Here is a 184,652-nt window from a genome sequence, read left to right on the forward strand (position 1 = left end):
ACTTGAGGCGTTGAGCGGATTCGAACCGCTGTACGAGCTTTTGCAGAGCTCTGCCTAGCCACTCGGCCACAACGCCCTTTCGAGAGCGCAAAGATATCAATTAATGACTATGCACCCAATGTTTGTTAGAATTTTAAACCTCAAAACCAAAAAAAGACACCCTATCGCTAAGGTGTCTTCTCTGTATGTATTTGAATAAGCGTTTGCCTTATTTCTCCTCTTCAGACGAAGCTTCGTCAGTTTTTGGAGAAGCCTCTTCAGTTGCTGGTGCTTCTTCTTTAGCACTAACTTCTTTCTTAGCTTTTGGGGCTGCTTTCTCTTTTTTCACCTCTGCTGCTTTTTTAGCCTCGTTAGCCTTTTTCGTATTGTCTTCCATTTCGGCTTTCAATGCAGAAAGTGCATCAAGGTCACCTAAAGTAGAGACATCTTCGTTATTAGACTTGTTCGCTGCTTTAGCTTTAGCTGGTTTGCTTGCTTTAGCTGGTTTCTCAGAAGGAGCTGGTTTAGTATGAGTGTTTGTGTGTGACAATACAATTCTCTTATCATCTTTAGAGAATTCAACCACAACAAAATCAATAGTTTCACCTACTTCTACTTCAGAACCATCTTCTTTCTTCAAATGCTTGTGAGTAGCAAGACCTTCTAAACCGTAAGGTAATTCAAGTGTTGCTCCTTTGTCATTTTTAGAAAGTACAGTACACTTGTGCGCTGATCCTTGTTTGAATACAGTTTGGAAAGTATCCCAAGGATTCTCTTCCAATTGCTTATGACCTAGGGCCAATCTTCTGTTATCAATATCAAGTTCTAACACTTGTACTTCAAGCTCTTCTCCTACTTTAACAAATTCAGATGGATGTTTGATTTTCTTAGTCCAAGAAAGATCAGAAACGTGTACCAAACCATCGATACCTTCTTCTAACTCGATGAATAAACCAAAGTTAGTTAGGTTACGAACAATACCTTTGTGGTTTGTACCCACACCGTATTTCGTTAATACATCGCTCTTAGTCCAAGGATCCTCAGTCAATTGCTTGATACCCAATGACATTTTCCTTTCTTCTCTATCTAGGGTCAACACAACCGCATCAAGTTTATCACCAATGTTGATGAAGTCTTGTGGGTTTCTTAAGTGCTGCGACCAAGACATTTCTGAAACGTGGATCAAACCTTCAACACCTGGGAACAATTCAAGGAATGCACCGTAATCGGCAACATTAACGATTGAACCAGATACTTTAGAACCGATTTCGATTGTAGTTTCTAATTTATCCCAAGGGTGCTCAGTCAATTGCTTCATACCAAGAGATATTCTCTTCTTGTCATCGTCAAAATCAAGAACAACCACGTTCACTTTTTCGTCAAGGTTCAATACTTCAGCTGGATCGTTGATACGTCCCCATGAAATATCTGTGATATGCAATAGACCATCAACACCACCTAGATCGATGAATACACCGAAGTTAGTCATGTTCTTGATCACACCTTCGAGTACTTGACCTTTCTCAAGGTTTTCAAGAATCTTAGCTTTTTGCTTCTCAAGATCTTTTTCAATAAGTATTTTATGAGATACTACTACGTTATCGTTAGTGTAGTTGATTTTCACAACTTTCACTTCCATTTTCTTACCTACAAAAACATCAAAGTCTCTGATTGGCTTCACATCGATTTGAGAACCTGGTAGGAAAGACTCGATTCCGAATACGTCTACGATCAAACCACCTTTGGTTCTTCTCTTCACCATACCCTCGATCACTTTGTCATTCTCGTAACCATCTTGGATCAATTCCCAAGCCTTAACGATCTTAGCTTTTCTTCTAGAAAGAACTAATTGACCTAAGGAGTTTTCTTGCTCTTCGATGTAAACCTCTACTTGATCACCAACTTTCAATCCTGGAGTGTCTCTGAATTCAGAAGCACCAACTAATCCATCAGATTTGAAACCAATGTTCAAAACCAAATCTCTATCGTTGATAGAAACGATGGTAGCCGATACAACCTTCTTCTCTTCTACAGTAGTAAGGGTGTTTTCATAGATTGAAGCTAATTCTTCTCTTTTCTTACGAGAGTAACCTTCTCCAAAACCTTTTTTCTCGAATTCTTCCCAATCAAATTCTTCTCCGGCATCAGCAACTTTTGCAGCTGGTGCAGCTTTGATAGACTTTTCTTTTTTGGGAGCTTTCTCAGTAGAAGGGGCTTCTACTGGTGTTTCAACTTCAGCAACGGGAGTTTTCACTTCCTCTACTTCGTTTGTTTTATTTTCTTCTGACATAAAAAAACTCTGTGTATTACTCCATCCGGCAACCAGAGCTATAACCGGTGGATTTTATTTAGAATAACCTTTCGTAAAACACGAAAAGCCCGCCTTACTCAAAACGGATTGCAAAGGTAGGAAAATCCGTCAAAAACTAAGAATAGAATAGAGAATTAATTAAGGCTCAAGTATTTGAGCCATTGTTCAGAAGTTAAACCGCTGAAGTTCCTCACAAACATAATGTAAGAGGGTTTAAAAGGGCGGTTTTTAAGCAGCATCCCTGCTTCTTCTGGTGTTTTATCTCCCTTCATGGAGTTACATTTATTGCATGCTGCCACCAAGTTTTGCCATGACGACTTACCTCCCCTTGATTTTGGCACCACATGGTCTAAGGTCAGACTTCTCGGACTTCCACAATACTGACACTCTTGACTATCTCGTTTGAAGATATTTTGTCTAGAAAGCACCACACTTTTAAATGGGGAATAAATATACTTCTGGAGTCTTATAACAGATGGCATTGGAAACTGAGCAGTTACAGTCCTAAGAAATTTGCCTGGAGCATCATGAACCATATCGGCTTTGCTTAAAAATAAAAGCAGAAAAGCCCTTTCAACAGTACAAACTGTTAACGGGCTGTAATCCTGATTTAAAACTAATACGCGCTTCATGTCATGTGTAATCTCTCAATATTCGCTTGATTTTAAATAGGTGGTGAGAGTAATTATTTTGTTCTACAGAGAAAACCCCCTGCTCATCTAATTTATCAATCTTTACTTTGCCAGAAGCATGAATGATTTCCGTTGGGCTTAATACCATGCCTACATGATTCATTTTACCTTCTTTGTTTGTAAAAAAGGCCAAATCGCCAGGCATTACATTTTCATAGCCCACTTCTTTTCCTTTGGTGATTTGGTCTTTGGAATCGCGCGGCATTCGGTAACCAGCAATCCGCAGCACCATTTGAGTAAAGCCAGAGCAGTCAATTCCGAAAGGTGTAGTGCCCCCCCAGAGATAAGGTGAGTTCAAATATTTCTTCGCTAATTCAAGAGTTAAATCAACACTCCACCGTTGGTGAATACTTTTAGCTTCGCCATTAAAAGCGAAGCGCTCTTGATCCATAAACAACGAATTATTCAAAATAGGCAAAACAGCACCCAGAGTGATATGAATCACACTTTTACCGTACAGGATTTGTGAAGTCAGATCCGTACATATTTTATATTCTGAATTATCGATTTGCTCAAAATATTCTTGAGTAATTCGATAATGTTGTTTGGCATCTATCCAGCCTTCATAACCATCAAAAACATTTTGAATACGCAACCATTGCTTGTTTTTAGACTCCTCCAAAACAGCATAGTGTTCGCCAAACAGTAACTGAGAGATCATCTCAGAGGCATCTGACCCCTTTGCTCGAATAGGTACAATGCTCAAACGTGAAATTCCGTAATCAATAGGCTCCATTAGTATTTTGCACGTTCTAAATCCCGCTTAATATCTTTGTCTTTAATAGAGTTACGCTTGTCAAAAAGCTTTTTACCCTTTCCAAGGGCTATTTCAAGTTTGGCAAAACCCCTATCGGTAATAAACAATCTTAACGGAATGATAGACAATCCCTTTTCGTCAAGTTTTGATTCTAATTTTGAAAGTTCTCTTTTTGTTAAAAGCAGCTTTCTTTCTCTGTCGGTAACATGGTTATTATAGCTACCTTCAGAAAACTGGGCAATATGCAATTGTTTAATATACAGCTCGCCATTTTTAAAAAAGCAATAGGAGTCTTGTAGCTGAACTTTACCTTCTCTAATAGACTTGATCTCTGTGCCTTGTAATTGCATGCCGGCCACATATTTATCTATGAATTCAAATTCATAACTCGCCCTTCTATTTTTAATATTGATGTTGTTCGAAAACCTATTTTTATCTTTCGCCATCTATCTTTCTAAACTAGTAAAAATTTGGTTCAACTTATCCTTCTTTAAAATTTTCTGTCCAGTACGGCCAGTAGCAATCAACCTCCCCCCTGCTAAAGCTCTAATTTCACAGATTAATTCATTCTTCTCAATGGACAAAAGTTTCGCTTCAAAATTCAACTCAGTATTAAACAACGCTGGAGAAACATGTCTTATCTCTAACATAGTGCCAATTCCTTCTTCATCGGCTTCTTTCATCTCAAGCGCAAATAAACGTGATGACCATTCCATTTCTCTACCGAGGGCAAAAGTGCTCATTACCTGATGTACTTCGCCAGCGTCAAAACTGGCTGCATCGGTAGTTTTTACTGTATACCGGTGTATCCTAACCGCTCCCAATCCCACATTATTTACCATTGGTTAAGCCCAATTTAGTTTTAATCAATTCGGTTTGAAGCTGTTCGGTGAGTTTTCTGCAATCACGCAATTTATTAGAACAAGACTCCAAACTCTCTTTTTGTTGCCTTACATAAAGATCCATTTTAATTTGAATCTTCTCTTTTGGCGTCATCTTTTCTTTAACTTCTTTTTCAGCTTTCAGTGCGGCTTCTAGCTTTTTTCTCATTTTAAACTGATTTCCCACCTCTGCCTTCAAGGCCTCATTTTCTTTTTCTAATACACTAATATAATTTTTCGCTACTACTAGTTGTTCAAATTCTGACTTCATATTTCTTCTAAAATTTCATCCTCGGTAAAGCGCTTACCTCCTGGCTAGTAAACTCTCCTGCTAAATACTTATAATGTGCAGCCATACCAATCATTGCAGCGTTGTCTGTACAATATTCAAAAGCGGGCACATAAACTTTCCAGTTTTCCTTTTCTGCCATAATGTTAAGTCCATTTCGTAAACCACTATTGGCCGATACGCCACCAGCCAGTGCAATGTTTTTAATTTCAAATTGCCGAGCGGCTTTTCTCAACTTCTGCAAAAGCATTTCCACAAGGGTATGTTGAATACTTGCACAGATATCATTGAGATTTTCATCAATGAATTTTTCATTCTTTTTTAATTCGTCTCTCAAAAAATATAGAATACCGGTCTTTATTCCGCTAAAGGAATATTCCAACCCAGGCATTTCTGTTTGTGGAAGTTTAAACCGGCTAGGGTCACCCAACTGTGCATATTTATCAATTAAAGGCCCGCCTGGATAATTCAACCCCAGAAGTTTGGCCGATTTATCAAAGGCCTCTCCTACTGCATCATCCCGGGTTTCTCCCACTATCTCCATTTCTAAATAGCTTTTCACCAACACTATCTGCGTATGTCCCCCACTCACTGTCAAACACAAAAACGGAAACTCTGGTTTTGGGTCGTCAATAAAATGCGCCAAAATATGGGCTTGCATATGGTTCACTTCAATCAAAGGAATATTCAAAGCCAAGGCCATTGATTTGGCAAAAGAAGTACCTACCAAAAGCGCTCCCAAAAGGCCAGGGCCTCGAGTAAAAGCAATAGCAGACAAACTCGATTTGTCTATGGCCGCATTTTTGAGTGCTTCGTCTACTACTGGCACAATATTTTGCTGATGAGCGCGTGATGCTAATTCGGGGACAACTCCGCCATAATTTCCATGGACAGATTGTGTAGCGATTATATTATTAAGTACTTTGCCGTTATCTACAATAGCTGCAGAAGTTTCATCGCAAGAAGATTCAAGGGCCAGTATTTTGATATCGGAGGTGGGCATTGACAGAGAAAATTAAAAGATCGCAAGTTATTAAAAAACGGATAGTCAAATCAATATTATGGTTGTGCCTTTCGCCAATCATTCTATTATTTATAATTATTGGGTTAATCCACCTTCCTCCCGTTCAGAATTACTTAGTTGATAAGGCCGCAGACTACTTAACTGAAAAAACAGGTTATCGTTCCGAAATTGGTTACACAAATATTCGTTGGTTCAATTCTGTCACCATTGACGACTTAACAGTATACGATCAAAATGACGTAAAAATGATTGATGTACGGGAGTTAGTTCTTTCGTTTAAACTGAAAGAATTAATTAGCGGAAAAGACATTTCGATCAACGAAGCTTGGTTAAATAGAGCTTCTGTAAACTTAAGAGATGAAGGAGAAAGCGGACTAAATATTGATAACTGGGTAGGCAAAATCACTGATTTAACCTCATCAACAGATTCAGACTCTACAAACCTTAACGTCTTTTCTATTGAAAAAATCACACTTCTCAATTCAGAGTTTAGTCTTTCAGACTCCAGAAAGGATTCAATTGCTGATGGTTTTGACTATAACCATTTCACACTTAAAAATCTAAGGGCCGATATTCGCAACCTCGAATCTGTTGGTGGTGATTTTGAAATTAATGTCCAATTTCTCACAGCTGAAGACGAAGCTTCAGGCCTTAAAATAGAGAAATTGGAAAGCATTTTCCAGACCTCGTTAAAGAAGATGGCCTTTACGAACCTTGACCTTGTGATTGGAAAAAGCCATATCAAAGACTCCATCGTACTGAATTTTGACGATCCCTCTGCCATGAGTGAATTTGTGACAGATGTAGCATTTGACGTCAACTTCAGAAATTCACTATTACACTCAGATGAGCTTGGCTTTTTTGTGCCTGAATTCAAAAAATACGATCAGCAAATAAAGATTGATGGTTATTTTCAAGGAAAAGTAAATTCCTTCTATTCGGATGATTTCACCATTTCCTTTGGAGAACACTCTAAACTAAATGGGCGACTGGACATTGAAGGCCTACCAAATATCAATGAAACCATTTTTGACATTGACTTAGACGATTCATTTCTAAAAGCCACCGACCTAAAACAATTCATTAATGATCGTACATTCAAAATCTCAAATAAACTTGGCTTAATTGAATTAGACGGTCAATATGATGGTCTAATAAATGATTTTGTAGCTGATGGCGAGTTTAAAACTGCTTTGGGTAATGCTAAACCAAATGTTCAAATTACTTTACCAGAAAACAAACTAGCATCATATAGTGGTAGATTATCTTTAGAAGACTTCAATGTTGGAGTACTTACAGAAGATAGTACTTTTCAAAAAGTAAACTTAAATGGTAGTATTGAGGGGGAAGGTTTTACTCTTGAACAGGCCAATTTCAAGCTCGATGCTAAAGTGAGTAGGATTGGAATATTAGGCTATCAATATGTAAATATCACTACCAATGGCACATTTGCTCAGTCATTTTTCTCCGGAGATATATCAGTAGATGATCCCAACTTAATTTTTAAAGCTGAGGGTTCTGTAGATTTACGTAACAACAAAAAACTATTCAAAATCAATGGGCGTTTGTCTCGTGCAGACCTGGCAGCCATTAATTTAACAAAGGAGGAAGTTTTTGTTGCTTCTGATTTCAACTTGGACTTTGAAGGTGTAAAACTTGATAGCCTATTGGGTAATTTTCACCTCACCGATGCATACCTCAAGTATGGCAAGGAAGACATACTGGTAGATTCCGTTTTCTTTTCTTCACAGCGTAGTTCTAGAAATAGAACTGTGAGATTTAACTCAGATTACTTTAATATTAACATGGATGGCCAATTTGAGTTTTCAACCTTACTGACCGAGCTTCAAAACATTAACGGCCAATACAAGCTTGTCTTCTCTAGTCGGAGTAATGAAATCCCTGAATATCTAAAAACCCACAGCAGAAGTGCGCAGGCTTTCGATATTACCTATTCAGCAGAATTACCCAATATCAACCCTATCATTCAACTTTTCGACTCTGTTATTTATGTAGGAAAGAACGCTTCGTTAAACGGACGTTTCAATAATTTCAATACAGAAGACTTTCAGTTAAATGCGAAAATTGATTCGCTGATTTACTCCAATATCTCATTTCTTGAGAATGAAATTGACATCAATGCCAGCAGTTTACGAGACCCTGAAAAGGTACTCGCCCTAGGGTATTTATATTCTAAAAAACAGATATACGCCAACACCTCAGAAACAGACGCCTTAACACTTGAAGCCGTATGGGATGGCAAAAGAATTGAATTAAGGCATAATATTGAGCAAACAACCAGTGGGAACTATGCTGAAATTGGAGCAGGAATCGACTTTTTTGAGAACCGTACTGAGCTTAGATTCCAAGAATCGAACATTATTGCCTTAGATCAAACCTGGAACATTACGGAAAACAACGTAATCGTTTTTGGTAAAGACAATATCAGTATTGAGAATTTAGACATCTATAATGACACACAGTCAATTACATTAGATGGTGACATTTCCGTATCTCGAGATAGCACCGAAAGTATGAGGATAGTTTTTGAAAATGTTGAAGTAGAAAACTTAAATACACTTACCCTAAAATCTTATTCGGGTAAAATCAATGGTTCTGTTAATATTCAAAACCTACTCTACAACCCATTGATTTTTGGAGATATCAATATCAAAGAATTCAAAATTGACGAATTTTTGGTGGGCGACATCAGTGGAGCTTTACTTTGGAACGACTTCAATAGAAAATTCGACATCAATTTAATTGTAGATAGGTTGGGAAAAAAAATCATTCAACTCGAAGGTGATTTTTTCCCTACTAGGAACAGCAATCAGCTAGATTTAGACCTCACCCTAAACGAGACCAACCTTAATATTGGAGAACCTTATATTGAGGATTATTTCACAAAAATAGCAGGAAATATAAGTGGCAAATTAACAGTTGGAGGAACGCTCTCTGACCCGTTAATTAGGGGTAATGGAACCATTAAGAATGGAGGCATTAAAATCAATTATTTGAATACCGAATACAAGTTTGGCGGTGAAGTTAAATTTGATAAAAATCTTATTTCCCTATCAGAATTAGATTTTCTTGATATCAATGGGAGTCCTGCCCAATTTAGAGGAGAAATACGCCACAATTCATTCCGGGACATCAGTCTTGACCTCAACGGAGACCTAGACAGGTTTCAGGTCCTAAATACTACATTCGAAACAAGTGACTTATACTACGGTGATGCCTACGCTTCTGGAAATGTAAGCCTAAGAGGTGCTGCCAGTAACCTCACTATCAATGCAGACGTAACCACAAGCCAAAATACCAAAATATACATTCCCATTAGTCAGGGGAACGATGATGCTTCGGTCGATTACATTAATTTCATAAACCTAACAGACACTACTCAAACCTTTAACTCAAAGGGGGATGAGGTAGATAAAATGAAAATTGAAGGACTCAAGCTAGACCTCAAGATTAATATTACCCCAGATGCCTATACAGAGATCATCATTGACCCAAAAACTGGAGATATTATCAGAGGAAGAGGCAATGGCCAGTTGAGATTACAAATTGATACCCAAGGTGACTTTCAAATGACCGGTGGATTGAATATTACTGAAGGAGCTTATAATTTCTCTTTATACAATATTATCACTAAGGAATTCGATATAGAACAACCAAGCCGAATAACTTGGTCAGGCGACCCCTATGCAGGTATAATGGACATCAACGCCTCTTACTCTCAAAACACTTCGTTGGCCCCTATTTTAAAGCAAACCGGTTTTGACGAGGAAAACACCACCACTGCCGCTGCCAGAAGATACCCTACCAAAGTGCTTTTGCGTTTAAATGGCCCATTGCTATCTCCAGAAATCGGTTTTGATATTGATTTCTCAGAAGTCAATACACAAGATTTTCAGCTACAAACCGCATTAAATGCATTTAAAAATCGCTTGGCAAGTGATGAACAGGAACTGACCCGGCAAGTAGTCAATGTCATTGTGCTCAACAGTTTCTCAGATAGTAACACCTTGAATATTGGAGGAAGAACTGCCTCACAAAATGTGAGTCAATTACTTTCCAATCAATTGAGCCAACTCGTAGCCCAACTGGATGAAAACCTTGAAATAGATTTTGATTTAGCTTCGTTAGACCAAGATGCATATAACACCTTCCAATTACGTTTATCTTACACTTTTCTTAATGGGCGCTTAAGAGTAACACGAGAAGGGGGCCTCTCCAACCAGGTGGATGCAGAGAGCTATGCCACTGACATTAATAGCATTGCGGGCGATTGGACAGCAGAGTATTTACTAACTTCTGACGGGCGTTATAAAGTAAAAGTCTATTCACGAAGCAATTATAATTTTGTGACCGCTGCCTATGGCGGAACTACCCAAACCAGTGGGGCTAGTATTACACAATCCAGCAGTTTTAATAGTTTGAGCGAGTTTTTCACAGGTGTTGACAAAAAAAGAAAGAAACGCAGGGAAGAGGTGTTGACAAAAAAGAAAGAAGAAAATAATTCTGGGAACGGTTCGAACTAATCACCCTCTACTAGGTTAGTTCCTAAAACTCCAAATAACTCATGTCGAAAATCAACATATTCTGGTTCAGAAGAGATTTACGTTTTGAAGATAATACTGCCCTTTATTATGCCTTAAAAGAAAAACTCCCCGTACTTCCCATCTTTATTTTCGACCAAAACATTCTTGACAAACTAGAGAATAAGCAGGATGCCCGAGTAGAATTCATTCAGCGTACTATTGCTGAGATGAATCATAAACTAAGAGCGAACGGCTCCAAGCTCAAAACATTCTATTCCAAACCTATTGAAGCTTATGAAGCACTGATAGATGAATATGAAATAGAAGCCGTCTTCACCAATAGAGATTACGAACCGTACAGCACTGCCCGTGACAAACAAATTGAAGAGTTTTTAAAGGAGAGAGGGATTGGCTTTTATACTTTTAAAGACCATGTGGTTTTTGAGAAGGAAGAGATTATCTCTGGTAACGGCACCTTCTACAAAGTATTTACACCCTATAGTAAAACATGGTTAGAGAAATACTCAAAGAGCAAGCCTGCAATACTATCTAATGGGCTAAATGAGAAAAACTGGTATCAAACAACGCACCAAGAAACTCATTCTTTAACTCAGATTGGTTTTCAAAGAACAGAAATCAACATCCCTCCTGATAGCCTGAAAGAAGAACTAATCAAAAAATACGATCAGCTGAGGGATTATCCAGCGCAGGACGCCACTTCGCGTTTAGGTATTCACTTAAGATTTGGCACCATTAGTATTCGACAACTGGCAGAAAAAGGAAGTAAAATAAATCAAACCTACCTTAACGAACTGATCTGGAGGGATTTTTATGCAATGATTTTGGCCAATAACCCACAGGTTATTAATAATGCTTTTAAACAAAAATACGATCAAATCCCTTGGCGACATGATGAAGCAGGTTTTCAGAAATGGTGTGATGGCGTTACTGGCTACCCTATTGTAGATGCAGGCATGAGGCAACTCAATAAAACTGGCTTTATGCACAATAGAGTAAGAATGATAGTAGCAAGTTTTCTAACCAAACACCTACTTATAGATTGGCGTTGGGGTGAAGCTTATTTTTCTGAAAAACTGCTGGACTTTGATTTAGCTTCAAATAATGGCGGTTGGCAATGGGCTGCTGGAACCGGTACCGATGCCCAACCCTATTTCCGCATTTTCAATCCTGAATCCCAAACCAAAAAATTCGACCCAGAATTAAAGTACATTAAAAAATGGATTTCAGAATATAATACTCCTGACTACCCAAAACCAATGGTTGACCATAAGTTTGCCAGACAAAGGGCGCTCGATACTTACAAGGCTGCGTTAACGGGCAATTAGTATAGATTAAACCTGTCGAAGGTGTTTTTTTAAGGCTATTAAATTAATAACTTCGCCATGCACTACAGTCCAATTTTTAATGGAATATACACCAGAACCAATAAAGATTTTTGTTGTAGAAGATGACCCTGTCTACCAAAAATTGCTAAAATACATTGCTGAATTAAACCCTGACCATGTAGTTAAGGTTTTTTCTAATGGCAAAGACTGTATTGCTCATTTAAACGAGAACCCTTCTGTAGTCACCCTTGATTATTCATTACCAGATATGACTGGAGATGAGGTGTTAAAAGCTATTAAAAGCAACAACCCAGAAACCAATGTTATTGTAGTTTCTTCTCAAGAGGATATTAACACTGCAATTGATTTGTTAAAAGTTGGAGCATACGACTACATAACTAAGGACGAAGAGACAAAGGACAGACTCCTCAACGCCATAAATAACGCAAAGAAAAATGCTTCATTAAAGGAGGAAATAATTCACTTACGTGAAGAAATTGGTGAAAAATACGAATTCGGAAAAAGCATTATTGGAGAAAGTAAAGCGATCCAAGGTGTATTCAAGCTGTTAGCCAAAGCCATAAAAACTAATATAATTGTCTCTATTACTGGTGAAACTGGGACAGGGAAAGAAGTAATAGCGAAAGCTATTCACTATAACTCCGCCAGAAAAGGAAAACCTTTCGTGGCCGTAAATATTGCTGCAATTCCAGACAACCTTATCGAAAGTGAATTATTTGGCCATGAAAAGGGCGCATTTACTGGCGCGATGGCCCGTAGAAAAGGAAAGTTTGAAGAAGCAGATGGAGGTACTATATTCCTAGATGAAATTGGTGAAATGGATATTAATCTCCAAGCCAAGCTTCTAAGGGTGATACAAGAGAGAGAGCTAAACCGTGTTGGCGGAAATGAAGCTGTAAAATTTGATGTAAGAATCTTAGTAGCCACGCATAAGAACCTGGCAGAGGAAGTAAAAAAGGGAACTTTCAGAGAAGATTTGTATTATAGGTTGCTCGGCATTCCAATTGAATTACCTCCACTGAGAGACAGAGATAAAGACATTCTCCTAATCGCACGCCATTTGTTAGCCAACTTCGCTAAAGAGAATGGCTTAGGAAAGGTTAACCTTAGTAAAGGAGCTCAAACTAAATTGCTAAAATATGGATACCCTGGTAATGTTCGTGAGCTCAAATCTGTAATTGAATTGGCGGCAGTAATGTGCGATAATAATCAAATTGAAGAAGAAGATATCACTTTCAATTCATTGGCCAAGGAAGGTCAGTTTTTAATGGATGAAATGAGCCTAAAAGACTATACCTTCAAGATCATTAGGCATTTTCTGGATAAACATGATGATAACGTGTTATTGGTGGCAAGTAAACTCGATATTGGTAAGTCAAGCATTTATCGCTACCTAAAAGAAATGGAAGACGAAGGAATATAACTCACACTTGAACTTCATTCAGTGATTTATACACGTTCCTTTAGTGTTGAAATTTGCCCTAATTTTTGGACGTTAGCACAATTACGATCTATCCTTTTTCTCACTTCTATTTCCGCTAAACCAGAGGTGACAATGATTTGAGCACCCCGGAATCTGTCTTTACTACAAATTTCATCAATAAAATCAAACCCATCCATTTTAGGTGTTTTTAAATTGGTGATGGTTAAATCAGCATGTTTGCTTTTTTCTAAACGATTCAATTCCTTTAATCCATTTTCGTGGATAGTTAAATTGTAGCCCTTTGAAAAATAGTGCCTCAATAAAAGTCTCGTGGATGGTTCATCGTCCAGAATTAATATCCTCTTTCTAACTATCATGACAATTAACCTTGCGGAATCCGTACCAAAGACACCTTATACCCCTAACGAAGCCAGATCACCTGACTCCCCAATCTTATTGAATTACAATAACCTTATAATTTCCCCAATTGGGGATTCTACTCCCCCCCTTTGTCGACCCCGTCTTCCGTAATTACCTCTCATAAAAAGCTAAACCTCAATTGAATCTTTTTTAGTTATTTTTCCCTGTTGAAACTGAACAAGGTTAATTTCTATATTTAGTTTTAATTCCAATTGAAAAAAATGAAAATCGACAATCAAATATCTATTACCATGAAGAAATTTTTATTAACGATTTGCTTTTTAATCGTATCAGGCTTCTTAGGTTTTGCCCAACAAAAGCCGCTTTCCCAACTTACAGTTGAGGAACTCATGCAAGAGCCTGACCAGTTTGTGGGCATCATGCCTTCAAGGCCTCAGTGGTCTAAGGATAGTAAGACTATCTATTTTATGTGGAACCCAAGTGGGGAAGGATTTCCAAGCTATCACAAAGTAGGTTTAGATGGCAACACCCCTCAAGAAGTGGAAGACATTAGTGAGGGTTTTCCTTCGAACTATCAATACAATAAGGATCGTTCCAAAATAGTGTTTGAAAGATCAGGTGACATTTATACTATGGATGTAAAAACCATGGCTGAGAAGAAAATAATCTCTACAGTCGCCAGAGAGTCCAGCCCTTCTTTCCACAGCGATGAATCTGTTATAACTTTCATCTCCGATAACAACTTATTTTCTGTTGATACAAAGACTGGTTTGATAAGGCAGTTGACCAATATAAAAATCACTAATAATAGTGAAGACCGACCTAACCGACCTACAATAGCAAGAGAAGGTAATAGAGAGATGGACAAATGGATTTCAGACGATCAGCAATCCACTTCTGAAATCTTAAAAGAGCAGCAGAATAGACCAAGACGTTTTTCTGCTGCTGGCCAAAGATTTTTCCAACAAAGCCAATCAGAAGACAGAATGTCTACAATTGAGTTAGATAATGTAAGTGGACTTCAACTTTCTCCTGACGGAAAATATGTAAGCTTCAGCGTTCGTGTTGCAGCGGAAAATCCAGCAAAAAACACAATTGTACCCAACTATGTAACCAGCAGTGGTTATACAACAGACATTAATGCAAGGTCAAAAGTAGGTGGAGATCAATCTTACAGAGAGCTTGGTATCTACAACATTGAGGCCGACAGCTTTTATATTTTAGATACTAAACAGTTACCTGGTATTTCTGATTTACCTGATTATGTTACAGACTATCCTGACAAAAAATTCTCTAAAGAGCCAAGAAAAGTGTCTTCAGGGAGTATTATCTGGTCTAATGATGCCAAATACACTGTTGTTCAATTCTCATCTTTAGACAACAAAGACCTTTGGATCATGAGATTACTTCCATCTTCTGGGGAATTAGTCCCAGTAGATCGTCAACGTGACGAAGCTTGGATTGCAGGCCCTGGTATTGGCAGAGGAATGAGCTTCTTACCAGACAACAAAACCATTTATTACCAGTCCGAAAAATCGGGTTACTCCCACCTTTACACACACGACCTATCTACAGGAGTTGTAAAGCAGCTTACCACCGGAAATTATGAAGTATATGACCCTCAGCTTTCCAATGATGGAAAAACTTGGTATTTCACTGCAAACATTAAACACCCTGGCATCCGTCATTTCTATTCAATGCCGCTTAAAGGTGGGAAACCAACTCAGATTACTTCTGAAGACGGTCACAATGATGTAACACTTTCTCCTGACGAGAAGAACTTGGCTATTCTTTATTCTTATACGAATCGTCCGCCAGAGTTATTCATTCAAGCGAATAAGCCTGGTGCTGCTAAAAAGCAAGTAACCGAAAGCTTACAAGCTGGTTTCAAACAATATGATTGGTACCAACCAGAAGTGATTTCATTCATGGCCGAGGATGGCGAAATGGTAAACGCAAGAGTATATAAGCCAGAAAACCCAAATGGAGCAGGCGTAATCTTCGTGCATGGTGCTGGTTATTTACAGAATGCACATTACGGATGGAGTAGCTATTTAAGGGAATACATGTTCAACAACATGCTAATGGCTAAAGGCTACACTGTCTTGGACATTGATTACCGTGGTAGTGCTGGTTACGGAAGAGACTGGAGAACAGGAATCTATCGTCACATGGGTGGGAAAGACCTTTCCGACAACATTGATGGAGCGAAGTTATTGATTAGTGACTATGGTGTTGAACCAGGTAAAATCGGAATGTACGGTGGATCGTATGGTGGCTTTATTACCCTATTCGCTATGTTTAACAACCCAGACGTGATTGCTTCAGGTGCAGCACTAAGATCAGTTACTGACTGGGCACATTACAACCATGGATATACTTCTAACATTTTGAATACTCCATTAGAAGACCCAATAGCCTACAAAAGAAGTTCACCAATTTACTTTGCTGAAGGTTTACAAGGCAATCTTTTGATAGCGCATGGAATGGTAGATACTAATGTCCATTTTCAGGATGTAGTTAGACTGGCTCAAAGACTTATTGAACTAGGGAAAGACAACTGGGAAATGGCCCTTTACCCTGTGGAAAATCATGGATTTACAACACCAAGCAGCTGGACGGACGAATACAAGCGTATTTATAAGTTGTTTGAAACAACCATAGGTAAGAAATAGCCTTATATGAAAAAGCTAATGATAGCGGTTTTGGCATTGGCCCTTGTGGCTTGCCAAAACCAAGCACCCGTTGACGATCCTAATATTGCCAGAGGGCTAATTGCTGCAGAAGCAATGGTCGTTTCTGCCCACCCCATTGCATCTAACGTTGGGAAGGAAATCATGCAAAAAGGCGGCAACGCAGTAGATGCCGCAGTGGCAGTTCAATTCGCATTGGCAGTTGTATATCCTGGCGCTGGTAACATTGGTGGTGGTGGCTTTATGGTTACACGTATGGCAGACGGAACAGCCAACACCCTAGATTATAGAGAAAAAGCTCCAAATGCAGGCGGTCGCGACATGTACCTTGATGAAAACGGAGATGTAATTTCTGGTTTGAGTACGCGTGGACATTTAGCAGCTGGCGTTCCAGGCTCAGTAGCTGGAATGGTGGAAGCCCATAAAAAATACGGTAAGCTAGATTGGGCTGAATTGGTTCAACCTGCTATCGACTTGGCGTCAAAAGGCTGGGTACTTACTGCTAGAGAAGCCTCAGGCCTTAATAGTAACCGTAAGTCATTTATGGAGTTCAACACCGTAATGCCCGATTTCTTTTTGGCTGAAGAAGGCAAAGAATGGAAAGAAGGTGACTTAGTGAAAATCCCAGAGTTGGCGAAAACCTTTGAAAGAATTCGCGACAATGGCCGTGATGGTTTCTATAAAGGTGAAACAGCCGATTTGATTGTTGCCGAAATGAAAAGAGGCAATGGTATCATTTCTCATGAGGATTTAGAGCAGTACAACGCTGTTTGGCGTACGCCAATCCAAGGCAGCTACGGCAACTATGAGTTTATCTCAATGCCTCCTCCTTCAAGTGGAGGAATTGCTTTGGCTCAATTATTTGGAACAATGGAAAATTACAAACTCAGTGATATGGATTTCCATAGCACTGACGCTGTCCATTTGATCGTTGAAGCCGAGAGAAGAGCCTATGCCGATCGTGCTGCGCATTTGGGCGATCCTGATTTCTATGATGTGCCACTAAAAGGACTTCAAGACAGAAATTATATTAAAGACCGAATGAAGAGCTTCGACCCTAGCAAAGCCACGCCAAGTAGTGAAGTGAGCGCTGGTCAGCCAGCCCCGAACGAGAGCATGGAAACCACTCATTTCTCAATTATAGACCCGATGGGAAATGCAGTATCGATCACAACTACACTGAATGGCGGCATGGGATCGAAAGTGTTTGTAGGCGGTGCTGGATTTCTGTTAAACAATGAGATGGACGATTTTAGTGCCAAGCCAGGCGTACCAAACATGTATGGCCTTGTCGGTGGGGAAGCGAATGCAGTGCAACCAGGCAAAAGAATGCTTAGCTCTATGACACCAACCATTGTCTCTAAAGACGGAAAGCTCTTTATGGTGGTAGGAACACCAGGCGGTTCAACCATTATCACTTCAGTTTTCCAAACGATTATCAACGTGACCGATTTTGGAATGGGAATGCAGGAAGCAGTGGCTGCACCTCGTTTTCATCACCAATGGTTACCTGACGAAATCAGGTATGAACGCGATGGTTTGGGTGCCGAAGTACTTCAAGCCTTAGAAGCCAAAGGACATAAATTTAGAGCCTCTGGAGGAATTGGTCGTGTAGATGCCATTTTGGTGATGCCAAATGGTAAGCTAGAAGCGGGAGCTGACCCCCGTGGTGACGATGCCGCTTCTGGTTTCTAACCTAAAATAAAATCATTAAGGGCTTAACCTTCCTTAAACCCATTTAGCCTGTAACTGGCTCCATTTATCAATCGATAAAATTTTGGAGACCAATTACAGGCTATTTTTATTTTATACCTTTAAAATAAAAATCATGAAGAAGCTGCTTTTCATTTCCCTCCTTTTCAGTAGTGCAATTCTTTCTGCCCAAGATTTTGACAAGCAAAAGTTAGACACTTACCTAAACTCGCTTCAGAAGAACAACAAAGCAAGCTTAGCTGTTGCTATTTCTAAATCCAACAAGCCCGTCTATGAAGGCTACTATGGTTTTCTCTCAGATAAGAATGAGAAGAAGATTGATTCAAACACCAAGTTCAGAATTGGCTCAATAACGAAAACCTTTACCGCAGTAATCGTTTTTCAATTGATAGAAGAAGGGAAACTGACTTTAGACACTAAAGTGAGCAGCTTTTTCCCAGACATCAAAAATGCTAACAAAATCACTATAGAACACCTTCTGAGTCACCAAAGTGGTATCTTCAACTTCACAGATGCTCCTTCATTCATGAACATAATGGTTCAAGAAAAGTCTAGAGAAGAGCTATTAGAAATCATCAAGGTCCAGACTTCAGACTTTGAACCGGGTACTCAAACTTCCTACTCCAATAGTGGCTATGTACTCTTGGGTTTAATCATTGAAAAAGTAACAGAAAAAAGCTATGAAGCCCATTTGAATGCAAGAATCATTGATAAGTTGGGACTAAAAAACACGGCTTATGGCGACAACATTGAAACAGAGAAGAACGAAGCCTATTCCATGAATTTTCAGAATGGAAAGTGGACTGATTTTCCATTCAAATCGGATATGAGTATCCCCTTTTCAGCCGGAGCCATCGTTTCTACTCCCAATGATTTGAACGAATTTACCTATGCTCTATTCAACAATAAGCTTGTTTCGGCTAAATCATTAGCTAAAATGAAAGAAATCAAAAATGGGTTGGGACATGGTTTGTTCTCCGTTCCTTTCTATAATAAAAGTGCCTTTGGCCACAATGGAAGAATCGACAATTTTGAAGCCAGTGCCTACCATTTTGAAGCAGATGATGTTAGTATTTCTGTTTTGACCAACGGGCTCACCATTTCCTTCAATGATATTTTGGTCGGAGTGCTGAGCATCTACTATAACAAGGATTTTGACCTCCCCAACTTTGATCAAAAACCCATCGAACTAAGCGCAGAAAGCTTAGAAAAGTACGCAGGCCTCTTTTCTTCCGATGTGTTACCTATTCAAATGGTGATCAATGCCGAGGGTGGGAAAATAACCGCACAAGCTACAGGGCAAGGCGCCTTTCCGCTTACGCCTTACAGCAATGTAGAATTTAGATTTGATCAAGCAGCAATAGTTATTGTTTTTGGAGGGACTCCAGATGCGGTAGATTATACTACATTCACACTCAAGCAAGGCGGTCAGCAATTCCCTTTTAAGAAACAGTAATGGCGCTTAGTACAAAGACTTCTTTTTTCATAGAATTATCCCAAAGCCTACTATCTTAGTGTCCGGTTGTTAATAATGGTAACTCGCCTGCAACGCTAGACTCAATGATTTCTCTGTCAAGAATTCGGTTTTGTATTGTATCACTACTATTTTTAGGGATTATCGGCTATGCTGAGGCGCAAGAACAAGCTGTTGATTTTTTCCCAAAAGAGTTATCGAAAGATCTAATTACCCTGCCAACCGAAGGCAATCTACGCTCCTATACTATTCAAACACAGGAGTACGCAGAAAAAGCCACTCAAATTTCACTTTCCGAAGTCATTCAAGAATACCTATTGAACAACAACCGGATATATCAAGTGAATCTGAAAACGAGAAAGGCACCTTTGGTGAGCTATACTTTTGATTCGCTCTCCAGAATAACCGCCATTGAAGACTATACGGGCACAGCTCCTACTCCTTGGATTTTTCACGAGTACAATGACCATGATCGAACCAAAACAGAGCTAAAACTAAGGACTGACTCTATTATCTACACTAAAATCGTTTTGACCTTTAACGAAAATGATTTACTCATCTCTAGAAAGGAGTTCTTTGGTGAATCTGACCTCAAAAGCGAAAAACGTTTCGCTTATAACGACCAGGGAGATGTCAAAACCGAAATATCAACGGGAAACCAAGAAGAAAGCACCAGCAACTATGAGTACCAGTATGATAGCAAAGGAGCCAAACTGATGCGATAGAAATTCTCTACGAAAAACTAGAAAACAGAATTGAGCACCAATATTTCCCTGATTCTTCTGTGCAGATTCTCACCGAATATGGTTTTAATAAAAGGCCAAAATCTCAAAACCTGACCGTATTGCAAGACTCGATAAGGGTTGAAATTAAAGGGCATTATTCCAACATAGACACCACACAGTACAGGTCTAGCTTTAAGGAATTGTATGTAGGCGAAGATTTACTAGAATACGAAAGTCGAACCATCAATGGCGTTTTTGTCAACCGTTTCAAGACTTTCTACGAATATGATGCACATGGCAACTGGATCAAGCGAATGACTTACGAAAACAACAAATTGATTAAAGTGGAAAACCGCTTGTTTAGATATTAACCATATTAACAGAGCGAGTACTTAAGCTTGACTCGTCCTGAAAAAAGTCTACAGGTTTAACATTTAGTACTGTAATAGATTTACAGTTGTTTGATTGTCCTGATCTAGGTTTACAATATCAGGTTTTTACTTGTAATGGTTCTTCCATACTTTCTTAGGTTTTAGGCTTTCTGCATATACCAGTTCTGGAGTTAACATGCCTAAACTCATGTGCGGCCTTTCTTCATTGTATAGTTTCACTATTTCTTTGAGCAAAGCTCTGGCTTCGGTGAGGTTATCTACCTCATATTCATTTATTATAATGCCATTGACTCTCTCTGCTATTGCATTTTCGAGCGGGTCTACATGCTCTGTCATGCTTATGTTGATCTGGTTGTCGTGTAATAGCTTTACACAAATAATTGTAAGAATGAATAATAGGTATGAGACACTCACCATTTCTCAAACATCAATATAAATAATTAATTAAATTCAATAACAATTAAATAAAAAAATCTATTAATACTAATAATTTAAATAAATCATATTTTTTTATTTAAATTACATATCATCAACAAAATTATTAATTATGAAAACCTTTATTTTAATAACTCTATTAGGACTAGGGATCATTCCCCTATCAGCTCCAAATTTACCCATTATTGATGAGTCTTACTCATGCTTGGGGTCAACTGACGATTATACTTTGTCTCTTTATAGAGGCGGAGTTCAGTACAATGTATTTAGCGCACCTTATGGACAAGAGTATGACATTGTTGTTGATATGTCATCGTCTGCAGGTTGTGGTAATAACACAGCATACCGAATTGTAGGGTCTTATAATGTGAGCTTTTCCACTAGCGAAGTTTCATCTACATCATGTGGAGATGCTGTTTTTGAAGATATTCTGATTCTAGGCACAAACTGGTATGTCGATATTGCACCACTGCCGTTAGGAATTGGAGACATGTCTTATGCCTGTTTGGATGATCTTCAACATATTGGCACCATATTCTAAATTATAAATATTTAATAAGGCAACATCTTATTAATATGTTGCCTTATTTTAATATAAAACAAAGAACATTACTTGATTACGAAAGCATAAACAAACAAAACGGTTCTAAGTCAGAAGTAAACACCTATACTTCATAAATCATTATTACAAAAAGCGGACTCACTCTTTAGTATAGCTGAAAAGTTATGGCCTGACTATAGTTATGGGCATTACCAAAGATCATTGGTGAAATTTCAGCTTTACGAATACGTAAAAGCTTGGGAGGCTCTTGATAAAGCAAGAAGTTTGGGAGAAACTAATATTGAAGGTTATGTTCTAGAACGTTTCGAAGCTAAGCTCCCATACGCTGAATATTTGAAGAGCAAAAAATAAGGCTAACTTTCAGGTCGCCCCGATGGGGCTTAATGCGAGGTGTATATTTTTTTTGTGCTACAAAGAGGCCGCCCCGATGGTGCGACAAATAGAGTTCATTAAGCATAGCTAATCGTGTGCCATAGCACTACACCTCAATTGATAATAAAAGCACCAAAACAAATCCCCTAGGGATGGTATGTTTGTAATACACAAATACAGCTAATAATACCAAGCTTCTTAGGTACGACCCATTGGATGATCATCTGTGACTGTATAAATAACCTTAAGCTCTAATATCACCTCTTACCTTAAAGTAATTCTTACTATTTTTAGCTTTAAGCCAAAGCATCAATGACCAGAACACCATTCGAAAGAGGCCGAATTATCAGTTTTATAGACGCAGTATTTTCTATCGCGATGACATTACTGGTTTTAGAGGTGGCCATTCCCACTTATGAAGCCGTAGCCGAAAAAGGCACCTGGGGCATTCTGGCTGGTTTAATTCCAAATTTCATCGGTCTTTTGGTGAGCTTCTTAGTCACTGCGGTGTATTGGATTGCCCACCTGCGCATCATGAGTTATGTAGTGGACTTTGATAAGAAGCTCCTATGGCTCAATATTTTTCTACTGCTTTTCGTAGTGCTTATGCCCTTCTCTACTTCATTTTACGTGAATGGATTCGACCTTTTAGGGCCATTTGTTTTTTACAGCTCTAACCTAGCAGCCATTGGTCTCTTCAATTACCTAATCGTGCGTTATGTGGTGAAAAAAGAAATAGCCACACAAGGCATTGACCCAATTACCGGACAATGGGAAAGTTGGCGTGCCTTCAATTCCTTTGGGGTATGGGCAATTGCAGCCATTCTAGGTTTCTTCTTTCCGTGGGTAGCCCGGTTCTTCTTTATCGCCATTTTCATCTTTCAAGCGATCATCAATGCTCACTTTAAGAAGAAAATGAGTAAAACTGTTTCCTCATGAAAAGTCAAAAGAACCGCAGGTTGGCGGCCATTATGTTTACCGACATTGTGGGCTACACTGCCCTGATGCAGAAGGATGAAAAATCAGCTGCAACAGTAAGGGTGCGTCATCGTGAGGTTTTTCAAAGCAAACACCAAAAACATCATGGCGAAATCATCCAATACTTTGGTGATGGAACCTTAAGTGCTTTTCAAAGCGGTGTAGAAGCCGTTGAGTGCGCGATCGCCATACAAAGGATGTTGGGCGCAGAAGATGGCATCCCCCTTCGGATTGGGCTCCATATTGGCGACATCGTTTTTGATGGTATCGAAATATATGGTGATGGGGTCAATTTTGCTTCCAGAATTGAAAGCATGGGCGTTGCTGGAGCCATTCTGATTTCAGGACAGCTGAACGAAGAACTTAAAAATCACCTCCATATTTCAACCCTTTCCTTAGGCAGTTTCGAGCTTAAAAACATAGCCGAACCCGTTGAGGTATTTGCGGTAAACAATGAGGGCATCAAAACGCCCTCTCCTTCTGAGCTTAAAGGAAAGCAGAAAAAACACTTGAAAACGATTGCCGTTTTGCCCTTTGCCAACTTCAGTAGCGACCCAGAAAACGAATACTTTACCGATGGAATGACTGAGGAGATTATCAATGCCTTGGCAAAGATCAAAGCCCTAAAAGTCACTTCCAGAACTTCCTCATTCTATTTCAAAAACAAGAACATCCCCATTTCACAAATCGGGAAAGAGTTGAATGTAGGTATCATTCTAGAAGGCAGTATTCGCTTATCAGGCAAGGCCATTCGAATTACCGCGCAGCTGATTGATGTAGCTGAGGATTATCACTTTTGGTCCGAAACCTGGGATCGCCAGCTCGAAAATGTATTCGAAATTCAGGATGAAATAAGCCTTTTAATTGCGGACAAATTAAGAGAGCAATTCGGCCATTTCGAGATTCAAGAGCACTTGGTGGCCAAGCAAACCGAGAGCCTTGACGCTTACGAATACTCCCTCAAAGCCCGATTCCATTTCAATAAATGGAATCCAGAGGACATGCATACGGCCATTTCGCTTTATGAAAAAGCCCTTGAGCTGGATGACAAACATGTAGAATCTTATTTAGGCTTAGCCGACTGCTATGGTTTTCTGGCCACCACAGGCTTTATGGATCATGCCGAAGCATGGCAAAAGGCTTCTCAACTCACCCATAAAGCGCATCACCTGAACGATCAACATGCTGGGGTGTATTATCAATTGGCCAATCTCGCATTTTTCACTGCTGTAAATTACAAAGAGGCGGTGAGACTAACGATCAAAGCATTAGAAATTCAACCCAATTATGTAGAAGCGCAGCAATTCATGTCCTTTCTGTATTTAATTGCCGGAAAAAGAGATCGTGGATTTCTTCATCTAAATAAAGCGCTAGAAATAGACCCCCTTTCACAGGAGACACTCTTTTACAAGGCTTATTATAATTATAAGACGGAGAATTATGAGCAGGCCATTGAGGTGCTAGATCGATGCCTTGAGCATAATCCAAAAAACATACCTGCAAGCACCGTCAAAAGCTATTGCCTCATCAAGCAAAACCGACTGGACGAAGCCATCAACTATTTCGACACCATTCCATCCGACATTGTAATTGAAGCCGATAAAATCGGAGTACAAGCCATCGCCTACGCGCTTAAAAATGATGCGATCAATAGCGAAAAGCTAAAAAATCGATTATTGGAATTTGCGCAGAACATTGAGAACTACCATGCGCAATCCTATCTCTTTATGCTCTATGCCGCCACAGGAGAAAATGACAAAGCCTTTGAGTGGATCAGAGAAGCCATGGAAAATAATTCACCATTGCTCCACCTACATTTTGTAGATCCTTTGGTGAACTCAATCAAGACTGACCCACGATATCCGGAGTTTCAAAAGGTGATTTTTCAGGAAGTTCCCGAAGTTAAAAAAGTCAAAAACAAAAAGGCACTTCTAGATCAAGAGACGGCTCTTAATTACTCAAATCGACTGCTGAAATACATTGAAGAAGAAAAGCCATTTTTAGACCCAAATCTATCTTTAAGGACTCTGGCAGAACAAATAAAGATCAACCCGAACCAGCTTTCTTGGCTGCTTAATGAAAGTTTGAATAAGAATTTCAGCGAATTCATCAATGGTTATCGGGTAAAACACTTCAAAGAAAAAGTAGCTGATGCAAATCAACGGCACCTTACCCTTTTGGCCTTGGCTTATGACAGCGGCTTCAACTCTAAAACAGTTTTCAACACCTTCTTTAAGAAAATCACTGGGCAGACCCCCAAGGAATACTGGAAAGAAGTAACCAAGAAATAGGTTCGGATTTAGAAATCCGAACGATCAGGCTTTGAATTATACCCAACTTTGATTCATGAAAGCGATTGAATATCACACTTACGGATCACCTGAAGTTCTACAAATCGTAGAAAGAGAAATACCCACGCCAAAAGACAATGAAATTTTGGTGAAAGTATTTGCCACTACCGTTACAGCCACTGAAGCCACTTTTCGTCAAGGCAAGCCCTATTTTTCAAGGCTTTTTACGGGTTTGACAAAACCGAAAATCAAAACCTTGGGTGAAGAACTGGCGGGAGAGGTAATAAAAACGGGAAAAGCAGTAACCCTTTTTAAGAAAGGCGATCGGATTTTCGGGACTGCTGGCCCTACTTTTGGAGCCAATGCCGAATACATCACCCTACCAGAAGATGCGGTAATTGTGCCCTTGCCTTCTAATTTGAATTATGAAGAATCAGCTTCGGCATGCGATGGTTTCTTAACCGCCCTACCCTTTCTTCGTGATACAGGAAAAATCAAGCAAGGCCAGAAAGTACTGATTTATGGTGCTTCGGGCAGTGTCGGAAGTTCGGCCATTCAAGTAGCCAAATATTATGGCGCAGAAGTTACGGGAGTATGCAGCACCACCAACCTTGAGCTGGTCAGTTCATTGGGTGCCGACCATGTTATTGATTACAAAAACGAGGATTTCACGAAAAATGGCCAACAATATGACATCATTTTTGATGCCGTTGGCAAAACGACCTTCTCAAAGGCTAAAAACGCTCTCAAGAAAGAAGGTCGGTTTTTAGAGGCTGGCATTGGCCTGAATGTTTTTGGCCATGTGCTCATTACTGCGTTGTTCGGTAAAAAGAAAGCCCTGATTGCCGCCACAGGCTTACGTCCGCCAGTAGAAAGGACCAAAGACCTTCATCTACTCCGGTCACTTTTAGAAGAAGGCCGTATAAAACCTGTGATCGATAAGACATATTCCTTAAGTAAAATAGCCGAGGCGCATCGCTATGTAGACCAAGGGCATAAAAGAGGAAATGTAGTGATAAGGGTAGTTTAAAAGAACAACCGAAACTCAAAAAATAGGCGCTATTGGGTTTTCGAAAACATCTGTGGTAAAACTCGTATTGAGGTAAAAGCTACAGTCTGGCATTCGCTCTTTTAAAATGATGACCTTTTCAAGAATGCTTTCTTCATCATCTTCTGAATCTAAAAACACTTCTTTGAGACTCTGGTTGTCCAAACTGTCACATATATCGGATAAAGAGATTTCTGTTTTTGTGATGTTTAAGCTTTGTAAAGAGGTCATTTCATTGAAAAACGGAATACTTGCTTTAGTGATTTTACTATGATTCCTTAGATAGAGAATTTCCAAGTCCTTGAGCTTAGCAATGTGCTTGACGCCCTCATCTGTAACTAGCGTATCTTTCAAATGAATCTCCAATATGGATGAAACGCGTAAAGTGAAAAAATAGAGAAATTCATCATCGTTGTCGGAGTCGATTGATTTATAACCACTCCACTTTTGAGGAATGTCTTCCAATTTTTCAATTCGAAAATGGCGCTGCCAGAATTTCTTTTCTTCTTTTAGGAGGTTCATTTTAAATGATTTATCAACCTTCAAACGCTTTGATATTTTTTCTCTCAATGATTTCGCCCTTGTTGGTGTTTTCACCGACAAGCCTATCAATATTCTTTTCCTATTAATGACTAAACTGCCACTTCCACTTTGGCATATTTGTTTCGATACTCAATTGGTGTTAGCCCCGTGATTTTCTTAAACACATTGCGGAAAGCTTTGGTATCGGTATAACCCACATCGAACATGACTTCATTGATGTTCTTTCTGCTGGACTCAAAACTGCGTTTGGCAGCCTCAATTTTGATCCGTTGAAGGTATTCCAATACCGTGTTTCCTGTGGACTGTTTAAACCTGCGCTCAAAACTTCTTCGGCTTACCGCTACATAATTGGCCACTTCGTCTACTGATATTCTCTCTTGAAAATTCTCTTCTAAATATTGCTGCGCCAGTTTCACCGCTTCATCATTATGATCTTTCTGCCCATTGAAAATAGCAAAGGAAGATTGACTGCTTCTGTCGATGTCTATGGCGAAATATTTTGAGGCTAGAATGGCCGTGTCGCGGTCGGTATATTTTTCAAGAATATAGAGCAGCAGGTTCCAATAGGAGTTGGCGCCTCCGCTAGAATAGATTCCCTTCTCTTCAGTAATAATGCTTCCGTCCATGATTTCCACATCGGGAAAAGTCTCACGAAACTCGTTATAATAGGCCCAATGGGTAGAGCATTTCTTGTCTTTTAACAAACCTGTGGAAGCCAATAAAAATGCCCCAACACAAAGTGAAGCTACTTCTGCCCCATTATTGTGCTGCTCAACAATCCACGGAATTGCAGCCTGATTTACTTCTACGGCATTTTTCATATCACCAAAAAGCGCAGGAATAATGATCAGGTCAGTTTGTTTCACTTCACCAATCAACTTGTCGGCATGAACGGAAAAAACGCCTCCGTGAAGCCTCACTTCTTTAGTTAATGCCACCAATTGCACATTGAATAGTGGTGCTTTACCTGCCGCTTGCAAAAACTGGTTGGCTGCGGTGAACATGTAGCGGGGATCGGCCACAGCCTCCATTACAGACGACTCCGGAACAAATATGGAAACGGTTTTCATACCTAAATGTAAATCAAAAGTTTGGCGGAATCAACCCCATAAAGTGTCGGTATCTCCCCGCTTATATCTAAAACCAAATTCAGATATTTGTTATGTAATCTGTTGAAAACCTTAAGATCAAACACATGGAAAAAATCACAATCAAAGCAACCGTAAATGTACCCATTACCAAAGTTTGGGAATACTGGGGAGCACCAGAACACATTACCCAATGGTGCCAGGCTTCTGACGATTGGCATGCGCCTAGCGCTAAAAATGACCTAAGAACAGGTGGTAAATTCACCACTAGAATGGAAGCCAAAGACGGTAGTTTCGGTTTCGATTTTGGCGGAATTTATGATGAAGTAATCGAGCATCAACTGATTGCTTATACCATGGAAGATGGCAGAACCGTAAAAATCACTTTTGAAGAAAAAGGGGGCGCTACTGAAATCATAGAAACCTTTGATCCAGAAAGCGAAAACCCAATAGACATGCAGCGCGGTGGATGGCAAGCCATTTTAGACAACTTTAAAACTTATGCTGAAAAGGAAAAATAAATAGTAATACTATGTCATTTCAAGCTTACTTAGATAACATTCAAACCAAAACAGGAAAAACGCCAGAAGACTTTAAAGCTCTGGCTTCAGCCAAAGGCTTTACGGAAAGTGGTGAGCTCAAGAAAAATGTAAAAGCCACAGAAATCACCAATTGGCTCAAAGAAGAGTTTGATTTGGGACACGGGCATGCCATGGCCATGTTTGCCTATATAAAAGGGAAAAGGAGTTGACCAATGAGTCGGCTGCACGCATACCTCACCTTTAATGGCAACTGCCGTGAGGCCATGACTTTCTATCATAGCTGTTTTGGTGGCAAAATTCAATTTCAAACCATAGGCGACTCTCCTCTTGGAAATAAATTGGATCCTGAAATGCGGCAATATATTCTACAAGCTTCCATTTCTACGGACCATTTCACATTGATGGGAACAGATATGGTTGGTGAAAATGACTTAATGCAAGGCAACGCCATCTCCATTTGGGTCGAATGCAAGAGCAAAAATGAGCTGTATACTTACTATCAGAAACTTGCAGAAAAAGGTGAAGCTCGTCAGCCCGTTGAACAAACCTTTTCGGGTGCATTATTAGGAGGACTTACTGACCAATTCGAAAAGCATTGGCTATTTCATTGGAGAGCGTAAACGCTAAAAAAAATATGCACCTCTGTCGCAATCACCCCATTACAATGACGGATACACACCACCTTAAACTCATTTTATGTGAGCAAATTTGTAATGAATCAATAAAAACTAACCTCAATCAAACACATCATGAAAAAGAGCAAAATCATTTTCTGGAGCACTACCATTCTTATTTTTCTATTTGAAGGGGTAATGCCCGCCCTTACTTCGCAAACCGAACTGGCCGTAGAAGGAATTCGCCATTTGGGCTACCCCGACTACTTTGGCGTAATGCTTACCGTTTTTAAAGTCTTGGGCTCGCTAGCGCTTATCATTCCTGCCGTACCCAAGCGAATAAAAGAATGGGCCTATGCCGGCTTTGCCATTGATTTCATTTCCGCATTTGTAAGCATCGCAGCAGTCGATGGCTTCGGACCAGCCTTACTTTTACCTTTAATATTTATGGTTGTGTTAGTGCTTTCTTATATTCATTATCATAAATTGAATCCAGAAATAAAAGGTTAAAGCATTAACAGCAAACTGTTTATGATCGAAGTTTTCGCTACAAATATTACGAGTGAGGGAAAAGCAAAAAGGATTCTAACTCAAATTGAAGAAGTTTTTCCAGCCTATATAGCCAACTTCGATTTGGAGGATTGTGACAAGATTCTTCGTATCGAAACAGAACAAACTATGATTGATACCAAGTCCATTATTCAGTTGGTAAACGAAATGAATGGCGAAGCTTCGCTTTTGTAAACTATAGCAAAACATAACCATGCGTAAACTCAGTTCATTTACCTTTTTATCACTCAATGGTTACTATAAAGACTTGAACGAAGACACCAGTTGGCATCAACATGGTGAAGAAGAAGCTAAATTTTCCGAATCATCGCTTCAATCAGAAAACACACTTTTGTTCGGAAGAACCACCTACCAAATGATGAGTAGTTTCTGGCCTAGCCCAATGGCAGCAGAGATGTTCCCTAAGGTAGCACAGGGGATGAATAAGGCTAAAAAGATAGTTTTTTCAAGCACCTTAAATGAAGTCGAATGGAAAAACACTTCTATAATGAGTGGAAATATTACTGAGCAAATAGCAAAGCTGAAGTTAACGCCAGGAAATGACATGACTATCCTTGGCAGTGGAAGTATTGTGGCTCAGTTTTCTGACGCAGATTTAATAGATACTTATCAAATCATGATCGATCCTGTTGCACTACCCAATGGGCATACGTTATTTAGCGGCTTAAAGGATACTTTAAACCTTAAACTCATTAATTCAAAAGTGTTCAATAGTGGCGTAGTTCTACTCACGTATGAAAAACCATAAGGCATTTGACTATGGTAACAGGAAAGGAAAAACAATTAAGAACTTGCACGGAAGGGCACCAGTACTACAAAAGTAGCGACTGCCCTACTTGCCCAATTTGTGAGGCAGAAAGAAAGCCGAAAACTGGTTTCCTTTACCTCATCAGCGCTCCTGCAAGAAGGGCCTTGGCAGGTGAAGAAATTTCCAGTTTAGAGCAGCTATCTGAATACAGCGAAAAAGAAATATCAGCGCTTCACGGTATGGGACCAAAGGCCATCACTCTGTTAAAAACCGTGTTGGAAGAAAATAACTTATATTTTAAAACAAATTAAAACCAACATCTAAAACTTAAAATTATGGCAGCAGTAAGCACTTACCTCAATTTTTCTCGCAATACAGAGGAAGCATTTAACTTTTACAAATCTATATTTGGTGGAGAATTCTTTGGAAACGGCATTATGCGCTTTGGAGACATTCCAGCCCAAGAAGAAATGCCCCCAATGGCCGAAGAAGACAAAAACCTTGTTATGCACGTTGAACTCCGCATTTTAGGATGTCACACATTAATGGGTACAGACGCACCAGAAAGCATGGGCTTCAAGGTAAACTTTGGCAACAATAGCTACATTAACCTTCAGCCCGATACCAGAAAGGAAACCAAAAAGCTATTCGATGCCCTTTCAAATGGCGGAAAAGTAACACAAGAACTTGAAGAGATGTTTTGGGGCGATTATTACGGAAGTTGCACAGACAAATTTGGAGTGCATTGGATGTTCAATTGTGGTGAAAAGGCATAAGTCAAGTTTTCCATCATGACCGATCACAACAAAGACATTGCAACAGCCTTTTCCAAAGGTGAATTCAGCTCGGTGTATGATAAACTAGCAGATGATATTGAATGGAATATTGTTGGTGAAAGCCTATTAAAAGGAAAAGAAGAAGTCATAGCCTATTGTGAGAAAACAGCTCAATACTTTTCGGAAGTCAGCACTGACTTCCGATTAAAGAGCATCGTTGCAGAAAACAATCATGTCATGATCAACGGAACAGCCGAATTCATCGGTAAATCGAACAAATCCACTTATATTTCTTCTTGCGATGTATATGCTTTTGAAGGAGGTCAACTTCGAGAAATTACTTCTTACTGTATAAGGACGAACAAACCCAAGACACCATGAAAATACCTCAAGGACACCAATCTGTAATGCCTTACCTCATATTACCTGAGGCGGAAGGCTTTAGCGAATTCGCAAAGCAAGTCTTCAATGCAAAAGTAAGCTTAACCAAGCTGCGCGAAGATGAGAAAACCATTATGCATTCTGAATTAATGATCAGCAACAGTACGATCATGTTTGCTGGGGCTACAGAACAATTCACTCCTCAAACAGCAAACCTATTTGTTTATGTCCAAAACGCGGACGAAACCTATCAAAAAGCATTGAACAATGGCGCTACTTCAGTAATGGGCTTATCTAATCAAGATTATGGAAGAACCTGTGGAGTGTTAGATCCATTTGGCAATACCTGGTGGATTACATCGGTGAAGTAAAGGGTATTGAGTATTGGGAAAGCCAACCCCATCGGCTCCGTCATTGCGAGAAATGAAACCTGTGCTAACAAGGTTTTATGACGCGGCAAACTGTTTGTCCTTGTCCACATCAGTATTGAACTGACAGATTGCCGCGTCACAGCCTTTCGCACTCGCAATGCCTGCTTCTCGCAATGACAGTACAGAGGCGAGTCCAGCTTTCTTCCTACTTCGATCTTCCGCCTTCCAACAACCTTAAAATTTGTTTACCTTCGGAAATATTCAAGAGTGAAGGCTTAAAAAGGGGATTTCCCACGCCATGTTAAGAACTGTAAATGTAACCCGATACATCCAACCCTTACGCGAGGGCGGCTCATTGCCCGCTTTAGCCGAAGCGGACGATGACTTCAAATACGTATTAAAATTCAGGGGCAACGGCCATGGCCCCAAAGTGCTGATTGCCGAATTGATTGGTGGAGAAATCGCCCGTGAACTCGGTTTAAGAGTCCCAGAATTAGTGTTCGCACACTTGGATGAAGCCTTTGGCCGTACCGAAGGTGATGAAGAAGTACAAGACTTATTGAAAGGAAGCCAAGGCCTAAATATTGCGCTGCACTTTCTTTCTGGCGCAATTACCTTCGATCCGGTGGTCACGCAAATTGATGCAGAAACTGCTTCGAAAGTGGTGTGGCTCGATTCCTTCATCTCTAACATCGACCGCACGGTGAAGAACACCAATATGCTGATGTTCAATAAAGAATTGTGGCTGATCGATCATGGTTCTTCTTTGTCTTTTCACCATGCATGGATGCACCTTGAGGAGCGTGCCAAATCACCTTTTCCATTTGTGAAAGAGCATGTACTTCTGGCCCAAGCCTCTTTGCTAAAAGAAACCAACGAGGCATTCAAAAAGCTGTTGACGCCTGAGAAATTACAGGCCATTGTCGCCTTAATTCCCGATTCGTGGCTCGAATGGCCCGATACCGATGAAAGCCCTGAGGCGTTAAGAGAGGCATACTCCCAATTTCTGATTACGCGTTTAAATCATTCCGATATTTTCACCAACCAAGCCCAAGATGCAAGAGAAGCACTTATATGAATATGCGATGATTCGGGTGGTCCCTGTTTTGGAACGTGAAGAGTTTCTGAATGTGGGAGTGGCTGTATTTAGCAAAAGAGCGAAATTCATTAAAGTGCTTTGGACGATTAATGAATCAAAAATTGCTTTGCTTTCAGACGAACTGGACATTGATCAAATCCGATTGAATTTGCAGAGTTTCGAAAAAGTAGCCTTGGGCGATAAAGAGTGTGGCCCTATAGCAAAATTAGACATTACCGAGCGTTTCCGTTGGTTAACCTCCACCCGAAGTTCGGCCCTTCAGGTGTCTAAAACCCATGCAGGCTTATCTGATGATTTAGAGAAAACTGCCCAGCGCTTATTTGAGAATCTAGTATTATAAAAGCCCACCATGCCCGCTATTTATGAATCTACATTTGAAGTAACTACAGCCGACTTGGACGATATGCAACACGTGAATAATGTGCGCTATTTGCAGTGGGTACAAGATGTTTCCGAAGCCCATTGGACACAATGGGCAAAACCCATTTGGCTAAAACAATACAAATGGGTGGCGATTAATCACTTTATAGAATACAAAAAGCCAGCCTTTTTGGGTGACCAAATCCAGATTAACACCCATGTACACGAACACACCGGAGTAAAAAGTAACCGACTGGTGCGTATGTTCAATGCCACTACAGGCGACCTACTCATGCAGTCCAGTTCATGGTGGTGTATGATTGATGCCAGCAGCCTAAAACCCACCCGAATCCCCAAAGAAGTTACTGAGGCGTTTGTGTAATTACACCGAATCCTGCCATATTACTAACACTCAAAATAGAACTACTCCAATGATCAAACTAAGACCAGCCACCTTACACGACCTTGAGTTATTGAAGTTTTGGGACACCCAGCAACATGTGATTGATTGTGACCCAGATGATGATTGGAATTGGGAAATAGAATTGGGCAGAAATCCTGAATGGAGAGAACAGTTGGTGGCAGAACTGAATGGAGAACCTATTGGCTTTGTCCAAATCATAGACCCTTACCATGAAGAAACGCACTATTGGGGAGATGTAGAACAAGGTAAAAGGGCCATTGACATCTGGATAGGAGAAGAAAAAAACCTAAGTAAGGGATACGGAACCACAATAATGAAGCTGGCCATAGACAGGTGTTTCAGCCACCCAAACATCAGTGGAATTCTAATCGATCCTTTAAAGACAAATACCAAAGCACATCAATTTTATAAGCGACTCGGCTTTGAATTCGTGGAAGAAAGGGCGTTTAACGAAACGGCTTGCTATGTCTATGAGTTAAGCAGAAAGCGTGCTTAGATGCTATCAGAATAGGAAATCATTAGTCCGACCACTCGGAGTGATCGGGCCAATTACGCACTAGAGCAAGCTTCGGATCATCGGTTGTTTATAAATAAAAACTATTGCGCCCTTCAGGGCTTAATTCACTTAATATTCAACTAGGAATGGGTTGCACCCATTCCTATTATATTCCGCCCCGTTGGGGCTACAAAGGTGTCGCCCCGCTGGGGCTTAATGTACCGTACATGTTTTTCCATGCTACAAATATGCCGCCCCGATGAGGCTTTTGCTCAAGCATTAGGCCACACCAAGCCCTGAAAGGGCGTGATATCCTAATGAAGGTTGAAACCCTTCGTAAAACAGAACCATATCGTCATAGAAATCCTGTAAGAATGAAATAAGGGTATCACTTTGCGCTACTCAGCCGAATTGCGTAGGGCGCAATGACGAAGCGAATAAGCTTTCATTCCTAAATGGTTAAAACCATTACAATGTCACATTTATGCACATAGCCCACGGTTTAAACCGTGGGCTATGTGCATGGCAGCAACACTAACCGTTTTAATGGTTTACCTCTGGCGCCTACTGGTCTGATCACTCGGAGTGGTCAGACCAATATAATCGTCTTGATATTGGTGCGAATTTGATGTAAATTCGAATCAAACATTATTCTTATGGCAAGACAAAGTATTTCACTGACAGACCCCAATGATGAATGGCTAAAAAGCCAAGTAGATAGTAAAGAGTACGCTAGCAAAAGTGAGCTGGTAAACGATTTGATTAGACAGGCCAGAAAGCAACAAAAGCAAATTGATTGGATTGGCGCGAAACTGGAAAAAGCCGAAAATAGCGGATTCACAAATGACAGTAAAGCCCAAATACTAGCCCAATCAAAGTCTTTGCTCAATGGCTAAATACAGGTTAAGTAATATAGCCAAAGACGACTTAATTAGAATTCATCAATATGGAGTCAACAGGTTTGGAGTCTCACAAGCCGATAAATATTTCGATGCTTTCTTCAAGTATTTTGATATGATAGCCGAACGCCCGCTCTCTTTTGAATCAGTTGACTTTATCAGATTAGGTTACAGACGATGCGTCTGTGGTTCGGATAGTATTTACTACAGAATAAATGATGGTGTAGTAGAAGTTATGACCATTATTGGAATTCAAGATTTGGACAATATCCTATAACTGACACTCCGATTTATTCCGCCCTTGTCGGAGTTCTCCACCAAATCATATTTTCATTTACAGCTTAGTCTCTTCTGTGTTTCTGAAAAAGACAAAGACCTCTACGGGTTGACTTAGCTGTTGTAGAGGGTTCTGTCTAATCAAACCCGTAGCAAACAAGCCTAATACTATGAAATTCTTGTAACTTGAGAAGAGTTAACCCGCACTTACTACGATTCTTATAAAAATGTAGTAGATATGACTAAACAACATGGGCAGAATACATCTATTTGAATTTGAAGACCAAAAATGGTTTCCGACTTTTTTAAGAAATTACGGAACCGACTTTTTACAGTTTTTGTCGAACAAAACAAAAATGTACAAACCGATAATTCCTATTATCGAAAAAGGTTTGAAAAAAGGTGAAACAAATCAAATTATTGACCTCGGTTCAGGTGGAGGTGGCGGACTAATTTGGTTAAACTCTGAATTGAAAAAAAGAATTCCTAACCTAAAAATCACCCTTACAGACTATTACCCAAACATTCCTGCATTCAAACTTGCTAAAAAGCATGCTGACAATTTTGAGTACATAGAAAAGCCTGTAGATGCACGAAACGTACCAATCGATTTGAAAGGGTTAAGGACTCAATTTTTGTCGTTACACCATTTCAGGCCAAATGACGCAAAGCAAATATTACAGAATGCCGTTAACTCAAGTAGTTCTATTTCAATTTTTGAGGCACAAGAAAGAAGTTTTCTAAGTATTTTGGCAATGTTGTTTTCACCATTAACTGTACTTTTGATAACACCTTTTATAAAGCCATTTAAGCTTGGCCGTATTATTTTCACCTACCTGATTCCTATTGTGCCTTTGTTTGTCTTATGGGATGGAGTTGTTTCATCGTTTCGAACATATTCATTGAAAGAAATGAATGAATTTGTAGCAGGTTTAAACGGAACGAAAAACTATGAATGGGAGATTAATAAAGTAAAGTCAGGCCCAAGTGTGGTGCTATATTTATTAGGAACAAAGAAAGAAAACTAAATACAAACTACGATAATGACTGATCAGAAAATAACATCAAAATACGTTTCAGCATTAGTAGCCATTGTTTTCATTACTTGGATTATCCACGAGTTTGCACATTGGCTTACGAGCGAGGCTTTGGGTTATGACACCATCATGCGATTAAACGGAACATCACTCGTCAAGGGGCAAGATCCCACTGACCTCCACAATACGATTTCATCTGCCGCAGGGCCACTTATCACCATAATTCAAGGCTTAGCCGCCTATACCTTTCTAAGGTATGAGAAATGGAATAAATACATCTATGGCTTTTTATTCACCGCTTTCTTCATGCGATTTTTGGCCAGTGCAATGAATTTCATAATGCTAAATGATGAAGGTCGGATTAGCGCATACATGAAATTGGGCGTTTTCACTTTGCCCATTATGGTGAGTGGACTTCTATTCTATATGGTGTATAAAACATCGAGGAAATACAAACTCAACTGGAAATTTCAGGCTTTAACAAGCCTCATTGTCGTGATTGCACTTAGTGCATTAATATTTATCGACCAATATTTTAAGATACAATTGCTGTAAATGGCCTCTTGGTCATTCTTTTATCTTAGGCACGAACCAAGGGACAAAACCTACTACCAACAATTTGGCTCCAACTACTTTCTATAAGAAAAATCTCATAAATTGTAAGCCAAAGGTCTATTTATGAAAACTACGGTCAATACACTCCTATTTGTATTCTTGCTTAGCCTAACGGCTTGCGGCACTTCATCCAAGGAAGAGTCAGAAGCAGGAAACGTAAAATACCAGCTTACGCAGCTAGAAGACAAAGTCTTTATGCTGGATGATGAAACTTCTGTTGATGGGATTCAGGCCCAGTATGTAGTGATTGATGGTGTTGAATATTACAGCTTTTTCAATCGACCAAATCGACACATCTATTTCTATAATTATAAAACAGGGGAAATAACCCATAAAGTCAAAATCCATGAAGATGGCCCTAACGAAATTCTTTATCCTTATTACTTCTTTGAATATTGGGTACATGATTTTGACAACATTTTCATCAACACCATGCAATTCTATTATAGAATTAATAAAGAAGGTGAAGTGTTAAAAAGAATAAAGACGCAAGAGAGGTTTTCTTTCAGTCAGTCTATGCTTTCCTTTGATGCAAGTACAAGTTTCAAGGACGGAATACTATATTCATCAAATACCTCATCAGTAACTGCCGAAGGTGACACCAGTTGGTTAAGAGCAATTTATGATTTTGAGAAAGGTGAGGTTGAAAAGTATTATTTAGACGAAAGAACAATTGTACCTGACTTTGAGGAGAAAGCAGAAAAAACAAGAGAGATGGCTAAGACGGGTGGCATTTCAACAATGAGCTTGTTTTCTGCTGGTGACTATCAAAACCTCTATGTTTCATCTGAGATAAGCGACAGTCTCTATTTGTTCGAAAACAGCGATTTAAAAGGAACCTTTTTTGCAGGAGATCCTGAAATACCGTCAACCGACTTAGATGGGTTTTTCACAAAGATGATCGTGACCAAGTTCGAGAATGGTGTTTCCGTTACCTCCAACCCTACGCAGCAACCCTATTTTTCAACAATATTGACTAGCCCAGATAAACAGCTCATCTATAGAGTATTGGTGCACGGCACCAAGCCTAGAATTAACCCAGAAACTAATAAGGAAGAACCTAAGATTTTTGGAGCATCATTGATTGTTTTCGATACCCAAACCAAAAAATCGGGGGCTCTCACCCTACCTACTGAATTAATAGATCAAGTCCGTCTAACCAGTGCTTTTGTAACAGAAGAAGGCATCCATTTTTCTTTAAAGGAGGCAAGCTCAGAAAACGAAAAAGTCTATAAGGTATTTAGAGTGAGTCAACTTTAGTCGATGAAAAACACAAAAGCCTTATTGGTTATCGACATGCAAAAAGGCTCCTTTACGCCTAAAAAAATCAGGTTTGATACCGATGGAGTGGTTAGGCGAATCAATGAACTCGCCAAATTATTTAGAGAATTAAACTACCCTGTGATCTATATCCAACACGATGGAACTGGAACTGGAGCGTTTGAGAAAAACGCTACTGATTGGGAGAATTTGGACGATCTGACCGTGAAATCTACTGATATCAGAATTGACAAATATGCGAATGATGTTTTCTATAAATCTGACCTTCTCTCAAAATTAAATGAGATGAATATCGGTGAGTTATTCATCACTGGCTGTGCTACTGATTTTTGCGTAGAATCAACAATTCAATCTGCTTTAACCAAGGATTACAATGTAAGAGTTGTTAAAGACGGACATACAACTGGTGACAGGCCACACTTGACAGCAGAACAGGTGATTGAACACTACAATTGGGTTTGGCAGAATATGATCCCCACAAAAGGACAAATCAAAGTGGAGACGACTGAGCAAATAAAAGCTATTTTGCCATAAAATATACAGCATAGCCAGTAAGCCTAAACCAACAAAACAACAATGAAGTATTTAATGCTATTTTTCTATCTATCAATGCCTTGTTTAGTAATTGGACAAGAGATTGAATTTGTCACAAGTTCCAGGTTAGTCTTAGGTGTAGATAAAGATAGGTCTGCCTCAATAAGCGCTGGAGACATCGATAATGATGGGGATATAGATTTAATAGTCGCCAATGGCAGGCATTGGCCTCAAGCCAATAAGGTGTTCTTCAACAATGGGTTTGGCATATTTACAGTATCAAGACTACTCGACAATATCCAAGAGACCAGTTACGCAACAGAATTAGCTGATTTTGACGGTGATGGCGATTTAGATATAGCGGTGGGCAATGACATGGCGCCAAATACCATTTATCTGAATGACGGAAATGGAAATTTTTCAAAGATAGGGCATTTTGGAGATCCGTACGCGCCAACACGCAACTTAAGAACCACTGATATTGATTCGGATGGAGACATTGATATCCTCATCACGAATAGAGGAAAAGTAAATGAAATATGCCTAAATAACGGAAAGGGTGAATTCACCAAAGTATTGAAATTTGGATCAAAAGATGACTCCACTATTGATGTAGATGTTGTGGATATCAACAAAGATGGCCATAAGGATTTGATCTTGGCCAATAGAGATGGACAACAAAACTATATCTATTTAAATGATGGAAAACTAAACTTCGCTGAGAAGATTCCTTTTGGTAGCGGAAGTGATGAAACTAGATCAGTAGGCGTAATTGACATTGACAATGATGGTCATCTGGACATTATTACAGCCAACATTGGTGAGCCAAATGTCATCTACTTCGGAAATGGAAAAATGGATTTCAGCAGAAAAGTAGCGTTTGACAATACTCCTAGCGGTTCCTATTCCTTAGACTTTGGAGATATCGATGCAAATGGAAGTATTGATATTGTAGTGGCAAATTCAGGAGAACCCAACAAGGTGTTTCTCAATTTCGACAATGGAGCTTCATGGACGGAAACCATGCTCAGAGATGAGAAGCAATCTACTTATGATATCATTCTTGCCGATTTAAATAATGACAAAAGAATGGACATTATCGAAAGCAATTCAGAAGGCATTAATTACTTCTACCTAAATATTGAAAAAAAATAAGGGTTAAGATTAATTCATTACTGAAGCTCATAAAACCAGATGAGTCAACCCTATTCACCAGTGAACGAAAAATCAAGTGCAATCACATAATCTTTGGCCTCAACTCAAAAACGACTATCTTAAAAGTTAAACCTCTCTCGAATAAAAAAGATAAGGAGTAATGAATATCAAATCAAATTTCGCAATTGCATTTTGTTTAATCTCACTAACATTTTCGTGTAGCAACGATGATGGCCCAACAAAGGAAGAACCAATTACAAGTGACCATGAACTACCCAACAGTATCATTCTAAAAAATATTCCAGCAGGAAGTTTCACCATGGGTGGCTCCACGACTGGTGATGCTCCTTCTGTAAGCATCACCTTGTCAAAGTTTCAAATATCAGAGAAGGAAATCACCAACCAACAATACATCGACTTTTTAAACAACGCATACCTTGATGGCTGGATTACCCTTTCTTCACAGTCAACTTCTGACCCCTGTGGAACATATACTGAAAACATGATTGTTGGTGCAGGCGATGCACCAAACGCTGGTCAAATATTCTTACAGTTAGGAGAAACAGGCGGATGTACAAGTGGTGGAGAATCTGAACATATAGATAACAAAAGTTGGATCTCATTTAACAGCTCAAGCAGCACTTTTGAGTTACTAGATGCCACAAAAGGAAATTGGCCTGTAAATTGGGTGAAATGGTATGGAGCAAATGCATTTGCACAATACTATGATGTAAGTCTGCCTACAGAAGCACAATGGGAGTATTCTGCTAGAGGCGGACAGCAATTAGATTTTCCAACTGATAATGGTACAATGTCAATATCAAAAGCCAACTACAATGGTGACAGCCCAGGGGTTTATAATCCAAATGGACATTCAGTAGCTGTTGGCTCTTACCCTGCCAATCCATTCGGCTTATATGATATGGGTGGCAATGTTTGGGAATGGTGTCAAGATTATTACAGCAGTTCATTTTATGCAGATGCTACTGATCCAATTAACACGGTGGCTGGAGCCGATTCAAAAAGGGTTAGACGTGGTGGATCTTGGAACTATCATAAGACAACTTTATTGACTTATGAAAGGGCCAGTGATTTTGAAAATAGAGGAAATAATCATTTTGGATTTAGAATTGTTAAGAACTAAAATGCTCTGCCCTTGCACCCTGGTTGGTGTTATTCACCAACTACCTTCAACAAGCAACTTAACTACTGTCTTAGGCTCTATGAACCTGTGACCACTATTAATCAAGGACTTTGTCCTTTACCTAGAAAAAAATCTCTTGCGCCAACCGAAAGGTGTTTGCGTGGGCTTCAACAATATGTGTTACTTTTTCGGAGTAGCCTCCACCCATACAAGCCATGATAGGAATATCGTTTTGCTTGCAGGCTTCTAGCACAATTCTATCGCGCTGCTTGCAGCCTTGCAAGGTCATTCCTAAACGACCTAGCTTGTCGGTTGCCAAAACATCTACTCCGCACTGAAAGAACACAAAATCAGGCTGAACTGTATCAATCAAGGCTTTTAAATTGGCCTCTAATAAACTTAAATAAGTATTATCATCAGTGCCATCTTTAAGCCCAATATCTAAATCAGATTTTTCTTTGTGTAACGGGTAGTTGGCAGCACCATGCATACTAAAAGTAAAAACCCTTGGTTCGTTCTCAAATATTTGTGCAGTTCCATTGCCTTGGTGTACATCTAAATCTACCACCAACACCTGAGTGGCCAGTCCGTTATCGAGCAAGTCATGGGCAGCTATGGCGATATCGTTGAGCAAACAAAAGCCCTCTCCCCTGTCGGTAAACGAATGATGTGTGCCACCCGCCATATTCATGGCAATTCCATTTTCAACGGCAAAGCGAGCGGCCATTACCGAACCATGCATAATCACACGTTCCCTCTCCACCAAAGCCGCTGATAGCGGGAAACCCGTTTTTCGTTCTTCTTTTCTTGATAAGGAAAGCTTCTTAAGCTTTTCCCAATAGTCTGCATTATGCGTTCTTACGATGGCCGCTTCACTCAATAACTCAGGGGTGAAAAAATTACTTTCCGAAATGGTGCCTTCATACAAAAGCTGCTCAGGCAGCAGGTTGTATTTCTCCATCGGAAAGCGATGATTATGGGGTAACACGTGAGCGTAAAGGTCTTTCCAAGCTATTTTCAACATAAAAACGATAAACTACTATTGAAGGTAAATGTTTACTGCAAAGGTGATAAAAAGAAAAATCCCTAAAAGTCGAACTGGCGACTGTTAGGGATTTTCTATATTGAAATTGATCAATTCTTATTCTTCGTCATCCTCATCATCCATTTGGAAAGAGAAGTAAGTTGGATCAAGCTCTAATGTATCGTTGGTGAAATTTTTAATAAATTTCTCAATCACCTCAGGAGTGATTTTTTCCACATTCAACCCAACATCTAGCCCTACGCCAAAGTCAATGTTCTCGTCAATGTCGATGTGCTCCTGAACCTTCACAGCATCTTCCTCTTCAAGCTCTTCCATCACTTCCGCCATGTAAAGCCCAATCTCTTCTTCTAAATCACCCAATGGAGCAATATCTCCATTTTCGTCTTCATCGTAGGCAATCGCTTTATACTCTGGAAATTTTTTTGCGGCCTCATGCTCAGCCAACTCATAAATTTCACTTGCGTGTTGAATCTTCAAAGTATAAAGTGCAACATCATACACTACTTCTCTACCGTCAAAGTCTCCAACAAAATTGAAGTTCATATAATCATCAGAATTATCTTCTGATTCGATCACAGTATATGATTTTCCTGACGCCTTAATTTTGGCTTTTATTTCTTCAATTTCTTGGGGATCAAATCCTTGATTTTCCATGGCTACGGTACAAATATATTAACAGTTCTTTTTTGTGGTGGCAAGATAATAGCCAGCCCGAATCTTTAATAAGATAATCTTCTATTTTGATAAATCAAAAGATTGAACGTGTCTCGTTTTTAACCTGATAAACGCGTTCATCAAATTTCGCCGAGTGATATTCAACCCCAGGATACAATATAGCCTTTAAATAAGCCTCTACTTCTTCTGAATGTTCTACCGTTCTGCTGGTATTCATACCTACGTACTTAAAGGTGGTCCACATCAGGGTTTTCAAGTAGCTTTTTGAGTCATCAAACATACAGTACTCTACTACCAAGGTGTTTTGGTTGTACCAAATCACTCGGCTCACTATCCGCACCCACTCCGCCATATTCGCAGGTTTTAGGTAAGCAATATGATGATTGTACACTACCCAAACGGCATCGAATGATTTAATAATCTCCCGCATTTCTACTCCGTAAATTTTTGGCACTTGATCTTCTCTAGCGTTGAAAAAATAATCAAAGTATTTCGCATTATTCAGGTGACGCAAAGGATCGCAATCCTGAAAACGGATCAATACTCTGGATTCTGTTTCTTTGGGGTAGTTAAAATTTGGGTCGATGATGAACATTATAGATACCTTTCTTTGATGATTTGAATATGATGGGCGGCATGCCCTACTGTCATGGCGGCAAGTGCCCGAACCGTTACTTCATTTTCGCTGGCCGTTCCTTCTTTCAAGGTCTCTTCTTCCCTTAGGTTTTCGAAGAATAAAATGGAAGCCGATCGGATGGCTTCAAACTCGGCTAAATAACTACTCAATGGACGCGCTGGATTGGAAGCTGCTGCCTGATATCCATCTTGATCCATTCCAGGAAGTGACTGCGTGTCGCCTCTGGCAATGGCCAAAGCACGGTAAGTGAAAATACGCTCCACATCATTGATATGGTTCAACACTTCTTTTATCGTCCATTTACCATCGGCATAAGCCGTGTTCGATTTCTCTTCAGATATGAAGTTAAAAAGTGCCGCTATTTCTGCTTTTTGCTCACTGATGCGTTCTAGAATATTTTGGCCTTCTAGCTGGCTAATGTAGGTCTGATAAAAAGGATTGTACTCACCCTTTGTTGGAAGTGAAATCATACTTCAAGATAATTTATTTTTTGAAAATGCCACAGGAATAAATGAGAGATCAAGGGTTTGGAAGGTCTTCGATCCAGCCGCTGTACATAATGTAGTTTTCCGGTGTTTTATCAATCACCATTCTCAGTCGGGAATCGATCTCCTTAATTTTTTTTGCAGGTGTTCCAGCATAAAGCGAATTGGGTTCAACCACGGTATTGGCCAGTACTACTGCCCCAGCCGCAATCATAGAACCTGTGCCAATTACTGCATTGTCCATTACAATGGCCCCCATTCCAATCAACACATTATCTTCCACAATACAGCCATGCACAATAGCATTGTGGCCGATGCTTACATTCTTACCCAAAACGGTTTTGGACATATTTAAAGTGCCGTGAATCACTGTCCCGTCTTGAATATTACAGTTATCTCCTATCTCTATTCGACATACATCACCCCTTACTACCGCATTGAACCACACACTGCAATTGTTGCCCATGTGCACATCGCCTACTACGGTAGCATTGTCTGCCAAAAAACATTTTTCACCAAAAACAGGCTGTACGCCCTTTACTGCCTTAATTACTGCCATTGAATAAAATTATATGTACATACATTGAACTTAACCACTCCTGATGTAGTTTTGCATTCGATAAACAAAATGGGTAGAAAAACGATTACCCATTACATCTTGAAAAGCAATTAACAACAATTAATTAAACTAAATGAGAACTTTGAAATCAACCTTGGCAATGGTGGCCGCAGTACTTCTTGTAGTAGCATGTGGACCAAGTGACAAAACCGTAGAAACCTCTGACGCTAAGGCCGTGGCTTCTGCCGAAAACGCTACTACAGTGGCTATCAATACTGAAAGCAGTATGATTACTTGGATTGGAAGCAAGCCTGCTGGAAAGCATAACGGAACCATTCCAATTACAGCCGGTGAATTAAACGTGGAAGGTAATGAAATCGTAGCAGCGAATTTTCAAATGGACATCACCAACTTAGTAGTATTGGATTTACCCGCTGATTCTGAATACAATGGCAAGTTAAAAGGTCACTTAATGTCTGCTGACTTTTTTGATGCAGAGAATTACCCAACAGCTACATTCGAAATGACTGGTACTGAAATATTTGATGCCACTAAAGTTTCTTCTGACTTAGATGAACCTAAGACAGACAACACTCCTGCATCAATGGGCGACATTATGGTAGAAAACCCTACTCACATCATTTCAGGAAACTTGACGATGCGTGGTACAACAAAAAACATCTCTTTTCCTGCAACAGTAACTATGGAAAATGGAACGGTTAAAGCTAGAGCTAACTTCAATATCGACAGAACTGAATGGGGTTTAACCTTCAAAGAAAGAGCGTCACTTGCTGAAAAGTTAAAAGACGACTTTATTTATAATACTGTAAACGTAGGTTTTGAGTTAGAGGCTGGAACAAAGGCATCTCTTTAATAAAAATTGAAATAGAACAATGAGGGAGCCTTTGGCTCCCTTTTTTATGCTCATTGCTTTACTAACTTTGCATCGCTTTAGTAAAACGCATTGAAAACTACTTCCATTAATAACAAAACGCTCTTCCTTGAAAAGGCCCTACACTGGGCGAATGGCTTTTCGCATTGCACCTATTTTCAATCCAACGGGATTCCTTATCCCTATCATGGTTTTGAAGAAATATTAGCCGTTGGGGTAAAGCGTCTTTTTTTACCGAATGAAAAGGATCGTTTTGAAGCACTTTCTGCCTTCCACCAAAACAAATGGCTGTTTGGCTACTTGGGTTACGATCTGAAAAATGATATCGAAGACTTATCGAGCAATAATACCGACAAGGTTCAATTCCCCGAAATCTCATTTTTTGAACCACAACACATTTTGTTCTTCAAGGGAAACGAAGTCGAAGTTTGGTCGGAAGAAGATGTTTTAGGGCAAATTGAAAAAGTCGAGGTCAATTCTTCACAAAGTAAACTGAGTACACCACAAGCCAGTATTTCTCAACCAGAGTATTTGACCATCGTTGAAAAACTACGACAGCACATTGAAGAGGGCGATTGCTATGAAATCAATTTCTGTCAAGAGTTTCATGGCGAAATAGAAACTGCCAACCCTATTCAGCTTTACTTAGATCTTAATAAACTCTCTCCTAGCCCTTTCTCCTGTTTTCAAAAACACGTAAACCACTATATAATTTCGGCTTCGCCAGAAAGGTTTATGAAGAAAGAAGGCGATAAAATCATTTCACAACCCATCAAAGGCACCCGTGCAAGAGGAAAATCCGATGCAGAAGATGAGGAGTTAAGAAAAGACCTTCGATCGGACGAAAAAGAGTTGGCTGAGAATATGATGATCGTGGATTTAGTACGAAACGATTTAGCCCGTTCATCCAAAGTTGGCAGTGTTAAAGTAGAAGAGATTTTCGGGGTTTATTCATTTCAGCAAGTGCATCAAATGATCTCCACCATTGTTTCAGAAAAGCGCCAAGAGGTGAATACTTTTGAGGTGATCAAAAATGCTTTTCCCATGGGCAGCATGACGGGTGCACCAAAGGTAAAAGTAATGGAGCTGATTGAGCATTACGAAAACACCAAGCGTGGTGCTTTTTCTGGTGCCGCAGGCTACATCAGCCCCAATAGCGATTTCGATTTCAATGTATTGATCCGCAGCCTCTTTTTAAACAATTCCTCAAAAACCTATTCCTTTCAAGCAGGAGGTGCCATTACCTACGATTCCGTACCCCAAAAAGAGTATGAAGAATGTATGGTAAAAGCCAAAGCCATAGTTTCCCTTATTCAGCAAGATGCATAAAAAAAGCCCCTGAGATTACTCTCAAAGGCTCTTCGATATGGCAGAAAAATCTCTAGTTGTTTACGGTATTCTTCGTCACTGTTACTTTCCAAATTTTATTTGAAGCTGCTGAATTACCAGGACCATAAGTACCAGGCCCGGCATTGAAAGCCTCTATTCCTCCATAGATATAGCCTACATCAACACTCTGACCAGATTTGAAGGTTGCATTCGCGTCAATTACTTCCGTAGTCTTGCCATTGACTTGAGTAAAAACCAGATTGGCATTTGAATTATAAATAAAGGCAGACTCGGCACCATAAAAATTATCGGTATTGAAGATGTTCTCTGATTCTAACTTGGGTGTGCTCGTTCCTTTTTCCAAATCATAGGTTATATGCATTAAGCTATTGGTAAAACCTGACAACATTGACGTTTGTACCTGAGTTTCTCCATCTCCAATTCCACCAATAAGTAATGTATGTACTGTTTTTGTTGTAGCATCATAGAATTCAATGTCCGAACAAGAGTAAACGTTCAAATTATTCTGACTGTATTTTGAATCTAAAGTATAATAAGGACTTTCAGGAATAGGATTTGAATCACCAAAGGCCGGGTGAACATAAATAGCTGTATTCCAAGCTCTGTTATAGGTAGAGTCTGGATTTTCATTTGGTGCCACTCCTTTAGAACTTGGTTGAAACACACCGCCATAAAAAGTTAATCCTTCCGTTAAACTCTTGTTACTATCATAAAATAATGCTGGTACAATTGGCCCATCTCTTCTTCGGAATTTAGAAGTGGTATCAGCATTAACAGTCCCTAAATCGGTCAAAGCAACATCTGTGATCGCTGTCTTTACCTCAATTGTCAAATTGATAGTACCCGGCTCCACCTTCAAAGTAAAAGGGTATACCGCATCTTGGTACTGTTGACCATTGCTGGCCGAAGGAGCCGAACTTCCAAAATTATGCCCACCAGACAAATAGAAAGTGTCACCAAGTTGATAAACCTCACCACCAGTAGCCATTAGTCTTGAATTTTGTCCAAAAGCAATCAAATTCCACCAATCAATCTGATCCAAGTTTTGATTCTTCACCAAATTGATCATGGAAGGCACATGAATTCTCGCCACTTGATTGAAAGTTTGATAAGCGCTAGAAACTGTATCAGAGCCTATCGGTGTTCCATAGCCTCCAATTACATACAGAAATCCGTTTTTATCTTGGGTTACTTGTGGGTTTGTAGCTCTAAAAATGGTTTGATATGTTGGTAAGGCAGCTATAATTTGAGGAATGGCCCGCATAACATTGCCTGGCCCTGGGTGCGTTGCTTGGTAATCTCTCAGTCTTTCCACCATCTCGTCCATCGACATGGTATAAGGCTCAGCATTAGATTCTAGGTTATAAACATAAATCATTTCGTTAAATGAAGGAGGAAGAAAAGATGTTGATGAATAATTAGAGTTGCCATTGATTTTATGTAGACCTCCGTTGTCACTATCACTATTGGTTCTGCCAGCAAAAAGCAGTAAATCCAAACCATTTACTCCGTGGGCAAATGATTGTAATGCGGGGGCATTATCGGCCTCTACTCGCGTGATTACTACTGCATAAGATGGAATCAGGGTAGCCTCTTCTTTTGTAGGTTTGCAAGATAAAAAACAGGTAGTCAATACTATCAGCATTGAACTACCAAGTGTAAAGCGTTTCATAATAATTTGGTTGAGTTAATTAATTATTAAAAAATTAAAACTGACCTTTTAGCAACAATCATATGAATGATATATTAATTAAATCATCATAATTTATTGTAGATCGATTTTATCCTGATAAATATAATACAATACATACTGATTTATATACCCAAAAAGAGGTATCGGATATATAACTATTAAACCAAGTTTAGACCTAAGGTGCTGAGGTGGCTAATCACCAATTCATCAAGCCTTAAGTAAATTAACCAAAAGGGATCAACAAAAATTTATCAATAAAATAGTTACATTAGTTCTATGGGAATCACTGACATATTAGTTCTCGCAGTAATCTTGCTCACCATAAGTTTATGGGTTTGGGCAATGGTGGACTTATCTAAATCAAGGTTTAAGTCAGGTAAAGCCAATTTATTATGGCTTTCAATCATTCTTTTCTCCCCTATTGTGGGTTCCATTCTTTACTTTCAATTGAAGAAGGGCTATACAGAAAGACGTCCGAGACAATTTCAGCCGAAATTTAATTAAGCATATTTCACGCCTTACACAGTACTCAAAATTGCTTTGAGTTGATTATTTGGTTAACTATCGGTACCAAATAATTAACAACTATGTTGAAGAAAATAACACTGCTTGCAGCTTTAGTCATTTCGGCATTTGCTTGCACCCCAAAAAGCGAAGCCCCGAAGGTCGATTTCAAAGTCGATTACGAAAAATTCACCCTCGATAATGGCTTAGATGTCATTTTACATGTAGATAAATCTGATCCTGTAATCGGAATAGCCCTGACCGCTCATGTGGGTTCGGCCAGAGAAGTGGAAGGAAGAACTGGTTTTGCTCACCTTTTCGAACACTTACTATTCTTAGAATCTGAAAACCTTGGTAAAGGCGGATTAGATAAAATGAGTGCCAGAATTGGCGGTTCAGGTGCCAATGGTTCTACCAGTCGCGACCGCACCAATTATTTCCAAACCGTCCCTAACGATGCGCTAGAGAAAATGATTTGGGCCGAGGCCGACAAACTAGGCTGGTTCATCAATACGGTAACGGACCCGGTATTGGCCAAAGAAAAGCAAGTTGTTAAAAACGAAAAAAGACAAAGTGGAGATAACCAGCCCTATGGTCATACTTCATATGTAATCGATAAAAATCTTTATCCAGCCGACCATCCCTACAACTGGCAGGTAATAGGTTCCTTAGAAGACTTGCAAAACGCAACACTTCAGGATGTAAAAGACTTTTTCAAACGTTGGTATGTGCCCAACAACGTAACGTTGACTATTTCTGGTGATTTTGACCCTGAGCAAGCAAAAGCATGGGTGAAGAAATACTTTGATGAAATTCCAGCAGGAGAACCTATTAAGCCTCTTTCTCCTCGTCCTGGAAAAGTAGCCGTAACCAAAAAGCTTTATCACGAAGATAATTTTGCGCGTGTTCCTGCCCTTACTTTAACATGGCCGACAGTGGAGCAATACAGCACTGATGCTTACGCACTTGACGTATTGAGTAATTATCTTTCTAGAGGTAAATCGGCTCCATTAAATCAGGTTTTGGTGGAAAACAAAAAACTCACCTCTGGTGTAGGCATGTCTAATCGTACTTCTGAACTGGCGGGTCAATTGCAGATTTCTGTAAGGGCTTTTGCCGACAAAGATTTGGATGAAGTGTTGACCGCCATTGAAGAAGGATTAACCAAATTTGAAAACGAAGGAATTACTCAAAAGGATTTGGAGCGAATCAAAGCTGGCCAAGAAACTGGCTTCTACAATAGCCTTTCTAGTGCTTTAGGTAAAGGTTTCCAACTCGCTCAGTACAACATCTTTGCTAACGACCCTGGCTTTATCAGCAAAGACATTGAAAACATTCTTGCTGTGACTACAGAAGATGTAATGAATGCTTACAACAAGTACATTAAGGGCAAAAATTACATTGCCACCAGCTTTGTGCCTAGAGGTCAAGTGGACTTGGCCTTAGAAGGTTCTGAAAAAGCTGAAGTAGTAGAAGAACAAATCGTTGAAGGTGCCGAAGAAGGCTTCGATCCTTCAATCATTGCTACTTACGAAAAAACGCCTTCGACCTTCGATCGCTCAATTGAACCACCAAGTGGAAATGCTCCAGAAGTTAAAACCCCTGAGGTTTGGCAAGAGTCTTTAGAAAATGGACTTAAAGTTTATGGAATCGAAAGTAAAGAAGTGCCATTGATTCAATTCAATATTGTTATAGATGGTGGTCAATTACTAGACGACCCGAACAAGGGCGGAGTAGCCAACCTTACTGCTGAAATGATGGCCAAAGGCACAGCCACTAAGACCACTGCGCAGCTTGAAGAAGCAATTGAGCAGTTGGGAGCCTCAATCAGAGTGTCTGCGTCTACAGAAAGCATCAACATATCGGTCAATACTTTGAAACGTAACTATAATGCGGTGATTGATTTGGTTGAAGAAATTTTACTCGAGCCAAGATGGGATGCTAGTGAATTTGAATTGGCCAAGCAAGCCGTAATTGCTAGAATTAGACAGCAAGAGGCCAGCCCTAATTCAGTCGCTCAAAATGCCTACAACCGTCTGATTTATGGTGAAGGAAACATTAGAGCACAGAACATTTTAGGTACTGTGGAATCGGTGAATGCAGTCACAATGGATGATTTGATAAAATATTACGCTAATTATATTTCACCATCTGTGGCTAAAATGCATGTGGTAGGCGATATCAATATGGTTGGAGTAATAACTTCTTTGCGCGACCTCAACTCTAAATGGGAAGCCAAGGTTGTCAATATCCCTACTTACGATCCACCTGCTAGACCGACTGAATCAACAGTATATTTCTTCGATATTCCAGATGCAAAGCAATCTGTTTTAGACTTCGGTTACCCTGCTTTAGCGGTTACAGATGAAGACTACTACCCTGCTACCGTAATGAATTACATTCTTGGTGGTGGTGGTTTTGCCTCTAGACTAACGCAAGAGTTAAGAGAAGGAAAAGGCTATACTTATGGCATTAGGTCTGGTTTTTCAGGAAGTAAAACCAAAGGAGCTTTCACAATCTCAAGTGGAGTAAGAACTAACGTAAGTTATGAGTCGGCTCAGTTGGTGAAGGACATATTGACCAATTATGGTGAGACCTACACTGAAAAAGACTTGGAAACCACCAAGAGCTTTATGATTAAAAGTGGAGCAAGGGCATTTGAAACGGCTGGCGCTAAACTGAACATGCTCGAAAACATGAGTGAGTACGGTTGGAGTGCTGATTATGTGAAGCAGCAACAGCAGATAGTAAAAGACATGACAGTTGAAGAAATTCAACGTTTAGCCAAAGAATACCTTGATCCAGAAAAAATGATTTGGTTGGTGGTTGGTGATGCCAAAACCCAATTGAAGAAAATGGAGCAATTAGGCTTTGGCAAACCTGTTTTGATTAACAAAACTTCTGGGCCTGAGAATAAATAGGCTGAGATTCAATTTCATATAAGAAAGCCCTGTGTTCGTAAGAGTACAGGGCTTTTTAATAACTACGCATTTAATTCTTTGTCCAAATTGTTATCAATCCATTTTTAGCGTCAGCGCCATAAATAGATAGTGGAGCGTGTTTATTAATTCTAATATGGTCTATGCTTCTAGGCTTCAAAACAGAAAGAGATTGTCTAGCCTCTTCAATACTTAATTGTTTGTCATTTATCAGAAAAGCAGGAAATTCTGAGACACTTAAAAATGCTTCTCTAACCTTTTGAAGTTCTTTTTTCTTGTCCTTCAGCTTTAAGGGAGAAGTTTTATGAATCAAGACAATCAATAAATTGGGTTTAAAAATAGTTGTTGAAATTGAATCAGAAAAGAGATAATCAATGGAGAGAAATTTATCATCAAGATTGTATTTCACGAGTTTAGACCCAATTCCAACACTATCATAAGGAACACCATCAACAACATACAGCTTTTCCCTGCCTCCAAACTCCATCTCTGGCTGACTCATTTGAATATACTGATCAACATATTCTAAGGTAAGTGATTGCCCGAGCAAACAGTTAGATTGAAAAATGACTACAAGGAAAAGTAGAATTCTAGTACGCATAGGTTTCGTGTTAATTCAACTTAATTCTTCTAATTTCAATAGGCTTTACTTTACTTAAATCAAGCTCCCTGTCTTCATTGTAGGCGATCCAAGGGCTATTGGCCAAATAATAGAAATAACCATCTTTCACTTGACCCAAAGTAGGTTCTCCTAAGGAAGCTCCACCTTGATTAATCACTCTTCCGAACAAAATGTACTGGCCAGTCTCGTCTAAAAAGTACTGCATCACTCTGTAAGGCTTTACTCCATTATGGATGGCGATTAAACTGTTTTCATAATAATACAATCCATCAATTCCTTTCAGCAAAATTTCCTCTGGGGCGAACACCTTAACCACATCATCTGTTTCAGTATCAATGCGATGAATTCCTGTGATATAATCGGCCAAATAGAGGTACTGCTCATTATCATTCAAAGCCAAGCCTTGCGGGTTAAAAAACCCATTTGCTAGATCAAGTTGCTTTCTCATAAACGGGCCCGTATAATCAGTAGTATCGGCATTACTTCTGGCTAAAGATGGCTCCAGCGAATTAGAAAGCCAAACCCTAGACTCTCTATCAATGGCCAAATCCCCGATGGTTGTTCCTTCATCATATTCCAAACCCTGAATCACCACACCTGAAGACGGGTCAATTTGCATGATCAGACTTTTGCCTTTATCCGCTGGATTGTAATCTATCATTTCTGGCATGGCCGAAGTGGCTGCCCAAAGCAACCCGTTGGCAGGATCAATGTGCATGCCCAAAACAGCATATTCTGTTTTCACTAAATCAATTCTACTTCCCTCTGGATCAACCCTAACAATTTTCTTCTCCCGAACACTCCCCAAAAGAATGTCGCCATTGTCCATGATCACAAAGCTTTCAGGGTGAATTTCTCCTGCATCTATAGTTCTAAAAACTTCATCATGCTCTTCAATTCTATTGAGTTTTGCTTGAAGGGCGATCAACTCATCATATCCCTTGTTTCTTCTTATTTTCTTAAAATCTCCATCCTGCTGGAAATCATAGGTGGCGTCCATCAATAGCAGTTGATTAAGTCTCTGAACGCTTCTGATCTTCCTTCCGTTCAAGGCATAAGCTCCAGCCAAATTGTAGACTACAGCTGGATTGTTAGGCCTAATTTCATCAAGGGTTTGCATTACTTCCAAATACAGCTTATAGTCTTTGGCTTCATAGGCAGCCATGCCCTCATTAAAGTATTCCCTAAATGTTTTTTGGCTAAAAGCTAAAGTTGAAATAAAAAGAAGCGAGATCGTTAAATAGAATTTAATCATAATCGGAGTGGCCTTAAAAAACGAATTCCAGTGTTTAGCTGGAATTCAAGGTAGTTAATGTGAAGATTTAATCTTCAAAATGTCTCGTTCAAATAACACCCAGTTAAAAGCATACCCTTAGTTAGGCTTAAAGTCGAAACCACTTTTCACTCTTAAAAATGAACAAAGCGGGTAAAAGCTTCACGCTCCAAACGCTCTCTATGATCTGGATGAGCAATATCAATCAAAGCCTTTGCGCGTTGTCTTAGTGATTTGCCATAAAGATTTGCCACACCATATTCAGTAACAATATAATGGACGTGAGCCCTGGTGGTCACCACGCCTGCTCCAGGCTTTAAAAAAGAAGCAATTTTACTCTCTCCTTTGCTTGTCACAGAGGACAAGGCTATAATCGGCTTCCCTCCCTCAGAAAGCGAGGCTCCACGAATAAAATCCATTTGGCCTCCCACACCAGAATATATTTTTGTACCGATAGAATCGGCACAGACCTGTCCAGTAAGATCCACTTCTATGGCACTATTAATACTAATCACTTTGGGGTTCTGACGAATTACCCTTGTATCATTCACATATTCTATGTCCAGCATTCGAATAGAAGGGTTATCGTCTACAAAATCGTACAACTCCTTTGAACCAATCATAAAACCTGAAACTAAGGCGTAAGGATGTTTCTTCTTAAACTTATTATTAATTACTCCGCTCTTCATTAAAGGGATTACCCCATCAGAAAACATTTCAGTATGTACACCCAAATCTTTATGGTTTCCTAGCGCAGCCAAAACAGCGTCTGGTATTGATCCAATCCCCATTTGTAATGTTGAACCGTCCTCAATCATTTCAGCGATATAACCACCCATTTTCACCTCATCGTCAGAAAGATGATGTGCTTTTGCCTCATAAATTGGTTCCTCGCTCCAAACCATTGCGTCAAAATTCCGCATGTGTATCATCCCATCTCCATGAGTACGTGGCATATTGGGATTGACTTGAGCAATTATTGTCTTGGCACTTTCTGCAGCCGCCAGACTCGCATCTACGGAAACACCTAATGAGGTAAAGCCATGGGCATCGGGTGGCGAAACCTGTATTAGGGCCACATCTAGTGGAATTACACCTCTTCGGAACATGATAGGTACTTCGCTTAAAAAGCAGGGAATAAAGTCCGCTTGTCCTTCAGCAATTGCATCACGACAATTCCCCCCAACAAAAAGCGAATTGGTATGAAAGCTCCTTGATAGTTCCTTTCTCGTATAAGGCGCTATTCCCTCGGTGTGTAAGTGAAAAATCTCAACGCCTTTCAGCGCATAAGCACGATCCGTCATGGCTTGGACCAAGTCTTGAGGTGTAGCTGCTGCAGTATGAATAAACACCTTGTCACCTGACTTTATTAATTCAACTGCTTTTTCGGCCGTAGTATATTCCATGGTATTGTCTTTTTCTTAAACAAAGATAAAGGCAATACAAAGCATCACGACTGATTGTAATTAGTTAAAAAGGTGACTTAAATCAGGTAAGATCACTGACGCGATTTGACGAAGGGTTAGTCTAAAACTTCGCTTACATTAATTCTGTAATTGATTGAAAAAGTGTCCCAGTCCCATTGTCTTAATCCGTGATGATAACCTAAACTAATAGTTCCTCCACTCAGTTGTCTAGTCAAATTAAAACGAAGGAAAGAAGGGTTGTCTCTATGCTTCTGATATCCCTGATAATTAGACCAATCTGCATCCATTTGCCATTTAGAATGGTGATACTCTAAACCCAAACCATACAATGGTGCATCATTCTGTCTTTCAGTTGATCCATTGATTAAACGGTTAACATTGGTTTGGAAAGTATAAAAACCTAACATCATTTTCCCCAAAAAACGCGAGCTCTCCTGCTCCAAAAACGACTTACTAAAAGTCCCTTCCCAATACAACATACCAGCATCCGTATACCGAGCATTTGCTAAGTTACCACCAGTAGTTGTTTTAGCATGAGCGCGCATAGCAAAATTGAACGGCCCCATTTTATCTTCATCAAAGATTTTATACACTACGCCAAAAGCGATATCTCCTGTTGTTCTTCCCTCTCCAGAAATACCCATCATCCTGCGTTCATCACGGGTTGAGGCTTCTACATTCCATTTTTCAAGCGGAATACTGTTCACGTAGAACATGGCCCTGTCTCTTTTTATGGGAAAATTAAATTGGAGAAAAGCATTATCTGTGATGTCTCCGTTCCCTACATGGTGTTCGTAACGAATGTCAAATGATATATTATTATCGATAATCACATTTCCCAAAACAGGCATTCTAAGCGCATTTGGCCCCATAAAACCAGGTGAAATGGAAATATAATCCAAACGATCTGGGCCAGCAGCCTCGGGATAATTATGCATTTGATCCCACCAATCTAAACTTTGAGCCTGAGCTTGCCCCATCAATAACAAGGCGAAAAAAGCCATTAAAAATTTCATCGTTCGAAATAACAAAATTTTAAATTAATCCTGCGACCAATATCAGATATAGAATTCCGTTCAAATAAATTCTAACTACTGGATCTTTTGGTAGATAGAATCCTATGATTGAGCCCATCATATCATTCGTTGGTATATTAGTGGTGAACTGATGTTAACTAATTGGTTTACTGGGAGGTCGTATCAATAAAAACAGACATGAAAAATATATCCCATCCCTTATTTAGAATTTTTGTAGTAGCAATACTTACAGGCTTCCTTTCACTAAATCTTTCTGCGCAGTCGGAAACAACACAAGACAAAAAAGTCAGCATCGCTAAGGAGTTACTAAAGTCATATGCAGGTGATTATGAAATGAATCCAGGTTCCATATTAAAAATCGTTTATGAAGGTGACTCTATTAAAGCCGTAGGACCAGACCGAGTACCTGTACAATTGAAGCCGATAAAGGAAAACCTGTTCTACTTAAAAAAATTCGGAGTAGACATTGAGTTTGTAAAAGGGCAAGATGGAAAAATTGAAAAACTACTAATGATTCGCGGAGACGGGCAAACTTTAGAAGCCAAGAAAGTTATTAAATAAATAATGAACAGCCGAGGTATTTCTCGGCTGTTGTAATATAATTAGGAGCAAACTAAAGTACACCTTTAGTACTTGGTAGCCTGTCCATTTCATCTGCATTTCGCTTTACGGCCATTTTGATGGCCTTAGCAAAAGCTTTGAAAATCGATTCGATTTTGTGATGTTCATTATCGCCTTCTACCTTGATATTTAGGTTGCATTTGGCGGCATCGGAAAATGATTTAAAGAAGTGCATGAACATTTCAGTTGGCATGTCACCCACCATTTCGCGGTTGAAATCTGCTTCCCAAACCAACCAAGGCCTGCCACTAAAGTCGATGGCTACTTGAGCCAAAGCTTCATCCATTGGTAATAAAAATCCATATCGGTTTAAGCCTTTCTTATCTCCTATGGCTAGCGCATACGCCTCGCCCAAAGCCAAAGCGGTATCCTCAATCGTATGGTGTTCATCAATGTGCAAATCACCTTGAACCTTCACGGTTAAATCAGCACCAGAGTGTTTGCCCAACTGATCGAGCATATGATCAAAGAAACCTAAGCCAGTTTCATTATTACATTGGCCCGTTCCGTCTAAATTTAACTGAATTAGAATATCAGTCTCTTTGGTTACACGATGAACTTCCGCCTTTCTTTCTGGCATTTGCAAGAACCTGAAGATTTCATCCCAGCTATTGGTGCTCAACGCTGCTTTAGCGTTTTGTTCTTCAGCAATAAAAATGGCTTTCGCGCCTAGGTTTTCCGCCAATTGGATGTCGGTTTCCCTGTCGCCCAAAACGAAAGAATTGGCCAAATCATAATCACCGTTAGTGAATTGAGTAAGCAAAGCGGTACCTGGTTTACGCGTTGGCGCGTTTTCGTGCGAAAAAGTACGATCGATGATAATTTCATCAAACACTACCCCTTCGCCCTCAAGGGTTTTAAGCATCTTATTCTGTGCTGGCCAAAAGGTATCTTCGGGGAAAGAATCCGTCCCCAGTCCATCTTGATTGGTCACCATTACAAGTAGATAGTCTAATTGCTCTGCAATTTTCCTGAGGTTAGAAATGGCACCTGGTAAAAACTCAAGTTTCTCTAAAGAGTCTATTTGAAAGTCGGTTTTGGGTTCATCGATGATCGTACCGTCACGATCTATAAAGAGTATTTTTTTCATCATTTGGTCAATGGTTGTTCGTCATTGTGCCTTCGCTGAAGCTACAGCGCAAGCGTTGCGAGGAAAAAACCATGCCCCGAAGTTTCGGGGAGCAATGGTTTGTGACGAAGCAATCTCAATATTAGACACAGAGAGATTGCTTCAGTCGTAACCTTGTTTTCAACAAGGTTTACTCCTTCGCAATGACGGGTTCAATTTAAGTTTTTGAGTGCATCAATTAGTAATTCATTTTCCTTTTCAGTGCCCACAGTGATTCTAATTCCACCTTCGCAAAGCGCTACTTTTGAGCGGTCGCGTAGAATGATTTTTTGATCAATGAGTTTCTTATATACGTCAGAAGCATTCTCTAATTTCACTAAAAAGAAATTTGAATCGGTAGGGTAAATCGTCTTAATCATAGGGACTTGCTTTAAGGCTTCACCTAAAAATTCTCTATTCTTAAGAATTTGATCTACCATCTTATCCTTCTTCTCAAGGTTTTCCAAAGCCTTCAAAACGGTTCTCTGAACTAAGCCACTTAAATTATATGGTGCTTTGATTCTATTCAAAATGGCCAATATTTCTTCCGAAGCGAAAGCCATTCCTAGTCTTAAAGCCGCTAAACCCCAAGCTTTGCTAAAAGTCTGAAGCACCAACAAATTAGGAAATTCTTCAAGCCTCAGTGCAAAACTCTGTCTGATTGTAAAATCTACATACGCTTCGTCTACCAAAACAATTCCGTTGAAAAAGCACAATATCTCTTCGATCTTATCCAACGAAACATCATTGCCTGTTGGGTTATTGGGCGAACAGATAAAAATGATTTTCGTGTTTTCGTTTACTGCGCATTTAATCGTCTCAATATCCAAATCATATTCGGCTGTCAGCAATACTTCGCGTGCCTCTACATTATTAATGTCGGCACTTACCTTGTACATGCCGTAGGTAGGCGGATTGATGATCACATTATCCTTTCCCGGCTCGCAGAAAGCTCGGAATAATAAATCAATAGGTTCATCACTGCCATTCCCCAAAAAGATATTCTTGGGGTCAATCTCCTTCACCTCTCCAATCCTAGCCTTCAGCTCCTTTTGATAGGGATCAGGATAGCGATTCCAATCTTCTTCCGTAATTGAACCCAATGAGTTTTCGTTGGCATCCAAAAAGACACCTTCGTTACCCTTGTAATCATCTCTGGCAGACGAATAAGGCACCAACTTCTGCAAGTGCGTTCTTAAGAGCGCGTTCGGATCAAACATTGTTCAATGATTTAAGTCTCAAAGTAACCGCATTTTTATGTGCTTCTAGCAATTCAGCCTCCGCCATAATCTCCACCACAGGCCCTAAGTTCTTAAGTCCTTCTTTCGTGATTTCCTGATAGGTGATTTTCTTCACATAACTATCTAAAGAAACACCGCTGTACATTTTCGCATAGCCGTTAGTGGGTAAAGTGTGGTTTGTACCCGAAGCATAATCTCCTGCCGATTCTGGTGTGTAATTGCCTATAAATACAGAACCTGCATTAATGATTTGATCCGCTACTTCCCACGGTTTTTCAACACACAAAATCAAGTGCTCAGCCCCGTATTCGTTCAACAAATCAATGGCCTGTGCTCTATTCTCTAACACAATTGACACACTGTTTTTCAAGGCTTTAGAAGCCAATCCCTCCCGTGGTAAAACCAATAATTGCCCTTGTACTTCCTGTTGCACCGCATTAACAATTTCTTCAGAAGAGGCCACCAACACCACTTGAGAGTCGGCACCGTGTTCTGCTTGTGAGAGCAAATCGGCAGCTACAAAGGCAGGCACAGCCGTTTCATCTGCATACACCGCTACCTCCGAAGGGCCAGCAGGCATATCGATAGCCAAACCATACTTGGTTGAAAGCTGTTTGGCAGCAGTGACAAACTGATTTCCAGGACCAAAGATCTTATTCACTTTAGGGATAGTAGCAGTTCCAAAAGTTAAGGCTGCAATGGCTTGCGCCCCGCCTACCTTATAAATCTTAGTGACGCCCACCAGTTGTGCCGTAAACAAAATGGCTGGATTTACATTTCCGTTTTTATCTGGAGGTGTACACAACACGATCTCTTTGCAGCCTGCAATTTTCGCAGGAACAGCCAACATCAAAACAGTAGAAAATAATGGAGCAGTACCTCCGGGGATGTACAAACCCACTTTTTCGATGGCCACAGATTTACGGTAGCAATTCACACCGGGCATCGTTTCAACCTTAAGCACTTCGCCTTTTTGGGCTCTGTGAAAAGTCTCAATATTCTGTTTTGCAATGCGAATAGCTGCCTTCAGTTCTTCAGGCACTAGGTCTACTGCCTCATTAACCTCAGCCGAAGACACCACGAAATTGGTCATTTCCACCCCATCAAACTTCTTGGTGAAGTCTATCAAGGCCTGGTCTCCATCTGCTTTCACCGCTTCCATTACAGGCTTCACAATGGCCTCAATGGTTTCCAATTCCATGGTAGGCCGTTTTAATAATGCCTCCCACTCTTCTCGTTTTGGGTTAATCGCGACAATCATAGAATCATCTTTTCAATTGGCACCACTAGAATTCCTTGTGCCCCCGCATTGCGAAGTTCTTCAATAATTTCCCAAAAATCATCCTCCTGTATTACCGAGTGAACAGAGCTCCAGCCCTCAGTTGCCAAAGGTAAAACCGTTGGACTTTTCATTCCAGGAAGAATGCTGATGATGCTCTCCAAAGCATCGTTTGGCGCATTCAATAAAATGTACTTGTTGTTTTTCGCGGTCTGAACTGCATCAATTCTAAAGACAAGTCGATCGAGGATTTCCCTTTTCTCCACTGAAAGGTTCTTGTTGGCCAACATTACGGCTTCAGACTTGAAAATCACTTCAACTTCTTTCAGGCCATTGCTCATTAAGGTTGAACCAGAACTAACTATATCGCAGATCCCATAAGCCAAACCGATACTCGGGGCAATTTCTACCGAACCACTAATTTCGTGGATATCAGCATTGATGTTATTCGCCTTGAGGTAATCACCTAAAATTTTCGGGTACGAAGTGGCCAAGCTCTTGCCTTCAAAATCTTCAATTCCATTGTAGCTTTCCGCCTTGTCGATGGCCAAAGAAAGACGACATTTTGAAAAGCCGAGTTTCTTAACCCAGTCTACTTGCTTATCCTTTTCTTCAGCTTCATTGGCTCCAACTATTCCGATATCTGCAATACCATCTTGGACATAACCCGGAATATCGTCATCTCTTAAGAATAAAAATTCCATTGGAAAATTTGAAGCCTCGGCCTTGAGTTTCCCCATGCCGTTATTCACTTTAATACCGCATTCTTTGATTAATGCGAGCGAATCATCGCTCAATCTGCCACTTTTCTGTACTGCTATTCGCAAAGTATTTTTCATTTGTATGTTATTGTAGAGTTCAGGTAAATCGAAGTTTAAGGCCTACCTAACTCCAAATGTTTAGAAATTGATTTGAGTTTTTTCAGAAAAGCGAACATAGTAATGAACTGCTAAACTGAAATGGGAATTAATTGAATCGAATGTTCCGGCAGAACCTGCCGGGTAGGGTGTTATATATCTCTCTCTTACGAGAGATGGTGGAAATGATGCACATGAGGTGCGGTAGTAGAAGCGATATGTGTGTTTTTCAACATCGAGAGCAAAGGTAACCAAGCAAATGGTTTAGGCAAAAGTTATTTTAAAAAAATGGTATTGTCTGAATAATCTCTTATTCGAGCGAAAGCCACTCTTCTTTAATCTTCTTGGGTAAACCTTCCACCACAAGGTTATAGGAATGATCTATCAGTTCCTTCATTAGATTTTCAGCAACTGTACCATCGGTCTTTACTGAATTCCAATGGGTTTTATTCATATGCCAGCCTGGGGTAATTCCGGGTTCTTTTTCCCGTAGTTCGGCCGCATACTCAGGATCACACTTTAAATTGATGTATTCGTATACATCGAGGCCTGTGAGTGCAAACATTTTGCCCATCACTTTTAACACCAAGGTATCTGGGCCGAAAGGAGTGTGTTCAGTTACCCCTTTTTTGGCAATACAATATTCTCTGAATTCATCAATGTACATAGTTTAAAAAATTAGGTAAGCCTATATCTACATCCGTCCAATCGCTCTGCTCACAATCACAATAACTGCGATTAAAAACATAATGATCGAAATCTTATTGACAGTATGCATGGCCTTGATATTAAAATTAGTAGGCCGCGAAGGATCCTTCTTTCTGAAAAAATACCCTAAAACAGGACCCAAATTAAAGGCTTCTTTGGCGGTTAACTTTGAATCCTCTTGCTCTTCATTTTTAATTTCTTCGCTCATCACATTTCAATTTTAAAATTCGGCATTTGCCAATTCGGGCTCCAACCATTTGCCATCTTCGCGTATGATCTCAATCAATTCGTCTACGGCTTTTTCGGAGGCTACTCCCCTTTTCATTACTTCCTGGCCTTTGTACAAGGTAATCTTTCCTTTGCCCGAACCCACATAACCGTAATCTGCATCGGCCATTTCACCTGGGCCGTTTACGATACAACCCATGATTCCGATTTTCACTCCTTTCAAATGATCGGTGCGTTTACGGATCATGGCCGTGGTTTCTTGTAAGTCGAACAATGTTCTTCCACAAGACGGACAAGAAATATATTCGGTTTTGGTCATTCGCGTACGAGCCGCTTGAAGGATACCAAAGCCGGTTTCATTCTTCAACTTTAAATCTGCCAGTTGGGTTTCCTTATCGGACTGTTTATCTACCTGAAGCATAACGCCATCTCCAAATCCATCGACTAACAGACCACCAAAATCTGTTGAAGCATGAATCAAAAACTCCTCGGCATCAGTTACGGTGTAGTTTCTAGACACGATGACCGGAACCGATAATTTCCTTTTTACCAATTCAAAAAAGAAACGCCTCAAAGCAGGCATGGCATGTTCATTCTCAGTTTCGAGAATTACCACCAAGTTAGAAGCCTCCAACACCGACATTACATCCTCTGACAATTCATCGGCTTTTAGCTTTATGAAATTGAGTTGATCATCAGCGTTTTCTGCTTCGGCCAACTGATCGAAAGTAAAAACGGGGTAACGATTCGCTTTATCTTCCAAGTCATTCCATTGCGGGTAATCGACCAGCTCTTTCAAGCCATTCGGCAACATAAAATCGATCGCATTATTGCCCGAGTAAACGTAATCTGCACCTTGATCATTCATTCGCCATTTATCGGGTTCTGGCAAATAGAAGTGTCCAACGTTCTTTAAATCTTTAATGGTAATTTCTTCAAACTGACTCAAGTCAGCAATGACGCGTGGCACATTAGAAGCGCCAATATTTACTACTTCTCTCGACTGACGTTTGTGATACAAGAATGGATCAATCGGATTTTCATCAATCTCAGCAATGGTTTTGTGTTCATGTCGGTTATGATAACGATCGACAAGCTTTTGCGCCACAGGAGCTTCGAATTCTGGTTCCTCTGTCAAGGAAACACGGACAGTATCTCCTAATCCATCTTCCAGCAAAGTACCAATCCCCACTGCGGATTTGATTCGGCCGTCTTCGGCTTCACCTGCTTCGGTTACACCCAAATGCAACGGATAAGGTTTTAGACCTTCTTCATCTAATTTCTGCACCAGCAAACGATAGGCCTCTACCATCACTTGTGTGTTACTCGACTTCATAGAAAGCACAATATTATAGTACTCCAAGTCTTCGCAAATACGCAAAAACTCAAGTGCCGATTCCACCATACCCAAAGCGGTATCGCCATAGCGGCTCATGATTCTATCCGAAAGCGAACCGTGATTAGTCCCAATCCGCATGGCAGTTCCATGTGCTTTACAAATCTCTACTAAAGGCGTAAAGCGCACCCGAACTCTGTCCAATTCATCCTGATAGGTTTCGTTGGTGTATTCTATATTTTCGAATTTCTTTTTATCGGCATAGTTACCTGGATTCACCCTTACCTTTTCCACAATTTTTGCCGCCAGTTCTGCAGCGTTTGGAGTGAAATGGATATCGGCTACAAGCGGAACATTACAGCCACGCTTTTTCAATTCTTCCTTAATGGCACGAAGATTTTCGGCTTCTTTTAAGCTGGGGGCTGTAATGCGCACCAATTCGCAACCAGAAGCTACCATGCGCAAAGTTTGCTCCACCGACCCCATGGTGTCCATGGTATCAATGGTAGTCATCGACTGTACCACAATAGGGTGATCGCCTCCAATGGTTACACTGCCGACCTGAACCGGAATGGTTTTTCTGCGACTATATTTTACTAGGCTGTTGCAGTATTTCTTTACTGCGCTTACTGCTGAATCCATGCGTTTTATGCTTGCTCCAAAGTTAACTTGAAATGAATTAAAATGTTAGACGAAATAGGGAAAGGTTGGGCGATAACCAAACAGTATCGACTTTATGGTAACAAACATTTACTTCGGGCAAATATTTAACTACACAAAGTTAAATATAGCGCCCCTTCAGGGCTAATGGGTATGGCTGTATTCAAGGATGGGCTATGCCCATCCTTATGATATCCTGCCCTTTCAGGGCAAAAATGGGTGAATAAGATATAAAGACGTAATGCTAGGATCCTTTCGAATACAAAGAATGATTTCGCAATACTCACAATTAATGCCCTGAAAGGGCTATATAACCCAACGGAGGACGAAGTCCTTCGGGAATGCTCTACTAAAGAACCCCTCAGCCCTGAAGGGGCGAAAGATCAATCCCAAACATATCTTTCGTCAAAATCTACTTTGTACTTAATAAGAAAAGCCCTGTATTCCTCTTGAAAAGATTTCCTTCTATGATGTTCATGCTGGTTCTCGATATATGTAATGACTCTATCAACTTCGGAAGGCTTTACAGAAAAAGCTCCGTAACCATTCTGCCAGTAAAAACTACTTAAGGTTTCATGCCTCGTTTTCATCCATTTGGAAGAGTTCATTTTGAGTTCCTTTACTAAAAGGAATAAGGCTATATTCTTAGAGAGTTTACATAACACATGAACGTGATCAGTATAACCACCAACCCTTAGAACTGGACAATCGAGTTCTTTACAAATACCAGCCAAATATTGATGTAGCTCCTCTTCATAAGGCGGGTGTATAAGATGCTGACGATATTTCGTACTGAATACAATGTGTATGTAGTTCTGAACTAATGATTGGCTCATTATTAATTTACTCTAATATTCATAATGAGAATAATTTAAAGAAAATTTAAATAGAATGCAGTATTAGTTAAACTAAAGTATTGCGCCCCTACAGGGCTGAAAGTGTTAGTCTATACTAATCGAATGGGCTTTGCCCATTCTTATGATGTTTCGCCCTTTCAGGGCTTAAAATTTAGGTTGCATCAATGGATGGGCGATGCCCATCCTTATGGTATCTCGCCCCTTCAGGGCTAAAGGTTAGCATACTTTATCAAACTCATGTCTAGAGAATATTCATTTACTCAACCCTGAAAGGAAAGTGTATTCTAATTCACCTCAATAGTTACGAAAGAAAAAGTCCTGAAAGGACGACATAACATAACATAACATAACATAACATAACGGAGGACGAAGTCCTTCGGGGATAGCTGACACTAAAACAGCTTAGCCCTAAAGGGGCTAGAGAAGCCTAACGAACACATAACTCCTCCATAAGAACCCACAGCAAATTCTACATGAAAAGAGAATAATCTCCGTAACATCAGAAGATAAGTCCTGAAAGGACGACATAACATAACGGAGGACGAAGTCCTTCGGGAATAGTAACTGTATGAAGACTTTAGCCCTGAAGGGGCGAGATATTCATCACCGTAAACCTCATAAAACCTCCCTCACCTTTTCCCAAGCTAAGTTGGCGCAGGTTAGGCGTTCAGGGAATTCACGGGCGGAAGTGAAGGCCAAAAGTTCATCATCAGAAGTTATCGATTCTGGCGATTCATTGTTTTCAGGATCAATAACCTTCAAAAACAGCTCAATCAATGCTTTTGCTTCACTCCTAGTTTTTCCTAACAAGTGCTTTGTGAGTACCGAAGTTGAGGCCTTTGAAATAGCACACCCATAGCCTTTGAAGGAAGCATTCTGAATAATATTGTCTTCGAATTTTAAATACAGGTCAAACTGATCGCCACACACTGGGTTATAGGCCTGTAGTTTGTGCGTATAGTTGACCAAAACACCTTCATTAAAAGGACTTTTGGCATGGGCCAGTATTTGAGTTTTGTAAAGTGCTTTTAGGCGGTCATTCATAAAAAGAAGCTTTTGATTTCGTCTAAGGTATTTTTGAGAAAATCCACTTCTTCTTCAGAATTATAAATATTGAATGAAACCCTGACGGTTCCGCCAATATCAAGCTTATGCGTTAAAGGGTGTGTGCAATGGTGACCCGCACGAACTGCAATGCCCTTTTCGGTTAAAAATGCTGCAATGTCATGCGGATGAATACCTTCTATGGTAAAAGAAAGTATAGCAGTGGTTTTCGCATCTTTTGCAAAGAGGGTTAGTCCCTCAATTTCTGATAGTCTCTCTACTGCGTATTTTCTTAACTCAGCGCTGTGCTTCCCGATTTCCTCCACTCCGACTAAATTGATAAAGTCAATCGCAGCTGCCAGGCCAATTGCTCCAGCGATATTGGGGGTTCCAGCTTCGTGCTTGGTTGGCAAATCAGCCATGATTGTTTTGTCTATGGTCACTTGCTGCACCATTCCTCCACCATAAGCCAAGGGAGACATGTTTTCTAGCAAGACCTGTTTTCCATACAATACGCCAATTCCTGTTGGGCCAAAAGCCTTGTGCCCAGAAAAAGCCAGAAAATCGCAACCCATATTCTGAACATTAATCTTTGCTGATAGGGGCAATTGTGCGGCATCTACAAAAACCTTAATGTTATATTGATGAGCCAGTTTTATGATCTTCTTCAAATCATTCTTCACCCCCAGCGTATTGGAAATGGCCGTAACGGCCAATACTTTCACCTTATCCGTTAGCATTGAAGCAAGTTTGCTAAGGTCCAAGTTCAGCCCAGCATCTAGCGGTATCACTTTCAGTTGTGCACCCTTTGATTGACAAGCATGCTGCCACGGAACGAAATTACTATGATGCTCCATTTCTGAAACCAGCACTTCATCGCCTTGTTCCAACCGTGGCAATAGAAAAGAGTTGACTACTTTATTGACAGCATCTGTAGTTCCCGAAGTAAAAATCACTTCCTTTTTAGACGAAGCACCGATAAATACTCTCACTTTCTCACGTGCTTGATCATAACCAGAAGAAGCAGCCGTAGCGGGCCAATACAAGCCTCGCCCTACATTCGCATAATAACCAGCATAGAACCCAGCAATGGCATCAATTACACATTGAGGCTTTTGGGTGGTGGAAGCGTTATCTAAAAAAATCAGTGGTCTACCCTCTTTTCTTGCGGTCTCAAAAATCGGAAATTCGGACTTTATCCATGGCATAGTTGAAGGGTAGTTGATTTACCTTAATGGTTAATTTGAAGGAGTATTAATCGTAGTCGTTACAATAATGGCCGACATCATGGCCACCATAATGGCCGCTTGAATTTCGCGGATACTTTTGTTCACGCTCTGGCTAATTTTAATATCCTGAGTAACTTCCTTAATTCTCTTCTTCACCACCCTATACTCTTCATTGTCGCGAAAAGCCTCCTTAGTAAGGTCTGACACATCAATTAGGCTTAAAAGCATTACATCACGCGCCTCTGATTTTGCTCCGCGAAGCATTACATCACTCAAACGCTGTCTCACTTTATTCTCAGGTGTAATATTGGTGGTTGGGTACTTATTGTTAGGAATAATCCAGAGGATCTTGTGCTCCTCCTTACGTAAAATCCCTTTGTTCTGAAGTTCAAGTAAGGTGTCTTCTTTAAGCTCTTTAGCCTGCTTGGCTATAAGCTCTATCCAGTTTTTCAGTTTGCGAGGCTTAGAGGCTTTTATCTGGTCAATCACTTTATTGATGACCATTTCCACTTCATATTCATCGTGGGTAAGCTTAAGCTTATCGCCAGATACATCAATCTTTTCGCGAAGCGCCATTTCTAACAAAATGGATCCAGCAAAACCGTAGTACAAATGAGTTGAATCGATAACGAATTGACCTTTTTCGTCATCAAGGGCTATTAATAAAAATTCTTCAATGAGGTTGAGTTGCATGTTGTTCGTTTTGCCTTATTCCTAATAATATATAAGTATATATGGTTTTAAAGGTCGCACTTTTTTCGCTTTGGTTCAAAGCTTGGACGAAATCTACTTCAACTTTGCTAATTCAGAATTAATCTCAATCAGCAGGCTATCGCACTTATTAGAAGTTAAGCCGTAAATGGCATCTCTTTCCTTCAATAGGTTAGTATAGCTTCCTATCATATTTCTCACCTTATTATTCTTTAGAGGCCTATCATCTAGTATCTCATTCTGACCAAATTGTACACTTCCAAACTGAATATTTTCAATCATATAAGGGTAGATTTGCCCATTTACCAAGTCATGAATAAAGTCATCTGCTTTAGAAATTTCGTCATAATGAAAATTGTATAGATCCGTAATAGATGCCCTGAGCTTATAGTTGCTAATCATATCTAAAGAGCCAGAATTGACTAGTGAGTGATATGTTCCGTCCTTAGCATTAAAATAAGGCGCTGCATAAGTACTCGTTATGTGACCATATTTTAAATCTTCTAATGGGCCACTGGCATAAACAAAACGCATCAAGAAATCGATATTACGACTAAGCACTTTGGATGAATCCAAAATGTGGTTCAACTCGGTGTTGTCATTCGTGATATCATCCCTTAAAGAAGTTAAGTAGTTGATCTGAGTCTCTCTGTCTCTTCTTTTTTCTGCCCAATTCTCCATACCAAAGGCAATGGAAATACCAATCACCACTACCAAAAGCTCTATAAAGTGATTTTGCCAATTGATTTTACTTTTAGCCATACTAGTTTATTTATAACGGAAAGTAGCTAAAAACAAAAGAACCACAAAGCGTTGGCCTTGTGGTTCTTCAATCAGAATATCTTTGTCTTTTACTCTATCACAGAGCCCATGTCCGAGAATTTTTCGATACGTGAATCGATTCGTTTATTGGCATCCATTGCACTCAACGCTTTCAGTTCATCTAGAATATTCTTTTTCAGTTCGTTACACATCCACTGAATATTTCGGTGTGCTCCGCCAAGCGGTTCTTTGATAATTCCATCAATTAGGCCAAAGCCTTTCATGTCTTGCGCTGTGAGCTTCAACGCTTCGGCTGCTTGCTCCTTATAATCCCAGCTTCTCCATAAAATAGAAGAGCATGATTCAGGAGAAATAACGGAGTACCAAGTGTTTTCCAACATCAATACCCTATCGCCAATCGCAATCCCTAAAGCTCCACCCGAAGCACCTTCACCAATTATGATACAGATAACAGGCACTTTAAGCATAAACATATCTCGAATATTCCTGGCAATGGCTTCGCCTTGGCCCCGCTCCTCTGCTTCGAAACCTGGATATGCTCCAGGGGTGTCGATCAAAGTAACAATTGGAATGTTGAATTTCTCAGCCATCTTCATTAAGCGAAGCGCCTTTCGATAGCCTTCTGGGTTGGCCATACCGAAATTACGCATTTGGCGCTGCTTGGTATTTCTACCTTTTTGTTGGCCAATAAACATTACTGTTTGACCATCAAGGGTACCCAGTCCGCCCACCATGGCCTTATCATCTTTCACCGTTCGGTCTCCAAACAGCTCGATAAAGTCATCGGTAATACTATATATATAATCCAGTGTATAAGGCCTTTCTGGATGACGCGAAAGTTGTACTCTCTGCCATCTGGTTAAGTTCTTATAAGTTTCCTCCTTGAGGGTTTGGATTTTCTTTTCTAGAGATTTTATGTCCTCGCTAACGTTCACTTTGCTGTGTTCAGCAAGCTCCTTCATTTCAGCAAGTTTCTCTTCAAGTCTGACAATTGGTTGTTCGAATTCCAAAAGCATTAATTTAGTTGATTCAATGTACAAATTTAATATATAAACCCATGCCCACCTTATAAGAGTATGAAAATTTCGATGAAGGCGGGTCGATTCTTCATTTTTCCGTACTTTTCGGTAAATCCGATTATATGCTTCCCGACAACGATATTGTAACAATTAAAAACGTACTTCTACTTTTTATGGGCATTGTCATCGTGCTCGTAATCAAAGAATTATCCGCACTTTTAATTCCATTGACCTTCGCCATTTTCATTGGCATTCTTCTCCAACCTGTCATTGCGTATTTGGATAAAAAAAACTGGCCTTATATGCTCAGTATTATCGTGATAACGGTACTTACCCTCGGTTTTGTCTTTTTAGTTGGACTTATCGTGTTCGATACGGGCTTACAAATTGTAGATCAGAAAGATAAACTCTTAACGCAGATTGGGAGTAGATTAAACGGTTTGGTCATTCAGTTTGAAAGTATCCCAGGGTTTTCCGCTTTAAAAGAGCGTGACTTTACTGAGACTTTATACCAAATTCTTTCTCCTGAAATGATGCTAAACACCTCTGGCATGGTAGCTACTGAAGTAGGGAATTTTGTTTTTAACCTTGTGCTTTCAGCCATTTATTTGGTGGCCGTTTTGGGCAGTATTGTTAAGTATGAAAAATACATCAACTATTTAGAGGGAGATGATGACATTGGGAAACAACGTTTGCTTAAGGCTTTTGTAGAAATTAAAGATGCAGTAGCGAGTTACATGAAGGTGAAGTTTTTCACCAGCTTAAGTACTGGTGCTTTCTTTGGACTTATTTGTTGGGGTTTTGGAGTAGATTTCGCTCTATTCTGGGGGTTCTTGGCCTTTATGCTCAATTTCATTCCTACCGTTGGATCAATTATGGCCACCATCCCTCCTGTTCTGTTAGGGCTTATTCAGATTGACAATGGTACGAGTTATCTGTTTTTCATCTTACTTCTAATTGCCACACAGTTTGTTTGGGGGAATGTGGTTGAGCCGCTGATGATGGGGTCTAAAGTGGCCTTAAATACAGTAGCAGTCATTTTAGGACTTGTAATCTGGGGCTATATATGGGGAATTGCTGGAATGCTACTCTCTGTACCTTTGATTGTATTGGCAAGAGTAATACTGGCCCAAATTCCAGATGCCGACCTTATTGTAAAACTGATGGGACGAAGTCAGTTGGATGATAACGAACCTGATTAGAGGTCTAATTTTGAAGGTTAACTCCTTTTTTCTACTTTAGATCGAAATTTAAATACCACCTAGGAATATGAAAAAGAAATCACTTATCCTCACTGTGGCTGGCATGTCTGTTATTGTTGTTAGTCAATTCATAACACACTTTGCTTCTACATCAGATTTTCTAAGTGGAGCACTTTTAGGAGTTGGTATTGGAATACTGTTTTTGGGTTTAGTTCGGTTAAGAACAAAGGCTGTCAAGTAAGCTCTCAGAAGCCACATTATTGTGTGGCCTCCAAAACTTACAAATTCAGGTTTACTTATTTTTTAGTTTTTAAATCCACACCCTTATTTAGTCTATAAATCAAAACGGCCGCTCTTTTTGATTGCTTTGGCAAAGCGCGAAGGTCACCCGTTTCATTGATCGTATGATCGTCAGCACCTGACATTCCCATGGCATCAATTCCCATTTCGATATGGCCCGAAGTGAAAGAAATATCGGCTGCACCAGCATCGGCAGGATTTACTGATGTCACTTCCCCAAAACCCAAATCTTTACTCACTTCGCTAAAGAGGTTCATCAACTGATAATTCCCTTCCGTTGGCGCAAAAGGAGGATAACCTTCAGCAAAGGTGATAGTAGCCTTAGTACCTGGTAAATGCTTGGCCACGATTCGCTTCATGATTTCTTGGGTTCTTGTAATTTGCTCTGGTGTTAAGGCACGAATGTCACCCGTTACCGTTACATCTTTAGAGACCACATTGTTCTTTCCAAAAGCAGTTCCAGTATTTTCCGATTTGTTATAGTCTACTTCTGTTCCACCTGCAATCATTCCTGGATTGAAGGTTAAATATTCCTCACCAGCCAATTCATCATAAAACTGATATAGAATTCTAGAGGCCTCGTAAATAGCACCTGCTCCTACTTTTGGCTTGAAGATTTGAGAGGAATGTGAAGCATTGCCCGTTACTGTTAATGTCCATCCGGAAGAACTTCTTCTGGCTACGTTTACCGTAGCTGGGTTTCCGTCTCCGTTTTCAAAGCCCAAAGCGACATCAGCCCATTTTGCAGCTTCGATCAATGCTTTTTTCGATTCAGAAAGGGGACTTCCTGAAAGCTCTTCATCACCTGTCATCACTACGGTTATGTTCATGTCCTTCAACAAACCAGCACTATGCAAAGCTGCCAACGATTGAAGAATAATTACATCCCCTCCTTTCATGTCGGCAATACCCGGGCCTTTGATGGTGTTTTCATCTACTTGAGACCATTTCTGATTGGGGCTGTCTGGTTCAAAAACCGTATCTAAGTGACCGATCATTAAAATCTTCTTTCCCTTTCCACCTTCAATTCGCGCTACTAAATGGCCAGCGCGATTGAATGACGATCCATCTACCCATTCTACTTCCATGCCTAAAGCCTTGAACTTCTCCATGAGCACATCGCCAACCTGACGAACACCTCTGAAATTCATGGTGCCGCTATTGATATTGATCAACTCCTTCAGCAAACTCAAGTATTCATCATTGTGGCTGTCTACATACTGAATCAGTTTCTTTTCGATTTTATCAGTTTGTGCCATTAATGGCGAAGCGATGATGATTGCGACTAAGGCAAACAGAATATATATTTTTCGCATAGTATATTTTTTACGTTCGTGAATTAAGGAGCACCCTAACCTCTAAGTGTAATTCTAAAATTGAAATTAAGAAAGATTAAGAAATGAGGCACTAAAAAACCCCAGCTTTTCAACTGGGGTTAGTTGAAGTCTCTGATCTATTTTTTAATCCCTGGTAAATTCATTGGCTTTGAAGTATGCCAATTGAAAGGCCCTGCTTTCTGCTTTCTTGGGTAAACTTCATCCAGCGTATTTCCATTGTACAACCTTCCGTTCTTCATTACTTGAATAATAGTGTTTGTATTTCGAATGTTTTCCAACGGATTTTTATCTAGAATCACCAAGTCGGCAAGTTTACCTACCTCAATCGAACCCAAGTCACCTTCTAAACCTAGTGCCGTGGCTCCAAGAATTGTAGCTGTTTTTAGTGCATCAATATTTCTCATTCCACCAGAAGCGATAGACCACAATTCCCAATGATAACCCAAACCTTGTAACTGACCATGACTGCCAACTCCCGCCAAGCCGCCATTTTCAACTACATCTTTCACTCCAACGGCATGCTTTTTAAACACATGCTCTTCATCCATAAACCACCCTGGTCTTCTTCTAGATTTAGCCGCCAATTCATTGTAGGGCGTGAAAAAGCTCAATTTAGGATCGTTATACGGATTCTCTCTAGAGTAATAGTAGTTTTCAGCCCAAGGGCCTCCATAAGACACCAACAAAGTAGATGTATAAGCCATTTTGGACTGAGCCACCGACTGAATTACATCTTTGTATAAAGGTGCAATTGGAAACGAATGTTCGTGCCCAGGGTAACCATCAAGCATTTGGGTCATGTTCAGTTTGAAATCCAGTCCACCTTCGGTAGTTGGCATTAGCTCTTGTTCTTTGGCCGCCTGAATTACCCATTGGCGTTGCTTTCTGTTCCCTACCAAATACATCTTAATGGATTTAGTGTCGTAGTACTCAGAGTACTGCTTCAACACCTTTCGGGTTTGCTCAAGGCTCTTTAAATTGTAAGCCCAATAGCCTACTCCAGGGCCTGTAGAGTATATTCTAGGGCCAGGGATTTGCCCAGTCTCCACCATATCGGAATAGGTCAACACATCGGTGGTGGCAGTTTGAGGATCACGTGTGGCAGTAACACCATAGACCAAATTAGCTGCGTAAATCCAAACCTCATTTTTTTCTAACCCCCATGCTGGCCACATGTGTGCATGCGTATCTATAAAGCCAGGAACAATAGTTTTACCCGTCATATCAATGGTTTCTGTTCCTCTTGGTACTGAAAGTGTGCCTGAAGCACCAACAGCTTTGATTCGCGCATTCTCAATAAGGATATCGCCATTCTCGATTACTTGATCACCCTTCATGGTGATGATTCGAGCACCCTTTAAGAGGGCCGTGCCTTTCGGAATGTCTTTCTTGACTTTCACTTCTACATTAAACTCAACAGGTTCAAAAGTGGCTTCTTCTTTCTTTTCATCCTTCTTCTCGTCAGCCTTTTCTTCTTTCTTTTCCTCCTCAGTTTTCTCTTTATCAGCCTTCTCTTTGGCCTTTTTGGCCGTAGCGACAGAATCTGAATAAGCTTCCCCTTTTTCTAAGTCATAAATGAAATGGGCTTTACCAATGCTCCAATGCACCTTCTTAGCATCAGCAGACCACTTAGCGAATTCACCTCCTATTTCAGTCAGTTTCTTAGCCGGAAATTGAGCCGACTCTGGACTGGCTACAGAAATGGTTGGGGTTTGCCCCAACTTAGGTACCGTCACAATGTAAATATCATTGTTGATCACCGCCATGGCCTTATCTCCTTCAGGCGCCATATAGATTTCACTCGCACGGGCTGGAGGATTATTTTCACGCCAGTTGTCTGTTTCGCTCAAAGCAGTATTATTTGCTGCCGCTCCCAAATGGTCATCCGCTGGATTGGATCCGTATGTAGTAATTCCGGTGATGATGACTAAATTCTTTTCATCCGTTCCGTCCCATCTTACCGAGCTCAAACCTCTTCCGCTGCTCAAGTAAATCCTATCATCGTTTTTAACAAAATGAGGATTGCCACGGCCATTGGTTTTCATGATAAAATTAACATCGCCTCCATTCTCGCTAATCCAAGCCAAATCTTCGGCAGCTCTTGGTGCAGAAGGCCCTTCAGCATCTTTCATGTTTTGGGCACTTCCTTTCGTGAAAACAATTTTACCATTCTTATTCCATGCTGGTGCAGTATAAATAGCAGACTCTTTGGTGAGCTTCACAGGTTTAGCCCTGCCATCCATCAACAGCTTATAAATACTTCCGCCATCCGTTTCAGACCAAGAGACAAAGGCAATAGATTTACCATCGGGCGACCATGTAGGCATGGCTTCCGTCATTTCAAAATCGGTAATTCTTCTTGGGCTGCCCGAAGGAATGTCCATTACATAAAGCCTATTCAAAGCGGTAAACACCATTCTCTTTCCATCGGGAGAAGGCACGGCATCCCTGATTTGGGTGACCAACATGTTTTCATCATCAGAAATTGGATAATTGAATTTCAACCTAGGCCCCATTTCTAGTTCCACATCCACTTGGAATGGAATTTCTTTTGCAGCACCACCCGCCACAGGAATCCTCCATATTTTACCTCCATAAGAGGCCAATAGCTCTTTACTGTCTGGCGTAAAAGTCATGGCTGGCAAAACGCCCAATGGTGCAATAGACTCTTGATCATCACGCTGAACAGGGTAAGCCAACCAGCGTTCATCTCCAGATTTAAGGTCTCGCAAAACCAAACCTGTTTGCTCTTCGTAGCGCGAACCGTACACCAAATACTTTCCATCTGGCGATAGAGTTGGCGTAAATGCTGAGCCGTAACGGGAAGTAATTGTTGATCTTTCTCCGTTATCCCGGTCATACATTCCCACCTGATATTGAGGCAATTGAGCATTGTAATTCCAAGCTCCGTTACGTTGAGAATAGTAAATATAACGGCCATCAGCACTAAAAGCCGGCTCAACAAGCTTCAAGCCAGCAGGTTCTTTAATCAACTCAAAACCTCCACCACCATTTTTGTGGTACATGAATAGTTTCAGATTTCTTCTTCCTCTAGAAGTCACTATGTAATCTCCGTCAGGTGACCAGTCAGCAGATTGGAAATTTTCGTTTTCACTTTTGGTGATTTGCTTGGTTTCCTTCGATTCCAACTCCATCGTCCAGATATTGTCATTCCCACTTCTGTCGGAAGTGAACACAACGCTTTTTCCATCAGGACTAAACTTGGGGTGAGTATCGTATGCCATTCCATCGGTAATTCGAGTGGTTTGACCTCCTTTAAATGGCATTGTATAAATGTCGCCCAGCATATCAAAAATGATGGTTTGGCCGTTAGGGCTTATGTCCAGCGACAGCCATGTGCCTTCTGTTGTATTAAACTCCAAGGTACGTTCGGCCTTTAGCGGCAAACCCTTAAATGTAGTTTGACCAGTTGTATCTTGCTCCTCTTCTTGCCAATTGTAATTGGCTTGCAGGGTAAAGCTTGAATACATTAAAATGAGGCAACAGAGACACCAAGAAAGGTGTTTTGGCCACTTTGTTTGTGGTTTGATTCTAACTTCTTTCATCTATTGTGGTTAATTTGGTTCATAAAACGAAAAGTAATTTAGTGAATTAAAAAAAGTCCCCTCAAGAAAAATATCTTTATCATTGCGGGAAATCAGAACAGGGCATGGCAAAACGAAAGGCAGCAGTTTCAAGTCGGGGTACAACAAAAAAGAAAACCACTTCGGGAAGAAAGGGACAAAAAGGAGGTTTTAACCTCTGGAAGTTCTCATTAGGGCTAATTATCCTTATCGGTTTAGGTTATGGCTACTTGGCCATCAAGGAGGAAAAGCTAATTCCTTCATTCTTTGATGAAGAAGTAAACCCTGTTTTAGTGCCAGAAAAAATTGACCCAAAGCAAGAAATTCCAAAGTCAGAAAATGAAAACCACCCAAAGCAGGAAGGTAGCAAAGTTGATTTTGATACTTACGACCTCTACTTCACCAAAGCATTCGATTTTGCCTGGCCAGCATATGAGGCATCTCAGGCCATTGTAGAAAGACCTTATTACACTTTGCGTTATAGCGAAGAACATGAACAAGCATTATGGGTAGCTTACATCTTATATGCCGACAGTTTAAAGCAAACCACTTTTGAAAGAAAAGATGATTTCAGAGCAGATACTAGAATAAAAACGAGTTCAGCTGCTTTAGAGGATTATAAAGAAAGCGGTTATGATCGTGGGCACTTGGCCCCTGCTGCAGATTTCTCTTATAGCGAATTCGCTTTAAGTCAATCTTTCTTTATGAGCAATATGAGTCCGCAAGACCCTTCTTTTAACCGCGGTGTTTGGAAGAAATTAGAAGACCAAGTAAGGACTTGGGCCATGGAAAACAATCAGATTTATGTGGTCACAGGCCCTGTATTGAACAAAAAATACAAAACCATAGGTTTGAACCAAGTCTCAGTTCCTGAATACTACTACAAGATCATTCTTGACATGAGGAAACCAGAGATTAAAGCCATTGCCTTCTTAATAAAGAATGAAGCGAGCTCTGCCCCACTTTCGTCTTTTGTTGTCACAATCGACAGCGTAGAACAGTTGACGGGATTGGACTTTTTCCCTGGCATTTCAGATGAACTAGAAAATGCCCTAGAAGGAAGTTTAATGATTTCGAAATGGTTTTAATGAATTATTAAAATCTAACGACAATGCTTTGCGAGTGCCTCTGAAGCTTCAGAAGAGCCTAAAGCACTAGATCTAGTGAAATCCTGACAAGCAGATTTGGTTTGAGTTAAGGCCACTTTAAGCGCTCCCCTATAAAGGAATGCCTCAGCATTGTCATTATCAAAGTTAATCGATTGATTGTAGTTTTCCATTGCTTTGTCGAATTCACCCTTTTGATGATAGCTTCTGCCTCTGAGCATATAAGCATCCGAACGAACACCATCCAGTTCAATCACTTTATCAAAAAATATGATGGCTTTGTTGAAGTCTTTTTGATTGTACCAATACTTCCCCATGCTCAAATTGGCATTTAGATTATCTCCATCAATGTCTAAAACGCTTATAAAATCATTCTTGGCATTTACCAATTCCTTCATCTCTTCATAAGCCCTTCCGCGGTTATACAGTGATTTAATGTCCTTTGGATTGGTTTTAAGGTATTCCGTATAGGCATCTACCGCCTCTTTGTAATTCCCTTCATTATAAAGCTGATCTCCTTTTCTGGTAACATCATCGTTACAAGAAAATAAGAAAGTCGTAAAGACTAAGACCAAAAGAGATAAGCGATTTTTCATTGAATGTGATATAAATGGTTTTATAAGAATGAATCCGTTTCAAACAACATTTAAGATTGATTCAGCCATAAATGGTTTAAAGGCTGCAAAAGTATTTGTTTATACGGAATACAACAATGTTTTTAACAGAAGAAGGGCCCGAAGGCCCTTCCCTAGGTAGCGTGAAAGCACTCTACCCAACCACAATATGGTCAACTCAAAACAACACTGAAAGTATTGCAAAGCTGAGACCAAAAAATAAGTCACTGAATTTCAGTGACTTATAAAAATATCATTATTAATTACTCTCTCGATTTGGGAGATTCCTTCCCGTTTTTACACAGCAACATTATTTTCACGCAAGGCTTCGTTCAGGGAAGTTTTTTTGTCGGTGCTCTCTTTTCTCTGCCCAATAATCAATGCAGCAGGAACATTATAAGTGCCTGCGGGAAACTCTTTTGCATAAGAACCTGGAATCACCACCGACCTTTCCGGCACATAGCCTTTGTATATTACTGGGGTATCTCCTGTTACATCAATAATTTTAGAACTGCCCGTTAAAGTAACATTTGCGCCTAAAACGGCTTCTTTCCCAACCCTCACTCCTTCTACCACGATACAACGAGAACCAATAAAAGCTCCATCTTCTATAATCACTGGAGCCGCCTGTACGGGCTCTAGCACTCCGCCAATCCCAACTCCCCCACTAAGGTGTACATCTTTACCAATTTGAGCACAACTGCCCACAGTTGCCCATGTATCGATCATAGTACCTGCATCTACATAAGCACCAATATTCACATATGACGGCATCATTACTACACCACTGCTTATGTATGCACCATAACGAGCAACAGCATGAGGTACCACACGGATTCCCTTGCTCGCATAACCTGTTTTCAATCGTATCTTATCATGAAACTCAAATGGACCAACTTCGATAGTTTGCATTTTCTGCAAGGGGAAATATAGGATTACCGCTTTCTTAATCCACTCATTTACCTGCCATCCGTCCACGGTCGGTTCAGCAACACGAATGGTTCCGCTATCAAGATCTTCGATCACTGTTTTAACAGCCAAAATCGTTTGCTTTTCTTTCAATAATTCTCGGTTATCCCAAGCCGCTTCAATGATCTTCTTTAATGCCTCCATCAGTAGTTAGAAATTTTCAATAAATTCGAATGTTTATGAACAAGACCAAACTTCTTATAGCTTCTACTTTAAAGCCTATTGACGATTCTCGCATGTTTGAGAAGTTTGGTGTTTCTCTGGCGAAAACAAACGAATATGAGGTTAATATCATAGGCTTTAGCTCAAAAAATACGTTAACCCACGATTCAATTCATTTTTATTCCCACGGACCTTTCGGAAGAATGTCCTTCGATCGAATCACAAGTCCTTCAAAAATATTCAAAACCTATCTTAAAGTAAAACCTCAAATCATAATATGTAATACACATGAATTACTGATAGTTACCTCTATATACAGAATATTATTTGGTGGGAGAATCATCTATGATATCAGAGAAAACTACGTAAAGAACATTCAGAACACGAACGTATTCACCCCCATACTAAGGCCTCTATTAGCAGCCTACGTTCGGGCGAAAGAGTTGATCACCAAACCATTCTTTGACGGTTTTATCTTGGCAGAGAGGATATACAGTAAACAATTAGGCTTTGTTCCTGCCCATAAATCCATCGTGATCGAAAACAAGTTTATGCCTTTTGAAGTGGTTGAAAGTGAGTCAAAAGCAAATTCAGAAAACATCGTTTTGCTGTATTCAGGTACCATTTCAGCTTCGAACGGAATATTCGAAGCCATTGAAATTACAGATCAGCTTCACCAGATTGATTCCAGCATAAGATTGCGAATCATTGGTTACTGCGCGCTTAAAAAAGATCTTTTAAAGCTGCAAGAGGCCATAAAAGCCAAAGAATACATAGAATTGATTGGTGGTGACTTCCTTGTCCCTCACCAGCAAATCATTCAAGAAATCAAAGAAGCGAACTTTGGCTTTGTGCTCAAAAAACCAAACAACGGCATAAACGATGATAAAATACTGACTCGCTTGTTTGAATATAGCGCTAACAAACTCCCTATGCTGCTTTTAAACAACCCTACCTGGGTTAAATTTTGCGATGAATTCAATTCAGCTATACCAATAAACCCTAATCATTTCGACCCAAACAAAACCCTCGCCTTAATGAAGGATTCTAGCTTCTATACCCAAGGAGACACCAAGTCTAGTCTATGGGAAAGTGAGGAGTCTAGATTCCTCACTTTCATTGCCAAATTCAGTAAATTCAAAATTTAGGTTAATCGAAAGATTATTTTAATAATAGCCAACTCATTGTAAACAAGTTATAAATGTGCATTTTGACTAAATTTAGTTTATATATAAATTTTTATTAGACTAATCTAAATACTATATTTACGCTGTAATCAATCATTATCCTTAGCCCGATACACTCCTATGTTAAGCTTTGTTGAAGAGAATTATTTAAAAGCCATTTACCATCTTTCAGAAGCTGGGAAACGTTCCGTGAACACCAATTCTTTGGCGGAAGAAATGAAAACCGCCCCTGCTTCGGTAAGCGATATGATCAAGCGACTGTCCGAAAAAAAGATGGTCGATTATCAAAAGTACAGAGGTGTAAATGTTTCGGGAAAAGGTAAGATCAAAGCCCTGCATGTCATTCGGCAACACAGAATATGGAAGGTGTTTTTGGTAGAAAAACTCAACTTTCAATGGGATCAATTGGACGAAGTGGCCGAACAGTTAGAGCACATCAAATCTCCCCTACTCATTCAGCGACTGGATGAATTTTTGGGCTTCCCAAAATTCGATCCACATGGCGATCCTATTCCAGACGAAAACGGCCAGCTGATTGAAAAGCGAAAAGACCCCATTACCCAACTCCCTGTGGGCACAGCTGGTATTGTGGTAGGTGTCAATGGCTCCAGTGCTTCATTTTTAAAGTACTTGGATAAAGTGGGCATCTCCATCGGTACAAGATTACAGATTGTGGACAGAATGGAGTTTGACGGCTCGGTAGACGTAACCATTGACGGCAAGAAAACGATTACGATCTCCCCTACCGTAGCCGAGAACATCTTACTTTCTGAGGCCTAAGTCTTTGATTTTTGTGCAGTCTATTTTCCAAGTGGGGAAAATTATGGATTCGGCTTTATCCACCCATTCCCCAATCCATTTGTAACCCTCATCAGTAATATCATAGAAGGTCAATCGGAAAAAGCCATCTGCTCCATTAGGTGCTTTTTGTTCCTTATAAAACACCTTTTTACCCTTCTCTGCTACACTCTTTCCTTCCCAAGCAGGCAAAGTAGCCACAGCAACATTGGAGGTGTAATAATGGACATACCACTTAAGGCTGTCGCTATTGAACTGCCGAATGCTGCCCGAATGAACTCCATTCGTCTTGAGCGTTTCGTCCTGAACCGCCATCCCATTCATGACGTACTTAAAGCGCCAAGTCATCGCTTCGGGTTCTGCCCAAGTTTGGTCTGCATTTCTACCTTGAGAAACGCAATTACACAAACCAATCATGGGCGCGAAATCTTTAATGGCAGGATTGGCCTCAGGGTTTGGCAAACCAAATGGGTTTTCAGCCGAAGGCTCAAAAGGGAACGACAATTTTTGTGCGTGTAGAGAAAGCCCCATGAACAACAAAGCACTGAACAGAATAGAGATTGATAATTTTTGCATGACCTTTTTTCTTCAATAATGGCCTTAAAAGCCAATTGAGCCAAGGATTTTGCAGTGAAGCCCAATACAAATGCAGTAAAGCCAAGGTCTTTCTTAGTTCATTGCCTCCTTTACCGACTTAATTCGCGACTGCGCCAAAGGCAACTCCAGCCCATTCTGCATAGTAACCGAAGCCGAAGGCCCCCATTCGATCCGCTCTATAAACTTTAAGTTGACGATTGACCTGCGGTGAATCCGTTGGAAATAATCTGATGGAAGCTTCTCTTCTAAGCTTTTAAGGGAGTTACGAAGTGTATAGGCCTTTCCTTGCTGGTCATGGATTTTCACACAATAATCGTCCGCTTCAATCCAAACAATATGCTCAAGCGGCACAATTTGCGACCGATTCCCTACCCTTACCTGAATTACCTTGGCAGTATCCATGACATTACGCTCTGTAGTTTTCATCTGCTTATACAGCTTAGAATTAGTGTTCTTCAGATCCCCCAGTTCTTGGATGTAAACTTCAATTTCAGATTTATACTGAAAAAAATGAACGAGGAGAATAACCACCACCAGAAAAACGAAAACAATGGGCGCTTTATGAAAGAAGTAAAACTGGAACAATTCGGTAAAAACAGACCAGCTCTTTTCATCAGCTGGCATATTGACCAAAGCGGCCAAAGCAATATCAAGCAGCAAAACTAAAAGCAGCAGACCTCCATAAGCCAAAAGCTTACGAACCAGCTCATAACCCGACTTTACCGGAAACTTGCGAACGTAGTACACCAAGCCAACAGAAGTAGCCAACCAGAGTCCCCAGCGCAGCATGCCGCCTTTGAGCACCTCCGAAAATGTGACATCCATAGGCACCCCATTATTGAAGTTTTCAGCATAAAACAATTGCTGAAACGCCTCAAAAACCACAAAGGCCATAAAACAACTCAACGCAATCAAGAGACTCTTATAATGGGTTTGTATCCAGTTCATTTTACTAAATAAGTTTCAATATAATGAAGCTAGCCGAATAGAGCTTATTAGAAATGAAGATGCCTAATTATCAAATTCCAACTACCTTTGCCCCCATGCGCGCACTAGCTCAAAACGAAGACACCATTATCGCATTGGCCACACCACAAGGCGTGGGTGCCATTGGCGTAATCCGTTTATCTGGAAAGGAGGCCATAAGCATTACGAATGCGGTTTTTAAGGGGAAAGACCTCACAAAACAGGAATCTCATACGATTCATTTTGGCACAATCAGAGATGGCGATAAGATTCTGGACGAAGTGCTTATCTCCCTTTTCATTGCGCCAAAATCCTTTACCAAAGAGAACGTTATTGAGATTTCATGCCACGGATCGAGTTACATTATCCGTCAAATTATCCAGCTGTTAATTCGCAAAGGTGCGCGGCCTGCCAAACCTGGTGAGTTTACCAAACGGGCCTTTATGCACGGCCAATTCGATTTGGCGCAAGCCGAAGCCGTAGCCGACCTGATCAATGCCGATTCGGAAGCGGCTCACCAAACCGCCCTCAACCAAATGCGTGGTGGTTTTTCTGATGAAATTAAAAAGCTTCGCGAAGAGCTGATTCACTTTGCTTCCATGATTGAGCTTGAACTTGATTTTGGTGAAGAAGATGTAGAGTTCGCCAGCCGCGAGGATTTAACCAACTTGGTCAATAGACTCCTGAAAGTGATCAATGCGCTGATCCAAAGTTTTGATTTGGGGAATGTGATCAAAAACGGAGTACCGACCGTAATTGCAGGCAAACCCAATGCAGGCAAGTCTACCCTACTGAATGCCTTGCTGAACGAGGAAAAAGCCATCGTTTCTGAAATAGCCGGAACTACGCGTGACTTTATCGAAGATGAAATCATTATTGGCGGCATTGCCTTCCGTTTTATCGATACGGCTGGCTTGAGGGAAACTACCGATGTTATCGAAGCCATGGGTGTAGAACGCACCCATGCTAAAATGAAAACAGCTTCCCTCATCATTTACCTTTTCGATTTGGCTGACACTTCTATTATGGAAGTAAACAAAGAAATCAATATTCTAGAAAACGCTGGCGTGCCCTTTTTAAAGCTGGCCAACAAACTCGACAAAGCTGATCCTGCTTTTATTGAAACGCTTCAAGGCCAGCACCCTGATATGCTGTTTCTTTCGGCCAAAGACCCAGAACAGGTTGAAATGCTGAAAGTTCGTATTCTGGAACTCGTTAACCTCGATAAGTTCAAGAAAGGCGATACGGTAGTCACCAACATCCGTCATTACGACTCCCTGCTTCAGACCAAAAACTCTTTAACTGCGGTCATCGAAGGTATTGACAACCAAGTGACTAATGACTTTGTAGCCATGGATATTCGTCAAAGCCTCCACTACCTCGGTGAGATCACAGGCGAAATCACTACTGATGACTTATTAGCGAATATTTTTAGTAAGTTTTGTATCGGGAAGTAAGCAGCTTGTATCTCAGATTATAAGGATTAAAGGATGGCACAGATTTCTGTATAAGTCTACTCAATTTAAAAATCAGTGAAATCCAATCAATCTGCGATAAAGACAAGAAAGGAAGGAGCGCGGATTTCGAAGATTACAGGATGCCGCAGAGTCCTTTCAGTCCACAAATCAGTTCAATCTATGATACTGATATAAAATATGAAGCAGATTTCTGTTTATATTTAACTATGCCTGATGAATATTATCAATTCAAAGAGCTCACCCATCAAATAATTGGTGCGGCCATGAGAGTTCATTCATTTTTAGGAAATGGATTTCAAGAGGTGATCTATCAGCGAGCATTGGCCTACGAACTCAATCAGGCCAACCTTAATTTCCAAAGAGAACAAGAGCAATATATCTTTTACAGAGAATGTACTGAACCAATAGGTACCAGAAGAGCTGACTTCATTGTTGAAAACAAAGTGCTTGTTGAGCTCAAGGCCACTACAAAACTCGAAGAAGTTCATAAAGCTCAAATTCTTAATTATTTGCGTGCTTATAGGTTTGAGGTTGGACTTCTCATCAATTTTGGAGAAAAGAGCCTCTTCTTTAAGAGGTTTGTTATGAACCTTGACGACAAAGCCGACACCACCACACCCTAGTGAATGGTTAGAAACTCAGGTTATAACGATTTGAGGATACCAAAGAAAACCATACCTCCTCATAATCTGAGCAATCCAGAAATCCATTTAATCAGTGATGCAGACAAAAAAGTAGAAACGCAGATTATTATGATTAAAGGATAGCACAGATATCTATTCTCTTTCAGTTTATTGGTAAAGAACACACAACAAAGGCGGGCTCTTGGTGGAAAATCCGTGTAATCCCGAAATCCATCCAATCTGTGATACCGACAAAAAAACTCACCTTGTAAAAATATGGTGCTGAGTAGCTGTAAAATAATCTCTGAAGATCTGGTTGAGTACTGCATTCTCTCTGCTTGCATTCACACCTAAATAGGGCTGTAAACCAATAACAGCAGCAGATAAGGCTTTGACCGACATGGAAGCAGTTTGGTGCACTTCCTGAATAAAGGCTTCAGTAAACTCATTACACTGTGCAGTCAGATTTTCTACTTGTTGAGCGAAGGCATAGACTTGCTGATTTGCAGCATCAATTACCGATTTTAATTCAATCAACTGAGCCTCATCTTTTACCTGAGCCTCTACTAAAAAATGCTCCGCCATACCAGCATAATTCACCCAAAGGGTGAGGTCAGCGAATACTGAAAAATGCGTTTTGAAGATGGGCTGCGGAAGATGAAACTGATTATACACAAAGCTGTATTCTTCTCCGACTACTACATCCTTCACTTCGAAAGAATATGTAGCAGAAGCCTTTAGCCCCATGGTGTTCCAGTCATTAATGATGTGGACTTCGCTGGCCGGAATAACAAAGGAGAGGAATTTGGGTGAACCGTCTTCACTCACCTGTTCGACACCATTTTCTACAATTTTTGCATTTAAGGTGAAGTGCGTTAAATAGGGTGCACCTGTGGCATATCGCCAAGTTCCGTTCAGTCGATATTTATTCTCCTCCTTTTCAGCAGAACCAAACATGCCTCCACTTCCCCCAAAAATTGCAGCCTGAGCAAACAGTTCCTTGGCTACTTCAGGCTGAAGATTCCCAATAAAGAAGTTCGCTCCACTGCAAAGGGTTACTGTCCAGCCTAGGCTGCCATCAATTCTGGCCAATGATTGAAGTTGTTCAAGCCCTTCGGTTAAGGCCATTTCTCTTCCTCCAAATGCTTTCGGAACCCAAATATTCCACAGGTTTTCTTTGGCGATCCAGTCCAGCACTTCTTGTCTGAATACAGATGCATCGCTACACCATTCTTTAAGCTGTTGCATATACATTCCCATTTTCTTCATTCATTAATTTGCGCCATTTTAAATACCCTGAGGTGCCCACTATGAAAAGGAACACCGACATACCCGCATAGATATAAAGCTCTTTATACATCAAAAGTGGAATAGAAATGATGTTACTGATATTGAGGTAAACCCAATTTTCAATCTTTCGTCTGGCCATCAGCCACATACCCGCCCAAGCAAAAGCGCTTACGATTGCATCCCAAATGGGCACATCAGAGTCCGTATGGAAGTACAACCAATAGCTCATCAGGCCAAAACAGCCCAGTACTATCCCAATGGCTTTTAAGTGTTCCGATTGAGTTGAGCTACTAATGGGAGTTTCCGCCTTCTGCTTACCGTATTTCCAGAACAACCAGCCGTAAATACTCATGACCAAATAATACAGATTCAGCAAAATATCGGCATAAAGTGCGCTCTGATAAAGCACCCACATACTCAGTAGAATGGACACGATTCCGAATAAATAAGTATTGATGTTGTTTTGGCGCGCTAGGATTACCTGCACGATGCCAAAAAGAGTTCCTAGGCCTTGCAGCCAAGTTAATTGTGTTAGAAATTCCTCGATCATTGTTCTTTATTTTCAATGAAATGAGGAGATGAACCAGACCATTACAGACATGTAAAAGCCTTGAAATCCCTACGCCAGCATTATCTGGATCAGGTACGGAGCTGTACTCCTGGGTATCATCTCAGCCTGCCATTTAGCAAGCACCCCACTTACGGGCAAAGGTAGGATTCAACTGCCTAGCAGAAAAGGAATCAGGGGGTTTTATTAAGTATAACTGAATGATTCTTTTAGACTTTAGACCTAACTAACTGGAAAATATACGTTCTTCACCCTTATGATCAGTATCCCTACCCTCACAGTCAATGAAGGTTTCGTTACCGTTTTTTCCGAAGAAGACTTTCCTCAGCATGCTCGGGGCGGAATGAATTTAACCGAGAGAATTGATGCCCTGAACCTAAGAATCCGGACCAGCGAGGTTGGCTACGAAAGCGATTGGCATGTGGCAGGCGACCCTACTTTGATTCTGGTGCAAAGCGGTATTTTAAGAATTGCACTTCGGAATGGAGAACATAAAAACTTTGGTACTGGCAGCATGTTTATTGCGAAAGACTACCTGCCCGAACATATCTCTTTCGATACCGAAAAGCATGGGCATTGCGCCAAAGTGGTGGGTAATGAACCCTTACTGGCAGTACACATCAAGCTAGAGCAAATCTAAATCCTATTTCAGCTTTCGGTGGGTTTTACCAATGATGGAAGCCCTACTTTTATCCACCCCAGTTTGTATTGCGTATTTGGGCCAATCATTCGCTATAGAAGTCACCTGATCGATTAACTGCTGAGGCTTCTTGATGGAATTTTCCTTGGCGAAAGCCAATAGATCATCCAACGTAAAATTATCACGCTTTCCCCTAATCGACATTTGATGCTGACTGGTCCAGTCACCCTGAGGGTTATAGGCCCAATTGACATCATAGGCTGGCGACAATCTCCATTCGCCCCCTTGGGGCAATAGAAAAGCAATGTTCTTCGTGTGGTCGTCTTGGTTTCTTGCGATTACATTGAACACCATACGCAAATACTGTTGCTCAAAATCCTGATATGGCAACCTCAATTCACGCATGTCGGCAAAAGCATCTTCATAACCATACAAACCAGACATCATGAAATCGTAATGCGCCATGGCACACAAAGTTTGCATGTGCAATTTCTCTCCCTCTTCTCCCCGATCGAAACGCTGGGTCATAAAATGCGCTCGGCCATTCTCTTCCAAAAGCTGGCAAGGCATCATATCGATTCCGCAATCCTTGGCCATTAAATGATAGGCCATTTCTATACGTCCATAACCCGCTGGATCAGCTAAACTTCCTTCGTTTACCCCATCAAATTTTAACATGTAATAATCAAAACCCTTGGGTAAAGTGAACTGCCCTGATTTAATCGCTTTCGTTTTGGGGTTGAAACCAATAATTGCTTTGGGCCGCTGACCACCAGCCGAAGTACCTACGCGAATCAAGTCCGTCATGGCTTGCTCCTCATCTGCTGTCAGGTTGAGGTTTACCGCTTGCCTTTCTTCGAGCACTTTGTTCGTCAGCGAAAGCAAGGATTCCACTTCAATGTCCTTTACCTGCATTCCAAAAGGCGTAGTAGCAGGTTCAAACTCCAATGCGCCCATACCGCGAATACCTACGTAACCCAATTTTTCAATGGGATTGATCGAATTAACCGCTCGCCCCTGAGAAGCCAGCCAAGAACGAATGATCTGATTTCCAAAAGCATCGGGAAGGGAATCGGAAAGTAAGCCTGGCAAACCACTATAGGTAGCTTTGCTTAAATTCGGAAATGAAAAAATGCGCTCCCCCCGTTTAATATCTTCCAAAGGCATGGTGAGTGGCGCTAAATCGGTTACCCCTTCTGCGAACTCAGGAGCAAATTCAAAAGAAGCCAGCTGCCTTTGTTCGTTCCAAAGCACAGCGCCCACCAGTTCACCCCAAACCTTTACCCTTAATACTAGCATGGTTATTTCTTTTTGGATTTACGTACCCGCTGCATAGGTTTGAGCTCACGCTCCATGACCATCATTGGGCTTTCTACCACTTCTGGAATAAGGTAATCGAGCTGATCGAGGGATTTGAGCGCACGAAGCACCTGAATTAATACCGACAAGGTAACGGAACGCCCGTATTCCAAATTTTGAATCGTATTAATATTTACCCCAGCATTTTGAGCCAGCTCTTTCTGAGTATACCTTTTCTGCAACCTTAACTGCTTGACCCGCCTGCCCATCTCATCGACAATGGCCTGATCTGTCATCCTCTTCCAGTTCATACACCTAAATCTATAGGTTTTAAATCAAAATAGATACATAAAACCTAATCTAATAGGTATAACGTACTAAACAAAGGTAAGGTTCATTTTCAAAACACCTATTATAAAAGGTATTAAATATTAAAAAAGCATATAAAACCTATTATAATAGGTTTTATATGCTTTCAGTTAACACAGCAAAGTAATCGATCTATGAGACCTATTATCGCATGAAAAAAAAGATAAAGCTTATAAGGCTCAACAAAAGCGCCCCACCGATTATATACCAATTCAACTTTACTAATCTTTCGTCAAACTTCTTATGCCTCGCCCAAAAATTAAGTGAAATAGCAATCAACAGCGTGGGCATACTAAGTACCAAGTTGAAATAATAAAACCACATCCAGCTGGTAAACAAGGACCAAATGGCCAAGACAGCCACAACAAAAGGAATCGCTCGATGTATGTTCGGAGTGGCCTTCTCTGGTGAACGGAAATAATAAACAAGCAACAAGAGCACTGAAAGCCCCGCTAAAATCAACACCCATGAGAGTATACCCGGCATATTCTATTTGTTTATAGGGTTAGTCTTCTTGACAAACGTATAATCCGGTTCTAAAGAACCAGTAGGTTGCTTCCTCCATATTTTAGTTTTCTTAAAACCATAAAGTTCCTCAATCACCTCCCCCTCTTGGTCGAGCCTTTTTCGATAGACCTTCGTCCAATTGTCCTGTCCATCGTACTCATAAATACTCTCAGAATTAGTGTATTGCTTATTTCCTACTTCCATCACGGATTTAACAACAGCGTTATGCTCATCTCGAAATAAGGTCTCTTTCCGTTCCCCTTTTAGCTCATAGCTTTTTCTATAACCATTCTCATCAAACACGATCTCCTCGGCCCCCAGCTTTCGATCGCCTTCAACATGGGTAATGTTAATACTACTGGGAACCGTGCTATTTGGATAATACTTATGGTCTTCAATTCTTCTCTTTACCCCTTTACCATCGAATACGATCAACACCCTTGGTGTTTCAGGCGACCCAGTGACATACTGATATACCTGTGCAGTATCGGTTGAAATCTCATAAGTAACCCACTTCGGTCCGCTCCTTACCTGACTAAACTTAACCAAGTTGCTTTTCTCATCGCCATCGAACTCCATCCCGTTGAACATTTCACTTGGTGAACCATCCGTACTCCATGAGTATCTATTCTCTACTTTTCTACCCTCCAGCACTTCGAAAGTTTTGTCTTGTACTTGCCTCCCAGCCTCATCAAATAAGGCATAGGTTTCTCTTATTTTGGTAATGGTCTTACTTTCGTTGTCATATCTATACCAATCAATTTGACTCTCAACCACATTACCATTAAGCGAATAATCAGCTATGGATTTTGAAATTTGCGCAAATACCGAATTCATCGATATGACGAAAAACGCCCCTGTTAATATTAGAATCTTCCTCATATCCTTCGATTTTATTTACAATTCAAATGATTCCGTTCCACATCAAAAGCTGCTAGAGACATATACTCCATCTTGGGTTGAAACCACAAACTCGTCTTTACCAGTATAACTAGAGACACCTCCAGAATACAAGCTCGTGCTATTAAAGGCTGGAGTTGAAACAGTAGAAGTACAGCCTCCTTTGGCCGTGTCGCACACCCAAACCGTCATTTCTCCACTAAACTCGAATAACACTGAAATGAATTTACCATTCCTTGTTTCATGTAAGGAAGTACGAAAGCCTTCTGGTAATTGTGATGAAGGAGTCATCTGATAACTCACCCCATAATCTTCGCTTACATGCGTTACCAAAACCTGATTACCTTGCGGGTTAGTATTCTCATTATATACCACCACACCTGTAGAGCTCATAAAGCTTGGCCCACCGCTTCCTAGCCCATTTTTAACTGACCCAGGAGTCAAAGTCCAGTCTACCCCATTGGCAGAAGTATAGCCTTTTTGGTCAAATTTGATTGATGAAAAGCCAGTTCCCGGCACAGTATAGTTATATGCCGCAACACCAAGCCCGTGAAATGTTCCTGCACTGCTTTTAGTAATCAGTGCGGGTCTTGGCTGAGTCGTAGACCTTTCGATCCAGTTAAGTCCATCTGTGCTCGTAAAAGTGCCCATATTAGTGTAAGCAAAGGTTTTATCAGTATCATAATAAATAGTCTGAATCGTACCAATTGGCGAGGTAGCGAAGGTTTTATCACTCTTCTTGTACACCTTATCTTTATAATAAATGTAGCCATCGATCACATGTACTTTTCGGTATAATTCTTCCTTAAAGTTTAAAGGCAAATATGCCTTACTACCACTCGTTTCCTTTATTATCCCACTATTTAGACAGCTACCGTTTTCAATAAAACCTTGGGTATAAATATTATTACCCGTCCTGTTCAAAGGAAATTGATAGTCGGTTTCGGTAATACTTCCTCCTGTGGCCTCAAGAATAACAGGCGCTTCATTTCCATTCGAAACTTTAACATAAGCCCTATTACCAAAAAGCTTTAGCTCTTGTGTGTTTTGATAATTCTGATAAGCTACCGGATAGCTGTAATAAGTAAATTCACGCGTGGGTGAAATAATTATACAACCTCCATCTTTTGCATATGCAAAATAACCTTGATTATAAGCTGTTTTTATTTGACTAGCCCTCAACCCAGTACCCGGAACCCCATTATAATTAAGGTCGGTGAGTTTAGTTTCTGTATATGTTTTTGTGCTCACATCAAACTCAGCTATGGTTTTGTTATACACATCAAAAAACCCAAGCTTTTCTCCAGAGACACCAAGGAATTTAGATTCGTCAATGATCAACTTCACACCTGTGCTCACGTAGGCGCCATTCTCATAAATTTCAAATGTCTTTCCTTGATTAAATATATGATTGATATAAACCACTTTACCTGATTCGGTAACCGCAGTACCATGGGTAAACCCAGCAGAGCCAGCCACCACATTGTCTAAATCGTAAACACTTCCAGCAAAAACAAATAGTCCATCATTAGTGATGTTTGTCTCAATGAACCAGTTTCTATTACTAATTGTAGTATGAACAGGTAGTTCTTGAGCTGTTTCCCCTCCATCTTTAGAATAGTAATGTGTTACGGTAGTGTTCTCTTCATAAGAGAAAATCATATACCTCTCGTTTGGACTCACACTTATAGAATTGGCTGCAGCAAACTTAGATGGCTCCATCACTTTAGTGAAAGTCAGGTTTTGAGAGGCTTTCACCGCTGGATCAACCACATCATCATCTTCACAGGCCTGTAAAAACAGCGCTAAAAAGACTATAAACAGAAGGTTTGAATTCCGTAATACTTTTTGCTTGAAGAATTGAATAAAATTTGATGCGTTTAATTTAAGTTTCATAGGAACAATTTTTGAAAGATTTTATCCTTTCAAAATTACCGTCAACCCTCAGTTGCATCAATACCTACGCACTCGGATTAAATATACCCTGCTGTGGGTATAGGGAGAAAGGCCGAGTCAGTTCCAACTTTAAGTTGCCGCTTCTTGTCTTTATATATTGTAGAAACACTCCGTCAAACTGATTGGCCACTTTACAATAAAAATCACTGCCAGATGCGTTAAAACATTGGGTTTCGTTTAGGCCAATGGCATTAAACTTGTGGTTTTAATATTGAATATCCGCCTACTAAAACAGTAGGCTCAACTTTATAAATAACCTAAATCAAATAAAAATTCAGAATTATGAGATTAAATGCAAAGCAAAAGATTCCTTTCAAAGGAATGATGAGGAGTATGATGATGTTGGTTGCCACAGTGTTTATACTTTCTAGCTGTAATAATGATGACGGAGATAGTCTTCCTGAAAACGTGGCTTATGTATCACTTTATCAAGCATCGCCCAATGCGCCCGCTATGGACATTGGAATTGATAACAGACAATTGAACATTTATCCATTTGACTATACTGACTACACTGGGTATTTAAGGTTCTATACTGGGAGTCGTTACTTTGAGTTCACACCAGCGAACGCCAATAACGTTGTAGCAGACACTACATGGACCCTGAGTGCAGGTAGAACTTACTCTATATTTACCGTAGGTAATTACAATGACTTGAAAGTGCTCAAATTGGAAGACAATTCCGATGCGCCAAGTGATGGAAAAGCTAAGGTAAGACTTGTAAACTTATCACCGGATGCACCAACTTTAGAGGTTAAAGCCGATGGCCAAACGGATCCTTTGTTTAGCGGGTCCAACTTTATGGATGCTTCTGATTTTACAGAGCTTACCGCAGCCGAATATGACCTGATGGTCACATCACCTGATGACAACGGTATTCAACTTAATGTGCCTGATATTAAATTTCAGAACGGGTATTATTACACCATTATTCTGAGAGGGTACCATGTTCCGCCAGCGGGCAATAACAATGCCTTGAGTGTGGAAATTATAGTTAACTAAGTCATCAAAATGAGATAAATAGAAAGCAGAAAGGCAATCCACATGGATTGCCTTTCTGCTTTTATGTTCTTAATTTCTAAAGAATAATGATCAGCAAGAGAATAATGATGATTGCTCCCGAAGAGATGTAAATCCCCCCTCCTCCACTATCACGAATATCGCTTTTCATCGTTCGCACTTCTTTGCGTAATTCCTTTCTTTCAGCTCTGGTCAAGCTTGACTTGTCCATGTCTTTGATTTCATTCAATCGAACTACCATCGCTTGCATTTCTTCATGCGTAAGTTTTTCAGCGGAGTTAGTTGTAACTGGGTAGCTTTTTGAAGCAGCATTCATTTGGCTTGGAACAAACATTAATAGTAGTATCCCAAAAGTGATATAGACAGATAACTTTTTCATTGCTTAAAATTTAATGTTTCAAGAATAACCATCAAGTTACAATAAATGTTTCCCATCTGCCAATAGATTACTTGCCTGATTTCTTCTTCAAACTGGCATCAGCTTTTACTTCATAGAATTGGTTATCGGAGGTCATAAAACCAAAAATCCAGCCTGTGGCTTTTCCTTTAAACACTATAATCAAGTCTCCAATCTTCAACTGTTCATAGCTATCCTCATTCACACTAATCAACTGGTTGTTAGTGCGAACCATAAACCCTCTGGTATTTCCTGTTTGTCTAAACCTGTCAAGCACCAATTCTGAATAAACGATTTTCAAACCAGAGTTAACTTCATTTCTGTAAGCTAACATATACTTGATCATTTTTTTCACAACCATGAACCACCAAATGGTAAAAGGGAAAAGCATAATAGTTACCAACCAGAAACCAGAAAACAAAGGTCCAATAACCACCCACCCTAGTATGAAAAAGACAATCAATCGTGATTTAATTTCCCTATTTCTGGCTTTCTTCAATAGCTCGAAATCATCCTTCGTCATTTGCAATTCTCTTTCTTTCGGCACAAAATTCTGATCTTTATCTACATCAGGAACAATGGCCTTAATTTTTTCCTCGCTAACCTCAGCTTCCGCTATGATTTTATCACTGAAGATGGATTGTGAATATTTAGAGTAATGAATCTCAACCTCGGACCCCACGGGCGTTCGATTGTATATGTTTATGTTTACACTTAACTGTTTTTCATCAAAATACAGATAATACGTTCGCTTTGTAGAGCTCCTGCTACTACCTCCTCGGCCTGACCCGCCCGATCTGTGGGTACTTATATCTATCCGTTTATCGGTAACAGTACCCGTAAGGATTAACTTCTTCTTTTTGACGAAGTCCAAAATGAAGCCTTTCATAATAAAACCAAGGATGGCAAAGAAAAACAGAAAAAACACCCCAAACATGATTAAAGGAAGCATTTCATCGACATCGGAAATGAGGTTATCCCAAAAAAAGAACTTTACAAACGCAAAGAAAATGAGCATAAAAATCAAAACCCCAATCAAGTTGATTTTTGCCTTTTTTAATTCTTCTGGAAGTAAATCCGCTTCCACTTCTGTATAAGCCATAGGTTCTTTTTTGGGTTCAATTTCCAGAAGTTATGACCACGGCACTATACCATGCTGCGGGTATATTCTTATACCCCTAAAACAAAAAATCACTTTCAAGAGAACCTAAAAGTGGGTTTCAAAATGGGCTCAATTACCTTATAGAATCACTAGATCTCCGTAGCTAGCAAAGTTCAACGACACGAAACCGTCTTTCTAAATACCTTGAAAAACAATTTGCATGAAAAATTTATTAGGTGAAGTCAAATTATATGCCTTGAGTAGCATTTATTTTACGGGAAAATGAACATCGGTAACCAACTCATTATCTGGCACTTTCCCAGGCATACTCACATACTCTTCAAAAGGAGGAATTCTCTTTTCGGTTTTAATTGCTTTTGCCCTATGCATATTATGCATGGCCGACCATGCATTGCCTAAATGTTTATAAGGCCCTATATGACGAAGGGTGTACACCTTCGTTGCTGGAATTTCACTTACCTTAAATTCTGAAGGCAAATCATGTAGAACAGCGCTTACTGGTATTCCAGAAGTGTATTCAACTTTTCCATTTGCGAAGTCCCACTTTTGGTAAATAGAGAACATCTTTCCCGCAATCATGTCTTCTTTGTCTTTGAAGTACTCCCATAGTTTACCAAAGTCCCGCTTCATGTCCTGATCAATTGTATCAATTGTTGAGTGGCTATGAATGCCAATGTATTGTACTTTGGATAAAGCTTGTTCACCTCTAAAGTCAAGTTTAGAATGGACTTCACCATCCTCTACGTAATCCTTCAAAAGGTTTAAGCCACGCTCATAGTCCATCCCTATAAACCCAAGCATCATCTTCTTCATCCAAAACATAAAAAAAGGTAAGCTACTGTCCATAAACCAAGTCAGCTGGGTTCCACCCGAAATGGGAGCCAACTCAAAACGTACTTTTGCTTTGGATTTCCAAGGTTTTAAGAATGTTAAATCAAGGTATAAAGACTTATTTTTCACTTCGCTGGTAATGCGCATATTTCCTGAGCCAATCCTTTTACCTTCCCATTCATAGTACTTGGCATCGGGGGCTACTTTCACTACAGTTTCTGGCTCTAAAATAAGCCATGGCGACCAAGCAGGCCAATGATTGAAATCATTTAAGGCTTTAAAAACCTTATCGGGGGATTCATTTATTTCAATACTGCGATTTAACTCAATTTTAGGCATGGGGTCAGGAGTGTTAGTTTACACCTCTGAATTTAAATAAAATCTATGAAAAAATTGGTGAATTGTTAAAGAGGAAATAAAACGAGGTTATTTAATCTCGTAAGAAAAGCTAACTGCTCCTGAAACGACCAAATCCTTCCTAATACACTTTGCATCAATATTCTTAGTGGCTTTTATGGCTTCTTTTAATTCGTTCAAACGATAATAGTCTTCAGAAACAATACCTACTCCCTTTCCATTATGTTCAACTGAAATTTGGCCAGAGGCAGGACCAAAGTGCAATTTCACTGAGTCACCAGTTTCTAACTGCTTAAAACCCGACTCTTCTGTTTCAAATTCGGCTAAATCAAAAGTACCGAAACCAGATGCTAGAGCCATTTGTCCTTCCTCATTAAGGTTACGAACAACTGCTGCTGCTTCCTTGTGCAAATCCTTGTCTAACAACAGCGCATTCGATAAAAAACCAGCTACTTCTAAAATCATAAGTTTATATTTAGATATAATGGCAATACGCCATTGCAACCACTTGAGTTACACAAACGATGATACTCTTTTTCAAACACAAAACTGAATGAATTAATGCTAATCGGTTTATTTGCTAGGGTGAAGAATTTTAGATTGAAAAAAATTCATCAAAAACGCAAGTTATTTTACGAGTTGGCATCAAAGCTATTATACTATAAATAAACACTCATGAAATCGATGATCCTTAAATCTGGCATGGCCCTTTTCCTACTTCTCAGTTTTAGCTGCGGTGGAGACGACTCTCCTGAAGAGGAAGAAGAAACTAATCAAGATCTGCCTGCAGTTTTTGAAAACTTTACGGATAATGTAACAGTCTATGTTGACGGTTCATTTGTAGTCATTGAAACTGATGACATACCAAACCACCCGAGCCCTTATTTTGCGCAATCAGATGCTAGATATGAAGCTTATAATGGCAGTAACAGCAATTTCAAGATAAACCCAAACAGTATTGTTACGCAAAGTATCACTATACGAATTCCGTTAACCCCAACAGAGGCAAGCAACAAACAAGCTACCCCCTTAGGTGCTATTGGGGTCTCTGTGAATGGCGTGGTTTTCTTTAATCAGTATGCTGGCCCAAACCAACCACTGACCAACGAGATTGATTCTTTCGATCAATACCTAGGGCATCCTCAGCAGTCTGGTACTTATCATTACCACCAAGAGCCTCTTTACCTCACAGCCACCCTTGGTAGCGATAAGCTTTTAGGTTGGTTATTAGATGGTTTCCCAGTGTACGGACCAGTAGAAAACGGGACAAGAGTAACCAATGCTGATATAGATGATTATCATGGACATAGTCATGTAACCACAGAATATCCAAACGGTATTTACCATTACCATATCACCGATGCTGACCCATATATTAACGGAAGTGGCTTTTTTGGTGTAGCAGGAACGGTTTCCAACTAATCGAAAATGAGAAAGCTTATACTCTATGTTGGTCTTTTGCTCTGTACTTATGAAGCTACAGTAACTGACTTTAAAGACGGCCCGATAATTCCAGATATTTCTGTTGATGCAAATGAAGCTTCTTTAAAGAGGAATGGTGCGCTCATGCTTTTGGATGGCAAACCGTTTTCGGGTCATGTGGTTAGCTACTATCCCAACGGACAGTTGGAATCTGAAAACACTTATTTTAAAGGACTTCGCGAAGGGAAGTCTAGTCAATTTTATAGTGACGGAAGCTTTAAGGAAGAAAGGTGGTACAATGAGAATCAAAAAACAGGCACCCATTACGGTTGGTGGCCCAATGGGAATATGAAATTTGAATTCCATTTTATTGGCGGCCTTCATCATGGGACAGCCAAAGAATGGCAAGTAGATGGCCAGCCTTATAAATTCTTCACCTATACCATGGGGCAAGAAGATGGTTCTCAAAAAATGTGGGAACCAGATGGCAGCATTAGGGCCAACTATGTGGTAAAAGATGGCCATCGATATGGCCTTATTGGATTGAAAAATTGTAAATCAGTTGATAATGAAACAGGAACTTTTAGCGCTATACCTTATTAGTTTTAGTTTTCTGTCTCCTTTTGGCTGCGCGAATCAAAACAAGGAGACTGAAGGAACCCCACTGCCTTTTTATAATTCAGCAGATTTCACACCAGAATGGATAGATGAAGAAGATGAGCAATACTCGCAAGTTCATACCATCGCAAATTTCAGTTTTCAGAACCAAAGTGGAGATGTGATTAATAATGAAAGCCTAGCTGGAAAAATATACGTAGCTGATTTTTTCTTTACCATTTGCCCAAGCATTTGCCCAAAAATGACTTCGAACTTAGAGAAAATCCAAACTGAATTTGTCAACGATGAATCAGTAATGTTAGTATCTCATACGGTAATGCCTTGGGTTGATTCGGTGGGGGTATTAAAAGCTTATGCAGACATGCACGGCATTGAGAACAACAAATGGCACTTACTCACAGGGGATACTGAGGAAATATACCAATTGGCACGTCATTCTTATTTTGCAGAAAAGGAAATTGGTTTGAATAAAAATTCAAATGAATTTCTTCATACGGAAAATTTTATACTAGTCGATGGTTTTGGAAGAATTCGTGGGGTGTACAATGGCACCATTCCATTAGAAATGGCTCGTTTAATTACAGATATTAAAACATTGAAGCAACTAGGTTAAAGAGCCAAGAAATTGCCAATCCGGACCAAACAATAAGAATCCCCATTCTTGACTTTATCTTTTCTCCGTGGCGGTACCATTGATAACCAAATCCAATAAAGAAAAGGATTAGAAAGGGCCAGTCTAATACAGAAAAATCTATAGGAAGTACAGAAGCCATTGAAAATACAAAAAAGCCAAAACCACTGAGCACAAAGAAGGCCACCTGACTCCTTTTCATCAAAAACGAACTCGTTGACTCAAAACTTGCGAGCAACGAAAAAAAACCTATCGCTATTGGAGCGTAAAAAGAAACCTCATAGTAATTAATAACAGAAGCTATGGCACTGAAGCCAAGCAATACAATAACGACTTTAGTAAACTGATTACGGGATTTCTTAACATTAAGAAGCCCAAAAACACCAGCCAAAGCAACTATTAAAGATGAAATCATTTGTTAAGTAAAAGTAATACGGCCAAATCTATTTTAGTGAAATACTCAATTTTCGAATTGTGATCTTTTCAGCCCAGCTGACAGAATCTATTTAATTATCGACTCAGTATTCCACTCCTATAAATTTCATAATAAAAACACATTAAGGCCTACCCATTTTTGGTGGTTTTCATATAAACCTCAATTTGTTCTGCTAAGCCTTTCTGGTTTCTAACTGCCCAGAGATGTGAATAATATCTATCAAAAAACAAGGGCTCCAATATTGAGGAGCCCTTGCAGAATTATGGTTGAGGGTAAATATTTTGACTAATGTTATATTTCGAAAACTACAGTCCTGTTAGCAGGTTAGTCGAAAACAAAATCCAAATTTAGTAGAAGCGACTTTATGAGAATATGTTCTAGCTAAATTATGCGTTCGAAAGGATAACCTATTTGAACCTAAGCGATCGCAAATTGAGAAATAAAGAAACTGCTCCCCTACCCATTTTGAGTAGTTTTATATTAAAAAGCCATAAGCAGCCCACTTGGAAATTTCAAATATCTCACCAATTACCGTCTAGACCATGATAACAAAAAAGAGAGGGAGATATTCTGGTTCAAGCTTCTTTTGTCATTGTCTGAAGTTTCTCTAAAAAATCTGCTCGGCTAACTACATCAAATTTACTATATAGGTTTTTCAAATGATACTTTACTGTATTGGTAGATATAGACAGTTCATTAGCGATCTCTATTGTTAATAATCTGCTATTGAAACATTTGAGTACTTCCATCTCACGGTCTGACAGATTAAGATGACTGACAGCTCTTTCCAGTAGTTGCGAGTCCTCTTCAGAGTGATTAATCGTGGCCATTTCAATGCCAATCATAATATCTTGTGGAGTAAAAGGTTTATTCAAGTAACCTCCTGGTTTGGTCTCCTTGGCAGCGATAACTGTATCACGATCTGAATAAGAGGTAATGTATAAGAATGACTGCTTTTTTTTATGACACAACTTACCAAGCTCAATTCCTTCGTTCTTGCCATTTAGATTGATATCGAGTATAATTAAATCAACCTCCCCACCTTGAATAACACTTTCAGCCATTAGAATAGAGTTGGTTGTACCCACACACAGGTATCCCAAGCTTTTTAGAATTAACTTTAACGACTCCGCGATGATAAGTTCGTCTTCTACTATAAAAATTTTAAGGCCTTTTGAGGTCTCCATAAACTAACTAGCCACCGATCGCTTAGATTAAAAATTGGCAGCGATTACAATATGATGTTTCCGGTTGTAAATAACGAATCTCTTCCAAGTATTTCAAGTTGAGGAGTAATGGTTTTAATAGTAACAAGCTCATCTGATAGCGGTTAATTTCAATACACTATTAGGGCAGGTAAATAAATACTCTAACTTTGGCGCATCCATTTTTATGAAATTCGCGCATTATTTACTTGTCATTGCTTTATTGTTTAGCACTGCTTTTCAAGAAAAAAAAGGCCCTATTCCAAATATTTCGGGGCCAGAACAAGTATTGCGTGAATTAGAAAACGCACTTTCTTCAACGTCTTTTGATTCACACAAAACTTTTAAGCTTTATCGTGAGGCCGCCCAGCACTTAGCCATCAGAGGTAGTTATAAGGAGGCCGACTCCCTTTTCATAAAAGCTGATGCTCTTGTCGTACATGAAGCCGATTCAATACTAATCACAGAAATGAACCTCGCTAGGGCCAACATGTATAAAGAACAAGGTAAATATACTGTTGCGCTTCAAGCCTACATGGAAGCTCTTACTTTTTATCAAAAACAGAATGATGTTGATGGTCAATTGTGGGTGTATGGCTATCTTGTGGAATTTTACAGAGCTACCCTAAATGCTGATCTGTCGCTTAAATTTATTGAGGAAGCTGAAAATTTAATGGCACAAAAGGAGGTGAAAACAAGACCGAAAGCCTATTTAATTCATGCAAAAGCCACCTATTTCTTACAGTTTCAAATCAATGAAATAAAGAGCAGTTTTAAGGAAATGCGCGCTTATTTGGAACAAGCCCTAACCTTAGCAGAATCAACTGGAGATTCATACCTTGTTGGGCTAAATCAAAATGGTTTGGGTTTTTTATTAATGCATAATGACCCTTCTGAATCAACTGAGATTGTAAGTTATCTAGAGTCGGCCAAAAACCATATGCTGGCCAATGAGCGATATAGAAACTATACCTCTGTACTACAAACGCTCTCACTTTATTATACCCGAAGTGGAAGGCCAGAAATGGCTGTAGAATTAACATTTGAAGCCATTGAATTGAGCAAGAAGAATAATTGGGACAGCAACTTAGGTGACTTGTATCGGTTGGCCGGAGAAGTTCATTATGAACTAGGCCAATTCAAAGAAAGCGCAGTATACCTGAATATGGCCCTTGAAGCCACAATAGAAAATATGGTCAAAATTCATTCGATTGAACTGGGTGAACTCACCACCAGTTATGAAAAAGCCATTGCAGAACAAAAACTGTCAGAGCAACAGATAGAAATAGAAATTGCTCAAAAACAGGCGGTCAATAACAGAAAAGCCCTGATTACTACGGTAATAATTTCTGTAATTCTGCTTACGATTTCAATTATCAGTATTGTGCTCTATAATCGTTTTAGAAAGGCCAATGCACTACTTCGAACACAAGAGGAAATAACACGCAAAACCAACCAGGAGCTCAACAATGCAGTTGAACAGAAGAATGTACTTTATAAAGAACTGAATCATCGTGTAAAAAATAACCTCACCGTTTTATCGAGTTTGATTCATATACAAGAAGATGGTGAAAAAAATAAGACGCAACGAGATCTCTATCAAACACTCAGGCATAGGATACAATCAATGGCCTTAGTGCACCAAAACCTTTATCAACTTGACGAGACTCTCAATATCAACTTCCAGCAATACCTCCGGAAGTTAATACCTAGCATTGCTTCTGCTTTTAATAATTATCATGATGTAAATACAGCCATTCGTTGTGAGAGTCTTTTAGTAAATATGGATGAAGCTGTTCCTTTGGCTATGATTATTAATGAATTGATCACCAACTCTTTCAAGCATGCTTTTGAAAAAACTAAAAATGGAAAAATCGAACTTTGGTCTGACGTAGAAAAGGACAAAAGACACATTCATTACAAAGACAATGGCCCTGGTATGCCTGAAGAACCAAAAACATCAGAAAGTCAGAAATTGGGCATGATGCTCATCAGATTGATGGTTCAACAGTTGAATGGTGAACTCATATATAATGGAGATAAATCAGGGCTCTATTTCATCATAGCACTGCCCGTGCTTCAAAGGAGTTAAACTCCTACTTATCAATATCCAAAGCGCACTAGATGTATGGCAATTATCGAGACTACATTTAATTGAATTATCAAGACTTGCTAGCCTCTTAGCTTGAAAATCATCCTTTCTGAACGTAAAATCAATTTTATATTTGTTTGAGTTACGATTTATCTTCTCGAACTTGCTCAATTACCAAACCACCAATTCATGCAAAAAATCAAAAAGGTATGTATCTACTGCGCATCCAGCGAAAACATTGATCCTAAGTATTTTGAAGCAACCGAAAAACTAGCTAGAGTGTTGGTGAAAAACAATATTACTGTAGTATATGGAGGTGGCAGCCGTGGTTTAATGGGTAGACTTGCAGATACTATAATCGCTGAAAAAGGTCGAATTGTTGGGATTATGCCTCACTTCATGAAAGAAGTGGAATTCCATCATAAAGATGTTAACGAATTCATTTTCACAGCCGATATGCACGAGAGAAAGAAGCAGTTTATGGTAGGTGTAGATGCCCTTATCACCTTACCGGGTGGATGTGGCACTATGGAAGAATTATTGGAAGCTATGACTCTGAAAAGATTGGGTATATTCACAAAGCCCATTGTCATTTTAAATGCATTTGGCTATTACGACCACCTTATAAAAATGTTAGAGTTTTCTATTGAAGAAAATTTCATGAAGCCCATCCATAGTGACATATGGAAAACCTTTGAAGACCCCGAAAAAGTGCTTGAAGCTATTCATCAGTCTACACCTTGGAGTAAAGACGCATTGAAGTATTCGTAGTTCAAAAACACAATTAACCCATTGAAATACAGTATTATGCTTATTGTCATACAATTCAATTTTAAACATATTGATATTTAACAAAGCAGGAAATTATTAGCATTTTTGAGTACCAATTTACCGAACCATTTCCCCCTTGTTTAAGACTTTATGCCTAGGGTTACTATTCTTATAATTCTACTTGTTAGCGGACAATCACTCCTAGCAAATACTGATAGCATTGCCGACTACTGGTATCAGCACCGAATATATAATAACGAAACCCAGTATATCCCCGCATCTCAAGTAATGGTATTCAGAGATGATAGTAATAATTTGAATTATGATCAGGTCAAGGATTTTGGGACGAGCTACTATATCGGTTTAGATGAAATCGATTTATTTGAAACAAATAAAACCTACTGGGTAAAACTAGTTCTTTCCAATCATTCAGAGCGATACCAAAACTTAGTTGTTTACACTGGTGACAACTCCTACTCTACTATTTATTTTGAAAAAAGTGGAGTACTAGACTCTGTTAAAACAGGCTATTTTGCACCCATCAGTGAGCGTAATATTAAAAAAGGCTTTCAGTCTCAATTTAAACTAGATTTAAATGAAGATGAAAGCGTCTCCCTTTTAATAAAAACAAAATCACTTGATAACTACCCCCCTCGTTTTGACTTTAGAACAGTTCAGCTTGAAAAATGGAGCCAGCAAATGGAGAAAAAGGCTCTTCTGGAAGGGATCTTCACGGGCCTGCTGATCATTTTATCAGTTCTGGGCATTTCTCTTTACCTCTATGTAAAGAAAGTCGTCTTCCTTTTTTATGCACTCTATGCCATCACAAACACCGTTTACTTTCTCTTCTTCCATGGTTTTTTAGACCCTTACATCTTTCCTGAACACCCAGAAAACCTATCTTTATTATGGCTGTTGCCGAATCTGTCTGCTGTATTCTATTTTTCTTTTGCTCGTCACTTCCTCAACACCAAAGAGCACTACCCAAAATGGGACTACTACTTCAAAAATTTTATTATCATTATGTTGACTGCTTTTGTGGTCAATGCTATTTATATCACTGTTACCAAAGATGTATATAATGGACTTATTGTCCACAATCTCTTTAATATAGCTCTTTCAGCCAGCGTTGTTGTTTTCATACTATCACTCAGAAAGCTGAATAGTTTGGAACTTCGCTATTTCGCAATTGCCTCTATTTTTTTAGTAACCATAGCTTTGTTTGCTTCAGCCCAATACATCCTTAATCTAGATGCCAAAATCGTCCCATATGTTCAACTTGGAGTGGGTATCGAAATTATTTTTTTCGCTTTAGGACTGGGACATAAAATGAAAAAACTGGTTGAAAACCAAGCCATTACACAAGAATCATTAATCATTCAATTAGTTGAAAATGAAAAACTACAAGAAAAAACCAACTCAGAACTGAAAGAAAAAGTAGCAGAAAGAACCCATCAGATCAATGTCCAGAATATTGAGTTGAAAAAAGCACGAAAAGAAGCAGAACAGGCGACCAAGTCTAAGTCTGATTTTCTCTCTGTGATGAGTCACGAAATCCGAACACCATTGAACGCCATTATTAGCTTAAGCCATTTGATGGATATCGATAATGAAAATGAAGAAACTCAAGAATACATTGATGCTTTGAAATTTTCAGCCGAGAGTCTCAGTTCCTTAATTAATGACATACTTGATTACAATAAAATTGAAGCTGGAAAATTAAGGCTGGAAGTGATTGACTTCTCATTAATCGACCTGCTTAAAAACATAAGGGACAGTTTCAAGTTTAAAGCGCATAGCAAAAATATAGCATTGGATTTTCACCTTTCTGAAAATACACCAAACAGACTTATTGGAGACCCTACCCGACTAACCCAAATCTTCAATAACTTAATGAGCAATGCCTTAAAATTTACAGAAGATGGTAGTATTGTAGTAAGCGCGGACTTATTAGGGATTGAAGACGAGAAAGTGAGTATAGAATTCACAGTTACCGATACCGGTATCGGAATCCCAGAAGATAAGATCAATGAAATTTTCAACGACTATGAACAGGCCAGTAGCGATACCGCAAGAAAATATGGAGGTACTGGGCTAGGTTTATCCATTACTCAAAAGTTATTAGGACTACACGATAGCAAAGTGTCTGTATTCAGTAAGCTTGGTGAAGGCACCTCTTTTAAATTTGTAATCGAATTTAAACTCCCTGAAACCTTTGATTTATTGGCAGCAAATAAAGCCGACACCATTTTCGACCTAAAACAGGCCAAAATACTTGTGGTAGATGACAACTACATGAATCGAATGGTGCTTAATAGGTTATTTCAGAAATGGAATGCTGAGTTCCATGAAGCTTCAAGTGGCAATAAAGCATTTCAAAAAAGCAACGAAGAGTTTTTTGACCTCATTCTAATGGACATTCATATGGATGAAATGGATGGGTTTGAGTGTACTGCATTGATACGAGAAAAATCAGAGCTCAATAAGAAAACAAATATTATTGGAATGACGGCATTTTCTAAAAACGATTTGCAAGAAAATCCAATGAGAAATGTATTGGATGAATTTATTTCTAAACCTTTCGATCCAAAAGAACTCTTAAACAAGTTGGTTTTCTACTTAAAAAAAGAGACTCCAAAAGAAACCTAATTTTCGATTGCTAGGTCTTGCTGAAATCATCTCCCATATCATCAATAACGGCCAGCAACTCACTAAGCATCATGGCCGTTGCTCCCCAAACCAAATGCTCTTCCACCTTAAAATAAGGTGAATGGATTACATACTTACCAAACCTCATTTCCTGCACTCCTCTTTTCTCTTGGTCGTAGAATTGGGAAATCGGCACTTCCAAAATTGATTCTACCTCATAAGGATCAGGTATAAACTGAGGCGAATGATCTAGAATCCCAACCGTAGGCAAAACCTTAAAATTACTGGCAACTATAAACAGTTCAGACAACTGCCCCAACACCGAAACGGCTGTAGTCTTCACCCCTATTTCTTCTTCAGTTTCTCTTAGGGCAGTTTCAATCAAATTCAAATCCTCCTGCTCAGCTTTACCTCCAGGAAAACTAACCTGTCCGCCATGAGTACCATTGTACCCAGGTCGTTTCATCAATGGTAAATACAACTCTCCATTTTTAGGGTAAAGCAGTACCATTACCCCTCCTGGCCTAGCAGGTCTATTGACCATTTCGGTAAAGCGATTCTCATCTACAGGTGTAGGTGCCATCTTTACTTGAGCCTCTCTTCCAGGCAAGGGTAAGTCAAGACGAGCCTTTAACTGATTTGCAACTATTTCAATGTTAGAAAACCTCATTTCATTGTTTTGAGTAAACTTCCTTGAAAATATAGCGTTCTTGTATAAAAGTTGGTTCAATTATAACCCGCTTTCTTTACTTCATTTGGAATTTTACCTAATATGTTCTTTTAAAGAAAATAAGCGTAGCCCAACTTATGAAAGCCAACCGAATTCTTTTGCCATTTTTACTTCTTTTTGCAGTCACTCTAGTTTCCGCCCAACAAGCCAAACTAAAAATTGCCAAATTAAAATACAATGGCGGAGGCGATTGGTACGCGAACAAAACTGCACTACCCAACTTGGCTACCTTCTGCAATGAAAACCTTAAAACGAACATTGATACGCAAGATGCTGTAGTAGAAATTGGCAACCCTAGTTTGTTTGAGTATTCTTATATTTACATGACTGGTCATGGTAATGTGGTGTTTTCGAATCAGGAGGCAGAAAACCTTAGAAATTATCTCACTGCTGGAGGTTTTTTACATATTGACGATAATTATGGGCTAGACCAATTCATTCGGCTAGAAATGAAAAAGGTATTCCCTGAATTAGAATTTATTGAATTACCGCACGATCACCCAGTATACAACCAGAAGTTCAAGTTTGACAAAGGCATTCCGAAAATTCACGAGCATGACGGCAAATCTCCTCAAGGCTTTGGTTTAATCTACGAAGGCCGTTTGGTATGCTACTATTCCTATGAGAGTGACTTAGGTAACGGCTGGGAAGATCAGCGCATCTATAATGACCCGCAGTCGGTCCGTCTTCAAGCATTAAGGATGGGTGCCAACCTGATTGCCTACGCCTTCACTCAATAATTCATTAAATATCATATCGAAGTTAAAAAACTATTGCATTAGTTGGAAAACTAGTGCAATAGTTTTATTATTGATATTAGAATAACGCGAGTGTTTTAATCAATAGATATGAAAGAATTAACGAAAGCAGAAGAGCAGGTGATGCAGATTTTATGGCAGATTGAAAAAGGCTTCGTAAAGGATGTACTTTCAAAGATGTCAGAGCCAAAACCTGCATACAATACAGTATCAACGATCATCAGAATTTTGGAAAAAAAGGGTTTTGTGGGCTATAAGGCCTACGGAAAAACTCATGAGTATTTCCCACTTGTGGACAAAACAAGCTACAGTAATTTCTACCTAAAGAATTTTATTGGAGGCTATTTTGGAGGTTCATTCCAAAAGTTGGTATCATTTTTCGCACAAGAAAACGACATGGACATTAAAGAATTCGAGTCGTTAGCGAAACACGTTGGAGATGATTTAAAAGAAGACTAAACGTTAGGTCATGTCAAAACACCCCACCTTAGTATTGTTAGATTCGCTAAATGAAGCGCTTCTATACGCATTGGAAACCGCTACGTGTTTAGCTGTATTCTATTTGCTATATCATTTTGTTTTGAGAAAAGAGAGTAGCTTCCAATACAACAGATTCTATTTATTGGCAGCCATCATAATCTCATTCTCATTTCCATTACTAAACGTGGGGTATAATCCCGAAAACACACCCAGTGTACTGAACTCTTTGCACGAAGTAAGCAGTGAAGTAACCAAAGAGCCTATTATTCAACCTAAAGGTTATTATTTTGTAACTGTAATGGCCAATTCTGAGAAACCACTTATCCAATGGTGGGAAGCCGTTATATTTATATATATGGCTGGGTTGATCGCTTTAGCCTTAAGGCTATTTATCCAAATGAGATCTTTCAAGGATTTCCTCTGGTACAGAAGGCACAATACTCGATTTAAGGACGGTTATTTTACGGTAAAAACCGAAGGCTCCATGCCAACCTTTGCTTTCTTCAAGTATTTAATGTGGGACGATAGCTTAGACCTTTCCAATGAAGAACAAAAGCAAATTCTTGATCACGAGAAAGTTCATATCAAACAAAAACACTCTTACGACATTATGCTCATGGAGGTTTTGAAAGTGCTTTTCTGGTTCAATCCTTTCATCTATCTCTATAGAAGTTTATTAGAAGAAATTCATGAATACGAGGCTGATAGAAAAGCGGTAAAAGCCAATGGACAAGTGGCTTATACCAAGTTGCTTGTAAAGCTTGTTTTTCAGAAAATGGGTATTCCTCAAGGAAGTTTCTTTGCCAAAAGCAAAACCCTAAAAAGGGTGGATATGATTACTGCAGAAAAGAGAGTCAACTGGCTTAAACTGCTTGCGCCAATCCCTGTAGTGGGACTCCTATTCTTTATCTTTTCATGTGAGGCCTATGTGAAAAAGGATTCTGTTAGCATTGCGGAAACAGCTTATGTATATATGAATTTTGATGAAAAGGATCTAAAACCAACCCCAGAAAGAGGGTTTAATGTTTGGAAGGAGTATTTACTTGAAAACATTAAATACCCTGAAAAAACAACATCCAAAAGATTGGAGGGTGATGTGACCGTTTCATTTACAGTAAACGAACTAGGTGAGATTAGAGAAGTGAAACTGGTAGAAGGTATTGGCAAAGACTTTGACGAACAAGTGTTGAGCGCCATAAAAAAATCGCCCAAGTGGTCTCCCGGAGTTAAAGGCGGATTCGCTGTTCCTACTAAAATTGAAATCCCTGTAACCTTTAGCGCTTCTTAATACTTTCGGTTAAAAATTTCACTCATTACAAAAGCTTTTCGAGCTCCATCAGTATCACTTATGAGTGCGGCATAATCTGTTCCTTCAGCCAGTTCTTCCTCAGGCTCATGAAATATTATACTCGATGTTTCTGTGCGTTTTTTAGCCCCATATAGTTTGTTTGCCTCACTATAGATAGATTTCCTAGTTTGATTTGACTTTATTTCCTCAATTACACTAGAGGTTGATTCTTCTACTACAACAGGTTTAGCGGCTTCCTTTACTTTTCGCTGTCCAGTAAACTGCTCCAATAGGTCTTCAAAAGTAGGTTGCTGGTTGGTTGGGACTGGCCCCACTGTATCCCCACTCCTCTCTGGCGATGAGGATGGATCTCCTGCGTTTTTCTTTTGTCCTTTCTTTCTTGCTGTAAAAACAAAGTAAAGAATGGCAAATGCGATATAGAGTAAGTTACTGGTGTCAAATTCCATGCTATTAGCAAATCTAAGAATTAATTCTAATTTTGCTTACTAAGGTCGATTTTTCGCAATCCCCACTCAATGCAGCTTACAAAATTAGAAATCAAGGGCTTTAAAAGTTTTGGTGATCGAATCGTCATCAATTTTGATGAAGGCATCACAGGTATTGTAGGCCCTAACGGCTGTGGTAAGTCAAATGTTGTCGATGCCATCCGCTGGGTGTTGGGCGAGCAAAAAACAAGAATGCTGCGTTCCGAGAAAATGGAGAACATTATCTTCAACGGAACCAAGAAAAGAAAACCCACTCAGCTGGCCGAAGTTTCATTGAGTTTCAAAAACACAAAGAATCTCCTTCCGACAGAATATACAGAAGTCACCATTACCAGGCGCTACTACAGGTCAGGCGAAAGTGAATACCTCTTGAATGGCGTTGGCTGTAGACTGAAGGACATCAATGAATTATTCATGGATACTGGCATCGCATCAAACAGCTATGCCATTATCGAGCTTAAAATGGTCGATGACCTTTTGAACGATAAGGAGAACTCTCGAAGAGACCTTTTCGAAGAAGCCGCTGGAATTTCAAAATTCAAGAAGAGAAAAAGAGAGACACTTAAAAAACTAAAAGACACCGATGACGACTTGGATCGTGTAGAAGACTTACTTTTTGAGATCGAGAAGAACCTCAAATCCTTAGAAAAACAGGCCAAACAAGCCATTAAATATTACGAGTACAAAGAAGAACACAAAAGTTTAAGTGTTAGGCTCACCAGAAAAACGGTTGAAACGCAGAACAACAAGCTCAAGGTACTTGAAAAAGAAATTCAGCAACTGAATGATAAGAAAGTTGAGATCAATCAAATGATGTCAACACAAGAGGCGGCCATCGAAAAAGGAAAAGCCGACCTTATTGTGAAAGAAAAATTACTTTCTACACGCCAGCGAACACTGAACGAGCACGTCAATAAAATTCGTCAGTTCGAAAGCGATAGAAAAATCAAAAATGAAAGACTCACTTTTCTTCAAGACAAAAGTGATAACCTACGTGAGCAACTTGAGTCGGATAAGAAAAGTAATGAACGCGCGGCTTTCAGTTTAGAGAGTTTAAAAAACGAGAAAGAAGTAGCGGACAAGGACTTAAAAACAGCAACGGCTCAAATTGAGAGTTTAAAAACTGCTTTTGAAGCACAACGCACTGCCGCTCAAGAAGCCCAAGCCAGTTTCGATCAAAAAAGCAAAGCCTTTAACGAAACCCGTGAAACGCTCTATAACCTTAAGAAGGAAATTGAAATCAAGGAGATCCAACTTCAAACCCTAAATAGAGAGTTAGAAAAAACCACTTCAGACACTTCGGAACAATCAGCAAACCTTGAATCCTTTGATTCCAAACTGGAAGAAATCGGGATAATTCTCGAGCAGAAAAAGAAGGATCTTGAAACGAAGAAAAACCAAGAAGAAAAGCAGCGCACATCCATTGAAAGTACAGAAGGAACAATTGATGTCGTCCGTGAGAAACTAACGAAACTAAGCCGTAAACTCGATTCGCAACGCAACGAATACAACCTGACCAAAAGTTTGGTGGAGAATTTAGAAGGTTTTCCAGAAGCTATTAAATTCCTAAAGAAGAAAGCCAGCTGGAGCAAAAACGCCCCACTCCTTTCCGATATTCTTACCTGTGACGATCGTTACCGAATCACGATAGAAAACTATTTGGAGCCTTACATGAACTACTACATTGTAGACAATGAAAGGCAGGCTTTTGAGGCCGTGAATATTCTAAGTGATGCTGCAAAAGGCAAAGCCAACTTCTTTATTCTCGATGCATTTGACCGATATGAAGCTCCGCAAGCCAAACTCTTCCAAAATGCAGTTCCTGCTACCGAGATTGTAGAATACGAGCCTAGATACAAGCGCTTGATTAGCTTTATCTTGGAAAATGTATTTGTAATAGCTGGTGGCCCTGGCGAAATCCCTATTGATGAAGATGCTGTTTTCATTACTGAAAGCGGCAAGTACACCAAACGTAAATTCAGTATTTCTGGAGGTTCAGTAGGCCTTTTTGAGGGTAAGCGAATTGGCCGTGCTAAGAATTTAGAGAAGCTACAAAAAACCATTAAAGAGCTTGAAACTCAAATTGCGGAGATCAAAGAAAGGCTTGACGAAAAGCAGAAGGAACTGGCGCATTTGAAATCAAGCAGCTACAGAACCGAAATTGACACCTTGCAAAAGGAATATAACCAGGTCAACGAAGAGTTTATTTCTGTAAAAACCAGGAAAGAACAGCTTGGCCAAATGTTGAGCAGCAATGCCAACCGAAGAGAAGACATTACTCGAAACATTGATAATATTTCTGCTGATCTCATTGAATTAAGGCCAGAAGTAAAAGAGGCAGAAAGAAGCTATTTGGAGCTCCAGCAAGGCATTGGTGAACTGGAAGTAAATGCCAAAAAGGAGAATGAACTACTTTCTGAAAAATCGCAGAAATACAACGAAATAAATATTCAATTCCACCAAAAACAGAACAAACTTCAGTCGGTAACACAAGAAATTGACTACAAGCAAACCGCTTATGACGGAAGTAAATCCAGGATTGAAAAGAACCAGCTAGAATTAGAAAGAAACGAAACCGAAATCAAACGTTTGATCGATACTACGGAAAGCAACGATGATGAACTCATTGGGCTTTACGATGAAAAAGAAAGTATCGAAAAAGGGGTAAACGAATCGGAAAAAGAATATTACGCCCAGCGTGGCAACATTGATGTGTCGGACAAAACCTTGCGAGAGCTACGCCAAAAGCGAGAGCAAGCAGATACCATTCTTATGGAGTTTCAATCTAAATTGAATGAAACCAAATTGGAGCTGAGCGCGGTAAAAGAGAGGCTATCGGTAGAGTTCAACATAGATTTGAATGCGCTTCTACAAGAAGAGGTTGAAGAAGAAGACCTCACCCCTGTTGAAGAACTCAAGGCATTAGTTCAAAAAGTAAAAGACAAAATTGAACGCATAGGCCCAATCAACCCTATGGCGATGGAAGCCTATGAAGAAATCAAAGAGCGCTATGATTTCATCACAGTTCAGAAAAATGATTTAGTAGAAGCCAAAGGTTCATTAATGCAAACCATCGATGAAATTGATGCTGTGGCCAAAGAGACCTTCCTTTCGGCATTTGGTCAGATCAGAGATAATTTCGTCAAAGTTTTCAGATCATTGTTTACTGATGAAGACGACTGCGAACTCAAATTGGTAGACCCAAGCAATCCATTAGAATCAGCCATTGAGATCATGGCCAAACCTAAAGGAAAGCGTCCGTTAAGCATTAACCAGCTTTCTGGAGGAGAAAAAACACTAACGGCCACCGCCCTATTGTTCTCTATTTACCTGCTCAAACCTGCTCCATTCTGCATTTTCGATGAAGTGGATGCGCCTTTGGATGATGCCAACATTGACAAATTCAATGAGATCATCAAGAAATTTTCGGCTGATTCTCAGTTCATTATTGTTACCCACAACAAAAGAACCATGCTCAGTACCGATGTAATCTATGGCATCACCATGATTGAGCAAGGAGTTTCCAGAGTTGTGCCTGTAGATTTACGAGAATTGGTGTAGTCGCTAGTTTTCTTAATTTTATTGAAAAATAAATATTATGAAACAAAGGCTCCCCCTTTTAGCATTGTTACTCATTTTCATTTCCTTTTCAAGTATGAACACTTCATCAGCTCAAGAACCATCAAAAACATATTTAGCACTCGGTGATTCTTATACCATTGGCGAAAGCGTGGCCGAATCTCAAAGATGGCCAATGCAACTCGCTGCGCGCTTGGTACATGAGGGGATTCCGATGAAAGACCCCAAAATTATTGCCAAAACAGGTTGGAGAACTGATGATCTAAAAGCAGCCATTGAAGCCGATAATGAGCTTTTAGAAAGCTATGATTTGGTATCGCTTTTAATAGGGGTTAACAACCAGTACCAAGGCAAATCGGTAGAGAGTTTCGCTCCTGAATTTGAAGAGCTACTTCAAATTGCGATCAAGTACGCTGGAGGTAAAAAAGAGAATGTATTTGTAGTATCGATTCCAGATTACGGAAAAACACCATTTGGAGCAGCCAAAGAAGATCAAATAAAAAAGGAGTTAGACGCCTATAACAAGGTATCTAAGAACATTGCTAAGAAATACGGAGTAGCATATTTCAACATTACACCAATTTCAAGAATGGCAAAGTCGCAACCAGAACTTGTGGCCCACGATGACCTCCACCCCTCTGGTAAAATGTATACCAAATGGGTTGAATTGTTTGGGAAGAAAATTGAAAAAATGCTAAAAAAATGAAAAAACTAAGCCTAACACTCCTTTGTATATTCCTTACCGTTTCACTGTTTAGCCAAACTACGGAAGGCCCTAAAAGTGGACATTTGATTATCGCTGGTGGTGCATTAAAAGACCCAAGTGTTTACGCCAAAATAATTGAATTGGCAGGCGGTGAAGGAAAGGCACACATCGTGGTCATCCCTACCGCTGGAGGAGACAACGTCACTCCTGAAGTCATCAAACGAATAGAGCAAGACTGGAAAGGCTTTGGTGCCGCAAAAGTCTCTGTACTTCATACTACAGACCCTAAAGAAGCCAATACGGAAGCCTTTTCCAAAGTGATAGATGAAGCAGGTGGCGTTTATTTCTTGGGGGGTCGTCAATGGCGTTTGGCTGATTCTTACCTTAATACCAAAGTGCACGAAAAATTTTTCAACCTGCTCAAGAGAGACGGAGTAATTGCTGGCAGTTCTGCTGGCGCTACCATCCAAGGTTCGTATTTAGCCCGTGGCGATACCAAAGGCAGCAATATTATGATGGGTGACCATGAAGTGGGTTTAGGCTTTATTTCAAACATCGCCATAGACCAACACACTTTGGCCAGAAACCGTCAGTTCGATATGTTTGAAATTTTAGCGAAGTACCCGAAGTTATTGGGTGTTGCCCTCGATGAGGACACCGCAATGTTGGTGTCTGGAAATGAATTTGAGGTAATTGGCCAAAGCTATATTATGATATACGATGGCACACATTGGAACCAAACCACTGGCAAGTATGAAGCCAATGTCGAAGGAGAACAAAAATTCCATGTGCTTCGTGCTGGAAGAAGATACGATATGACTGAAAGAAAAGTGGTGAGTGGAAGCAGATAACCCTAGTCTTAAAGAACGGCTTCTCTGTCAAACCATTTTGCCGTTGACTGCCTTCTAATTACTGGCTGACTCTTTTATCAAGTCGCATACTCAAAATTCATATAACTTGGCTTAAGGCAGTACTTAGCGCATCTATGTTTAAATCAACAGCCAAAAAGAGAGAGGAGCTTTTTCAAGAGCAGATCAAAGTGAAACGTGAAAATTTCAACTTTGAGCTAATACAGCAATTCTGGTCTAAGCATCCCAATCAACCTGATGAACACTTCGTTGCTGACCGTACTGCTAGAGATTTAGACTTAGATGAAGTTTTTATATTTCTAGACCGAACTACATCCAGAGTTGGTCAGCAATATTTATATCGATTGCTTAGAACAATCCCCAAGAGCAATGCAAGAGCTAATGAGCAAGAGAAACTGGTAGGCAAATTCAGAGATGATCTCAACCTTAAAAAGTCATGTATTCAAGAACTCTCAAAATTAAAAAAGAAAGAGGCTTACCGAATCTGCACTCTATTTCAAGATGAACAGTTAAAAAAGCCAAAGTGGTTTTGGGTAATTCAGATGTTGGCATTCCTTAGTCTTAGCTGCTTAATAGGTGCCATCTTCTACCCCGTTTTATGGATCGCTTTTATATTTATTTTCATAGCCAATTTCACCCTCCATTACTGGAACAAGAAAAATGTTTTCAGATATGGTAATTCAATCCCACAACTTCTTCGGCTTATTCAGGTCTCCAAAACAATAAGAAAGCTCACAAAAACCCAATCACCAGACTTAGACGAATCTATTCAAAAGTTAGATCAAATAGCCAACAGACTTTCTGTTTTCAGATTAGAGGACAAACTCCAATCAGATGTAAGTCAAATAGCCGAATACATTGTAGAAATGACCAGGGTGGCGTTCCTTATAGAACCAATATTACTGTTTCATTCCCTTAAGAAACTGGAGTCTCGAAAATCTAATATTGAAACCCTTTTTTCATTCACAGGAAAGATGGATGTAGCCATTTGCATGGACACACTCAGAAGTACGGTAGACAACTATTGCATGCCAGTATTCAATGAGCGAGAAAAAGCAATATCAGCACTTAACATATACCACCCTTTAATAATAGCGCCTGTCGAAAACTCGATCCAAACTAAAGAGAAGTCTGTGTTACTTACCGGATCGAATATGTCGGGCAAAACTACTTTTATAAGAACCATTGGAATTAATTGCCTTGTCGGCCAAACCTTAAACATGTGTTTCGCTAGCGAATTCCACATGAATAAAATGAATATTCAGACCGCCATTCACATGGCTGATGACCTAATGAGTGACAAGAGCTACTATTATGAAGAAGTATTATCGATAAAAAACATACTTGACGAAAGTCAGAGCGAGCAAGAAAACTTGTTTCTTCTTGATGAACTGTTTAAAGGCACCAACACGCTAGAACGAATTGCCACTGGAAAAGCTGTATTGAGTTACCTCCACAACATCAAAAACACTGTGTTCATTGCAACCCATGACCTTGAATTGGTCGATTATTTAAAAAACCAGTACGACCTCTATCATTTCTCAGAAAATGTTGAAAATGATGAAATCAATTTTGACTATAAACTGAAAGAGGGTAAGCTCAGGAATACAAATGCCATTAAAATTCTTGCGGCAAACGGTTATCCAAAAGCAGTAATTTCTGAGGCTTATAATATGGTTTCAACCCTTAAACAAAAGGGGAGTGAGACTAACTTATCTTGATAAATGGGTTACATTTTCAAACTCAATTCAATAATCAGTTCATCCTGAACTTTGATTAGACCAAAGAGTTTATTTGGAGGGCTTAAATCGAAGTAGTCTAATGAAATAGTGATTTCAGAGTAAAGGAACTCTCCTGCTTCACCCTTATTGATGGCAAAAGGGATATGCTCCATTTTCATTTCTTTACCTGTGAGCATAATCCATATATCACCGAAATAATGTTGACCAATCCTTTTAAAGTCATCAAGCTTTACTTCGATGTGAGGAAACTCATCAGACCTTAATGTTTTCCCAAAGTCTCTATCCAACATTCTATTTCCGCAATCAAACGAGGCCACTGGAATAGATAAATCCATTAACGATTCGACATTGGGTGTTTTTGAGAAGCTAACGGTATCCTGATCTTCCCCATTTTGATAAGTACAAGAAAACCTCCCGAAAGAGGTCTTGCCTTTAATAAGGACTGTTTTCCCCATTACCACTAGGTATTCTTGCCCAGTAAGTGATAGTATAGAAAACAGTCCTAAGGCTATAATTATAATCAGTTTCTGCATTCAATTAGCTTAAATATTAAGATAGCAACTTCGAAAGTATCAACGATTATAAGGTTTATACTTTAATTAGAAACTAATAGCAGCTTCCAAAACTAGACCGTTGAATTTACCATCTTGGAATCGGCTTCCTGTAAATCCAGCACCAGAGTATTCTTGATTAACATATTCTAGTTTCACCAAAACGTTGTTAGTCATAAACCAACCACCGCCAAGATTCAATCTGCTAATATCGTTTGTGCTGGCAACATCACTTTTCTCTCCACTCACACTGTTATAGCGACCACCAAAGTACCATTGCTCATTCATTCCAAATCTATAGAGCCCTTCTAAACCAACTTGAGTAAAGCTTCCGCCTACGACATCATTACCATTGTTCACGAACTCCATTATTCCAAAGAACTCTAAGCCCTTAAATTTAATGAATGGGTTGAATTGAATCGCTGTTTGAGAACCGAATCCAGGGTTAAACCTAGGGTCGAAGTCTGAACCACCATTGGCTACTGTGGCCAAAGTACTGTAGTATCGACCACCTGCTCTGTCACCACCGTAGATATAGTCACGAGTACTTTTGTCTGAACTTGAGTACAATGAACCTGTCAATCTAAGTCTTAAGTCGTCATCCATTTGCTTGTCCCAACCTGCTTTTCCATAGATAACCATTCCATTATCACCTTTTACCGGACTTTGATTCAATCTACCGTTAGTTACCCCAGCCACTAAAATGAAATCTGAAGGCTGTAATGTTACTTCAAAGAAAGGCTCAGTTGTAAATGCATCCATGATGTAGTTACTCACAAACGGATTGTAAATAGTCATCGCATTGTCTGATCTTCTGAATTGAGCATCACCGTAATTAATTTGATCCATACCTACTCGAATGGTAGCGATTTCCATTAACTCTGAAAGGAATCCTTCTTTGATAAAGTCTAGTTTATCCATTTGGAGATATCCACCTTTTACATAGGATTCAGTATGGTGACGAGAAGACAAATAAGTTCTTAAATGCAATCTCATACCGTCCGCCAATTGAACGTCAAGGTTCAAGTTTGCAGTTGGTAAACTAAAGTTCGATCCCAAATCAACAAGCGGATCTCCAATAATAGAGTTTTCGTGGCTTAAGCCTTGAAATTGAAGAGCAAAATCACCACCTACTCTTACATTAATTCCATCAAAAATTACGGTGTCGGTTTTTGATGTTTCAAATACGTTTACTCCCTTTTTTCCTGCTTGTCTATTATACTGAAGAGGATTTCGCAAGTCTACCTGTGCGAAACTCACGATACTGCTTAATAAAAACAGTGCTAAAAATGTGATTTTAAAATTTTTCATGACTTTATGATTTTAGTTTTTGAATGTTAGCTTAAATTCTACGGTGACTTCGTCACCTGTTTTTACTGTTCCCAAAAGGGCTGTAGGTGGATCAACCTTAAAGTCTGTCAGCTTAAAGGCAGAAGAACCTGAAATAGTCATCGTTCCTGTAGATTGTGTGGTCTCCACTTCAAAGGAGGTGGACTTGGTAAAGCCTGCAATGGTTAAATCTCCTATTACAGTACCTTTCCCACCGTCTTTCGCTTCGAAGGAAGAAAGCTTGAACTCAACCCAAGGATATTCTTTTGTTTTAAGGGCTTTGTAAGCATTCTTATCCATTCCACTTTTTCCGCTCTCCAGACCTTCAGCTTTGAACTTGACTTCAGCCTTTTGAACCTTCATGGTTCCATTGCTTAGTATCAAAGTGCATTCGCCTTGGCCTTCACTGGCGTCCATATGCCAATCATGCAGTGTTGAAGTTCCTTTCACCACAAATTGCTGATCGGCTTTGATCAAACTGTAATGTTCTTGTGCGCTCAAAACATTGTATGACAATGCCATGAGCGTAACGAGCATTAATCTTATTGTGAGTTTTATAATAGTGTTAACCTTCATAGTTCTAGGTTTTAATAACATAACAAAGGTGCAGGATTAAAACTGCCCTTAGATTGATGTGTATCACGGTGCTTTGTGACTTTAAACACCTTAAAACATGACCTAGGTCATAATAATAAGATTGATATTTCGGGCAAAAAAATGGCTCTATATTGAAATTCAACACTTTTAAGCCATGTCTCCCCATTCTGTGGCTTTGAATTCACAAGGATTCTTTAACTTCCTTCAAACTTTTTAAAAGCTTAGTTCATCATAAGTTCGGGAACACGATAATCCAATGAAGGAAATCAACCTGATGCCACAAACCAACTTCTTGATTACCGCTGCAAAAGAGGGGGACGCTATTGCGCTGAACCAACTGGTAAAGCAATGGTATAAGCGTATTTACAACTTCGCCCTAAAGTACTTTGGCGACCATGATCAAGCGATGGAGGTAACTCAAAAAACCTTTATTAGCATGAACAAAAATCTGAAATCCTTACAAGACGAGCACAGGTTCAAACCCTGGCTTTATCGGATTGCTTCCAATTACTGTCATGAAGAAGCCCGAAGACAAAAGACAAAATGGGTTTTCCCTTTTATGAAGGTACAGTCGAAGACCGACCAAGACTTTATTCAGAATTCGGAATCGACAGACAGAAATAGTGACCCAGAAAAGGAATTTGGCAGTATGGAGTTAAAACAAGTGTTGAAAAAAGCATTGGCCGAACTACCAGAAGAACAACGACTAGTAGTGATTATGAAAGAATATGAGGGATTGAAAATAAGAGAGATTGCCGAAGCAATGGACATTTCAGAAAACACGGTCAAATCTCGCTTGTATTACGCACTAGGCTCCTTAAAAAAGCTACTGGCCCAATGGAACATTAACCAAGAAACAATTCATTATGAGCTATAAACCAACAAACGAAGATCTTATGGATTATCTCTACGATGAGATCAATCCTGAGGAAAAAGCTCAGATCGATGATTATATAAAATCTCATCCTGAGGTAAAAGAAGAACTGCAAGCGCTTGAAGCCACTAGAATGGTAATGGCCGATTTGAATGACGAAGAACCCGAGTCTATTCCTTTTATGATGCCGCAAACGAATAGCGAATGGCTCTACTGGAGAAAATATCTAGCCATAGCCGCTACAATCCTACTCATCATTACAGCAGGTTGGGCCTCTGGTTTTTCGGTTCAGTATAACGATGATGGGCTTCAAATGGCTTTTGGTGATATCCAAAATGGACTCACCGAGCAACAAGTCGCTGATATTGTAAACAGTGACCGCCAACTCATGCTGGATTATATGCAAACCAGTTTAAAATCTGTGCAGGACAGTATCGGTTATGAGATGCAAATTCTTCAGGCCAATATGAGTTCAGAAGAAGTAATCAAAAAGGTATTTGAACAAGAGAAAAATGATCTAATGTATCAAATGGCTTCGCTGAATGATAAACTCGGAGGCGATTATCGAGACATGTTAAGAGAAATTGTTGTGGCCTTTTCAAACAATTGGGACAGCCAACGCATCGAAGATCTAAGAAACATTCAAGCCGCATTTACCAACCTTGAAGATGCCACCATCAACAAGCAACTGGATTTACAAGATGCAATATTGACGCTTTCTGAAAAAGTAGACATCGTTGCAGCAAATAACCCAAACAAAAAGTAAAATGGTCAAAAATTCAAAATATCTGATTTACCTCCTTGGTCTGGTGGTAAGCATAAATGCACAAGCCCAACTACAACAAAATGGCTTGAGCCCAATCAAAAGAGACTTAGAAATTACTAGAGTCACTTTTGAAAACTTCCTCAAACATTATGACGATGCTGTGCTGCTGAATAACATAAAAGAAAGCGAAGGGGATTATCAAAGTGGAAAAGGGGTTGAGATTCACTTTGAAGCACCGAATGCGAATGTTTATATCAATACGGCATCGGCAAGGTTCGGTAACAATGATTATGAAATACTCGACACTTTCTATACCGATGAGATTATCAGCCTTCAACAAAAAAGATTAGAAGAGGCTACCAAGAAATTTATCAAGGATTTCCACTCCTATCTACCTCACCTTAAACCAAATGAAGAATTCAGGTTTGTGTTTAACATTGAAGACAGCAAAATAAAAGTGGATGGCAAAGAACTCCCCCCTTCTCCAAAATCGGGAAAGCGGACTTACAAGTTAGAAGCCGTTTGGAAAATGAGCGACATAAATGCTTTCAGTAAAGGTGAAATCAACGAAAGCCAATTATCAGACAGAATCAAAATTGAAAAGAAATAACAATCAAAATATCAAAATCATGAAAATGAAAACAACAATCAAAGCACTCGCCTTAGCATCTCTGATGATGTTTGGCGGCTCATTAAATGCTCAGCAATTCGGCACTACAGCAACAGTGGTTGGCGGGTTTCCTTCCAGAGACCAAGACTTATCTAAACTCCCAAAAATGGAGCGAGACATTATCATTCTTCAAAACGTGTTGAGTGATATGTTTAGGGAATCTAGTCAACAACTTTACTCATCCTCTTCAAACGACATTAAGGGGATTCATATCCCAGGTAAAGGGGTCATTTTCAATTTAGGGGATAACAGTTTATTTGGCAGGGTGATTTTTGCAGAAAGCATTAATTTAAATGTAAAATCAACTGATGAGAAAAAGAAAGACGACAAAGAAAAAATCGACATAGATCAATCCAATAAGGACAGAGAAAATGAACTTAAGGAACTCTCAACAGAATTTTTATTGAATTACGGAAGTATTCTTACTGAAGTAAAAGACAATGAGCAAATTATGTTGAACGTTAAGTATTCACCCATTAGTGATAATAGCAGAAGGGCGAATCAAGGCGAAAACATTGTTTTCGTAAATACTAGAGGTAGATCAAATTCTAAACGAATCTCTTCTTCCATTCAGTTTAAAGATTTGAAGGATTTATTGAGTGGCAAGCTTTCTTTTGAGGCTGCCAAAGGCAAAATAACCACTAAGGTAATAGATGATGAAACTAAAGAGTCGTCCGACACTAAAATTATGGCTGGAATTTTAGACGACCTCTTTAAATCTACTTTTGACGGGACTTATAGAAAAACAAGCAACACCAGCTGGACCTATTTTGAAGGCTTTGGATTAATGTACAACATAGGTTTAACCTATAGCTCAGGAGGAGACAACGCAAGAGTAGCTTTTTATAGTGGCCAACGAGTGGATGTTATCAAAGAAGATACAGAGGAGAAAAAGAAAGAAGAAGAGCAACTTAAGAAGGTTGAAGAGTCCTTCGATGATTTGATTGAATTGGCCAAAGAAAGCCTAATTACTTACGGACGTACTTTACGCAGCGTAAAAAGCGATGAGGTAATTATACTTAACTTAAACTTTAGCAACTTTTTCACAAAAAACATGCTTCCAAAGTCTGTTAGAATCTCGGTCAACAAAAGCCAAATAGATCAATTCTCTAAAGGTGGCATCAGCTTAGACCAATTGAAAAAAGATATTGATGTGAAGAAGCTCACTTCAAGTATTAACTCATCCGCTGAAGGAATTTATTTTGTTCAACCGAGTTCTACAGAAGCACAGTCGGTTTACGATAAAGTCAGAGTACTTAACGGTAAAGCAGAAGGCAAAAATTAGTCTTAAAATTAAAGAAGGTCAAGGCAATAAGTGGTATGATGAATTTCATGCCACTTATTGCTTTTTTAGGGCCAAGTGAATTCAACAACTCAGCTTCAATAAAAAGCAAAAAGCTCCGATAAATCGGAGCTTTTTATAAACCCTTTAGAACTCGGATGTTTTTGAACCTCCTTAATAGACAGGATTTGGGCTATCCCTTTGCCCGCAACAGTCCACTGTTATCCTGCTCTTTCGAACGAGGCCCAATTCCGATAAATCGAAATAGAGTGAGGCCTTGTTTTGTGCGAGAATCACCCGGCATTTTAGTTTAACTTGTAAAGTTCAAAAATTTGTCCGAGCCCCTTGGGGAATATACATACAAAGCTACGAAGGCATTTGTTCCCTAAAAACTAAATCAATCATTTTTAGTGGCTGTTACCTAAACTTCTAATTTCGCGTCTCACCGTTAACAATCAATAAAAAATGCGTTTGAGAAGCTTTCTGTTTTCATTCGTGATAATTTATTCTTTGTTTTGTCAAATGCCTACTAGGTAATTATCCATTAAGAGATTTAGCTTTTGCAGACCGATAAGATTTTAACCCGGGATTTCGTCCTTCATTTCATCTCCTATTTCTTAATGGCAACGGCTTTTTATTTCCTGCTGCCTACCCTACCCGTTTACGCTGTTGATGTTTTAGGAGCGAATAAAAATCAAGTGGGTTACATTATTGGCGTTTATGCCTTGTCGGCTTTAATCATTCGCCCCTTTTGCGGTTATGCATTAGATGCTTACGGAAGGCGATCAGTCTATCTCTGGGCCTTGGCCATTTTCACGGTCCTATTTGCACTATATCACTTCTCCTCTACCTTCTTTATCCTTTTAATCCTTCGTGTATTCCACGGTTTTACTTGGGGAACAATTACAACCAGCGGAAGCACAATAGCCGCTGATCTTATTCCCGAAAGCAAAAGAGGTGAAGGAATCGGTTATTTCGGGCTTGCCATGACTTTTTCTATTGCTTTTGCGCCCTATGCTGGAGATCAGATCATGGGGCAAGGTAATTTCACCAACCTCTTCAATATTGCTTTTGCGGTTTGTTTCGCCTCGCTTGTACTCGCATTAATCATTAAAGTGCCAAACATTAAGACAGGTGAAACAAAACTAAGCCTTAAGAAAATGTTTGACGGCCGTGTGAACCGCATCGCAGCGGTAATGTTCATGGGCGCTTTCCCTTATGCCGCTATCATATCCTTTATTCGAATTTACAGCGATGAACTAGGCCTGAAACAGGGTGCGTTATTCTTCATTTTCATGGCCATAGGTGTAGCTGCATCTAGACTCTTGGTGGGTAAAATTATGGATAGAAAAGGTCCAACAGGCATTGTTGTAATGGGTTTGGTTGTCACCATTATTGGGTTGATTTGGCTCAAGTATACCGACAGCTTCTGGCCGTTTATGATGTGTGGCGTTTTAGTAGGTATGGGCAATGGACTGATTATGCCTACGGTTCAAACCATGGCTTTGAACATTGTCCCTATTGAAAGACGAGGGGCAGCAAACGCTACTTTCTTCTCTGCCGTAGATTTAGGAATTGGGGCCGGCTCAATCGCTTTGGGTTATGTTGCAGAATATTATGGCATCGATACGATGTTTTTCATCTGCGGCTTAATACTTTTGCTTCCGTTAGCATTTTATTTTCTGTTTGTACGTAATCATTATTACCGACAGTTAGAATTGCTGAAAAAGGAAGAACACAATGGCTAGAAAAATTTTCTTTACTCCAGGGCCCTCTGCCCTCTATTTTACCGTAGAAGAACATCTAAAACAGGCAGTTAGAGACCAAGTGATGGAGGTTAACCATAGAAGCAAGCAAGCTTCGGCCTATTACCAACATGCGGTAGAAAACCTAAAAACCCTGATGAACATCCCTGAAGACTATCATGTCTTCTTTCTTAGTTCAGCCACAGAAATTTGGGAGCGACAAATCCAGAACTTGGTGGTGGACAAGTCTTACCACTTCTGCAATGGTGCTTTTTCTAACCGTTTCTATGAATTTTCTAAAAGTCTGGGAAAACAAGCTTTAAAGAGCGAATCCAGGTTCGGTGCTATTCCAGAAGTAAACACAGACGATATTCCTCAAGACACTGAACTCATCAGCTTTGCGCTGAACGAAACCAGTACTGGAGTCACTTTTCCCGTAGAAGAAATTTATAAAGTACGGAAGTCGCACCCCGAAGCCATTATTGCGGTAGATGGCGTTTCAGCATTTCCAGTGATTGACATTGATTTTACACAAATCGATAGCGCTTATTTTTCTGTTCAAAAATGCTTTGGACTTCCAGCTGGTTTGGGCGTATGGATAGTGAACAACCGTTGTATTGAAAAGGCTTTAAAGAAGGAAGCCGAAGGACACTCAATAGGCACTTACCAAACATTACCTAACCTATTTAAAAACGGAAGTAAGTTCCAGACCACCTATACTATTAATGTACTCAACATCTTTCTATTAATGAAAGTCACTACTGACATGCTCAACAAGAGCATTGATGTAATCAGAAGAGAAAGCAATTACAAGGGACTACTGTTGCAAAAAATGATTACCGACCATCCCTCATTTAATCACTTTGTAACAGATGAGAAGCTCCAATCTAAAACGGTTGTAGTCGCAAATACATTGACCTCTTCTCAAGAATGGATTGATGAACTTTCATCCAAAGGTTTCGTGCTTGGAAACGGCTATGGCGAGTATAAAGGCAAACAAATCCGAATCGCATCGTTCCCAACACATTCAAAAGAATTGATAGAATTACTCTATGATACCATAAACGGAATGAAGCTTTAAGGCATTCGAAATAAATGGATTAGAATCCTTTTAAATTTTGCCTATATTCATGGGTACATCTACCTTTTAAATCTTTAATTTTGCCCTTAGGTTTATATTAGAATTATGCCCAAAAGAGAAAAAATTTTGGTGTTGATGGACACCAGCGATGTTGACAAAACACTTCTCAGGTTTATTGAGATAATTGCCATCGCACACGAGACTAAGGAAATTCATTTCTTCAATAGTATTAGCGAAATGAAGATTCCAGAGGCCGTTCTCAAAAACTTCCCTGAAATCAAAGACAAGTCTATTGAGGAAAGGAAGAAGATGATCCAAAGCTTGGTCTCTTCTACGTTGCCTGAGAAACTAGAGGCTATCAGTCAAGTACATATCAAGGAAGGCTCTCCCGCAAAAGCCATTCTGAAATTTGTTGAGAAACACGACATCGACTTAATTATGATGGGACGTCATAAGAATTTTGTTGGAGGTGGAATTCTCTCTAACCGTTTGGCCCGAAGAGCAGACTGTGCACTCTTCATCATTCCAGAAAACTCAGGTTCTAATTTAAACCTGATCCACGTCCCTTGTGATTTCTCTGTACATTCTAAAATCGCGATGGAAGAAGCTATTGGCATTTCTAGAAAATACAAGAATGACATTAAAATCATCTGCCAAAATGTATATACCGTACCAGGTGGATACCATTATTCTGGAAAAACTTACGAAGAGTTTGCAGAAGTAATGAAAGCAAATGCAGAAAGAGATTACAAAAAATTCATGGCTGGTATTGATCATAAAGACTGTGATATTGAAGTAGTCTACTCGCTTGACACTAATGATGATCCAGTGAATGACATCATCGATTTTGCCAATGAGCACAAACCAACAACCATCATTATAGGAGTCAAAGGGAGAACAGCTACCACCGCTTTGTTTATTGGAAGCAGGGCCGAGCAACTCATCCAAATCAACAATAACATACCTATGATGATCGTAAGACCAAAAGGAAAAAATGCTGGTCTAATGGACTTAATAAGAGAAATTTAAACCAAAGGGCATTCAAGCAAAAAGCCTTCCATTCTCAAGAATGAAAGGCTTTTTTATGTTCTCAAAGGTCTAATTATTTTCCCTTGATTCTTTTCTCTTCTACTTCAACCCAAGCCAACAATGCTTTGGTCTCATCATCTGTCAATTTACTTTCTGGATTTCTTTCAACCGTTCTTGCAGGAGGCATTTTACCTTCTTCAAGCACTTCAAACAACTCTGCAATCAAGTGAGCTTGTTCTTCTTTGTTCATTTTAGCCACCTTTTCCCACTGAAGTTTTTCTCTGGCTTTTTCATTTCGGGCATCAGGCTTATGACAATTCATGCATTTTGCCTCAATAATCAATTGTATGTTCTCAGGGATTGTAATCCCATCTTGCTCTACCGAAACGGTAACCTCAATCGCCTCTGGTTTACTTATAAAAGATACTGAGATCATTAATAGAGCAAAAAGTACAGCACTCGGTTTAAGAATGTTTTTCATAGTTAAAATAGTTTTACCAGAGTAAGATGAAAAAAGTATGCAAAGGTTTAAATCATAAGTTGTTGGGGAGCGAAATAAGGCATGCCAGCGGTTATAACTTATACCTTTGAGCTAATCCTGTAGGGTTCTTAATTCATCCAATAGGTTATTGGCTGCTTTTATCCTATCCTCATTAATTTTTTCAAATCGCTCCATCCATAGTTTGGAGCTCACCTCAATCTCATTTAGCAGATCAAGCCCTTTTTGTGTGATAAGCACATCTTTCGCCCTCCTATCCACCAAGCACACTTCTCTCGCTACAAGCCCCTTAGCTTCAAGCCTATCCACAATTCGTGAAGCATTCGACATTCGATCAATCATTCTGTCTATAATACTATTGATAGTACAGGGTTTGGGGTAATGTCCTCTTAGAATTCTAAGCACGTTGTACTGAGCTGAGGAGATTCCGAAAGGCTTAAACATATTCAATTGCTGCTCCGAAATCCAACTGTTAGTGTAAATCAGGTTTACAATCAGTTTTTCGTACTCATTCTTAAACTTACGGCCTTGCTTAATATCCTCTTCTAACCCCACGATATGTGAATTACTTACTTAATGTTAAATATAGACAACGAAAACCAAACCCCATAAAATCCTTCTTGGTTCAAAGTTTTTAATTTGGTTAAAACCAATTAACTTTCAACTAAACCTATGAGTCTTATCAGCATCTAACAGGCTAAACAACACATTCTTTTTGGACGATCATCAAATAGTAGAGGGTTTTAAAAACCCGACCACAAAAAACAAAGCTTTTAGTGTACTTCTGGATAAATACCAGCAACGCATTTATTGGCATGTCCGAAAGATCATCATCGATCATGACGACACCGATGATGTCGTTCAAGATGTGTTTATCAAGGTTTTCAAAAACCTAGACGGTTTTAGAGAAGCCTCTCAACTATATACTTGGATTTACAGAATCGCCACTAACGAAGCCCTCACTTTCTTGAAGAAAAGACAGCGAAAGCAAGCTTGGTCAATTGATGACATCAGCCATGACTTAGAAAACAAGCTCACCAGTGGTTCTTATATTGATGGTGACGAAATTCAAGTCAAACTTCAGAAGGCAATTTTAACCTTGCCAGAAAAGCAGAAGCTGGTGTTCAATATGAAATATTTTGACGACCTTAAATATGAAGAGATCTCAGAAATTATTGGCACCAGCGTAGGTGGACTAAAGGCGAATTATCATTTGGCTGTTAAAAAAATAGAAGAGTATTTAAGCGAAGATTAAACCTTATAACCCTTTGATAATCAAAGCATCGATGTCGGACGAAAATCCATATAAGAAACTTAAAGCCCCTCATCTCAAAAAGAACATTTTTGAGACACCAGAGGGCTATTTTGGTGACCTTAAAGAAAAAATCACCCTAGGGGTTGTTACTGAAGATGAGCGAATTCTTGGCAGTGAGCAGCTTAAAAAGAATATTTTCGATGTTCCTGATGGCTATTTTGACAAATTAAATGAAAAAATAATTTCAGCTACCAAGCTTACTGAAGAAGAAGGTATTCTTGGTAATGAAGCGCTTAAAAAGAACATTTACTCAACTCCTGAAAACTACTTCGAATCACTTAATTCAGAGATTCTTTCAAAAGTTAAATCAGAGACCAAGGTAATTCCACTATACCAAACCACATGGTTTAGAGCTGTGGCCGCTGCGGTTGTCCTTATTATGGTGGCGCTATTATCAATGCCAACAAAACAACTTAGTGAAAGTGATCTTCTAAGTGAAGTTTCCGATGAGGCCATTATCAATTATTTGGAAGAGCGCCAGGCAATAGAATATGAATTGCTATCATCTGTAGAAGGTTTGGACGCTATACTTGACAACATGATTCTGGAAGAAACTTCAAGCTATAGCTTTGCATTAAACGAAAATCCAGAATTAGATTACGACTTTGAATACTTCGATCATTAGTAAAAGAATCATGAAAAAAATTATATTCTCACTTTTCATTTTAGCCAGTTGTTTTTCAGCATCTGCCCAAAATGATCGGTCCTCACAGGATGAAAGGGATAAAATTCAACAAGCAAAAATTGCCTTTTTAACCAGTCGCTTAGACCTAACTGTAGATCAGGCCAAACTATTTTGGCCTTTATTCAATGAATATGACAGCAAAAAAATAATGCTTTCAAAAGAATACGGCCAGAAGAAAAGAGAAATCTATGCGAAATCTGAAGACTCTAGGAACATGAAAGAAGAGGATGCAGATAAGCTATTGGATATTTACTTGGATCAAAAACAAGCCGAATTAGATGTAGAGAAAACCTACATGAAAAAGTTCAATGAAGTATTAAATTCAAGACAAGTCTGGAGAATGGTTTCTTTCGAAAGTGACTTCAGAAGGTCATTATACGATCGTATGAGGCGTGATGATAAGGAAGAGCCAAAACGAGGCGGTAACCGCAACTAAGTCGAGTCCCATTCCTGAAAAATTTAAATCCTGCTCATGCAGGATTTTTTATTTAAACCCATTTGATCAAGAATAGCATTGATGTAATTTGCGCTATGACTCACCTCTCTCTTTTTGAGTTAACCAGCCTCATCAAATCAGAACTCGAGAAAAATCTCGAACCCTCCTATTGGGTCATTGCCGAAATCAGTGAAATGAGGCTTAACCCAAAAGGCCATTGTTATATGGAGTTGGTAGATAAAGAAGGTCAGTTTGTTACTACCAAAATCAGAGCAAACATTTGGGCTTACACCTACCGTAATCTTAGCGCTTGGTTTGAGTCAATCACAAAAACCCCGCTTCAATCCGGAATTAAAGTATTGCTCAATGTTCAAGTGCAGTACCACGAACTGTATGGGATGAGTCTGAATATAAAAGACCTAGACCCTAATTTCACCCTTGGAGAGCGCGCTAGAAAACGCCAAGAAGTAATTCAAAAGCTTCAAGACGAAGGCATTTTTGATATCAACAAAGAATTAGCCCTTCCAACGGTTCCACAGCGTATCGCCATCATCAGTTCAGAAACGGCTGCCGGGTATGGCGATTTTAAAAACCAAATTGAACAGAACTCAAGAGGATATTCTTTCAAAACAAAGCTGTTCCAGTCATTAATGCAGGGCGACCAAGCGCCTAGTGCCATGATTGCTGCCTTACACCAAATTCATGCTGAGATAAAAGCATTCGACTTGGTAGTGATTATTCGAGGCGGAGGCTCTCAAGTAGACCTAGATTGCTTTGACGATTATGAACTGGCTTCTCATATCGCTCAATTTCCACTTCCTGTGATTACTGGTATAGGCCATGAACGAGACGAAACTATAGCCGATTTAGTAGCCAATACACAAATGAAAACGCCTACCGCTGTGGCTGAATTCCTTATTTCTGGAATAGAGCGTTATGAAGGCAGCCTAAACGAAATGGCCTATCGATTGGAGAAATCAGGCAAACACCTACTTCAGGTTTCTTCTTATGAAATTATGAACATCGGCTATGCCCTGCAGGCCTCGATGAAAGCAATTATGCATCGGTCTGAAAGCGGATTAGCCCAAAAAGAATTAAGGTTAAACTACGCTGTTCAAAATCTTTTCAAGATCGAAAACCGGAAAGTAGACAACTTTGAAGTGCCCTTGATGAAAGCCAAGAGCCAAAGATTAAAAGAAGCAGAAAAAAAATTGGATGGATTGGGGAAACAACTCAAATTACTAGACCCGGCTTCGGTTTTGCAAAGAGGTTACTCCATCACATTGATCAATGGAAAATTCATTTCTGAAGAACAAGAAATACAAACTGGTGAAGAGTTAGAAACCATAACCACCAAACATAGAATTAAGAGTACGGTAAAATCAGCCAACAATGAGTAAAAAGAAATTGACCTATAAAGAATCGTTAGAAAGGATTGAAACGATTGTAGATGTTATTGAAAATCAACAGCCCGATATTGATGATTTATCGAGCTTGGTGAAAGAGGCTACTCTATTAATAAAAGACTGTAAACTTCGATTAAAAAATACAGAAGAGACGCTCAACAGTTCCTTAGAAAACCTTGAATGATCTTTAAAAACGCACCCATGACACCCGATCAAGCTCAAGAACAAATCAAACAACTGACCGATCAAATCAACTACCATAGTGATTTGTATTACCAGAAAAGCAAGTCTGAAATTTCAGATTTCGACTTTGACCAACTCTTAGTCAAACTGGCTGCGTTAGAATCAGAATTCCCTCAATTCAAAGCTGAGGACTCCCCTACTCAACGCGTTGGCGGTACAATTACCAAAGAGTTTGATTCGGTAATTCATAAATATCCAATGCTCTCATTGGGCAATACTTATTCAGAAGAAGACCTGATTGAATTCGACAATCGGGTGGCAAAAGGACTAGAAGGGCAGACTTACGAATACTTTTGCGAGCTTAAGTTTGATGGGGTGGCGCTTAGCTTAACCTATGAAGACGGGGTATTAAAAAGGGCAGTCACCAGAGGAGATGGCACCCAAGGTGATGACATTACTACGAATGCCAAAACCATACGCTCAATCCCTTTAAAACTAAAAGGGGAAGTCCCAGCAGAATTTGAAGTGCGCGGTGAAGCCTTCTTTCCTATTAAGGAATTTCAACGTGTAAATGCCGAAAGAGAAGATATCGGTTTGGATTTGCTAGCCAACCCAAGAAATGCAGCTTCTGGAACGCTTAAAATGCAAGATTCCTCAGTCGTTTCGCAACGCAGGCTAGACTGTTTCCTCTATTACTTACTGGGTGAAAACCTTGGTTACCAGACGCACTCAGAATGCATGGCAGCTGTTGAAAGTTGGGGCTTTAATGTTTCCCCTACCTATAGTAAACGTAGTTCCATTCAAGGTGTGCTCGCCTATATTCACGAATGGGAAGAAAAAAGGCATACACTGCCCGTAGAAACGGATGGTATCGTCATAAAAGTCAATGACCTCAACCAACAAGACCAATTAGGCTTTACTGCAAAGAGCCCGCGCTGGGCCATTTCATATAAATACAAAGCCGAAAGTGCCACTACAGTTTTAGAAAGCATTACGTATCAGGTAGGAAGAACTGGATCTGTTACTCCTGTGGCCAACCTTAGCCCCGTGCTTTTGGCTGGCACTACTGTTAAGAGGGCATCACTTCACAATGCAGATCAAATTGAGCGACTTGATCTACGCATTGGGGATACAGTTTTTGTAGAAAAAGGAGGTGAAATCATCCCCAAAGTTACTGCCGTTAATCTTGACTTAAGAAAGACCGATAGTGAGCCTATAGTTTATATTACTGAATGCCCTGAGTGCGGTACTCCTTTGGTAAGACAAGAGGGAGAAGCCAACCACTACTGCCCAAATGCTGATGCCTGTCCTCCACAAGTGTTAGGTAGAATTGAGCATTTTATTCAGCGTAAGGCAGTAGATATTGATTCGCTCGGCCCAGAAACCATACGAGGTTTACTTCAGAATAACCTAATAAGCAATTACGCTGATTTATACAGTCTAACATTCGACCAACTTAATGGTCTAGAATTTCGTATTTTCTCTGACAAAAAGGGAGAATATACCGCTAGGAGTCTTCGAGACAAATCGGCTGGAAATATTATTAAGGCCATAGAAGTCTCTAAAAAAGTCCCCTTTGAGCGCGTTCTCTTTGGCTTGGGTATTCGTTTTGTCGGCAAAACGGTAGCCGAAAAATTGGCCGCCCATTTTCAAAACATAGACGCTTTAGGGCTAGCAAGTTTTGAAAGCCTCATTGCAGTAGACGAAATTGGCGACAGGATAGCCCATAGTGTAATTGCGTTTTTTCAGAATGAAGAGCACATTAAAACCATTGAAAAATTAAGGCAAGCCGGTGTTCAGTTAAAAACAGATCAGTCACAAATAATAGTACCAGAAAGCAATATTTTTGCTGACAAAACCTTTGTTATTTCTGGCGTATTTACTCAGTTTTCAAGGGATGAACTTCAAGAAAAAATCAAGGCAAATGGAGGTAAAGTAATTTCATCCATTAGTAAAAAGCTAGATTACTTAGTAGCAGGAGATAAAATGGGGCCCTCTAAACTAGAGAAAGCCACCACCTTAGGAATTAAAATAATTTCTGAAGAAGAATTCATTCAAATGATCAATAATTGATGGCATTATTCGGTAAATCATCAACAACCCTAAACAGAAAGTCCCAGGAGGACTTCAAGTTGTTTTCTGAATCAGAAAGAATCGGGTTAATATACTCTTGGGAAGACAGTCAAAAGGAAAAATCAGTTTACGCATTTGCAAAATCTCTAGGGAGTGAAAAGTCAATCACTTTTTTATGCTTCAACCCTATAAAAAAAATACAGCCCGAAACGGATAATCCAACATTCAGTAAAGCAGACTTCAACCTATTCGGAAAAATAAAAACTCAGACAGCTCTTTCCTTTATGGAAGAACCATTTGATTACCTATTTCACCTTGACTTCGATGTCAACCCTTTAATTAGACCTTTACTTGCAAAATCAAAGGCTAACTGTAAAGTAGGTTGTCATTCAGAAGACGGAGAGGGCATATATGACCTTATGATAAAAATCAATAAAAGTGCTGGCTTGAAGAACTTATCAGACCAAATGCTTATTTATGTAAACGCATTGAAATAAAGAAAATGGAAATATTAAAAGGTACTGGAGTGGCCCTTGTCACTCCATTTAACGAAGATTTAAGCATTGATTTTGATGGGCTTTTAAAGCTCTTAGAACACACGGCTAAAGGAGTCGATTACTATGTTGTTCAAGGCACCACAGGTGAATCGGCAACTACTACATCAGCAGAAAAGGCAGAAATCCTTTCATTTGTAAAGCGCAACAATAAGGCAAGTTTACCTATTGTTTATGGCATTGGCGGGAACAATACCCAGTCCGTTTTAGGTGACATTAAAGCTGCAAATTTAGATGGCGTTTGTGCCATTTTATCCGTCAGCCCTTATTATAATAAGCCTAGTCAAGAAGGGATTTATCAACATTTTACAATGATTGCAGATGCTTCACCCGTTCCTGTAATTTTATATAACGTGCCAGGCAGAACACAATCAAATATATCAGCAAACACTACATTACGTTTAGCCGAACACAAAAACATTGTCGCAATTAAGGAAGCTTCTGGAGATTTAACCCAATGCATGACCGTTTCAAAAGATGCTCCAGCAGGATTTTTATTAATTTCTGGAGATGATTTATTGACGACTCCAATGATGGCCACTGGAGCTATTGGCGTTATTTCTGTATTGGCAAATGCCTTCCCAGAAATCTTTAAACGCATCACAAAAGCGGGACTTTCAGGTGACTTCGTGGCTTCATCTCAGGCTACATTTGAATTAATTGACATCAATCCATTGATGTATATTGAGAGTAACCCTGTGGGTATAAAACAGGTTTTAGAAGAGTTCGGTATTTGTGAAAACTACGTCCGAATGCCGCTATTACCGGCCTCAGAAGAGCTTAAAGTAAAGATCAAGTCATTATTGTAAGTTAAGTGAATAGCAAAAAAGAAAGGCCAGTCTAACGACTGGCCTTTCTTATTATCTTTCAAAAGATATATAATTATCCTTCGTTCTTAATGTTTTGAACATCAATACGAATTTCTTGAGCTAAGTTCTTAAGGTCTTGCATTCCTTTTCTTACTCTAGTACCCGCAGCTTGATTTTTTTTGTCGTAGAACTTGTCGAAATCACCCTCTAAAGAGTCAATTAAATTTTTTACTTCGCTAAATCTGCTCATATTATTTGTGCTTTTAAGGTTGTTGAAAAATGTTTGTTTGGATAGCAATTTAAATCAAAATACTCTATTTGCAACAGTCAGGGCACTTTTTTTTACAATTACTCTCCAAAGGCTGCAGCCAACTCCGCATTTTTGTATTCACCACTGGTTAACTTACCCTTTACCGCCTCAAATGCAGCGATAGTTTCCTTCACATCTTCCATACTATGCGATGCGGTTGGAATCAATCTCAAAATGATCATTCCTTTTGGCACAACAGGGTATATAACGACCGAACAGAAAATACTAAAGTTCTCTCTTAAGTCCTTGCTTAGTGATGCAGCCTCTCCTACGGTTCCGTTAAGTACAACTGGAGTCACACTCGATTTAGTAGTTCCAATACTAAAGCCTTTTGCTCTCAATCCGCCTTGAAGCGCATTAACAATTCTCCAAAGATTTTCTTTATGTTGAGGCTGAGTTTTAATGATCTCCAATCTCTTTAAACCACCAATTACAAATGGCATTGGTAATGACTTTGCAAAGATTTGAGATCTTAGGTTATATTTAAGATAATGGATAATCTTCTTATCTCCTGCAACGAAAGCACCAATAGCGGCCATTGACTTAGCGAAGGTTGAGAAGTACAAATCCACTTCATCTATACAATTTAAGTGTTCAGCAGTCCCTGCTCCAGTGGCTCCCATGGTTCCGAAACCATGCGCATCATCTACAAAAAGCCTGAAGTCAAACTTAGATTTTAGGGCCGCTATCTCATTCAGTGCACCCAAATTACCAGTCATCCCAAATACTCCTTCGGTAATCACTAAAATCCCTCCACCAGTTTCTTTAGTTAAGCGGGTAGCTCTTTCAAGTTGCTTTTCAAGGTTTTGGATATCATTATGTGGAAATACAAAACGTTTCCCCATATGTAACCTTACGCCATCAATAATACAGGCATGAGACTCCCCATCATAAACAATTACATCCTTACGATCTACTAAGGCGTCTATAATTGAAAGGACTCCTTGGTAACCGTAATTCAACAAATAACCACTTTCTTTACCCACGAAAGTGGCCAAATTCTGCTCTAATTCTTCATGATAAACTGTATTACCAGACATCATTCTAGCACCCATTGGGTACGCCAACCCCCAGTCCGCAGCAGCTTTAGCATCTGCTTCTCTCACTTCTGGCAGATTTGCTAAGCCCAAATAGTCATTTAAACTCCAGGTAAGGACTTCCTTGCCCATGAACTTCATTCGTGGAGCAATTTCACCTTCCAATTTAGGGAACATAAAGTACCCTTCTGATATTTCTGAGTGTTTCCCTAATGGGCCATTGTCAGCAAGTAATTTTTCAAATAGATCCAATTCCTTTAGACTTTAAGTTGATTAACCTAAGTAACAAATAAGGCTGCAAATGTAACACTATAAACGCCATTTATCAAAAAACCACATGTATATATCACGAGCTCAAACTTAGATTTTAACAGATAATTAATTAGCATTGTATGGAAAATTTTGAAGGGAATGGAAATCAGGAAAATACAGAAAATTCTAGTAGCCAATCGCGGTGAAATTGCCATTAGGGTAATGAGAACTGCCCGCGAAATGGGAATTAAAACCGTAGCCATATATAGCGATGCCGACAGTCATTCGCCACATGTCCGCTATGCTGACGAAGCCGTAAATGTAGGCCCCCCACCTTCAGCACAGTCTTATTTAATGACTGACAAAATCATCCAAATCTGTAAAGACTTATCGGTAGACGCTGTACATCCGGGCTATGGTTTCCTTTCTGAAAATGCTGGGTTCGCAAAAACCATAGAAGAAAATGGTGTCCTTTTTATTGGTCCTTCAGTAAAAGCCATTGAAGTAATGGGCGACAAACTCTCTGCAAAAGAGACCGTGGCTGCCTATGATGTACCCATGGTACCTGGTGTAAACCATGCCGTAACCGACCCTGAGGAAGCAAGAAAAATTGCTGAGCAAGTAGGTTACCCAGTACTTATAAAAGCTAGTGCCGGTGGTGGTGGCAAGGGTATGCGGGTTGTTGAAAACCCAGAAGAGCTTGAGGAACAAATGAAACGCGCCATCAGTGAAGCCCTGTCTTCATTTGGTAATGGTGCCGTTTTCGTTGAGAAATTCATCACCTCCCCTCGCCATATTGAAATACAAGTACTGGGCGATAAGCACGGAAACTTGGTCTACCTATTTGAGCGTGAATGCTCTATTCAAAGAAGGCATCAAAAAGTAATTGAAGAAGCCCCTTCTGCCATTCTTACTCCAGAAAAGAGAAAAGCAATGGGTGAAGCAGCATTAGGTGTCGCCAGGTCATGCGACTATTATAGTGCTGGTACGGTAGAGTTTATTGTAGACGAGAATTTAGATTTCTTCTTCTTAGAAATGAATACACGTCTACAAGTAGAACACCCTGTTACGGAAGAAATCACGGGCGTTGATCTTGTAAGAGAACAAATCAGAATTGCTGAGGGGCATCCTTTGAGTTTCAAGCAAGAAGACCTTAAAATAAAAGGACACTCACTGGAAGTAAGGGTTTATGCCGAAGACCCCACCAATAATTTCCTTCCAGACATTGGATACTTGAGTACCTATAAAAGACCTGAAGGCCCTGGCATTAGGGTGGATGATGGTTTTGAGGAAGGAATGGATATTCCTATCTATTACGATCCCATGATCGCTAAACTAATTGCCACTGGGAAAGATAGAGCGGAAGCCATTGAACGAATGGTGAAAGCCATTCAGGAATATGAAATAACCGGCTTTAAAACCACATTGAATTTCTGCGAGTTTGCCATCAAGCACGAAGCCTTTACATCTGGTAAATTTGACACCAAATTTGTAGACACTTATTATAAGCCTGAATTACTTCAGGAAGTAAACCCAGAACACCATGACCTTGCAGTGGTTCTTGCCGCTTTAGTAGTAGAAGAAAAAAGCAACAACAACCTTAAAGCAAAAAACAACACCAAAACAAGTAACTGGAAACTAAGAGTACGCGATTAACCATTATGGCAAGAATAAAACCCTTTCGCGCTTGGCGTTATAACCGCGAACTATCAACTAAGATTGACGAGTTAGCGTCTCCCCTTTTCGATGTAGTTTCAAAAAAACAGCGAGAAGCACTTTACAGCAATCCTTACAATAGCATCCATATCAGTGTCCCCAGAGATATTGAGACTCAAAAAAGAACTGTAGAAGAATGGAAAGCGGAAGGCATCATTCAACAAGATCAGATCCCTGGAATTTATGTTTACTATCAGCATTTCACTCTTCCGGGAAGTAGACGAACATACACTAGAAAAGGCTTTGTATGCTTTATTGAAGCCACTGACTGGAATAGTGTAAATTCCGATGTACTTCGTCACGAGAACACCATGCCGCATTCAGTGAATGACAGGATAGAAATTCTAGCGCAAAGCCAAATGCACGTAAGCCCAACACACGGGCTTTATTTCGACCCAGAGTTCAGCCTCGAACAGTACATGGATGAAAGCATGAAAAACCCTATTTATGATAGGGAAGACTATCAAGGGGTGCGCGATGTTATGAGTGTCATTCATGATTTTGAAGTCATTAAAAAGTTTGTGGACAAACTGAAAGATCAACAGGTGATTTTGGCCGATGGCCATCACAGGTATGAAGGTTCATTGTTTTACAAACAACGAATGGAAGCCCAAAACCCAAACCATACAGGTAATGAGGCTTACAACTTCCATTTAATGTACCTCACTAATGCTGAGGCTGATGACTTAAGAATTCTCCCTACCCACAGGCTCTTATCGGGCTTGAAAGACTTCAATAAGGAGGAGTTACTTAAAAAACTGTCGGAAGATTTTATCATTAAACCGCTTGACAACCCTAATGATGTAAATGAAATCATTCTAGGTAAAAAATGGGCCTTTGGTTTACTGTTTGGAAAAGAGGCCGTAAAAGTAAGGCTGAAGCCAGAGAAAGCCACTGAGCTCACATGGAATTTCCCGCAAGTAGTGAAGGACTTGGATCTTACCGTAATGCACTATTTCATTATAGAAAAAGCCTTAGGGATTTTGGGTAAAGAACAACGCAGTTCAGCCCATATTTCATTTGAAAGAAACTTCTCTAACTGTTTAGAAAGAACCATGTCTGGAGAGGTGGATTTCGCCATTATCACACAAGACATCAGTATGGAGGATGTGAAAAACGTATGCCATTCAGGCTATACTTTACCTCAAAAATCGACTTATTTCTACCCTAAAGTAATCAGTGGCTATTTATTTGGATCAATCAAAGAAGATGAATTTACCCTACCGTTTGATATTGGCTTCTAAATCTCCCCGAAGACAAGAACTGCTTCGGTCTTTAGAAGTGGATTTTGAAATCAGAACGAAAGAGGTGGACGAGTCTTTTGCTTCTACAATACCTGTAAACAAAGTAGCTAAATACTTGGCGGTTAAAAAATCGGAAGCTTTCGAAGATTTAAAAGAGAACGAATTGGTCATTACTTCTGACACCACGGTATTGAATGAAGGCCAAATCTTGAATAAAGCCGAAAATGCTGAAGAAGCGTTTGAAATGATTCAGTCACTTTCGGGAAAAACGCACCAAGTTATCACAGGCGTTTGTCTTCGTTCTTCAACAAAAAAAGTAAGCTTTTCAGAAACTACCAAAGTTACTTTCCGTGCATTAGAAAAAGCTGAAATCGAGCATTACATCACGAATTACAAGCCTTTCGACAAGGCGGGTGCCTACGGGATCCAAGAGTGGATTGGCATGGTGGGGATCGAGAAAATTGAAGGTGATTTTTATAATGTGATGGGTTTACCCTTGCATCGATTGTATAAAGAGCTTAAACACTTTTAAAAACCTACTTTAGATCAACTTTTAGTGATAAAAAAGGAACATTTCACCTTTTGATATGTTTTAGTTAGTACCTGCAAAGCTTATTTTTTCAACAGGACTTTAATCGCTAAATTTCCAAATGTTAGAATATTGGTTTACACTCTCTCCTTTACTACTCGGTGTTTACTATCTAGCTATTCTAGCTGTAGTGGTTAACATACTTCTTGAAAATAAGAACCCCTTAAAAACCCATTCTTACCTCTTACTTTTACTTCTCTTACCAGTTTTCGGACTCATCATTTACATGTTTTTTGGCCAGCATGTAAGAAAGCGTAGAATATTTAACAAAAACCAGCTGATAAATTCTGCCTTCGGACAGAAGTATGTGACTGAATACCTGAGTAAAGAAAACCTTACAAGAATCAGAAAGGCTATTTTAAGTGAGCAGTTCGATAAATTAATCCGCTTTCTTAACAAAGATTTATCCCCCCTTTCGCAGAATAACAAAATCACCCTTTACAAGAATGGAGAAGAGAAGTTTGTGGCCTTAAAAGAAGCCTTGCTTAAAGCAAAAAATCACATCCATATTGAATACTATATTTTCGTGAATGACGATATAGGAAGCGAGTTGAGCGATATTTTAAGAAGGAAAGCTCAAGAGGGTATTGAGGTACGCATGATTGTAGATGGTGTTGGTAGTTTGGGGCTAAAAAAGGCTTATTTCCGAAACATGCAGTCTGCTGGAGTGGAGGTTTTCGAATTTATGCCTGTGCTGTTCCCTGCGCTTACCAGTAAAATCAATTACCGAAACCATAGAAAGGTGGTGATTATTGACGGTGAAGTGAGTTTTACAGGAGGTATTAATGTAGATGACCGTTATATCAACAATGGTAAATTTCCTACCTATTGGCGTGACACGCATCTAAAACTCGAAGGCGTGGCAGTAAGAACTTTGCAATTCCTATTCATCCTCAATTGGCAATTTGTAACGAAGCAGCCTTGGACACCAACTAAAAAACACTTCCCCGACCTGAGAGCAGATATAGGTACAAGCTATGTCCAAGTAAATGCTAGTGGCCCCGATTGGGACCTAGCCAGTATCATGGATTCATTTTATCTGGCCATTAACTCTGCCCGTGAAAGCTTGAAAATTACCACCCCGTACTTTATTCCTAACGAGAGCATAATGGATGGCATAATCACTTCAGCAAAAAGTGGTGTTGACGTTGAAATCATGATCCCACATTCATCTGATGCTTGGATAGTTCAGGCAGCTTCTATGTCATATATGAAACTATTGTTAGAAGCCGGAGTAAAGGTTTATTTCTATAAAAAGGGCTTTCTCCATTCCAAAACGCTCACTGTTGACGGAAAATTAGCAATACTAGGTACCGCAAATATGGATTACCGAAGCTTTGATCTCAATCACGAAGTGAATACATACATTTATGATACTCAAATTGCCTTGGAGCTAAACCAAAACTTTGAAGCAGACAAGGCGGACTGTACTTTACTTAACGCACAAAGATGGCGCGATAGAAGTTTTGGTAAAAAACTTTCAGAATCCATTTGTAGGCTACTTGCACCATTGCTTTAGCTTCCAACTTTTAATCCGTTATCACAAAAGACCTGTATTGCATTATTGAGAAACACGGCCAACCCATCCTTGTAAGCATCAAAATTGGCTTTAAACCTTTCATCTTCAATATACAGTTTACCCAATCCCCTATAGGTCTTCTCCTCTACCTTGTAGAACTTATTCAAGTGCTTAAAATGCTCTCCAACAACTCTTTGAACTTCAATCGAAGCGGGATCCAAATGCATTACATTCACCAACCAGCGATTAATTTCATCGGCTTCTTGTTGGGTATCAGCCCATTCTGATTTGTTCATTTGGCGTATATTCTGTTCCGTTTCTTCCAACTTCCCCTTCCCCCATCGGTCAGTTACTTCCTGTCTAACCTGAGGAACCTCCTCCTTTGAAAACCCTGCGTACATTTCTTCATCTGAAATCATATCATCTTTACTTTTAAGTGTTTGAATAGTTTTATCAATGGTATTAAGTAGTTCAGAAAGTCTGTCCGATCGTTTCAAAAGTGCATCACGCTGCTGTTCTAAGGACTCCACTAAATCAAAATCTGGTCGATCTAGAATATGCTTTATTTCCTCTAGTGGGTAATCCAGCTCTTTATAAAAAAGTATTTGCTGTAGCCTAAGGAGTTCCGGCTTCCCATAGTAGCGATATCCCGATTCCGCACGTTCTGCAGGCTTCAGAATTCCTATAGCATCATAGTGATGCAAGGTTTTGACCGTTACACTGGCCAGCTTAGAGAGTTGCTTTACTGAATACTTTACCATTATGACTTCAAATAAAGGCTATGACCTAGGGTAAGAGTCAAGCGAAAATGCAAATATTTTTTCAATCACTTAAAATTCATTCCATTAGCTAGGATTTTGTTGCTCCTATTTTATTTGTTTTCGCTTATATTGAAAACAAACCATTATGCTATGCCCAATTCATCGCAATACACCAACCTGAATACGATCAAGTTTTTGATGTACAATATCCATCAAACGGAAAAATTACTTGAAGCCAACCGTTATTCAGCTTACGACAAACCATCCATAGACCTTCTACTGGATTCAGTCAAAACCTTCTGCGATAAGAGCCTCCACCCCTTTATTAAAGAAATGGATGAAAAGCCTTCCACTTTCAAAAACGGAGCGATCACGATTCACCCACAGTTCGAAAGCATTTTAAAAGAATCAGGAGAAATGGGGCTGGTGGCTGCCATGTTCGAAGAAAAAGATGGTGGTTTACAACTGCCAAACATCGTTTTTCATACGCTCTATTTTATGATGGAAGCTGCCAATAACCACGTTACAGGCTATTTGGGTTTGACGGCAGGTGCGGCCAATCTCATCGTCTCCTTCGGAAGTGATTTTCTAAAAGAAACCTATGCGCAAAAAATGATGTCATTGGAATGGACAGGCACTATGTGTCTGACCGAACCGCAAGCGGGATCATCATTATCCGATGTAACAACTACTGCCAGTCTTCAGGCAGATGGCACTTACAAAATCAACGGTCAAAAAATATTCATCTCCTCGGGCGACCATCAGTTTGCCGAGAACATTATTCATTTGGTATTGGCAAGAACGGAGGGGGCCCCTTCAGGCACAAAAGGCGTTTCGCTCTTTGTAGTCCCGAAGAAAAGAATCGGAGCCGATGGAAGCTTTGGCGAACAGCAGGTAATTGTGGCCGGTGAGTTTGAAAAACTAGGCCAGCGTGGATATTGCACGGCTCATTTAGCTTTTGAAGACAGTATTGGTCATTTGGTAGGTGAAGAAAATCATGGTTTGATGTACATGTTCCAAATGATGAATGAAGCCCGAATTGCTACAGGCAGAATGGGAACGGGAATTGCTTCAGCAGCTTATTACGCTTCACTTCAATATGCCAAAGAAAGACCTCAGGGAAGAAAACTAACTTCCTCGGGCAAAAAGGATTTAGACGAAGAACAAACCTTGATCATCAATCACCCAGATGTAAAACGAATGTTGCTCTTTCAAAAAGCCATAGTGGAAGGTTCTTTGAGTTTAGTAATGCAGGCCGCACAATACGTAGATCTAGAACACATTTCGGAAGGTGAAGAAAAGGAACGCTACAATTTACTTCTAGAGTTGCTAACTCCTATCGCCAAAACCTATCCTTCGGAAAAGGGACTTGAGGCGGTAAGTACTGGCCTGCAAGTGCTTGGTGGTTATGGGTTTTGTATGGACTTCATCCTTCAGCAATATTACCGTGACATCCGCATTATTTCGATTTATGAAGGCACAACAGGCATTCAGTCCTTGGATTTACTAGGCCGAAAGGTGGGGTTAAAAAAAGGTAAAGTGTTGGAATGGCTGGCCGAAGAAATTCAATTGACGATTAAAGAGGCCAGCGCTCATGATTCACTTCAATCCAATATCAGAGTTTTAGGGGAAAGTCTTAATTCAATTCAGCAGGTTTTAGGCACGTTAATGCCTCATGCCCAAAATGGTGACTTTGAACGCTATTTGGCAGATGCCTCCGTTTTTATGGATTTGTTCGGAACCGTGGTGACGGGTTGGCAGTGGCTTAAAATTGGAGTTTCGGCACAAACAGCTATAGAATCCAGTGACAATACTTACTCCAATGACTTTTATGAAAGCAAACTCCATACACTCCAATTCTTTTATAAATATGAAATGAGCCGCTGCAAGGGACTTTCAAAAACAATCATGAATGAGTTGGCCCTAACCGTTGATATGAAACTGAGCTATTTGGATTAACTTAACCGATCAAATGGCGGTATAACCAACCCAACATGTTAATCAACAGGTAACAATTTCTTTCTGAAACTCTTAAATAGTGTAGCTAACTTTACGCCTTCTAATCGGTGTTATGAAGAAGCATTTCGAACTCGTTTTATTCATTGTTATCCTCACTTTTGTGTCCATCGCCAAAGTGAATCAAGCCAATGAGGAACCACCTTATGTCATCATGATTTCCTTTGATGGTTTCAGACATGATTATGTAGAAAAATATGACGCTCCTAATTTCAAAAAGTTTATCAATTCAGGTGCCTCAGCAGAAGCCATGCTTCCCTCCTTCCCAAGTAAAACTTTCCCCAATCATTACAGTCTAGTCACTGGGCTTTACCCTGGGAATCATGGTTTAGTTGATAATAATTTTTATGACCGCAAACTTGATTTACGCTATAGCATTGGTAACCGTAAAGTGGTAGAAAACCCTGCTTTTTATGATGGTCTACCTTTATGGCAACTGGTGCAGAAAAACGGAATGAAATCGGCTTCCTATTTTTGGGTGGGCTCCGAAGCTCCAATCGGAGGCAGTTTCCCCAACTATTATGAAATCTATGACGGAAAAGTAAAGAATGAAGATAGAATTTCCACTGTAATGAAATGGCTGAAACTACCCAAAGCCGAACGCCCGAATTACATTTCATTGTACTTTTCTATAGTAGACGACCAAGGCCATGCCAATGGTCCAAATGGAGCAAAAGAGTCAGTATTAGAAGCTGATGGATTGTTGGGCTTAATCATGGAGCACCTCAAACAAATTGACCTGCCTGTCAATGTCATTGTCACTTCTGATCATGGGATGAACGAAGTAGCCAATACAGAAGAAAGTTTGATCGATATTGATGAAGTATTTAAAGGAATTGACAAGGCCGATTATAAACTGGTCAATAGCGGAACACTTGCCCATGTTTATATCAACGATTCGTTAAAAATTGACAATATATATAAGACCATTAAAGGGAAAGAAAACAACTTTAATGTCTACAAAAAAGAGAGCTTCCCTAAAAACTGGCACTACCAAAATTCACGAAGTGGCGAAATAGTTTTAGTGGCCAAAGCAGGTCACTCTTTGAGTTCTAAAAGCAACAGAGAAAGAATGATTACCAGAGGTGGTGTACATGGAGAACATGGCTTCGATCCTTATGTTACAGAAGATATGGCTACCATTTTCTACGCCAATGGGCCAAATATTAAAGCAGGCACCAAACTACCAAAGTTTGAAAATATTCATGTTTATCCATTTGTAGCCCATATTTTAGGCATTAACGAGTTGCCTAAGATTGATGGAAAGTTGGAGGTGTTGAAAAGCATTTATATACAGTAACCTCACCTCAAAAAAATGGCAAGCTGATACTATTCCTTTACACTATATTAATTCTTGTCGACCAAAGCCAATCATTCAAACTATTTATAGCCCATAATTAAAATTTATAAAAAAGTGGCGTGGTATATTGAAGGTTTAAATTAAAAAATACCATATTTTAACCCATCAATTGAAACACCTCTTAATGAAATCATATAAACCGTCAATCTCATTAGTATTAGCATGCCTCATTACTTTTTTCAATACTAATCTATACTCCCAGTCGCTAGACAAAAGCTTTTCTGCCCATTTAGCGAGTGAACCTGATATTTTTGGTTTACAAAAAGACAATGAAGGTAATCTTTACATTCTAGGAGACTTCAAGCGCATAGACAATACTTTTCTTGATGCGAACTATTTGAATAACTTGATTCGCATAAACAATCAGGGAGAGTATGACCCAAGCTTTAAACTGGATGAATCTTTAGCAAATAAATCATTTAGCAAAGTTCAGGTTTATCAAGACAGAATAATTCTAATTTATTTTACGAGTTCAAACGGTAATGGAATTGATATTCTAAATTTAGATGGAAGTATTAATGCTGATTTTCAACTAGACAGCTCAATTAATACGGTATACGAAGTTAAATATAAGGAGGGAAATTATTACGCAGTTGTTGGAAGAGGCCGAATAGTGAAGCTAAATAACGATGGCAGCCTAAATTCAGAGTTTGGCATACATAATTTTGGTGGTTCAAGCGGATCAGAAATCACTATTCTGTCTGACAATAAGATACTAATATCAGGTCACATAAATAAATATGATGACACTGATGTGGGTACCATTTTCCGAATAAACACTGATGGTTCTTTGGACCAAACTTTTGACACCGGTACCGCAACAATCAGCGATGGCGATGTGATTGATGTAGAGGTATTACAGGATGAAACCATTCTAGTTTCTGGTTATTTTAATAGCTTCAACGGGGTGTCAACACCGTCTGGATTGGTTAAGTTAGATGCTAATGGTGCCGTCATCACTACTTTCAATGCTGATGATGTCATCAATAGAATCAGTAGGAGGGTAAGCAGGATAAAAATAGCGCCTGATAACAAAATTTATTTAGCTGGTAAACATTTTAACGATGCCGTATTAATCCGACTTAATGCTGACGGGTCAACAGACCAAACGTATGCCGCGCAAGTTTTTTCTTCTTCTTCCAGTGGAGGGTATTATTCTAGTATAGAAATATTGGATCAAGAGGTCATTTATGCCCATAAATTTACTGGGACGAAAAGTAACAGGCGGTTGAGTTTGGCCAGGACTGATTTTTCAGGAAACCTACTTCCTCAAAAATTTACATTAACAAAAGAAGCTACTGCATATGCAGTCTTGCCTCTCAATGATGGTAAAGTATTGGTCTCAGGAGATTTCGTACTAGTAAACGGTTCTAACGTTTCTCACATAGTCAAACTGAATGCAGACGGTACGATTGATTCTGATTTTGAATTAGGCATAGAATTAAAATCTCCAAACAGTGAAATCAATGTGATCACCAAACAAAGTAATGGTAAGGTAATACTGGGTGGCTATCTACAGTATGAAAATACAATATCAAGCATCATAAGATTAAACCAAGATGGCAGTATAGACCCCACTTTTAGCACAACTGCTAGAGCTTACTATTTAGGTGATAATATCAAACACATTACGGTTCTTGAAGATGATAATTTACTCGTAGCTGGTGGAATTATTAACACAGGAAATAACCTTGCGGATTCAAATGAAATTATAGTACGACTGGGTGAAAATGGAGCCTACGATTTAGATTTCAACTCTGTATTAGCTGCAAACCCTCAAGAAACAAACAACCGGAAAATTATAGAGGCCTTAGCTATCAAGGCAGATGGAACTTACCTTGTTGGTGGCTACTTTTCTAGTAATGGCATGCTTTCAGGGTTTATCAATAACTTAAATACTGATGGATCGCTGATTCCAGAATTTAACAGCAATGAAACACTTACAGGAAGTGTAAATGTTATTCAAATCATAAATGAAAAACTGTTATTTGGCGGGACCAATTTTGCAGGTGGTGGTTTTAGCGATAGGATGCCTCTATATCAAACTAACTTAACTGGAAACGAATTAGATGACACAACCATTGGAATATCCGATACCGATAATTTTGGTTTTTATAAGGATATTTTATTGGAGAATGACAGTTCTTTTTTAGTTGCAGGGTCTTATGAATTTATTAACGAAGAACGGCATAGTAATTTGGCTCGAGTAACAACATCTGGTATTGTAGATAATAAATTTAACGTCAATTTTCTAGGCTTCTTAAATAAACTTGCAAAAATAGATTCACAGAGGGTATTCGTTGTTGGTAGATTTTCATCTGTAAACGGAACTCCAACTTTTAGCATAGCCAAAATTAAAACATTCAATTCCGCACCTATTATTAGTGGGGTAGTTTCTGAGTTAACAACAGCCGAAGATACAAACTTTACTTTCGATCTTGATGCATTTACTGTAACAGATTCAGATAACAGCTTTCCTACAGACTTCTCTTTAACTATAACTGTAGGTGATAATTACACCATTGACGGAAACACGGTTATCCCTAACACCGATTTTAACGGTACATTAACGGTAGCTGTAAAAGTAAATGACGGTATTGATGATAGCAATAGCTTCAATGCACAATTAGAAGTCACTCCAGTAAATGACAAACCTGTGATACTAGGAACAGTGAACACATTGATAACAGATAATGAAACACCATTCACTTTAAGTCTCACTGATTTATCAGTAACCGACCCTGATAATAATTATCCAGCTGACTTTACTTTATCTATTGCTGGAGGGGCCAATTACACTTTTGATGGAAGCGTCATTACTCCAACTCCAGAACACATAGGAACCTTAACAATACCTGTTAAGGTAAACGATGGTAATATAGACAGTGACGAATTCAATATTACATTGGAAGTAAGTGAAGTCACGAGCATCGATCTGGACACCTTCTCTCTAAGGCTTGATTTATTCCCTAATCCTACGCAAAACCAATTGAACATTGTATTGGAAAACAGCAATTTTGATGACATTATCATTACTATTACAGACTTAAATGGAGCAAAGGTATACCACGATAGTTTCCCTAAAAAGCAATATGAATTTTCTAAATCCATTGATCTTAGCCAGCAAACAGACGGAACTTACTTTGTTGAAATTGTGCAAAGTGGTAAATACCGATCACTTAAGAAAATAATAAAAAATTAATACATCTATTTGATAATAATGACTGAACAAGAAGCCAACGAACTCCTCACAAGTAGGATTCTTAATAAAAAACTACACAGCATAAAGGTATATAACCACCATCAGCCCTACCCTTTTGTGGAAGACAATGAAGCCGTGGTGGTTTCTGCTGCCGTAGCCTTTCTTTTTGAAGATGAACCGATCACCTTCTATTGGCATCTAGAAGACAGTATTTTCAATTTCTCTTTGGCCAAGGTAGAAGTAGATGAAGATTGGGATGATATTGAAATCACCAACATCGACACCTTTAAAAATATGGAAGGTGATGAAGTGATTGAAGTAGCCATCAACTGGACCTATTTTCAAAAGCTTGACGAAAATTTCGAAATACTAGAGGAGAAACTCTATGTGCCTCAAGAAATGGTGCTCAGCTTTTCTAATGGTAGTCAGCTGCAAATTGCCTGTGTAGATTTTAATATCGACCCCGTTTCAAATGACCTCGTGAACCTCAGTTACCATATGAGTGGTGGCTTGCTCATTAGCGCTGTTCCTTATACAGAAATAGCCGCTCCCGTATTCAACGACATCCAATAAAACGCGCAGCTTTCAAAATTTCTCACCGCTCTAAAAATAGATGCGGTTGATAATCATTATGTTTGTGCGTGCAGATTTGAGCCAATGAGTACAGCGAAGACAAAAAACTTACGAAACATCTGGTATGTAGCCTGTCATGGTAGCCTTTTAAAAAAAGGGAAGACCATTGAGAAGGAAATAGACAGTGAGAAAATTCTTTTGGGCAGAGATGAGCAAGGGAAGGTTTTCGCACTTCGCAACCAATGCCCACACCGTGGTATTCCATTAACTTATGGCACTTTTGACGGCTGTGAAATTGAATGCTGCTATCATGGGTGGAGGTTTAAAACGGATGGCACTTGCTCAAAAATACCAACACTCCCTCCTTCTTCTAAATTAGATGTAACCAAGGTAAGAGCGCCTTATTATCCGCTGCGCGAAGTTCATGGCATTGTACTGATTTACTTACCCAAAGACATGCGCAAGCCTGAGGACATGGACGAAAGTCTTTTCCCTCAGTTTCCTTTAAAAGAAGAGGCGAGTTTCGATTTTGTCACCGCAAAACCTATGTCTTGCAGCCTCGATCATTCCGTAATTGGCTTGATTGATCCAGCACACGTTCCTTTTGTGCATCAATCTTGGTTCTTTAGAAAAAAGACCAATCTAAAGCTAAAGACAAAGAATTTTGCTCCTTCGCACCTTGGTTTTAAAATGGTGCGACATGAACCTTCTAAGAACTCAGCGGCTTATAAAATTCTAAAAAAAGAGCAGACTACAGAAATCAGTTTTCAATTACCAGGCATCAGAATTGAACATATTAAAGTAGGCGAAAATGATATCGTGATCATGACGGCCCTGACTCCTGTGAATGAAAAACAGACAGAACTGATTCAGTTCATCTATACTGACATAAGCTGGTTCAAATACCTAAAGCCTATTTTCTATCGCTTTGCGAATACATTTATTCAGCAGGATGTTGATGTGTTTGAAAAGCTAAAGGAAGGCCTTCAGAACAACCCTCCACTGATGCTCATGGGCGACCCAGACATGCAGGCGAAATGGTACAATGCCATTCGAGCGCGTTACGAAAAATGTCAAGAAGAAAAAACACCTTTCGAAAACCCAATCAAGCCAGAGACTTTACAGTGGCAGACTTAAATATCTGTCATTAGTTCGCACTTGTAGTGCGGACTGGTCTTACTCTAAATTACGCACTCAAAGTACATCACAAAATAGGTACTCGCCAAAGGCAAGCACCAGTTACAGCAGAGGGCTAGTTAGCATTGTACGCTTGTTGGTGAAAACACCAAGAAGGGCGGCAAGGGCAGTATTTTTGAGCTCTAAAGATTATATATCTCCCAATTGCGGACGAAGGATGATTTCCTCCACTACTGTATTTGGCGACAAAGCATGGGCAGCATAAATCGCATCAGCAACGTCTTCTGCTTTCATAAATCGTTCTTCTGGAAGTCCGGCTCCTTCCCAACTTGGGGTATAAGTTGCTCCAGCCAAAATTGAAGTAACACGTACCCCATGAGGTTTCATTTCCTCACGTAAAGCTTTGGTGAAACCCAGTAAGGCAAACTTAGAAATAGAATAACTACCACCATTGGCATAGGCTTGAATTCCAGCTATAGAACCTGAGGTAAATACATGACCCGATTTGCGTTCCATCATTCCGGAAATCAATTCACGTGTGAGGTAGTAAGCGCTGTAAAGATTCGTTTCAATCATCATTTCCAGATTTCCTTCGTCCTCATTATGTACACTGCCAGGAACAAAAGCACCTGTATTGTTCAAAAGCAAATCCACGGGGCGGTCGAAAGATTTAACCATCTCAGCGAATTTTAGCACCTCCTGTTTCTTTGATAAATCTGCCTGAACTGTGTGGATCTCAATTTCAGGAAAAGCCTCATTTATATCCTTCATGAGTTGCTTTAGGTCTTCTTGGTTTCGAGCACAGGTCATAATATCGAAGCCATCTTTGGCAAATCTTTCAATGGTTGCCCTACCTATTCCTTTTGTCCCTCCGGTAATTACTGCCAGTTTTTTCATGTTTGAATAATTGTTTCAGATTTTTACGTTGTACCAACGACTTGAAATTAGATCAATTTGTTCAATTAAGATGGTCCAAGCCGAATCTTTTGCCTCAAGTTTTGTTATTTTACCACCCTGTTAATTTAATCACCCTGATGGAAATGCTTTTTTAATGAAGAGTCTCGGCAAATATCTATTGTTTATAAGCTCTCTTTTCAAAAATCGTGAGTCGTTCAAAACCTATGTCAAACTAACCTTTGAGGAATGTATGCTTGTTGGAATCAACAGTATCGTTTTGGTGGGCTTGGTTTCGCTCTTTATTGGAGCGGTATCTACCCTTCAAACGGCATTCAACTTGGTCAACCCACTTATTCCTGATAGTGTTGTAGGACTTGTAGTTCGAGATCTCACGATTTTAGAATTAGCCCCCACAATTACCGCTATTATTTTCGCGGGAAAGGTAGGATCAAGTATTGCAGGAAATCTGGGTACCATGCGGATTACAGAGCAAATTGATGCACTAGAAGTAATGGGGATCAATTCAGCTTCCTATTTGGTGCTCCCAAAAATTGTAGGAACACTCATTATGTACCCACTCCTAGTAATTCTAGCAGGAGTATTGGCGATTTCAGGGGGCTTCTTAGCCGCAAAATTTGGCGGTGTGGTATCTACAGCCGATTACTTTACTGGGTTGAAAATGGATTTCAATCAGTTCACGGTTACGTTCGCTTTAATAAAATCTGTCGTTTTTGGCTTCCTAGTTTCATCTATATCTTCCTACATGGGCTTTTTCACCAAAGGGGGAGCGTTGGAAGTTGGTCAGGCCAGTACACGTGCAGTAACGGTGAGTTGTATCGCCATTTTATTCAGTGATTTTATTCTCGCTCAATTGCTTTTAGTAAGATGATAGAAGTTAAGAATTTAGTAAAGTCGTTTGATGATAAGGTGGTCTTAGAGGACATTAGCGTAACATTTGAAAAAGGAAAAACAAACCTAATCATTGGCGCTAGTGGGTCTGGAAAAAGTGTGCTGCTGAAGAATATCGTAGGCCTTTTCAAACCCGATTCAGGAGATATTCTGTACGATAGACGGGATTTTATTAATGCCCACAGGGACTTAAAAACTGACATTAGACGAGAAATAGGAATGCTTTTTCAAGGAGGGGCGCTTTTCGATTCTATGACCGTAGAACAGAATATCAAATTCCCTTTGGATATTCTTACCAAAATGCCCGAAGATGAAAAACTCGATAGAGTAAACTTCTGTCTGAAGCGGGTAAAGCTGGAAAACACCAACAAACAAATGCCTTCAGAGATTAGTGGAGGAATGCAAAAAAGGGTGGGTATTGCTAGGGCCATCGTAAACAGCTCTCAATACCTATTTTGTGACGAACCCAATTCAGGACTGGATCCAATTACTTCGATCAAAATAGACCGCTTACTGGCGGAAATTACAGAGGAATATCAAATTACTACGGTGATCGTAACCCATGATATGAACTCAGTAATGGAGATTGGAGAATACATTATGTTCCTTAGCAACAGCCATAAACTATGGGAAGGCAACAGCGATGAAATCATGCACTCAGGTGTCCAAGAACTTGACGAGTTTGTATTCGCCAACAAAATGATGCGCAAGTTTAGGGATCAATAAGCAAGAACCACCTAACCTAAATAATTAAATTTATCTTTTGTAAGTAACGTCAGCTACATGCTGGAAAAACATTAAAACAATGTCAGTTTACTTCATAATGTTTTTTGGTATTGTCTCCTTTTTGGTTGGGGTAGCATTATCTACAATTCTTCATGAATTAGGACATGGTATTGCTGCCTATGTCCTTTATAAAGGTGACATAAAAATCTGTATCGGCTCTTATCTCGAAAACGCCCGGTTTATCACGTTAAAACTTGGTAGGCTTCACATTCATTTAACCCGAAACCCATTCAAATGGAGCAAAGGATTTTGTAGAGTAAGCACAAATAATAGCTGGCTAAAAGACTGCATTTACATTTTTGCAGGCCCCTTCGTCAACATTATTATATTAATCGTATCAACATTGGTTTTAACTAGGCCTGAAACACACGGCTTAGTCAAGTATACAGCTCTTTCTCTTGTAATTGCTTCTTTAATAGTAGTTTTCAAAAACCTGATCCCCAATGGCTCACCTATCATACTTGATGAATTTAGGTACACCTATAATGACGGTCAGCAATTAAAGCAGCTCCTCCAAATTCGAAAAATATATCCACAAATAACGAAGATACCGAGACTGGTCAACTCCAATGAACTCAATAAAGCCATCACATTATTCGAAAGCCTACCAGAGCGTAATAATAACCATCAGGTACTAAGGTTAGGTATGTCGCTTTACTTTCAATCTAAGCAGTTCGATCAATCCATCGAATTGTTCAATGACTTTAAAAAAACCAAGCGATTAAAATCTGAGGATTATGGGTTATGTGGGTTATGTTATTCATGGCAAAACAATCATCTACAGGCCATCGAGCTATACGACCAATCGATTCTGTTGAATTATCATAATTTGTCATCCAGAATAAACAGAGGTTATACATATAATATCTTAGGAAGATATGATGAGGCTATTGAAGACTTTAACATGAGTATCAACGCAGGTCTCTATTTGGCCTATTCTTTTAGCAATCGGGGCCTATCTAAATTAAAAAAAGGGTTCGAAAAAGAGGGAATGGAAGACATTCAAAAAGCACTTGAAATTGAACCAGATTGCTCTTACGCTCTCAAAAATCTTGGTATACATGAAATAGACAAGAAGAAATATGAGAAGGCTCTCGCTTACTTTGAGAAAGCAAAACAAGTTGACCCCAATACACATCAAATCGATGATTTAATCCTGGAAACTACAAGTCTGTTAAATTCTTAACAAATGAGACAAGACTAATTTGTATTCAATGTGTAAGTTTAGGGATAGATAAATCTTAAGAATCTTCTAAAAGTAATCCCCTAGCACTTAATACTCACCGATTTTTAAACCTAAAAACTAGATTTCATTTTTTAATTCGGATAAATTTGTCCGAATTAAAAATCTGACCTATCTTTGCATAGAAAATATACAACTATGTTCTCAAAAGCATGTGAATACGGAATTCGAGCAGTGATTTACATCGCACAAAAATCTCTCAATGAGGAGCGTGCGAGTTTGAAAGACATCACCGCGGAAATAGATTCACCAGAAGCATTCACGGCCAAAGTTTTGCAGCAGCTGGCCAGAGCAAAAATCATCAATTCAGTAAAAGGACCGAATGGTGGTTTTGAAATCAAGAAAGAAGACATCGACTCCATAAAACTTAGCGAAATTGTAAACGCCTTGGATGGCGACAGTATCTATAAAGGCTGTGGTCTTGGTTTAAAGGTATGCAATGCCAACGAACCCTGCCCTGTTCACGATAAGTTCACCACCATTAGAAGTGAGCTGAGAAAGATGCTTGAGAACACGAGCCTTTTTGAATTGGCCACGAGTTTAGAGACTGGTTTGACTTACTTAAAACGCTAAAATTTGACACAATAAAGGATATAAAGGTATTAATATCTCATAATGAAAAAAATTTTAAGCATAGCGGACATCAAACTATTGGTCGACACCTTTTATGATAAGGTGAGAGAGGACGAACTCTTGGCCTATATTTTCAATGGCGTGATCAAAGACAAATGGCCACAGCATTTAGAGAAAATGTACCGTTTCTGGCAAACCATACTCTTGGGTGAACACACTTATTATGGAAGTCCATTTGCTCCTCATGCTCATTTGCCCATAGAAGCAAAGCATTTCGAGCGATGGATTGAGCTGTTCTATAGCACCATAGATGAGCTTTTCGAAGGAGAAAAAGCAACTGAAGCCAAATGGCGTGCGCAAAAAATGGCAGAAATGTTCATGCTGAAAATCGAATATTATAAAGAGAGAGATTCAAAACCTTTGTTATGACAGTACAAGTAAAATCTCCAATTGCAGTAGTTTCCGTTTTTATGTGGGTAGGCTTTGTATGCACCATTAGCTTTATGGAAGCATGGTTGAAATTTCAAGCTCCAGGCATTACACTGCCATTAGGTTTAGGAATTGGCCGATTGGTCTTTGACGCATTAAACAAAGTGGAATGGATATTCGCCATCGCTATAGTAATTCAGCTTGTCAGCTATAAAGCCCCCCTATTGAGTACGAAAACAATAGCCTTCTTACTCCCACTCTTACTCCTATTCATTCAAACAATTTGGCTATTACCAGCACTTGACGCTCGGGCCGAAATGTACATTCAAGACACTACTCCACCTGCTTCTAATCTTCATTTCTATTATGCTGGAGCGGAAGTTATCAAGGTGATATGCTTACTCATTTATGGTATTACCCTATTTAAAAAAACAGATCATGGAAAATCTAATTGAAAAAACGATCGGTGAAATTGTAGCCGAAGATTACCGTACCGCTGCAGTGTTCGAATCCTATGGAATTGATTTCTGTTGCAATGGCAATCGCAGTATAAACGTAGCCTGCGAAGCCAAAAACATTAATCAAGGTGAACTTATGGAGAAACTAAACTCTTCAATTACCGTGGCTCATGCTGGCAATAGCGACTATAAATTCTGGCCAATTGATTTACTGGCAGACTATATTGAGAAAAACACCACCGCTATGTAGAAGAGAAAATGCCTGTGATAAAGCAGTACCTCAATAAGATCAGTGAAGTACATGGTAAACACCATCCTGAATTACTAGAAATAGAAGCCCTTTTCAATGCTTCTGCTGGTGAATTGACCATGCACATGAAAAAAGAAGAACTCATGCTCTTCCCTTTTGTAAGAAAAATGATGAGTGCCCAAAGTGAAGATGTAAAAGTACACACTCCACATTTCGGCACCGTAAGTAACCCCGTTCAGGCCATGATGCACGAGCACGATACTGAAGGAAAACGCTTTCGTCAGATCAGCGAATTAAGCAACCAGTATACACCACCAGCCGATGCTTGTAATACTTATAAAGTAGCCTTTTCTCTTTTGAAAGAGTTTGAGGATGATTTGCACCTTCATATTCACTTAGAGAACAACATTCTCTTCCCTAAAGCCGTAGCCTTAGAGAAGAAACTAACAGCCTAAGTCATGAATCACCAATTCAAAATCAATGCGCTTGAATATACCGAAGGGAAAGTCAAAGGCTTTGCTGGATCGCCATTATTAGAATTGAAAAATGGCGCTGTAAAAATGGTGAAAGTGGCTGCCCATTCTGAATACCCTAAACATGTGCATCCACAAAAAACAGAATATGCTTTTGTAGTGGAAGGAACACCTGAATTTGAAATCGATGACAACACTTACCAATGTCAGCCTGGAGAATTCTATGTTTTCCCAACCCAGGCAAAGCATAAAATTGTAAACAAAGGCGATGGAGAATGTGTATTGCTGATTGGCTCAATAAACAACTGATTTAATAATGGCCTTTATTTCACGCTAGCCCCAAAACTATGGAAGAAAGAAAACCTCTGAAACGACACAAAGCACTTCAACCCTTCAGCCGCGAACACCATCATGGCTTATTGCTCTGTTGGAAAATACGGAAGGGATTTCTTTCTAAAGTTGATCCAGTGAGGGTTAAAACATATTCTGATTGGTTTTATAAAACTCATCTTATTCCTCATTTTTCGGACGAAGAGAAATACATCTTCCCAATTTTGGGAGAAGAACATGAGCACATCAAAAAGGCCATGGCGGAACACAGAAGGCTTGCTCGGCTTTTTGATGATAAGGAAGACATTGCCCGCAATCTTAACAGAATTGAGGAAGAACTGGAAAGGCACATCCGTTTTGAAGAACGGGTCCTTTTTCCTGAAATCCAAGACATAGCGACTCCTGAACAGCTGGAGCTAATGACCCAAATGCATGACTCGGTTACGTTCAAAGAGAACAACGAGGATCCATTTTGGCTATAAGTTGGTTTAAACTGCGATGTATTAAGGTCACTCAAAAAGCTTCTAAATTCACCATTATAGCCTTACTTTAGCGCCAGCTATACCTAAGAGAACCATCGGTAATGAATTTAACTTCTTTAGAGACCAACGCAGACCAAAGACTTTCTTTACAAAAATCGGTAATTGAATATGCCGAAAGTTTTCTGAATGGCCTTGAAAACAGAAAGGCTTACGAATACGATAGTTATGGAAAAGTGGCTCAAGACAGCTTCTTTGATATTGACGAGCAGAACCACCCTATTGAAGACATTCTCCCTTTTATTGGCGAAAGAGTAGATAAGCCGGGACTCAACCCAGCTTCCGGAGGTCATTTGGGTTATATCCCCGGGGGCGGAATTTACGAGTCCGCTTTGGGCGATTATCTAGCCGCAGTTTCCAACCGTTACGCTGGTGTGTTTTATGCTTCTCCGGGCGCGGTACGCATGGAGAATGCGCTGATCGATTGGGCGGGGAAGCTTATTGGCTATACAGGGCGCTTTGGAGGCAATTTAACTTCGGGCGGAAGCATTGCCAACCTCATTGCTATTTCGACAGCGAGAGAGGCTAAAAAGCTAAAAGGGAAAGACCTTGAGTCAACAGTGATCTATACCACCCAACAAACGCATCACAGTTTACAAAAAGCCATTAAGCTTTGTGGTTTGGGCGAGTGCATCTTGCGCATCATTGATTTGGATGAAGACTATCGGATTATCCCAGAAAAGCTAAACGCTCAGGTGCTAGAAGATAAAGAGCAAGGTCTTCAGCCCTTTTTGGTCATTGCCAATGCAGGTTCTACAGATGTTGGCGCAGTTGATCCCCTCAACGCCATTGCCAGTATTGCCGAAGAGCATCAACTGTGGTTTCATGTAGATGCTGCCTATGGCGGTTTCTTCCAATTGACAGCGCAGGGTAAGGAAGTAATGAGCGGCATTGAAAAAGCTGATTCTGTCATTCTCGACCCACATAAAGGTTTGTTTCTTCCTTATGGTTCAGGCATCGTGTTGATTAAGAATATTGAGCATTTGGCAGCGGCCAACAGCTACGAAGCCAATTATATGCAAGACACTAAAATGCATCAGGATGAAATGTCGCCAGCTGAGCTTTCCCCAGAGTTGAGCAAGCATTTTAGGGGGATGCGCATGTGGTTACCGCTTAAGCTTCATGGTATTGCTCCATTTAAAGCTTGTTTGGAAGAGAAAATGGAATTGGCGCAGTATTTCTATACCAAGATTAAAGCGATGGGTTTTGAGGTGGGGCCAGCACCAGTACTTTCAACCGTGATTTTCAGGTATCTACCCAAGGATAAAGAGGCCAATGAATTCAATGCTGCGATAGTGAAAGCCATTCATCAAGACGGAAGGATTTTCATTTCTTCTACCACACTCAATGGCCAATTCTATATGCGTGTAGCCGTGCTTTCATTCAGAACCCACAAAAAGGAAATTGATCTGCTCTTAGGGATTATTCAAGGGCAGCTGTAAATAAAACTTCAAGCCTTACTTCTGCACCAATCTATAAAGCCCTTTTCCTTCTACGCCAACATATAAATAGCCATCGTTGCCCATTTCCACATTACGTACACGGCCTATGCCTTCTGCAATCTTTTCTTGCCTTACCACTTTATCGTTTTCGATTACGAGACGCACCAAATAGCTGAATTTCAATGAACCAACAATCAGGTCACCATCCCAACCAGCGTATTTGGCATTTTGGACAAAGGCCATTCCGCAGGAAGCAATTGACGGAACCCAATAAGTGACAGGCTGCTCCATTCCTTCCATGGCAGTTTTATCCGTGATAGCACCACCACCATAATTTTCGCCATAGGTAATTAATGGCCAACCGTAATTCTTTCCTTTTCCAATGATATTCACCTCATCACCGCCTTGTGGACCATGCTCATGCTCCCAAATGTCACCCGTTTTTGGGTTGGTAGCCAAACCTTGAGGGTTCCTATGTCCGTAAGAGTAAATCGCTGTTTTTGCATTGGCCGTATTCACAAAAGGATTGTCTGAAGGAATTGAACCGTCATCATTTAATCGATATACCTTACCTCCATCCCTTGTAATATCTTGTGGGTTTCCATCACGGTTGCCACGGTCGCCAATCGAAAAGTAAACATGATTCTGTGCATCGAATGCTATTCTACTTCCGAAATGCTGGCCTGCTCTTGTATTGGGTGAGCCCTTGTAAAGCACCTTATGGTTGTCAAAGGATGATCCATTCCATTGCGCTCTAGAAAGGGCTGTCATAGCGCCATCCTCTTCGCCTTCTGCACTAGCAAAAGTAAAGTAGACCCATTTGTTCGATGCAAAATCAGGGTGCAATTCAATGTCTAATAAGCCACCTTGCCCTTGAGTTTTGCTCACAGGACCACCTTTCACCTCTTTATTCACCACCTTACCATTTTCAATCAAGACAATAGTTCCTGCCTTTTCAGTCACCAATATTTTACCATCAGGAAGAAAAACCATTCCCCAAGGATTACTTAATTCATCTGTCACCAACTCCGGTACTAACTCACTGGCCTGAGTGGGTTCAGTGATTTCAAGTGGTCCGCTGGCTGTTTGAGCATCACAAGAAAGTGTGAAGAATATTGCGAGTGCGAAAAGAGGTTTGATTAACGACATAGCTATTTTGTTTTTTGCTTACAACGTTAAAAATAGGGTATTTTGTTTTGAAAACTAATTCTAGAACAAAGCAGAGATCTGAACCCTGCCCAAATGCACAATTGGATTGCCTTCTGATTTACGGGCATCATAGCGAAGAAGTAATTGGAGTCCATTGCCAATTTTTTGTTGCCAGTTCAGATTCCAAGTAAGGTTGCGCCCTGGCCGAAGCGCTTCTAACAGTTCGTAACCAGTAGGCGAATTCTCTTCTCCTGTAAAATCGATATTGATGTACTTAAAGTTAGCACTCAGTGTAGTTTTGGCCGCTTTAGAAAAACGGGCCTCAATTGAGAATTCATTGATCTTTGAGCCCTCATTATTGTTTTCAGCAAAAACATTATTCTTTTCCTTATTGGCATAAGTAGTTGTGATTCTAAAAATATTGCTGGGTTGCCATGAAATAGCAGGCTGATAAACCTTGGTCTGGATCAGGTAATTTCTTTGGGTCAATACATCTGAACTACTTGCTCTTTCACCAGAAATAAAAGTCAGATCTAAGTTCGTTTGATAGTTCACATTCCAGCGAACATGTGCTCTCAATTCGTCATTATCGATACGTTCAAAGCCATTCAGCAATAGCTGTCGATTCTCTTGCTGAGCAAAGCCTAAATCAGCAGCAAAGGCAGACCTAGACTGATTAAAAAAGAGGGTTGAACGAAGGGTTTGCCTCGAAGATAAAATCATGTCATCCGCCACGTTTACAGGCCAAAGTCTGGCAGCAAGGTCTTCATCTGTAATTTTTGAGTTCAAAGTATAGGCGGTTGTATTGGTGAAACGTGCCAAGAGCTTTTTCAATCCTCCATCTTCGAACCAAGTATTGGGCGTTTTCATTCTTAGGCGATAGCTAATGTTGGTATTAAAAGCCTCTTCATAATTGTCGGTAGGAACAAAAATCTTGGCGTAGTTCTTTTCATCGGGGTTTACGGCAATGTAAAATTCGTTCAGGTCTTGTACTCCGTCAGCATTATCATCCCGCCAAGTATGTGTCCCTTCTCCAGTTGGTACCTGAATAAAGATAAACTCTCTGCGCAGCTCACGGCTATTGGCCAAGTTATACGACAGCTCTGACTGAATGGAACGATCGAAGAAGTTCCCCAACCAGTCCACTCTACCCATGATGGTACGGTCATTCCTATCTTCGCCTGTTTGGTTTAAGTTCTCCAAGTCCCTAAAAGTGAAAAGGGCACGTAGGGTTTGAGTTTCATCAATTTCAGTGTTGAAAAACGCAGACCAAGTTTCTGATCTATTGCTGTTTATCAGCTCACCATTGAAAGGCGTCCTGTCTTCGCGAACTTGATATTCAATTCCATAATTCGTGGTAAGGCTTTCATCATTTTTTAGGTAAAAAGTATGGGCTTCAAAGTTCATGGCTGACCGCACAATCTCATCGGTAGTGGTATTAAAAACCTCATTTCGATCTACATTATAGCGGTAGCCTGGAATCAACCACTTGGAGCGAATGGACAAATCGGTGGATAATCTTTGCCATTCAGAAGACACAATCTGTTGGTCGTTAGTCATGGAAAAAGCATCTACCTTCAGTCTAAAGACACTGAGTTCCTTTGTTCCTTTAAAGTATTGCTGTAAACCATTTACGGCTGCCCCCCTTTTTCTTCTCACTAAACGATAATCAATGCTATTGAGCGCATCTTTTTGCAAACCAGCCTTGGCTTCAAGGATATTTTCAGCAAAATTCTCTTCGAAATCGTTAGAGTTAAAACTCCAATCGCGATCAAATTCTATATAACGCACTCGGTCTATAAATGAGAAAGCGTCATTATTAAATTCATAAGAAGCGCCTGCATTAAATTTATAGTCTTCAAGCCCTTTTACTGGCCGGTTCACAGATTCGTAAATGAGTTTATAAGCCATTCCTCTATCGTCATCAGCATCTAAATCGGAGTATAGATTGAGGTCATTTTTCGAGAAAGCGACTTCGCCACTGAGTTTGTCGTACTTATTTAACCTGGCACCAGCACCGAGCGTAACCATTTGCTTTTGGTTGGGAGCATTCAACAACGAAATTGGCTTATAATTACCTTGCAGCTGACCATTAACTGGTGCTATCCATTTATAGATTCGTCCGTTAGTGGTAGAGTTAGTCAACACGTAATTACCGCTCCCCTGCCCCACCAATGTGAATTGAACGTTGAAGAAAGCAGAGTCGGGGTTGGTAGAGTATTGAAAAATATCGAATTCATTCCCCAGATTATCCGCGCCAACGGTTTTGCGGTAAAGTATAATATCAGACCTGTATTCTAAGCTATCAACACGCGAAGTAAAGGCTTGATTTAGATCATCCCCAGCATCGGCCAAGATTCGTTTTTCTTCCAAACTCAAGTCAAAAGCCAGCGGCTGATTTCGATTGTCCTTCTCACCATAATAATTAAAAGAGAAATCGAGTTTATCGTTGGATTGGTAGTGGCTGGCTTGAAAAATAGAACGTGAATAATTCTGGTCTGAAAACTCAAAATCAATCCTGATCCTACTGAATTTGGTAATGAGCACTTTGTTGGTGAAAGTAACTTCGCCCAAATTATAATCGATCACATAGTCGTTATCAAAACCGCGGGTCAGTTCTTCCCCGTCTAAAAACACCTTTTCGGAACCCGCAATTACGATGATGAAACGCTCATTATTGGGTCCACGTACTCTATAAGGGCCGAGTACTCCTTCTATGGGGTCAACATTGATGGAAGCAAACCGGCCTTTGGCAACAGAGGCAGCAAAAGTGGTTTCCGCCTTAAAGCCATTCGCCATTTCATAAGCCGTCTTGAATTGTGCTCCCTGCACATTTTTGTAATAGCGCAAGAAGTTCGAGGCTCCATTCTTGAGCACAACATCACCAGCAGTTAATGACCAATTGTCGTTGTAAAGCTGAATGAAAATATTGTCGAAATCTTGTAACTGCTGAGTATTCCCTTCTGGTTGAAAGGGCACATTTCTATCGGTAATTACTGCACGTAAATTTACATTTTCTGTCAGCTGCCCTTGCATTTGCAGGTTAAGAGAAGAGTTCACAAAAACATCCTGCTTATTACCGAAGGAAATCCCTCTGGTTATGCTCCCTGTTTTTGAAATGTTTTGGGTAGAAAAGGCTTCTTCACGTTTAGGCATGGTCAGCGTTTGTTGGTACCGGATCGCATCTTTGAACAACGCAGTAGAATCGTAAATGGCCAGTGTTTTATTGGCGCGTTTGGTGTGTAAATCGTAGGGCAAGGTGCGAAAACACACGATAACAGAATCTAGCCCAGGGTACAAAATACTGATGGTATTCTTGTTTAATTGGAAATCGAAAAGGATACTCTTCCCTTCGATCTGAGCAATTTTTATGGATTCTGGAATGGCTGTAAGGGAATCGAGAACTATTGGTTTGCCGTCAGTTTTCACCCATTTGCATTGTTCTTCCGTTTGGGCAAAAAGCGCTGGCCCAAGGAGAATTAAGCAAATACAAATGAATAAGCCACGCAACACAGTTAATCGCTTAATGGAATCTCTAAGAAGAATGTAGTGCCTTCGTTAGCCACGGTCTCGAACCATATACTCCCTCCTGCATGTTCAACCCCACGTTTGGCAATGGCCAAACCAATTCCAGAGCCTTCTACCTTTGTACTAAATTTAGGGATAAAAATCTTGTCTTGAATTTCGTCTGGAATTCCGAAACCATTGTCCTTCACACTGATAATTGCCTTAGAGTGCGTTTCTTCCAAACTAATTTCCAGCTTAGGCATGCGTCCTTCTGGCATGGCTTGTAGCGCATTCAGAATTAGGTTGTTGAAAATCCTTCCTAGCAAATTGGCATCTCCTTCAACCCAAACTGGATTTCGAGGAATATTTGGTGTGATTTGTACGTCATCATCTGCCTTGAACAAACGCACTACTTTACGAAGGGAATCGGCCAAATCGAGCCTTTCATTTCGAGGTATTGGCATTTTAGCAAAGGAAGAAAACGAAGTCGCTATATCGCTGAGGGATTCTACTTGATTCAAAATGCTATCAATCGGTTTATTGAAGTCCTGCCCCAACCCTTTACCTTCTGTAAGCACTCTTTTAAGGTGCTGTAGCTTGAGTTTCATTGGAGTGAGCGGGTTCTTGATCTCATGCGCTACTTGTTGGGCCATTTCACGCCAAGCGCTTTCCTTTTCGCTCATGGCCAATTCCTTTTTACTTCTCTCCAAATTCACCAACATGCGATTGTACTCACGAACCATCAGGCCAATTTCATCTTCTGCACTCCATTCCAAAGGCTCATTAATGTTAGAAAAAGTAGTGGCTTTGATCCTTTTGGTAAGGTATGTAAAGGGGTAAGTAATAATTTTTGATGCCAAAAATGAAAGCAATACGAACACGATAAAGATAAAGGTAAATGAATTTAGAATATTAGAAATAATATCGGTTTGTTGCCTCTTGAGTTGTGTTTGGGACTCGAAGAAGGGCATGCTCAGAATACCCAATAGTTCATTGTTTTGTGACTGAATACCCACATAAGTCGACTGATATTCCAGTCCCCCTACTCTTTCTGTATATAGCCTTTCGCTGGATCTGTTCTCACTGATTTCGGCCATGGCCTTGGGGTTCACAAAAGTGGACAGTAACTGATTTTCGAAAATCATTCGCTGATTGGTAGCCACAAGCACTCCCTTGTCATTAAATAGATTAATATCAGCCCTTGAGTATTGGCTAATTTCGCCCACCCTATTCTCTAAGGTTTCGTTGTTTTCACTTTGACTATCTAAAAACTCCTTTAATGTAATGGTCAAGTTTGATCCCGCACTTTCAGCGACCTCCAGATAGTTCTCCTCAATGTTCTTTCTTACCGTTTCATTGACCAACCGGAGTACCACAATACTTACAATAATCAACGGAAGAAAAAATGCGAAATTGAGCAGAATTTGAACTTTAGCAGCAATGGTCACCGTCCGTTTTTTCAAGTTATAGAACAAGGCGCTTGCGAAGAAGACCAAGATGATCATTCCAACAATAAAGAGGAAGAATAGCGAGAAATTGGTAATCATAAAACGTGTAGGATAAACAGGGCTACTGATGATGAAATATTCCGTAGCATCCCTTCCTTGCACAGCCAAGTGCGTATAACCATTCGCTAAGACCCCCTTTCCAAACAACTCTGGATCATCTTTCCATTCACTAGGAAAGTCTCTAGCGTAGTTAAAATCACCCACACTGCTGACCATTTCACCATTTTGAAAAAGAGCATAATCAAAATGTCCGTTATCAGTCACAGTACTACTTTCATCAAAAAGTAAACGGGGAAGAATACTGTTATTCAGTTGTTCCTTTTTCACCAATTGGATAATGATGTGGCCTATAATTGTGTTGTATCGCTCAATATCCATAAATACATAGTAGTGGTTGGATATGGTGGGAAAACGGAAACTCAAAAAGTAGACGCCTTCCTGGTCAGTTCGATACTGGTCTTGACTATATAAGCTGAAAGAGGAATAGTCATTGGTATTGGTGTTATTGATTGGCCGACCAGAACCGTTGAAGAGCATAATTTCGATATCATATTTATCGAAATACTCCCCTAGGTATGACCTCCTGATTCTTTGACGGATTAACTGTTTTGGCGAAAACAAACTCGAGATATTGGTTTGAATAAGAATATCGTCCTCAATCTTCTTTTTTGCCTCACCCAATAAATACTCCGCGGTAACATCCTTGTTCGTCAGTAATTCAGTGGCAATACTAACTTTATCTTGTCGATCTACTTTCTTAATATCTTCTCCCAAAACCAAGGTACTCACCAATGCCACAGCAAAAGATGCGGTAAAGAAATAGAGGAAGGTATTATAACTAAGCCTTTTGATTTCTGAAGGGAACTTCAATCGAACAATCAATGCCAAGTAGATAATATAGATGGCCAAATAGGTAAATAGGCTTTCCTTTAAGAGCCAAGCCAGTACGAATGAAGCAAGTAAAACAATACCTAACCCGATTTGAAAAGGAGTTTTGTTTTTAAGATTTATAAATCTTGTAGCGGCCAGTTGAGTCAGTAAAAAGAACATCACTCCTTGTACAAAAATCACAAAGTAGTTGATGAGTTTATAGATGGTTAGATTATTGTCTTTGGTGATATCCAGCTTCCATTGTGAATTACTGAGCATAGAATGGAGCTCGTAAGTCAGGTAATAGAAAGAGAACATCGATAATACCAGAATCCCAAAGAACTTCCAGTCATAGCTTGTCTTCTCATGTCGGTTATGAAAACCTAAAAAACCGTACACAACTACCACCAAAAGGCTAATCTGATTGAAAAGTAAATCTCCCAATGACGGTTCTGTATAATTTGCTGCAAAATGCAATGGGTCGAATAGACCATAAGCACGTACACTGTAGGGCAATTCATAACGAATCATCAGTGCCCTTAAAATGAAGAGCATCAGCGTTAGTAGTCCCAAAGCATACATGGGTTTGCCTCTATCATTGAGCAAAGCCGAATAGAAAAATACTGAGCGAACATAGAAAAATATACTGAGCGCAAACATTAAAATAATGATGGTAGAGTATACAGGGTAGTCTATTTTCATTAAGTCATTTCCCGAAAATGAAAAAAGATAAACACCTTGCTGAGAGAAAATTCGATTCTTTTGAGCTAAGTCCTCGTCTGAGCTTAGATCATAATTTGATTTACCAAAGATCTTTTTATTAAGACCTGTACTGGCAAAGTCATCGGTTATTGGAACATCTGACTTGAGTGGAAGAAAACCGTATATTTCAACAATCCTATTTTGCGCACTATTGATTGTGGTCTTTTTAACAATGAACTTATCATTTCCTATTTCTAAATAGCGATATTGAAATAGGCCTTCTAAAGTTCCGTACTTTGGTACAAATCGGTTGGTGGACCAATAAATCACTTCTCCATTCTCATAAATGAAAATGGGAAATTCTTCACTTACTTCTAACCGATTAAAAAGGCGACTTAGGTCAACAATAGCATCACTTTCAACGGACTTTACTTCTTGATCTAAAACTGAAAGTTGTTTCTTAATATTGACAGAAATGGTTTCTTGTGGCTCTACTCGTCTTTTCCTGTCGGAAAAAATCACTTCATCGATGATTAGCGTTAAGGCCAATAAACCAATACACAGGAGAAAGTACCTGTGCTTCTGAAATTCGAATTTTCTCTGCTTTGCCAACAATCCTTTGCTATTCTTTTAGAACAGGCTTAAAGTACTAATTATTTTGTTTAGGAGTGTACTTAAGTCCCCCAAAGGAGTAAAGGAATAATACACGACTGTAGCGGTACATTAAAGGGTAGAGCAAAATCACCTCTGAAATAATGGCGATGAGGTAGGTGTTTTCGTTGGCGTTTTCGATTGTATAATTGATAACTAGAGCACTCATCAGAAATAATCCTACGGACATTGCGTAGCTGATGTACATAGATCCATCATAGAATCGAGGTTCTTTTTCGAATCTAGCGCCACAAGTATCGCATACCTTTTTCATCAAAAGGAATTTGCGTAGGTTATAAGCTTTAGATATGAATAGTTTGCCTTCACGGCATTGAGGGCATCTAGCCTGGAATACTGCTGAGAGTTTTGTTCTTTTGACCATTTCGTTTACTAGTTCTGTACCAAAAGTAGCCTAACACCGCAAAGAGGACATAAGGAGCAACAAAAAGGTAAAGTATCCCTATGTTTAAATTGGAAGCTGTTGTGGTATCACCGCCAGCCACAGAGGATTCTAGTGTCCCTCTGCACATGGCACATTGCGCGTGAGCTGAAACACTAAAAACAGTTAGTAAAATTGCCGATAAGATAATTTGTTTAACTCTTCTCATGATACCTCAAAGTTAATGCTTTTATACTAAAACTGATAATAAGGACTGATCATTAAATAGACAATAACGCCTGTGACAGACACATATAACCAAATGGGATAAGTGTACTTCACAATTTTCTTATGTTTGTCAATCATACCACTCCAAGCGTAGAAAAAGGCCAAAAGCACTAAGGGAACTACACCAATTGACAATACAATATGGCTGATCAAGAAGAAATAATAAACTGACTTTATTGCGCCTTCTCCTTCAAATGCTGTTGAAGGTGCGGAAGCATGATAGGTTACGTAGCAAAGTAAAAACAGCGTTCCTAATACAAGGGCAGCAGTATTAAACTTTCTGTGTAAGGCCACGTTCTTCTTTACCTTAATGGCCATCAAAGCAAAGATCAAACAAAGGGAAGTAAGTGTGTTGATCACTCCAATTACATGAGGTAAATTATACACCCAGTCTCCTAAATCAAGCTTCTGAGGCAGCCCTAGTAATATGGCTACAGCCAAGGGAATAGCTACGGATAAAATCCTTATCCAAAGCATCGATTTCTTTTGCTTCAAATCAATCTTACTCATTCTCTAAGTCTATCGTTTGCAAAATTCTTACTTCAAGAATCAACCTATCAGTTTCTTCTCTCTCCATAATATTATAGTAGCCTCTAATTCTATTTTTAGCATCTATCAATATCACTCTGTTGTCGAGGTCTGACATTACCATACCACAGTATTTCAAATTGCTCCAGCTGGTTGAATCAAGTTCTTTGAAATGCCAGAACTCATCCATAAACGTAACTCGTTGGTTATAGCCCGTAATCGCATCGGTTTGAATTGAAGCCTGATTGAGGTACGACAACATCTGGATGTCTGGATTGTTATAAAACACATCCTGCACCTTTTCTAGCTCTTCCAGTCTTGTTTTAAGCACAGGCCCATCCATTCTTTCAAAATGGATCACTTTAGTGATACCCATCTCTAGCTCTGGACTCTTTACTATGTATTGTTCTGTATTTCTTTCCAAGCAAGTTACTTGACGCAAAGTATCCCCTATTCCATTGGTATAGTAAATTGGGATTTGAAATTGGTTCTTGCCAAAGCCCTTCAGAAATAGAAAGATCAGTGCTGGCAGCAGAATCAATAAGAATAAGTATAGTCCTTTCTTGTTCTTCATAATACTTCGTTCAACAAAAAATCAGACCAATTGCTCAGTCTGATTCTATAATATTCTTAAATATAGTTCTTATCCCTAATGACTGTCATCGACCTGTTCAGAACCGGCAGGATGATAATCAACAGTTCCTCTACTGCTTTTCACTGCACCACCTTCTAACTCTACTAGCGCTACAATAAGCCACACAATAAAGACCATTGGGAGTATAACCGAGTATATTAAACCTTTCACCTCATGTCCTAAGTGCATAAACTCACTTACAATGTAAAATGCTTTAACAATGGTTAGTCCCACGAAGATTACATTTCTAAGTGTGCCTGCATCCATCATAAAGGCAAATGCATATTCAATTGCCGTAATGAGAGCAAGAATCCCTGCAATTTTCCAAATACCGCGAATTTTGTTCTTATCTACTGGTTGTACAACCACGTTTGATGTTTGTTCCATAGTATATATAATGTCCTTAAATCAAATAGAAGAATGTAAAAACGAAGACCCAAACTAGATCTACAAAGTGCCAATACAAACCAACTTTTTCAATCATTTCATAATGCCCTCTTCTTTCGTACATACCATTGGCAGCATTGAAGAAAGTAATGATATTAATGACTACTCCTGAGAATACGTGGAAACCGTGGAAACCAGTAATAAAGAAGAATAGTGCAGCAAATGCTGGTGGTCCGTATTGATTGAAGCTCAAGCCAGCTCCCATAATTTCATAGTTCTCTACCCATCTACCGTTTAAGAAAACGTCACCGATAGTGGCTACACCGCTTCCAGAAATAAAGTGAGACCATTCCCAAGCTTGGCAACTTAAGAATGCAATACCACCAATAATGGTCCAAAGCATCCATTTCACCACGCCCTTTTTATCCATTCTCTGACCTGCTTCTACGGCTAAAACCATAGTTACCGAGCTTAGAATAAGTATAAAAGTCATTAGACCTACAAATATCAGGGGCCATTCTTGGCCATGTACTCCTGGGAAGGCATCATATACCTTTTCTGGAATTGGCCAATATTCAGTAGAGAACACAAAATCGCTAGGATCTCCTTTATAAGCAGGGGCACTCCATCTAAGGAATGCGTATGTGATCAAAAGGCCGGAGAAAGTGAAGGCATCTGAAAGCAGGAAAAACCACATCATGAGTTTTCCATAGCTCGCCTTAAGAGGCGCAACCCCACCTGCCCATAAGCTCTTGTTGCCGACTGTAGCTGTAGTAGCCATAGTTAATAGGTTCTAGTTAATGGTTAAGTAATAAAAATATAAACAAGTATATCCAAAGTCCGCCTAAAAAGTGCCAAAAAGTTGAGCACATTTCCATGTTCAACATATTTTCAGAATTCACTTTTAGCTTGAAAGACGAAACTAATAGATATAAAAGATAAATCACAGCAGCTACTAAATGTAGACCATGCAAACCTGTAAAGATGTACAAGAAACTCCCTGCAGGATTACCCACAAAGAATACACCTGCATCAACCATTTGCCCCCAGGCCATAAACTGCCCTATCAGGAAAGCCATGCCCAAAACAAAAGTGATACTTAAAGCTATTCGTACTTTTACAAAATCGTTCTTTTTTGCAGAAAGGTATGCCCAATGCATAAACCCACTGCTCGCAATAATAACTACCGAGGTGCTCCAGAAAAGAGAGGGCAAGTCATACTCCAACCAGTTTCCACTGGCTTGTCTTACAATATGCGCACTGGTAAAAGCCGCGAATATCATTACCACGGTAACAATGAACAACCACATCGCAAATTTCTTTGGATGCATTGAAAGCGGTTGCTCCGCTGCGTTATCCACTAATTGATAATTTTCTGTCATTATTTCACCATGTCCAATAAGTAAGCAATCTGCACGATCGGTAAATAGAGAAATGAACCAAACATAATTCTCAATGCTGATTTTCTAGATTGATCGCGCATCAACTTAATCGTCTGCGTCAAAAACAAAACCCCACAAATGGTAGCCACTATTCCTGAATTAATGCCCGTAATACCAAAATAGGTAGGCAACAAGCCCAACGGAATCAAGAATAGCGTATAAGTCATTATCTGAAAAGCCGTCTTCATGTCCTTTTCTCCTTTTACAGGAAGAAGTTTAAAACCTGCCTTTTTGTAATCTTCATCGGCTACCCATGCAATTGCCCAGAAATGCGGAAACTGCCAAATAAACTGGATACCGAAAATAATCATTGCCTCGTGGCTAATCATACCTGTAGCTGCTACCCAACCCAATAAAGGAGGTAATGCACCAGGAAAGGCACCCACAAACACAGCTATTGGTCCTACTCTTTTCAATGGTGTATATACAAAGCTGTACAGTATCATTGATAAAACAGCCAAACCAACGGTTAATAAGTTAGTAGACAAATAAAGCACTAGAATACCAGCAGCAGCCACAATAGCTGCAAACCACAAGGCTTCATTTTTAGAAAGTCGATTGGTAGGTAAAGGACGATTTTGCGTGCGTTTCATCATCGCATCATAATCCTTTTCAATTACTTGATTGATGGTACAAGAAGCGCCTGAAATTAAAAATCCACCAATAAATAGCATGGTTAACTGCATCCAATCTACATTGCCCCCCATGGCTAAGGCATAGCCAAAGGCAGAAGAGAAAGACACCAAAAGTGATAGTCTCATCTTAACCAACTCCAAATAAGCCTTGGCTTTTTGAGCGATTGACTCCCCTACTCCAATATTTGCAGAACTACCTGATATCATTCAGTCAACTTGTTTGTATTCTTTTATTTCCTAAAAGCAACAGTACATAATACTGTACTCCAATAATTAATGTTCCTAATAACAAATGTATTGGCTGTATAGCCGCTGGCACACCGAAATATGCCATAATCACTCCACTTAAAACTTCCGTACCTACAATCAGCAACATAATCGCTCCGTATAACTTTAGTTTTTGAGGAGCATCCTTTTTAAGTGTTAATAGCCAAACCAAATAAAGGTGTAAGCCCAACAATAAAATGGAGTATGATCTATGAATTAGAAACTCAGTCCCCAGCTTCGCGATCCATTCTGTTCTTGCGAAATGATCAGCCACAACATCGATAACCTCCCTCACTTGTGTTCCAATTACAATTTGAGGTAATGTGGCAATGAAGCAAATCAACAATACTGTTCTGAGCTTAGCAGTTCCTTCCAGATTTAAATTAAGCACTTCTCTTTTCGATCTATAATACACATAGATCAACAGACAAACGATCAATAAAGCGAGTAACATGTGAATAGTAATCATCCAATGTAACAAGTTAGTACTCACTACAATTGACCCGATCCACCCCTGAAACCCAACCAATACAAATGCAATAAAAGAAAGAACGGTAATGGTTCTATCGGTTTTCCAATATCGAATAGACATTATAAATGTCCCGAAAATCAAAAGTCCGATAACCGCACCCACTAAGCGGTTAATGTATTCTGTCAGTGTTTTAGTAGCATTAAATTCTTCTTCAGTTAGAATGTCAGGATCATTTAAAATCTGATCAGCCAACTCGTCAAAACCAAACGCTGTGAGGTAACTTACAAACCTCTTATTCTTCTCTGCCCTTTCTAAGGCGTAAACTTCTTTGTAATCAGGAGGAAGTTGACTGACATCTGTTGGTGGCACCCAACTCCCAAAACACTTGGGCCAGTCTGGACATCCCATTCCCGACCCAGTGGTTCTTACGACTCCTCCAATTAAAATCAGGAGGTAAACCGCAATTACCGTGACGGCAGAAAACCGTCTAAAAGCTCGTCCGTTAGTGGCCTTTTGATCCATCAATTACGATCTCACTAGCGCTCTCCTCTTTCTCAATTGCGATCATATCATTCTCATGTGGAAGATTAGAATCCATCGTTTCTGAGAAAGGTACTGTCTGAAGAATAAAGTCTTCTGGTGCACCCGGCTTAGAGTAATCGTAAGGCCATCTGTAAACTGTTGGTATTTCACCTGGCCAGTTACCATGTCCAGGAACCCTTGGAGTTGTCCATTCCAATGTATTCGACTTCCACGGGTTAAGTGGAGCTTTCTTCCCTCTAAATATGCTGTAGAAGAAGTTGAAAAGGAATATAAACTGACCAAAGAAAGTCAAGATTGCCGCCACACTAATGAATGCATTTAGGTCAGTGAATCCACTGAATGCATCAAAGTTGGTGAACGAGTAATATCTTCTTGGGAAACCTGCAATTCCTATATAGTGCATAGGGAAGAATACAGCGTAAATACCAATGAATGTAAGCCAGAAGTGAATGTAGCCTAGTTTTCTATCCAACATTCTACCGAACATTTTAGGGAACCAATGGTAAACCCCTGCCAATAATCCGAAAGAAGATGCGGCTCCCATTACTAAGTGAAAGTGAGCTACAACAAAGTAGGTGTCATGCAACTGAATATCAATGGCCGAGTTACCTAGGAAAATACCTGTAATACCACCTGAGATAAACACAGACACTAGTCCAATTGAGAACATCATGGCAGGCGTGAAAATGATATTCCCTCGCCAAAGTGTAGTCAGGTAGTTAAATACTTTTACTGCTGAAGGGATCGCAATGATCAACGTTAGGAACATAAAAATTGAACCTAAGAATGGACTTAATCCCGACACGAACATATGGTGCGCCCAAACTACGAATGAAAGCACGGTAATTCCCAACATTGAAATAATCATGGCCTTATAGCCAAAGATTGGTTTTCTAGAGTTGGTAGCAATAATTTCTGATGTAATACCTAAAGCAGGTAGCAATACAATATATACTTCAGGGTGACCCAAGAACCAGAATAAATGCTGATACAGAATTGGGCTACCGCCTACATTTGGAAGTGCCTCACCTCCAATATAAATTTCAGATAAGTAGAATGATGTACCAAAGCTTCTATCCATTACCAATAGTAGGGCTGCGGCAAACAATACAGGGAAAGATAATACTCCAATCACCGCTGTAAGGAAGAAACTCCAAATTGTTAGCGGCAATCTCGAGAAGGTCATTCCCTTTGTTCTTAGGTTAATAATTGTGGTGATATAGTTAATACCGCCCAACAATGAAGAAACAATAAAGAATACGATAGCAACAAGCCACAACGTCATTCCAAGTCCTGAACCATCCATTGCCTGTGGCAATGCGCTTAGCGGTGGGTAAACCACCCAACCTCCTGACGCAGGTCCAGTTTCTAAGAATAATGAGATAAACATGATAACACTGGAAAGGAAAAAGAACCAGTAAGAAAGCATATTCATAAAGCCGGAGGCCATATCCCTTGCGCCAATTTGTAATGGAATAAGGAAGTTACTAAAGGTTCCACTCAAGCCAGCTGTTAACACAAAGAATACCATGATGGTACCGTGCATGGTTACCAAAGCCAAGTAGAATTGTGGATCTAAGCTACCCTCAGGCTGAATCCATTTACCCAAAAGCGGTCTTAACCAAGATAAATCTGCTTCAGGGAATCCCAATTGCAATCTAAAGATCGCAGAAAAGCCTGCACCAATAATTGCCCATAGAATACCCGTAATTAGGAATTGCTTGGCAATCGTCTTATGGTCAATTGAGAAAATATACTTTGTGATGAACGTTTCATGATGCTCGTGATCGTGATCATCATGTGCGTGTGCATCAATATTTGTTGCTGTTGCCATCTTAATATATTGGTCTTATTAATTACTCTCGTTAATGCCCGCTGTAACTACGGCCAACTCTCTCAAATTCTCAGGTACCTGAGACATATAATCTGGGTTTTTTGATAACCAAGATTTCTGCTCAGCTTTCCATTTGTCGTATTCTTCAGGCTCTAACACCGTCACAACTTTTCTCATCGCAAAATGAGAAGTACCACAAATTTCAGCACAAGCCAATTCAAAGTTGAATTCAGGATTGTTTTCCTCAATTCGCATTTCTTCCGTTGTTTTATTCGGAACAAACCAAAACTGAGTTGGCATACCAGGAACAGCATCCATTTTTAACCTCATATGAGGCATGTAAACACTATGCAATACGTCCTTCGCTCTAATTTTCAATAATACAGGCCTTCCTTTAGGAAGGACAATCGAAATGTTTTCGAAGTCATCAAAGTTGTTCTTGTCTGTAAAGTCAACCCCCAATTGATTCGTAGCATCGATCAAACGATAGTCATAAGCTCCAACCTCATTGTCCATTCCACCATAGCGAATCAACCAAGCAAATTGTTGCCCAGTAATTTCAATTTGTTCTGCATCCTCTGGTGCCTTACTTGTAATGTCAGACCAAGCTGCAAAACCAGATATTACCAACCATGTCAAAACAATAGCAGGTACACCTGTCCATAAAAGCTCTAGTTTATTGTTGTGCGGATAAAATTCAGCTCTATGATTCTCTCTATACCTGTACTTATAGGCAAATACAAAAAGTAAAATGTGAGTAATTATAAATACAATACCCGTAATCCACATTGTTCTCCAGAACAACTTATCCGTAAGTACACCATGATCAGATGCCACAGGGGGATCATACGAATCAAAGTATGCATATGAATACCATGCCATTAAACCGAAGAAGAGCACCATGAAAACCACCATCAGAATGGCATTCACCTCATTACTTCCTGTGATTGACTTCTCATCAGAACCTTTTACAATACTGATCAATCTACTTACTCTGAAGATCAACAAAAGGATCGCCAGTACTAAGAAAATCGCTAAAACTATATAAAACCCGAACATATCTTTAATTTACTCTTATTAAATATGATGATGTTTTGCCTCTTCATACATTGGATGGTTTTTAGCCACCAACGCAGACTTAGATAAGGCACTTAAGGTGACGAACACAAACGCTACTCCGAATACCAAGAACAAGCCAATTTCTGTAAGTCCAAATGCGCCATTTTCGCCCATAGTACCTGGTGTTACCATCAAGTAGAAATCGATCCAATGACCTGCCAAAACCACGATACAAACGATTTTCAAGAATACATTCAATCGTTTTGCATCCCTCGTCATAAACGTAAGGAGTGGGAAAAGGAAGTTCATGATTAGATTAATGAAGAAGAATGGTGCGTATTTATCACTCAACAATCTTTCTACAAAGTATACTGATTCCTCAGGAATGTTTGCGTAGTAAATCAATAGGAATTGAGAGAACCAGATGTACGTCCAGAAGATGCTGAAAGCGAAAATGAATTTACCCAAATCATGTAAGTGATTGGCCGTTACTTGTGATAAGTAACCCGCTTCCTTCAATAAAATAGTTACAAGTGTAATAAAGGCCAAGCCTGTTACCCACCAACTTGCAAACACATACCAACCAAACATGGTAGAGAACCAGTGAACGTCAATTGACATGATCCAATCCCAAGCTGCTATTGATGAAGTTACAGCAAATACCACTAAGAATATTGCTGAGAATTTTCTCATTTTAAACCAATAGCTGTCTCCACCTAGTTCATCTTCGGCCATAGCCAAAGACTTGATTTTTTTGAACAAGAAATACCATGCTCCGAAGAACAATGTCATTCTTAACACAAAGAAAACTGGGAAAGAACCTCCTTCTAAAGGAAGAAAGAAATAGCTGCTTTTTCCTGCAATCAATGCATCGAAATGAGTGTTCAAATCTCCATTAGGTAGAAATTTGTTATATAAGTCACTATGTGTCCAGTGAAATATGTCATGACCGAAAATAAAGAAAGTAGCGATCATAAGCACAAATGCATATGGCAACCAACTCCCCATTGCTAAGGGTACTCTCAACAAATAAGTAGACCATCCCGCTTGAGATGCATACTGTAGTGTGAAGAAGAATATTCCAATTAAGCCTAAGCCAACAAAGTAAACATTGTTGATCCAAAGGTTTACACCAAGCCTTTTTAGCCAACCACCGTTGTCAGCTGCTCCTGCTTCGTGTCCTTCACCTGATTCATCAGATACCATTCCGCCATGGGCGTCACTATCACCACCACTGTGGTCTTCGCTAGCGTTTGTTTCATGATCATCAGAAGCTCCAGCATCGTGTTGCTCCGTTCCTTCATGATCTCCTGTGGCTGCTTCATGTCCTCCGCCTGGGAATATTGCACTTACAAGCAGCAATACAAACCCAATGATGGCTACGAGATAAAGCTTCTTTTTTAAGCCTGTCGTAAATTCAAATCTTTCTTTTGCCATTTTCTAAAAAATTTGGGGGTTACTGCTTTTGCAATTCTTTAACATACTTCACAATTTTCCATCTTTTCTCTGGACTGATTTGAGAACCATGGGCTCCCATTCTTCTGATTCCATAAGTAATTACATGGAAAATATGTCCTTCTGAAAGATCTCTCTGAGCCGGGGCCGTATAGGGAGGAACACCAAGAAAAACTGGTGCTACTAATCCATCAGCTTGACCACTTGGCCCGTGACAATGGTCACAATACAATTCATATAGCCTCTTACCTTCTGCCAGAATTTCTGGTGTATCAGCTAAAGGGTTTTCCATAAGGCTAGCCGCTTCGATGTCATCTTTTTCTAAACGATATGGAAGTACACCATCAGCAGTTCTTCTTACAGTACCTGCTACTGGCATCATTACATTTTGTTCGTAAGGATTGTTTGGGTTAGAGTTATAAAACTCACCCAATCCATCTTCTCTATTACTTAACCATTCGCCTCTATCCTTGTCCTTGATTTGCGTCAATGGCTCGTAAGGTATTGAATGATACATTTGAGGTGCATATTCCGTACCTGGGTTATCGCCACTGGCATTACAAGAAGCCAGAGCAAAGATCGCTATGAGTGGTAAAAATGCTTTCAATCTATTCAACATGATCATCTTTAGCTTAGTCTTCAACTTCTTTATCGTTCACTTCAACAGCACCTGAATCTTTCAATACACCATTGATTGTTTGAGCATCCATTGATTTGTTTTTACCCAAGTCAATTGCCATGATATGCTTATCATCGGTAATTCTTAAGTCAAGCATCTTAGGATCTTTCCATGGTTTCAAGTCACTACTCACCAAGAAAGTACCTACCATACCAAAAGCTGCAAGTAATACCGTTAGCTCAAAAGTTACAGGAATAAAATCTGGTAGTGGCGTAAAGTCTTTACCACCAATAATCATTGGCCAATCTACCCCTAGCATCCAATACTGCATGGTTAATGCTAAGGAAGTTCCTAATATACCAAACATAAAGGCGGCAATTGGAAGCCTAGATCTCTTATAGCCTAGTTCATCATCAAGCCCGTGTACAGGGAATGGAGAATACACCTCGTCAATTTTGACACCAGCACCTCTCACCTTTCGTACTGCACTTAATAATACGTCCTCGTCATCAAAAACCCCGAGAACAAAGTTTCTAGAATCGCTCATAATTATGCAGTCTGTTTTTCTGATGAAGATTTAACAATACTTTTAATTTCGGCCATGTTCACCACAGGGAAGAACTTAGCAAATAACAAGAATGCGGTAAAGAATAACCCGAACGTAAATAAGTATACTCCCATGTCGTAAACCGTTGGGTAGAACATAGACCAAGATGATGGAAGATAATCTCTATGCAATGATGTAACGATAATTACAAATCTCTCGAACCACATTCCAATGTTTACAATAATTGAAATAATGAAGGTAGCCGAAATACTTGTTCTGATTCTCTTAGACCAGAATAACTGTGGAGAAATCACATTACAAGTCATCATTGACCAGTATGCCCACCAGTAAGGTCCTTGCATTCTATTAAAGAAAGCATATTGCTCTGCAGGAACACCCGAATACCATGCTACGAAAAACTCAGTGATGTAAGCAATACCTACAATTGAACCCGTAACTGTAATTACAATGTTCATCAAGCTAATGTGCTCGATCGTTATATAGTCTTCTAATTTAAATAGTCTTCTGGTGACCAACATCAAGGTCAATACCATGGCGAATCCAGAGAAAATCGCTCCAGCCACAAAGTATGGAGGGAAAATCGTGGTGTGCCAGCCTGGTATTACTGAAGTTGCAAAGTCAAAAGATACAATAGTGTGTACTGAAAGTACGAGAGGTGTTGCTAAACCAGCAAGGATTAAAGATACACTCTCGTATCTACTCCAAGTTCTAGCAGCTCCGTCCCATCCAAGACTTAGTGCTCCATATATTTTCTTTCTTATTCCAGTAGCTCTATCTCTAATGGTAGCAAAATCAGGTACAAGACCTAAATACCAAAATACGAGTGATACTGAGAAATATGTAGAGATTGCAAATACATCCCAAAGAAGTGGTGAGTTAAAGTTTACCCAAAGTGAACCAAATGTGTTTGGCAAAGGCAACGCCCAATAAGCACCTAACCAAGGTCTTCCCATGTGAAGTACGGGGAACATTGCGGCACATATTACAGCAAAAATTGTCATGGCTTCAGCAGCCCTGTTAATCGCCATTCTCCATTTCTGACGGAAGAGTAAAAGCACTGCGGAAATCAAGGTTCCAGCGTGACCAATACCTACCCACCATACGAAGTTGGTAATATCCCAGGCCCAACCTACGGTTTTGTTTAGCCCCCACATTCCAATTCCTTCCCAAAGCGTAGCAGCTACAGCGATGAAACCAATGCCAAAGGCAGTAAGTGCCATCCCCATTCCCAATAACCATGATTTGGAAGGTTTGCCCTCTACCTGCCTGCAGATATCCTCGGTAACGTCATGGACAGTCTTACCGCCTGTTATCAAAGGTGTTCTTACGGATGAAGTAACCTGCATAGTGTATCTCTTTTAAAAATTAAGCTTCAGTTGATTGTTTTTCCTTATTTCTGATTTTGGTGAAATACCAAACGTTAGGGTTAACGTTGATTTCCTCCAACACGTGATAAGCTCTGTCTTCTTCCACCACACGCTCAGTTGCTCCTTGACCGTCTTCTTTCTCTTGGATTTTCAAAGCTTGAGAAATTCTAGAGTTTTTGTCGTTCAAGTCACCAAAGGTGATTGCATCAGCAGGACAGGCCGAAGCACATGCCATGTTGATTTCGCCATCTACAGGTCTTCTGTCTTCACGTTTGGCTGCAAGTTTACCCGCTTGGATTCTCTGCACACACATTGAACATTTCTCCATTACACCTCTTGAGCGAACAGTTACATCTGGGTTCAATACCATTTTACCCAAATCGTTGTTCATTGAAAGGTTTTTGTCGAACTGCGTATTGTCGTGATACTTAAACCAGTTAAACCTTCTTACTTTATAAGGACAGTTGTTAGCACAATATCTTGTACCAATACATCTGTTATAAGTCATTTGATTGAGACCTTCCGTACTGTGTGTTGTAGCCGCTACTGGACAAACAGTCTCACAAGGAGCATTATTACAATGCTGACACATCATTGGTTGGAAAGTAACTTCTGGATTTTCTGAAGCTTTTTCTAAGGCGATCAAATCATCAACAGGAGCATCAGAGCTATAGTAGCGATCAATTCTGATCCAAGCCATTTCTCTTCTATTCAATACTTCTTCTTTCCCAACTACAGGAATGTTATTCTCTGCCTGACAAGCAACCGTACATGCACCGCAACCGGTACAAGAGTTCATATCAATGGCCAATCCCCAATGGTGATTGTTATATTCGTGACCTCCCCAAAGCGTGATTTTAGAAGGTTTAATGTATTCTCCTTCCTTGTAAATCAACGGATATTCTCTTCCCGCTTTAGTATCTTTTTGATAAGCACTTAGAGTTGACTCCTGAATTACATTGGATCTGCCCATGTAAGTCTGGTGTGTCTGTGTTTGGGCTATTCTGTATGACTCGCCTGTTTTCTCAACAGAAACTCCAGCAAATACATCATATACATTAGCTCCATTCAACTTGGTAGTGAACGGATATGCATTGACACCCACTTCATTCCCTACCCTACCTGCGCTAGTTCTTCCGTAACCTAAGGCCAAACCTACAGTTCCAGCAGCTTGTCCTGGTTGGATTAACACTGGTAAAGTCACTGAAGTATTACCTACTGTAAGTGTTACCTTTTCAGTGGTGCCATCATTCATTTTGATGCCCCACTCTTCGGCTTGCGCTTGAGAAACAGTTAAGTAGTTATCCCAAGTTGTTTTTGCAATTGGATCTGAAGCCTCTTGTAACCAAGGGTTATTGGCCATTGATCCATTGCCAATCGTTATTTTTTCATAGAGTGCCAACTCAAGGCCTTCTCCATTTCTCTTATAGTTCTGAGCTATGCTTGTTGCGGCTGGCGCAGCTGCACTAAACTCATAAGATAAAGTATCGTTGTTTCCTCCTGTCTCAAATACACCATCAAACAAAGTTTTGTCCCAGAATGTCTGGAAGTTAGAAGTGTCTGATTGCTTTGTGAAGAAGTTCTCTCTCCAGTTGTCTTGTAGGTAAGAGTAATACTCTACAGTTTTCCCAGACCATTTCAAGAAAGTCTCTGGTGCTTGGCGAGTACTGAAAAGAGGCGCAATAGTTGGCTGAACTAAACTGAAGTGACCAGTTCTTAGTTCAACATCATTCCACTGCTCTAAATAATGATGATCAGGAGCAATATAGTCTACTAAAGCAGCAGTTTCATCCATTCTATCTGATGTAGATATTTTCAGAGAAACTTTAGCCAAACCAGCTTGTAATGCTTGTCCATCAGCGGAATCGTAAACTGGGTTACAGTTAAAGAAGATTGCTGCGCCAATTAAACCAGCATTAGCATCTTTCACAAAAGAACTCATGGCTTGATCATCTCCTTGACGGAAATGAAGTGGTGCATTTACATTAATAGTAGCACCGTAATTACCTAGCATGGTATTAATACCATTCACCAACACCTGAACTACAGGGTCGTTTGAGCCAGAAACTACAAGGCCTGCACCTCTATTCGTCCAAAGTTCATTGATGGCTGCCGTTACATGAGCAACATCGCCAGCATTTCCACCATTCACTTTCGCTTGTCCCGCTTTAGCCGCAATACCATTATAAATGGCAGCTACTAAAGGTCCAGCTTGTGAAGGCCTGATGCCTGTTCTATAATCTGCGTTTGCACCAGATAATGAAAGGTTAGACTCAAATTGGTAGTGTCTAGACATTTCACGGTGTTCCGCGCTAATTTTTCTTGTTCTTGAGTATTGCTTAGTGAATTCAATTGGTGAAATCCAAGTACCTAAGAAATCGGCACCTACACTCACAATTGTTTTCGCCTTGCTGAAATCGTATGATGGTACCATTGAAGTACCAAACGATCTTCTGTTTCCTTCAGAAATACCATAAGCCGAAGATGAATCGTAACTTATGTGTTGTGCTGTTGGATATTTAGCAGAAAACTCGCTTATAGCTCTTTTAGTAGTAGGACTCAAAACAGAATTACTAACAATTCTAATTTGACCTCCTTTAGCAGAAATTTCGCCCAACTTGGCAATTACTTCTTTATCTAAAGTATCCCATTCAGTTTTTGAACCCGCCTTTTTAGGCCCTACAAGCCTTTCTTTATCATATAATGAAAGTACAGAAGCCTCTACTTGAGCATTAGTACCACCTTTTGTCATTGAAGAAAACTTGTTTCCTTCAATTTTAATCGGACGACCTTCTCTAGTTTTTACGACTATACTTACAGCGTCACCGCCATTTACATAGGTAGAAGCATAATAATTAGGAATAGACGGATCAACATCAACAGGCTTATTCAAATAAGGAATAGCTTTCCTTATTGGAGTTTCACAAGCTGCCAAAGAAGCCGCTGCGATACCAAAGCCCATTAATTTTAAGAAGTCCCTTCTGTTACTGCTTCCTTCACCGTTTTCGTTGATAGGAAGGTATTCCGGAAATTCCTTCTCAGCGCTCTTAACAAACGAAGGCTCGTTAGTTAACTGCTCTATCCCTTTCCAGTATGTTTTTTGATTTTCTTTCATTGTATATCAATCAGAAATCGAAATTCTATTCAATAAATTAATAGTGACATTTAGCACATTCCAAACCACCGATATCGGCTACTTTCATTGGTGTTTTCGAGGTTGCGTTATGCATCTCCACCAACTTATCGTAATATCCGTTACCCTGCGTATTTACATCTGTATTTCTATGGCAGTCAATACACCAGCCCATCGTTAAAGGAGCAAACTGTTGAACAACCTCCATTTCTTGAACCTCACCATGACAAGTCTGGCAAGCAATCTCACCTACCGTTACGTGCTGTGAGTGATTGAAATAAGCCAAATCAGGTAAGTTATGAACACGCACCCACTCAATTGGCTTTCCACTCTCTTGAGCAGCATATAATTTCTGAATCTCAGGTGAATCTGTTTTAATATCACTGTGGCAGTTCATACAGATATTCACTGAAGGAATGTTAGCGTTCTTTGCAATTTCAACACCAGTATGGCAATACTGACAGTCAATCTCATATAAACCAGCGTGCAACTCATGTGAGAATGCAATTGGTTGAGTTGGAGCGTAACCTTGTTGTACACCCACAGTATAAAGGCCGTCAATTACATTTTTGGCAGCCAACGCAACCACAAGGAAGGTAATGATACCTATAACGGTTGGACTTCTTAAGAAGGCAGTAATACTGAACTTCTCATTAACAATTTCTTGATCGGTCTCAGTAAGCTCTTTCTTGTCCTTTAAGTAACGGCTAACAAAGTTGATGATAATGACCAATACTATTAATAGTAACACCAATACTACAATCAAGGTAACCATGATTACATTAAGGTACTCTGAAGGCACACCACCTGCTTGGGCAGTTCCGTCTCCTACAGCGGCACCCGTAGCTGGCGTAGCTTCTACTGGAGGATTTTCTTCGGCATGTCTTACATAAGCCAGAATAGCTAATATCTGATCATCAGCAAGATCGAAGGGCTGCATTACAGCACCATTGTACTCTTTAATAAGTGATACGGCCTGGGCATCCCCACTTTCAGCTAAAGCTTGAGAATTTCTTACCCACGAATAAATCCAATCAAGTTCTCTCCTATCATAAACACCAGCCAATGCAGGACCGACAACTTTCTTGTCTACCGCATGGCATGAGTTACAGGCGTATTCTTTGAAGAGACCTTCTCCATTTTTGATGATTGCTTCATCGGTTGGAATTTTATCTCTCTGGGCAAGGGCTTCTTGGCCAGAAAAAACAAAACAACATACAAACAAGCATGCTGTCGCGAAGCGGACTAGTAGTTTTTTGGATAACATGTAATCAATAGTTAGAGTCACAGATTGTCTCATCACGTAAAATCGAGACAAAGGTAGTACCGGAATGCCTTATTTCAAACTAAAGTTTAGATAGTACACGAGTGGTCGAAACAGGTAAAAAAACCACATATTCAATTCATTAACAGACATTTACGAGCATAGATTACCGCTCTTATTTATTTAGAATTATTATAAATAGCCCAAACAAACAGAATTAGCGTAACCCTGTATACAAAACGATTTTCACAAGCAATACTTAAAGATTAAACAAGGTTAATCTTTACAAGGACAAACCTTTATTCAGCCGCCATATTCCTTGATTTGTGTATCTGATTGGCTGTCAGCTAGATTAGCACTCTTCTAGTTTTACTCTTAATATTCAATAAGATTTGAAGTCTCTACTCCTATTAAATACAGATCATAAAAACCCTTTGAGAACCATTTTATTTCACTGAATAAAAATTTCATCAGACCTATTGTGTAATAAAAATTATCCCTATATTTGCACTCGCAATTGAGACAACGGTCTACAAAAGCATAGAAAAATAGTCTTGATTTACTGAATAAAGACTGAAAGAAATTGGGATCCGAACTCCTGTAAAATAAAAGTTCGGGGTGTAGCGTAGCCCGGTATCGCGCCTCGTTTGGGACGAGGAGGTCGTAGGTTCGAATCCTGCCACCCCGACAACAAAAG

180 protein-coding genes and 2 tRNA genes are annotated in these 184,652 nt (G+C 39.7%); 98 read left to right on the forward strand and 84 right to left on the reverse strand.

All coding sequences use genetic code 11. From position 1 onward, the window contains the following. Positions 1-5: 5 nt before the first annotated feature. The 8 genes from AWN68_RS13385 to tsaD form a co-directional block, all read right to left on the reverse strand. A tRNA-Cys gene (locus AWN68_RS13385) sits at positions 6-76 on the reverse strand. 132 nt (positions 77-208) lie between these two features. Continuing rightward, entirely contained in the window at positions 209-2,269 is a 2,061-nt protein-coding gene (gene rpsA / locus AWN68_RS13390) for a 30S ribosomal protein S1 (protein ID WP_084362869.1), read from the reverse strand. Between the two features lie 155 nt (positions 2,270-2,424). Then, positions 2,425-2,922, reverse strand: coding sequence for an HNH endonuclease (locus AWN68_RS13395; RefSeq protein WP_068416580.1), 498 nt, complete (start codon positions 2,920-2,922; stop codon positions 2,425-2,427). A gap of 1 nt (position 2,923) precedes the next feature. Next, positions 2,924-3,718, reverse strand: a complete 795-nt coding sequence (locus AWN68_RS13400) for a C40 family peptidase (protein ID WP_068416582.1) — start codon at positions 3,716-3,718, stop codon at positions 2,924-2,926. Then, positions 3,718-4,185, reverse strand: coding sequence for an SsrA-binding protein SmpB (gene smpB / locus AWN68_RS13405; protein WP_068416584.1), 468 nt, complete (start codon positions 4,183-4,185; stop codon positions 3,718-3,720). The genes AWN68_RS13400 and smpB overlap by 1 nt, the downstream gene beginning before the upstream one ends. Beyond that, positions 4,186-4,581: a thioesterase family protein gene (locus tag AWN68_RS13410; protein ID WP_068416586.1), complete on the reverse strand. Its 396-nt coding sequence runs from the start codon at positions 4,579-4,581 to the stop codon at positions 4,186-4,188. It lies immediately after the preceding gene. Continuing rightward, the gene (locus AWN68_RS13415; RefSeq protein WP_068416589.1) at positions 4,571-4,891 is read right to left on the reverse strand and encodes a hypothetical protein; all 321 of its coding nucleotides are present in this window, start codon (positions 4,889-4,891) and stop codon (positions 4,571-4,573) included. The genes AWN68_RS13410 and AWN68_RS13415 overlap by 11 nt, the downstream gene beginning before the upstream one ends. A gap of 7 nt (positions 4,892-4,898) precedes the next feature. Continuing rightward, on the reverse strand, positions 4,899-5,912 hold the full coding sequence (gene tsaD, locus AWN68_RS13420; protein WP_068416593.1) for a tRNA (adenosine(37)-N6)-threonylcarbamoyltransferase complex transferase subunit TsaD: 1,014 nt from the start codon (positions 5,910-5,912) through the stop codon (positions 4,899-4,901). A 62-nt stretch (positions 5,913-5,974) separates the two neighbouring features. On the opposite strand from tsaD, the gene AWN68_RS13425 reads away from it, so the two are divergent. The 3 genes from AWN68_RS13425 (at position 5,975) to AWN68_RS13435 (ending at position 13,267) form a co-directional block, all read left to right on the forward strand. Next, positions 5,975-10,477, forward strand: coding sequence for a translocation/assembly module TamB domain-containing protein (locus AWN68_RS13425; protein WP_157716220.1), 4,503 nt, complete (start codon positions 5,975-5,977; stop codon positions 10,475-10,477). A 41-nt stretch (positions 10,478-10,518) separates the two neighbouring features. After that, the gene (locus AWN68_RS13430) at positions 10,519-11,823 is read left to right on the forward strand and encodes a cryptochrome/photolyase family protein (RefSeq protein WP_068416599.1); all 1,305 of its coding nucleotides are present in this window, start codon (positions 10,519-10,521) and stop codon (positions 11,821-11,823) included. Positions 11,824-11,902: 79 nt separating this feature from the next. Continuing rightward, on the forward strand, positions 11,903-13,267 hold the full coding sequence (locus AWN68_RS13435; protein ID WP_068416602.1) for a sigma-54-dependent transcriptional regulator: 1,365 nt from the start codon (positions 11,903-11,905) through the stop codon (positions 13,265-13,267). 26 nt (positions 13,268-13,293) lie between these two features. On the opposite strand, the gene AWN68_RS13440 is transcribed toward AWN68_RS13435, so the two are convergent. Next, positions 13,294-13,644 (reverse strand): response regulator, encoded by a 351-nt coding sequence (locus AWN68_RS13440; protein ID WP_068416605.1) that lies wholly within the window; start codon positions 13,642-13,644, stop codon positions 13,294-13,296. A gap of 294 nt (positions 13,645-13,938) precedes the next feature. Between AWN68_RS13440 and AWN68_RS13445 the strand changes: the two genes are divergently transcribed. The 5 genes from AWN68_RS13445 (at position 13,939) to AWN68_RS13465 (ending at position 20,624) form a co-directional block, all read left to right on the forward strand. Next, entirely contained in the window at positions 13,939-16,323 is a 2,385-nt protein-coding gene (locus AWN68_RS13445) for a S9 family peptidase (protein WP_068417010.1), read from the forward strand. Between the two features lie 6 nt (positions 16,324-16,329). Next, positions 16,330-18,036, forward strand: coding sequence for a gamma-glutamyltransferase (gene ggt / locus AWN68_RS13450; protein WP_068416608.1), 1,707 nt, complete (start codon positions 16,330-16,332; stop codon positions 18,034-18,036). Positions 18,037-18,169: 133 nt separating this feature from the next. Continuing rightward, positions 18,170-19,510 (forward strand): serine hydrolase domain-containing protein, encoded by a 1,341-nt coding sequence (locus tag AWN68_RS13455; RefSeq protein WP_068416611.1) that lies wholly within the window; start codon positions 18,170-18,172, stop codon positions 19,508-19,510. A gap of 104 nt (positions 19,511-19,614) precedes the next feature. Next, on the forward strand, positions 19,615-20,253 hold the full coding sequence (locus AWN68_RS13460; protein WP_068416612.1) for a hypothetical protein: 639 nt from the start codon (positions 19,615-19,617) through the stop codon (positions 20,251-20,253). A gap of 59 nt (positions 20,254-20,312) precedes the next feature. Further along, on the forward strand, positions 20,313-20,624 hold the full coding sequence (locus AWN68_RS13465; RefSeq protein ID WP_068416615.1) for a hypothetical protein: 312 nt from the start codon (positions 20,313-20,315) through the stop codon (positions 20,622-20,624). A gap of 126 nt (positions 20,625-20,750) precedes the next feature. Here AWN68_RS13465 and AWN68_RS13470 read toward each other — a convergent pair whose 3' ends face one another. Beyond that, positions 20,751-21,062 (reverse strand): integrase core domain-containing protein, encoded by a 312-nt coding sequence (locus AWN68_RS13470; protein WP_068416618.1) that lies wholly within the window; start codon positions 21,060-21,062, stop codon positions 20,751-20,753. Positions 21,063-21,192: 130 nt separating this feature from the next. On the opposite strand from AWN68_RS13470, the gene AWN68_RS13475 reads away from it, so the two are divergent. The 4 genes from AWN68_RS13475 to AWN68_RS13490 all read left to right on the forward strand — a co-directional run bounded on the left by AWN68_RS13475 (position 21,193) and on the right by AWN68_RS13490 (position 26,313). Further along, positions 21,193-21,621, forward strand: a complete 429-nt coding sequence (locus tag AWN68_RS13475) for a hypothetical protein (protein WP_062593193.1) — start codon at positions 21,193-21,195, stop codon at positions 21,619-21,621. A 705-nt stretch (positions 21,622-22,326) separates the two neighbouring features. Next, entirely contained in the window at positions 22,327-22,953 is a 627-nt protein-coding gene (locus AWN68_RS13480; protein WP_068416619.1) for a TMEM175 family protein, read from the forward strand. After that, positions 22,950-25,283 carry a tetratricopeptide repeat protein gene (locus AWN68_RS13485; RefSeq protein ID WP_068416622.1) on the forward strand — a complete coding sequence of 778 codons (2,334 nt, stop codon included), beginning with the start codon at positions 22,950-22,952 and terminating at the stop codon, positions 25,281-25,283. Before AWN68_RS13480 ends, AWN68_RS13485 begins: the two co-directional genes overlap by 4 nt. Positions 25,284-25,338: 55 nt before the next feature. Then, positions 25,339-26,313 (forward strand): NAD(P)-dependent alcohol dehydrogenase, encoded by a 975-nt coding sequence (locus AWN68_RS13490; RefSeq protein WP_068416625.1) that lies wholly within the window; start codon positions 25,339-25,341, stop codon positions 26,311-26,313. A gap of 15 nt (positions 26,314-26,328) precedes the next feature. On the opposite strand, the gene AWN68_RS13495 is transcribed toward AWN68_RS13490, so the two are convergent. After that, a complete protein-coding gene (locus AWN68_RS13495; protein ID WP_068416627.1) occupies positions 26,329-26,853 on the reverse strand; it encodes a hypothetical protein in 525 nt (174 codons plus the stop codon). 110 nt (positions 26,854-26,963) lie between these two features. After that, positions 26,964-27,944 carry a GlxA family transcriptional regulator gene (locus AWN68_RS13500; RefSeq protein WP_068416630.1) on the reverse strand — a complete coding sequence of 327 codons (981 nt, stop codon included), beginning with the start codon at positions 27,942-27,944 and terminating at the stop codon, positions 26,964-26,966. Positions 27,945-28,069: 125 nt separating this feature from the next. On the opposite strand from AWN68_RS13500, the gene AWN68_RS13505 reads away from it, so the two are divergent. The 22 genes from AWN68_RS13505 to AWN68_RS13610 all read left to right on the forward strand — a co-directional run bounded on the left by AWN68_RS13505 (position 28,070) and on the right by AWN68_RS13610 (position 41,284). After that, the gene (locus tag AWN68_RS13505; protein WP_068416633.1) at positions 28,070-28,483 is read left to right on the forward strand and encodes an SRPBCC family protein; all 414 of its coding nucleotides are present in this window, start codon (positions 28,070-28,072) and stop codon (positions 28,481-28,483) included. A gap of 11 nt (positions 28,484-28,494) precedes the next feature. Beyond that, entirely contained in the window at positions 28,495-28,713 is a 219-nt protein-coding gene (locus tag AWN68_RS13510) for a DUF4287 domain-containing protein (protein ID WP_068416636.1), read from the forward strand. 3 nt (positions 28,714-28,716) lie between these two features. Further along, complete coding sequence (locus AWN68_RS13515; protein WP_068416637.1) at positions 28,717-29,124, forward strand: VOC family protein; 408 nt, start codon at positions 28,717-28,719, stop codon at positions 29,122-29,124. A 129-nt stretch (positions 29,125-29,253) separates the two neighbouring features. Beyond that, a complete protein-coding gene (locus AWN68_RS13520; protein ID WP_068416639.1) occupies positions 29,254-29,628 on the forward strand; it encodes a DoxX family protein in 375 nt (124 codons plus the stop codon). A gap of 21 nt (positions 29,629-29,649) precedes the next feature. Continuing rightward, positions 29,650-29,862 (forward strand): hypothetical protein, encoded by a 213-nt coding sequence (locus tag AWN68_RS13525; protein WP_068416642.1) that lies wholly within the window; start codon positions 29,650-29,652, stop codon positions 29,860-29,862. Between the two features lie 19 nt (positions 29,863-29,881). Next, positions 29,882-30,436, forward strand: coding sequence for a dihydrofolate reductase family protein (locus AWN68_RS13530; protein WP_068416645.1), 555 nt, complete (start codon positions 29,882-29,884; stop codon positions 30,434-30,436). 11 nt (positions 30,437-30,447) lie between these two features. Beyond that, positions 30,448-30,747 (forward strand): RNA polymerase alpha subunit C-terminal domain-containing protein, encoded by a 300-nt coding sequence (locus AWN68_RS13535; RefSeq protein ID WP_068416646.1) that lies wholly within the window; start codon positions 30,448-30,450, stop codon positions 30,745-30,747. A gap of 24 nt (positions 30,748-30,771) precedes the next feature. After that, positions 30,772-31,212 (forward strand): VOC family protein, encoded by a 441-nt coding sequence (locus AWN68_RS13540; RefSeq protein WP_068416649.1) that lies wholly within the window; start codon positions 30,772-30,774, stop codon positions 31,210-31,212. Positions 31,213-31,227: 15 nt separating this feature from the next. Beyond that, positions 31,228-31,593: a nuclear transport factor 2 family protein gene (locus AWN68_RS13545; RefSeq protein WP_068416652.1), complete on the forward strand. Its 366-nt coding sequence runs from the start codon at positions 31,228-31,230 to the stop codon at positions 31,591-31,593. Further along, positions 31,590-31,964 carry a VOC family protein gene (locus AWN68_RS13550; RefSeq protein WP_068416654.1) on the forward strand — a complete coding sequence of 125 codons (375 nt, stop codon included), beginning with the start codon at positions 31,590-31,592 and terminating at the stop codon, positions 31,962-31,964. Before AWN68_RS13545 ends, AWN68_RS13550 begins: the two co-directional genes overlap by 4 nt. A 298-nt stretch (positions 31,965-32,262) precedes the next feature. After that, positions 32,263-33,042, forward strand: coding sequence for a HipA family kinase (locus AWN68_RS13555; RefSeq protein ID WP_068416657.1), 780 nt, complete (start codon positions 32,263-32,265; stop codon positions 33,040-33,042). Next, a complete protein-coding gene (locus AWN68_RS13560; RefSeq protein ID WP_062593160.1) occupies positions 33,020-33,403 on the forward strand; it encodes a DUF3037 domain-containing protein in 384 nt (127 codons plus the stop codon). Before AWN68_RS13555 ends, AWN68_RS13560 begins: the two co-directional genes overlap by 23 nt. Before the next feature lie 9 nt (positions 33,404-33,412). Continuing rightward, the gene (locus AWN68_RS13565) at positions 33,413-33,805 is read left to right on the forward strand and encodes an acyl-CoA thioesterase (RefSeq protein ID WP_068416659.1); all 393 of its coding nucleotides are present in this window, start codon (positions 33,413-33,415) and stop codon (positions 33,803-33,805) included. Positions 33,806-33,854: 49 nt separating this feature from the next. After that, positions 33,855-34,343 carry a GNAT family N-acetyltransferase gene (locus tag AWN68_RS13570; protein ID WP_068416662.1) on the forward strand — a complete coding sequence of 163 codons (489 nt, stop codon included), beginning with the start codon at positions 33,855-33,857 and terminating at the stop codon, positions 34,341-34,343. A gap of 656 nt (positions 34,344-34,999) precedes the next feature. Beyond that, positions 35,000-35,239, forward strand: coding sequence for a ribbon-helix-helix domain-containing protein (locus tag AWN68_RS13575; RefSeq protein ID WP_068416664.1), 240 nt, complete (start codon positions 35,000-35,002; stop codon positions 35,237-35,239). Beyond that, entirely contained in the window at positions 35,232-35,519 is a 288-nt protein-coding gene (locus tag AWN68_RS13580; protein ID WP_068416666.1) for a type II toxin-antitoxin system RelE/ParE family toxin, read from the forward strand. The genes AWN68_RS13575 and AWN68_RS13580 overlap by 8 nt, the downstream gene beginning before the upstream one ends. Before the next feature lie 250 nt (positions 35,520-35,769). Continuing rightward, positions 35,770-36,546: a hypothetical protein gene (locus AWN68_RS13585; RefSeq protein ID WP_068416669.1), complete on the forward strand. Its 777-nt coding sequence runs from the start codon at positions 35,770-35,772 to the stop codon at positions 36,544-36,546. Positions 36,547-36,561: 15 nt separating this feature from the next. Next, positions 36,562-37,110: a hypothetical protein gene (locus AWN68_RS13590; protein ID WP_068416670.1), complete on the forward strand. Its 549-nt coding sequence runs from the start codon at positions 36,562-36,564 to the stop codon at positions 37,108-37,110. Between the two features lie 123 nt (positions 37,111-37,233). After that, positions 37,234-38,430 (forward strand): DUF4221 family protein, encoded by a 1,197-nt coding sequence (locus AWN68_RS13595; RefSeq protein WP_068416673.1) that lies wholly within the window; start codon positions 37,234-37,236, stop codon positions 38,428-38,430. Between the two features lie 3 nt (positions 38,431-38,433). After that, the gene (locus AWN68_RS13600) at positions 38,434-38,985 is read left to right on the forward strand and encodes an isochorismatase family protein (RefSeq protein WP_068416676.1); all 552 of its coding nucleotides are present in this window, start codon (positions 38,434-38,436) and stop codon (positions 38,983-38,985) included. 75 nt (positions 38,986-39,060) lie between these two features. Further along, positions 39,061-40,140, forward strand: coding sequence for an FG-GAP repeat domain-containing protein (locus AWN68_RS13605; protein ID WP_084362870.1), 1,080 nt, complete (start codon positions 39,061-39,063; stop codon positions 40,138-40,140). A 160-nt stretch (positions 40,141-40,300) separates the two neighbouring features. Next, positions 40,301-41,284: a formylglycine-generating enzyme family protein gene (locus tag AWN68_RS13610; RefSeq protein WP_068416679.1), complete on the forward strand. Its 984-nt coding sequence runs from the start codon at positions 40,301-40,303 to the stop codon at positions 41,282-41,284. Between the two features lie 121 nt (positions 41,285-41,405). Here AWN68_RS13610 and AWN68_RS13615 read toward each other — a convergent pair whose 3' ends face one another. From AWN68_RS13615 to AWN68_RS13635, 5 genes are all read right to left on the reverse strand, one after another. Further along, a complete protein-coding gene (locus AWN68_RS13615; RefSeq protein ID WP_068416682.1) occupies positions 41,406-42,308 on the reverse strand; it encodes a histone deacetylase family protein in 903 nt (300 codons plus the stop codon). 117 nt (positions 42,309-42,425) lie between these two features. Continuing rightward, the gene (locus AWN68_RS13620; protein ID WP_068416684.1) at positions 42,426-42,983 is read right to left on the reverse strand and encodes a hypothetical protein; all 558 of its coding nucleotides are present in this window, start codon (positions 42,981-42,983) and stop codon (positions 42,426-42,428) included. Between the two features lie 94 nt (positions 42,984-43,077). After that, positions 43,078-43,599 carry an acyl-CoA thioesterase gene (locus AWN68_RS13625; protein ID WP_068416685.1) on the reverse strand — a complete coding sequence of 174 codons (522 nt, stop codon included), beginning with the start codon at positions 43,597-43,599 and terminating at the stop codon, positions 43,078-43,080. Then, positions 43,599-44,111, reverse strand: a complete 513-nt coding sequence (locus tag AWN68_RS13630) for a DinB family protein (protein WP_068416687.1) — start codon at positions 44,109-44,111, stop codon at positions 43,599-43,601. Before AWN68_RS13630 ends, AWN68_RS13625 begins: the two co-directional genes overlap by 1 nt. A 49-nt stretch (positions 44,112-44,160) precedes the next feature. After that, the gene (locus tag AWN68_RS13635) at positions 44,161-44,685 is read right to left on the reverse strand and encodes a gamma carbonic anhydrase family protein (protein WP_068416690.1); all 525 of its coding nucleotides are present in this window, start codon (positions 44,683-44,685) and stop codon (positions 44,161-44,163) included. Between the two features lie 133 nt (positions 44,686-44,818). Between AWN68_RS13635 and AWN68_RS13640 the strand changes: the two genes are divergently transcribed. Both AWN68_RS13640 and AWN68_RS13645 read left to right on the forward strand, forming a co-directional pair. Beyond that, positions 44,819-45,559, forward strand: coding sequence for a YceI family protein (locus tag AWN68_RS13640; RefSeq protein ID WP_068416694.1), 741 nt, complete (start codon positions 44,819-44,821; stop codon positions 45,557-45,559). A gap of 90 nt (positions 45,560-45,649) precedes the next feature. Continuing rightward, positions 45,650-46,906, forward strand: a complete 1,257-nt coding sequence (locus AWN68_RS13645) for an anthranilate synthase component I family protein (RefSeq protein ID WP_068416696.1) — start codon at positions 45,650-45,652, stop codon at positions 46,904-46,906. 52 nt (positions 46,907-46,958) lie between these two features. Here the strand turns inward: AWN68_RS13645 and AWN68_RS13650 are convergent, their stop codons facing one another. After that, the gene (locus AWN68_RS13650) at positions 46,959-48,599 is read right to left on the reverse strand and encodes a hypothetical protein (RefSeq protein WP_068416699.1); all 1,641 of its coding nucleotides are present in this window, start codon (positions 48,597-48,599) and stop codon (positions 46,959-46,961) included. Between the two features lie 363 nt (positions 48,600-48,962). Here AWN68_RS13650 and AWN68_RS19285 point away from each other — a divergent pair, with 363 nt between their 5' ends. Further along, positions 48,963-49,124 (forward strand): PLDc N-terminal domain-containing protein, encoded by a 162-nt coding sequence (locus AWN68_RS19285; RefSeq protein ID WP_394330278.1) that lies wholly within the window; start codon positions 48,963-48,965, stop codon positions 49,122-49,124. A gap of 83 nt (positions 49,125-49,207) precedes the next feature. Then, positions 49,208-52,045 carry a M16 family metallopeptidase gene (locus tag AWN68_RS13655; RefSeq protein WP_089082123.1) on the forward strand — a complete coding sequence of 946 codons (2,838 nt, stop codon included), beginning with the start codon at positions 49,208-49,210 and terminating at the stop codon, positions 52,043-52,045. 70 nt (positions 52,046-52,115) lie between these two features. Here the strand turns inward: AWN68_RS13655 and AWN68_RS13660 are convergent, their stop codons facing one another. From AWN68_RS13660 to AWN68_RS13675, 4 genes are all read right to left on the reverse strand, one after another. Continuing rightward, complete coding sequence (locus AWN68_RS13660) at positions 52,116-52,664, reverse strand: hypothetical protein (RefSeq protein ID WP_068416701.1); 549 nt, start codon at positions 52,662-52,664, stop codon at positions 52,116-52,118. A gap of 10 nt (positions 52,665-52,674) precedes the next feature. Next, a complete protein-coding gene (locus tag AWN68_RS13665) occupies positions 52,675-53,940 on the reverse strand; it encodes a hypothetical protein (protein WP_068416705.1) in 1,266 nt (421 codons plus the stop codon). A 152-nt stretch (positions 53,941-54,092) separates the two neighbouring features. Beyond that, entirely contained in the window at positions 54,093-55,364 is a 1,272-nt protein-coding gene (locus AWN68_RS13670) for an acetyl-CoA hydrolase/transferase family protein (RefSeq protein WP_068416708.1), read from the reverse strand. Positions 55,365-55,480: 116 nt separating this feature from the next. Continuing rightward, positions 55,481-56,401: a hypothetical protein gene (locus AWN68_RS13675; protein ID WP_068416710.1), complete on the reverse strand. Its 921-nt coding sequence runs from the start codon at positions 56,399-56,401 to the stop codon at positions 55,481-55,483. A gap of 198 nt (positions 56,402-56,599) precedes the next feature. Between AWN68_RS13675 and AWN68_RS13680 the strand changes: the two genes are divergently transcribed. Next, positions 56,600-56,983, forward strand: coding sequence for a hypothetical protein (locus AWN68_RS13680; RefSeq protein WP_068416713.1), 384 nt, complete (start codon positions 56,600-56,602; stop codon positions 56,981-56,983). 52 nt (positions 56,984-57,035) lie between these two features. On the opposite strand, the gene hisB is transcribed toward AWN68_RS13680, so the two are convergent. The 13 genes from hisB to AWN68_RS13745 all read right to left on the reverse strand — a co-directional run bounded on the left by hisB (position 57,036) and on the right by AWN68_RS13745 (position 70,100). Then, the gene (gene hisB, locus AWN68_RS13685) at positions 57,036-58,133 is read right to left on the reverse strand and encodes a bifunctional histidinol-phosphatase/imidazoleglycerol-phosphate dehydratase HisB (protein WP_068417017.1); all 1,098 of its coding nucleotides are present in this window, start codon (positions 58,131-58,133) and stop codon (positions 57,036-57,038) included. Between the two features lie 191 nt (positions 58,134-58,324). Continuing rightward, positions 58,325-59,371, reverse strand: coding sequence for a histidinol-phosphate transaminase (hisC, locus tag AWN68_RS13690; protein ID WP_068416716.1), 1,047 nt, complete (start codon positions 59,369-59,371; stop codon positions 58,325-58,327). After that, positions 59,364-60,653 (reverse strand): histidinol dehydrogenase, encoded by a 1,290-nt coding sequence (hisD, locus tag AWN68_RS13695; protein WP_068416718.1) that lies wholly within the window; start codon positions 60,651-60,653, stop codon positions 59,364-59,366. The genes hisC and hisD overlap by 8 nt, the downstream gene beginning before the upstream one ends. Then, positions 60,650-61,510 carry an ATP phosphoribosyltransferase gene (gene hisG / locus AWN68_RS13700; RefSeq protein WP_068416721.1) on the reverse strand — a complete coding sequence of 287 codons (861 nt, stop codon included), beginning with the start codon at positions 61,508-61,510 and terminating at the stop codon, positions 60,650-60,652. The genes hisD and hisG overlap by 4 nt, the downstream gene beginning before the upstream one ends. A gap of 328 nt (positions 61,511-61,838) precedes the next feature. Beyond that, entirely contained in the window at positions 61,839-62,195 is a 357-nt protein-coding gene (locus tag AWN68_RS13705; RefSeq protein ID WP_068416722.1) for an MmcQ/YjbR family DNA-binding protein, read from the reverse strand. Positions 62,196-62,222: 27 nt separating this feature from the next. Continuing rightward, complete coding sequence (locus AWN68_RS13710; RefSeq protein WP_068416725.1) at positions 62,223-62,444, reverse strand: DUF6728 family protein; 222 nt, start codon at positions 62,442-62,444, stop codon at positions 62,223-62,225. Between the two features lie 12 nt (positions 62,445-62,456). Beyond that, complete coding sequence (gene ispG / locus AWN68_RS13715) at positions 62,457-64,442, reverse strand: (E)-4-hydroxy-3-methylbut-2-enyl-diphosphate synthase (RefSeq protein ID WP_068416728.1); 1,986 nt, start codon at positions 64,440-64,442, stop codon at positions 62,457-62,459. A 401-nt stretch (positions 64,443-64,843) separates the two neighbouring features. Continuing rightward, positions 64,844-65,296 carry an IS200/IS605 family transposase gene (gene tnpA / locus AWN68_RS13720; RefSeq protein WP_068416729.1) on the reverse strand — a complete coding sequence of 151 codons (453 nt, stop codon included), beginning with the start codon at positions 65,294-65,296 and terminating at the stop codon, positions 64,844-64,846. 636 nt (positions 65,297-65,932) lie between these two features. Then, positions 65,933-66,361 (reverse strand): Fe-S cluster assembly sulfur transfer protein SufU, encoded by a 429-nt coding sequence (sufU, locus tag AWN68_RS13725; protein ID WP_068416732.1) that lies wholly within the window; start codon positions 66,359-66,361, stop codon positions 65,933-65,935. After that, positions 66,358-67,569 carry an aminotransferase class V-fold PLP-dependent enzyme gene (locus AWN68_RS13730; protein WP_068416735.1) on the reverse strand — a complete coding sequence of 404 codons (1,212 nt, stop codon included), beginning with the start codon at positions 67,567-67,569 and terminating at the stop codon, positions 66,358-66,360. The genes sufU and AWN68_RS13730 overlap by 4 nt, the downstream gene beginning before the upstream one ends. Positions 67,570-67,599: 30 nt before the next feature. Beyond that, the gene (locus AWN68_RS13735) at positions 67,600-68,283 is read right to left on the reverse strand and encodes a GOLPH3/VPS74 family protein (protein WP_068416736.1); all 684 of its coding nucleotides are present in this window, start codon (positions 68,281-68,283) and stop codon (positions 67,600-67,602) included. 93 nt (positions 68,284-68,376) lie between these two features. Continuing rightward, positions 68,377-69,063 carry a DUF6090 family protein gene (locus AWN68_RS13740; protein ID WP_068416739.1) on the reverse strand — a complete coding sequence of 229 codons (687 nt, stop codon included), beginning with the start codon at positions 69,061-69,063 and terminating at the stop codon, positions 68,377-68,379. Positions 69,064-69,152: 89 nt separating this feature from the next. Further along, positions 69,153-70,100, reverse strand: a complete 948-nt coding sequence (locus tag AWN68_RS13745; protein ID WP_068416741.1) for an acetyl-CoA carboxylase carboxyltransferase subunit alpha — start codon at positions 70,098-70,100, stop codon at positions 69,153-69,155. 125 nt (positions 70,101-70,225) lie between these two features. Here AWN68_RS13745 and AWN68_RS13750 point away from each other — a divergent pair, with 125 nt between their 5' ends. Further along, complete coding sequence (locus AWN68_RS13750; RefSeq protein ID WP_068416744.1) at positions 70,226-71,305, forward strand: AI-2E family transporter; 1,080 nt, start codon at positions 70,226-70,228, stop codon at positions 71,303-71,305. Positions 71,306-71,372: 67 nt separating this feature from the next. Then, positions 71,373-71,546 (forward strand): hypothetical protein, encoded by a 174-nt coding sequence (locus AWN68_RS19020; RefSeq protein WP_157716224.1) that lies wholly within the window; start codon positions 71,373-71,375, stop codon positions 71,544-71,546. Positions 71,547-71,601: 55 nt separating this feature from the next. Here AWN68_RS19020 and AWN68_RS13755 read toward each other — a convergent pair whose 3' ends face one another. Both AWN68_RS13755 and AWN68_RS13760 read right to left on the reverse strand, forming a co-directional pair. Beyond that, positions 71,602-72,921, reverse strand: a complete 1,320-nt coding sequence (locus AWN68_RS13755; protein WP_068416746.1) for a M20/M25/M40 family metallo-hydrolase — start codon at positions 72,919-72,921, stop codon at positions 71,602-71,604. 137 nt (positions 72,922-73,058) lie between these two features. Next, positions 73,059-76,508: an amidohydrolase family protein gene (locus tag AWN68_RS13760; protein ID WP_245658010.1), complete on the reverse strand. Its 3,450-nt coding sequence runs from the start codon at positions 76,506-76,508 to the stop codon at positions 73,059-73,061. Between the two features lie 104 nt (positions 76,509-76,612). On the opposite strand from AWN68_RS13760, the gene AWN68_RS13765 reads away from it, so the two are divergent. Further along, positions 76,613-77,614 (forward strand): DNA/RNA non-specific endonuclease, encoded by a 1,002-nt coding sequence (locus AWN68_RS13765; RefSeq protein WP_068416752.1) that lies wholly within the window; start codon positions 76,613-76,615, stop codon positions 77,612-77,614. Between the two features lie 14 nt (positions 77,615-77,628). Here AWN68_RS13765 and AWN68_RS13770 read toward each other — a convergent pair whose 3' ends face one another. Together AWN68_RS13770 and AWN68_RS13775 are read right to left on the reverse strand one after the other, a co-directional pair. Beyond that, positions 77,629-78,228, reverse strand: coding sequence for a tetratricopeptide repeat protein (locus AWN68_RS13770; RefSeq protein ID WP_068416754.1), 600 nt, complete (start codon positions 78,226-78,228; stop codon positions 77,629-77,631). Positions 78,229-78,543: 315 nt separating this feature from the next. Further along, positions 78,544-79,359, reverse strand: a complete 816-nt coding sequence (locus AWN68_RS13775; RefSeq protein ID WP_068416758.1) for a 2,3,4,5-tetrahydropyridine-2,6-dicarboxylate N-succinyltransferase — start codon at positions 79,357-79,359, stop codon at positions 78,544-78,546. A 35-nt stretch (positions 79,360-79,394) separates the two neighbouring features. Here AWN68_RS13775 and AWN68_RS13780 point away from each other — a divergent pair, with 35 nt between their 5' ends. Beyond that, on the forward strand, positions 79,395-80,525 hold the full coding sequence (locus AWN68_RS13780) for a glycosyltransferase family protein (protein WP_068416761.1): 1,131 nt from the start codon (positions 79,395-79,397) through the stop codon (positions 80,523-80,525). A 159-nt stretch (positions 80,526-80,684) separates the two neighbouring features. Then, complete coding sequence (locus AWN68_RS13785) at positions 80,685-81,344, forward strand: metal-dependent transcriptional regulator (protein WP_068416764.1); 660 nt, start codon at positions 80,685-80,687, stop codon at positions 81,342-81,344. Here AWN68_RS13785 and AWN68_RS13790 read toward each other — a convergent pair. Next, positions 81,327-81,938 carry a hypothetical protein gene (locus tag AWN68_RS13790; RefSeq protein WP_084362872.1) on the reverse strand — a complete coding sequence of 204 codons (612 nt, stop codon included), beginning with the start codon at positions 81,936-81,938 and terminating at the stop codon, positions 81,327-81,329. The two genes, AWN68_RS13785 and AWN68_RS13790, sit on opposite strands and share 18 nt — an antisense overlap. Positions 81,939-82,031: 93 nt before the next feature. Continuing rightward, positions 82,032-82,907, reverse strand: a complete 876-nt coding sequence (locus AWN68_RS13795) for a LytR/AlgR family response regulator transcription factor (protein ID WP_084362873.1) — start codon at positions 82,905-82,907, stop codon at positions 82,032-82,034. Between the two features lie 95 nt (positions 82,908-83,002). On the opposite strand from AWN68_RS13795, the gene mnmE reads away from it, so the two are divergent. From mnmE to AWN68_RS19025, 3 genes are all read left to right on the forward strand, one after another. Beyond that, positions 83,003-84,382: a tRNA uridine-5-carboxymethylaminomethyl(34) synthesis GTPase MnmE gene (gene mnmE, locus AWN68_RS13800; protein WP_068417023.1), complete on the forward strand. Its 1,380-nt coding sequence runs from the start codon at positions 83,003-83,005 to the stop codon at positions 84,380-84,382. 227 nt (positions 84,383-84,609) lie between these two features. Further along, positions 84,610-85,026 carry a GxxExxY protein gene (locus AWN68_RS13805; protein ID WP_068417025.1) on the forward strand — a complete coding sequence of 139 codons (417 nt, stop codon included), beginning with the start codon at positions 84,610-84,612 and terminating at the stop codon, positions 85,024-85,026. Positions 85,027-85,029: 3 nt separating this feature from the next. Next, entirely contained in the window at positions 85,030-85,170 is a 141-nt protein-coding gene (locus AWN68_RS19025; RefSeq protein WP_157716226.1) for a hypothetical protein, read from the forward strand. A gap of 117 nt (positions 85,171-85,287) precedes the next feature. Here AWN68_RS19025 and AWN68_RS13810 read toward each other — a convergent pair whose 3' ends face one another. Together AWN68_RS13810 and pnuC are read right to left on the reverse strand one after the other, a co-directional pair. After that, entirely contained in the window at positions 85,288-86,295 is a 1,008-nt protein-coding gene (locus tag AWN68_RS13810; RefSeq protein WP_221405729.1) for an acyl-CoA dehydrogenase family protein, read from the reverse strand. Beyond that, the gene (gene pnuC, locus AWN68_RS13815) at positions 86,261-86,866 is read right to left on the reverse strand and encodes a nicotinamide riboside transporter PnuC (RefSeq protein ID WP_068416770.1); all 606 of its coding nucleotides are present in this window, start codon (positions 86,864-86,866) and stop codon (positions 86,261-86,263) included. Before pnuC ends, AWN68_RS13810 begins: the two co-directional genes overlap by 35 nt. Before the next feature lie 274 nt (positions 86,867-87,140). Between pnuC and AWN68_RS13820 the strand changes: the two genes are divergently transcribed. Then, positions 87,141-87,524 carry a cupin domain-containing protein gene (locus tag AWN68_RS13820; protein WP_068416773.1) on the forward strand — a complete coding sequence of 128 codons (384 nt, stop codon included), beginning with the start codon at positions 87,141-87,143 and terminating at the stop codon, positions 87,522-87,524. Positions 87,525-87,527: 3 nt separating this feature from the next. Here AWN68_RS13820 and AWN68_RS13825 read toward each other — a convergent pair whose 3' ends face one another. The 4 genes from AWN68_RS13825 to AWN68_RS13845 form a co-directional block, all read right to left on the reverse strand. After that, positions 87,528-88,823, reverse strand: a complete 1,296-nt coding sequence (locus AWN68_RS13825; RefSeq protein ID WP_068416776.1) for a type II toxin-antitoxin system HipA family toxin — start codon at positions 88,821-88,823, stop codon at positions 87,528-87,530. Between the two features lie 2 nt (positions 88,824-88,825). Then, positions 88,826-89,134 (reverse strand): helix-turn-helix domain-containing protein, encoded by a 309-nt coding sequence (locus AWN68_RS13830; RefSeq protein WP_084362874.1) that lies wholly within the window; start codon positions 89,132-89,134, stop codon positions 88,826-88,828. Positions 89,135-89,681: 547 nt separating this feature from the next. After that, entirely contained in the window at positions 89,682-90,581 is a 900-nt protein-coding gene (locus tag AWN68_RS13840; protein WP_068416784.1) for a hypothetical protein, read from the reverse strand. A 42-nt stretch (positions 90,582-90,623) separates the two neighbouring features. Continuing rightward, positions 90,624-92,495, reverse strand: a complete 1,872-nt coding sequence (locus AWN68_RS13845; RefSeq protein WP_068416786.1) for a hypothetical protein — start codon at positions 92,493-92,495, stop codon at positions 90,624-90,626. Between the two features lie 342 nt (positions 92,496-92,837). Between AWN68_RS13845 and AWN68_RS13850 the strand changes: the two genes are divergently transcribed. Then, positions 92,838-93,557 (forward strand): DUF4397 domain-containing protein, encoded by a 720-nt coding sequence (locus AWN68_RS13850; RefSeq protein ID WP_068416789.1) that lies wholly within the window; start codon positions 92,838-92,840, stop codon positions 93,555-93,557. 76 nt (positions 93,558-93,633) lie between these two features. On the opposite strand, the gene AWN68_RS13855 is transcribed toward AWN68_RS13850, so the two are convergent. The 4 genes from AWN68_RS13855 to AWN68_RS13870 all read right to left on the reverse strand — a co-directional run bounded on the left by AWN68_RS13855 (position 93,634) and on the right by AWN68_RS13870 (position 96,748). Continuing rightward, entirely contained in the window at positions 93,634-93,954 is a 321-nt protein-coding gene (locus AWN68_RS13855; RefSeq protein ID WP_068416792.1) for a hypothetical protein, read from the reverse strand. A gap of 67 nt (positions 93,955-94,021) precedes the next feature. Then, on the reverse strand, positions 94,022-95,074 hold the full coding sequence (locus tag AWN68_RS13860; protein ID WP_068416793.1) for a hypothetical protein: 1,053 nt from the start codon (positions 95,072-95,074) through the stop codon (positions 94,022-94,024). A 267-nt stretch (positions 95,075-95,341) separates the two neighbouring features. Continuing rightward, entirely contained in the window at positions 95,342-96,265 is a 924-nt protein-coding gene (locus tag AWN68_RS13865; protein WP_068416796.1) for an SRPBCC family protein, read from the reverse strand. An 87-nt stretch (positions 96,266-96,352) separates the two neighbouring features. Then, entirely contained in the window at positions 96,353-96,748 is a 396-nt protein-coding gene (locus AWN68_RS13870; protein ID WP_157716228.1) for a hypothetical protein, read from the reverse strand. A gap of 210 nt (positions 96,749-96,958) precedes the next feature. Here AWN68_RS13870 and AWN68_RS13875 point away from each other — a divergent pair, with 210 nt between their 5' ends. From AWN68_RS13875 to AWN68_RS13885, 3 genes are read left to right on the forward strand one after another with little or no spacing between them, the layout of a single operon-like run. Continuing rightward, positions 96,959-97,705 (forward strand): YHYH protein, encoded by a 747-nt coding sequence (locus AWN68_RS13875; RefSeq protein WP_068416802.1) that lies wholly within the window; start codon positions 96,959-96,961, stop codon positions 97,703-97,705. 6 nt (positions 97,706-97,711) lie between these two features. Continuing rightward, on the forward strand, positions 97,712-98,308 hold the full coding sequence (locus tag AWN68_RS13880) for a toxin-antitoxin system YwqK family antitoxin (protein WP_068416804.1): 597 nt from the start codon (positions 97,712-97,714) through the stop codon (positions 98,306-98,308). Next, positions 98,274-98,936 carry an SCO family protein gene (locus AWN68_RS13885; RefSeq protein ID WP_068416807.1) on the forward strand — a complete coding sequence of 221 codons (663 nt, stop codon included), beginning with the start codon at positions 98,274-98,276 and terminating at the stop codon, positions 98,934-98,936. The genes AWN68_RS13880 and AWN68_RS13885 overlap by 35 nt, the downstream gene beginning before the upstream one ends. Here the strand turns inward: AWN68_RS13885 and AWN68_RS13890 are convergent. Both AWN68_RS13890 and AWN68_RS13895 read right to left on the reverse strand, forming a co-directional pair. Then, complete coding sequence (locus AWN68_RS13890; protein ID WP_068416810.1) at positions 98,911-99,369, reverse strand: hypothetical protein; 459 nt, start codon at positions 99,367-99,369, stop codon at positions 98,911-98,913. The genes AWN68_RS13885 and AWN68_RS13890 overlap by 26 nt on opposite strands. Before the next feature lie 596 nt (positions 99,370-99,965). After that, a complete protein-coding gene (locus AWN68_RS13895; RefSeq protein WP_068416811.1) occupies positions 99,966-100,577 on the reverse strand; it encodes a DNA-binding response regulator in 612 nt (203 codons plus the stop codon). Positions 100,578-100,782: 205 nt separating this feature from the next. On the opposite strand from AWN68_RS13895, the gene AWN68_RS13900 reads away from it, so the two are divergent. From AWN68_RS13900 to AWN68_RS13910, 3 genes are all read left to right on the forward strand, one after another. Then, positions 100,783-102,687: a sensor histidine kinase gene (locus AWN68_RS13900; RefSeq protein WP_068416814.1), complete on the forward strand. Its 1,905-nt coding sequence runs from the start codon at positions 100,783-100,785 to the stop codon at positions 102,685-102,687. Between the two features lie 189 nt (positions 102,688-102,876). Next, a complete protein-coding gene (locus AWN68_RS13905; RefSeq protein ID WP_068416817.1) occupies positions 102,877-103,458 on the forward strand; it encodes an LOG family protein in 582 nt (193 codons plus the stop codon). 150 nt (positions 103,459-103,608) lie between these two features. Continuing rightward, positions 103,609-106,107 carry a hybrid sensor histidine kinase/response regulator gene (locus AWN68_RS13910; protein ID WP_068416819.1) on the forward strand — a complete coding sequence of 833 codons (2,499 nt, stop codon included), beginning with the start codon at positions 103,609-103,611 and terminating at the stop codon, positions 106,105-106,107. A 10-nt stretch (positions 106,108-106,117) separates the two neighbouring features. Here the strand turns inward: AWN68_RS13910 and AWN68_RS13915 are convergent, their stop codons facing one another. Then, the gene (locus tag AWN68_RS13915; RefSeq protein ID WP_068416822.1) at positions 106,118-106,777 is read right to left on the reverse strand and encodes an NUDIX hydrolase; all 660 of its coding nucleotides are present in this window, start codon (positions 106,775-106,777) and stop codon (positions 106,118-106,120) included. Positions 106,778-106,914: 137 nt separating this feature from the next. Between AWN68_RS13915 and AWN68_RS13920 the strand changes: the two genes are divergently transcribed. The 3 genes from AWN68_RS13920 to AWN68_RS13930 all read left to right on the forward strand — a co-directional run bounded on the left by AWN68_RS13920 (position 106,915) and on the right by AWN68_RS13930 (position 109,363). Next, the gene (locus tag AWN68_RS13920; protein ID WP_068416825.1) at positions 106,915-107,577 is read left to right on the forward strand and encodes a DUF4159 domain-containing protein; all 663 of its coding nucleotides are present in this window, start codon (positions 106,915-106,917) and stop codon (positions 107,575-107,577) included. 108 nt (positions 107,578-107,685) lie between these two features. After that, on the forward strand, positions 107,686-108,054 hold the full coding sequence (locus tag AWN68_RS13925; protein ID WP_068416827.1) for a BlaI/MecI/CopY family transcriptional regulator: 369 nt from the start codon (positions 107,686-107,688) through the stop codon (positions 108,052-108,054). A 10-nt stretch (positions 108,055-108,064) separates the two neighbouring features. After that, positions 108,065-109,363 (forward strand): M56 family metallopeptidase, encoded by a 1,299-nt coding sequence (locus tag AWN68_RS13930; protein ID WP_068416831.1) that lies wholly within the window; start codon positions 108,065-108,067, stop codon positions 109,361-109,363. On the opposite strand, the gene AWN68_RS13935 is transcribed toward AWN68_RS13930, so the two are convergent. Beyond that, positions 109,360-109,830: a hypothetical protein gene (locus AWN68_RS13935; RefSeq protein ID WP_068416833.1), complete on the reverse strand. Its 471-nt coding sequence runs from the start codon at positions 109,828-109,830 to the stop codon at positions 109,360-109,362. The genes AWN68_RS13930 and AWN68_RS13935 overlap by 4 nt on opposite strands. A 69-nt stretch (positions 109,831-109,899) precedes the next feature. On the opposite strand from AWN68_RS13935, the gene smc reads away from it, so the two are divergent. The 4 genes from smc (at position 109,900) to AWN68_RS13955 (ending at position 116,744) form a co-directional block, all read left to right on the forward strand. Continuing rightward, positions 109,900-113,430 carry a chromosome segregation protein SMC gene (gene smc / locus AWN68_RS13940; RefSeq protein WP_068416835.1) on the forward strand — a complete coding sequence of 1,177 codons (3,531 nt, stop codon included), beginning with the start codon at positions 109,900-109,902 and terminating at the stop codon, positions 113,428-113,430. A gap of 37 nt (positions 113,431-113,467) precedes the next feature. Next, positions 113,468-114,154, forward strand: coding sequence for an SGNH/GDSL hydrolase family protein (locus AWN68_RS13945; protein ID WP_068416838.1), 687 nt, complete (start codon positions 113,468-113,470; stop codon positions 114,152-114,154). Next, positions 114,151-115,005, forward strand: a complete 855-nt coding sequence (locus AWN68_RS13950) for a cyanophycinase (RefSeq protein WP_068416841.1) — start codon at positions 114,151-114,153, stop codon at positions 115,003-115,005. Before AWN68_RS13945 ends, AWN68_RS13950 begins: the two co-directional genes overlap by 4 nt. Before the next feature lie 134 nt (positions 115,006-115,139). Next, on the forward strand, positions 115,140-116,744 hold the full coding sequence (locus AWN68_RS13955) for a MutS-related protein (protein WP_068416844.1): 1,605 nt from the start codon (positions 115,140-115,142) through the stop codon (positions 116,742-116,744). Between the two features lie 8 nt (positions 116,745-116,752). Here the strand turns inward: AWN68_RS13955 and AWN68_RS13960 are convergent, their stop codons facing one another. The 3 genes from AWN68_RS13960 to AWN68_RS13970 form a co-directional block, all read right to left on the reverse strand. Then, positions 116,753-117,298, reverse strand: a complete 546-nt coding sequence (locus tag AWN68_RS13960) for a YceI family protein (protein ID WP_068416847.1) — start codon at positions 117,296-117,298, stop codon at positions 116,753-116,755. 66 nt (positions 117,299-117,364) lie between these two features. After that, a complete protein-coding gene (locus AWN68_RS13965; RefSeq protein ID WP_068416850.1) occupies positions 117,365-118,627 on the reverse strand; it encodes a hypothetical protein in 1,263 nt (420 codons plus the stop codon). Between the two features lie 12 nt (positions 118,628-118,639). After that, the gene (locus tag AWN68_RS13970; RefSeq protein WP_068416852.1) at positions 118,640-119,221 is read right to left on the reverse strand and encodes a YceI family protein; all 582 of its coding nucleotides are present in this window, start codon (positions 119,219-119,221) and stop codon (positions 118,640-118,642) included. A gap of 277 nt (positions 119,222-119,498) precedes the next feature. On the opposite strand from AWN68_RS13970, the gene AWN68_RS13975 reads away from it, so the two are divergent. The 7 genes from AWN68_RS13975 to AWN68_RS14005 all read left to right on the forward strand — a co-directional run bounded on the left by AWN68_RS13975 (position 119,499) and on the right by AWN68_RS14005 (position 126,689). Then, entirely contained in the window at positions 119,499-120,119 is a 621-nt protein-coding gene (locus AWN68_RS13975; RefSeq protein ID WP_245658011.1) for an RNA polymerase sigma factor, read from the forward strand. After that, entirely contained in the window at positions 120,109-120,882 is a 774-nt protein-coding gene (locus tag AWN68_RS13980; protein ID WP_068416855.1) for an anti-sigma factor family protein, read from the forward strand. Before AWN68_RS13975 ends, AWN68_RS13980 begins: the two co-directional genes overlap by 11 nt. Before the next feature lies 1 nt (position 120,883). Then, positions 120,884-121,492, forward strand: a complete 609-nt coding sequence (locus AWN68_RS13985; protein WP_068416858.1) for a hypothetical protein — start codon at positions 120,884-120,886, stop codon at positions 121,490-121,492. Positions 121,493-121,517: 25 nt separating this feature from the next. After that, entirely contained in the window at positions 121,518-122,837 is a 1,320-nt protein-coding gene (locus AWN68_RS13990) for a hypothetical protein (RefSeq protein ID WP_157716230.1), read from the forward strand. 557 nt (positions 122,838-123,394) lie between these two features. Continuing rightward, a complete protein-coding gene (locus AWN68_RS13995) occupies positions 123,395-124,582 on the forward strand; it encodes an MFS transporter (RefSeq protein WP_262501382.1) in 1,188 nt (395 codons plus the stop codon). Beyond that, on the forward strand, positions 124,575-125,660 hold the full coding sequence (locus tag AWN68_RS14000) for an aminotransferase class V-fold PLP-dependent enzyme (RefSeq protein WP_068416866.1): 1,086 nt from the start codon (positions 124,575-124,577) through the stop codon (positions 125,658-125,660). Before AWN68_RS13995 ends, AWN68_RS14000 begins: the two co-directional genes overlap by 8 nt. A 105-nt stretch (positions 125,661-125,765) precedes the next feature. Next, positions 125,766-126,689 carry a universal stress protein gene (locus AWN68_RS14005; RefSeq protein WP_068416867.1) on the forward strand — a complete coding sequence of 308 codons (924 nt, stop codon included), beginning with the start codon at positions 125,766-125,768 and terminating at the stop codon, positions 126,687-126,689. Between the two features lie 73 nt (positions 126,690-126,762). Here the strand turns inward: AWN68_RS14005 and AWN68_RS14010 are convergent, their stop codons facing one another. Next, complete coding sequence (locus AWN68_RS14010) at positions 126,763-127,170, reverse strand: heme-binding domain-containing protein (RefSeq protein WP_068416869.1); 408 nt, start codon at positions 127,168-127,170, stop codon at positions 126,763-126,765. Between the two features lie 111 nt (positions 127,171-127,281). Further along, positions 127,282-127,743, reverse strand: a complete 462-nt coding sequence (locus AWN68_RS14015) for a MarR family winged helix-turn-helix transcriptional regulator (protein ID WP_245658012.1) — start codon at positions 127,741-127,743, stop codon at positions 127,282-127,284. A 160-nt stretch (positions 127,744-127,903) separates the two neighbouring features. Between AWN68_RS14015 and AWN68_RS14020 the strand changes: the two genes are divergently transcribed. From AWN68_RS14020 to dapA, 8 genes are all read left to right on the forward strand, one after another. Beyond that, entirely contained in the window at positions 127,904-128,443 is a 540-nt protein-coding gene (locus AWN68_RS14020) for an RNA polymerase sigma factor (protein ID WP_068416875.1), read from the forward strand. Between the two features lie 31 nt (positions 128,444-128,474). Further along, positions 128,475-129,128, forward strand: coding sequence for a hypothetical protein (locus AWN68_RS14025; RefSeq protein WP_068416877.1), 654 nt, complete (start codon positions 128,475-128,477; stop codon positions 129,126-129,128). Positions 129,129-129,138: 10 nt separating this feature from the next. Continuing rightward, on the forward strand, positions 129,139-129,624 hold the full coding sequence (locus AWN68_RS14030) for a hypothetical protein (RefSeq protein WP_068416880.1): 486 nt from the start codon (positions 129,139-129,141) through the stop codon (positions 129,622-129,624). Between the two features lie 62 nt (positions 129,625-129,686). Then, a complete protein-coding gene (xseA, locus tag AWN68_RS14035; RefSeq protein WP_245658013.1) occupies positions 129,687-131,024 on the forward strand; it encodes an exodeoxyribonuclease VII large subunit in 1,338 nt (445 codons plus the stop codon). After that, positions 131,017-131,214 carry an exodeoxyribonuclease VII small subunit gene (xseB, locus tag AWN68_RS14040; protein ID WP_068416887.1) on the forward strand — a complete coding sequence of 66 codons (198 nt, stop codon included), beginning with the start codon at positions 131,017-131,019 and terminating at the stop codon, positions 131,212-131,214. The genes xseA and xseB overlap by 8 nt, the downstream gene beginning before the upstream one ends. A 17-nt stretch (positions 131,215-131,231) precedes the next feature. Next, positions 131,232-133,286 (forward strand): NAD-dependent DNA ligase LigA, encoded by a 2,055-nt coding sequence (gene ligA, locus AWN68_RS14045; protein ID WP_068417032.1) that lies wholly within the window; start codon positions 131,232-131,234, stop codon positions 133,284-133,286. Further along, positions 133,286-133,783, forward strand: a complete 498-nt coding sequence (locus AWN68_RS14050) for a DUF6913 domain-containing protein (RefSeq protein WP_068416890.1) — start codon at positions 133,286-133,288, stop codon at positions 133,781-133,783. Before ligA ends, AWN68_RS14050 begins: the two co-directional genes overlap by 1 nt. A gap of 5 nt (positions 133,784-133,788) precedes the next feature. Next, the gene (gene dapA, locus AWN68_RS14055; RefSeq protein WP_068416893.1) at positions 133,789-134,649 is read left to right on the forward strand and encodes a 4-hydroxy-tetrahydrodipicolinate synthase; all 861 of its coding nucleotides are present in this window, start codon (positions 133,789-133,791) and stop codon (positions 134,647-134,649) included. A 73-nt stretch (positions 134,650-134,722) separates the two neighbouring features. On the opposite strand, the gene AWN68_RS14060 is transcribed toward dapA, so the two are convergent. Beyond that, the gene (locus tag AWN68_RS14060; protein ID WP_068416894.1) at positions 134,723-134,899 is read right to left on the reverse strand and encodes a histone H1; all 177 of its coding nucleotides are present in this window, start codon (positions 134,897-134,899) and stop codon (positions 134,723-134,725) included. 98 nt (positions 134,900-134,997) lie between these two features. Further along, complete coding sequence (locus AWN68_RS14065) at positions 134,998-136,248, reverse strand: aminotransferase class I/II-fold pyridoxal phosphate-dependent enzyme (protein WP_068416901.1); 1,251 nt, start codon at positions 136,246-136,248, stop codon at positions 134,998-135,000. Between the two features lie 165 nt (positions 136,249-136,413). On the opposite strand from AWN68_RS14065, the gene AWN68_RS14070 reads away from it, so the two are divergent. The 4 genes from AWN68_RS14070 (at position 136,414) to cls (ending at position 141,316) form a co-directional block, all read left to right on the forward strand. Next, positions 136,414-137,904, forward strand: coding sequence for an acetyl-CoA carboxylase biotin carboxylase subunit (locus AWN68_RS14070; protein WP_068417035.1), 1,491 nt, complete (start codon positions 136,414-136,416; stop codon positions 137,902-137,904). Between the two features lie 5 nt (positions 137,905-137,909). Then, a complete protein-coding gene (locus tag AWN68_RS14075) occupies positions 137,910-139,208 on the forward strand; it encodes a DUF1015 domain-containing protein (protein ID WP_068416905.1) in 1,299 nt (432 codons plus the stop codon). Then, positions 139,174-139,740 (forward strand): Maf family nucleotide pyrophosphatase, encoded by a 567-nt coding sequence (locus AWN68_RS14080; protein ID WP_068416908.1) that lies wholly within the window; start codon positions 139,174-139,176, stop codon positions 139,738-139,740. Before AWN68_RS14075 ends, AWN68_RS14080 begins: the two co-directional genes overlap by 35 nt. 118 nt (positions 139,741-139,858) lie before the next feature. After that, positions 139,859-141,316: a cardiolipin synthase gene (gene cls, locus AWN68_RS14085; RefSeq protein WP_068416912.1), complete on the forward strand. Its 1,458-nt coding sequence runs from the start codon at positions 139,859-139,861 to the stop codon at positions 141,314-141,316. On the opposite strand, the gene AWN68_RS14090 is transcribed toward cls, so the two are convergent. Then, positions 141,313-142,077 (reverse strand): MerR family transcriptional regulator, encoded by a 765-nt coding sequence (locus AWN68_RS14090; RefSeq protein WP_068416913.1) that lies wholly within the window; start codon positions 142,075-142,077, stop codon positions 141,313-141,315. The genes cls and AWN68_RS14090 overlap by 4 nt on opposite strands. 150 nt (positions 142,078-142,227) lie before the next feature. On the opposite strand from AWN68_RS14090, the gene AWN68_RS14095 reads away from it, so the two are divergent. From AWN68_RS14095 to AWN68_RS14115, 5 genes are all read left to right on the forward strand, one after another. Then, positions 142,228-144,036 (forward strand): acyl-CoA dehydrogenase, encoded by a 1,809-nt coding sequence (locus AWN68_RS14095; protein WP_068416916.1) that lies wholly within the window; start codon positions 142,228-142,230, stop codon positions 144,034-144,036. 112 nt (positions 144,037-144,148) lie between these two features. After that, the gene (locus tag AWN68_RS14100; RefSeq protein ID WP_068416918.1) at positions 144,149-145,393 is read left to right on the forward strand and encodes an alkaline phosphatase family protein; all 1,245 of its coding nucleotides are present in this window, start codon (positions 144,149-144,151) and stop codon (positions 145,391-145,393) included. Positions 145,394-145,577: 184 nt separating this feature from the next. Further along, a complete protein-coding gene (locus tag AWN68_RS14105) occupies positions 145,578-148,655 on the forward strand; it encodes a T9SS type A sorting domain-containing protein (RefSeq protein ID WP_068416921.1) in 3,078 nt (1,025 codons plus the stop codon). Between the two features lie 18 nt (positions 148,656-148,673). Continuing rightward, entirely contained in the window at positions 148,674-149,228 is a 555-nt protein-coding gene (locus AWN68_RS14110) for a hypothetical protein (RefSeq protein WP_068416925.1), read from the forward strand. Positions 149,229-149,312: 84 nt separating this feature from the next. Continuing rightward, positions 149,313-150,365, forward strand: a complete 1,053-nt coding sequence (locus AWN68_RS14115; RefSeq protein WP_068416928.1) for an aromatic ring-hydroxylating oxygenase subunit alpha — start codon at positions 149,313-149,315, stop codon at positions 150,363-150,365. Between the two features lie 189 nt (positions 150,366-150,554). Here AWN68_RS14115 and AWN68_RS14120 read toward each other — a convergent pair whose 3' ends face one another. Further along, positions 150,555-151,262 (reverse strand): SDR family oxidoreductase, encoded by a 708-nt coding sequence (locus AWN68_RS14120; protein ID WP_068416930.1) that lies wholly within the window; start codon positions 151,260-151,262, stop codon positions 150,555-150,557. 154 nt (positions 151,263-151,416) lie between these two features. Here AWN68_RS14120 and AWN68_RS14125 point away from each other — a divergent pair, with 154 nt between their 5' ends. The 11 genes from AWN68_RS14125 to AWN68_RS14170 all read left to right on the forward strand — a co-directional run bounded on the left by AWN68_RS14125 (position 151,417) and on the right by AWN68_RS14170 (position 158,694). Continuing rightward, complete coding sequence (locus AWN68_RS14125) at positions 151,417-152,151, forward strand: MlaE family ABC transporter permease (RefSeq protein WP_068416933.1); 735 nt, start codon at positions 151,417-151,419, stop codon at positions 152,149-152,151. Next, positions 152,148-152,897 (forward strand): ABC transporter ATP-binding protein, encoded by a 750-nt coding sequence (locus AWN68_RS14130; RefSeq protein WP_068416936.1) that lies wholly within the window; start codon positions 152,148-152,150, stop codon positions 152,895-152,897. The genes AWN68_RS14125 and AWN68_RS14130 overlap by 4 nt, the downstream gene beginning before the upstream one ends. A 97-nt stretch (positions 152,898-152,994) precedes the next feature. Next, positions 152,995-154,143, forward strand: coding sequence for a M50 family metallopeptidase (locus AWN68_RS14135; RefSeq protein WP_068416939.1), 1,149 nt, complete (start codon positions 152,995-152,997; stop codon positions 154,141-154,143). A 195-nt stretch (positions 154,144-154,338) separates the two neighbouring features. Next, positions 154,339-154,773 carry an RrF2 family transcriptional regulator gene (locus tag AWN68_RS14140; RefSeq protein ID WP_068416941.1) on the forward strand — a complete coding sequence of 145 codons (435 nt, stop codon included), beginning with the start codon at positions 154,339-154,341 and terminating at the stop codon, positions 154,771-154,773. A 42-nt stretch (positions 154,774-154,815) separates the two neighbouring features. Further along, on the forward strand, positions 154,816-155,202 hold the full coding sequence (locus tag AWN68_RS14145) for a group III truncated hemoglobin (protein WP_068416944.1): 387 nt from the start codon (positions 154,816-154,818) through the stop codon (positions 155,200-155,202). Beyond that, entirely contained in the window at positions 155,199-155,657 is a 459-nt protein-coding gene (locus AWN68_RS14150; RefSeq protein WP_068416947.1) for a hypothetical protein, read from the forward strand. Before AWN68_RS14145 ends, AWN68_RS14150 begins: the two co-directional genes overlap by 4 nt. Continuing rightward, complete coding sequence (locus tag AWN68_RS19250; protein ID WP_317038925.1) at positions 155,641-155,910, forward strand: DUF542 domain-containing protein; 270 nt, start codon at positions 155,641-155,643, stop codon at positions 155,908-155,910. The genes AWN68_RS14150 and AWN68_RS19250 overlap by 17 nt, the downstream gene beginning before the upstream one ends. 8 nt (positions 155,911-155,918) lie before the next feature. Beyond that, on the forward strand, positions 155,919-156,365 hold the full coding sequence (locus AWN68_RS19255) for a hemerythrin domain-containing protein (RefSeq protein ID WP_317038926.1): 447 nt from the start codon (positions 155,919-155,921) through the stop codon (positions 156,363-156,365). 3 nt (positions 156,366-156,368) lie between these two features. Then, the gene (locus AWN68_RS14160; RefSeq protein WP_068416950.1) at positions 156,369-156,692 is read left to right on the forward strand and encodes a cupin domain-containing protein; all 324 of its coding nucleotides are present in this window, start codon (positions 156,369-156,371) and stop codon (positions 156,690-156,692) included. Between the two features lie 38 nt (positions 156,693-156,730). Next, positions 156,731-157,195: a hemerythrin domain-containing protein gene (locus tag AWN68_RS14165; RefSeq protein ID WP_068416953.1), complete on the forward strand. Its 465-nt coding sequence runs from the start codon at positions 156,731-156,733 to the stop codon at positions 157,193-157,195. Positions 157,196-157,296: 101 nt separating this feature from the next. Continuing rightward, positions 157,297-158,694: a pyridoxal phosphate-dependent decarboxylase family protein gene (locus AWN68_RS14170; RefSeq protein WP_068416956.1), complete on the forward strand. Its 1,398-nt coding sequence runs from the start codon at positions 157,297-157,299 to the stop codon at positions 158,692-158,694. 15 nt (positions 158,695-158,709) lie between these two features. On the opposite strand, the gene AWN68_RS14175 is transcribed toward AWN68_RS14170, so the two are convergent. From AWN68_RS14175 to AWN68_RS14265, 20 genes are all read right to left on the reverse strand, one after another. Further along, positions 158,710-159,843 (reverse strand): PQQ-dependent sugar dehydrogenase, encoded by a 1,134-nt coding sequence (locus tag AWN68_RS14175; protein WP_068416958.1) that lies wholly within the window; start codon positions 159,841-159,843, stop codon positions 158,710-158,712. 60 nt (positions 159,844-159,903) lie between these two features. After that, entirely contained in the window at positions 159,904-163,356 is a 3,453-nt protein-coding gene (locus AWN68_RS14180; RefSeq protein ID WP_068416961.1) for a hypothetical protein, read from the reverse strand. Between the two features lie 2 nt (positions 163,357-163,358). Then, entirely contained in the window at positions 163,359-167,042 is a 3,684-nt protein-coding gene (locus tag AWN68_RS14185; RefSeq protein ID WP_157716237.1) for a sensor histidine kinase, read from the reverse strand. 37 nt (positions 167,043-167,079) lie between these two features. Further along, positions 167,080-167,463 carry a DUF983 domain-containing protein gene (locus AWN68_RS14190; RefSeq protein WP_068416965.1) on the reverse strand — a complete coding sequence of 128 codons (384 nt, stop codon included), beginning with the start codon at positions 167,461-167,463 and terminating at the stop codon, positions 167,080-167,082. Beyond that, on the reverse strand, positions 167,423-167,689 hold the full coding sequence (locus AWN68_RS18875) for a hypothetical protein (protein WP_084362876.1): 267 nt from the start codon (positions 167,687-167,689) through the stop codon (positions 167,423-167,425). Before AWN68_RS18875 ends, AWN68_RS14190 begins: the two co-directional genes overlap by 41 nt. Positions 167,690-167,715: 26 nt before the next feature. Continuing rightward, complete coding sequence (locus AWN68_RS14195; protein ID WP_068416968.1) at positions 167,716-168,258, reverse strand: DUF420 domain-containing protein; 543 nt, start codon at positions 168,256-168,258, stop codon at positions 167,716-167,718. Then, positions 168,251-168,850: a hypothetical protein gene (locus AWN68_RS14200; protein ID WP_068416973.1), complete on the reverse strand. Its 600-nt coding sequence runs from the start codon at positions 168,848-168,850 to the stop codon at positions 168,251-168,253. The genes AWN68_RS14195 and AWN68_RS14200 overlap by 8 nt, the downstream gene beginning before the upstream one ends. Before the next feature lie 75 nt (positions 168,851-168,925). Beyond that, complete coding sequence (locus AWN68_RS14205) at positions 168,926-169,297, reverse strand: cytochrome C oxidase subunit IV family protein (RefSeq protein WP_068416976.1); 372 nt, start codon at positions 169,295-169,297, stop codon at positions 168,926-168,928. A 16-nt stretch (positions 169,298-169,313) separates the two neighbouring features. Then, positions 169,314-170,078: a cytochrome c oxidase subunit 3 gene (locus tag AWN68_RS14210; RefSeq protein ID WP_068416979.1), complete on the reverse strand. Its 765-nt coding sequence runs from the start codon at positions 170,076-170,078 to the stop codon at positions 169,314-169,316. A 16-nt stretch (positions 170,079-170,094) separates the two neighbouring features. Next, entirely contained in the window at positions 170,095-170,679 is a 585-nt protein-coding gene (locus tag AWN68_RS14215) for a cytochrome c oxidase subunit 3 (RefSeq protein WP_068416981.1), read from the reverse strand. Beyond that, entirely contained in the window at positions 170,679-171,581 is a 903-nt protein-coding gene (cyoE, locus tag AWN68_RS14220) for a heme o synthase (protein WP_068416984.1), read from the reverse strand. Before cyoE ends, AWN68_RS14215 begins: the two co-directional genes overlap by 1 nt. Before the next feature lie 4 nt (positions 171,582-171,585). Next, the gene (locus AWN68_RS14225) at positions 171,586-172,635 is read right to left on the reverse strand and encodes a COX15/CtaA family protein (protein ID WP_068416987.1); all 1,050 of its coding nucleotides are present in this window, start codon (positions 172,633-172,635) and stop codon (positions 171,586-171,588) included. After that, the gene (locus tag AWN68_RS14230) at positions 172,616-174,490 is read right to left on the reverse strand and encodes a cytochrome c oxidase subunit I (protein WP_068416990.1); all 1,875 of its coding nucleotides are present in this window, start codon (positions 174,488-174,490) and stop codon (positions 172,616-172,618) included. The genes AWN68_RS14225 and AWN68_RS14230 overlap by 20 nt, the downstream gene beginning before the upstream one ends. 18 nt (positions 174,491-174,508) lie before the next feature. Beyond that, a complete protein-coding gene (locus tag AWN68_RS14235; RefSeq protein ID WP_068416992.1) occupies positions 174,509-175,549 on the reverse strand; it encodes a cytochrome c oxidase subunit II in 1,041 nt (346 codons plus the stop codon). Between the two features lie 18 nt (positions 175,550-175,567). Further along, positions 175,568-176,986 (reverse strand): quinol:cytochrome C oxidoreductase, encoded by a 1,419-nt coding sequence (locus AWN68_RS14240; protein ID WP_068416995.1) that lies wholly within the window; start codon positions 176,984-176,986, stop codon positions 175,568-175,570. A gap of 19 nt (positions 176,987-177,005) precedes the next feature. After that, positions 177,006-177,623 (reverse strand): c-type cytochrome, encoded by a 618-nt coding sequence (locus AWN68_RS14245; RefSeq protein WP_245658014.1) that lies wholly within the window; start codon positions 177,621-177,623, stop codon positions 177,006-177,008. 13 nt (positions 177,624-177,636) lie between these two features. Next, positions 177,637-178,170, reverse strand: coding sequence for a DUF3341 domain-containing protein (locus AWN68_RS14250; protein ID WP_068417000.1), 534 nt, complete (start codon positions 178,168-178,170; stop codon positions 177,637-177,639). A gap of 2 nt (positions 178,171-178,172) precedes the next feature. Further along, positions 178,173-179,537 (reverse strand): NrfD/PsrC family molybdoenzyme membrane anchor subunit, encoded by a 1,365-nt coding sequence (nrfD, locus tag AWN68_RS14255; protein WP_068417003.1) that lies wholly within the window; start codon positions 179,535-179,537, stop codon positions 178,173-178,175. A 19-nt stretch (positions 179,538-179,556) separates the two neighbouring features. Beyond that, positions 179,557-182,673, reverse strand: a complete 3,117-nt coding sequence (locus AWN68_RS14260) for a TAT-variant-translocated molybdopterin oxidoreductase (protein WP_068417005.1) — start codon at positions 182,671-182,673, stop codon at positions 179,557-179,559. 37 nt (positions 182,674-182,710) lie between these two features. Beyond that, entirely contained in the window at positions 182,711-183,958 is a 1,248-nt protein-coding gene (locus AWN68_RS14265; protein WP_068417038.1) for a cytochrome c3 family protein, read from the reverse strand. A 611-nt stretch (positions 183,959-184,569) separates the two neighbouring features. Here AWN68_RS14265 and AWN68_RS14270 point away from each other — a divergent pair. Continuing rightward, positions 184,570-184,643: transfer RNA gene (locus AWN68_RS14270), tRNA-Pro, on the forward strand. Positions 184,644-184,652: the final 9 nt, after the last annotated feature.

The organism is Roseivirga echinicomitans, from assembly GCF_001592935.1.
In the GTDB taxonomy this organism is placed as follows: Bacteria; Bacteroidota; Bacteroidia; order Cytophagales; family Cyclobacteriaceae; genus Roseivirga; species Roseivirga echinicomitans.

What these genes read in the sequence shown, in the direction of transcription:
- rpsA (WP_084362869.1), bottom strand. Translation starts at nt 2,269, where the DNA reads ATGTCAGAAGAAAATAAAACAAACGAAGTAGAGGAAGTGAAAACTCCC.
- AWN68_RS13395 (WP_068416580.1), bottom strand. Translation starts at nt 2,922, where the DNA reads ATGAAGCGCGTATTAGTTTTAAATCAGGATTACAGCCCGTTAACAGTT.
- AWN68_RS13400 (WP_068416582.1), bottom strand. Translation starts at nt 3,718, where the DNA reads ATGGAGCCTATTGATTACGGAATTTCACGTTTGAGCATTGTACCTATT.
- smpB (WP_068416584.1), bottom strand. Translation starts at nt 4,185, where the DNA reads ATGGCGAAAGATAAAAATAGGTTTTCGAACAACATCAATATTAAAAAT.
- AWN68_RS13410 (WP_068416586.1), bottom strand. Translation starts at nt 4,581, where the DNA reads ATGGTAAATAATGTGGGATTGGGAGCGGTTAGGATACACCGGTATACA.
- AWN68_RS13415 (WP_068416589.1), bottom strand. Translation starts at nt 4,891, where the DNA reads ATGAAGTCAGAATTTGAACAACTAGTAGTAGCGAAAAATTATATTAGT.
- tsaD (WP_068416593.1), bottom strand. Translation starts at nt 5,912, where the DNA reads ATGCCCACCTCCGATATCAAAATACTGGCCCTTGAATCTTCTTGCGAT.
- AWN68_RS13430 (WP_068416599.1), top strand. Translation starts at nt 10,519, where the DNA reads ATGTCGAAAATCAACATATTCTGGTTCAGAAGAGATTTACGTTTTGAA.
- AWN68_RS13435 (WP_068416602.1), top strand. Translation starts at nt 11,903, where the DNA reads ATGGAATATACACCAGAACCAATAAAGATTTTTGTTGTAGAAGATGAC.
- AWN68_RS13440 (WP_068416605.1), bottom strand. Translation starts at nt 13,644, where the DNA reads ATGATAGTTAGAAAGAGGATATTAATTCTGGACGATGAACCATCCACG.
- AWN68_RS13445 (WP_068417010.1), top strand. Translation starts at nt 13,939, where the DNA reads ATGAAGAAATTTTTATTAACGATTTGCTTTTTAATCGTATCAGGCTTC.
- ggt (WP_068416608.1), top strand. Translation starts at nt 16,330, where the DNA reads ATGAAAAAGCTAATGATAGCGGTTTTGGCATTGGCCCTTGTGGCTTGC.
- AWN68_RS13455 (WP_068416611.1), top strand. Translation starts at nt 18,170, where the DNA reads ATGAAGAAGCTGCTTTTCATTTCCCTCCTTTTCAGTAGTGCAATTCTT.
- AWN68_RS13460 (WP_068416612.1), top strand. Translation starts at nt 19,615, where the DNA reads ATGATTTCTCTGTCAAGAATTCGGTTTTGTATTGTATCACTACTATTT.
- AWN68_RS13470 (WP_068416618.1), bottom strand. Translation starts at nt 21,062, where the DNA reads ATGGTGAGTGTCTCATACCTATTATTCATTCTTACAATTATTTGTGTA.
- AWN68_RS13475 (WP_062593193.1), top strand. Translation starts at nt 21,193, where the DNA reads ATGAAAACCTTTATTTTAATAACTCTATTAGGACTAGGGATCATTCCC.
- AWN68_RS13480 (WP_068416619.1), top strand. Translation starts at nt 22,327, where the DNA reads ATGACCAGAACACCATTCGAAAGAGGCCGAATTATCAGTTTTATAGAC.
- AWN68_RS13485 (WP_068416622.1), top strand. Translation starts at nt 22,950, where the DNA reads ATGAAAAGTCAAAAGAACCGCAGGTTGGCGGCCATTATGTTTACCGAC.
- AWN68_RS13490 (WP_068416625.1), top strand. Translation starts at nt 25,339, where the DNA reads ATGAAAGCGATTGAATATCACACTTACGGATCACCTGAAGTTCTACAA.
- AWN68_RS13495 (WP_068416627.1), bottom strand. Translation starts at nt 26,853, where the DNA reads ATGAACCTCCTAAAAGAAGAAAAGAAATTCTGGCAGCGCCATTTTCGA.
- AWN68_RS13500 (WP_068416630.1), bottom strand. Translation starts at nt 27,944, where the DNA reads ATGAAAACCGTTTCCATATTTGTTCCGGAGTCGTCTGTAATGGAGGCT.
- AWN68_RS13505 (WP_068416633.1), top strand. Translation starts at nt 28,070, where the DNA reads ATGGAAAAAATCACAATCAAAGCAACCGTAAATGTACCCATTACCAAA.
- AWN68_RS13510 (WP_068416636.1), top strand. Translation starts at nt 28,495, where the DNA reads ATGTCATTTCAAGCTTACTTAGATAACATTCAAACCAAAACAGGAAAA.
- AWN68_RS13515 (WP_068416637.1), top strand. Translation starts at nt 28,717, where the DNA reads ATGAGTCGGCTGCACGCATACCTCACCTTTAATGGCAACTGCCGTGAG.
- AWN68_RS13520 (WP_068416639.1), top strand. Translation starts at nt 29,254, where the DNA reads ATGAAAAAGAGCAAAATCATTTTCTGGAGCACTACCATTCTTATTTTT.
- AWN68_RS13525 (WP_068416642.1), top strand. Translation starts at nt 29,650, where the DNA reads ATGATCGAAGTTTTCGCTACAAATATTACGAGTGAGGGAAAAGCAAAA.
- AWN68_RS13530 (WP_068416645.1), top strand. Translation starts at nt 29,882, where the DNA reads ATGCGTAAACTCAGTTCATTTACCTTTTTATCACTCAATGGTTACTAT.
- AWN68_RS13535 (WP_068416646.1), top strand. Translation starts at nt 30,448, where the DNA reads ATGGTAACAGGAAAGGAAAAACAATTAAGAACTTGCACGGAAGGGCAC.
- AWN68_RS13540 (WP_068416649.1), top strand. Translation starts at nt 30,772, where the DNA reads ATGGCAGCAGTAAGCACTTACCTCAATTTTTCTCGCAATACAGAGGAA.
- AWN68_RS13545 (WP_068416652.1), top strand. Translation starts at nt 31,228, where the DNA reads ATGACCGATCACAACAAAGACATTGCAACAGCCTTTTCCAAAGGTGAA.
- AWN68_RS13550 (WP_068416654.1), top strand. Translation starts at nt 31,590, where the DNA reads ATGAAAATACCTCAAGGACACCAATCTGTAATGCCTTACCTCATATTA.
- AWN68_RS13555 (WP_068416657.1), top strand. Translation starts at nt 32,263, where the DNA reads ATGTTAAGAACTGTAAATGTAACCCGATACATCCAACCCTTACGCGAG.
- AWN68_RS13560 (WP_062593160.1), top strand. Translation starts at nt 33,020, where the DNA reads ATGCAAGAGAAGCACTTATATGAATATGCGATGATTCGGGTGGTCCCT.
- AWN68_RS13565 (WP_068416659.1), top strand. Translation starts at nt 33,413, where the DNA reads ATGCCCGCTATTTATGAATCTACATTTGAAGTAACTACAGCCGACTTG.
- AWN68_RS13570 (WP_068416662.1), top strand. Translation starts at nt 33,855, where the DNA reads ATGATCAAACTAAGACCAGCCACCTTACACGACCTTGAGTTATTGAAG.
- AWN68_RS13575 (WP_068416664.1), top strand. Translation starts at nt 35,000, where the DNA reads ATGGCAAGACAAAGTATTTCACTGACAGACCCCAATGATGAATGGCTA.
- AWN68_RS13580 (WP_068416666.1), top strand. Translation starts at nt 35,232, where the DNA reads ATGGCTAAATACAGGTTAAGTAATATAGCCAAAGACGACTTAATTAGA.
- AWN68_RS13585 (WP_068416669.1), top strand. Translation starts at nt 35,770, where the DNA reads ATGGGCAGAATACATCTATTTGAATTTGAAGACCAAAAATGGTTTCCG.
- AWN68_RS13590 (WP_068416670.1), top strand. Translation starts at nt 36,562, where the DNA reads ATGACTGATCAGAAAATAACATCAAAATACGTTTCAGCATTAGTAGCC.
- AWN68_RS13595 (WP_068416673.1), top strand. Translation starts at nt 37,234, where the DNA reads ATGAAAACTACGGTCAATACACTCCTATTTGTATTCTTGCTTAGCCTA.
- AWN68_RS13600 (WP_068416676.1), top strand. Translation starts at nt 38,434, where the DNA reads ATGAAAAACACAAAAGCCTTATTGGTTATCGACATGCAAAAAGGCTCC.
- AWN68_RS13605 (WP_084362870.1), top strand. Translation starts at nt 39,061, where the DNA reads ATGCCTTGTTTAGTAATTGGACAAGAGATTGAATTTGTCACAAGTTCC.
- AWN68_RS13610 (WP_068416679.1), top strand. Translation starts at nt 40,301, where the DNA reads ATGAATATCAAATCAAATTTCGCAATTGCATTTTGTTTAATCTCACTA.
- AWN68_RS13615 (WP_068416682.1), bottom strand. Translation starts at nt 42,308, where the DNA reads ATGTTGAAAATAGCTTGGAAAGACCTTTACGCTCACGTGTTACCCCAT.
- AWN68_RS13620 (WP_068416684.1), bottom strand. Translation starts at nt 42,983, where the DNA reads ATGGAAAATCAAGGATTTGATCCCCAAGAAATTGAAGAAATAAAAGCC.
- AWN68_RS13625 (WP_068416685.1), bottom strand. Translation starts at nt 43,599, where the DNA reads ATGTTCATCATCGACCCAAATTTTAACTACCCCAAAGAAACAGAATCC.
- AWN68_RS13630 (WP_068416687.1), bottom strand. Translation starts at nt 44,111, where the DNA reads ATGATTTCACTTCCAACAAAGGGTGAGTACAATCCTTTTTATCAGACC.
- AWN68_RS13635 (WP_068416690.1), bottom strand. Translation starts at nt 44,685, where the DNA reads ATGGCAGTAATTAAGGCAGTAAAGGGCGTACAGCCTGTTTTTGGTGAA.
- AWN68_RS13640 (WP_068416694.1), top strand. Translation starts at nt 44,819, where the DNA reads ATGAGAACTTTGAAATCAACCTTGGCAATGGTGGCCGCAGTACTTCTT.
- AWN68_RS13650 (WP_068416699.1), bottom strand. Translation starts at nt 48,599, where the DNA reads ATGAAACGCTTTACACTTGGTAGTTCAATGCTGATAGTATTGACTACC.
- AWN68_RS19285 (WP_394330278.1), top strand. Translation starts at nt 48,963, where the DNA reads ATGGTGGACTTATCTAAATCAAGGTTTAAGTCAGGTAAAGCCAATTTA.
- AWN68_RS13655 (WP_089082123.1), top strand. Translation starts at nt 49,208, where the DNA reads ATGTTGAAGAAAATAACACTGCTTGCAGCTTTAGTCATTTCGGCATTT.
- AWN68_RS13660 (WP_068416701.1), bottom strand. Translation starts at nt 52,664, where the DNA reads ATGCGTACTAGAATTCTACTTTTCCTTGTAGTCATTTTTCAATCTAAC.
- AWN68_RS13665 (WP_068416705.1), bottom strand. Translation starts at nt 53,940, where the DNA reads ATGATTAAATTCTATTTAACGATCTCGCTTCTTTTTATTTCAACTTTA.
- AWN68_RS13670 (WP_068416708.1), bottom strand. Translation starts at nt 55,364, where the DNA reads ATGGAATATACTACGGCCGAAAAAGCAGTTGAATTAATAAAGTCAGGT.
- AWN68_RS13675 (WP_068416710.1), bottom strand. Translation starts at nt 56,401, where the DNA reads ATGAAATTTTTAATGGCTTTTTTCGCCTTGTTATTGATGGGGCAAGCT.
- AWN68_RS13680 (WP_068416713.1), top strand. Translation starts at nt 56,600, where the DNA reads ATGAAAAATATATCCCATCCCTTATTTAGAATTTTTGTAGTAGCAATA.
- hisB (WP_068417017.1), bottom strand. Translation starts at nt 58,133, where the DNA reads ATGAAAAAAATACTCTTTATAGATCGTGACGGTACGATCATCGATGAA.
- hisC (WP_068416716.1), bottom strand. Translation starts at nt 59,371, where the DNA reads ATGTTTGATCCGAACGCGCTCTTAAGAACGCACTTGCAGAAGTTGGTG.
- hisD (WP_068416718.1), bottom strand. Translation starts at nt 60,653, where the DNA reads ATGATTGTCGCGATTAACCCAAAACGAGAAGAGTGGGAGGCATTATTA.
- hisG (WP_068416721.1), bottom strand. Translation starts at nt 61,510, where the DNA reads ATGAAAAATACTTTGCGAATAGCAGTACAGAAAAGTGGCAGATTGAGC.
- AWN68_RS13705 (WP_068416722.1), bottom strand. Translation starts at nt 62,195, where the DNA reads ATGTACATTGATGAATTCAGAGAATATTGTATTGCCAAAAAAGGGGTA.
- AWN68_RS13710 (WP_068416725.1), bottom strand. Translation starts at nt 62,444, where the DNA reads ATGAGCGAAGAAATTAAAAATGAAGAGCAAGAGGATTCAAAGTTAACC.
- ispG (WP_068416728.1), bottom strand. Translation starts at nt 64,442, where the DNA reads ATGGATTCAGCAGTAAGCGCAGTAAAGAAATACTGCAACAGCCTAGTA.
- tnpA (WP_068416729.1), bottom strand. Translation starts at nt 65,296, where the DNA reads ATGAGCCAATCATTAGTTCAGAACTACATACACATTGTATTCAGTACG.
- sufU (WP_068416732.1), bottom strand. Translation starts at nt 66,361, where the DNA reads ATGAATGACCGCCTAAAAGCACTTTACAAAACTCAAATACTGGCCCAT.
- AWN68_RS13730 (WP_068416735.1), bottom strand. Translation starts at nt 67,569, where the DNA reads ATGCCATGGATAAAGTCCGAATTTCCGATTTTTGAGACCGCAAGAAAA.
- AWN68_RS13735 (WP_068416736.1), bottom strand. Translation starts at nt 68,283, where the DNA reads ATGCAACTCAACCTCATTGAAGAATTTTTATTAATAGCCCTTGATGAC.
- AWN68_RS13740 (WP_068416739.1), bottom strand. Translation starts at nt 69,063, where the DNA reads ATGGCTAAAAGTAAAATCAATTGGCAAAATCACTTTATAGAGCTTTTG.
- AWN68_RS13745 (WP_068416741.1), bottom strand. Translation starts at nt 70,100, where the DNA reads ATGCTTTTGGAATTCGAACAACCAATTGTCAGACTTGAAGAGAAACTT.
- AWN68_RS13750 (WP_068416744.1), top strand. Translation starts at nt 70,226, where the DNA reads ATGCTTCCCGACAACGATATTGTAACAATTAAAAACGTACTTCTACTT.
- AWN68_RS19020 (WP_157716224.1), top strand. Translation starts at nt 71,373, where the DNA reads ATGAAAAAGAAATCACTTATCCTCACTGTGGCTGGCATGTCTGTTATT.
- AWN68_RS13755 (WP_068416746.1), bottom strand. Translation starts at nt 72,921, where the DNA reads ATGCGAAAAATATATATTCTGTTTGCCTTAGTCGCAATCATCATCGCT.
- AWN68_RS13760 (WP_245658010.1), bottom strand. Translation starts at nt 76,508, where the DNA reads ATGAAAGAAGTTAGAATCAAACCACAAACAAAGTGGCCAAAACACCTT.
- AWN68_RS13765 (WP_068416752.1), top strand. Translation starts at nt 76,613, where the DNA reads ATGGCAAAACGAAAGGCAGCAGTTTCAAGTCGGGGTACAACAAAAAAG.
- AWN68_RS13770 (WP_068416754.1), bottom strand. Translation starts at nt 78,228, where the DNA reads ATGAAAAATCGCTTATCTCTTTTGGTCTTAGTCTTTACGACTTTCTTA.
- AWN68_RS13775 (WP_068416758.1), bottom strand. Translation starts at nt 79,359, where the DNA reads ATGGAGGCATTAAAGAAGATCATTGAAGCGGCTTGGGATAACCGAGAA.
- AWN68_RS13780 (WP_068416761.1), top strand. Translation starts at nt 79,395, where the DNA reads ATGAACAAGACCAAACTTCTTATAGCTTCTACTTTAAAGCCTATTGAC.
- AWN68_RS13785 (WP_068416764.1), top strand. Translation starts at nt 80,685, where the DNA reads ATGTTAAGCTTTGTTGAAGAGAATTATTTAAAAGCCATTTACCATCTT.
- AWN68_RS13790 (WP_084362872.1), bottom strand. Translation starts at nt 81,938, where the DNA reads ATGCAAAAATTATCAATCTCTATTCTGTTCAGTGCTTTGTTGTTCATG.
- AWN68_RS13795 (WP_084362873.1), bottom strand. Translation starts at nt 82,907, where the DNA reads ATGAACTGGATACAAACCCATTATAAGAGTCTCTTGATTGCGTTGAGT.
- mnmE (WP_068417023.1), top strand. Translation starts at nt 83,003, where the DNA reads ATGCGCGCACTAGCTCAAAACGAAGACACCATTATCGCATTGGCCACA.
- AWN68_RS13805 (WP_068417025.1), top strand. Translation starts at nt 84,610, where the DNA reads ATGCCTGATGAATATTATCAATTCAAAGAGCTCACCCATCAAATAATT.
- AWN68_RS19025 (WP_157716226.1), top strand. Translation starts at nt 85,030, where the DNA reads ATGGTTAGAAACTCAGGTTATAACGATTTGAGGATACCAAAGAAAACC.
- AWN68_RS13810 (WP_221405729.1), bottom strand. Translation starts at nt 86,295, where the DNA reads ATGAAGAAAATGGGAATGTATATGCAACAGCTTAAAGAATGGTGTAGC.
- pnuC (WP_068416770.1), bottom strand. Translation starts at nt 86,866, where the DNA reads ATGATCGAGGAATTTCTAACACAATTAACTTGGCTGCAAGGCCTAGGA.
- AWN68_RS13820 (WP_068416773.1), top strand. Translation starts at nt 87,141, where the DNA reads ATGATCAGTATCCCTACCCTCACAGTCAATGAAGGTTTCGTTACCGTT.
- AWN68_RS13825 (WP_068416776.1), bottom strand. Translation starts at nt 88,823, where the DNA reads ATGCTAGTATTAAGGGTAAAGGTTTGGGGTGAACTGGTGGGCGCTGTG.
- AWN68_RS13830 (WP_084362874.1), bottom strand. Translation starts at nt 89,134, where the DNA reads ATGAACTGGAAGAGGATGACAGATCAGGCCATTGTCGATGAGATGGGC.
- AWN68_RS13840 (WP_068416784.1), bottom strand. Translation starts at nt 90,581, where the DNA reads ATGAGGAAGATTCTAATATTAACAGGGGCGTTTTTCGTCATATCGATG.
- AWN68_RS13845 (WP_068416786.1), bottom strand. Translation starts at nt 92,495, where the DNA reads ATGAAACTTAAATTAAACGCATCAAATTTTATTCAATTCTTCAAGCAA.
- AWN68_RS13850 (WP_068416789.1), top strand. Translation starts at nt 92,838, where the DNA reads ATGAGATTAAATGCAAAGCAAAAGATTCCTTTCAAAGGAATGATGAGG.
- AWN68_RS13855 (WP_068416792.1), bottom strand. Translation starts at nt 93,954, where the DNA reads ATGAAAAAGTTATCTGTCTATATCACTTTTGGGATACTACTATTAATG.
- AWN68_RS13860 (WP_068416793.1), bottom strand. Translation starts at nt 95,074, where the DNA reads ATGGCTTATACAGAAGTGGAAGCGGATTTACTTCCAGAAGAATTAAAA.
- AWN68_RS13865 (WP_068416796.1), bottom strand. Translation starts at nt 96,265, where the DNA reads ATGCCTAAAATTGAGTTAAATCGCAGTATTGAAATAAATGAATCCCCC.
- AWN68_RS13870 (WP_157716228.1), bottom strand. Translation starts at nt 96,748, where the DNA reads ATGATTTTAGAAGTAGCTGGTTTTTTATCGAATGCGCTGTTGTTAGAC.
- AWN68_RS13875 (WP_068416802.1), top strand. Translation starts at nt 96,959, where the DNA reads ATGAAATCGATGATCCTTAAATCTGGCATGGCCCTTTTCCTACTTCTC.
- AWN68_RS13880 (WP_068416804.1), top strand. Translation starts at nt 97,712, where the DNA reads ATGAGAAAGCTTATACTCTATGTTGGTCTTTTGCTCTGTACTTATGAA.
- AWN68_RS13885 (WP_068416807.1), top strand. Translation starts at nt 98,274, where the DNA reads ATGAAACAGGAACTTTTAGCGCTATACCTTATTAGTTTTAGTTTTCTG.
- AWN68_RS13890 (WP_068416810.1), bottom strand. Translation starts at nt 99,369, where the DNA reads ATGATTTCATCTTTAATAGTTGCTTTGGCTGGTGTTTTTGGGCTTCTT.
- AWN68_RS13895 (WP_068416811.1), bottom strand. Translation starts at nt 100,577, where the DNA reads ATGGAGACCTCAAAAGGCCTTAAAATTTTTATAGTAGAAGACGAACTT.
- AWN68_RS13900 (WP_068416814.1), top strand. Translation starts at nt 100,783, where the DNA reads ATGAAATTCGCGCATTATTTACTTGTCATTGCTTTATTGTTTAGCACT.
- AWN68_RS13905 (WP_068416817.1), top strand. Translation starts at nt 102,877, where the DNA reads ATGCAAAAAATCAAAAAGGTATGTATCTACTGCGCATCCAGCGAAAAC.
- AWN68_RS13910 (WP_068416819.1), top strand. Translation starts at nt 103,609, where the DNA reads ATGCCTAGGGTTACTATTCTTATAATTCTACTTGTTAGCGGACAATCA.
- AWN68_RS13915 (WP_068416822.1), bottom strand. Translation starts at nt 106,777, where the DNA reads ATGAGGTTTTCTAACATTGAAATAGTTGCAAATCAGTTAAAGGCTCGT.
- AWN68_RS13920 (WP_068416825.1), top strand. Translation starts at nt 106,915, where the DNA reads ATGAAAGCCAACCGAATTCTTTTGCCATTTTTACTTCTTTTTGCAGTC.
- AWN68_RS13925 (WP_068416827.1), top strand. Translation starts at nt 107,686, where the DNA reads ATGAAAGAATTAACGAAAGCAGAAGAGCAGGTGATGCAGATTTTATGG.
- AWN68_RS13930 (WP_068416831.1), top strand. Translation starts at nt 108,065, where the DNA reads ATGTCAAAACACCCCACCTTAGTATTGTTAGATTCGCTAAATGAAGCG.
- AWN68_RS13935 (WP_068416833.1), bottom strand. Translation starts at nt 109,830, where the DNA reads ATGGAATTTGACACCAGTAACTTACTCTATATCGCATTTGCCATTCTT.
- smc (WP_068416835.1), top strand. Translation starts at nt 109,900, where the DNA reads ATGCAGCTTACAAAATTAGAAATCAAGGGCTTTAAAAGTTTTGGTGAT.
- AWN68_RS13945 (WP_068416838.1), top strand. Translation starts at nt 113,468, where the DNA reads ATGAAACAAAGGCTCCCCCTTTTAGCATTGTTACTCATTTTCATTTCC.
- AWN68_RS13950 (WP_068416841.1), top strand. Translation starts at nt 114,151, where the DNA reads ATGAAAAAACTAAGCCTAACACTCCTTTGTATATTCCTTACCGTTTCA.
- AWN68_RS13955 (WP_068416844.1), top strand. Translation starts at nt 115,140, where the DNA reads ATGTTTAAATCAACAGCCAAAAAGAGAGAGGAGCTTTTTCAAGAGCAG.
- AWN68_RS13960 (WP_068416847.1), bottom strand. Translation starts at nt 117,298, where the DNA reads ATGCAGAAACTGATTATAATTATAGCCTTAGGACTGTTTTCTATACTA.
- AWN68_RS13965 (WP_068416850.1), bottom strand. Translation starts at nt 118,627, where the DNA reads ATGAAAAATTTTAAAATCACATTTTTAGCACTGTTTTTATTAAGCAGT.
- AWN68_RS13970 (WP_068416852.1), bottom strand. Translation starts at nt 119,221, where the DNA reads ATGAAGGTTAACACTATTATAAAACTCACAATAAGATTAATGCTCGTT.
- AWN68_RS13975 (WP_245658011.1), top strand. Translation starts at nt 119,499, where the DNA reads ATGAAGGAAATCAACCTGATGCCACAAACCAACTTCTTGATTACCGCT.
- AWN68_RS13980 (WP_068416855.1), top strand. Translation starts at nt 120,109, where the DNA reads ATGAGCTATAAACCAACAAACGAAGATCTTATGGATTATCTCTACGAT.
- AWN68_RS13985 (WP_068416858.1), top strand. Translation starts at nt 120,884, where the DNA reads ATGGTCAAAAATTCAAAATATCTGATTTACCTCCTTGGTCTGGTGGTA.
- AWN68_RS13990 (WP_157716230.1), top strand. Translation starts at nt 121,518, where the DNA reads ATGAAAACAACAATCAAAGCACTCGCCTTAGCATCTCTGATGATGTTT.
- AWN68_RS14000 (WP_068416866.1), top strand. Translation starts at nt 124,575, where the DNA reads ATGGCTAGAAAAATTTTCTTTACTCCAGGGCCCTCTGCCCTCTATTTT.
- AWN68_RS14005 (WP_068416867.1), top strand. Translation starts at nt 125,766, where the DNA reads ATGCCCAAAAGAGAAAAAATTTTGGTGTTGATGGACACCAGCGATGTT.
- AWN68_RS14010 (WP_068416869.1), bottom strand. Translation starts at nt 127,170, where the DNA reads ATGAAAAACATTCTTAAACCGAGTGCTGTACTTTTTGCTCTATTAATG.
- AWN68_RS14025 (WP_068416877.1), top strand. Translation starts at nt 128,475, where the DNA reads ATGTCGGACGAAAATCCATATAAGAAACTTAAAGCCCCTCATCTCAAA.
- AWN68_RS14030 (WP_068416880.1), top strand. Translation starts at nt 129,139, where the DNA reads ATGAAAAAAATTATATTCTCACTTTTCATTTTAGCCAGTTGTTTTTCA.
- xseB (WP_068416887.1), top strand. Translation starts at nt 131,017, where the DNA reads ATGAGTAAAAAGAAATTGACCTATAAAGAATCGTTAGAAAGGATTGAA.
- ligA (WP_068417032.1), top strand. Translation starts at nt 131,232, where the DNA reads ATGACACCCGATCAAGCTCAAGAACAAATCAAACAACTGACCGATCAA.
- AWN68_RS14050 (WP_068416890.1), top strand. Translation starts at nt 133,286, where the DNA reads ATGGCATTATTCGGTAAATCATCAACAACCCTAAACAGAAAGTCCCAG.
- dapA (WP_068416893.1), top strand. Translation starts at nt 133,789, where the DNA reads ATGGAAATATTAAAAGGTACTGGAGTGGCCCTTGTCACTCCATTTAAC.
- AWN68_RS14060 (WP_068416894.1), bottom strand. Translation starts at nt 134,899, where the DNA reads ATGAGCAGATTTAGCGAAGTAAAAAATTTAATTGACTCTTTAGAGGGT.
- AWN68_RS14075 (WP_068416905.1), top strand. Translation starts at nt 137,910, where the DNA reads ATGGCAAGAATAAAACCCTTTCGCGCTTGGCGTTATAACCGCGAACTA.
- AWN68_RS14080 (WP_068416908.1), top strand. Translation starts at nt 139,174, where the DNA reads ATGAATTTACCCTACCGTTTGATATTGGCTTCTAAATCTCCCCGAAGA.
- cls (WP_068416912.1), top strand. Translation starts at nt 139,859, where the DNA reads ATGTTAGAATATTGGTTTACACTCTCTCCTTTACTACTCGGTGTTTAC.
- AWN68_RS14090 (WP_068416913.1), bottom strand. Translation starts at nt 142,077, where the DNA reads ATGGTAAAGTATTCAGTAAAGCAACTCTCTAAGCTGGCCAGTGTAACG.
- AWN68_RS14095 (WP_068416916.1), top strand. Translation starts at nt 142,228, where the DNA reads ATGCCCAATTCATCGCAATACACCAACCTGAATACGATCAAGTTTTTG.
- AWN68_RS14100 (WP_068416918.1), top strand. Translation starts at nt 144,149, where the DNA reads ATGAAGAAGCATTTCGAACTCGTTTTATTCATTGTTATCCTCACTTTT.
- AWN68_RS14105 (WP_068416921.1), top strand. Translation starts at nt 145,578, where the DNA reads ATGAAATCATATAAACCGTCAATCTCATTAGTATTAGCATGCCTCATT.
- AWN68_RS14110 (WP_068416925.1), top strand. Translation starts at nt 148,674, where the DNA reads ATGACTGAACAAGAAGCCAACGAACTCCTCACAAGTAGGATTCTTAAT.
- AWN68_RS14115 (WP_068416928.1), top strand. Translation starts at nt 149,313, where the DNA reads ATGAGTACAGCGAAGACAAAAAACTTACGAAACATCTGGTATGTAGCC.
- AWN68_RS14120 (WP_068416930.1), bottom strand. Translation starts at nt 151,262, where the DNA reads ATGAAAAAACTGGCAGTAATTACCGGAGGGACAAAAGGAATAGGTAGG.
- AWN68_RS14125 (WP_068416933.1), top strand. Translation starts at nt 151,417, where the DNA reads ATGAAGAGTCTCGGCAAATATCTATTGTTTATAAGCTCTCTTTTCAAA.
- AWN68_RS14130 (WP_068416936.1), top strand. Translation starts at nt 152,148, where the DNA reads ATGATAGAAGTTAAGAATTTAGTAAAGTCGTTTGATGATAAGGTGGTC.
- AWN68_RS14135 (WP_068416939.1), top strand. Translation starts at nt 152,995, where the DNA reads ATGTTTTTTGGTATTGTCTCCTTTTTGGTTGGGGTAGCATTATCTACA.
- AWN68_RS14140 (WP_068416941.1), top strand. Translation starts at nt 154,339, where the DNA reads ATGTTCTCAAAAGCATGTGAATACGGAATTCGAGCAGTGATTTACATC.
- AWN68_RS14145 (WP_068416944.1), top strand. Translation starts at nt 154,816, where the DNA reads ATGAAAAAAATTTTAAGCATAGCGGACATCAAACTATTGGTCGACACC.
- AWN68_RS14150 (WP_068416947.1), top strand. Translation starts at nt 155,199, where the DNA reads ATGACAGTACAAGTAAAATCTCCAATTGCAGTAGTTTCCGTTTTTATG.
- AWN68_RS19250 (WP_317038925.1), top strand. Translation starts at nt 155,641, where the DNA reads ATGGAAAATCTAATTGAAAAAACGATCGGTGAAATTGTAGCCGAAGAT.
- AWN68_RS19255 (WP_317038926.1), top strand. Translation starts at nt 155,919, where the DNA reads ATGCCTGTGATAAAGCAGTACCTCAATAAGATCAGTGAAGTACATGGT.
- AWN68_RS14160 (WP_068416950.1), top strand. Translation starts at nt 156,369, where the DNA reads ATGAATCACCAATTCAAAATCAATGCGCTTGAATATACCGAAGGGAAA.
- AWN68_RS14165 (WP_068416953.1), top strand. Translation starts at nt 156,731, where the DNA reads ATGGAAGAAAGAAAACCTCTGAAACGACACAAAGCACTTCAACCCTTC.
- AWN68_RS14170 (WP_068416956.1), top strand. Translation starts at nt 157,297, where the DNA reads ATGAATTTAACTTCTTTAGAGACCAACGCAGACCAAAGACTTTCTTTA.
- AWN68_RS14175 (WP_068416958.1), bottom strand. Translation starts at nt 159,843, where the DNA reads ATGTCGTTAATCAAACCTCTTTTCGCACTCGCAATATTCTTCACACTT.
- AWN68_RS14190 (WP_068416965.1), bottom strand. Translation starts at nt 167,463, where the DNA reads ATGGTCAAAAGAACAAAACTCTCAGCAGTATTCCAGGCTAGATGCCCT.
- AWN68_RS18875 (WP_084362876.1), bottom strand. Translation starts at nt 167,689, where the DNA reads ATGAGAAGAGTTAAACAAATTATCTTATCGGCAATTTTACTAACTGTT.
- AWN68_RS14195 (WP_068416968.1), bottom strand. Translation starts at nt 168,258, where the DNA reads ATGAGTAAGATTGATTTGAAGCAAAAGAAATCGATGCTTTGGATAAGG.
- AWN68_RS14200 (WP_068416973.1), bottom strand. Translation starts at nt 168,850, where the DNA reads ATGAAGAACAAGAAAGGACTATACTTATTCTTATTGATTCTGCTGCCA.
- AWN68_RS14205 (WP_068416976.1), bottom strand. Translation starts at nt 169,297, where the DNA reads ATGGAACAAACATCAAACGTGGTTGTACAACCAGTAGATAAGAACAAA.
- AWN68_RS14210 (WP_068416979.1), bottom strand. Translation starts at nt 170,078, where the DNA reads ATGGCTACTACAGCTACAGTCGGCAACAAGAGCTTATGGGCAGGTGGG.
- AWN68_RS14215 (WP_068416981.1), bottom strand. Translation starts at nt 170,679, where the DNA reads ATGACAGAAAATTATCAATTAGTGGATAACGCAGCGGAGCAACCGCTT.
- cyoE (WP_068416984.1), bottom strand. Translation starts at nt 171,581, where the DNA reads ATGATATCAGGTAGTTCTGCAAATATTGGAGTAGGGGAGTCAATCGCT.
- AWN68_RS14225 (WP_068416987.1), bottom strand. Translation starts at nt 172,635, where the DNA reads ATGGATCAAAAGGCCACTAACGGACGAGCTTTTAGACGGTTTTCTGCC.
- AWN68_RS14230 (WP_068416990.1), bottom strand. Translation starts at nt 174,490, where the DNA reads ATGGCAACAGCAACAAATATTGATGCACACGCACATGATGATCACGAT.
- AWN68_RS14235 (WP_068416992.1), bottom strand. Translation starts at nt 175,549, where the DNA reads ATGTTCGGGTTTTATATAGTTTTAGCGATTTTCTTAGTACTGGCGATC.
- AWN68_RS14240 (WP_068416995.1), bottom strand. Translation starts at nt 176,986, where the DNA reads ATGGCAAAAGAAAGATTTGAATTTACGACAGGCTTAAAAAAGAAGCTT.
- AWN68_RS14245 (WP_245658014.1), bottom strand. Translation starts at nt 177,623, where the DNA reads ATGTTGAATAGATTGAAAGCATTTTTACCACTCATAGCGATCTTTGCT.
- AWN68_RS14250 (WP_068417000.1), bottom strand. Translation starts at nt 178,170, where the DNA reads ATGAGCGATTCTAGAAACTTTGTTCTCGGGGTTTTTGATGACGAGGAC.
- nrfD (WP_068417003.1), bottom strand. Translation starts at nt 179,537, where the DNA reads ATGCAGGTTACTTCATCCGTAAGAACACCTTTGATAACAGGCGGTAAG.
- AWN68_RS14260 (WP_068417005.1), bottom strand. Translation starts at nt 182,673, where the DNA reads ATGAAAGAAAATCAAAAAACATACTGGAAAGGGATAGAGCAGTTAACT.
- AWN68_RS14265 (WP_068417038.1), bottom strand. Translation starts at nt 183,958, where the DNA reads ATGTTATCCAAAAAACTACTAGTCCGCTTCGCGACAGCATGCTTGTTT.